This window comes from Marinobacter sp. (assembly GCF_965229985.1).
Lineage (GTDB): Bacteria > Pseudomonadota > Gammaproteobacteria > Pseudomonadales > Oleiphilaceae > Marinobacter.
In genome coordinates, this window is the sequence record NZ_OZ245935.1 from 3,443,738 (window position 1) to 3,671,672 (window position 227,935).

226 protein-coding genes (1 of these 226 only partly in view) are annotated in these 227,935 nt (G+C 54.3%); 139 read left to right on the forward strand and 87 right to left on the reverse strand.

What is annotated here, in order from left to right; all coding sequences use genetic code 11:
- The 5 genes from ACO06L_RS15635 to ACO06L_RS15655 all read right to left on the reverse strand — a co-directional run.
- Positions 1-372 carry the start of a DUF1302 family protein gene (locus ACO06L_RS15635; RefSeq protein WP_062783150.1) on the reverse strand. Its footprint begins 1,542 nt before the window's first position, so the window shows 372 of its 1,914 coding nt (coding positions 1-372); its start codon is at positions 370-372; the stop codon falls past the left edge of the window.
- Between the two features lie 43 nt (positions 373-415).
- The gene (locus ACO06L_RS15640; RefSeq protein ID WP_202346448.1) at positions 416-2,881 is read right to left on the reverse strand and encodes an efflux RND transporter permease subunit; all 2,466 of its coding nucleotides are present in this window, start codon (positions 2,879-2,881) and stop codon (positions 416-418) included.
- A gap of 11 nt (positions 2,882-2,892) precedes the next feature.
- Complete coding sequence (locus ACO06L_RS15645; protein ID WP_202346449.1) at positions 2,893-3,885, reverse strand: WD40/YVTN/BNR-like repeat-containing protein; 993 nt, start codon at positions 3,883-3,885, stop codon at positions 2,893-2,895.
- 256 nt (positions 3,886-4,141) lie between these two features.
- Positions 4,142-5,848 carry a sigma-54-dependent Fis family transcriptional regulator gene (locus ACO06L_RS15650; RefSeq protein WP_064229181.1) on the reverse strand — a complete coding sequence of 569 codons (1,707 nt, stop codon included), beginning with the start codon at positions 5,846-5,848 and terminating at the stop codon, positions 4,142-4,144.
- Between the two features lie 113 nt (positions 5,849-5,961).
- On the reverse strand, positions 5,962-6,180 hold the full coding sequence (locus ACO06L_RS15655; RefSeq protein ID WP_202346450.1) for a hypothetical protein: 219 nt from the start codon (positions 6,178-6,180) through the stop codon (positions 5,962-5,964).
- A gap of 50 nt (positions 6,181-6,230) precedes the next feature.
- Here ACO06L_RS15655 and ACO06L_RS15660 point away from each other — a divergent pair, with 50 nt between their 5' ends.
- The 17 genes from ACO06L_RS15660 to ACO06L_RS15740 all read left to right on the forward strand — a co-directional run bounded on the left by ACO06L_RS15660 (position 6,231) and on the right by ACO06L_RS15740 (position 20,012).
- A complete protein-coding gene (locus ACO06L_RS15660) occupies positions 6,231-6,491 on the forward strand; it encodes a phenol hydroxylase subunit (protein WP_014579139.1) in 261 nt (86 codons plus the stop codon).
- Between the two features lie 50 nt (positions 6,492-6,541).
- Positions 6,542-7,543 carry an aromatic/alkene monooxygenase hydroxylase subunit beta gene (locus ACO06L_RS15665; protein ID WP_202346451.1) on the forward strand — a complete coding sequence of 334 codons (1,002 nt, stop codon included), beginning with the start codon at positions 6,542-6,544 and terminating at the stop codon, positions 7,541-7,543.
- Positions 7,540-7,809 (forward strand): MmoB/DmpM family protein, encoded by a 270-nt coding sequence (locus ACO06L_RS15670; RefSeq protein WP_014579141.1) that lies wholly within the window; start codon positions 7,540-7,542, stop codon positions 7,807-7,809. Before ACO06L_RS15665 ends, ACO06L_RS15670 begins: the two co-directional genes overlap by 4 nt.
- A gap of 14 nt (positions 7,810-7,823) precedes the next feature.
- Positions 7,824-9,371, forward strand: coding sequence for an aromatic/alkene/methane monooxygenase hydroxylase/oxygenase subunit alpha (locus ACO06L_RS15675; RefSeq protein WP_202346452.1), 1,548 nt, complete (start codon positions 7,824-7,826; stop codon positions 9,369-9,371).
- Between the two features lie 65 nt (positions 9,372-9,436).
- Positions 9,437-9,796, forward strand: coding sequence for a phenol hydroxylase subunit P4 (locus tag ACO06L_RS15680; protein WP_202346453.1), 360 nt, complete (start codon positions 9,437-9,439; stop codon positions 9,794-9,796).
- A 10-nt stretch (positions 9,797-9,806) separates the two neighbouring features.
- The gene (locus ACO06L_RS15685; RefSeq protein ID WP_062783135.1) at positions 9,807-10,868 is read left to right on the forward strand and encodes an NADH:ubiquinone reductase (Na(+)-transporting) subunit F; all 1,062 of its coding nucleotides are present in this window, start codon (positions 9,807-9,809) and stop codon (positions 10,866-10,868) included.
- Positions 10,869-10,881: 13 nt separating this feature from the next.
- Positions 10,882-11,217, forward strand: coding sequence for a 2Fe-2S iron-sulfur cluster-binding protein (locus tag ACO06L_RS15690; protein WP_014579145.1), 336 nt, complete (start codon positions 10,882-10,884; stop codon positions 11,215-11,217).
- Positions 11,218-11,222: 5 nt separating this feature from the next.
- Positions 11,223-12,146 (forward strand): catechol 2,3-dioxygenase, encoded by a 924-nt coding sequence (locus ACO06L_RS15695; protein ID WP_014579146.1) that lies wholly within the window; start codon positions 11,223-11,225, stop codon positions 12,144-12,146.
- Between the two features lie 33 nt (positions 12,147-12,179).
- Positions 12,180-13,640: a 2-hydroxymuconic semialdehyde dehydrogenase gene (locus ACO06L_RS15700; protein WP_064229177.1), complete on the forward strand. Its 1,461-nt coding sequence runs from the start codon at positions 12,180-12,182 to the stop codon at positions 13,638-13,640.
- Between the two features lie 7 nt (positions 13,641-13,647).
- Positions 13,648-14,505: an alpha/beta fold hydrolase gene (locus ACO06L_RS15705; protein ID WP_202346454.1), complete on the forward strand. Its 858-nt coding sequence runs from the start codon at positions 13,648-13,650 to the stop codon at positions 14,503-14,505.
- Entirely contained in the window at positions 14,505-15,290 is a 786-nt protein-coding gene (gene dmpE, locus ACO06L_RS15710) for a 2-oxopent-4-enoate hydratase (RefSeq protein WP_202346455.1), read from the forward strand. Before ACO06L_RS15705 ends, dmpE (ACO06L_RS15710) begins: the two co-directional genes overlap by 1 nt.
- Positions 15,291-15,316: 26 nt before the next feature.
- Positions 15,317-16,252, forward strand: coding sequence for an acetaldehyde dehydrogenase (acetylating) (locus ACO06L_RS15715; protein ID WP_062783127.1), 936 nt, complete (start codon positions 15,317-15,319; stop codon positions 16,250-16,252).
- 13 nt (positions 16,253-16,265) lie between these two features.
- The gene (dmpG, locus tag ACO06L_RS15720; protein ID WP_014579151.1) at positions 16,266-17,303 is read left to right on the forward strand and encodes a 4-hydroxy-2-oxovalerate aldolase; all 1,038 of its coding nucleotides are present in this window, start codon (positions 16,266-16,268) and stop codon (positions 17,301-17,303) included.
- Positions 17,300-18,094, forward strand: a complete 795-nt coding sequence (gene dmpH, locus ACO06L_RS15725) for a 2-oxo-3-hexenedioate decarboxylase (RefSeq protein ID WP_014579152.1) — start codon at positions 17,300-17,302, stop codon at positions 18,092-18,094. Before dmpG (ACO06L_RS15720) ends, dmpH (ACO06L_RS15725) begins: the two co-directional genes overlap by 4 nt.
- A 9-nt stretch (positions 18,095-18,103) precedes the next feature.
- Positions 18,104-18,295, forward strand: coding sequence for a 4-oxalocrotonate tautomerase (locus ACO06L_RS15730; protein WP_014579153.1), 192 nt, complete (start codon positions 18,104-18,106; stop codon positions 18,293-18,295).
- Between the two features lie 51 nt (positions 18,296-18,346).
- Positions 18,347-19,042: a hypothetical protein gene (locus ACO06L_RS15735; protein WP_227715699.1), complete on the forward strand. Its 696-nt coding sequence runs from the start codon at positions 18,347-18,349 to the stop codon at positions 19,040-19,042.
- A gap of 28 nt (positions 19,043-19,070) precedes the next feature.
- On the forward strand, positions 19,071-20,012 hold the full coding sequence (locus ACO06L_RS15740) for a ketopantoate reductase family protein (RefSeq protein WP_202346456.1): 942 nt from the start codon (positions 19,071-19,073) through the stop codon (positions 20,010-20,012).
- On the opposite strand, the gene ACO06L_RS15745 is transcribed toward ACO06L_RS15740, so the two are convergent.
- Both ACO06L_RS15745 and ACO06L_RS15750 read right to left on the reverse strand, forming a co-directional pair.
- Positions 20,009-21,034 carry a peptidoglycan -binding protein gene (locus ACO06L_RS15745; protein WP_008177163.1) on the reverse strand — a complete coding sequence of 342 codons (1,026 nt, stop codon included), beginning with the start codon at positions 21,032-21,034 and terminating at the stop codon, positions 20,009-20,011. The genes ACO06L_RS15740 and ACO06L_RS15745 overlap by 4 nt on opposite strands.
- Complete coding sequence (locus tag ACO06L_RS15750; protein ID WP_014579156.1) at positions 21,031-21,759, reverse strand: MotA/TolQ/ExbB proton channel family protein; 729 nt, start codon at positions 21,757-21,759, stop codon at positions 21,031-21,033. The genes ACO06L_RS15745 and ACO06L_RS15750 overlap by 4 nt, the downstream gene beginning before the upstream one ends.
- Positions 21,760-21,854: 95 nt before the next feature.
- Here ACO06L_RS15750 and ACO06L_RS15755 point away from each other — a divergent pair, with 95 nt between their 5' ends.
- Positions 21,855-22,301, forward strand: a complete 447-nt coding sequence (locus tag ACO06L_RS15755) for an acyl-CoA thioesterase (RefSeq protein WP_202346457.1) — start codon at positions 21,855-21,857, stop codon at positions 22,299-22,301.
- Positions 22,302-22,370: 69 nt separating this feature from the next.
- Here the strand turns inward: ACO06L_RS15755 and ACO06L_RS15760 are convergent, their stop codons facing one another.
- The gene (locus ACO06L_RS15760; RefSeq protein WP_041645947.1) at positions 22,371-23,054 is read right to left on the reverse strand and encodes a type 1 glutamine amidotransferase domain-containing protein; all 684 of its coding nucleotides are present in this window, start codon (positions 23,052-23,054) and stop codon (positions 22,371-22,373) included.
- Between the two features lie 140 nt (positions 23,055-23,194).
- Between ACO06L_RS15760 and ACO06L_RS15765 the strand changes: the two genes are divergently transcribed.
- The 5 genes from ACO06L_RS15765 to ACO06L_RS15785 all read left to right on the forward strand — a co-directional run bounded on the left by ACO06L_RS15765 (position 23,195) and on the right by ACO06L_RS15785 (position 29,070).
- Positions 23,195-23,998 carry a substrate-binding periplasmic protein gene (locus tag ACO06L_RS15765; RefSeq protein ID WP_227715700.1) on the forward strand — a complete coding sequence of 268 codons (804 nt, stop codon included), beginning with the start codon at positions 23,195-23,197 and terminating at the stop codon, positions 23,996-23,998.
- Positions 23,995-25,377, forward strand: a complete 1,383-nt coding sequence (locus tag ACO06L_RS15770; RefSeq protein ID WP_202346458.1) for a ribonuclease J — start codon at positions 23,995-23,997, stop codon at positions 25,375-25,377. The genes ACO06L_RS15765 and ACO06L_RS15770 overlap by 4 nt, the downstream gene beginning before the upstream one ends.
- A 73-nt stretch (positions 25,378-25,450) precedes the next feature.
- Positions 25,451-26,182 (forward strand): substrate-binding periplasmic protein, encoded by a 732-nt coding sequence (locus ACO06L_RS15775; protein WP_202346459.1) that lies wholly within the window; start codon positions 25,451-25,453, stop codon positions 26,180-26,182.
- Between the two features lie 120 nt (positions 26,183-26,302).
- Entirely contained in the window at positions 26,303-28,570 is a 2,268-nt protein-coding gene (locus tag ACO06L_RS15780; RefSeq protein ID WP_202346460.1) for a bifunctional diguanylate cyclase/phosphodiesterase, read from the forward strand.
- 71 nt (positions 28,571-28,641) lie between these two features.
- Complete coding sequence (locus ACO06L_RS15785) at positions 28,642-29,070, forward strand: hotdog fold thioesterase (RefSeq protein WP_064229164.1); 429 nt, start codon at positions 28,642-28,644, stop codon at positions 29,068-29,070.
- Positions 29,071-29,087: 17 nt separating this feature from the next.
- Here ACO06L_RS15785 and ACO06L_RS15790 read toward each other — a convergent pair whose 3' ends face one another.
- Entirely contained in the window at positions 29,088-30,041 is a 954-nt protein-coding gene (locus ACO06L_RS15790; RefSeq protein ID WP_202346461.1) for a sensor domain-containing diguanylate cyclase, read from the reverse strand.
- A 96-nt stretch (positions 30,042-30,137) separates the two neighbouring features.
- A complete protein-coding gene (locus ACO06L_RS15795) occupies positions 30,138-31,475 on the reverse strand; it encodes an HD-GYP domain-containing protein (protein WP_421845945.1) in 1,338 nt (445 codons plus the stop codon).
- A 163-nt stretch (positions 31,476-31,638) separates the two neighbouring features.
- Here ACO06L_RS15795 and ACO06L_RS15800 point away from each other — a divergent pair, with 163 nt between their 5' ends.
- Positions 31,639-32,319, forward strand: a complete 681-nt coding sequence (locus ACO06L_RS15800; protein WP_202346463.1) for a hypothetical protein — start codon at positions 31,639-31,641, stop codon at positions 32,317-32,319.
- Here the strand turns inward: ACO06L_RS15800 and ACO06L_RS15805 are convergent.
- Positions 32,316-33,047 (reverse strand): sulfite exporter TauE/SafE family protein, encoded by a 732-nt coding sequence (locus ACO06L_RS15805; protein WP_202346464.1) that lies wholly within the window; start codon positions 33,045-33,047, stop codon positions 32,316-32,318. The two genes, ACO06L_RS15800 and ACO06L_RS15805, sit on opposite strands and share 4 nt — an antisense overlap.
- A gap of 99 nt (positions 33,048-33,146) precedes the next feature.
- On the opposite strand from ACO06L_RS15805, the gene ACO06L_RS15810 reads away from it, so the two are divergent.
- Positions 33,147-33,605, forward strand: coding sequence for a YchJ family protein (locus ACO06L_RS15810; RefSeq protein ID WP_265103053.1), 459 nt, complete (start codon positions 33,147-33,149; stop codon positions 33,603-33,605).
- Between the two features lie 7 nt (positions 33,606-33,612).
- Here the strand turns inward: ACO06L_RS15810 and ACO06L_RS15815 are convergent, their stop codons facing one another.
- Positions 33,613-33,993, reverse strand: coding sequence for a rhodanese-like domain-containing protein (locus tag ACO06L_RS15815; RefSeq protein WP_202346465.1), 381 nt, complete (start codon positions 33,991-33,993; stop codon positions 33,613-33,615).
- Positions 33,994-34,087: 94 nt separating this feature from the next.
- On the opposite strand from ACO06L_RS15815, the gene ACO06L_RS15820 reads away from it, so the two are divergent.
- Together ACO06L_RS15820 and ACO06L_RS15825 are read left to right on the forward strand one after the other, a co-directional pair.
- Complete coding sequence (locus ACO06L_RS15820) at positions 34,088-34,297, forward strand: DUF3565 domain-containing protein (RefSeq protein WP_202346466.1); 210 nt, start codon at positions 34,088-34,090, stop codon at positions 34,295-34,297.
- A 48-nt stretch (positions 34,298-34,345) separates the two neighbouring features.
- Positions 34,346-35,359, forward strand: coding sequence for a DUF2235 domain-containing protein (locus ACO06L_RS15825; protein WP_202346467.1), 1,014 nt, complete (start codon positions 34,346-34,348; stop codon positions 35,357-35,359).
- On the opposite strand, the gene ACO06L_RS15830 is transcribed toward ACO06L_RS15825, so the two are convergent.
- On the reverse strand, positions 35,356-35,727 hold the full coding sequence (locus ACO06L_RS15830; protein WP_064229155.1) for a thiol-disulfide oxidoreductase DCC family protein: 372 nt from the start codon (positions 35,725-35,727) through the stop codon (positions 35,356-35,358). The two genes, ACO06L_RS15825 and ACO06L_RS15830, sit on opposite strands and share 4 nt — an antisense overlap.
- Positions 35,711-37,063 carry a CHAD domain-containing protein gene (locus ACO06L_RS15835; RefSeq protein WP_064229154.1) on the reverse strand — a complete coding sequence of 451 codons (1,353 nt, stop codon included), beginning with the start codon at positions 37,061-37,063 and terminating at the stop codon, positions 35,711-35,713. Before ACO06L_RS15835 ends, ACO06L_RS15830 begins: the two co-directional genes overlap by 17 nt.
- Before the next feature lie 225 nt (positions 37,064-37,288).
- Here ACO06L_RS15835 and ACO06L_RS15840 point away from each other — a divergent pair, with 225 nt between their 5' ends.
- From ACO06L_RS15840 to ACO06L_RS15895, 12 genes are all read left to right on the forward strand, one after another.
- Positions 37,289-38,965 carry a methyl-accepting chemotaxis protein gene (locus tag ACO06L_RS15840; protein WP_202346468.1) on the forward strand — a complete coding sequence of 559 codons (1,677 nt, stop codon included), beginning with the start codon at positions 37,289-37,291 and terminating at the stop codon, positions 38,963-38,965.
- 107 nt (positions 38,966-39,072) lie between these two features.
- Positions 39,073-40,143, forward strand: coding sequence for a TRAP transporter substrate-binding protein (locus ACO06L_RS15845; protein WP_202346469.1), 1,071 nt, complete (start codon positions 39,073-39,075; stop codon positions 40,141-40,143).
- Between the two features lie 141 nt (positions 40,144-40,284).
- Entirely contained in the window at positions 40,285-41,409 is a 1,125-nt protein-coding gene (gene potA, locus ACO06L_RS15850) for a spermidine/putrescine ABC transporter ATP-binding protein PotA (protein ID WP_202346470.1), read from the forward strand.
- Entirely contained in the window at positions 41,402-42,259 is an 858-nt protein-coding gene (gene potB / locus ACO06L_RS15855) for a spermidine/putrescine ABC transporter permease PotB (protein ID WP_202346471.1), read from the forward strand. The genes potA and potB overlap by 8 nt, the downstream gene beginning before the upstream one ends.
- Entirely contained in the window at positions 42,259-43,029 is a 771-nt protein-coding gene (potC, locus tag ACO06L_RS15860; RefSeq protein ID WP_202346472.1) for a spermidine/putrescine ABC transporter permease PotC, read from the forward strand. Before potB ends, potC begins: the two co-directional genes overlap by 1 nt.
- Entirely contained in the window at positions 43,026-44,066 is a 1,041-nt protein-coding gene (locus ACO06L_RS15865) for an extracellular solute-binding protein (RefSeq protein WP_202346473.1), read from the forward strand. Before potC ends, ACO06L_RS15865 begins: the two co-directional genes overlap by 4 nt.
- Positions 44,067-44,223: 157 nt before the next feature.
- Positions 44,224-45,303: an extracellular solute-binding protein gene (locus tag ACO06L_RS15870; RefSeq protein ID WP_413816172.1), complete on the forward strand. Its 1,080-nt coding sequence runs from the start codon at positions 44,224-44,226 to the stop codon at positions 45,301-45,303.
- 5 nt (positions 45,304-45,308) lie between these two features.
- Positions 45,309-46,403, forward strand: a complete 1,095-nt coding sequence (locus ACO06L_RS15875; protein WP_202346475.1) for an ABC transporter ATP-binding protein — start codon at positions 45,309-45,311, stop codon at positions 46,401-46,403.
- Positions 46,400-47,260, forward strand: coding sequence for an ABC transporter permease (locus ACO06L_RS15880; protein ID WP_064229146.1), 861 nt, complete (start codon positions 46,400-46,402; stop codon positions 47,258-47,260). The genes ACO06L_RS15875 and ACO06L_RS15880 overlap by 4 nt, the downstream gene beginning before the upstream one ends.
- A 16-nt stretch (positions 47,261-47,276) precedes the next feature.
- Positions 47,277-48,128, forward strand: a complete 852-nt coding sequence (locus ACO06L_RS15885) for an ABC transporter permease (RefSeq protein ID WP_202346476.1) — start codon at positions 47,277-47,279, stop codon at positions 48,126-48,128.
- Between the two features lie 62 nt (positions 48,129-48,190).
- Positions 48,191-48,499, forward strand: coding sequence for an antibiotic biosynthesis monooxygenase family protein (locus ACO06L_RS15890; RefSeq protein WP_202346477.1), 309 nt, complete (start codon positions 48,191-48,193; stop codon positions 48,497-48,499).
- Positions 48,500-48,575: 76 nt separating this feature from the next.
- Positions 48,576-50,837 carry a sensor domain-containing diguanylate cyclase gene (locus tag ACO06L_RS15895; protein WP_202346478.1) on the forward strand — a complete coding sequence of 754 codons (2,262 nt, stop codon included), beginning with the start codon at positions 48,576-48,578 and terminating at the stop codon, positions 50,835-50,837.
- Positions 50,838-50,841: 4 nt separating this feature from the next.
- On the opposite strand, the gene ACO06L_RS15900 is transcribed toward ACO06L_RS15895, so the two are convergent.
- The 5 genes from ACO06L_RS15900 to ACO06L_RS15920 all read right to left on the reverse strand — a co-directional run bounded on the left by ACO06L_RS15900 (position 50,842) and on the right by ACO06L_RS15920 (position 55,051).
- Positions 50,842-51,282 (reverse strand): universal stress protein, encoded by a 441-nt coding sequence (locus ACO06L_RS15900; protein WP_064229142.1) that lies wholly within the window; start codon positions 51,280-51,282, stop codon positions 50,842-50,844.
- Between the two features lie 38 nt (positions 51,283-51,320).
- Complete coding sequence (locus tag ACO06L_RS15905; RefSeq protein WP_064229141.1) at positions 51,321-52,604, reverse strand: TRAP transporter large permease; 1,284 nt, start codon at positions 52,602-52,604, stop codon at positions 51,321-51,323.
- Between the two features lie 35 nt (positions 52,605-52,639).
- Entirely contained in the window at positions 52,640-53,233 is a 594-nt protein-coding gene (locus ACO06L_RS15910; RefSeq protein WP_064229140.1) for a TRAP transporter small permease, read from the reverse strand.
- A gap of 108 nt (positions 53,234-53,341) precedes the next feature.
- Positions 53,342-54,370: a TRAP transporter substrate-binding protein DctP gene (dctP, locus tag ACO06L_RS15915; RefSeq protein ID WP_064229139.1), complete on the reverse strand. Its 1,029-nt coding sequence runs from the start codon at positions 54,368-54,370 to the stop codon at positions 53,342-53,344.
- A gap of 141 nt (positions 54,371-54,511) precedes the next feature.
- Complete coding sequence (locus tag ACO06L_RS15920; protein ID WP_202346479.1) at positions 54,512-55,051, reverse strand: YqiA/YcfP family alpha/beta fold hydrolase; 540 nt, start codon at positions 55,049-55,051, stop codon at positions 54,512-54,514.
- 139 nt (positions 55,052-55,190) lie between these two features.
- Between ACO06L_RS15920 and ACO06L_RS15925 the strand changes: the two genes are divergently transcribed.
- On the forward strand, positions 55,191-55,742 hold the full coding sequence (locus ACO06L_RS15925; protein ID WP_202346480.1) for a glutathione peroxidase: 552 nt from the start codon (positions 55,191-55,193) through the stop codon (positions 55,740-55,742).
- Here the strand turns inward: ACO06L_RS15925 and ACO06L_RS15930 are convergent.
- The 3 genes from ACO06L_RS15930 to ACO06L_RS15940 all read right to left on the reverse strand — a co-directional run bounded on the left by ACO06L_RS15930 (position 55,739) and on the right by ACO06L_RS15940 (position 59,490).
- Positions 55,739-56,746 (reverse strand): LLM class flavin-dependent oxidoreductase, encoded by a 1,008-nt coding sequence (locus tag ACO06L_RS15930; RefSeq protein WP_202346481.1) that lies wholly within the window; start codon positions 56,744-56,746, stop codon positions 55,739-55,741. The two genes, ACO06L_RS15925 and ACO06L_RS15930, sit on opposite strands and share 4 nt — an antisense overlap.
- Before the next feature lie 136 nt (positions 56,747-56,882).
- Positions 56,883-58,712, reverse strand: coding sequence for an NAD nucleotidase (gene nadN / locus ACO06L_RS15935; protein ID WP_202346482.1), 1,830 nt, complete (start codon positions 58,710-58,712; stop codon positions 56,883-56,885).
- Between the two features lie 121 nt (positions 58,713-58,833).
- The gene (locus ACO06L_RS15940) at positions 58,834-59,490 is read right to left on the reverse strand and encodes a metallophosphatase domain-containing protein (RefSeq protein WP_227715702.1); all 657 of its coding nucleotides are present in this window, start codon (positions 59,488-59,490) and stop codon (positions 58,834-58,836) included.
- A 70-nt stretch (positions 59,491-59,560) separates the two neighbouring features.
- On the opposite strand from ACO06L_RS15940, the gene ACO06L_RS15945 reads away from it, so the two are divergent.
- The gene (locus ACO06L_RS15945; protein WP_202346483.1) at positions 59,561-60,433 is read left to right on the forward strand and encodes a hypothetical protein; all 873 of its coding nucleotides are present in this window, start codon (positions 59,561-59,563) and stop codon (positions 60,431-60,433) included.
- Here ACO06L_RS15945 and ACO06L_RS15950 read toward each other — a convergent pair.
- Positions 60,399-61,175 carry a crotonase/enoyl-CoA hydratase family protein gene (locus ACO06L_RS15950; RefSeq protein WP_202346484.1) on the reverse strand — a complete coding sequence of 259 codons (777 nt, stop codon included), beginning with the start codon at positions 61,173-61,175 and terminating at the stop codon, positions 60,399-60,401. The two genes, ACO06L_RS15945 and ACO06L_RS15950, sit on opposite strands and share 35 nt — an antisense overlap.
- A 75-nt stretch (positions 61,176-61,250) precedes the next feature.
- Between ACO06L_RS15950 and ACO06L_RS15955 the strand changes: the two genes are divergently transcribed.
- The 4 genes from ACO06L_RS15955 to ACO06L_RS15970 all read left to right on the forward strand — a co-directional run bounded on the left by ACO06L_RS15955 (position 61,251) and on the right by ACO06L_RS15970 (position 65,178).
- Positions 61,251-62,654: an ethanolamine ammonia-lyase subunit EutB gene (locus ACO06L_RS15955; protein ID WP_202346485.1), complete on the forward strand. Its 1,404-nt coding sequence runs from the start codon at positions 61,251-61,253 to the stop codon at positions 62,652-62,654.
- On the forward strand, positions 62,647-63,477 hold the full coding sequence (gene eutC, locus ACO06L_RS15960) for an ethanolamine ammonia-lyase subunit EutC (protein ID WP_202346486.1): 831 nt from the start codon (positions 62,647-62,649) through the stop codon (positions 63,475-63,477). Before ACO06L_RS15955 ends, eutC begins: the two co-directional genes overlap by 8 nt.
- Before the next feature lie 37 nt (positions 63,478-63,514).
- Entirely contained in the window at positions 63,515-64,270 is a 756-nt protein-coding gene (locus tag ACO06L_RS15965; RefSeq protein WP_202346487.1) for a putative 4-mercaptohistidine N1-methyltransferase, read from the forward strand.
- A 167-nt stretch (positions 64,271-64,437) separates the two neighbouring features.
- Positions 64,438-65,178 (forward strand): ParA family protein, encoded by a 741-nt coding sequence (locus ACO06L_RS15970; RefSeq protein WP_064229130.1) that lies wholly within the window; start codon positions 64,438-64,440, stop codon positions 65,176-65,178.
- A gap of 18 nt (positions 65,179-65,196) precedes the next feature.
- Here ACO06L_RS15970 and ACO06L_RS15975 read toward each other — a convergent pair whose 3' ends face one another.
- Positions 65,197-65,973, reverse strand: a complete 777-nt coding sequence (locus tag ACO06L_RS15975; RefSeq protein WP_041645971.1) for a GntR family transcriptional regulator — start codon at positions 65,971-65,973, stop codon at positions 65,197-65,199.
- 217 nt (positions 65,974-66,190) lie between these two features.
- Between ACO06L_RS15975 and ACO06L_RS15980 the strand changes: the two genes are divergently transcribed.
- Genes ACO06L_RS15980 through ACO06L_RS15995 form a run of 4 tightly spaced genes read left to right on the forward strand, consistent with a single transcriptional unit; the run spans position 66,191 to position 71,959 of the window.
- A complete protein-coding gene (locus tag ACO06L_RS15980) occupies positions 66,191-67,030 on the forward strand; it encodes a (Fe-S)-binding protein (protein ID WP_202346488.1) in 840 nt (279 codons plus the stop codon).
- Positions 67,027-68,478, forward strand: coding sequence for a LutB/LldF family L-lactate oxidation iron-sulfur protein (locus tag ACO06L_RS15985; RefSeq protein WP_202346489.1), 1,452 nt, complete (start codon positions 67,027-67,029; stop codon positions 68,476-68,478). The genes ACO06L_RS15980 and ACO06L_RS15985 overlap by 4 nt, the downstream gene beginning before the upstream one ends.
- On the forward strand, positions 68,475-69,146 hold the full coding sequence (locus ACO06L_RS15990; RefSeq protein ID WP_202346490.1) for a LutC/YkgG family protein: 672 nt from the start codon (positions 68,475-68,477) through the stop codon (positions 69,144-69,146). Before ACO06L_RS15985 ends, ACO06L_RS15990 begins: the two co-directional genes overlap by 4 nt.
- Positions 69,143-71,959, forward strand: coding sequence for an FAD-binding and (Fe-S)-binding domain-containing protein (locus ACO06L_RS15995; RefSeq protein WP_202346491.1), 2,817 nt, complete (start codon positions 69,143-69,145; stop codon positions 71,957-71,959). Before ACO06L_RS15990 ends, ACO06L_RS15995 begins: the two co-directional genes overlap by 4 nt.
- 3 nt (positions 71,960-71,962) lie before the next feature.
- Here the strand turns inward: ACO06L_RS15995 and nfsA are convergent, their stop codons facing one another.
- Positions 71,963-72,700 carry an oxygen-insensitive NADPH nitroreductase gene (gene nfsA, locus ACO06L_RS16000; protein ID WP_202346492.1) on the reverse strand — a complete coding sequence of 246 codons (738 nt, stop codon included), beginning with the start codon at positions 72,698-72,700 and terminating at the stop codon, positions 71,963-71,965.
- Positions 72,701-72,840: 140 nt separating this feature from the next.
- On the opposite strand from nfsA, the gene ACO06L_RS16005 reads away from it, so the two are divergent.
- Positions 72,841-74,031, forward strand: coding sequence for a GGDEF domain-containing protein (locus tag ACO06L_RS16005; protein ID WP_202346493.1), 1,191 nt, complete (start codon positions 72,841-72,843; stop codon positions 74,029-74,031).
- On the opposite strand, the gene ACO06L_RS16010 is transcribed toward ACO06L_RS16005, so the two are convergent.
- A complete protein-coding gene (locus ACO06L_RS16010) occupies positions 74,011-74,805 on the reverse strand; it encodes an enoyl-CoA hydratase/isomerase family protein (RefSeq protein ID WP_202346576.1) in 795 nt (264 codons plus the stop codon). The two genes, ACO06L_RS16005 and ACO06L_RS16010, sit on opposite strands and share 21 nt — an antisense overlap.
- Positions 74,806-75,056: 251 nt before the next feature.
- On the opposite strand from ACO06L_RS16010, the gene ACO06L_RS16015 reads away from it, so the two are divergent.
- The 6 genes from ACO06L_RS16015 to ACO06L_RS16040 all read left to right on the forward strand — a co-directional run bounded on the left by ACO06L_RS16015 (position 75,057) and on the right by ACO06L_RS16040 (position 81,692).
- Positions 75,057-75,872: an ABC transporter ATP-binding protein gene (locus ACO06L_RS16015; protein ID WP_064229121.1), complete on the forward strand. Its 816-nt coding sequence runs from the start codon at positions 75,057-75,059 to the stop codon at positions 75,870-75,872.
- Entirely contained in the window at positions 75,872-76,750 is an 879-nt protein-coding gene (locus ACO06L_RS16020; protein ID WP_064229120.1) for a branched-chain amino acid ABC transporter permease, read from the forward strand. Before ACO06L_RS16015 ends, ACO06L_RS16020 begins: the two co-directional genes overlap by 1 nt.
- Before the next feature lies 1 nt (position 76,751).
- On the forward strand, positions 76,752-77,795 hold the full coding sequence (locus tag ACO06L_RS16025; RefSeq protein WP_202346494.1) for a branched-chain amino acid ABC transporter permease: 1,044 nt from the start codon (positions 76,752-76,754) through the stop codon (positions 77,793-77,795).
- Between the two features lie 71 nt (positions 77,796-77,866).
- Positions 77,867-79,075 carry an ABC transporter substrate-binding protein gene (locus ACO06L_RS16030; protein WP_202346495.1) on the forward strand — a complete coding sequence of 403 codons (1,209 nt, stop codon included), beginning with the start codon at positions 77,867-77,869 and terminating at the stop codon, positions 79,073-79,075.
- An 8-nt stretch (positions 79,076-79,083) separates the two neighbouring features.
- Positions 79,084-79,893 carry an ABC transporter ATP-binding protein gene (locus ACO06L_RS16035; protein ID WP_202346496.1) on the forward strand — a complete coding sequence of 270 codons (810 nt, stop codon included), beginning with the start codon at positions 79,084-79,086 and terminating at the stop codon, positions 79,891-79,893.
- Complete coding sequence (locus ACO06L_RS16040) at positions 79,890-81,692, forward strand: AMP-dependent synthetase/ligase (protein ID WP_202346497.1); 1,803 nt, start codon at positions 79,890-79,892, stop codon at positions 81,690-81,692. The genes ACO06L_RS16035 and ACO06L_RS16040 overlap by 4 nt, the downstream gene beginning before the upstream one ends.
- Positions 81,693-81,704: 12 nt before the next feature.
- On the opposite strand, the gene ACO06L_RS16045 is transcribed toward ACO06L_RS16040, so the two are convergent.
- The 3 genes from ACO06L_RS16045 to ACO06L_RS16055 form a co-directional block, all read right to left on the reverse strand.
- A complete protein-coding gene (locus ACO06L_RS16045) occupies positions 81,705-82,025 on the reverse strand; it encodes a hypothetical protein (protein WP_064229115.1) in 321 nt (106 codons plus the stop codon).
- A 92-nt stretch (positions 82,026-82,117) separates the two neighbouring features.
- Positions 82,118-83,068: a hypothetical protein gene (locus tag ACO06L_RS16050; RefSeq protein ID WP_202346498.1), complete on the reverse strand. Its 951-nt coding sequence runs from the start codon at positions 83,066-83,068 to the stop codon at positions 82,118-82,120.
- Between the two features lie 144 nt (positions 83,069-83,212).
- Entirely contained in the window at positions 83,213-84,100 is an 888-nt protein-coding gene (locus ACO06L_RS16055) for a LysR family transcriptional regulator (RefSeq protein WP_202346499.1), read from the reverse strand.
- Between the two features lie 126 nt (positions 84,101-84,226).
- On the opposite strand from ACO06L_RS16055, the gene ACO06L_RS16060 reads away from it, so the two are divergent.
- From ACO06L_RS16060 to nei, 8 genes are all read left to right on the forward strand, one after another.
- Entirely contained in the window at positions 84,227-85,669 is a 1,443-nt protein-coding gene (locus tag ACO06L_RS16060) for an aldehyde dehydrogenase family protein (RefSeq protein ID WP_202346500.1), read from the forward strand.
- 11 nt (positions 85,670-85,680) lie between these two features.
- The gene (locus ACO06L_RS16065) at positions 85,681-86,682 is read left to right on the forward strand and encodes a membrane dipeptidase (RefSeq protein WP_202346501.1); all 1,002 of its coding nucleotides are present in this window, start codon (positions 85,681-85,683) and stop codon (positions 86,680-86,682) included.
- Positions 86,683-86,719: 37 nt separating this feature from the next.
- Complete coding sequence (locus tag ACO06L_RS16070; RefSeq protein ID WP_064229111.1) at positions 86,720-88,339, forward strand: BCCT family transporter; 1,620 nt, start codon at positions 86,720-86,722, stop codon at positions 88,337-88,339.
- Between the two features lie 3 nt (positions 88,340-88,342).
- Positions 88,343-90,073 (forward strand): hypothetical protein, encoded by a 1,731-nt coding sequence (locus tag ACO06L_RS16075; protein ID WP_202346502.1) that lies wholly within the window; start codon positions 88,343-88,345, stop codon positions 90,071-90,073.
- On the forward strand, positions 90,070-90,837 hold the full coding sequence (locus tag ACO06L_RS16080; RefSeq protein ID WP_053113846.1) for a DUF3726 domain-containing protein: 768 nt from the start codon (positions 90,070-90,072) through the stop codon (positions 90,835-90,837). Before ACO06L_RS16075 ends, ACO06L_RS16080 begins: the two co-directional genes overlap by 4 nt.
- Positions 90,838-90,851: 14 nt before the next feature.
- Positions 90,852-91,250: a RidA family protein gene (locus tag ACO06L_RS16085; protein WP_202346503.1), complete on the forward strand. Its 399-nt coding sequence runs from the start codon at positions 90,852-90,854 to the stop codon at positions 91,248-91,250.
- A 156-nt stretch (positions 91,251-91,406) separates the two neighbouring features.
- A complete protein-coding gene (locus ACO06L_RS16090) occupies positions 91,407-91,694 on the forward strand; it encodes a hypothetical protein (RefSeq protein ID WP_202346504.1) in 288 nt (95 codons plus the stop codon).
- A gap of 268 nt (positions 91,695-91,962) precedes the next feature.
- The gene (gene nei, locus ACO06L_RS16095; protein ID WP_202346505.1) at positions 91,963-92,808 is read left to right on the forward strand and encodes an endonuclease VIII; all 846 of its coding nucleotides are present in this window, start codon (positions 91,963-91,965) and stop codon (positions 92,806-92,808) included.
- Positions 92,809-92,835: 27 nt separating this feature from the next.
- On the opposite strand, the gene ACO06L_RS16100 is transcribed toward nei, so the two are convergent.
- The 9 genes from ACO06L_RS16100 to ACO06L_RS16140 all read right to left on the reverse strand — a co-directional run bounded on the left by ACO06L_RS16100 (position 92,836) and on the right by ACO06L_RS16140 (position 100,247).
- A complete protein-coding gene (locus ACO06L_RS16100) occupies positions 92,836-93,075 on the reverse strand; it encodes a sulfurtransferase TusA family protein (RefSeq protein WP_202346506.1) in 240 nt (79 codons plus the stop codon).
- Positions 93,068-93,193, reverse strand: a complete 126-nt coding sequence (locus ACO06L_RS16105; protein ID WP_264753899.1) for a hypothetical protein — start codon at positions 93,191-93,193, stop codon at positions 93,068-93,070. The genes ACO06L_RS16100 and ACO06L_RS16105 overlap by 8 nt, the downstream gene beginning before the upstream one ends.
- The gene (locus ACO06L_RS16110) at positions 93,190-94,365 is read right to left on the reverse strand and encodes a formate dehydrogenase subunit gamma (protein WP_064229104.1); all 1,176 of its coding nucleotides are present in this window, start codon (positions 94,363-94,365) and stop codon (positions 93,190-93,192) included. The genes ACO06L_RS16105 and ACO06L_RS16110 overlap by 4 nt, the downstream gene beginning before the upstream one ends.
- 87 nt (positions 94,366-94,452) lie before the next feature.
- On the reverse strand, positions 94,453-95,061 hold the full coding sequence (fdh3B, locus tag ACO06L_RS16115; RefSeq protein ID WP_064229103.1) for a formate dehydrogenase FDH3 subunit beta: 609 nt from the start codon (positions 95,059-95,061) through the stop codon (positions 94,453-94,455).
- A gap of 15 nt (positions 95,062-95,076) precedes the next feature.
- On the reverse strand, positions 95,077-97,962 hold the full coding sequence (locus ACO06L_RS16120) for a formate dehydrogenase subunit alpha (RefSeq protein ID WP_064229102.1): 2,886 nt from the start codon (positions 97,960-97,962) through the stop codon (positions 95,077-95,079).
- A gap of 91 nt (positions 97,963-98,053) precedes the next feature.
- Positions 98,054-98,245, reverse strand: coding sequence for a twin-arginine translocation signal domain-containing protein (locus ACO06L_RS16125; protein WP_008177284.1), 192 nt, complete (start codon positions 98,243-98,245; stop codon positions 98,054-98,056).
- 40 nt (positions 98,246-98,285) lie between these two features.
- Entirely contained in the window at positions 98,286-98,897 is a 612-nt protein-coding gene (locus ACO06L_RS16130) for a TorD/DmsD family molecular chaperone (RefSeq protein ID WP_202346507.1), read from the reverse strand.
- 109 nt (positions 98,898-99,006) lie between these two features.
- Positions 99,007-99,669 carry a DUF3306 domain-containing protein gene (locus ACO06L_RS16135; protein WP_202346508.1) on the reverse strand — a complete coding sequence of 221 codons (663 nt, stop codon included), beginning with the start codon at positions 99,667-99,669 and terminating at the stop codon, positions 99,007-99,009.
- Positions 99,669-100,247 carry a DUF3305 domain-containing protein gene (locus tag ACO06L_RS16140; RefSeq protein ID WP_064229099.1) on the reverse strand — a complete coding sequence of 193 codons (579 nt, stop codon included), beginning with the start codon at positions 100,245-100,247 and terminating at the stop codon, positions 99,669-99,671. Before ACO06L_RS16140 ends, ACO06L_RS16135 begins: the two co-directional genes overlap by 1 nt.
- Positions 100,248-100,390: 143 nt before the next feature.
- Between ACO06L_RS16140 and ACO06L_RS16145 the strand changes: the two genes are divergently transcribed.
- The 4 genes from ACO06L_RS16145 to ACO06L_RS16160 are packed head-to-tail and all read left to right on the forward strand — an operon-like array spanning position 100,391 to position 104,410.
- Positions 100,391-102,370 carry a 4Fe-4S binding protein gene (locus ACO06L_RS16145; RefSeq protein ID WP_202346509.1) on the forward strand — a complete coding sequence of 660 codons (1,980 nt, stop codon included), beginning with the start codon at positions 100,391-100,393 and terminating at the stop codon, positions 102,368-102,370.
- A 17-nt stretch (positions 102,371-102,387) separates the two neighbouring features.
- Positions 102,388-103,236 carry an Mrp/NBP35 family ATP-binding protein gene (locus ACO06L_RS16150; RefSeq protein ID WP_082905141.1) on the forward strand — a complete coding sequence of 283 codons (849 nt, stop codon included), beginning with the start codon at positions 102,388-102,390 and terminating at the stop codon, positions 103,234-103,236.
- Positions 103,233-103,937 (forward strand): biotin/lipoate--protein ligase family protein, encoded by a 705-nt coding sequence (locus ACO06L_RS16155; RefSeq protein WP_064229097.1) that lies wholly within the window; start codon positions 103,233-103,235, stop codon positions 103,935-103,937. Before ACO06L_RS16150 ends, ACO06L_RS16155 begins: the two co-directional genes overlap by 4 nt.
- Positions 103,934-104,410 (forward strand): DUF6505 family protein, encoded by a 477-nt coding sequence (locus tag ACO06L_RS16160; protein WP_064229096.1) that lies wholly within the window; start codon positions 103,934-103,936, stop codon positions 104,408-104,410. Before ACO06L_RS16155 ends, ACO06L_RS16160 begins: the two co-directional genes overlap by 4 nt.
- Here the strand turns inward: ACO06L_RS16160 and ACO06L_RS16165 are convergent, their stop codons facing one another.
- The 7 genes from ACO06L_RS16165 to ACO06L_RS16195 all read right to left on the reverse strand — a co-directional run bounded on the left by ACO06L_RS16165 (position 104,411) and on the right by ACO06L_RS16195 (position 110,138).
- Positions 104,411-105,658: a molybdopterin-binding protein gene (locus ACO06L_RS16165; RefSeq protein ID WP_202346510.1), complete on the reverse strand. Its 1,248-nt coding sequence runs from the start codon at positions 105,656-105,658 to the stop codon at positions 104,411-104,413.
- Positions 105,659-105,684: 26 nt separating this feature from the next.
- Positions 105,685-106,176 carry a molybdopterin-guanine dinucleotide biosynthesis protein B gene (gene mobB / locus ACO06L_RS16170; RefSeq protein WP_064229094.1) on the reverse strand — a complete coding sequence of 164 codons (492 nt, stop codon included), beginning with the start codon at positions 106,174-106,176 and terminating at the stop codon, positions 105,685-105,687.
- Positions 106,173-106,760 carry a molybdenum cofactor guanylyltransferase MobA gene (mobA, locus tag ACO06L_RS16175; RefSeq protein ID WP_202346511.1) on the reverse strand — a complete coding sequence of 196 codons (588 nt, stop codon included), beginning with the start codon at positions 106,758-106,760 and terminating at the stop codon, positions 106,173-106,175. Before mobA ends, mobB begins: the two co-directional genes overlap by 4 nt.
- A gap of 12 nt (positions 106,761-106,772) precedes the next feature.
- Positions 106,773-107,642: a formate dehydrogenase accessory sulfurtransferase FdhD gene (locus ACO06L_RS16180; RefSeq protein ID WP_202346512.1), complete on the reverse strand. Its 870-nt coding sequence runs from the start codon at positions 107,640-107,642 to the stop codon at positions 106,773-106,775.
- Positions 107,643-107,824: 182 nt separating this feature from the next.
- Positions 107,825-108,631, reverse strand: coding sequence for an extracellular solute-binding protein (locus ACO06L_RS16185; RefSeq protein WP_202346513.1), 807 nt, complete (start codon positions 108,629-108,631; stop codon positions 107,825-107,827).
- Positions 108,632-108,699: 68 nt separating this feature from the next.
- Complete coding sequence (locus tag ACO06L_RS16190; RefSeq protein WP_202346514.1) at positions 108,700-109,443, reverse strand: ATP-binding cassette domain-containing protein; 744 nt, start codon at positions 109,441-109,443, stop codon at positions 108,700-108,702.
- On the reverse strand, positions 109,440-110,138 hold the full coding sequence (locus ACO06L_RS16195) for an ABC transporter permease (protein WP_064229089.1): 699 nt from the start codon (positions 110,136-110,138) through the stop codon (positions 109,440-109,442). The genes ACO06L_RS16190 and ACO06L_RS16195 overlap by 4 nt, the downstream gene beginning before the upstream one ends.
- Before the next feature lie 118 nt (positions 110,139-110,256).
- On the opposite strand from ACO06L_RS16195, the gene ACO06L_RS16200 reads away from it, so the two are divergent.
- Positions 110,257-111,141, forward strand: coding sequence for a helix-turn-helix transcriptional regulator (locus ACO06L_RS16200; RefSeq protein WP_202346515.1), 885 nt, complete (start codon positions 110,257-110,259; stop codon positions 111,139-111,141).
- Between the two features lie 38 nt (positions 111,142-111,179).
- Positions 111,180-112,334: a putative sulfate/molybdate transporter gene (locus ACO06L_RS16205; RefSeq protein ID WP_202346516.1), complete on the forward strand. Its 1,155-nt coding sequence runs from the start codon at positions 111,180-111,182 to the stop codon at positions 112,332-112,334.
- On the opposite strand, the gene ACO06L_RS16210 is transcribed toward ACO06L_RS16205, so the two are convergent.
- Entirely contained in the window at positions 112,312-114,027 is a 1,716-nt protein-coding gene (locus ACO06L_RS16210) for an FAD-binding oxidoreductase (protein WP_227715703.1), read from the reverse strand. The genes ACO06L_RS16205 and ACO06L_RS16210 overlap by 23 nt on opposite strands.
- A gap of 160 nt (positions 114,028-114,187) precedes the next feature.
- Between ACO06L_RS16210 and ACO06L_RS16215 the strand changes: the two genes are divergently transcribed.
- Positions 114,188-114,580 carry a glutaredoxin family protein gene (locus ACO06L_RS16215; RefSeq protein WP_202346517.1) on the forward strand — a complete coding sequence of 131 codons (393 nt, stop codon included), beginning with the start codon at positions 114,188-114,190 and terminating at the stop codon, positions 114,578-114,580.
- A gap of 76 nt (positions 114,581-114,656) precedes the next feature.
- Here the strand turns inward: ACO06L_RS16215 and ACO06L_RS16220 are convergent, their stop codons facing one another.
- From ACO06L_RS16220 to ACO06L_RS16235, 4 genes are read right to left on the reverse strand one after another with little or no spacing between them, the layout of a single operon-like run.
- On the reverse strand, positions 114,657-116,306 hold the full coding sequence (locus tag ACO06L_RS16220) for a putative bifunctional diguanylate cyclase/phosphodiesterase (RefSeq protein WP_202346518.1): 1,650 nt from the start codon (positions 116,304-116,306) through the stop codon (positions 114,657-114,659).
- Positions 116,307-116,361: 55 nt separating this feature from the next.
- A complete protein-coding gene (locus ACO06L_RS16225; protein WP_202346519.1) occupies positions 116,362-117,933 on the reverse strand; it encodes an EAL domain-containing protein in 1,572 nt (523 codons plus the stop codon).
- A gap of 15 nt (positions 117,934-117,948) precedes the next feature.
- Complete coding sequence (locus ACO06L_RS16230; protein ID WP_202346520.1) at positions 117,949-119,604, reverse strand: putative bifunctional diguanylate cyclase/phosphodiesterase; 1,656 nt, start codon at positions 119,602-119,604, stop codon at positions 117,949-117,951.
- Between the two features lie 5 nt (positions 119,605-119,609).
- Positions 119,610-120,896, reverse strand: a complete 1,287-nt coding sequence (locus ACO06L_RS16235; RefSeq protein ID WP_202346521.1) for a sensor domain-containing diguanylate cyclase — start codon at positions 120,894-120,896, stop codon at positions 119,610-119,612.
- Between the two features lie 778 nt (positions 120,897-121,674).
- Between ACO06L_RS16235 and ACO06L_RS16240 the strand changes: the two genes are divergently transcribed.
- The 6 genes from ACO06L_RS16240 (at position 121,675) to ACO06L_RS16265 (ending at position 126,332) form a co-directional block, all read left to right on the forward strand.
- A complete protein-coding gene (locus ACO06L_RS16240; protein WP_202346522.1) occupies positions 121,675-122,514 on the forward strand; it encodes a PIN domain-containing protein in 840 nt (279 codons plus the stop codon).
- A 322-nt stretch (positions 122,515-122,836) separates the two neighbouring features.
- Complete coding sequence (locus ACO06L_RS16245; protein ID WP_227715704.1) at positions 122,837-123,442, forward strand: abortive infection family protein; 606 nt, start codon at positions 122,837-122,839, stop codon at positions 123,440-123,442.
- 108 nt (positions 123,443-123,550) lie between these two features.
- Positions 123,551-124,045, forward strand: coding sequence for a hypothetical protein (locus ACO06L_RS16250; RefSeq protein ID WP_202346524.1), 495 nt, complete (start codon positions 123,551-123,553; stop codon positions 124,043-124,045).
- A 125-nt stretch (positions 124,046-124,170) separates the two neighbouring features.
- On the forward strand, positions 124,171-124,758 hold the full coding sequence (locus tag ACO06L_RS16255) for a hypothetical protein (RefSeq protein WP_202346525.1): 588 nt from the start codon (positions 124,171-124,173) through the stop codon (positions 124,756-124,758).
- A gap of 656 nt (positions 124,759-125,414) precedes the next feature.
- The gene (locus ACO06L_RS16260; RefSeq protein ID WP_202346526.1) at positions 125,415-126,059 is read left to right on the forward strand and encodes a DUF6088 family protein; all 645 of its coding nucleotides are present in this window, start codon (positions 125,415-125,417) and stop codon (positions 126,057-126,059) included.
- A gap of 60 nt (positions 126,060-126,119) precedes the next feature.
- Positions 126,120-126,332 (forward strand): DUF2384 domain-containing protein, encoded by a 213-nt coding sequence (locus ACO06L_RS16265; RefSeq protein ID WP_202346527.1) that lies wholly within the window; start codon positions 126,120-126,122, stop codon positions 126,330-126,332.
- Between the two features lie 245 nt (positions 126,333-126,577).
- Here ACO06L_RS16265 and ACO06L_RS16270 read toward each other — a convergent pair whose 3' ends face one another.
- Complete coding sequence (locus ACO06L_RS16270; RefSeq protein ID WP_202346528.1) at positions 126,578-127,471, reverse strand: LysR substrate-binding domain-containing protein; 894 nt, start codon at positions 127,469-127,471, stop codon at positions 126,578-126,580.
- A gap of 158 nt (positions 127,472-127,629) precedes the next feature.
- Between ACO06L_RS16270 and ACO06L_RS16275 the strand changes: the two genes are divergently transcribed.
- From ACO06L_RS16275 to ACO06L_RS16390, 24 genes are all read left to right on the forward strand, one after another.
- Positions 127,630-128,394, forward strand: a complete 765-nt coding sequence (locus tag ACO06L_RS16275) for an SDR family NAD(P)-dependent oxidoreductase (RefSeq protein ID WP_202346529.1) — start codon at positions 127,630-127,632, stop codon at positions 128,392-128,394.
- Positions 128,395-128,403: 9 nt separating this feature from the next.
- Positions 128,404-128,817, forward strand: coding sequence for a tautomerase family protein (locus ACO06L_RS16280; protein ID WP_202346530.1), 414 nt, complete (start codon positions 128,404-128,406; stop codon positions 128,815-128,817).
- Between the two features lie 74 nt (positions 128,818-128,891).
- Positions 128,892-129,350 carry a GlcG/HbpS family heme-binding protein gene (locus ACO06L_RS16285; protein WP_202346531.1) on the forward strand — a complete coding sequence of 153 codons (459 nt, stop codon included), beginning with the start codon at positions 128,892-128,894 and terminating at the stop codon, positions 129,348-129,350.
- Between the two features lie 19 nt (positions 129,351-129,369).
- Positions 129,370-130,761, forward strand: coding sequence for a methyl-accepting chemotaxis protein (locus ACO06L_RS16290; protein WP_202346532.1), 1,392 nt, complete (start codon positions 129,370-129,372; stop codon positions 130,759-130,761).
- A 197-nt stretch (positions 130,762-130,958) separates the two neighbouring features.
- Positions 130,959-132,647, forward strand: a complete 1,689-nt coding sequence (locus tag ACO06L_RS16295) for a DUF1302 domain-containing protein (RefSeq protein ID WP_202346533.1) — start codon at positions 130,959-130,961, stop codon at positions 132,645-132,647.
- A gap of 36 nt (positions 132,648-132,683) precedes the next feature.
- Complete coding sequence (locus tag ACO06L_RS16300) at positions 132,684-134,036, forward strand: DUF1329 domain-containing protein (protein WP_202346534.1); 1,353 nt, start codon at positions 132,684-132,686, stop codon at positions 134,034-134,036.
- 80 nt (positions 134,037-134,116) lie between these two features.
- Positions 134,117-135,217: a YCF48-related protein gene (locus tag ACO06L_RS16305; protein WP_202346535.1), complete on the forward strand. Its 1,101-nt coding sequence runs from the start codon at positions 134,117-134,119 to the stop codon at positions 135,215-135,217.
- A gap of 4 nt (positions 135,218-135,221) precedes the next feature.
- Complete coding sequence (locus ACO06L_RS16310; RefSeq protein ID WP_202346536.1) at positions 135,222-137,624, forward strand: efflux RND transporter permease subunit; 2,403 nt, start codon at positions 135,222-135,224, stop codon at positions 137,622-137,624.
- 140 nt (positions 137,625-137,764) lie between these two features.
- Entirely contained in the window at positions 137,765-139,444 is a 1,680-nt protein-coding gene (locus ACO06L_RS16315) for a sigma-54-dependent Fis family transcriptional regulator (RefSeq protein WP_202346537.1), read from the forward strand.
- Positions 139,445-139,990: 546 nt separating this feature from the next.
- Positions 139,991-140,278 (forward strand): phenol hydroxylase subunit, encoded by a 288-nt coding sequence (locus tag ACO06L_RS16320; RefSeq protein WP_202346538.1) that lies wholly within the window; start codon positions 139,991-139,993, stop codon positions 140,276-140,278.
- A gap of 46 nt (positions 140,279-140,324) precedes the next feature.
- Positions 140,325-141,317 (forward strand): aromatic/alkene monooxygenase hydroxylase subunit beta, encoded by a 993-nt coding sequence (locus tag ACO06L_RS16325; protein ID WP_336143841.1) that lies wholly within the window; start codon positions 140,325-140,327, stop codon positions 141,315-141,317.
- A gap of 9 nt (positions 141,318-141,326) precedes the next feature.
- On the forward strand, positions 141,327-141,593 hold the full coding sequence (locus ACO06L_RS16330) for an MmoB/DmpM family protein (protein WP_202348810.1): 267 nt from the start codon (positions 141,327-141,329) through the stop codon (positions 141,591-141,593).
- A gap of 16 nt (positions 141,594-141,609) precedes the next feature.
- Positions 141,610-143,127 (forward strand): YHS domain-containing protein, encoded by a 1,518-nt coding sequence (locus tag ACO06L_RS16335; RefSeq protein WP_202348809.1) that lies wholly within the window; start codon positions 141,610-141,612, stop codon positions 143,125-143,127.
- 68 nt (positions 143,128-143,195) lie between these two features.
- On the forward strand, positions 143,196-143,546 hold the full coding sequence (locus ACO06L_RS16340) for a phenol hydroxylase subunit P4 (protein ID WP_202348808.1): 351 nt from the start codon (positions 143,196-143,198) through the stop codon (positions 143,544-143,546).
- Between the two features lie 15 nt (positions 143,547-143,561).
- A complete protein-coding gene (locus tag ACO06L_RS16345; protein ID WP_202348807.1) occupies positions 143,562-144,623 on the forward strand; it encodes an NADH:ubiquinone reductase (Na(+)-transporting) subunit F in 1,062 nt (353 codons plus the stop codon).
- Positions 144,624-144,656: 33 nt separating this feature from the next.
- Positions 144,657-145,586, forward strand: coding sequence for a catechol 2,3-dioxygenase (locus ACO06L_RS16350; RefSeq protein ID WP_227716190.1), 930 nt, complete (start codon positions 144,657-144,659; stop codon positions 145,584-145,586).
- 185 nt (positions 145,587-145,771) lie between these two features.
- Positions 145,772-147,232 carry a 2-hydroxymuconic semialdehyde dehydrogenase gene (locus ACO06L_RS16355; protein ID WP_202348806.1) on the forward strand — a complete coding sequence of 487 codons (1,461 nt, stop codon included), beginning with the start codon at positions 145,772-145,774 and terminating at the stop codon, positions 147,230-147,232.
- A 7-nt stretch (positions 147,233-147,239) separates the two neighbouring features.
- Positions 147,240-148,037, forward strand: coding sequence for a 2-oxopent-4-enoate hydratase (gene dmpE / locus ACO06L_RS16360; RefSeq protein ID WP_202348805.1), 798 nt, complete (start codon positions 147,240-147,242; stop codon positions 148,035-148,037).
- A complete protein-coding gene (gene dmpH / locus ACO06L_RS16365) occupies positions 148,034-148,831 on the forward strand; it encodes a 2-oxo-3-hexenedioate decarboxylase (protein WP_202348804.1) in 798 nt (265 codons plus the stop codon). Before dmpE (ACO06L_RS16360) ends, dmpH (ACO06L_RS16365) begins: the two co-directional genes overlap by 4 nt.
- A gap of 15 nt (positions 148,832-148,846) precedes the next feature.
- Positions 148,847-149,074: a tautomerase family protein gene (locus tag ACO06L_RS16370; RefSeq protein ID WP_202348803.1), complete on the forward strand. Its 228-nt coding sequence runs from the start codon at positions 148,847-148,849 to the stop codon at positions 149,072-149,074.
- Between the two features lie 3 nt (positions 149,075-149,077).
- The gene (locus ACO06L_RS16375; RefSeq protein ID WP_202348802.1) at positions 149,078-149,992 is read left to right on the forward strand and encodes an acetaldehyde dehydrogenase (acetylating); all 915 of its coding nucleotides are present in this window, start codon (positions 149,078-149,080) and stop codon (positions 149,990-149,992) included.
- Positions 149,992-151,056 carry a 4-hydroxy-2-oxovalerate aldolase gene (gene dmpG, locus ACO06L_RS16380; protein ID WP_227716191.1) on the forward strand — a complete coding sequence of 355 codons (1,065 nt, stop codon included), beginning with the start codon at positions 149,992-149,994 and terminating at the stop codon, positions 151,054-151,056. Before ACO06L_RS16375 ends, dmpG (ACO06L_RS16380) begins: the two co-directional genes overlap by 1 nt.
- Positions 151,057-151,110: 54 nt before the next feature.
- The gene (locus tag ACO06L_RS16385; protein WP_202348801.1) at positions 151,111-152,046 is read left to right on the forward strand and encodes a catechol 2,3-dioxygenase; all 936 of its coding nucleotides are present in this window, start codon (positions 151,111-151,113) and stop codon (positions 152,044-152,046) included.
- A gap of 61 nt (positions 152,047-152,107) precedes the next feature.
- Entirely contained in the window at positions 152,108-152,440 is a 333-nt protein-coding gene (locus ACO06L_RS16390; protein ID WP_202348800.1) for a 2Fe-2S iron-sulfur cluster-binding protein, read from the forward strand.
- Between the two features lie 1,080 nt (positions 152,441-153,520).
- Here the strand turns inward: ACO06L_RS16390 and ACO06L_RS16395 are convergent.
- From ACO06L_RS16395 to ACO06L_RS16405, 3 genes are all read right to left on the reverse strand, one after another.
- Entirely contained in the window at positions 153,521-153,862 is a 342-nt protein-coding gene (locus tag ACO06L_RS16395; protein WP_421845979.1) for an outer membrane protein transport protein, read from the reverse strand.
- A 2-nt stretch (positions 153,863-153,864) separates the two neighbouring features.
- Positions 153,865-155,154, reverse strand: coding sequence for an ISL3 family transposase (locus tag ACO06L_RS16400; protein ID WP_336144226.1), 1,290 nt, complete (start codon positions 155,152-155,154; stop codon positions 153,865-153,867).
- 65 nt (positions 155,155-155,219) lie between these two features.
- Positions 155,220-155,345 (reverse strand): hypothetical protein, encoded by a 126-nt coding sequence (locus ACO06L_RS16405; RefSeq protein ID WP_265103152.1) that lies wholly within the window; start codon positions 155,343-155,345, stop codon positions 155,220-155,222.
- Between ACO06L_RS16405 and ACO06L_RS16410 the strand changes: the two genes are divergently transcribed.
- Both ACO06L_RS16410 and ACO06L_RS16415 read left to right on the forward strand, forming a co-directional pair.
- Positions 155,344-156,957: an ABC-F family ATP-binding cassette domain-containing protein gene (locus ACO06L_RS16410; protein WP_202348825.1), complete on the forward strand. Its 1,614-nt coding sequence runs from the start codon at positions 155,344-155,346 to the stop codon at positions 156,955-156,957. The two genes, ACO06L_RS16405 and ACO06L_RS16410, sit on opposite strands and share 2 nt — an antisense overlap.
- A gap of 60 nt (positions 156,958-157,017) precedes the next feature.
- The gene (locus tag ACO06L_RS16415) at positions 157,018-157,155 is read left to right on the forward strand and encodes an IS3 family transposase (protein ID WP_421845983.1); all 138 of its coding nucleotides are present in this window, start codon (positions 157,018-157,020) and stop codon (positions 157,153-157,155) included.
- Positions 157,156-157,244: 89 nt separating this feature from the next.
- Here ACO06L_RS16415 and ACO06L_RS16420 read toward each other — a convergent pair whose 3' ends face one another.
- A complete protein-coding gene (locus tag ACO06L_RS16420; RefSeq protein WP_336144640.1) occupies positions 157,245-157,613 on the reverse strand; it encodes a hypothetical protein in 369 nt (122 codons plus the stop codon).
- A 471-nt stretch (positions 157,614-158,084) separates the two neighbouring features.
- On the opposite strand from ACO06L_RS16420, the gene ACO06L_RS16425 reads away from it, so the two are divergent.
- Together ACO06L_RS16425 and ACO06L_RS16430 are read left to right on the forward strand one after the other, a co-directional pair.
- Complete coding sequence (locus ACO06L_RS16425; RefSeq protein ID WP_336144641.1) at positions 158,085-159,704, forward strand: NAD(P)/FAD-dependent oxidoreductase; 1,620 nt, start codon at positions 158,085-158,087, stop codon at positions 159,702-159,704.
- A 48-nt stretch (positions 159,705-159,752) separates the two neighbouring features.
- A complete protein-coding gene (locus ACO06L_RS16430; protein ID WP_336144642.1) occupies positions 159,753-160,943 on the forward strand; it encodes a serine hydrolase domain-containing protein in 1,191 nt (396 codons plus the stop codon).
- 84 nt (positions 160,944-161,027) lie between these two features.
- Here ACO06L_RS16430 and ACO06L_RS16435 read toward each other — a convergent pair whose 3' ends face one another.
- From ACO06L_RS16435 to ACO06L_RS16455, 5 genes are all read right to left on the reverse strand, one after another.
- Complete coding sequence (locus ACO06L_RS16435; protein ID WP_336144643.1) at positions 161,028-161,936, reverse strand: AraC family transcriptional regulator; 909 nt, start codon at positions 161,934-161,936, stop codon at positions 161,028-161,030.
- Positions 161,937-163,765: 1,829 nt separating this feature from the next.
- Positions 163,766-165,472, reverse strand: coding sequence for a sigma 54-interacting transcriptional regulator (locus tag ACO06L_RS16440; RefSeq protein ID WP_421845986.1), 1,707 nt, complete (start codon positions 165,470-165,472; stop codon positions 163,766-163,768).
- Positions 165,473-165,727: 255 nt separating this feature from the next.
- Positions 165,728-167,377 (reverse strand): NAD(P)/FAD-dependent oxidoreductase, encoded by a 1,650-nt coding sequence (locus tag ACO06L_RS16445; RefSeq protein ID WP_336144595.1) that lies wholly within the window; start codon positions 167,375-167,377, stop codon positions 165,728-165,730.
- Between the two features lie 77 nt (positions 167,378-167,454).
- Positions 167,455-168,375, reverse strand: a complete 921-nt coding sequence (locus ACO06L_RS16450; RefSeq protein ID WP_336144596.1) for a SphA family protein — start codon at positions 168,373-168,375, stop codon at positions 167,455-167,457.
- A gap of 35 nt (positions 168,376-168,410) precedes the next feature.
- Positions 168,411-169,364, reverse strand: a complete 954-nt coding sequence (locus tag ACO06L_RS16455; protein WP_202348691.1) for an alpha/beta hydrolase — start codon at positions 169,362-169,364, stop codon at positions 168,411-168,413.
- A 463-nt stretch (positions 169,365-169,827) separates the two neighbouring features.
- Between ACO06L_RS16455 and hxpB the strand changes: the two genes are divergently transcribed.
- Positions 169,828-170,478 (forward strand): hexitol phosphatase HxpB, encoded by a 651-nt coding sequence (gene hxpB, locus ACO06L_RS16460; RefSeq protein ID WP_320407653.1) that lies wholly within the window; start codon positions 169,828-169,830, stop codon positions 170,476-170,478.
- A gap of 11 nt (positions 170,479-170,489) precedes the next feature.
- On the opposite strand, the gene ACO06L_RS16465 is transcribed toward hxpB, so the two are convergent.
- Positions 170,490-171,365: a LysR substrate-binding domain-containing protein gene (locus ACO06L_RS16465; protein ID WP_202348690.1), complete on the reverse strand. Its 876-nt coding sequence runs from the start codon at positions 171,363-171,365 to the stop codon at positions 170,490-170,492.
- 187 nt (positions 171,366-171,552) lie between these two features.
- On the opposite strand from ACO06L_RS16465, the gene ACO06L_RS16470 reads away from it, so the two are divergent.
- The 6 genes from ACO06L_RS16470 (at position 171,553) to ACO06L_RS16495 (ending at position 180,354) form a co-directional block, all read left to right on the forward strand.
- Entirely contained in the window at positions 171,553-172,767 is a 1,215-nt protein-coding gene (locus ACO06L_RS16470) for an MFS transporter (protein ID WP_421845989.1), read from the forward strand.
- Positions 172,757-173,356, forward strand: coding sequence for a LysE family translocator (locus ACO06L_RS16475; protein WP_202348688.1), 600 nt, complete (start codon positions 172,757-172,759; stop codon positions 173,354-173,356). Before ACO06L_RS16470 ends, ACO06L_RS16475 begins: the two co-directional genes overlap by 11 nt.
- Positions 173,357-173,720: 364 nt before the next feature.
- Complete coding sequence (locus tag ACO06L_RS16480) at positions 173,721-173,957, forward strand: hypothetical protein (protein ID WP_202348687.1); 237 nt, start codon at positions 173,721-173,723, stop codon at positions 173,955-173,957.
- 232 nt (positions 173,958-174,189) lie between these two features.
- Positions 174,190-174,696, forward strand: coding sequence for a hypothetical protein (locus ACO06L_RS16485; protein ID WP_202348686.1), 507 nt, complete (start codon positions 174,190-174,192; stop codon positions 174,694-174,696).
- Positions 174,689-177,301, forward strand: coding sequence for a hypothetical protein (locus tag ACO06L_RS16490; RefSeq protein ID WP_202348685.1), 2,613 nt, complete (start codon positions 174,689-174,691; stop codon positions 177,299-177,301). The genes ACO06L_RS16485 and ACO06L_RS16490 overlap by 8 nt, the downstream gene beginning before the upstream one ends.
- Positions 177,298-180,354: a tyrosine-type recombinase/integrase gene (locus ACO06L_RS16495; RefSeq protein WP_202348684.1), complete on the forward strand. Its 3,057-nt coding sequence runs from the start codon at positions 177,298-177,300 to the stop codon at positions 180,352-180,354. The genes ACO06L_RS16490 and ACO06L_RS16495 overlap by 4 nt, the downstream gene beginning before the upstream one ends.
- A 51-nt stretch (positions 180,355-180,405) precedes the next feature.
- Here ACO06L_RS16495 and ACO06L_RS16500 read toward each other — a convergent pair whose 3' ends face one another.
- The 5 genes from ACO06L_RS16500 to ACO06L_RS16520 all read right to left on the reverse strand — a co-directional run bounded on the left by ACO06L_RS16500 (position 180,406) and on the right by ACO06L_RS16520 (position 183,078).
- The gene (locus ACO06L_RS16500) at positions 180,406-180,819 is read right to left on the reverse strand and encodes a hypothetical protein (RefSeq protein ID WP_202348683.1); all 414 of its coding nucleotides are present in this window, start codon (positions 180,817-180,819) and stop codon (positions 180,406-180,408) included.
- Positions 180,820-180,873: 54 nt separating this feature from the next.
- On the reverse strand, positions 180,874-181,248 hold the full coding sequence (locus ACO06L_RS16505) for a hypothetical protein (protein ID WP_202348682.1): 375 nt from the start codon (positions 181,246-181,248) through the stop codon (positions 180,874-180,876).
- A 67-nt stretch (positions 181,249-181,315) separates the two neighbouring features.
- Entirely contained in the window at positions 181,316-181,630 is a 315-nt protein-coding gene (locus ACO06L_RS16510; RefSeq protein ID WP_202348681.1) for a hypothetical protein, read from the reverse strand.
- The gene (locus tag ACO06L_RS16515; protein WP_202348680.1) at positions 181,620-182,846 is read right to left on the reverse strand and encodes an Arm DNA-binding domain-containing protein; all 1,227 of its coding nucleotides are present in this window, start codon (positions 182,844-182,846) and stop codon (positions 181,620-181,622) included. Before ACO06L_RS16515 ends, ACO06L_RS16510 begins: the two co-directional genes overlap by 11 nt.
- Positions 182,839-183,078 (reverse strand): hypothetical protein, encoded by a 240-nt coding sequence (locus tag ACO06L_RS16520; RefSeq protein ID WP_202348679.1) that lies wholly within the window; start codon positions 183,076-183,078, stop codon positions 182,839-182,841. Before ACO06L_RS16520 ends, ACO06L_RS16515 begins: the two co-directional genes overlap by 8 nt.
- Positions 183,079-183,229: 151 nt before the next feature.
- Between ACO06L_RS16520 and ACO06L_RS16525 the strand changes: the two genes are divergently transcribed.
- The 3 genes from ACO06L_RS16525 (at position 183,230) to ACO06L_RS16535 (ending at position 185,279) form a co-directional block, all read left to right on the forward strand.
- Positions 183,230-183,466 (forward strand): helix-turn-helix domain-containing protein, encoded by a 237-nt coding sequence (locus ACO06L_RS16525; RefSeq protein ID WP_127330074.1) that lies wholly within the window; start codon positions 183,230-183,232, stop codon positions 183,464-183,466.
- Positions 183,467-183,993: 527 nt separating this feature from the next.
- Positions 183,994-184,488: a hypothetical protein gene (locus ACO06L_RS16530; RefSeq protein WP_202348678.1), complete on the forward strand. Its 495-nt coding sequence runs from the start codon at positions 183,994-183,996 to the stop codon at positions 184,486-184,488.
- A 224-nt stretch (positions 184,489-184,712) separates the two neighbouring features.
- The gene (locus ACO06L_RS16535) at positions 184,713-185,279 is read left to right on the forward strand and encodes a hypothetical protein (protein ID WP_202348677.1); all 567 of its coding nucleotides are present in this window, start codon (positions 184,713-184,715) and stop codon (positions 185,277-185,279) included.
- Between the two features lie 470 nt (positions 185,280-185,749).
- On the opposite strand, the gene ACO06L_RS16540 is transcribed toward ACO06L_RS16535, so the two are convergent.
- The gene (locus ACO06L_RS16540; RefSeq protein ID WP_202348676.1) at positions 185,750-186,793 is read right to left on the reverse strand and encodes an IS110 family transposase; all 1,044 of its coding nucleotides are present in this window, start codon (positions 186,791-186,793) and stop codon (positions 185,750-185,752) included.
- 165 nt (positions 186,794-186,958) lie between these two features.
- On the opposite strand from ACO06L_RS16540, the gene ACO06L_RS16545 reads away from it, so the two are divergent.
- From ACO06L_RS16545 to ACO06L_RS16560, 4 genes are all read left to right on the forward strand, one after another.
- Complete coding sequence (locus ACO06L_RS16545) at positions 186,959-187,504, forward strand: hypothetical protein (protein ID WP_202348675.1); 546 nt, start codon at positions 186,959-186,961, stop codon at positions 187,502-187,504.
- A gap of 85 nt (positions 187,505-187,589) precedes the next feature.
- Positions 187,590-188,828 carry a hypothetical protein gene (locus ACO06L_RS16550; protein WP_202348674.1) on the forward strand — a complete coding sequence of 413 codons (1,239 nt, stop codon included), beginning with the start codon at positions 187,590-187,592 and terminating at the stop codon, positions 188,826-188,828.
- 81 nt (positions 188,829-188,909) lie between these two features.
- Complete coding sequence (locus ACO06L_RS16555; RefSeq protein WP_202348673.1) at positions 188,910-190,106, forward strand: hypothetical protein; 1,197 nt, start codon at positions 188,910-188,912, stop codon at positions 190,104-190,106.
- Between the two features lie 408 nt (positions 190,107-190,514).
- Entirely contained in the window at positions 190,515-191,453 is a 939-nt protein-coding gene (locus ACO06L_RS16560) for an esterase/lipase family protein (RefSeq protein ID WP_202348672.1), read from the forward strand.
- Positions 191,454-191,664: 211 nt separating this feature from the next.
- On the opposite strand, the gene ACO06L_RS16565 is transcribed toward ACO06L_RS16560, so the two are convergent.
- Entirely contained in the window at positions 191,665-192,219 is a 555-nt protein-coding gene (locus tag ACO06L_RS16565) for a MarR family winged helix-turn-helix transcriptional regulator (protein ID WP_421845996.1), read from the reverse strand.
- Between ACO06L_RS16565 and ACO06L_RS16570 the strand changes: the two genes are divergently transcribed.
- The 3 genes from ACO06L_RS16570 to ACO06L_RS16580 all read left to right on the forward strand — a co-directional run bounded on the left by ACO06L_RS16570 (position 192,202) and on the right by ACO06L_RS16580 (position 193,957).
- Positions 192,202-192,660 carry a hypothetical protein gene (locus ACO06L_RS16570; protein ID WP_202348670.1) on the forward strand — a complete coding sequence of 153 codons (459 nt, stop codon included), beginning with the start codon at positions 192,202-192,204 and terminating at the stop codon, positions 192,658-192,660. The genes ACO06L_RS16565 and ACO06L_RS16570 overlap by 18 nt on opposite strands.
- 64 nt (positions 192,661-192,724) lie before the next feature.
- Positions 192,725-193,354: a LysE family translocator gene (locus ACO06L_RS16575; RefSeq protein WP_202348669.1), complete on the forward strand. Its 630-nt coding sequence runs from the start codon at positions 192,725-192,727 to the stop codon at positions 193,352-193,354.
- 96 nt (positions 193,355-193,450) lie between these two features.
- Positions 193,451-193,957 carry an AAA family ATPase gene (locus ACO06L_RS16580; protein ID WP_202348668.1) on the forward strand — a complete coding sequence of 169 codons (507 nt, stop codon included), beginning with the start codon at positions 193,451-193,453 and terminating at the stop codon, positions 193,955-193,957.
- 173 nt (positions 193,958-194,130) lie between these two features.
- On the opposite strand, the gene ACO06L_RS16585 is transcribed toward ACO06L_RS16580, so the two are convergent.
- The 5 genes from ACO06L_RS16585 to ACO06L_RS16605 all read right to left on the reverse strand — a co-directional run bounded on the left by ACO06L_RS16585 (position 194,131) and on the right by ACO06L_RS16605 (position 197,012).
- Positions 194,131-194,310, reverse strand: coding sequence for a DUF1127 domain-containing protein (locus ACO06L_RS16585; protein WP_202348667.1), 180 nt, complete (start codon positions 194,308-194,310; stop codon positions 194,131-194,133).
- A gap of 154 nt (positions 194,311-194,464) precedes the next feature.
- Entirely contained in the window at positions 194,465-194,932 is a 468-nt protein-coding gene (locus ACO06L_RS16590; RefSeq protein WP_202348666.1) for a hypothetical protein, read from the reverse strand.
- 35 nt (positions 194,933-194,967) lie between these two features.
- Positions 194,968-195,384: a VOC family protein gene (locus ACO06L_RS16595; RefSeq protein ID WP_413816185.1), complete on the reverse strand. Its 417-nt coding sequence runs from the start codon at positions 195,382-195,384 to the stop codon at positions 194,968-194,970.
- Positions 195,385-195,430: 46 nt separating this feature from the next.
- Positions 195,431-196,624: an MFS transporter gene (locus ACO06L_RS16600; protein WP_202348664.1), complete on the reverse strand. Its 1,194-nt coding sequence runs from the start codon at positions 196,622-196,624 to the stop codon at positions 195,431-195,433.
- Positions 196,563-197,012 (reverse strand): MerR family transcriptional regulator, encoded by a 450-nt coding sequence (locus ACO06L_RS16605; RefSeq protein WP_202348663.1) that lies wholly within the window; start codon positions 197,010-197,012, stop codon positions 196,563-196,565. The genes ACO06L_RS16600 and ACO06L_RS16605 overlap by 62 nt, the downstream gene beginning before the upstream one ends.
- A 1,360-nt stretch (positions 197,013-198,372) precedes the next feature.
- Between ACO06L_RS16605 and ACO06L_RS16610 the strand changes: the two genes are divergently transcribed.
- Genes ACO06L_RS16610 through ACO06L_RS16625 form a run of 4 tightly spaced genes read left to right on the forward strand, consistent with a single transcriptional unit; the run spans position 198,373 to position 200,470 of the window.
- Positions 198,373-199,053, forward strand: a complete 681-nt coding sequence (locus ACO06L_RS16610; protein WP_421846000.1) for an SAM-dependent methyltransferase — start codon at positions 198,373-198,375, stop codon at positions 199,051-199,053.
- Between the two features lie 2 nt (positions 199,054-199,055).
- A complete protein-coding gene (locus ACO06L_RS16615; protein WP_202348661.1) occupies positions 199,056-199,376 on the forward strand; it encodes an antibiotic biosynthesis monooxygenase family protein in 321 nt (106 codons plus the stop codon).
- Positions 199,369-200,058 carry a class I SAM-dependent methyltransferase gene (locus tag ACO06L_RS16620; protein WP_202348660.1) on the forward strand — a complete coding sequence of 230 codons (690 nt, stop codon included), beginning with the start codon at positions 199,369-199,371 and terminating at the stop codon, positions 200,056-200,058. Before ACO06L_RS16615 ends, ACO06L_RS16620 begins: the two co-directional genes overlap by 8 nt.
- A complete protein-coding gene (locus tag ACO06L_RS16625) occupies positions 200,042-200,470 on the forward strand; it encodes a DUF2267 domain-containing protein (protein WP_202348659.1) in 429 nt (142 codons plus the stop codon). Before ACO06L_RS16620 ends, ACO06L_RS16625 begins: the two co-directional genes overlap by 17 nt.
- Here ACO06L_RS16625 and ACO06L_RS16630 read toward each other — a convergent pair.
- From ACO06L_RS16630 to ACO06L_RS16640, 3 genes are all read right to left on the reverse strand, one after another.
- On the reverse strand, positions 200,386-201,900 hold the full coding sequence (locus ACO06L_RS16630; RefSeq protein ID WP_202348658.1) for a PLP-dependent aminotransferase family protein: 1,515 nt from the start codon (positions 201,898-201,900) through the stop codon (positions 200,386-200,388). The genes ACO06L_RS16625 and ACO06L_RS16630 overlap by 85 nt on opposite strands.
- Before the next feature lie 295 nt (positions 201,901-202,195).
- On the reverse strand, positions 202,196-203,011 hold the full coding sequence (locus ACO06L_RS16635) for an alpha/beta fold hydrolase (protein WP_202348657.1): 816 nt from the start codon (positions 203,009-203,011) through the stop codon (positions 202,196-202,198).
- 48 nt (positions 203,012-203,059) lie between these two features.
- The gene (locus ACO06L_RS16640; RefSeq protein WP_202348656.1) at positions 203,060-203,797 is read right to left on the reverse strand and encodes a hypothetical protein; all 738 of its coding nucleotides are present in this window, start codon (positions 203,795-203,797) and stop codon (positions 203,060-203,062) included.
- Between the two features lie 446 nt (positions 203,798-204,243).
- Here ACO06L_RS16640 and ACO06L_RS16645 point away from each other — a divergent pair, with 446 nt between their 5' ends.
- Both ACO06L_RS16645 and ACO06L_RS16650 read left to right on the forward strand, forming a co-directional pair.
- Entirely contained in the window at positions 204,244-204,729 is a 486-nt protein-coding gene (locus ACO06L_RS16645; protein WP_336144627.1) for a MarR family winged helix-turn-helix transcriptional regulator, read from the forward strand.
- A 100-nt stretch (positions 204,730-204,829) separates the two neighbouring features.
- Positions 204,830-205,828 carry a DMT family transporter gene (locus ACO06L_RS16650; RefSeq protein WP_227716167.1) on the forward strand — a complete coding sequence of 333 codons (999 nt, stop codon included), beginning with the start codon at positions 204,830-204,832 and terminating at the stop codon, positions 205,826-205,828.
- On the opposite strand, the gene ACO06L_RS16655 is transcribed toward ACO06L_RS16650, so the two are convergent.
- Positions 205,825-206,712 (reverse strand): LysR substrate-binding domain-containing protein, encoded by an 888-nt coding sequence (locus tag ACO06L_RS16655; RefSeq protein ID WP_202348693.1) that lies wholly within the window; start codon positions 206,710-206,712, stop codon positions 205,825-205,827. The genes ACO06L_RS16650 and ACO06L_RS16655 overlap by 4 nt on opposite strands.
- 171 nt (positions 206,713-206,883) lie before the next feature.
- Between ACO06L_RS16655 and ACO06L_RS16660 the strand changes: the two genes are divergently transcribed.
- Positions 206,884-207,243: a hypothetical protein gene (locus tag ACO06L_RS16660; protein ID WP_202348654.1), complete on the forward strand. Its 360-nt coding sequence runs from the start codon at positions 206,884-206,886 to the stop codon at positions 207,241-207,243.
- Positions 207,244-208,026: 783 nt separating this feature from the next.
- On the opposite strand, the gene ACO06L_RS16665 is transcribed toward ACO06L_RS16660, so the two are convergent.
- Complete coding sequence (locus tag ACO06L_RS16665; RefSeq protein WP_202348653.1) at positions 208,027-208,839, reverse strand: hypothetical protein; 813 nt, start codon at positions 208,837-208,839, stop codon at positions 208,027-208,029.
- Between the two features lie 272 nt (positions 208,840-209,111).
- On the opposite strand from ACO06L_RS16665, the gene ACO06L_RS16670 reads away from it, so the two are divergent.
- From ACO06L_RS16670 to ACO06L_RS16685, 4 genes are all read left to right on the forward strand, one after another.
- Positions 209,112-210,017, forward strand: coding sequence for a LysR substrate-binding domain-containing protein (locus ACO06L_RS16670; protein ID WP_202348652.1), 906 nt, complete (start codon positions 209,112-209,114; stop codon positions 210,015-210,017).
- A gap of 136 nt (positions 210,018-210,153) precedes the next feature.
- Positions 210,154-211,017, forward strand: a complete 864-nt coding sequence (locus ACO06L_RS16675; protein WP_202348651.1) for a CmcJ/NvfI family oxidoreductase — start codon at positions 210,154-210,156, stop codon at positions 211,015-211,017.
- 16 nt (positions 211,018-211,033) lie between these two features.
- Complete coding sequence (locus tag ACO06L_RS16680) at positions 211,034-211,660, forward strand: 2-hydroxychromene-2-carboxylate isomerase (protein ID WP_202348650.1); 627 nt, start codon at positions 211,034-211,036, stop codon at positions 211,658-211,660.
- A 41-nt stretch (positions 211,661-211,701) separates the two neighbouring features.
- Complete coding sequence (locus ACO06L_RS16685; RefSeq protein WP_202348649.1) at positions 211,702-212,526, forward strand: isocitrate lyase/PEP mutase family protein; 825 nt, start codon at positions 211,702-211,704, stop codon at positions 212,524-212,526.
- A 331-nt stretch (positions 212,527-212,857) separates the two neighbouring features.
- On the opposite strand, the gene ACO06L_RS16690 is transcribed toward ACO06L_RS16685, so the two are convergent.
- The gene (locus ACO06L_RS16690) at positions 212,858-213,247 is read right to left on the reverse strand and encodes a carboxymuconolactone decarboxylase family protein (RefSeq protein WP_202348648.1); all 390 of its coding nucleotides are present in this window, start codon (positions 213,245-213,247) and stop codon (positions 212,858-212,860) included.
- On the reverse strand, positions 213,244-214,227 hold the full coding sequence (locus ACO06L_RS16695) for an aldo/keto reductase (RefSeq protein ID WP_202348647.1): 984 nt from the start codon (positions 214,225-214,227) through the stop codon (positions 213,244-213,246). The genes ACO06L_RS16690 and ACO06L_RS16695 overlap by 4 nt, the downstream gene beginning before the upstream one ends.
- Positions 214,228-214,271: 44 nt before the next feature.
- Between ACO06L_RS16695 and ACO06L_RS16700 the strand changes: the two genes are divergently transcribed.
- Entirely contained in the window at positions 214,272-215,219 is a 948-nt protein-coding gene (locus ACO06L_RS16700) for a LysR family transcriptional regulator (protein WP_202348646.1), read from the forward strand.
- 17 nt (positions 215,220-215,236) lie between these two features.
- Here ACO06L_RS16700 and ACO06L_RS16705 read toward each other — a convergent pair whose 3' ends face one another.
- Positions 215,237-216,211 carry a LysR family transcriptional regulator gene (locus tag ACO06L_RS16705; RefSeq protein ID WP_202348645.1) on the reverse strand — a complete coding sequence of 325 codons (975 nt, stop codon included), beginning with the start codon at positions 216,209-216,211 and terminating at the stop codon, positions 215,237-215,239.
- A 40-nt stretch (positions 216,212-216,251) separates the two neighbouring features.
- On the opposite strand from ACO06L_RS16705, the gene ACO06L_RS16710 reads away from it, so the two are divergent.
- The gene (locus ACO06L_RS16710; protein WP_202348644.1) at positions 216,252-217,289 is read left to right on the forward strand and encodes a zinc-dependent alcohol dehydrogenase family protein; all 1,038 of its coding nucleotides are present in this window, start codon (positions 216,252-216,254) and stop codon (positions 217,287-217,289) included.
- A gap of 79 nt (positions 217,290-217,368) precedes the next feature.
- Here ACO06L_RS16710 and ACO06L_RS16715 read toward each other — a convergent pair whose 3' ends face one another.
- Positions 217,369-218,289: an MBL fold metallo-hydrolase gene (locus ACO06L_RS16715; RefSeq protein WP_202348643.1), complete on the reverse strand. Its 921-nt coding sequence runs from the start codon at positions 218,287-218,289 to the stop codon at positions 217,369-217,371.
- A gap of 156 nt (positions 218,290-218,445) precedes the next feature.
- Here ACO06L_RS16715 and ACO06L_RS16720 point away from each other — a divergent pair, with 156 nt between their 5' ends.
- Positions 218,446-219,216 carry an AraC family transcriptional regulator gene (locus ACO06L_RS16720; protein WP_202348642.1) on the forward strand — a complete coding sequence of 257 codons (771 nt, stop codon included), beginning with the start codon at positions 218,446-218,448 and terminating at the stop codon, positions 219,214-219,216.
- Positions 219,217-219,365: 149 nt separating this feature from the next.
- Positions 219,366-220,229, forward strand: coding sequence for an alpha/beta fold hydrolase (locus ACO06L_RS16725; RefSeq protein ID WP_202348641.1), 864 nt, complete (start codon positions 219,366-219,368; stop codon positions 220,227-220,229).
- A gap of 92 nt (positions 220,230-220,321) precedes the next feature.
- Here ACO06L_RS16725 and ACO06L_RS16730 read toward each other — a convergent pair whose 3' ends face one another.
- Both ACO06L_RS16730 and ACO06L_RS16735 read right to left on the reverse strand, forming a co-directional pair.
- Positions 220,322-220,537, reverse strand: coding sequence for a hypothetical protein (locus ACO06L_RS16730; protein ID WP_202348640.1), 216 nt, complete (start codon positions 220,535-220,537; stop codon positions 220,322-220,324).
- A 66-nt stretch (positions 220,538-220,603) separates the two neighbouring features.
- Entirely contained in the window at positions 220,604-221,065 is a 462-nt protein-coding gene (locus ACO06L_RS16735) for a MarR family winged helix-turn-helix transcriptional regulator (protein WP_202348639.1), read from the reverse strand.
- Positions 221,066-221,180: 115 nt separating this feature from the next.
- On the opposite strand from ACO06L_RS16735, the gene ACO06L_RS16740 reads away from it, so the two are divergent.
- Together ACO06L_RS16740 and ACO06L_RS16745 are read left to right on the forward strand one after the other, a co-directional pair.
- The gene (locus ACO06L_RS16740) at positions 221,181-224,333 is read left to right on the forward strand and encodes an outer membrane lipoprotein-sorting protein (protein WP_202348638.1); all 3,153 of its coding nucleotides are present in this window, start codon (positions 221,181-221,183) and stop codon (positions 224,331-224,333) included.
- Between the two features lies 1 nt (position 224,334).
- Entirely contained in the window at positions 224,335-225,594 is a 1,260-nt protein-coding gene (locus ACO06L_RS16745; RefSeq protein ID WP_202348637.1) for a DUF1302 family protein, read from the forward strand.
- Positions 225,595-225,728: 134 nt separating this feature from the next.
- On the opposite strand, the gene ACO06L_RS16750 is transcribed toward ACO06L_RS16745, so the two are convergent.
- The 3 genes from ACO06L_RS16750 to ACO06L_RS16760 all read right to left on the reverse strand — a co-directional run bounded on the left by ACO06L_RS16750 (position 225,729) and on the right by ACO06L_RS16760 (position 227,814).
- A complete protein-coding gene (locus ACO06L_RS16750) occupies positions 225,729-226,343 on the reverse strand; it encodes a 2-hydroxychromene-2-carboxylate isomerase (RefSeq protein WP_202348636.1) in 615 nt (204 codons plus the stop codon).
- Between the two features lie 65 nt (positions 226,344-226,408).
- Positions 226,409-226,804: a DUF6010 family protein gene (locus ACO06L_RS16755; RefSeq protein ID WP_202348635.1), complete on the reverse strand. Its 396-nt coding sequence runs from the start codon at positions 226,802-226,804 to the stop codon at positions 226,409-226,411.
- Between the two features lie 20 nt (positions 226,805-226,824).
- Positions 226,825-227,814, reverse strand: a complete 990-nt coding sequence (locus ACO06L_RS16760) for a LysR family transcriptional regulator (RefSeq protein WP_202348634.1) — start codon at positions 227,812-227,814, stop codon at positions 226,825-226,827.
- Positions 227,815-227,935 lie beyond the last annotated feature (121 nt).

Here is a 227,935-nt window from a genome sequence, read left to right on the forward strand (position 1 = left end):
ACCATGGGGTACGAATGGGTCAGGATTGGGCGCCAGCGCGGTGTCTTCGAGAAGAATGGCACCACCAGCGGTACGTCCATATTCATCCTTGTTCAGGTCGTACACCCCGTCATAGGTGCCGCGCAATGTGCCGTTGATGGAAACGTTGCTGAAAATGCCCACGTCGCCAATTCGTTTCTCGCCTTCCAGTTGCAGCGTATTACGGAATTTGGATAGACCGACGCCCTCTCGCCCGTAGGTTGCGTTTTCGTAGAAACCGTTGACGCGGGCATCTTCCGCAGCAACAGCTGTAGTCATTGGAACCAGCGCCAGGGTGGCACTACCCGCAAGGGTGCAGCACCAGAACCTCAGGCCTTTTATTGTTGTTTGCATGGCATGTCCTCGTTACAGGTTTTAGTGGGGCTTGGTACCGGGTTCAGGCCCGGTACGGCGCTCCCGTCACAAACCCATCGTCCTGTCTTGAATCCAACACAGGGGATGGAGCTGATTTCGTTTCCTTGTGGTCCGAATGCAGGATTCCGTCTTCATCGGCATAGACGTCGGTGATGAATCGCGGTTTGAAGGCCAGTACCCAGGAAGGCACCAGCAGCATGGCGGCCATGCCGTTGATGACGATCATCACGCATAGCAGCAGCGCAGCATCTGACTGGAATCGAAGATTGGAGAAGATGACCCACATGATGATCCCGGCCATCAGGGTCAGTGCGGTAAAACTGATGGCCATGCCTGTGGTTGAAATGGCACGTCTGACGGATTCGCGCAGGTCCCCGCACTTGGCCATTTCCTCGCGAATGCGGTCCATCATGTAGATGGAGTAATCGATACCTACGCCGATTCCCACAGCGATGACCGGAACGGTATTGATATCAATGCTCAGACCGTTCAGGCCCATGTAGGCGTAGGTGAGGGTGGTGGCGAACAGCATTGCCAGGAGCATCATCAGGCCGGCGTGCCAGGAGGTGTAGAACAGCATCACGAAGGCGAAGATGAGCAGAAAGACCAGTGGCAGAACGATCACATTGGTTTCAAAGGCTGATTCGTTCATGGCAGCTGCGACACCAAGCGTGCCGCCCGCCAGTCGAATGGTCAGGCCTTCAACGCTGTCTCCGTTTTCAGCGATCCATTCCTTGGCCATATGAATCGCACGACGGATGGTTTCGCCCTGACGGTCCTTGTAATAGAACACCAGGTTGGCGACTCGATCGTCGGTGTCGTTGAACTCATCCAGGGCGCCAGGCACCGGGCTCGATGCCATGTATGTGAACATCAACCCACCCACGTAGCCGGCATCGTGGGGGATCTGGTACCAGCGCGGGTCATCGTTGTGCATCAAACGATTCACCTGCTTGACCAGGTCGGGTAATCCCTTGCTGCCGCCTACTTCCGGATCCAGCAGCATATGAGCCTGAAGATCAGACAGAGCCTCAAGCACCTCGGGACGCTTCAGTCCGCCTTTTTCACTGGTTTCGGCAACAATGTAGAGCTCCTCGGAACCCGGGAAACGGTCATTAACCACGCGGGAAGAGATGTTGTAATCGTGGTCGGGGTAAAGGATCGGCGAGCCGGGCTCGGAATCACCAATCTGTACATTGGATGCGGCCAGCAAACCACCCAGCATGGATATAGCTGCCACGGCGAGAATGACTCGGGCCGCTCCGGGCCGAGTAACCGTTCGTGAGCAGCTGGCGCCAATGTGGCGCAAGGCAGTTTCGCGAATTTCCGGTTTTTTCGGTGTGGGCAGGATCGAAAGCAGCAACGGAACACCGATCAGGACGGTAAAAACAACGGTGATCGCCCAGAGTGACGCGTAGATGCCAAGATGGGTGTTCAGGGGGATCGAGCCAATGGCGATCAACGACAGACCAATGGCGTCGGAGACGACTCCCAAAGAGCCTGGCCGGAAAAGGCTGTCGAAGGTTGCTTTCGCCGCCTTTGGGCCGCTACCCAGTACCAGGGTCTCTGCATAGTAGCGCTCGACCAGTTGCACACCGTGGCTCATGGCTCGCGCTGCAATCAAAAAGGGGATTACCAGACCTAAGGGGTCCAGGTTGTAGCCGAGTACACTGATAATCCCAAGTCCCCACACGGTGGAGATGAGAACGCCTCCAAGGGGGATTAGCACACCGTACGCTTTACGGAAGTGGAAGATGAGCAGTGCCAGCATGGTCAGCACTGTGAAAATGAAGATCTGAAGGATCTGGTCCATGTAAGTGTAGGCCCAGCCCACCAGCACCGGCTGACCGGTGGCGTAGATGGTGACACCCTCGCCAGCCTCATTGGCGCGCAGTTCCTGAAGTTGGGCAAAGGTTGCTTCGTAATCCAGTTTGCCTTCAATGAGCTGCGCCTTGACCAGCGCCATCTTCAGATCGGGGGAAACCAGCGGCCCGTAAACCCGCGGATTGGCGGCTACATCGGCGCGCATGGCATCCAGTGCCTGCTGGGAATATTCGCCACTGGTAGAGTCGTAATAGGGCTCGGAGTTGATGCTGCCGACTTCCGTCAGCCAGATTTTCCGGGAATTGCGGTGGGTGACGCTGGAAACCAGGTTGTGGTTGACGCCCGGCAGGCTGTCGACCGCCTGGGTGATTCGATCGATTCTGGCCAGGTTGTCGTTAGTGAAGATATCACCGTCGGAAAACTCGACCCCGACCACAAGAACATTGGCACCACCGAAACTGTCCTTGATGCTGTTATGCAGCTGGATGTAAGGGTGTTGCTGAGGCAAAAGATCCGCGAAATCCGTGTAGATTTTCAGGCCTGGGGTACGCAGGGCGAAGATCAGTGTCAGTATCGCGATCACTGAAAGCACCTTGCGGGGGTTGTTGAATATCCACACTTCCAGCAGATGCAGCAGATGTGTGAAACGATGCAATCCGGGCATGGTTGATATCCTCAGTCTTTGCTGGCGGCGTTCGCCGCAGGAAGTTCAAGGTCGAAAAGCAGGCCACGACCTCCGGCAACAAGCAGTCTTTGCTCGGGCATGAGCAGGCCGGTTCGCAGATACAGCGGCTGGTCGGATTCCGAGATTTTTTTCCAGGCGGGCCCCTGCAACTGAAGAACGGTGGCATTGTCGGCAACCGCATAGAGTTCGGAGCTGCCGGGGATGAAACCGAATACCGGAGCATTGGTCTCAGTAGGCATCTGCTCCCAGCTCTCACCACCGTCTGTGGTGTGGTAGATGAACCCGTTCAGGCCGCCAACCCAGCCCTCCTCCATGGAGCGGAAGTAGCTGGTATGGGCGTAGAACTCATCCGGCAGATAACCGGCGTAATCCCAGTTAAAGCCACCATCATCGCTGCGAAGCACCATGCCGTACTCGCCGGTGGCGATGGCCTGATCCTGGTTAATGAACTGCAGGTTGTTGATGATGGCGTCTTCGTAAAGAGAGGTTTCATTCCAGTTCTCGCCCAGATCAGAGCTGTACTGGATGGTGGTAAAGCTGCCTGCTGCCCACCAACTGCCGTCAGGGGCACAAGCCACGGTCAGCATTTGTTCCTGGCTCGGCAACGGGTGCGGGGTCCAGAGGCTTCCCTGGACGTTGCCTTGCCATACCTGGTTGTCGAAGGTCAGTCCGATAAATGAGTTGTCCGGGCAAACATCCAGAGCCAGAAAGCTTGCTGTGGAATTCAGTGCCTGTCTCTTCCAGGTTTCGCCGTTATCCCGGCTGGTAAGCAGTACACCGTCGTTGCCAGTAACGACAATGACCTGATCGTTCCGGACCATGGACTGGTAGAAGTCTGTGCGCTTGGAGGATTGTTCGGAAACCTGGCGTACCGCCTCGAGATTGAGGGGCGCTTCGCAACCCGTCAGCAGCAGCGATGAACTACTGGCTATTGCGATCGCTGTACCGACAGTGCGCCATGAGCGCAGAGGGGTATTTTGCATTTTCTGTCACCGTCTTTGTTTTTGTGAAAAAGCGACTGACGGTGAGAGAGCAACCGGTATGCCATGTCCTTTAAGGCTTTTTTAACTAGCTGAAAATAAATAATTAATTCAGGATTTAACTGGTCGTTTGGACGCGCTATCAGGCCGATAGAAAAGTTTGATTTTAATCAAATGATCAAACCAGGAGGCGGATTGCTTATTTCATAAGGTGGGATTCGGTCGTCGCAACATCCCTGTTGCCCGATGGGGTTTGCTTTCAGTTTTCGGCGAGGATGCCGGATTTTTTAAGCCGGTAGGCCAGGGCCGGGCGGGTAAGTCCGAGTATGCGTGCAGCACCAGAGACATTTTGGTTGGCCTGCTCCATGGCGCGGCGCATGAGAGTCTCTTCAACTTCATCCAGACTGATGGAGTCGCCCAGAATCTGATCCGCCCAGCCCCCGGAATTTCCTGGCGAACCTTCGTGTACCACATGACCCTCGCCATCCACGACTTCATGGGGTTTTTCCGAATGATTGTCCGGGAAGACGGCGAACAAGGATTCCTGACTGATAGATTCGTTGTTATCAGTAAGAATCACGCCCCGCTCGATCACATTTTCAAGCTCTCGAATATTCCCGGGCCAACGATAATTCATACACAGAGCCAGTGCCTTGTCCGAAAGACCCAGGGTTCGTTTGTTGTATTCCGAATGGAACTTCTTTAGAAAATGCTCCACCAGTAGAGGCAGATCTTCCAGCCGGTCCCGAAGGGGTGGGATCTTTACCGGGAACACATTCAGTCGGTAGTACAGGTCCGCGCGGAACTTACCGGATTCAACGGCTTCGGCGAGGCTTTCGTTCGTGGCAGCAATCACTCGAACATTGACCGAGCGGGTGCGATTGTCACCCACCCGTTCGAGTTCACCTTCCTGCAGTACCCTTAACAGCGTGGCCTGCGCTCGAGCCGTAAGTTCGACCACTTCATCCAGAAAAATGGTGCCACCGTTAGCCCGCTCGAAGCGGCCCGGACGTGACTGATTCGCGCCGGTGTAGGCGCCCTTTTCGACACCAAAGAGTTCGGCTTCAATCAGGTCGGGAGGTATGGCTGCACAGTTCACGGCGACAAACGGCTGCTCCGCCCGCTCGCTGCGGAGGTGGACGCTTCTGGCGATGACCTCTTTGCCGACGCCGGTTTCACCCAGAAGGAGGACCGAGACCTTGCCCATGGCGGCCTTGTCGATCATCTTGCAGACCTTGTTATAAGACGCGGACTGGCCAATGCCGTAATACTGCCCCTGTTGATTCTCAAGGCTGCTGCGAAGTGAGCTCACCTGAGACTGCAAGTCGTAGAGCTCTTCGATCATGGGGTCTGCTTTGAAGTATTTGATGAACTCCTCTGAGTCTTCCCACTCTTCGGCCGGTTTCCCGACAATGTGGCATTTCTCGTCGCCGCAGCCCCGGCAGGTGACCTCCTTGAAAATGATCTGGCGTCCCATAAACGAGGAGGTATATGCGCAGGCATAGCCGAGCAGCGACCAGCAGGCAGGCTCGTCCATCTGGCCGAGTTCGGTCTGACAGATCTCCACCTCGAAAGAGTCAAACCAGTCAAGTTCCCCGTAAAAGCCCCCCGTGTCCTGATCGATATCAATCTCAATCGGGATGACTTTCACCATGCCCTTAAGAGAATGGAGCTGGGGCCCGGCCAGGAATATGTCCAGTTCGCTGCAGTGCGGGCGAAGCTTGCGGGCAAGTTCTGCATCCCGAAGTCCGGACTGATAGCCAAGGCGCAGGAAAAACCCTTTTGCCCGTTCAATGCCGATGGTATTGACCATCTCCCGGCGGAATGCAGCCATGGCGGAGACCTGCATGAGGAGCATCCGCTGTTCGCCAAACCAGATTTTGCCTTCCGTGCTTTGAAACCGGATCTGTTCCGTAAGATCCTGAAAGTCCACGTATTGCAGCTGTGGCTTGTAGCTGATTGCCATGTCAGGAGCCCCGTTTGTTGTTGTGTGGGGTTGGGGTTGTGCCCTGGATGAGAGTCCGAGTGCGGGCACGAAATTGCTGCTCTATATAACACCTGATGAAAGTCAAAAATCAATCAAATGATAAAAATCTGGCCATTGGTCTGATGGTTTTCTGTGCATCTGAGCATTTGCTGAGATGGCTTTCCCAAGTTGACCAAATAGTGAAAATCCGCCTGTTCCAACCCTCGTGGTGTTCCCTGGAACATCCTTGCTGGCCACTCCATGCAGCAAAATAAAGCTTTTAAAAACAGCAGTTTGAAAACTTTGGTTGTCGCCCGCTCAGGGTTTGGCACACCCGTTGCTCCTCTCTCACCAGCCAACAACAAAGACAATGGGGCAAACAATGACGACCCAGAACGACATCAAATCCTTCGACGAGCTGACGCGATACATCCGGGTGCGGAGTGAGCCGGGCGACAAGTTCGTGGAATTCGACTTCGCCATTGGTTACCCGGAGCTGTTCGTTGAACTCGTTCTTCCCCGCGAGGCCTTCGAAATCTTCTGCAGGCACAACAAGGTGGTCCACATGGACTCCGAGATGATCCGCGAGATCGATGAAGACATGGTCAAGTGGCGCTTCGGGGAGCGTGGGCAGCGTTACTGAGCGAAGCGCATCAGCATCCATATTCACAACAACAAGACGGTAAGGTTGATATGAGTATCGAAATCAAGACCAACTCGGTGGAACCCATCCGCCACACCTATGGCCACATTGCCCGTCGCTTTGGCGACAAGCCGGCAACCCGCTATCAGGAAGCCAGTTACGACATTGAGGCCAAGACCAACTTCCACTATCGGCCGCAATGGGATTCCGAGCATACCCTGAACGATCCGACGCGCACCGCGATCCGCATGGAAGACTGGTATGCGGTTACCGATCCGCGCCAGTTCTATTACGGCGCCTATGTAGGCAATCGCGCCAAGATGCAGGAGGCGGCCGAGACCAGCTTTGGTTTCTGCGAGAAGCGTAATCTGCTGACCCGCCTTCCCCAGGAAACTCAGAAACAGCTACTACGCCTGCTGGTGCCCCTGCGTCATGTTGAGCTTGGTGCCAACATGAATAACAGCAAGATCGCCGGTGATGCGACCGCCACAACTGTCTCCCAGATGCATATCTACACCGGGATGGATCGACTGGGGATTGGCCAGTACCTCTCCCGGATTGCCCTGATGATTGACGGCAGCACCGGTGCTGGACTCGATGAATCCAAGGGCTTCTGGATGGATGACGAGCTCTGGCAGCCCATGCGCAAACTGGTCGAAGACTCCCTGGTGATTGATGACTGGTTCGAGCTGACCCTGGTTCAGAACATCCTCATGGACGGCCTGATGTACCCCCTGGTCTACGACAAGATAGACACCTGGTTCGAGAGCCAGGGTGCGGAGGATGTCTCCATGCTCACCGAGTTCATGCGCGACTGGTACAAGGAGTCGCTTCGCTGGACCAACGCCATGCTGAAAGTTGTTGCGGGTGAAAGCGACGACAACCGTGAACTGCTTCAGAAGTGGATCGATCACTGGGAGCCCCAGGCCTACAACGCCCTTAAACCGTTGGCGCAAGCCTCAGCTGGCATCGACGCGCTAGACGAAGCCCGCGCCGAACTCGCCACCCGTCTCAAAAAATGTGGCTTGCAGAGCCAGGGAGTATCCGCATGAGCCAGCTCGTATTCATTGCCTTTCAGGACAACGACAACGCCCGTTATCTGGCGGAAGCCATTATGGAGGACAACCCGGAAGCGGAGCTCCAGCACCAGCCAGCAATGATCCGGATCCAGGCCGAGAAGCGCCTGGTCATCAACCGGGAAACGATGGAAGAAAAGCTTGGCCGGGACTGGGACGTTCAGGAAATGCTCATCGATGTAATCAGTATCGGCGGCAATGTCGATGAAGACGATGACCACTTCATTCTTCAGTGGAACTAATCGGGAGACCTATCATGGCTGTTAAAAACAAGAAATTGAACCTGAAAGACAAGTACCAGTACCTGACCCGGGATATGTCCTGGGAGCCGACCTACCAGAAGAAAGAAGACATCTACCCGGACGAGCGGTTCGAAGGCATCAAGATTACCGACTGGTCCCAGTGGGAGGATCCGTTCCGGCTGACCATGGATGCCTACTGGAAGTACCAGGCCGAGAAAGAGAAGAAGCTGTACGCGATTTTTGATGCGTTCGCCCAGAACAATGGTCACCAGAACATTTCAGATGCCCGTTACGTCAACGCGCTGAAGCTGTTTCTCAGTGGTGTGTCGCCGCTGGAGCATGCGGCGTACCAGGGTTATGCCAAGGTTGGCCGCCAGTTCAGCGGTGCCGGTGCGCGGGTCGCCTGTCAGATGCAGGCCATTGACGAGCTGCGTCATTCCCAGACCCAGCAGCACGCGATGAGCCACTACAACAAACACTTCAACGGGTTGCATGATGCGGCGCACATGCACGACCGAGTGTGGTTCCTCTCGGTGCCGAAGTCGTTCTTTGACGACGCTCGCTCTGCCGGCCCGTTCGAGTTCCTGACGGCTATTTCGTTCTCGTTCGAGTATGTGCTGACGAACCTTTTGTTCGTGCCGTTCATGTCCGGCGCTGCCTACAACGGCGATATGGCAACCGTTACCTTCGGTTTCTCCGCCCAGTCAGACGAAGCCCGGCACATGACGCTTGGTCTTGAGGTGATCAAGTTCATTCTGGAGCAGCACGAAGACAACGTGCCTATTGTCCAGCAGTGGATCGACAAGTGGTTCTGGCGTGGTTTCCGCCTGCTGAGCCTGGTGGGGATGATGATGGACTACATGCTGCCGAACAAGGTCATGTCCTGGGCGGAAGCCTGGGAGGTGTACTACGAGCAGAACGGGGGCGCGCTGTTCAAGGACCTGGAGCGTTATGGCATTCGTCCGCCCAAGTACCAGGACATCGCCAATGACGCGAAGAACCATGTAAGCCATCAGGCGTGGGCCACCTTCTACCAGTACGGCCATGCCACCAACTTCCACACCTGGATGCCTGAAAAGGAAGAGCTGGACTGGCTGTCCGAGAAGTATCCGGACACCTTCGACAAATACTACCGTCCACGCTTCGAGCATTGGGCGAAGGAGCACGCCGAAGGCCGTCGCTTCTACAACAACACGCTGCCCCAGCTGTGTCAGGTGTGCCAGATCCCGACCATTTTCACCGAGAAAGACGATCCGAGCATGCTCAGCCACCGCCAGATCGACCATGAGGGCGAACGTTATCACTTCTGCTCGGACGGATGCTGCGACATCTTCAAGAACGAGCCCGAGAAATACGTCCAGGCATGGCTGCCGGTGCACCAGATATACCAGGGCAACTGTGAAGGCGGCGACGTCGAGACGGTGGTTTCGAAGTACTACCACATCAACATCGGCGAAGACAATTTCGACTATGTGGGGTCCCCGGACCAGAAGCGCTGGCTCGCCATAAAGGGCAAGTCATCCGAGGAGAAGACCGAGAGCGCCAAGCAAGACGCAGCCTGATCCGGGATTCGCCCGGTGTCATCGGCACCGGGCGTTTCCCCCACAAAAACAACAAGGTGACCATCATGAGTGTGAACGCTTTATACGATTACAAGTTTGAACCCCGGGACAAGGTAGAGAACTTTCATGGCATGCAGTTGCTGTATCTCTACTGGCCCCACCATCTGATGTACTGCTCACCGTTTGCCTTCCTGGTGCAGCCAGACATTACCTTTGGAGCCTTCATCGAGGAGGTGCTGAAGCCGGCGGTCGAGGCTCACCCGGACTCGGCCAGAGCCAGATTCCTGGACGCCCAGTGGCAACTCAACGGCGAGCCTTTCACGCCGGACCCATCGGCCACCCTTAAGAGCAGTGGCATTGACCACAAGAGCATGCTGACTGTGATCACTCCAGAACTGAACGGCATTGCCGGCTCTGCATCCTGAGGTAAGCGCCATGAGTCACACCGTAACGATCGAGCCCATAGGCGAGCAGATTGAAGTGGAGGATGGGCAGACCATCCTTCAAGCCGCACTGCGCCAGGGTGTCTGGTTGCCGTTTGCCTGCGGGCATGGCACCTGCGCCACCTGCAAGGTCCAGGTACTGGAAGGTGATGTCGAAATTGGTGACGCCTCTCCCTTCGCCCTGATGGATATCGAACGTGACGAGGGCAAGGTATTGGCCTGCTGCGCCACTGTTGAAAGCGATGTAACCATCGAAGCGGATATCGATGTGGATCCGGATTTCGAGGGCTACCCGGTTGAGGACTATACCGCCACTGTGACGGACATCGTGGAGCTTTCTCCAACCATCAGAGGTGTGCATTTGAAGCTGGACCGCCCCATGACGTTCCAGGCGGGCCAGTACATCAATATCGAGTTGCCTGGTGTCGATGGCGCCCGGGCATTCTCTCTGGCTAATCCACCCGGCAAAGCCGATGAAGTGGAGCTGCATGTTCGTCTCGTTGAGGGCGGTGCTGCCACTACCTACATCCACGAACAACTGAAAACCGGTGATGCGCTGAATCTTTCAGGCCCCTACGGCCAGTTCTTCGTGCGCAGTTCCCAGCCTGGCGACCTGATCTTCATCGCTGGCGGTTCAGGGTTGTCCAGCCCCCAATCGATGATCCTGGATCTTCTGGCACAGAACGACGAACGCAAGATTGTCCTGTTCCAGGGCGCCAGAAACCTTGCCGAGCTCTACAACCGGGAGTTATTCGAGGCTCTGGATCGCGATCACGACAACTTCACCTATGTACCGGCTCTCAGTCAGGCGGAAGAAGACTCTGAATGGCAGGGTTTCCGTGGCTATGTCCATGACGCAGCCAAAGCCCATTTCGATGGCCGTTTTGCTGGCAACAAGGCCTACCTGTGTGGCCCCCCTCCGATGATTGATGCGGCTATCACGGCACTGATGCAGGGGCGGCTGTTCGAGCGTGACATTTTTATGGAGAAGTTCCTGACAGCGGCAGACGGGGCGGAAGACACCCAGCGTTCGGCCCTGTTCAAGAAGATATAACCGGAGGTGCGCCATGGGTATCGGATGCCAGGTAACCAACCGGACAACCGGGGACAGCTTTACTTGCGGTGAAGGGCAAAGCGTTCTCAAAGCGATGGAGCAATGGGGTGTGAAGTGCGTGCCCGTCGGCTGCCGTGGCGGTGGCTGCGGCTTCTGCAAGATCCGGGTGGTCGAGGGTGAATACGAGTGCGGGAAGATGAGCCGCGCACACGCACCGCCGGAAGCCATTGAGCAAGGGGAGGTCCTGGCCTGCCGGATCTATCCGGTCACCGATCTGACTATTGAGTGCCTGGAGCCATCCGCGCCGGGCGAAACGAGCGAGCAAACAACAACAAGAGCGTTGAGGTAACTGTCATGAAAAAAGGTGTAATGCGTCCCGGCCACGTCCAGATCCGCGTACTCGATATGGATGAGGCCCTCAAACACTACACAGACCTTCTGGGTCTTATTGAAACCGACCGGGACGATCACGGTCGCGTGTATCTGAAAGCCTGGACGGAGGTGGACAAGTTCTCGGTTGTGCTCCGACCTGCAGATGAGCCGGGCATGGACTTTATGGCCTTCAAGGTGGTGGATGAAGCCTCCCTGCAGCAACTCGAAAAAGATCTGGCAGATCATGGCGTGGAGGTTGAACAGGTTCCGGAAGGGGAACTGAAAGATTGCGGTCGGCGGGTTCGTTTCAACGCCCCCTCGGGTCACACGTTCGAACTTTACGCTGACAAGAAGTACACCGGCAAATGGGGCATTACCGAAGTCAACCCGGAAGCCTGGCCGCGTGGACTGGATGGCATGAAAGCGGTCCGCTTCGACCACTGCCTTCTTTATGGGCCAGAGTTGGCTGCCACCTACGACCTGTTCGTTAACGTACTCGGATTCTATCTGGCCGAACAGGTGCTCGACGGCGACGGAACCCGAATCGCGCAGTTCCTCACTCTGTCCACCAAGGCTCATGACATTGCCTTTATTCATCATGAAGAGAAAGGCAAGTTCCACCACGCTTCGTTCTACCTGGAAACCTGGGAAGACGTGCTCAGGGCGGCCGATCTGATCTCTATGACCGACACCTCCATTGACATCGGTCCCACCCGACATGGCCTGACCCATGGCAAGACGATCTATTTCTTCGATCCTTCCGGCAACCGCAACGAAGTGTTCTGTGGCGGAGATTACAACTACCCCGATCACAAGCCGGTTACCTGGCAGGCAGAGCAACTGGGCAAGGCCATCTTCTACCACGACCGGGTACTGAACGAACGGTTCCTGACGGTACTGACCTGACAACCGACACTGGCGCAACAGGATTTAGCAGCAATGAAAGACATCAAACACTACATCAATGGGCAGTACGTTGGTTCGGCCAGTGGCAGGCTGTTCGACAACGTTAATCCTGCGAACGGCAAAGTGATCAGCAAGGTTCACGAAGCTGGCCGGGAAGAGGTGGACGCAGCAGTGAAGGCGGCAAGAGCCGCGCTGCGGGGTCCCTGGGGCAAAATGACCCTGGAACAGCGTACCGCCATCCTTCACAAAGTGGCGGATGGGATCAACGCCCGTTTTGATGAGTTCCTGGAGGCAGAGTGTCTCGATACCGGCAAGCCGAAATCTCTGGCCAGCCATATCGACATCCCCCGGGGGGCCGCCAACTTCAAAGTGTTCGCGGACATGATCAAGAACGTGCCCACCGAATCCTTTGAAATGCCGACTCCGGATGGTACCGGTGCCCTGAACTATGCGGTCCGTCGTCCGAAAGGCGTCATTGGCGTCATCAGTCCTTGGAACCTGCCTTTGCTGCTGATGACCTGGAAGGTCGGACCGGCCCTGGCCTGCGGCAATACAGTGGTGGTCAAGCCGTCGGAAGAGACACCGACCACCACAGCCCTTTTGGGCGAGGTGATGAAAGAGGCCGGCGTTCCGGACGGTGTCTACAACGTGGTGCATGGCTTCGGCGGTGATTCTGCCGGTGCGTATCTGACCGAGCATCCACAGGTAGACGGCTTTACCTTCACCGGCGAGACCGGTACTGGCGAGGTCATTATGAAGGCCGCTGCCAAAGGTATCCGCGACATTTCCCTGGAGCTGGGAGGCAAGAATGCCGGCCTGGTATTCGCAGACTGTGACATGGAAAAGGCGATTGAGGGCACCATGCGTTCTGCCTTCGCGAACTGTGGTCAGGTCTGCCTGGGTACGGAGCGGGTCTACGTTGAGCGTTCGATATTCGACGAATTCGTCGGCCGTCTGAAGGAAGCGGCGGAGGGCCTGAAGATCGGTCCCCCCGATGATGCCGACGCCAACCTTGGGCCACTGGTGAGTCTCAAGCACCGTGAGAAAGTCCTCTCCTACTACCAGAAAGCGGTTGATGACGGCGCTACCGTGGTCACCGGCGGCGGTGTTCCGGACATGCCTGCAGAGCTGGCGGGCGGAGCCTGGGTTGAGCCGACCATCTGGACCGGTCTCGCGGACGACTCGGCGGTGGTGACGGACGAAATCTTCGGCCCCTGTTGCCACATTCGCCCCTTCGACACCGAAGAGGAGGCCATTGAGCTGGCCAACAGCCTGCCGTACGGGCTGGCCTCTGCGATCTGGAGCGAAAACATCACCCGTGCGCACCGCGTTGCTGGCCAGATTGAGGCGGGCATTATCTGGGTGAATAGCTGGTTCCTGCGGGACCTTCGGACCCCCTTCGGCGGGAGCAAACAATCGGGTGTTGGCCGCGAGGGTGGCGTTCATTCGCTGGAGTTCTACACCGAGATGAAGAACATCTGCGTGAAACTGTGAGGCAGCCATGAACGCACCTGTAGAGAGTCCGGAAATCGGGCGAGAGATTAACGCCGCTGGCTACAGCACCAACCTGCACGACCTGGGAGAGGGATTTCCGGTCATGATGATTCACGGGTCAGGTCCAGGCGTTACAGCCTGGGCCAATTGGCGACTGGTGATGCCTGAGCTGGCTCGAAATCGGCGCGTGATTGCGCCAGACATGCTTGGTTTTGGATACAGCGAGCGGCCTGCGGACCAAACCTACAACCGGGAACGCTGGGTGAAGCACGCAATTGGCGTTCTGGACGAGTTGGGCCTGGAACAGGTTGATCTCGTGGGTAACTCGTTCGGCGGCGGACTGGCCCTCGCCCTGGCCATTGGACATCCGCAAAGGGTGCGTCGGCTGGTGCTGATGGGGTCGGTGGGCGTGAGCTTTCCGATCACCCAGGGTCTGGATGAAGTCTGGGGTTACGAGCCCTCGCTGGACACCATGCGCCGGCTGATGGATGTGTTCGCCTACGACAAGAGTCTGCTGACCGAAGAGCTGGCACAGATGCGTTACCAGGCCAGTGTCCGTCCAGGTTTCCAGGAGTCGTTTTCCGCCATGTTCCCGGCGCCGCGCCAGCGTTGGGTCGACAACCTTGCGAGCAAGGAAGAGGACATTCGGGCGCTACCCCACGAAACCCTGATACTCCATGGCCGCGAGGATGAAGTGATCCCGCTGGAGGCGTCACTGAAGCTGGCCGAACTGATCAACCGGGCCCAGCTTCATGTTTTTGGACGTTGCGGACACTGGACACAAATTGAACATGCCAGCCGTTTTGCACGACTGGTCAACGATTTCCTGAGCGAAGCCGACCAGGCCGCCACCGGAGGTAATTAATGGAACAGTCAAAAATTCAGGCGCTTGGCGACGAGTTATACCAGGCCATGTTGAGCCGGGAGGCGGTCGCGCCGCTGACCAGTCGTGGTCAAGAAATCAGTATCGACGATGCCTACCACATTTCCCTGCGCATGCTGGAGCGTCGTCTTGCCGATGGGGCCTCCATCATTGGCAAGAAGATCGGTGTAACCAGCAAGGCGGTGCAGAGCATGCTGAACGTACACCAGCCGGATTTCGGGTACCTCACCGACGACATGGTGTTCAACAGTGGCGAGGTGATGCCCATCAGTGATCGGCTGATTGCCCCCCGGGCGGAGGGCGAAATTGCCTTCATCCTGAAAAAGGATCTGACCGGACCAGGGATCACCAATGCAGACGTGCTGGCGGCAACCGAGTGTGTGATGCCCTGTTTCGAAATCGTCGATTCCCGCATCCAGGACTGGAAGATCGCCATTCAGGACACCATTGCCGACAACGCCTCCTGTGGTTTGTTTGTTCTGGGGGATCAGGCGGTGTCTCCGCGTAAGGTGGATCTGGTGACTTGCGGCATGGTGGTGGAGAAGAACGGCAGTGTTCTCAGTGCCGGAGCCGGAGCGGCAGCACTCGGTTCTCCGGTGAATTGCGTTACGTGGCTGGCTAATACCCTGGGCGAGTTCGGTATTTCCCTGAGGGCAGGGGAGGTCATCCTTTCCGGTTCTCTGGTGCCACTGGAGCCGGTCAAGGCCGGTGATTATATGCGGGTCGATATCGGTGGCATCGGTAGCGCCTCGGTGCGTTTTGCCTGATTGAAAAGAACAACGAGGACTAGGCTATGAGCAAGAAAATAAAGGCAGCCATCATCGGCTCGGGCAACATCGGCACCGACCTGATGATCAAGATTCTGCGCAATGGCAAGAACATTGAAATGGGCGCCATGGTCGGGATCGATCCGGAATCGGACGGTCTGGCCCGTGCTGCCCGGATGGGCGTGGCCACCACCCACGAAGGGGTGGATGGACTGGTGAAGATGCCGGAATTCGCCGACATCGACATTGTATTCGATGCAACCTCCGCGAAGGCCCACATGCACAACGAGGTTTTTCTGCGCGGCCACAAGGAGAGCATCAAGATTATTGATATGACGCCTGCGGCGATCGGCCCCTACTGCGTGCCGGTGGTGAATCTTGAGCAGCAGCTTCAGGAAGGCAACGTCAACATGGTTACCTGCGGCGGCCAGGCCACCATTCCTATGGTTGCGGCGGTATCACGAGTGGCCAAGGCCCACTACGCCGAAATCGTTGCCTCGATTTCCTCGAAGTCCGCCGGCCCCGGTACCCGCGCCAATATCGACGAGTTTACCGAAACCACGTCCCGGGCCATTGAGGTGGTGGGCGGTGCCCAGAAGGGCAAGGCCATCATCATCCTGAACCCGGCCGAGCCGCCCCTCCTGATGCGCGATACCGTGTACGTGCTCTCCGACGCAGCAGACAAGGCTGAAGTGGAGGCCTCGGTGGAAGAAATGGTCCAGGCCGTAAACAGCTATGTGCCAGGCTACCGCCTGAAGCAGAAAGTGCAGTTTGATGACATCCCCGAAGACCAGCCCATGAACGTTCCAGGCCTGGGTCGCTTCAGCGGCCTGAAGACTTCCATCTTCCTGGAAGTGGAGGGAGCGGCCCACTACCTGCCGGCCTATGCAGGCAATCTGGACATCATGACCTCCGCCGCTCTCGGTACCGCCGAGCGCATCGCCGAATCGCTGGTCAACTGAGGAGGATATTCCCATGACATTCAACCCCGGCAAAAAACTCTACATCTCCGACGTGACCCTGCGCGACGGCAGCCACGCCATTCGCCACCAGTACTCCATCAAGAACGTGCAGGACATCGCACGGGCACTGGACAAGGCCAAGGTGGACTCCATTGAGGTAGCCCACGGTGATGGCCTTCAGGGCTCAAGCTTCAATTACGGCTTCGGCGCCCACACTGATCTGGAGTGGATCGAGGCGGTGGCGGAAGTGATCGAGCACGCCAAAATCGCCACTCTGCTGTTGCCCGGCATCGGTACCGTCCATGACCTGGATAACGCCTATAACGCCGGTGCCCGGATTGTCCGTGTGGCCACTCATTGCACCGAAGCGGATGTCTCTAAACAGCACATTGAACACGCCCGCAAGCTGGGCATGGACACCGTTGGTTTTCTGATGATGAGCCACATGCAGACACCAAAAGGGTTGGCAGAGCAGGCCAAGCTGATGGAAGACTACGGCGCCACCTGCCTGTACGTCGTCGACTCCGGCGGCGCCATGAACATGAACGACATCCGGGACCGGTTCCGGGCACTCAAGGATGTGCTCAAGCCGGAGACCCAGACGGGCATGCATGCTCATCACAATCTCGCGCTGGGCGTGGCCAATTCCATTGTTGCCGTTGAGGAAGGTTGTGACCGGATCGATGCTTCCCTGGCCGGCATGGGTGCTGGCGCCGGCAACGCACCGCTGGAAGTGTGCATTGCGGCCTTTGACAAGATGGGCTGGGAGCATGGCACGGACGTGTACGCCCTGATGGACGCGGCCGATGACATTGTGCGCCCGTTGCAGGACCGCCCGGTGCGGGTGGACCGCGAAACCCTGGCCCTGGGCTATGCCGGTGTCTATTCCAGCTTCCTGCGCCACTCCGAAGTGGCGGCGCAGAAGTACGGTCTGAAGGCCGTAGATATTCTGGTTGAGTTGGGCAAGCGCCGCATGGTTGGCGGCCAGGAAGACATGATCGTGGACGTGGCGCTGGATCTGCTGGCGGCCCAAAAGGAGCAAAACGCATGAGCAAAACACTAAACCAAGAGCAGGTTCTGGCTCTGGCCGAGCATGTGGAAAACGCCGAACTTCAGGCCCACGACATCACCAAGGTCACCAACGACTTCCCGGATATGACCTTCGAGGATGCCTATGACGTGCAGTGGGAGATCCGTCGTCGCAAGGAAGCCCGTGGTAACAAGATTGTGGGTATGAAAATGGGCCTGACTTCCTGGGCCAAGATGGCCCAGATGGGCGTCGAGACTCCGATTTACGGATTTCTGGCGGATTACTTCAGCGTGCCCGATGGAGGGGTGGTCAACACCAAAGAGCTCATCCACCCGAAAATCGAAGCGGAGATAGCCTTTGTTACCAAGGCACCCCTGAAAGGGCCGGGCTGCCATATCGGGCAGGTTCTGGCAGCCACCGACTTTGTCATACCAGCTGTCGAAGTCATCGATTCCCGCTATGAGAACTTCAAGTTCGACCTGGTAAGCGTTGTAGCAGACAACGCCTCGTCCACCCGTTTTATCACCGGTGGCCAGATGGCCGATGTTGCCGATGTTGACCTGAAAACGTTGGGTGTTGTGGTCGAGAAGAATGGCGAGGTTGTTGATGTGGGCGCGGGTGCTGCGGTGCTTGGCCATCCAGCTTCCAGTGTTGCCATGCTGGCCAACCTGCTCGCCGAGCGAGGAGAGCACATTCCGGCCGGCACCTTCATTATGACTGGAGGCATTACGGCTGCGATTGCTGTTGAACCCGGTGACAACATTACGGTTCGCTATCAGGGGTTGGGTACCGTGTCTGCCCGCTTCGAGTAAGGAGATCACATGCCTGTCGCGCAAATCAATATTCTTGAAGGACGGTCGGATGAGCAAAAGGAAATGCTTATCCGTGAGGTGACCGATGCGATTTCACGGTCGTTAGGCGCGCCGGTGGAAAGTGTCCGGATCATTATTACCGAAATGCCCAAGCAGCATTTTGGAATTGGCGGCCAGTCGGCTAAAAAACTGGGGCGTTGACGCCCCGGTTCGCCGATCGATTCGCCCGTTAATCGCTTGATGGGAGGCTTCGTGCCGAGATTGCCAGTGTTTTACCTGTCCTGTGACAGAGATGCATATTCAGCTCCGATAAGCCAACCCCGGCTCCGTCGTCTGATCAAGCGAGACATGCAGGTTGGCAATGTCACCTTTATCACTTCTCGAAAGGGTGGCGACAAACCCGAGATTTTTCACCAATGCGGCAAAGGCCTTCTTGCAGAGCGTCTGCAATCGCTGATGGCCGATAGAGGATTTCAGGCCACTATTGAGGGTGGCCGGGACCCCGGACTGGAATCGCTGGCTGCGAGCATGACCGGTGTGGCGCCGGAAGAAGTCATTGAGTTGAGGCTGAATACCGGTATGACCAGCGACGACTACAGGCAGATTGGTCACTGCCTGGAGGCGCTCCGGGAGCAGGGTATTCTGCTTATCTGCCTGGATCAGAAAGAGCAGGGCGCGAGTGAGATAAATCACCAACCGCACGATGCCTACATTCGCAACCTGATACAGCAGTGGGAGCATGAGCAACTCTGGCGTCAAGCCATGTCAGAGGGCAGTCTGGCCGGGCGCCGAGCCAGGCGTGGGCAGGATGTCCCTGTTGCCGACCCCACCCTGTGCGTGCTGAATACTGCGTTCAGTCTGGGGGGGCTGAAAGCCCCCCAGCGGGTATTCGGCTTTGCATTGAATGAGGACAGCCATTCACTCGCCGGCTATGGCTGGATGCAATAGACTGCGGAAAACATTGGGGATTCCGTAAATGCTCAGACTATTGATAGTGGGTGCCGGTGGCATCGGCGGTTACTATGCCGCCCGGCTGCTGCACGCCGGACATGAGGTGGTTCTCACCGCACGTGGTGCGCATCTGGCAGCTCTGGAGGAGCAGGGGCTGACGGTTCAGTATGGGGATGAGGTTTGGTCATTTCCGGTTCAGTCGATGGACCATTCCGCGGTGGTTGCCCGTTTCCGTCCGGATGATTTTGATGTCGTACTGGTCACGCTCAAATCCACGGCGACTGAAGCGATGCTGGCCGAGTTGGGTCCCTGGCTCTATCACGGCAAGGTGCCGGTCCTCTCGCTTCAGAACGGGGTGGATAACGAGCCCGCCTTGGCCTCATTGCTGGGGGAGCACAGGGTTCTGGGTGGCCTGGCTGTCCGAATTGGCGGTCATATTGTCCAGCCTGGCGTAGTGCAGGCCGAGGGCCCTGCCCAAATTGTCATGGGTGAATGGCCTGTGGCCCTGGGATCTGATCGTCGCGGCCAGTTGCTGCAGCAATTACAGGAAGACTTCGAGGCGGCCGGTATTCCAACAACCGTCTCTGACAACATCCGTTACGAGCTCTGGCGCAAGCTGGTGATCAACAACGGCGTGAACCCGCTCTCGGCCCTGACCGGCCTTGACACCCGGAGCCTTACTCACCACCCCGAGTTCCGGAAGATTGTCCACGGAATGATGGCGGAAACCGTAGCAGCGTCGAAGGCCGATGACGTGAACCTAGGGCCTGAGGATCTGGCCGAGATGTTGGACCTGATCAGCAATTTCAACGCCATCAAGACGTCCATGCTGGTCGACAAGGAAAAGGGGCGGCCCCTCGAACTCGACAGTATCGCCGGTGCGGTCCTGAGACGCTGCGAGCGCCTGGGCATTGAGGCGCCATACACCAGGACAGTGAGCGCCCTGTTAACCCATTCGCAGAGTTAGCGATCTGTAAGCTTCAGCTCAATCCTCCGGTTTCTCTGCAACGCCTCCGGAGAGGTGCCTTCCGCTACCGGGAAGAACTCGCCAAATCCGGCCGCCGCCATGCGCCGTTCCGGTACACCCTGCGCTGCAAGGTAGCGCACGACTGCGACGGCTCGGGCAGTGGACAGCTCCCAGTTCGAGGGGAATCTCGGGGTATTGATAGGTATGACATCGGTATGACCATCAATCCTCAGGATCCAGTCAACGTCCTCTGGAATCTTGGCGGATACATCCAGCAGTAGTTTGGCTAGCTTGTCGAGCTCCTGCCGGCCTTCCTCACCCAGTTCCGCCGAGGCGGAAGCAAACAGCAGCTCGGAGGGCAGCAGGAACCGGTCGCCGACGATCCGGACATTCTCGTTGCCTGCCAGAATATCCCGCAACCGGGCAAAGAACTCGGACTGATACTGTTCGAGTTGGTTGACGCGCTCGGCCAGTAGGGTGTTCAGCCGTCTGCTGACCTGTTCCAGTTCCTGCTCCTTGTCGGCGGTCATCTGTTCCTGGAGCTCCAGCGCCGAGGCAATCTGCCTGAGTTGCTCTCGCAAGGAGGCTATCTGATTCGACAGCCTCAGGATCATCGCCTGCTGGCTGGCCGATATATCGTCTTTCTCGTCAATCGACTCTTCCATGCTGGCCAGTCGCTCCGATTGCGCATCGGCCATGGCGGTTTGCCGCATCAGTTGTTCACGGGTGGATTCCAGCTGACCGACCAGACTGTTGTTCCGCTCCTGAAGGCTGGTTAACTGATTTTCCAGTGCCTCGCTTCTGTTTTCTTCCAGGCCGAGCAATTCCGAGAGCTCGTTCAACTGGGCATTGAGTCGGGCGAGCTGGGTATCCCGGTCAGAGAGTGTCTGGGACAGGTAGAGCTGGCTGACCACATAGACCAGCAGCATGAATATGACCAGCATCAGCAGAGCCGACAGGGCATCCACATATCCCGGCCAGACGTTGGTGGTGCTTCGGCTTCGGCGCCTGGAACCGATCATGACAGGTCTTTCTCGTCGTCTATCCGGTCCACGAGGTTGGTCACACCTGTCAGCCACTCCTCCAGGCCGTCATAAAAGCGGTTCTGGGCATGGCCGGCCTGGATATCCAGGAAGCCCAGTATCAGTGAGCCGCCCAATCCCAGCAGAGAGGAGCTGAACGCGGTGCCCATGCCCTCAAGCGGCGTAAGCAGGCCTTCCTGAAGCTCCGCAAACACCTTGCCGAAGTCTTCCTGGCTCATATCCAGTCCGGTGATGACCTGGCCGACCGAGTTGATGGTGCCCAGCAGGCCCCAGAAAGTACCCAGCAGGCCGAGGAAGACCAGCAGGCTGATGAAATAGCGCGTGATTTCCCGCTGTTCGTCCATGCGGGAGTGGATACCATCGAGCACGGTTCGAAGGGAAAGGGTAGACAGTGTGAACCGGTCCTTGGTTGCGTCCTCGCCGAGCTGTCTTGCCAGCGGCTTAAGCAACTTGGGCTCCTGAACCACCGAAAGGCCGGCGTGTCCGGTTCTGAACTGGGCGATCCACTTCAGTTCCGGAAACAGCACGAACACCTGCCTGTAGGTGAGGGCGATGCCGATGATCAGAACCCCGAGAATCAGCAGATTGAAAACCCAGTTGGCCATAAAGGCCGAAATCAGGGGCTTGTGGATCAGGGCGCCGACGATGACGACCACGCCGAGGAACAGCGTCATCCAGAAAAGGGTGTGCTTGGGGTTGCTCATAGCGATGGCCAGCTTTTTTGAGATATTCCTCAAAACGTTAGCACAGATATGAGAAGCTGTTGGCGACAGTAACTGAACTTTAATCGGAGCGCGTCATGGCTGGTGAGTTGCCTTTCCGTTTTCGCTTCCGGGTTCGCTATGGTGAATGCGATGCCCAGGGCGTGGTGTTCAACGCACGTTATGCGGATTTCGTTGATATTGCTGTCAACGAATACATTCGCACCCTGTTTGGCGATTATCAGCACCTGCTGGATCAGGACCTGGATATCCAGGTGGTGAGCCTGACGGTGAACTGGAAGGCCCCGGCGAAGTTTGATGATGTTCTGGAAGCCCGCATTCGCGTCGGACGAATCGGAAACACTTCATTTACCCTGCATCTGGAGTTTTTCCGGTATGGGGATGACGGATTTATCGCCGATGCGGACGTCACCTATGTGCTGATTCAGCCTTCGGTGATGGGCAAGTTGGCGATACCGGATCACATTCGTCAATTGCTGGAGCTGGGCGCTCCGGGCGAGTTGATCAGTCACGCAGGGGAGTAGGCTGGAAGCAAAAAAGAAGGCCAGATGAAATTCATCTGGCCCTGGATTCATCCTGCAGTTACTGCCGGATCAGGCCTCTTGAAGAGCCTGCACAACGGCCTTCGCTGCCCCCTCGGAAGAGGCCGGGTTTTGCCCGGTAATCAGCTTGCCGTCCACCACGATGTGCGGTGCCCAGTCGTCACCGCGGGTGTAGGTGGCGGTGTTTTCCTTCAGCATGTCTTCCAGCAGGAAAGGCACCACGCCGCTAAGGCCAACCGCTTCTTCCTCGCTGTTGGTGAAGCCTGTTACTTCCCGGCCGCCAACGATGTTCTGGCCCGGTTTCACTTCCACGTTTTTGAACACGGCTGGTGCGTGGCAAACTGCACCAATCACCTTGTCCTGCTCGTAGGCTGTCTTGATCAGGGCAATGGACTTGTCGTCGTTAACCAGGTCCCAGAGCGGGCCGTGACCACCTGGATAGAAAATCGCGTCGTATTCGTTCATGTCCACGTCGCTCAGCTTTTTAGTGCTGGCGAGGGATTCCTTGGCATGGGCATCCTGCTGGAACCGACGCGTGGTCTCGGTCAGCGCTTCCTCGGCCTCGCTGTTGGGATCGACTGGCGGTTGGCCACCCTTCGGTGACGCAATGGTGATGTCTGCGCCGGCATCCCGGAAAACGTAGTAAGGCGCGGTGAACTCTTCGAGCCAGAAGCCGGTCTTATGGCCGGTGTCGCCCATCTGGTCATGGGATGTAAGAACCATCAGAATCTTCATGGTGTCCGTCCTTTTCATTGACGAATGAATGGCGCTTCTTGATTGCTGTGATAATGAAGTTGTGCCATCAGTGACTGAATTCAACCGTCAGTACGTAAATCCGACGATCCCGGATCTTGAACCGTCTATACTGGAGACAGATGGCCAGACCTCATAAGAATCTGAAAACCTCACAGGCAAGGATGACTGGAATGCGAGTGTTCGCCACCGCTGTTCTTATGGCGTTAGTGTTTCCTGTTTCGGCCCAGCAGGGCACGGAAACCGTGGAAGCGCTGACCGTAACCGTGGGTGCCAATCATGCGCCCCCCTACCGGATTATCGAGGGTGGGGAGCCAACGGGCCTATATGTGGATATCTTCCAGGAAATCGCTGATCGGTTGGGTTGGAAAGTGCATTATCGGGAGGCGCCTTTCCGGCGGGTCTTGAGGATGGTGCAGCAGGGTGAGGTGGATGTCATGCTGGGGCCCCTGGAGACCGCCGAACGGACCGAGCTCATGGAGTTCGTGGCGCCGGCATTTCCTCCGGAACGGCGATTGTTTTTTTACCTTAACGCAGAAGATCGCATTGAGCGCTACGCCGATCTGTATGGACGAGCCATTGGTATTCTGGAGGGGGCGTCGTATTTCTCCCGGTTTGATACTGATGACAAACTTCTCAAGGAGCCTGCGCCCCGTTACGAAAACCTGATGCTGATGATGCAGAAAGGCCGGGTAGATGTCGTGATCGCCCCAGAGCTTGTCGGTTTGTACGCGGTCGAAAAGTTGGGGCTGGATGTTAAGGTTTCACCGTTCTTTGTGCCTGGAGAGCGCTCCTACATCGCTGTTGCGAAGAACTCGCCCGTGCTGAAGTATGCCGATGACATTCGGGCGGCGCTGAAACTGATTGAATTGGAAGGCATACACGAGGACCTGGTGTTGAAGTACATGGACCGATTTGCTGAATGATTCCCGAACAGTCTGACCTCTGGTTCCTACCCCTGGGTGGAACCGGTGAAATTGGTATGAACCTCAACCTCTATGGCCACGATGGTGCCTGGTTGATGGTGGATTGTGGTGTTACCTTTCCAAAGCCAGGTCGCATTGCTGCTGATGGCACGGTGCATCATCGTGGCGAGCCGCCGGTTCAAATGGCGGATCCTGCGTTCATTGCTGACCGCCGTGAACGGCTGGCGGGCCTGGTAATTACCCACGCCCACGAAGATCATGTCGGAGCTGTTCCCTACCTCTGGCCGCTGCTGCAGTGTCCGATATACACCAGCCGGTTCACGGCCGAAATTCTGCGTCGCAAGCTCGCGGAGTTCGACTTGCTGCACCGGGTGCCGATCATCGAAGTGGAGACCGGCCAGAGCAAGCAGATCGGGCCATTCAGCGTGCAATGGCTGGCGCTGACTCACTCCATCCCGGACCCTAACGCGCTGATGATTCGCACCGCCGCCGGTAACATCTTCCACAGCGGTGACTGGAAGCTGGATGAGCAGCCGCTGGTAGGCCATGGCTATTCGCCAAAAACCTTCACCGATCTGGCAAACGAGGGCGTGAACGCCATGGTGTGTGATTCCACCAACGCCACAGTCTCGGGTCATTCGGTATCCGAGGCGGCCTTGCATGAAGGATTGCTCAGGGCGACCCGCACCGCCGAGGGCCGCGTTGTAGTGACTTGTTTTGGCAGTAATATCGCCCGATTACATACTCTGGCCTCAATCGCGAGGGAAACCGGCCGTTATATGGGTTTATTGGGCCGGTCTTTGATCAATATGAGTGGCGCCGCCAGGGCTGCAGGGCTGTGGGATTCGGCTGACCAGTTGATCAATCCGGCACATCTGGGGTATCTCCCGCGGGACGAAGTACTGGCCGTGGCCACGGGCAGTCAGGGCGAGCCGCGAACGGCTCTGCGCAGACTGGCCTCTGGTACCCATCCGGATTTTGAGCTGGAGGCGGGCGACACGGTAATCTTCAGCGCTCGCGCCATCCCCGGCAACGAGGAATCCATCGAGGCGCTGGTGACCAGACTGAAAGAGTTGGGGGTGAGGGTAATCACGGCCGAGGATGCTGATTTGCCAATTCATGCTTCAGGTCATCCCGCGCAGGAAGAGCTGGAGTTAATGTATAAATGGGTAAAGCCTGCCATTGCCATTCCGGTTCATGGTGAGGCTGAACACATGGAAACGCATGCTGACATAGCCAAAGCAACTGGTGTACCCCGTGCCATGGTGGGCCGAAACGGCGATCTTTTCATGATCCGGCCGGTGCCGGGAATACGTCGTCAGGTTGTCGAAACCGGCCGTTTGGGCTGGCAAAAAGAGGGGCTTGTCAGAGTTGAATAACTTATTTTCGTCTGTTGCTGGTAGGTCACTTGTCTTTTTGGTTGCCGTGCTGTTTCTGGTGCCGGCCAATGCTATGCCGGAAACCCCATGCAATACGCTCACGGTCAGTGGTAATCCGGAATATCCGCCCCTGCTCTGGCGCGATGAACAACATCCGGGCTATCTGATTGGTGCTGTACCTGCTTTACTGAGGGAAATCACCGAGCCCCTTGGCATCTACGTGGAAGTGAAAGACATTGGCTCATGGGCCAGGGTTCAACACTTGGCTCGCCAGGGTCAAATCGACATGGTTGCGGGTGCATTCATCACCTCCGAGCGTATTGGCTACATGGATTATCTGCTGCCTCCGATCACGCACCTACCGACTGCTGTCTGGGTACCCAAAGGCAGGGAGTTTGTCTATCGCCATTGGCCGGATCTGGCGGGCAAGCGTGGTAGTACCCTGATAAACAACAGCTTTGGCCAGAACTTTGACCGGTATGCAGAACAGAACCTCCGTATCGAAGGTGTCAGGTCGATTGAGCAATCCTTTCAGATGGCGAAGGTTGGCCGGGTTGATTATGTCCTCTACGAAGTCCTGCAGGGCGAGGTGAAACTTGAATACATGGGCATTGCTGAAGAATTCGTTCCCCTGCAAACCCCGGTGAGCCGTGAGGGTCTGTTTTTTACCTTTTCCAAGGCTTCACCCTGCAACTCCTTTGAGCTGAGAGAGCGCATTGCCGAGCGCCTCTATGAGCTCGTTAATTCGGGCCGCGTGGATGAGTTGGTCCGGCAGTTCAAGGCGATTTATACCGGAGCGAGTTGAGAGGTGGCCTTTGTCGCAGGCGCGTGAACTGTAGGAGTGTACTCGTCGTAAGTTGTCAGAGGCGCTTCGAGCAAGTGTAACGGATAAACAGGAAGTATTGCTGGGAAGGAGTCCGTAGCGATGGTAGAAGCAGTTACCCGCGATCAACGAGAACTTGTTTACAGGCTGTCTCTCAGTCTGGCCCGGTCGAGGATTGACGAACTGGATGGGAGCATCCAGAAGGTCATTGCCGAACTTGGCACCCATCTCAAGGCGGATCGCAGCTATCTGGTGATGCTTGAAGAGGCCACCCAGACTGCCTCCATCACTCACGAGATCTGCAGCCCCGGAACGTCACCCCAACGAGATGCCATCCAGAATGTGCCAATGGAGCGGTTTCCGTGGCTGGCAGAGCAACTTGATGACTTTCCGGTTGTTGTTATTCCTGACGTTGAAAAACTCCCCGATGAGGCAAATGAAGAAAAACTCGAATTCCGGCGACAGGGAATCCGAAGCCTGATCCTGATCGGGATAAAACTGGAAGGCCAACTGGCCGGTGTGCTGGGATTTGATTTTCTTGATCGCTCCGAAACTCCGGATGCAGCAATGAGAGAGTTCCTGGTTCAGTTGGGTGACGTATTGGGTTCCTCGGTGCATCGTCAAATACTGGCCGGGCGCAATGCAAGGTATGAGAACAGCCTCTACCGGTATTCTGATCAGTTCCCGGGGGTCATCTTCCAGTTCAGGATTTACCCGGACGGGCGAGTAACCTTTCCTTTCCTCAGCAAAAAAGTAGAGATCATGTTTGGTTTGGCAGTGGACACACTCCGGCCAGACGCCAGACCTTTGCTGGAACTCATTCATCATGATGACAAGGCAGGCTTTCTTGAAAAGGTAGAAGAATCCCGCCTGCAGATGACGCCGTTCGAAACTGATTTCCGGGCGTTCAGAAAAGACGGCAGTGCCGCATGGATAGAAGCCCGTTCAGTGCCCGCCCGTCTGGCGGATAACAGTACGATCTGGCACGGCTATTTCTACGACGTGACTGACCGCAAGCAGTCAGAATCCGAGATCGAGAAACTGGCGTTCTACGACCCGCTCACTGGTCTGCCAAACCGTCGGTTACTGAGGGACCGCCTGGCGCAGGCGTTAACCGGAAGCACTCGGGATCAGAATCATGGTGCCCTGGTATTTATCGATCTTGATAACTTCAAGAACATCAATGACTCAGCGGGGCATCTGACCGGTGATGAGCTGTTGATTCAGGTAGGTCAGAGGCTGAAACAGACGGTCCGCGAATGGGATACTGTCGCCAGGCTTGGAGGCGACGAATTTGTTCTTATTCTGAAAGGGTTTCCAGCCGATGCTGCCAATGCCGCTGCCCGGGTGGAAAAGGTCTGCGAAAAGGTCCGGGATGCCCTGAACGAACCCTATGATCTTAACGGCATCGACTACACGGGCACCCCAAGCATCGGGGTGACCCTGTTCTTCGATCACGATACCTCCCTTGAAGAGCTTCTCAGCCAGGCGGATATGGCCATGTTTCGTGCCAAGGAAGACGGCCGCAATTGCATCCGTTTTTACGATTCGATGATGCAGAAAAAGGTGTCTGAGCGTCTGGCCATGGAATCCGACCTTCGATTGGCTTTACGGAAGAATCAGTTGGCGGTCCACTATCAGGTTCTGGTTGACGAGAAAGGTAAACCGGTAGGGGCCGAGGCATTGCTTCGGTGGCATTGCCCGGGCCGCGGTATGGTGTCTCCCGCCGAATTTATTCCGCTGGCGGAGGAGACGGGGCTCATTGAATCGGTTGGCTATTGGGTTCTGGAAGAAGTTCTCTCCCGGGTCGCCAGCTGGAAGAAGCGGGCCGGTGCACTGTCGCAGCTTCAGGTTTCGGTAAACGTGAGTGCAAGGCAGTTTCACCTGCCCTCTTTCTGTTCGACCGTGATGGCATTACTGAGAAAAACCGGTGCATCCCCCAGAAACCTGAAAGTGGAAATTACCGAAAGCGCGCTGGCCTACGACCTTGAATTGGTGGAAGAGACGCTTCGCACACTGAGAAGCATGGGGATACGAATCTCCCTGGACGATTTTGGCACGGGGTACTCATCCCTTGGCTATCTCAAACGTCTCTCCCTCGATGAGCTGAAAATTGACCAGGGGTTTGTGCGGGACATTCTGGATGACCCGAACGACGCTGCCATTGCCGAGACCATCCTGGCCCTGGCCTCTGCGCTCAGGTTATCAGCAGTGGCGGAAGGTGTGGAAACCAAAGGGCAGTTGGAGCGCCTTGTCGGCATGGGCTGCACCCGCTTTCAGGGCTACTATTTCAGCCGGCCACTGCCTGCGCTGGAGTTTGAGGGATTAATTGAAAAGTCCATGACGGGGCAGCAAAGAAGGGCTTGGTAGTTCGCATCCTATCTGTATAAACTGGGGGTCTTGTTTTTCCTGTTTCAAACAACAACGAGATCAGTTCCTCTATGGCAATCTGGACCAGCACCCCCAATCTTGAACACCTCGCCAAGGCCAGCGAGAACACCGCAGTCAGCTACATGGGTATTGAGTACCTTGAGATTGGTGATGACTACGTTAAAGGTCGCATGCCCGTTGATGAGCGCACGGTTCAGCCGTTTGGCATTCTCCACGGGGGCTCATCCGTCCTGCTGGCGGAAACTCTGGGCAGTATGGCGGCTAATTGCTGTCTGAAAGATCCGGAAACCGTAGCGGTTGGGCTGGACATCAACGCCAACCACATCCGTCCGGTCACCAAGGGCTGGGTCTATGGAACGGCCAGGCCCATTCACATTGGTAGTGCTACTCAGGTATGGGAAATCCTGCTTGAGAACGAAGAAGGGAAAACCACCTGTATTTCCCGGCTGACCATGGCGGTAACAAAACGGCCAGGGTGAATTGCTCCGGGTGCGGTTCAGGCCTTGATACGCACCCGCCCCCTGCCAAGAGCTTTTGACTCATACATCGCGTTATCCGCTCTCGCCAGAAGATTCTCGAGATTTGACTCCTCAGGGCGAAGGGCTGAAATGCCGAAACTGGCGGTTGGCCGGATACGGACATCACGGTACCGGACTGGCGTTTTCTGCATGAGGCTCAGCAGTCGCTCTGCCATTTCTGAAGCCTGAACGGCATCGGCATCAGCAAGCAGGATCGCGAACTCTTCACCACCAATACGAGCTGCAACATCCGCCTCCCGGACGTTGGTTTCCAGAACCTGCCCTATGTGCCGCAGAACCTCATCTCCGGTCTCGTGGCCATGGTTATCATTGATCTGTTTGAAGTGGTCCAGGTCAAACATGATGATCGCCAGAGGCGAGCCGTTTCTTCGGGACTGCTTCAAAAGCTGGTTACCCAGCTCGAAAAAGGCTCTCCTGTTGTGAAGTCCGGTAAGGTCGTCCTCCAATGCAGCGGCCCGAGCTTTTTCATGGGCCTCCTTGAGCGCCAGCTCCATTTCCTTTCGGTCGGTGATATCTGTAGCAATTTCGAGGCGGACCAGTCGGCCGTCTATCCAGGGAATTGCCTGATCCCGGCACTGGTACCAGCGTTTGTCCAACCGGTTCTGAAATTCCCAGATATGAGGCGGGGAAGGGGTGCCTTCGGAATCAATCAGCAGGTGATTGGTGCAGAAGTCGCAGGGGCTGGCGTTATCCTGCAGGACTTCCCAGCACTTTTTCCCATCTATAGAACCCCAGATTCTTCGGCCATAGGCATTCATGTAAAGGAGTTCATAGGTTTCGAAGTCAGAGACATAAACCAGGGCGTCCAGATTGTCGAGCACGGCCCTGAGCCCTTCGGCAGGAGTGACCTTCGAAATGTCAGCACCGTCTGGCGCGGCAGGAATGTTGAGGGAAGGGATGCCGGAATTCATGTCTTGTTGTGCCGGAATTTGTTTGGCAAGCAGTATAGCAGGGCATTCCAGGTTAGAAAGTAACGGACTGTCCCTTTTATGTGGCGTCAGGGCTACTTATATGGCGTCAGGGCTGCGACTCGGCGTGGTTACAATCAGCCCCTGATCGACAAACTCCTGAAGCACGATCTCGTAGGTTCCGTCAGGGACTTCCCGGGCGATGCGATAGATTTCACCGGCAGCATCTTCAGGGCTGACCTTCAGATCGACCGTCCGATAGGGTGCCATCAGGCTTTTATCGGACTCCCGGACCAACAGAACGCAGGGCTTCAGTTTATGCTCTGGCCGGCTCTCCACAACGATACCAACCTCGCCATTCACCATCTCAACGATGGATCCCGGGGGGTACACCCCGATCATCTGGATAAAGGCATCCGCCAGCTCCTCGTCGAACTGGGTGCCCCGGTGCTTGTGGATAATTTCCAGTGCCTGCATGGAGGCCCGACCCTTGTCGTAGACCCGGTTGCTGGTGATGGCATCGTAGGTATCCACCAGACCAATGATCTTGGCAAAGTAGGGGATCTGCTGGGCGTGCAGGCCCCGGGGATAACCCGAGCCGTCCATCCGCTCGTGATGGCTGAATGCCACATCCACGGCGGTGTTCAGGGAATTGCTGGTCCCCATCAGAATGGTACGGCCGTGGGTGGTGTGGTGACGCATGACGTCGAATTCTTGAGGGGTCAGCGCTCCCGGCTTGTTGAGGATTTCATCGGGAATCCGGGTCTTGCCGACATCATGGAGCAAACCACACAGGGCCAGATTGCGGATTTCTCCTTCAAGCAAGCCCAGATGCTTGCCAAAGGCGGCCGCCAGAATGGACACGTTGATACAGTGCTCGGCGGTGTACTCATCCTGGTGTTTGATCTTGGTAAGCAACAACAGGGCGTTCTCATTCCGGAGCACGCTTTCCACGCAGTGGTTAACCACTGTGCGGGCGTTGTTCAGGTCCAGCGTGCGCCCCACCCTCAAGCCAGACATAATGGATTTGGCGGTTTTTTGAGCCTCTTCGAAGCGAATGACCGCGGTTTCCATCTCCCGGCCGGCATCGACCTTGTTGATGTACCTCACTCGCTTGCGGGGCGGTACCGGTTTATGAGTATCCTGGACAGGTTCGGGAGCCTGTTTTCTGCGGAAAAGTCCCATCAGGCCGGAAGATTTCCGACCGCTGTCGTTCTCATGTTTTGGCAGCGGTGCCCCATCGATACGCCCTTCAATGAAGACGAACTCGCACTGTGCCCGTAGCGAGTCGATCTCTGTCTGATCTCGAATAACAAACCCCTGAATCAGGAAGTCCGTATCTTCCCTGGGCCGGTCCAGACGGATGACGTGCATGCCGATGGCTAGTTCTGACACGTCGATCTGGCTTTCAATAATTTCCTGATGCGGTGCACTCATACCCTGATCCTGAATCCCTGGAGCACTATTTTGAGGCAAAAATCCCCTGACAGGATGGACCGGATTGCAAAATCTGGTCAAATAATGTTCATTCAATACGTTGGCGACCGGTTTTGCCGGTGTTGTGTTTCCGGGGCTGGAGTTGCTCAGAGGGATTCTTGCAATGACTGACCATCGTTCCTTTCATCTCTGGTGGCTCGCACTTGCTGCGGCGCTGGTGCCTCTGATTACCATTCATATCACCTTCACCGTATCGGTACTGGAAGGCCATGTGGAGTTGTGCTTCCCCTATTGGGACAGTTGCACCAGCATCAGTCGTACCGGCCGTCACGGCACCTCTTATTTCATTTTTAAAGGCACCATGCTACCGGCGGCTTTGTTGGGGATCCTGTTCTGGTGGCTTAACGGCCGGTGGCTGCGCCAGCTCGGCGTCCATTCCTCCGGGGTTGCCTGGATCCCGTGGCTGGGCCTGGTGGCCAGTGTCTCGCTTGCCGCCTATACCCTGGCGTTGGGCCATGCCGGTGACGGTTTCAATCTGATCCGCCGTATTGGCGTGGTTCTGTATTTTTCACTCACCTTCATCTGTGAGCTGCTGGTCAGTGCGGGCTTGCGCAGCCATCCATTATGGAAGCACACGGGTATGCGATTGCTGAATCTTTGCCAGCTGATCCTGGCTGTGGGGATTCTTTCAGTGATCCTGAATGGCGTAGCCCCGGAGTTCTACAGCCGCAAGGACGATGCGTTCGAGTGGATCCTCGCGTTCCTGATTAATGCCCACGCGCTCTGGCTGGCATTCCTGTGGCGCAAGAACCGCTTCCGGGTAAGGCTCTGGGCAGATTCCTAAAGAGAGAGCAGGCCGCGAATGAGGGCGGCGGTTCCGGCAATGGCCGCAATAGCCAGAATCACCGGGCGAAGCCCCTCAAAGGGCATGCGGTTGACGAGTTTGCCGGAGAGCCAGAAGCCCAGGAACACGCCCGGGAAGGTAACTGCGAACAGGAACAACTCTCGGGTGCCCAGGTAGCCTGAGGCAAACAGACCTGACAAGCTCAGGACACTGGCTGCCAAAAAGAACGCGGACATATTGGCCCTGACCAGCGGCCCCTTTTCATTCTGGTAGATCAACGCGATGGGCGGTCCACCCACGGCGGTGATCGTGCCCATATAGGTCGAGGCGGCTCCGGCCATCACACTGTTCCGGGCGTTCAGCGCTGGCTTGAGTCCACCAATACTGAGCGCTACCCCAGCAAGAATCAGCACACCGAAGATCAGCTCAAAGCCCGCGGTGGAGATTACCAGCAGTGTCAGAGCCGCCAGGATTGCGCCGGCAACACCGCCGACGATGGCAAAACGCACTTCCCGGACCTGCAGCGCACCGCGATTGCGTATCAGCATGAAGACGGTGAGCAGCGTGGCATTCAGGATTAACGGTCCCGGGACCAACACCGGGCTTATCAGAAACAGCAAGGGCGCGGCCAGCGTGCCAATGCCATAGCCGGCCACGCCTTGCAGGCAGGCCCCGGCAAGAATGGCAAGGTTGGCCAGGAGAATCTGTAACAGCGATACATCCGTCAAAGGGAATCACCAGGAAGTCAGTGGAGAAGGCCGGAGCAACACCGGTTTGATACTGATACACTGCCGGACTACGAGCATAGTCGAAAAGATTGAGCCCCGATGACGCAGCAGCCTGAACACCAAAGTTGCCCTTGTGGCAGCGGCAAATCCTACCCTGAATGCTGCCGGCCCTTCCATCAGGGCGAACCGGCACCATCGCCGGAGGCACTGATGCGGTCCCGTTACGCGGCGTTCGTTCTTGATCTTCCCGAGTACCTGCAAGCTACCTGGCATCAGAGCACGCGGCCGGAGACGCTCACTCTGGCAGACTCGCCGAACTGGACCGGTTTGCAGATCCTGGACACCAATGAGTCGGGCGATCGCGGGACGGTTCATTTTCGTGCGCTCTACCGCCTGGGCAAGGGCTGGGGATTTCTCGAGGAAAACTCCGATTTCGTTCGGGAGCAGGGTCGCTGGTATTACCTTCGGGGCGATACCAGCGAGGGCCAGATGAAGCCCGGTCGTAACGACCCCTGCCCCTGTGGCAGCGGCAGGAAGTACAAGGCCTGCTGCTTGTAGGCGCCAATTACTCGAACGAGGGCAGTTCCGGCTTGGCGACCGGTTTGTCGGCTTCCTGCCAGGCATCAAATCCGCCGGCGATGGACTGCACATGCATGTAGCCCATTTCCTTCAGGGCTTTGGCACTCAATGCGGCTCGCCCGGACGTCTTGCAGTAACAGACGATGTTCATGTCGCGGCTCTCGAACGCCGGATCATTGGTAAACTTGAACTCCAGAAGACCACGGGAAATGTTTACCGCGCCCGGTATATGACCGGCCCGGTACTCATCCGCATCACGCACATCCAGCAGAAGATCGGCATTCTTGATGGCATCGTCCGCCTGATCCAGGGGCACTTCCTGAATGTCTTTCTTGGCGGCTTCTACAAGGTCATGGGCAGTTTTCATGGCTGAGCTCCTCAAGCTTATGGAATAAGGTTATTCCCGAGGATAAGTGATTGGGCTGCAGCGAGTCACCCCGCATATGTACGAAGGAGGTCAAATGAAACAACTCATCACTGGCTACCACAAGGACGAAGAGAACCACTGGGTTGCCCAGTTAGCGTGTGGGCACAATCAGCATGTGCGGCACACGCCGCCCTGGGTGAACCGCCCATGGGTTACCACGGAAGAGGGAAGGGCATCGATGCTCGGGTTTGAGCTTGAGTGCCGGAAATGTGAGGAGGGCGCGCCGCCGGATGACCGGCCCTGAGCTATACTGTGGTTAAAATCTGACCACTTTGTGGCAAAGGAGTCTGCCATGGTGAAGCGCCTCGTTGTCTGTGCCGACGGCACATGGAATCGTCCTGAAGAAGACCTGCAGAAAGACGTTCCCACCAATGTCCTGAGAATGGCCAGGGCCATTCGCCCGATAGCCAGTGATGGCCGGCCCCAGCACGTGTTTTATGACTGGGGTATCGGCTCCTACCATAATGCGGTGGTTGGTGGCGTGACCGGACAGGGCATCCACAAGAACATCATGGATGCCTACCGCTATATCGTTCAGAATTTTACGCCCGGCACCGACATTTACCTGTTCGGATTCAGCCGTGGCGCCTACACCGTGCGTTCCCTGTGCGGGCTGATCAACAACTGCGGTATCCTCAAGCGGCCCGATGCCCGGCTGATACAGCAGGCTTTCGACCACTACAAAAAAACCGGTGCTGCCTGGGCGCCTTCGGGCGCCCGGTCGGTGGAATTCCGCAAAGCGCATAGCCATGAGTCGCGGGAGATACGGTTCGTGGGCGCCTGGGATACGGTTGGTGCCCTGGGTGTGCCCTTTTCACTGATGGGGCTGTTTGATCGCAAGGATGAATTCTACGACACCAAACTGGGAAGCAACGTGCGCATAGCCCGCCATGCCCTGGCCATTGATGAGCGTCGGGAAGATTTCGAGCCTACGCTATGGGAGCCCCGGGACGGACTGGATCTTGAGCAGGTGTGGTTTGCCGGCTCCCACAGTGATATTGGCGGCGGCTACCCGGCGGACGATCAAGGGTTGTTTGCCTCGGATATCGCCCTTGACTGGATGGTGGGTCAAGCCAGGAATGCCGGGCTTGATCTGGAAGAGCACCTGCCAGCGGGGATCAGTCCAAGTGCGCGGGCGAAGGTGCACAACTCACGCCGACATATTTTCCGGTTCTCGAAACCGCTGGTCCGAACTCTGAAACCGAAAAACATAAAAACAACGATTCACGTCTCTGTGGCAGAGCGCTGGCGGCTCGATGCCGACTACCGTCCACCCAATCTGGAAAACATTGGTTTTACCGGTTAGGCCGCCTTGTTGCCAATGGCACAGGCGTACTTCCGCTCATACCGCTTGTCTGCCCATTTCCCGTAGATACGCGAGGCGATCTGATAGATTCCAGGCCACAGCAGGGGCTTGAACAGAAAACCGAAGGGCGTGTGGGACCAGGCGCGAACGTTTGCGGGCAGACCAATGACCCACTCTCCTGTCCAGGTCATCAGGTGCAGGCGTTTGAGCAGGGCTTCATGGCCTGGCAGATTGGAGCTGCCGTCGTGCTGTTCGTGAATGTCAGCGAAGATCAGGTTGCCCCGCTGGAGTTTGCGGAGGGTGCGAATCTCTTTGGCGCACAGTGGGCATTGTCCGTCGTAAAACAGGGTGTCATAGCGGGGCTCCATTGAGTCCTCCAAGGGTCAGAATCTGTTGCCGGGTGCCCGCTTTGCGCTCTTCCAGGGTTTCCAGGATGCCGTTGAGAGCGGCGGGCAAAACCTCCGGGGCCGCCTTGCGGAACTGGTCAAGCAGCTCGATCTGAACATGCAGATCCTGAAATTGGCCGTAAAGTTGCTGCCGCGCCTTAAGCGTTTTCAACTCGGACTTCCAGGTCCTCGCGTCCAGCTCCATCAGGTAACGGATTCGCTTAAGTTGCTTGCGCAGCCGATGAATATCCTCGTCCGGGGAGGTATGCATCAACTCGGCAGTCAGTTTGTTGAACTCCTTGATACGACGTTCTACTGCTTTTCGGATGTCTTTTGCCCTCAGCGTTCCGGCCAATTTCTGGAACTTCCGGGAGTCGATGAGATTCAGCCAATGTTCCATGCTGTCGTGATAGCGCTTGCTCTGCAGGCGTTTTACCAGTTTTTTGTGGCGGTTGGCGGCTTCCCGTTCGAACCAGATCTGCAGGGCTGCACGGATTTCCGAGTTGTCGCCACACAGTTCGGGCAGGTCCTGGAGAAACACGTGCAGATCACGTAACGGTCCTGTTGCCCGGGCATGCCGTTTCAGGGTTTTACCCGCCTTTGCCAATGCCTTGTCACAGGTGACTTCCTGCACTGACTCGGCAATGGCCCGGCTGCGGCGAATGGCGATCCGGTACTGGTGCAGGAATTCGTCATCCAGGCCGAGGATAACTCCACGCTCCAGTTGCCTTAGCCGATCATGTTGGTGGTGAAGGGCCTTGGGGATGTCCCTTGCAGGATCGTCCCCCGCGGTTCTGGCTTTCTTTTTCAGTTTTCGTTCGAAGTGGGCGTAGCTGTAATCCTGTGGTGTCATCAGCGCCACCAGTTTGCCCTTGCCGCGATCAAGCTGGCGCCAGTGCTTGATCGAAAGCCGGATGTGGATGAAGCTGGCGGTAGGCAGCTGTTCCGGAGGTTGTTGCAGCATCCACTGGGCCAGTTCAAGCAAGGCGGGATTGTGGCCTACAAGCGTAACCCGGGAGTCGTCTCCCCGCTCTTCCAGCCAGGCTATCAGCCGTCGGTGGTCGAATGTGTAAAGCTCACTTCGGGTGTGCCAGTGTCCGGGCATGAGACTTTCCGGCCAGGCGCCTTCAAGGGTCGCCAGGGCTCGGGTGGCGTCACTGCAGTAAACCTCGCCTTCGAAGGCGCCGACGGCCTTCAGGGCTTTGCCCAGCGGTGCCAGTTGGCTTTGACCCCGGGCGTTGAGGGGGCGCTCACGGTCGCAGAGAGACTCATCGGCCCAACTGGATTTGGCATGGCGTACCAGAAACAGGTGCTTCATTGGCCTACCTTCGTAGTGGTCCTTTAGTCTAACGCTTGCTCAAGACATTTACGTTACTGCCGTTACTCTACTCATCTGAAAACATTGGCGGAAGGTCCGTTTATCCATAGAGCGGCAAAGGCGACGAGCCATTTGCTGAAATCTCTCTTAACAAACTGGAACAGATCACCTGAGTGGGTCTGTGGATAATCCGCATCAACAGCTATTCCCTGGGAGTCCGGTACGATGAATATTCTGAGTCGGTTAAAAATACGAAGCCGCCTGCTTGTGGCCGTAATGGTCCCGGTACTGATTACGGCGGCAACTCTTGCCTGGATCACCGCCAATCAGATTCAGGCAAACGGCGAAGCCGAACTTAAACGCCTGGAGAGCAGTCTCCTGGAAGCGCGCAAGGCTGGCCTCCAGAACCTGGTTGATGCGGCCAAAGCGGTGGTGCTGGAGGCCAAGAACGATCCCTCGTTGAGCGAGGAAGAAGCGAAAGAGGCGGCAGCAGCGCGTTTGCGTACGATTCGTTTCGACAAAACCAACTATGTGTTTGCCTACACCCGTGACGTCTACAACCTCGCCTATGCCCCCGACCCTTCCAAAGAAGGGCCAACCAATAATCCGACTCTGAAGCGACTGGTGGGGGATCTCTTTGCTGCGGCCGAGGAGAACGGCTTTTACGGCTATGACTGGATGAACCCGGCTTCTGGCAATGAAGAACCCAAGATGTCCTACTCCACCATCATCCCGGACTGGGACTGGATGATAGGTGCTGGTGTGTACATAACCGATATCGACCGGCAGGTGGCAGCCGCCCGTGAAGAAATTGAGGCGGGTATGGCTGAAACCCTGGGCTTCATCCTGTTGGTGACGGTCGTTGTTGTCGTGATTGCCCTGGTGATCGGTATCTTCGTTGGTCGTAGCGTCACCCGACCGTTGAAGAGCGTCAGCAACATGATGCAGGAAATCGCCGACGGTGAAGGAGATCTGCGCCAGCGTCTGCCGGACGAAGGCAATGACGAACTGGCCGAGCTGGGCCGGCGCTTTAACGCCTTCGTGATCAAAATCCAGGACACCATGCGTGAGGTTGGCGCGACTACAGATCAGGTAGCGTCCGCAGCCGAAGAATTGAGCCGGGTTGCCAATGAAACAAGGGCTTCGGTTCAGGAACAGGGCTCCGAGACTGACCAGATTGCCTCTGCGATTAATGAAATGGCTGCGACCATCCAGCAGATTTCCGGCAATGCCAACGAGGTTGAAAGTTCAGCCTCAGACGCCGACCGCATGGCCCGCGAGGGTGGCGAAACCATTAGCAGTGCCCAGGGCGCGGTGAACAAGCTTTCCGAGGAGATCGAGGACACGGCCCAGAGCATCAACGCTCTGGCGGAAAAGTCCGATGAGATCCAGCAAGTACTGGATGTCATCCATGCTGTGACTGAACAGACCAACCTGCTGGCCCTCAATGCGGCGATCGAAGCCGCCCGGGCCGGCGAGCATGGGCGTGGTTTCTCGGTGGTGGCCGATGAAGTGCGTCAGCTCGCGAAACGCAGCGCCGAGTCCGCCGATCAGATTCGCACCATGATTGACGGTTTTGTGACTGAATCCAAGGCATCGGTTGAGCGGATGAACAAATCACGCAACCGCTCAACGGAAACCGTCGAAAGGATCAACCACGCAACCAGTGCACTGCGAACCATCGAGACCTCCGTTGGCAAGATTCACGACCAGGTGACGCAGATCGCAACATCCTCAGAGCAACAAAGCCAGGTGGCCGAAGAGATCAACCAGAACGTCGTGCGGATCGTTGATGCTGCTCAGCGCAGCGATACCGGTGTAACCCAGACCAACGAAGCCAGCCACGAACTGGCGCGTCTGGGTGAAAGCCTTCGGGATCTGGTCGGTCAGTTCAAGGTCTGATACTGATTCATGGTGTTCTGCCGATTGGCGGAACACCATGAGAAAGCTATGATGGTTTCGCGACAGAAATACCTGTTTTCATACCAACAATAATGGAAGCCAACACAATGACAATCCGGAAAACACTGCTTGCGGCCGTGGCCGCTGCGGCTACTGTGTTCAGCGTGTCCTCGGTGGCCGAGGAGAACTATACCTTGCGCCTTGCGCAAACCTGGGGTCCCAACTCTCCGGTACTGGGAGAGACTGTTCAGCATATGGCAGACATGGCGGAAACCATGTCGGATGGTCGGTTGCAGATTCGCATAGATCCGTCCAACAAGCACAAGGCACCTTTCGGGATCTTTGATCTGGTGCGCAACGGACAGTACGACATGGGGCACACCGCCTCCTATTACTACAAGGGCACCATCCCTAATGCCATGTACTTCACCACCATCCCGTTCGGGCTGATTGCGCCTGAAATGTACGCCTGGTTCTACCATGGCGAGGGCATGGAGCTGATGCAGAAAGTGTATGAGCCCTACGGCATGCTCTCTTTCCCGGGTGGCAATACCGGTAACCAGATGGGTGGCTGGTTCCGCAAGGAGATCAACTCCCTTGAGGATCTTCAGGGCTTGAAGATGCGGACCCCCGGTTTTGCCGGCGAAGTCATGTCCGAGCTGGGCGTTGCCGTGACCAACCTGCCGCCGGGTGAACTGTATACCGCTCTCGAGCGTGGCACCGTTGATGCCGTTGAATGGGTCGGTCCTGCCCTGGATTTCCAGATGGGCTTCCACCAGATCGCCAAGTACTACTATTCGGGCTGGCAGGAGCCAGGTGCAGAAGTTCAGTTCCTGATCAACAAGAAGACCTGGGAAGAGCTGCCAAAGGATCTTCAGGAGATTCTGCGGGTCGCCATGCGCACTGCCGCTTATGACATGTACATCCAGAGCACCCATCAAAGCGGCGTAGCCTGGGATCGCATGAAGGAAGACTACCCGGACGTCACCCACAAGGTGTTCCCGCCGGAAGTCATTGATGCACTACGCAGCACCACTAACCGGCTGCTGGCCGAGGCCGCTGAGAAGGATCCGCTCGCGAAGGAAATCATCGAGTCCCAGCGTGACTACCTCAAGCAGGTTCGTCAGTGGACCAACATTTCAGACAAGGCCTACCTGAACAGCGTGGCCGAAGACTGAATTCTGACGATGCGTTCCAGCCTGTCGAGGGCTTGAAGGCGCTGCCAGACAAAGGGGCATCGGGGCTGAAATACCCTGACGCCCCTTTTTGTTTGTGTTGGTTTCTGGAAAAATAGGCCGCTCATTCTTTGGGCAGCGCCGATGAAACAGACACTGCTATCCCTGAGCAATCTTTCCAAGCAATTCGGTGGCAAAACGGTCCTCGACGGTCTGGATCTTGAGATCTACGACGGCGAGTTCATTACCCTGTTGGGGCCTTCCGGTTGCGGCAAAACCACCCTGCTGCGCCTGATGGCCGGTTTCGAACATCCTGACGAGGGCACCATCACCCTGGCGGGAGAGGATCTCACCCACACCGCCCCGGAAAACCGTCCGCTCAATACCGTATTCCAGCATTACGCGCTCTTCCCCCATATGTCGGTGTTCGAAAATGTGGCCTACGGCCTGAAAATGGAAAAGCGCCCGAAGGACGAGATACGCCAGCGTGTCGATGAAGCGCTGGCCATGGTCCAGTTGCAGGATTTCGCTCGTCGTAAGCCCCATCAGCTGTCCGGCGGTCAGCAGCAGCGGGTTGCCATCGCCCGGGCGGTGGTCAAACGGCCGCGGCTGCTACTGCTGGATGAACCGCTCTCGGCCCTGGACTACAAACTACGCCGCACCATGCAGGTTGAGCTGAAGCGACTGCAGCGGGAGCTCGGCATCACCTTTGTCTTTGTGACCCACGATCAGGAAGAGGCGCTGTCGATGTCGGATCGGGTGGTGGTACTCAAGGATGGCCTGGTTCAGCAGCTTGGAACGCCCCGGGAGGTCTACGAGCGACCGGCCAACCTGTTTACCGCCCGATTTGTTGGCGAGACCAATTTTTTCCCCGGCACCGTCGAAACGGTCCACGACGGTTCCATTACGGTGGATGTCTTTGGCCTCAAGCGAACCCTGCGCCGCCCCGACTTTGTGGTGCGCGAAGGCCAGCCCCTGAACGTGCTTCTTCGCCCTGAAGATATCAGAGTGCTGGACCCCACTGACGAGCAGGGCGTGGCGGGCAAGATTGTCGAACGTAACTACAAGGGCAGCACACTGGATTCGGTGATCCATCTCGCAGACGGTACCGAAGTTCTGGCCAGTGAGTTTTTTGATGAGGACGATCCGGCCTTCGATTACCGTCTGGGCGAACCGGTCAAGGTCAGTTGGGTGGACGGCTGGGAATGGTTGTTGCCCGGGGAAACCGGCGAAGCATTACCCGAAGAGGGCGTGTCGGCCGATGCATAGGGTTATGCAGCAGCCGTTCAAGACTGCCGTTCTGATTCTGGTGTGGGGCTGGCTCCTGTTTCTGGTATTGGCACCGAACCTGTTGGTGGTCGGTGCCAGTGTCATGACCCGGGATCCGGTCTCGTTCCTGTCTCTGCCTCTGAACCTGGATGCCTATCGCCAGCTGTTTGATCCGCTGTATCTGGAGGTTTTCCTGCACTCCCTGTACATGGCGGCGATGACCACGCTGGTGTGCCTGCTGATTGGCTATCCGTTTGCCTGGGCGCTCTCCAAGGTTGGCAAACAGCGTCAGCTGATACTGATCTTCCTGCTGATCGTGCCTTTCTGGACCAACTCCCTGGTGCGCACCTACGCACTGAAGCTGATCCTGGCCACCAACGGTCTGCTGAACAGCGCCCTGATGTCGATCGGTCTGATCGATGAGCCCCTGCAGCTGCTCTATACCGAGGGCGCGGTGATCATTGGTCTGGTCTATCTGCTGTTGCCGTTCATGATCCTGCCGCTGTATTCGGTGTTCGAGGATCTGAAGCAGGAACTGCTGCTGGCTTCCCACGATCTGGGCGCGGGTCGGCTGTCCACCTTTATCCATGTAATTATCCCGCTCACCCTGCCGGGGATTCTGGCCGGCGTGATGCTGGTCTTGCTGCCGGCCATGGGGCTTTTCTTTGTTCCGGATATTCTTGGCGGTTCCCGCAATTTGCTGGTGGGTAACGTGATCAAGAACCAGTTCCTAGATGCCCGCAACTGGCCTTTCGGGGCTGCGGCCAGCATCGTGCTGACTGTGACCATGGCGTTCCTCATGTTCGCGCACCGCCTGAGTAAACGGCGAATTGGCGAGGAGGGTGCCTGATGACACGATGGCTGCCCCGCACCTATCTCACACTGGTCTACATCCTTCTCTATGTGCCCATCGTGGTGCTGGTGGTGTTCTCGTTCAATGAATCCCGCACCGGCTACGCCTGGGGCGGGCTCAGCCTGCGCTGGTACGAGGCGCTGTTCAATAACCGGGCCATGGTCAATGCCATGTGGAATTCCCTCTGGCTGGCGCTGTCTGCGGCCACGGTGTCCACGGTGATCGGCGCCCTGACAGCCCTGGCCCTGCATCGTTACCGGTTCCGGGGCAAGAAGATGCTCAATGGCATGCTGTTTGTGGTGATGATGTCTCCGGAGATTGTCCTGGCTATTTCGTTGCTGGCCCTGTTCCTGCTGGTGGGACTGCAGCTCGGCTATGTGTCGCTGCTACTGGCTCACGTCACCTTCTGCCTGCCGTTTGTGGTGATCACGGTGATGGCCCGGTTGAGTGGTTTCGACGAGAGCCTGCCCGAGGCGGCCCGGGATCTCGGCGCTTCTGATTTTACGATGACCCGCACCGTGCTGATCCCGGTGATCATGCCGGCGTTACTGGCAGGCTGGCTGCTAGGGTTTACACTGTCTCTCGATGATGTGGTGGTCAGCACCTTTGTGAGTGGCCCGAGCTATGAAATTCTGCCCCTGCGCATCTACTCCATGGTGCGCGTGGGCCTGAAACCCGAGGTGAATGCCCTGGGCACACTGTTGCTGGTGTTTTCACTGGTTATGCTGATGTTGTCTCAATGGATTCTGATAAGGAGCAAACGATGAAGAAACTGGCACTGGCCGGCATGCTGGCAGTGGGATTGACGGGGTGCAGTTCCGACGAGCCCCAGGTTCTCAACCTCTACAACTGGTCCGAATACATGCCTCAGGAAGTGCTTGACCGCTTCACCGAGGAAACCGGCATTCAGGTGGTCTATACCACCTACGACAGTAATGAGGCCATGTATGCCCGACTGAAACTGCTGGATGATAGCGCAGCCTATGACCTGGCGGTGCCGTCTACCTACTACGTCAGCAAGATGCGCCAGGAAGACCTGCTGCTGCCGATCGATCGCAGCAAGATCGAAGGGTTTGATAATCTGGATCCCGAGCTGGTGAACCTGGATATCGATCCGGAGAACAAATTCTCCGTGCCTTATCTTTGGGGTACCACGGGCCTGGCAGTGGACACCGCAGACATCGAAGGCGAGCCTGTCACCGCCTGGGAAGACCTGTGGGAAGATCGTTTCGATGGCCGCGTGATGCTCACCAACGACATGCGGGAAGTTTTCCACGTTGGCCTTCGGGTACTTGGCTATTCTGGCAACAGCACCAATCCGGATGAAATCGAGGCGGCCTATGAAAAGCTTTCCGAGCTGATGCCTTCGGTTCGCACCTTCAACTCCGATGCGCCCCGCATGCCGTATCTGGAAGGCGAGACCGATGTTGGCATGATCTGGAACGGCGAAGCCGTGATGGGCAAGGACACCATGGAGTCGCTGGAATACGTCTATCCGGAAGAAGGCATCATTGCCTGGCTGGACAGCTTCGTGATTCCGAAGAACGCCAAGAATCCGGAAGCGGCCCACCAGTTCATCAGTTTCGTATTGCAGCCTGAAATCTCCGCGCTGATCAGCGAGGAAATCGGTTACGCCACACCGAATCTGGCGGCGCGGGACCTGCTGCCGGACGAAGTCGCCAACAACCGGGCAAGCTATCCGAACGCGACTGACATGATCAATGCCGAGTTCCAGACCGACATTGGCGACGACGCCCTGCAGGTCTATGCCAAGTACTGGGAAATGTTGAAGTCCGGGCGTTAAGTTCGTCGATACTGCATGGCACTACAGAAAACGGAGGCTTCGGCCTCCGTTTTTTTGCATCAGGTTTCACAAAACTGCAATACATGGTCTATAACTTCCTGATAACAAATGGTTAGCAAACTTCTGGAATTGCCATCAGTAAGGACACGTTATGATCATGCCCTCTCGTTCGACTCGGAACCGTGCTTTTTTGCTGTCTGCAGCCCTTGCCACTGCAGGCTTTTCCGGCAGTACCCTGGCCGAAGAGCTGCGCCTGATTACCTGGGGTGGCTACGCCCCGGATGATGTGGTCGCCCAGTTTGAGGAGGAGACTGGCATCGATGTGAAGGTGACCCTCTCCAACAATGAAGACATGATTTCCAAGCTCCGCGCCACGGGCGGGGCGGGGTTTGATCTGGCCCAACCCAGCCAGGACCGCATTGTCGGCGTTCAGCGCCAGTTCAATATCTATAAGCCCATCGATTTCAGCCGCGTAAACACGGATCAATTGCAGCCGTCCATGGTCAAGGCGACCCAGGATTCCACCGAACTGGATGGCAAGTTCTATGGTGTGCCTTCTGTGTGGGGAACCAGCGGTCTGATCGTGCACAGCTCTGTGGCCGATATCGTGACCGATTACACCGACCTGTGTGATTCCGGCGTTGAGGGCCAGGTCAGCTACCGGCTCAAGCGACCGACCCTGATCGGTTTCGCTTTTGCCATGAGGATGGACCCGTTCGCCGCCTACGATGACCGGGACCAATACGAGTCGATTATGGCGAAGGTCCAGGACAAACTGATCGACTGCAAGAGCAATGTCAAAACCTACTGGACCGGTGGCGATCAGTTGCTGGCTCTGCTGCGTACCGGTGAAGTGAAAGCGGCCATGGCCTGGGATGCCGGCGGCTGGAAACTGAACGCCGAGAACCCGGAAATTCGGTTTGTTGCCCCCGAATCCGGCGCCCTGGGCTGGATCGATACCTTTGCGATTCCCCGTCGCAGCGAAAACGAAGAAGCCGCTTACAAGTGGATCAATTTCGTGATGCAGCCGGAAATCGCAGCCCGTATTACCAACGCCTCGGGCAACTTTACCGCCTCAAAAGGTGCCGATGAGTTTGTGAAGGCCGATCTCCGGGACGCCTACCGCGCAAGCTTCGACGAAGCCGCCATCGACAATATCAAGTGGTATCCGCCGGTTCCCCCGGGGCTGGAAACCATGGAAGGTCAGGTGTTGGACCGCGTCCAGGCCGCGAACTGATCCACATGGGAATGGATTCGGACCTGTTCTGTGAGGGACTGGTCCGCCGCTTTGGCAGTAATGCTGCGGTGGACCATGTGTCCCTGGACGTACCTGCCGGCACGTTTTTCTCCATTCTTGGACCCTCCGGTTGCGGCAAAACCACCCTGTTGCGGCTCCTGGCCGGGTTCGACAAGCCCGATGAAGGTGATATCCACATCCGTGGCGAGCGCATGAACGATGTGCCACCGAACCGTCGGCCGGTGAACATGGTGTTCCAGCATCTGGCCCTGTTCCCCACCATGACGGTCGGTGACAATATCGGCTACGGGCTTAAGCGCCGGAAAATGCCACTGGCCGAGCGCCGAAAGCGCATTGCCCGGGTGCTGGAACAGGTCGGCCTGCCAGATCTTGAGCACCGCAACCCACAGGAGCTTTCCGGCGGACAGCGACAGCGGGTGGCCCTGGCACGCTGCCTGGTACTGGAGCCCACGCTCCTGCTGCTGGACGAACCTCTCGGCGCCCTCGACCTGAAACTCCGTGAGCAGATGAAGGTGGAGCTCAAACACCTCCAGAAGCAGTTCGGCACCACCTTCGTGTATATCACCCACGACCAGTCGGAAGCCATGGTGATGTCGGATCAGGTGGCTGTCATGCGGGACGGCCGGTTTGATCAGGTGGCGCCACCGGAGGAGCTTTACCGGGAACCGGCCACGCCGTTCGTCGCCGGGTTCGTCGGCGATAACAATCGCCTGTCCGGAGAGCTGGTGTCCGTGCGGGATGATCTGGCCGAAATCCGTCTGGATGATGGTGTGCTGGTTCAGGGCAGGGTGGCATCGGACAACCTTCGAACCGGCCATCGGGCTGAACTGTATATCCGGCCTGAATCCCTGGTGCTGTCTGGGGATGCACTCAGTGCCGGCTTCTCGTCGATGCAGGCGAACGTGCGCACCACCCTGTTCGATGGCGCCAACAGCCGGGTCGAGGCAGAGAACTGTGGGCAACCGGTATACGCCCGCCTGCCTCAGGATGGCTCGGCACCCAGGCTGTCTGCCGACAGTTCAATCCGTCTGGCCTGGAATCCGGCCCTGGCCAGGGTCTTTGGAGCCGACAGTCTGTGAGGTCATCGGTCAGTCGCTTATCCCTCTGGTTGCTGCTCACCCCGTTCCTGCTCTGGATCGTATTGCTGGTGCTCTTGCCCCACCTTCAAATGCTCCGGGTATCGTTCCAGGTCCGGGAAAGCTGGGACACCATTGCCTGGGGCATTGAGCAGTACCAGAATTTCTTTACCGAGTCCTATTATTGGCGGACGTTTGTACGCACCGGGGTGATGTCGCTGTTCACCACCTTTCTGACGCTGATCATCGCCTTCCCCATTGCCTGGTACATTGCCCGTCTTGCCAGAGGCCGCTCCAAAGGCATTCTGTTTCTGGCCTGCCTGATTCCGTTCTGGGCCAGTGAGTTGGTACGTACTTACGGCTGGATGATTCTGTTGCGTGAAAGCGGCCTGTTCAGTTCCTGGCTACAGGCACTGGGCTGGGTGGATGGTCCGGTGGAAATGCTCTACAACGACGTTGCGGTCATCATCGGCCTGGTCTACAACGGCCTTCTCTTTATGGTGGTGCCACTGGTGACAACCCTCGATGGCATGGATGAGAACCTGGTGGAAGCCGGCTACGACCTGGGTGGCGGCCACGGTACCGTGCTGCGCGAAATCGTTGTGCCCTGGGCCATGCCCGGTATCGTTTCCGGCTGCATCGTGGTGTTCATGCTCACTCTTGGCAGCTACCTGACGCCGGTGCTCATGGGTGGGAAGGACAGTGCCTGGTTTACCGAGCAGATCTTCACCCAGTTCATTACCCGTTTTAACTGGGAGCAGGGCGCGGCACTCGGGGTTCTGCTGCTGGTACTGTCGTCGGTCATCGTCTGGCTCGGGCTGAAAATCTCTGGTCAGTCGTTGCGCAAGGTGATGGGGTGAAGGTGAGGGTGAAGCCATGATCCGTTCCGTACCCCGGTCCCGTCTGTTCGATAGCCTCTATCTGGCGTATCTGGTGGCATTTTTCGTTTACCTGGCCTTGCCGCTGCTGGTCACGGCCGTGTTTGCTTTCAACGACGCGCCTTTCCCGTCACTGCCATGGAAAGGCTTCACCCTGGACTGGTATTTCGCAGATGGCAGCGAGGGCCGTACCGGACTCTTCCACGACGATGGCCTGCTTACGGCGCTCTGGGTCAGTGCCAAGATCGCTTTCTGGGTGACTCTGGTGAGTGTTGCCCTGGGGTGTGTTAATGCCGTGTTGTTTGAACGGGTGCAGTTCCGGGGCAAGGAATTCCTGTACCTGCTCATGCTGCTGCCGTTGGTGATTCCCGGTGTCATTCTGGGGGTGTCCATACTGGTGTTCTACAGCGGCATGGCCAATGATATCTCGGCAGCCTGGGGAATCGAGCTGGATCTGTTCCGTCCCGGAATGACTCTGGTGGTAATGGGGCAGGTGACCTTCATCGCGACTCTGAGCACTTTGGTGATCGCGGCCCGCCTGCGCAAGTTTGATCCCCAGCTGGAAGAAGCCGCCCTGAATCTGGGCGCCACGCCAGTGGTGGCCTGGTTCACCGTGACTCTGCCCTGGCTCTTGCCGTCTATTTTCGGAGCGGCCGCCATGGCGTTCCTGATGTCATTTGAAAACTTCAATACCACCGTTATGCTGACAGGTAGTGATACACCGCTGACGGTGGCCCTGTTCAATCGCCTCCGGGAAGGGTCGACGCCTGTGCTCAATGCGGTGGCACTGTTGCTGATGGTGGGCTCTGCGCTATTGGCGATGCTGGTGATGGGCCGCTCCTCACGTTAACGGTGTTCGCCGCAATCACGGGATGCGCGACCGGATTGAACTGGCAGTCGCCGGGAGGTCTAATGAAGTTTATTTTCGAAGTGCATATCCGGGAAGGCCATACTGCCGAGGAATACGCGGATGCCTGGGTGAGAGCGAGCGAAATTATCCAGCAGGCGCCCGGGGCCCGGGGCACTGAACTGCACCGCAAGATTGGCGACCCCAACACCCTGATTGCCATCGCCTCCTGGGAGAGCAAGGAACAGCGGGATGCCATGGAAGGGCAGCATAACCCTGAGGTGGCCGCTATCATTCGCAGTGCTGCGCCGTTTGTGGATATCAAACTCATTGGAGAGTTTGAGGACCCGGAATGGGTGGTGCAGCCGCAATGACATCAGCCCTCTGGATTTCGCAGGGACTGGGCTATAATCTGGTCTGATCGTTACAGAACGCAGGTTTGCCTTCCTGATGCCATCGATTAGCCTGCTACGCCTGATTACCGTGCTGCTCCTGGCCCTCTTGATGCCCGCTTTGGCCCATGCAGCATCGCAGCCGGTAACCCAGGGTTGGGAATACCGCTGGGGTGACTCACCTTTCACCGAAGACGGTATTCCGGAGTGGGTGTTACAGGATGCACCTGGAAAATGGCAAAGCATTGGTTTCCCCTCCAATCCCCCCGGCCGTGAAGGACGTGAAAACGTCTGGTTCCGGGTAACCCTGCCAACCGGCGAGTGGCAGGAGCCTGTCCTCTACATCTTCAGTGTCGATCTGATCGTTCAGGTCTGGGTCGAGGGTGAAAAAATCTACCAATATGGGGAGTTTGATGCCCAGGGTAGGGGCCGGTTTGAGGGCTGGCCCTGGCATGAAATCGTTCTTCCCGAGAACTATGAAGGCAAGCCGGTGTATTTCCGGATCTTCTCCAACTACACGGATATCGGTCTGTGGGGTGAAGTCTCCATCATGGACCATCCGGATCTGGTGTTGTACATCCTCAAGAATTCCCTGGAAGCCCTGGTGATTGCAGGCTTCGCCACCCTGATTGCGCTGCTGGCGATCATTTTTGCGTTACTGCAGGCAGAAAAGAAAACCTTTGCGACTATCTCGCTGTTCACACTGGCTTCCGCCCTGATGCTGGTCTCGGAAAGCCAGGCCAGTCTGCTGATTGCCTACCAGCCGTTGATGTGGGATTACCTGGCCGCCGGTTCCTATTACATGCTGCCGGTGGCCTTGGCACTGCTGCTCGAGCAATGGCTGACCAATCATCGCCCCTGGGTGATCAACCTGATCTGGAAAGTCCATCTTGTATACCTTACGGGTGCGCTGCTCGGCGCTCTGGCAGGAGTGTTTGACCTCTCGTCGACTTTCCCGCCATTTGATGCCCTGTTTCTTGCCTCTCTGGTTATCATTTTTGCCGTGGTGTTGCGTCGTATCCGTCGGATGCTGCGGGAGCAACAGGTTCTGCTGCTGGCATTCGGCTTTTTCTGTGTGCTGCTGATTGTGGATATGGCGGTGGCTCATGGCGTGCTTCCCTGGGGCCGGGTTCCGGTCAGTTGGGGGATGCTCCTGTTTTCTCTGGCTGTGGTTGTTATTTCACTATGGCACTACGCGGGAACCCAGGAGGCCCTCAAGCGGCTGAACGTGTCACTGGAAGAAAAGGTAGCCGAACGTACCGCCAAGGCGGAGGCCCTGGCCCGGCGTGAGCAGGCGCGGGTCCGGATGCTGACCTTTGAAAACGAGAAAAACCGGATTCTGGGCGACGTGATTACCGAACTACAGGACTGTCTGGGCCTGAAGCAGGCGTTCGCGCTGCTTGTCCGGGCGCTCCCGGATATCTGCAGCCCACTCAAAGGTGCCTTCTATCAAAGGGGGTCAGGCGACCGGTATGATCGGGTCGCTGTTTGGGGTTTCAGCCGCCCGGTCCCGTTGCCAGTGCTGCTGGACGCCCGCAAAGGCCTCCCGGAACCCTCCAGGTTGCCGCAACTCAGACAATGGCAGGGGGCTGAAGGGGGCGATAGAGAAACTGAGAATGCCACACTTTGCTTCTGGGTGAATGTGGAGTCGGCCAGTGCTGGCAACGTAACCGAAGGCATTCTTCTGCTGGAGGGAGATGGCGTTTTCGGTAAGGCAGAGAGCGAGTATGGTTCGGCCCGTCTGCTTGCGGCGCTGGATCAGGCGATTCAGAGAATCAGTATCACCCTCTCCAGTATTGCCCTGCGGGAAGAGTTGCAGAAATTTTCCTACGAGGATGGTCTCACCGGTCTGAAAAATCGTCGCTACTTCGATCAGCTTTTCGAGCATGAAAGCGCTGTTGCACAGCGCAACGACCTGCCGCTATCCCTTCTGATTGTCGATATAGATCACTTCAAGCGGTTCAACGATACCCACGGCCACGAAGCCGGAGACGATGCCCTGAAGATAGTCGCTGGCATTCTGCAGAAGCAGTTCCGGGAGAGTGACATTGTTTGCCGGTATGGCGGTGAGGAGTTTGTGGTGGTCATGCCCGGAGCAACATCGGACGCCGCCAGGGACAAAGCGAACCAGCTGTGTGAAGCAGTCCGGGCGGTGCCAATTATCCATCGGGAACGAGATCTTGGGATGCTCACGGTTTCGGTGGGTGTTGCCAACTGGCCCGACAACGGTGAGAAACCGTTACAAATTCTTACCCTGGCCGACAAGGCGCTCTATCGCGCCAAGGAAGCCGGCCGTAATCGGGTTGAAGTCTCTGGTTAGACGGTTACACCACCAGAACCGGGCATTTGGCATTGGAAGCCACCCGGTGGGAAACACTCCCAAGGAACATGCCATCCTTGTCGCTGTGAGTTCCCTTGGTGCCCACGACAATCAGGTCTGCGCCCTTGTCTTTGGCAAAATCGATGATAACTCTTGAGGGCCTGCCAGCCTTTACGAAGCCCCTGACGTGAGTGGCGCCGCGTTCCTTGGCCAGTTCCTTGGCATGATTGACCACCTCTTTGGCGTATTCCGATAACACCTTGTCCGGAATATCCATGTCATCCGGGCGGCCTATCGACAGTGACGCCTCGAACAGGCTGTGGTGCTTGTAAACGCAGAGGAGGTAAATCTCTGCGTCGGTCAGTTTTTGCAACTCTATGGCCTTGGTCAGAGCATCGAAGGAGGTCATCGAGCCGTCTACTGCCACCAGAATCCGTTTGAACATGTCGCTCTCCTTTGTATTCACCCTTCAGGGTGGTCAGATCACCTGAAGGCCACGTCGCGCAGGAACAACGCAATTTGTGGGAACGCAATCAATAGCCCGGCAGCGGCTATCAGCATGATTACGAACGGCGGCGTGCCGCGAATAACCTCAAGATAGGGGCGCTTGAATATCGCGATGGCGGTAAAGATGTCGCAGCCGAACGGCGGAGTTGCCGAGCCGATGGCTACCTGCAGTGTAATGAGAACGCCGACCAGTACCGGGTCGATGCCCGAGGCTTCTATGGCTGGTGCAAAAATTGGCGTCAGAACAAGAATTACCACGATCGGGTCAACGAACATGCAGGCAATAAAGAAAGCGATACAGATGGTAATCATCACGCCGATCGGGCCCATGTCGCTGATTCCGACTGCGTCCAGGATAGCCTGGGGAATCTGGGCAAAGGAAATAATCCAGGAGAATCCGGTGCCTACGGCGACAAGAATAAATACGACCGCAGTGATCAAACCGGTGGACTTGGCGATACGATATATGTCGGCAAGTTTGAGCGACCGGAACACCACGAATTCAAGCAGGAAGGCGTAGAGCACGCAGACGGCTGCCGCTTCTGTCGGGCTGAAGATACCCCCGTATATGCCGCCGACGATAATGACCGGGAAAAACAGGGGCCACAGTGCCTCACGCATGGCTACCGCTCGCTGACCCCAGGTCGCCTTCTCCTCGGTTGGGAGGTCGTTGACGCGAGCATAGATCAGGCAATAGATCGAGAACATCAGCAGAATCATGATGCCCGGCCCGATACCCGCAATGAACAGTTCCGCAATGGACGTCTCGGAGATAACCCCGTAGATAATGAAACCGATGCTCGGGGGTATCAAAAAGGCAATGTCGCTGGAGTTGATAATCAGCGCGAGCGAAAACGAATCCGAGTAGCCGGCTTTGAGGAGTTTTGGCCGCAGGGGCGAGCCAACAGCCACTACCGTTGCCTGGGTAGAACCTGATACGGCACCGAAAAGGGTGCAGGAGGTGGCGGTACTTATCGCCAGACCGCCTTTCACGTGGCCGATGAACGCCATGACCATGTTGATCAAGCGGTCAGCGGATTGACCGCGGGTCATGATGTCCGCGGCGAGAATAAACATGGGGACGGCAATGAGAGAGGCGGGGCGGATACCACCCATCATCTGCTGGACGAAGGTACCCATTTGGCCGAAGCCATCAAACATCATCACAAAGCCGACCACGGCGCCGGTGATCAGTGGAATCATCATCGGGAAGCCCAGCAGCAACAACCCGATCATGATCAACATCATTATAGTTGCCATGATTTCTTATCCTTCCTTAATGTCAGCTGCAGGGTTCATACTTCCGATTCGGTATCCGCGTAACCGTCTACAACCCCGGTAGAAAGGTACACGTCCTTACTGGTGAAGTTCTTGATGGCCGTGAGGAAGTACTGAATTCCCGTAATGGCAAAGCCGATCGGCACCCAGATATATATCCACCAGATTTCGAAACCCAAGGCAGGCAGAATGCGGCCTCGGCTGTACAGGGTCTGGATATATTCGAACGAGTGATAGCAGAGGAAGAACATGACCACCGAGGTGAACAGGGCGATGATGATCATCAGCACTTTTCGCCCCTTGACCGGAATGGCGTCGTAAATTGCAGACATCCGGATGTGCCTGCCATGGCGCGCCGCATAGCCGATGCCGGCAAAGGTGATCAGGATAATGAGAATCCGGTTGATTTCACCGGAGAAGAAAAGGCCTTCGCCGAAAACATACCGCGCAATAACATTCACACAGGTATTGATTGCCATCAGGATGACGCCAACGGCCAGCATGAACGCCTCGACCTTGGCAATTATTTCATCGATGGTTCCCAGAAATCCGGGCAGGCCGGACTCGTAGATGCCGGTATCGTCTTCAAGATCCGGGGAATTCTCGGACATGGGGTTTGCTCCAGAGAATGTCGCTCCCGGCCGGTAGGAAGTCCCCGGCGGGGCGGGGTTAGTACAGCTTCCCGCCGGCATTGGCCGGCGGGAATGGTCCCTTCAGGTTCAGTTGTTCTGAACTTCTTTCAGGTCTTCCTTGAACTGGTTCAGCAGTTCCTTACCGCTCTCGCCAGTCATTTCGATGAACTTCTCTTCCACCTGCGGCGCGCGGGCCTTGAAGGCTTCGATCTGTTCGTCGGTCAGGCGGGTAACGGTGACCTCATCGCTGGCCTTCTGGATCTTGGCCAGGGCCTCGTCGGCAAGACCATCGATGTGCACGATGATTTCTTCAAAGGCGAAGTCGGCGGCGTCCTGCACCAGCTTCTTGTCTTCGTCAGACAGGCCTTCGTAGAAATCCTGGTTGGCCATCATGGCGGTGGTGAACCAGCCGTGCTTGGTAAAGACGAGGTTCGGAGACACTTCGTACAGACCGCCGGACTCGATCCAGAAAATGGGGTTTTCCTGACCCTGGATCATATTGGTCTGCAGAGCGCCGTACACTTCACCCCAAGGCAGCGGGGTCGGTGTAGCGCCAAAGGCAGAGTAGGTCTCGGACAGAAGCGGGTTGGTCATGACCCGGATCTTCTTGTTGTTGAAGTCCTCTGGCTTGGTGACCTTCTCGTCCACGGTCACAACCATTTCCCCTTCCGGGTACATCTTCAGGAGCTCGAGGCCTTTTTCCGCGTAGAGCTTGGGGAAGTCCTCGTTAATGGCTTCACTTTCCCGGAAGAACTCGATAACCGTGTCCATGTCGGTCGGCATCAGGTAGGGGATAAAGAAGATCTGGGCTTCGGGAATCAGGGAACCGGTAAAGCCGGGAGACTGGTTAACGAAGTTGAGGATGCCCGCCTGGGTCTGTTCCATGATGTCGTCGGACTCACCCAGCTCGCCGAAGCGATAGACCTGCAGGGTGTGGTCGGAATTTTCCTCGATGTATTCCTTGAACTTGTATGCGAATACATCCTGGACGTCGCCTTCGTATTCCTCGTGTGCATAGCGCCAGTTAGCGGCGTTTACAGAGTTCGCCATGGTCATCGCAGCGAACGCGAACGCTGAAATTCCGGCCAGTTTTTTGAACTTGCTCATGCTGCTCATCGGGTTTTCTCCGTTCGTTTTTTTACCGAAATGTATTGTTACATTAATAAAGACTGGCAAAACAAAGTGGTTTTCGCAAGAAAATGGCCAAAACAATCATTTCAGCGAAGCTGGATTTCGCGGTTTCGCAAGTTCATGAAATCACGGTTGATTCATATCTGAAAGGCAGGTTTGAAGGAATTCGCGGAACTCGCTGACGACCCGATCAAGACTGTTTTCCAGTCGGTGGCCATCGGGAAGAACCAGAATCGGAAGGCCCTGATCGCGCGCCAGATCCAGCACGGGGGCGACCGGTACCACGTCATCATCCCAACCATGGATGATCTGGCAGTGGCGGGCCTGGATAACCGGGCTGGACTGAGGATACCGGGCCATGGCGAGGGCTGGCGCCAGAATAAAACAGCCCAGAACTGGAGTTTCAGAGCAGGTCTGGGCGCACACCCATCCGCCCATGCTGGAGCCGGCCAGAATGCTGTGTGCAGGATCGGCGCCGCATTGCGTCATGGCCTCGCGCATTTGCGCCAAACGGGTAGCAGGATCCTTGCTGCTGCGGTGGTCGATCGCGTGGGCCTTGATGTTCGGGAAGGTTTCGGCCTCAGCTTTCATGGCCTGGATCTTGGTGCTGCCAGGTCCGCTTTCCAGGCCGTGGGAAAGAAAGACGTGGATCGGGATGTCGGTCATGATGTAACTGGCTCCTGCTCTGAATGCTGTTTTCTCCGGATGATGAGCAGCCGAACTGGTCCTGTCCACCCTGTTGGCTGAGCCAACGGTCCGGTCGGGGCGTATTGAATAAGGTAGACTGAACAGGGAAAGCGGATCCATGAAAAACCTGAAACAGATTCTGATGATTCCGGCATTGGTTGTAGGTCTGATGGGTGCGCCTGTGGCGCTTGCAGACAGTTGCCCGGCGTTTCTTGATCATAACCAGCGCAAATTGCACTCCACTGATACCGTAAATCTCTGCGACCTGGCTGCCGGCAAGCCCTTGCTGGTGGTCAATACCGCCAGCCGCTGCGGTTACACGGGCCAGTTTGAGGGCCTGGAGGCCCTGCATAAAAACTATTCGGAGAAAGGCCTGGTTGTGGTCGGCTTTGCCAGCGACGACTTCCGGCAGGAGGCAGATTCGGAAGCTGAAGCGGCCACCGTCTGTTTCAAGAATTTCGGGGTGACCTTCACCATGATTGCCCCGGGTGCGGTCACCGGACCCGAGGCAAACCCGGTGTTCCGGGCCATCAATGAGCAGAGCCAGCCGCCGCGCTGGAATTTCACCAAGTACGTGATTGATCGATCTGGCACGGTAGTGGAGTCATTCCCAAGCCGGGTTCGCCCTCAGGATCCCGAGCTGATCGATGCGGTGGAATCTGTGCTTTAAGAGACTGCCTGCCCGGCCTTTCTGGTTTGTGCAAGGATATCGAGGGCATGCCTGCGTTTCCCGGGATCGTAGATGTCCACGGTAAACATCAGTTCATCAACCTCAATGCCGGACAGAATCTGCTCAAGCTGTCGTTGGATAGCCTCAGCATCCCCAAGCAGCTGGAGTCCGAGAAAATCTTTCACGCTGGCTTTTTCGCCAGCGTTCCAGAGTCCGTCCATGGTGTTCACGGGCGGCTTCATCCAGAGCGGCTGGCCCCGGAACAGCGCGAGAATCCGCTGATAACTGGTTGTGGCCAGATGCTCGGCTTCCTGTACCGAGTCGGCGGGAATGGCCGGCAGGGCGAGCATGGCATAAGGTTTTTCGAGCTGTTCAGAAGGCTGGAAATTGTCGCGATAGACTCGCAGGGCTTCTCGATAAAGCCGGGGTGCAAAATGCCCGGCAAAGGCATAGGGCAGGCCCCGCATGGCAGCAAGCTGGGCGCTGTAAAGGCTTGAACCCAGCAGCCAGAGAGGCACGTTGGTGCCGGCGCCGGGTATGGCCTTCACGGGCTGCCCGGGTTGCAGGGGGCCGAGCAGGGACTGCAGCCGGGCGACATCCTCCGGAAACTGTTCCGCGCCCAGGCCGTCGCGCCGCAAGGCCCTCGCGGTTACCAGGTCAGTACCGGGGGCCCGGCCCAGCCCAAGATCAATCCGTCCGGGATACAGGCTCTCAAGCGTTCCGAACTGCTCGGCGATGACCAACGGCGGGTGGTTCGGGAGCATGACGCCGCCGGAACCGACCCGGATGGTTTCTGTTTTTCCCGCAATATGCCCGATCAGGACTGACGTGGCGGAGCTGCTGATACCTTCCATGTTGTGGTGCTCGGCCAGCCAGAATCGCTTGAAGCCAAGGCGTTCAGCCCGTTGGGCATAGGCCACGCTGTTGGCAAGCGTAGTTCCTACCGAGTCGCCTTCGCGGACGGAGGCCAGTTCGAGCAAAGAGTAATCAGGACAGTCAGGCATGGAGCTCCCGTTGGAGAAGTGATTTCACGAGAGTGCAACGATGGCGCCGGATGGCGGGTGTTTCAAGATTAGCGGGTAAATGAGGAAAAGAAAATCCGGCGCTGATCGCCGGATTTTCTTTGTGGTCGGGTGAAGATCAGTTTGCAGGAGCAATGTAGGACTGGGTTGAGTATTCCCCAATCGCTGGCTTGCTGAGGGTGCCCTGCTCGGCAACGTAGTCCACGAACGACTGGGCGTAGTCGAGGAAGGTGTCAACTGCACGACCGTCGTCAGAAACCGTTCCGAAGGTGATGTAGCCATCGCGGCCCCCAGCGGTAAAGCTGTTGGTCACAACGTTCAAGCTTTCAGTGTCATCCAGCGGGCGCCACTGGGTTTCGTCTCGGGATTTCACCTCAATATTGAACAGACGCTCACCACTTGCACGGGTCATATCTACGTCCCACCGCAGGCCTGCCGCATAGGGATACGCGCCTGTCGATCCGTCCGGGGCATGGGCAAAATCCACCGCCTCGTTGAGTACCTGTCGAATTTCCTCACCCGTCATGGTCAGGTCAACCAGGGTGTTGGCGAAGGGAAGGAGCGTGTAGGCGTCGCCGATAGTGATATTTCCGGCGGCAATATCGGTGCGCACTCCACCTGCGTTCTGGATTGAAACGTCAGCATTCTTGCTGAGGAAAAGGAATGCCTGCGCCACTAGGTTGGCAATGTCGCCACCGCGATCATCTGTGGTGCCTTCACAGCTGGGCAGGTTGCTTCGGCCCTGGCCCGGGATGCGTTCGAGACACAGGTCTTCGGTAGCCGTGCCGACCACCTGGTTGCGGAAGGTGTCCAGTTGGTTTGTGTAATAGGCCAGTATCTGTGAAGCCGTGGCATCCGGCTCGACGATACTCAGCTGAGAGTCCGCCGCAACGGCGTCAAGGATGGCCTGGGCCTCGGTTCCCTCCGGCGTGTATTCGTCGCCGTTGGCATCTTCGCGAACGATGGTGTCACCCAGAAGCAGGTGGGGCGTACCGGAGCAGGACTCAACGGTGCCATCTGCGTTCCAGGTCACGCTCAACTCGCCCACCACTCGCGAATATTGCCAGGCCTGGGCGACACAGACTCTGTCGCCATCGGCGTTGGTGCGCTCGGTCGGGTAGGGGCCACCGGCAGTCAGGCCATAATCGGCGAAATCACCCAGTAGGGTGTGCGAGTCGCCGCCAATGATGACATCGACGCCGGTCAGGTTCTCTGCCAGTACCAGATCATTGCTGTACTGGTAATGAGTCAGGAGAATGATCTTGTTGACGCCAGCAGCCTCCAGTTCATCAATCATGGCCTGGGCGGTTTCAGTTTCGTCCAGAAATTCAGTGGTGTCGGCAGGGCTGGAGCTGTTGCGGGTTTTGTTGGCAATGTCGATGCCGATGATACCAACCTGTTCACCGCCCATCTCCTTGATCGTGTAGGGCTGGATGTAATCTCCCTCAGCAAACGGAGCCAGCGGTGTACCGACCTGGGGCTTTACGTTGGCCGCCAGAACAGGTGTGTTACAGCTGCCACTGTCCAGCAGGTCCAGGAACTTTTTGAGTCCTTCGTCGCCACGGTCGAATTCGTGATTGCCCAGGGCGAAGGCATCGAAACATACCTGGTTCATCAGTTCAGCATCTGCCTCGCCCTCGAACGAAGTGAAATACAGGGTGCCGGTGATGGCGTCCCCGGCATGCAGCTTGAGAACGTTGTCCAGTTCGGCTTCGCGTTCCGCAATTTTGGCAGAAACCCTCGGGAAGCCGCCAGCGGTAAACTCTGTCTCCTGGCCGGCAATGGTCAGGGCCTGTGATCCTTCTTCCACGTTCGAGTGATGGTCATTGATATGAAGGATGTTCATGGTGAAAGCGGCGCTATCCGAACCGCTGGAATTGTCGTTATCACTGTTGCACCCGACGAGTGCAAAAACCGGGATGGCTAGCCAGGCTGTTTTACGGAACATGTCCTTACTCCTTTTCGAATTATCCCGAGAAGCATCGCTGACTTTGGTTGCAGCCCCGTGATGATTTTGTTTCGGATAAAAGAAAAGAACGAATGTTCGCCTGGCGTCGGGCGAGGCCGGATTATAGGTCGATTACAATTGGCGGGTTTAGTGGCTTGAAACTGCCATTGCAGGTGCTGGCATTCACGTGGAGGCAGTCCCCAATCTGTTCCTGGCCGTAGCCCTCATGGATGTGACCGAAGATGTGCAGTTTCAGGGACAGTCTGGCCACCCGTTCAGCCAGGTGGTCGCAACCGGGGCGCATTATGCCAGTAGGTGAATCGATCATATCCAGAATACCCGCCGGAGGGCCGTGGGTGATCAAGACATCGGTGTCGTCGGGGATCTGGTCCCAGCGCGCGGCGATGGCCTCCCCCCGCTCCAGGTTAAACGCCCAATTGAAGAACACCGGCGTCCAGGGGCTGCCCCAGAACTTCAGGCCCTCCAGTTCCACCGGACTGTCCTGCAGGTAATGGGCGTGGCGTACCAGTTCCCGGGCTTCGGCCGGCTCATCCTGGAAGCACCAGTCATGGTTGCCGGCAATCAGGATTTTGTTGCGGTGGGGGAGCTCGGAGAACCATAGGTCCAGATCCTCAAGTTCGTCCAGGGTACCGACACCCAGGCAGTCGCCGGCGTGGATCAGCAGGTCACCCTCGGGTACCTGAATCTGGCGGTGCATGCTGTGGGTGTCGGAGATGCAGACAATTCTCATGATGTTGGCGGTTCCGGTCAGTGGCATTCGCGCATTTTTGTTTTTTCTACGATAGCATTTACTGCCCGTTCAGCCTTCATGCTTTTCGAGTGATGCCATGCGACTGATTCTGAGCCGGAAGGGATTCGATTCTTCCGCCGGCGGTTGTCCCAGTCCGGTGCTACCGGACGACGCCCTTTGTGTGTTGCCGATTCCAGACTCCCAGTCCCGAATCCGCTATGACGATGTCCTGTTCGAAAAGCGCAGGTTGGGCAAAATCGCCCGGGATCTCTCCGGTGGCCGAATTCGTGGCGGCCATGGCGCCCATCTGGACCCGGATCTGATGGCTGATGCATACCCGAGACAAGAGGGCTGGCGGCCGGTGTTGGGGCAGACCGGTTCTGCCCAGGGGCATTTGCGCAATCAGGGGGTTGAGTCCGGAGATCTGTTCCTGTTTTTCGGGGTTTTCCGCCGCGCTGAAATGCATAACCGGCGCTGGCGGTTTGTGCCCGGATCACGACCGTTTCACGCCATCTGGGGCTGGCTGCATGTGGGCCAGATTCACACCATTGATGAGCTGGCGCCGGGCGCCTTGCCCTGGGCTCGATATCATCCCCACTTTCACGGCCAGCCAGACGCCGGCAACACGCTTTATGAGTCCTTCCATGCCTGCCAGTTGCCAACCGGCGCGGAGGTCTTTGCCGGTAGTGGTGTGTTCCCGAAACTGCGGGATGAGCTGGTCCTGACCGATCCGCAAAGCCGGCTGCCCACCCGGTGGCGCCTGCCTGCTGCTTTTTATCCGGGCGATGACCGTCCGCCCCTGAGCTATCACACCAAACCGGACCGCTGGCAGCTCAAGTCACCCTGGTGTTACCTGAACTGTGCGGCCCGCGGGCAGGAATTCGTGCTGGATCTGGAGGCGTATCCTGATTTGACCGACTGGCTTTCGGGCCTGCTCAGAACTGGCCGTGACGGCCAGCTCCTTCCTTGAATTTCCGGGCCCCGGCGATAGCTTCTTCGAAAACCACCGGGTAGCCGGCGGCCCCCTCGGCTTCCAGGGCTTGTTTGCTATCCAGATCCCATTGATGAATGGCGGACGCCCTGTCGGCCCGAAGGCATCGCTGGGGAAATCCGGCAATGTTCGCCGCCAGTTCCTGCGCTGCCTGCAGTGCTGTCCCGTCGGCTACCACCCGGTTTGCCAGTCCCATCCCCAGGGCTTCTTCCGCGTTGACGGGGCGGCCGGTCAGAATCATGTCCATGGCCCGGCCATGGCCGACGATGCGGGGCAGCCGGACGGTACCGCCGTCGATCAGGGGTACGCCCCAGCGCCGGCAGAAGACGCCAAACACCGCGGAAGCTTCCGCTACCCGCATGTCGCACATCAGTGCCAGCTCCAGGCCTCCGGCCACGGCGTACCCTGAAACAGCCGCAATGACCGGCTTGGAAAAGTGCATGCGCGTCGGGCCCATGGGGCCGTGACCCGTACCGTGGGGATCAATCCGGTTGCGCCGCTGTTCATCGCCGATGGCCTCCAGATCAGCGCCGGAACAGAAATTGCCCCCGGCGCCATAAAGGATCGCCACCTTGAGGGCATCGTTTTCTTCAAACTCGGTGAATGCCCGGCGCAGGGCATCGGCCGTGGGGCCGTCCACGGCATTGCGCCTGTCTGGTCGGTTGAGGGTGATGGTGCAAATGCCATCGTTGATGCTGGTCAGAACCGCTTTTTCGGTCATCGCTTTATCCTGCCGTTGATCTGTCTCGGTGATATTCACCTAAGATAGTAGAACAACGGTCTCAGGGAGAGGGCAATGTATCGGTACAGTCTGGGTGAGCGGCGATGGCAGTTCGCTACGCTGGCGGAATTGATGGCCAAAGCCACGCCGGCGCGCTCCGGTGATCGACTGGCGGGTGTCATCGCGCACACCGCCGAGGAAAGGGTGGTGGCACAGATGGCCCTGGCAGATCTACCACTGAAGACCTTCCTGAATGAAGCGCTTATCCCCTACGAGCATGATGAAGTTACGCGTCTGATTCTGGACGACCATGATCCCGGGGCGTTCGAGCCGGTTTCCCATCTTACCGTCGGCGATTTCCGGAACTGGCTGCTCAGCGACCTTGCCACGCCGGAGATGCTCGCGAGCGTCCGGGCTGGCATTACTCCGGAGATGGCCGCTGCTGTGTCCAAGATCATGCGCAACCAGGACCTGATTCTGGTGGCGGCGAAATGCCGGGTCCAGACCGCCTTTCGAAGCACCATAGGCCTGCCCGGCCGGATGTCGACCCGTCTCCAGCCCAACCATCCGACCGACGACATTACCGGCATTGCCGCCAGCATCCTGGATGGTTTGCTGTATGGCAGTGGCGATGCAGTGATCGGGATCAACCCGGCCACGGACAACGTGGCGCAGAGTGTCCGCCTGTTGCGGCTGATGGATGAGGTGATTCAAAAATACGAGATTCCCACCCAGTCCTGTGTGCTCACCCACGTAACCAATACCCTGGAAGCCATCGAGCAGAAAGCGCCGGTGGATCTGGTGTTCCAGTCCATAGGCGGTACCGAGGCGACTAATCGCAGCTTCGGATTTGATCTGGGCACTCTGGCCGAGGCCCGGGATGCGGCGCTCTCGCTGAATCGGGGTACCGTTGGTCGTAACGTGATGTACTTCGAGACGGGCCAGGGCAGCGCGCTGTCGGCCAATGCCCATCACGGTGTGGACCAGCAGACCTGCGAAGCCCGGGCGTACGCCGTGGCGCGTAAGTTCGAGCCGCTTCTGGTGAACACGGTGGTCGGGTTTATCGGCCCGGAATACCTGTTTGACGGCAAGGAAATTACCCGGGCCGGGCTGGAGGATCATTTCTGTGGCAAGTTGCTGGGCCTGCCCATGGGGTGTGATATCTGCTACACCAATCATGCCGAGGCCGATCAGAACGATATGGACAACCTGCTCACCCTGCTGGGCGTGGCCGGCTGTCATTTCATCATGGGTATACCCGGCTCGGACGACATCATGCTGAACTATCAGACCACCTCGTTTCACGATGCGCTGTACCTGCGCCGCGTTCTGGAAAAGCGACCGGCACCGGAATTCGAGCAGTGGCTGACCAGGATGCAGATTTTCCGGGATACCGAAGGCAAGGTGCCCGCAGATGCCTTGCCGGACGCCTTCCGGGAAAGCCTGGCCCGGTTACCGGAGGGCCAGAGCAATGACTGAGCGTAAGCCGGTTGTCACCGAGAATCCCTGGCGCCGGCTGTCGGCCTGGACCGATGCCCGGATTGGACTTGGCCGAGCAGGCATCAGCCTGCCCACTCGGGAGATGCTGGCGTTTCAGCTGGCCCATGCCCAGGCCCGCGATGCCGTGCACCTGCCGCTGGACACGGATCGGCTGATGGCCGGTCTGGAGGAACTGACCGGGAGCAGGAAAACGCTTTTACGACATGACCCGGTTCACCTGCAAAGCCAGGCCTGCGACCGAATCACATATCTTCAGCGCCCCGATCTTGGCCGCCGACTCAGCAGCCAGTCATCTGAGGAGCTGGATCGGCGGGGCCACACCGGTGCTTCACCCGTTGATCTGGCTTTGGTAATCGCAGACGGACTCTCTTCCTATGGAGTTCAGCAAAACGCCATTGCCTTTCTTGAGGCCCTGCTGAGGGACATCGAAGCCGATGATCAGTCCTGGGAACTGGCCCCGCTGGTTGTTGTCTCTCAGGGACGGGTTGCGATCGGGGATGATGTTGGCCACCGCCTCAACGCCCGTTGCGTGGTGGTGCTGATTGGCGAACGCCCGGGCCTGAGCTCTCCGGACAGTCTGGGACTTTACCTGACCTGGCAGCCAGGGCCAGGGCTGACCGATGCCAGCCGAAATTGCATATCGAATATCCGGCCGGCGGGGCTGTCATGGGGGGAGGCGAGCAGGCGGCTGATGTACCTGCTCAGGGAAGCGCGCCGACAGAAGGTGTCCGGGGTGCCGCTCAAGGACCGGTCGGAAGAGACGGTTATTGATCAGGGTATTGGCAACTTCCTGTTACGCTAGAGGTAGCCGTTGAACCATTCAGGGTAGGAGAATTCCATTGCAGCAAACCACGTACTATGAAAACGACACCACCCTCGCCCAATACCTGGAATTTCACTTTGGCGAACGGTGGCATGGTGAGGCCAACTTCCCCAAGGCGCTGGCGGATGCCGCCATGCATGCCATGGATGGCCGGCCCCTGGATCGTGCGCTGGATATCGGCTGCGCCGTTGGCCGTACCAGCTTTGAGCTGGCCCGGCATTTCCGGCACGTGGACGGCATCGATTTTTCCAACGCGTTCGTCAACAAGTGTCAGGAAGTGGCTCGAGACAAACGCGTGCGCTATGCCCGTCCGGAAGAGGGCGAGTTGGTGACCTTCCAGGACCAGAGTCTCGCGTCTCTCGGGCTGGAAGAGGCCGCTGACCGTGTGGCCTTTCATCAGGGCGACGCCTGCGATCTGCCATCGCAGTTCACCGGGTATGATCTGGTGCTCGCGGGCAACTTGATCGATCGGCTGTACCAGCCATCGCTGTTTCTGGAGACCATCCATGAGCGGATCAACGAGCTCGGGCTTCTTGTGATTGCCTCACCCTATACCTGGTTGGAGGAGTACACGCCGAAGGAGCACTGGGTTGGCGGGTTCAAGAAGGACGGTGAGGATTTCTCGACATTCGACGGCCTCAAGGAGATGCTGGCGCCCCATTTCCGGCTGTTGTTCGAACCCTGGAGCCTGCCGTTTGTTATCAGGGAGACAAGGAACAAGTTCCAGCACAGCTTCTCCGAGCTGACGGTCTGGGAGAAAGTGAGTCAGTAAGGATGCGAAAATTTTGAGGACGGCCTGGAGGCTGTCATCAAACTGTCACCGGAAAAGCATAGCCTGAGAACTCATCAGGACGACATGCATTGTGTTGTGCATCGTGTGAATGCTTTAACCGGGGACTTCCCCGGTTTTTTTATGCCTGGAGAAAAGGATCTGACAGGATGAGGACCATAGCGTTTTACAGTCTGAAGGGCGGTGTTGGTAAAACCGCCGCTGCCGTGAACATCGCCTATCTGGCGAGCCAGGCCGGGTATCCAACCTTGCTGTGGGACCTGGACCCCCAGGGCGCTTCCAGCTGGTATCTGGCCGGTGCTGACGAGGTGAAAGGGCACAAGTTATCGCAGTTGCTCAAGGGCAAGACGCCCATCGCCGAATTCATTCACGAGAGCGACTACGAAAACCTGGATTTCATCCCTTCCCACACCAGTTTCCGTAACCTTGATGTGAAACTGGACCAGGAGGATGGCAGCAATCTGATCAAGCAGTGGCTGGCGCCGCTGTCCGAAGAAACCAGCCTGGTGATACTGGATTGCCCGCCTTCGCTGTCCCGGCTTTCCGAACAGGTGCTGAAAGCGGCAGACGAGGTGTTTGTGCCGGTGATCCCCACCTGGCTGTCCCTGAACAGCTGGAAGCAGTTGCTGGAGTTTGCCAAGGACAAGAAGCTGAAGCCGGGCAAGTTGCACCCGTTTTATTCCATGGCAGACCGCCGGAAGGGTCTTCATCGGGAGCTGATTAACGCCCAGGATGAAATCCTGCCCAAAGGCCTGAAGACCATCATCCCGAACGCCAGTGTGGTGGAGAAGATGGGTGAGGAAGGCACACCGGTGGAGCTGCTGGCGCCCAGCTCCGTTGCCGCCGATGCCTATCGCAGGTTATGGAAGGAGATCAATCGACTGCTCTGAGACCCTGATCGCCCGCTTTCAGGATCGGGCGAGCTTGTCCCTCCGCAGGGATCGCTCCAGTCGGCGATGGCTCTCGCTGCGTTCTGAAAGCACCTGCTGGACATACTGGATGTGCTTGCCGGCCAGTTCCCGGGCTTCCTCGGCCCTGCCTTCAGAGATGGCTTCGTACAGCATCCGGTGCTGTTCCACCAGACCCTGCCGGGTCTCCGCCTCTCTTCGATACATGCCACCGATGTTGGTAACCACGTTGCTTTTCAGCATGTTGAACAGGTTTCGAATGGTGTGCAGGAGAATCACGTTATGGCTCGCCTCGGCAATCGCCAGGTGGAACCGGGCATCGGCTGCCCCTTCGGCTTCCAGGTCCCGGTTCCTGTCGCTGCCATAGCAGGCTTGCAGTGCCTCGTAAGCGGTTTTCAGGTGAGCCCTGTCGACCTCTGTCGCTCGCAAGGCTGCGTAATAGGCGCAGTCCGCCTCCAGTGTGCGGCGAAATTCCAGTAGATCCCGTTGTGCGTCTGGCCGGTTTTCAAGCAGAGGAATCAGCGGATCGCTGAAACTGCCGCCGAGGGACTCAGTGACATAGTTTCCTCCGCCCTGGCGGCTGATCAGCAGGCCTTTGGCGGTCAGCCGCTGAATGGCCTCCCGCAGGGAAGGGCGGGACACGCCGAACTGCTCCGACAATACCCGTTCCGGGGGCAGCCGCTCGCCCGGTTGCAGGGTGCCTTCCAGAATCATCGTTTCCAGCTGTTCCACGATGGTGTCCGCGAGTCTGCGTGGGGCGATCTGTCCGACGTCCATAAGAACGAATTTCCTGTCCAAGAATTTATTGGTAATACCAATACCACAGGGCGCGATTCAGGCCAAGTCCCGGTGTATCTGCGATGGTTAGACTGAAGTCTGCTGCGGAAAACTTTGACATCAGCAAGCGGTCTCGAATACCTTGGTTATTATTGTATGTCAATTGGTATTACCAAATTTTAGTTTGTCTGTCTGAGACTGTCTTGAGGCGCAATCAATGAGTCAGCTGTTTTACGATGCCGCTCCCAATGCCACCCGGGTATCGCCCGAGCGGGAAGCCGACCGGCATTACCCGGAGAAGCCGGAAGCGGTCACTCTGTTCGGTACCTGCGTGGTGGATCTGTTCTTTCCTGAGGCCGGGCTGGATGCCATTCGCCTGCTGGAGCGGGAAGGTGTTCGCGTGCATTTCCCCCAGGAGCAGAGCTGTTGCGGGCAACCCGCCTGGACTTCGGGATACCGGGATGAGGCCAAAGCCGTGGCCCGCAAACAGCTGGATATTCTCGATCGATCAGGTCTGCCGGTAGTGGTGCCGTCCGGGTCCTGTGCCGGTATGTTCCGGCATCATTACCGGGCGCTTTTTGCCGACGAGCCGGACACGCTCAAGCGAGTGGAAACGCTGGCCGAGCGCACCTTCGAACTGACCGAGTTTCTGCTGAAAGTTTGCCGGGTGCAGCTGTCTGACCGGGGCGCTCCCAGCAGGATCGCCCTGCACACCTCCTGCTCGGCGCGCCGGGAAATGAATACCCACCTGCATGCCCGCGAGCTTCTGCAGCAGCTTGAAGCGGTCGAGCGCGTCGATCACGACCATGAAAGCGAATGCTGTGGGTTTGGCGGCACCTTCTCGGTGCGGATGCCGGAAGTCTCAGGGGCCATGGTCAAAGACAAGACCCGCTCGCTGATGGACTCCGGTGCGGTCGAAATGGTCACCGCCGATGGTGGCTGTCTGATGAACATCAACGGTTCCCTGGAGAAACAGAAGCAGAGCTTCCGGGGCCGGCATCTGGCCAGTTTCCTCTGGGAGCGGATCAATGGTGCCAGTGCAGGGGAGGTGGCATGAGCCAGCGTATTCCGGTTACCGAACTGACCCCGGATTTCCGGGGCCGCGCCGAAGAAGCCCTTGCGGACGGGCAGCTGCGCAACAATTTCCGGGTGGCAATGGACTCGCTGATGACCAAACGGGCCAACGCTTTTCCGGACGCCGACGAACGCGAAGGCCTGCGGGAGCTGGGGAATCGTATCAAGGCTGGCGCGTTGTCCCGTCTGCCGGACTTGCTGGAACAGCTTGAACAGAAGCTCACTGAAAACGGCGTCAAGGTTCACTGGGCGGAGACCGTCGAGGAAGCCAACCACCTGGTGCACGGCATCATCGAGGCCCGCAAGGGCAGCCAGGTGGTGAAAGGCAAGTCCATGGTAAGCGAAGAGATGGAGATGAACGACTACCTGGCGGAGCGGGGCGTCGAATGCCTGGAATCCGACATGGGGGAGTACATTGTCCAGCTCGACAACGAAAAGCCCTCCCACATCATCATGCCGGCGATTCACAAGAACGCCCGGCAGGTTTCAAAGCTGTTCCACGACAAGTTGGGGGAGCCGGAGACCGAAGACGTCAATCAGCTGATCCGGATTGGTCGGCGGACCCTGCGCCGGAAATTCATGGAAGCGGATGTGGGTGTTTCCGGCGTGAACTTCGCCATCGCCGAAACCGGCACCCTGCTGCTGGTGGAAAACGAGGGTAACGGCCGGATGAGCACCACGGCGCCGCCGGTGCATATTGCGGTAACGGGCATCGAAAAAGTGGTTCCGAACCTGAGGGACGTGGTGCCCCTGGTGTCCCTGCTGACCCGCTCGGCCCTTGGTCAGCCCATTACCACCTACGTGAACCTGATTTCCGGCCCCCGCAAGCCCGACGAACTGGACGGCCCGGAAGAAGTGCACCTGGTACTGCTGGATAATGGCCGCACCGGAGCCTTTGCCGATGCCCAGATGCGCCAGACCCTGAATTGCATCCGGTGCGGCGCCTGTATGAACCACTGCCCGGTGTATACCCGGGTGGGTGGCCACACCTACGGTGAGGTATACCCAGGCCCTATCGGCAAGATCATCACGCCGCACATGGCGGGGCTGGACAAGGTCCCGGACCACCCAAGCGCCTCCTCTCTGTGTGGAGCCTGCGGTGACGTGTGCCCGGTGAAAATACCGATCCCCGAGTTGTTGCAACGCTTGCGCCAGGAAAATGTGAAGGATCCAGAGCAGCCGCAGCAGGTGAAAGGTGGCGGCGCCAAGTATTCCCGGGCGGAGCGGTGGATCTGGCGTGGCTGGCAGATGCTCAACACCCGGCCGGCGCTTTATCGCAGTTTTCTCTGGGCCGCGACCCGCTTCCGGGCGCTGGCTCCGAAAAAGGCTGGCCCCTGGACCGAGAATCACAGCGCACCGGTGCCCGCCCGCCGCTCCCTGCATGATCTGGCGGCCCGGCATCTTGATCAGAACGGAGGTCGGCCATCATGAGCGCCCGCGGTAATATTCTTGGTAAGTTGAGAGACAGCCTCGCCGGCACAACACCCCGCCCCGACGAGTTCGACGAGCAGCTGGTGACCAAGCCCTGGCGCTATGCGCCGGGAGACCGGCTAGCCCGGTTGCGCAGCCTCATGGAAGCGGTTCACACTGAAGTGCATCAGTGCCGGTCTGACAACTGGCCGGAATTGGTGGCCGAACTTCTGAACAAACGCAACCTCACCAACCTGTTGTGCGCGCCGGCGAAAGAACATGGCCGGGCGTTGCAGGCTCACTTCGAGGCCACGGAGCAGAAGGTCGAGTTACTGGCTTATGATCAGCCGGTGGAAGCCTGGAAAGAAGAGTTGTTCTGGAATGTGGAGGCCAGCCTGACCGGCACCCTGGGTGGGATCGCCGCCACCGGCACGCTCGTGCTCTGGCCGGATCGCCAAGAACCGCGGCTGATGAGCCTGGTGCCGCCGGTACACATTGCCCTGCTGAAAGCCAGTGAGATTCATGACAATCTGTATGACATGATGGTAGCTCAGGACTGGGCGGCCGGGCTGCCCACAAATGTATTGCTGGTGTCCGGCCCGTCCAAGACCGCAGACATCGAACAGGTGCTGGCCTACGGTGCCCACGGCCCCCGTGAGCTCATTGTGCTGGTTCTGGAGGATGCATGACTTTTACCCCAGAAGTGCTGGCAGATATCCGGCAACGGATTCCCGAAAATCGGGTTTTTAACGATCCGGTTTCTACCCTCGCATTCGGAACCGACGCCAGTTTTTACCGGCTGATTCCCAAGGTGGTGGTGCGGGTTCAGGATGAGGCAGAGGTTGTCGATCTTCTGGCCATCGCCCGCAACCACAAGGTGCCGGTGACTTTCCGGGCCGCCGGAACCAGCCTGTCTGGCCAGGCCATCAGCGACTCGATCCTGATCGTCCTGGGCGATCAGTGGAACGGGCACGACATCCGCGCCGAAGGCCGCCAGATTCGTCTGCAACCCGGTGTGATCGGCGCACAGGCCAACGCCTGGCTGGCGCCACGGGGTTACAAGATCGGTCCCGATCCGGCGTCCATCAATGCCTGCAAGATTGGTGGCATTGTTGCCAATAACGCCAGTGGCATGTGCTGCGGTACCGCCCAGAACAGCTACCACACCCTGGCCGGCATGCGCCTGGTGCTGGCGGATGGGGCCGTGCTGGACACCGAGGACCCGGCGAGCGTGTCGGCGTTTCGCAACAGCCACGGTGATTTGCTGGCGGCCCTGAAAAAGCTGGCTATTAACACCCGGGAGAATCCGGAGCTGGCGGAGCGCATTCGCCATAAATACCGGCTGAAGAACACCACCGGGTTATCCCTGAACGCCCTGGTGGATTTTACCTGCCCACTCGACATCCTGACGCACCTGATGGTGGGCTCCGAAGGCACGCTGGGTTTCGTCAGCGCGGTAACCTACAACACCGTTCCCGAATATCCTGACAAAGTCACGGCCCTGTTGGTGTTCCGAGATGCGGAGAGCTGCTGCCGGGCAGCGTCGGCGCTGCGCTCTCAGCCTGTGGCGGCAGTGGAACTGCTGGATCGACGCAGCCTTCGTTCGGTGCAGGACAAGCCGGGTCTGCCGGACTGGATTCATGCTCTGTCGGAAAGCGCCTGCGCGTTGCTTGTGGAGACCCGGGCGTCATCTTCGGAGATTCTGGATGAACAACTGACCCGAATCAGGGCGTGCCTCGCTGAATTCCCGCTTGAGCAGCAGGTGGACTTTACCCGCGACGCCAAAGTGTCCGATCAGCTGTGGGCCATTCGTAAGGGCACTTTCCCCGCCGTGGGGGCAGTAAGACCAAACGGGACCACCGTGATCATCGAGGATGTGACCTTCCCCATTGATCAGCTTTCCGAAGGGGTCACCCGTCTCCAGTCGCTGTTCGTGAAGCATGGCTATGACGACGCGATCATCTTTGGCCACGCCCTTGAAGGCAACCTGCACTTCGTGTTCCCACAGGGCTTTGACGACCCCGCGGAAGTCGCTCGCTACGAAGCCTTCATGCAGGATGTGGCACAACTCGTTGCCGTGGAATTCGGCGGTTCTCTGAAGGCGGAGCACGGTACCGGTCGCAACATGGCGCCCTTCGTGGAACTGGAATGGGGGCACGATGCCTGGCAGCTGATGTGGCAGATCAAGCGGTTGCTGGACCCTGAGAACCTGCTCAACCCGGATGTGGTGCTCTCGGAAGATCCCCAGATCCACCTCAAGAATCTGAAGCCTCTTCCGGAGGCGGATCCGCTGGTGGACAAGTGCATTGAATGTGGCTTCTGTGAGCCGGTGTGTCCCTCTGAAGGGCTGACCCTGTCGCCTCGTCAGCGCATCGTGATCTGGCGGGACATCCAGGCCCGCCGCCGTGCCGGCGAAGACACTGCCGAACTGGAAAAAGCCTATCAGTACCATGGCCTGGATACCTGTGCCGCAACCGGCCTCTGTGCCCAGCGATGCCCGGTGGGTATCAATACCGGCGATCTGGTGCGCAAGCTGCGCAGCGAGAAGGCCACCGGCCAGTCCGTGGCCAATCAGCTGGCGAAACATTTTGCCGGCGCTTTGAAAGCGACCCGTTTTGTTCTGGCCGGCGCATCCACGGCGGAAAGACTGCTGGGCGCACCGCTGCTGACCCGCCTCAGTGCCGGCGTTCGCAAGGTATCTGGTGGCCGGGTGGCCCAGTGGGATCCGAGCCTGCCCCAGCCGGTGCGTTTTGTTTCGCCCGCGGCGCAGGATCCGGGCGATGGCCGGCCCCGGGTGGTTTATCTGGCGGCCTGTGTGTCCCGGACCATGGGCCCGGCCAGGGGAGACAAGCAACAGGAGCCGTTGATTGAGGTAACCCGACGATTGCTGGAGAAGGGCGGATACCAGGTGGTGTACCCGGAGGAGCTGGACAGCCTGTGTTGTGGCCAGCCCTTTGCCTCCAAAGGCTATCCGGACCAGGCGGCGACCAAGAAAGACGAACTGATTTCGGCGCTGTTGCGGGCCAGCCGGAATGGCGTTGATCCGATCTACTGCGACACCAGCCCCTGCACACTGCAGATCCGCGAAGCCGCCGAAGAAGCCGGCCTGACGCTGTTTGATCCGGTCCGGTTCATTCGTGATCATCTCTACGAGCGTCTGGACTTCGAGCCGGAGCAGACCCCGCTGGCGGTGCACATCACCTGCAGCACCCAGCACCTGGGGGAGTCGCAGGGACTGATCGATATCGCCCGGCGGTGCAGCACCCAGGTGGTGGTGCCCGAGGGTATCCACTGCTGTGGCTTTGCCGGGGATAAAGGCTTTAACGTGCCCGAGCTCAACGCCCATTCTCTGAAAACACTGGCTGAGCAGACGGCTGGCTGTGAAGAAGGGATATCCACCAGCCGTACCTGCGAGATCGGGCTCAGCCGGCACAGCGGTATCGACTATCACGGCCTCGTGTATCTGGTTGACCGGGTCACGAGGCCGCGAGCAAGTGCCTAGCGGTTATTTCATCTCGAAGCCGCATTTGCGCAGGAAGTCGCGCATGTGCGGTCGCAGTTTTGAGGTGAACAGCGGCTTGAGCTGCTCCGACCAGGTAGTGTCCTTGTTGCCACCGGTGCGTTCCCGATAGTACTCCTTCATGGTGCGATCGAACCCGGCGACCAGCTCCTCGTCCCGGGCATCGGAATAGTAATCTTCCCTGAGAATCGCCTCCACCGGCAGACGTGGCTTCACCTCCGGGTTCTGGTCCGGGTAGCCCAGGCACATACCGAATACCGGATAGACATGTTCGGGAAGCCTGAGAATTTCGCTAATGTCCGCGGGGTTGTTGCGTATGCCCCCGATATAGCAGAGCCCGAGCCCCTCGGACTCTGCTGCGATGGCCACGTTCTGGGCCATCAGGCTGGTGTCGATGGTGGCAACCAGCAGTTGTTCGGTCATCCCGCGCACCACGTCGGCCCCGGCACGACCCGCCGCGTCGGTGGAGCGCCGCATGTCGGCACAGAACACCAGAAAGTCGGAGCAGTCAGCAATGTAGCTCTGGCCACCGGCCAGTTCGGCGATTCTACGGCGGTTGTCCGGGTCAATCACGTGAATGATCGAGTAGGCCTGCACATGATTCGAGGTGGCGGCGCACTGGCCGGCGCGAATCAGCTCCCTGAGCATTTCGTGCGGAATTTTTTTACCGGTGAATTTACGAATAGAGCGGTGGGATTTAAGAAGTTCTATGGTTGGATTCATGGGGTCTCGCAGTGAGTGCATGGATGTCGCGCCAATCTGTGACAATTATCATACCAAACGCTACATAGCAGGTGCGCCGGCGCAGAAGTTAAGCTGATACGCTGAAAAACCCATTATAAAGCCTGGAATGCCGTGCGTTTATGGACCTGAACATGCACCTGCCAACGCTGCTGGTCACGTCGGTCATGATTAACCTCCTGATCGGAGGGATGCTGTGGGCGATCTACCACCTGCGCCACCGAGAAGGCTGTTTTCTGCTTTGGGCACTCGCCTGTCTGACTTTCGTAATCGGTACCGCGCTCGCGGTGGCCAATGAGCTGGCCGACGCCCCAGGGATTTTCGTTTTTATCGCCCATCTCGTTCTTGGTGGTTCCCCGTTGTTGGTCCTTGCAGGAATACAGGCACTGATGGGTTTGCCAATCGTGGGCACCAGAAGGTCGTCCCGTATAATCTATGGTGCCTCTCTACTTTATCTTTTCGGCCTGGCTGTCGGTACTGGATGGGATCCGCTTGTTGCCAGATTCCTGACTGCGCTTTTCTCGGCATTGGTCTTCAGTCTTGCGATCTACCGGCTGGGCTCGATTGAGCGCAGGCCCAGACTGCCTCTTCGCATTCTGCAAACGCTGTTCGGCGTTCACGGTACGCTGATGATGGCCCAGGTGCTGGTGATCGCAGTGTCCGTTAGCGGAAGCACGCAGCTGGACCTTCAGGGGCTGCTGAAACTGATTCTGGTTAACCACCTGTTGCTGGTGAGCGCTACGGCCATGGCGCTTCCGTTGCTGGCGTTTACCCGTGCCGAACAGGCTCTGGTCGCGCTGGCGGAGCGGGACGGGCTTACCCAGCTGTTCAATCGTCGGGCGTTTTACCGGGAGGGCAACCTGGCGTTTGAAAAAGCCCGGGAAGAGGGAAAACTGATTACTGTCCTCATGATAGACCTGGACCACTTCAAGCAGATCAACGACCGCTGGGGGCACGCTACTGGCGACGAGGTGCTGCGAATCGTGGCGAATCTGATGAAAGCCGAACTCCGGGATGACGACATCATTGGACGTGTGGGCGGGGAGGAGTTTGCTGCCGTGCTGCGCAACAACAGCCGTGAGGCGATTGAGGCCGTAACCGAGCGTCTGTTGCAACGAATTTCTGAGGCTGGCCGAGAAGTCGATGGTATTCCGGTCCACCTGTCTGCAAGCATCGGGGGTGCCTCTCTTACACAGGAGCATGGCAACTTCCAGGACATCATGGTTTCAGCGGACAAAGCCCTTTACCGGGCAAAACGCAACGGCCGCAACCGCGCTGTATTTGTGCCAGCGTCAGCGGCCGCGAAACCCTGACGGCCGTTTGGCCAGAAACGCCGACACGCCTTCGGCGAAGTCTTCGGTCCGGGTCATTTCCAGGAACGCCGCGCGCTCTGCCTCTAGATGGTCGGCCAACCGATCGCCGTTGGCCCGATCAATCAGTTGGCGAAAGGCACCATAGGCACGGGTTGGTCCCTGGGCGATTTTTTCGATCATGCGAGTGAGCCGGTTTTCGAATTCGCTTGCCGGGGCAACATCGTTGACCATGCCCCAGTCTTTCGCTTCCGCGGCACTCAGGGTGCGCCCCAGCAACATCAGTTCCGCGGCCCGGCCAGCGCCGAGTTTATGAGCCAGGGCCCAGCTGCCACCACAATCCGGAACCGCGCCAATACCGTTGTAGGCCACCAGAAATTTTGCGTCTTCCTCGGCGATCACCAGATCTGCCATCAGGGTGAGGCTCAGCCCTGCGCCGGCGGCAACGCCCCTGACCGCGGCTATCACCGGGGCATCCATGCTGCGAAGGAGCAGGATGGCAGGATTAACGGCGTCCAGGATCGCGCTGATGGCTGCCCCTGCCTGCTCCGACGTTCCAGCCATGCTGGACACGTCACCGCCGGCCATGAACGCTCGCCCCGCGCCCGTAAGAACGATACAGCGAACACCGGAAAGCTTGTTGATTTCCTGAACCGCCTCGAGAAAGGCTTCGGCCAGGGGCACATTGATGGCGTTCAGGGCCTCCGGGCGATTGAAGGTTAATCTGGCCACCCCGGTTTCGGTATCAAATGCGGTTGTTACCAGCGCGTCTGTCATAGTCAATTGCCCTCCCGATACCGCAAGTCTGAAGGTCCGAAACCTGCGTACTGATCATTGTTGTCTGTCGGGTAACAGGATAGAGCGGTTTGCCTAATGTTGCCTGAATGGACTACTTTAAATCTGGATCGGGGTTAACCCCCGGCGATAAGAAACAACAAAAAATACAATCATCTTCGGGCGTGAGATGGGTATCGGCAGGGCGTGTTCGCGTGCCTGTTTACCCGGCGCCAGGGGTGCCGGGAGGTAGTGTGAGCATCCTTGAAATCAGCAACCTGTCTCTGTCGTTTGGTGGTGTGAAGGCGCTGCAGGACGTGAGTTTTCGGGTGCCTGAGAACACCGTAACGACCATTATCGGCCCGAATGGTGCTGGTAAAACTTCGCTATTCAATTGCATCTCCGGCTTCTACAAACCTCAGCAAGGCACCATCCGCTATCAGGGGCAGCCGCTGCCGGGCAGTATCAAACCGCCGAAACGAGCCGCATTGGGCCTGGCCCGAACCTTCCAGAATATTGCCCTGTTCCGGGGTATGACCGTACTCGACAACATCAAGCTGGGCGCCCATGTGCATATGAAAAGCGGCCTGCTCAGCGCGCTCGCCTATTTCGGCCCGGCCCGGCGTGAGGAAATGGACGTCCGCAAGGAGGTGGAAGAGCGGATCATCGATTTTCTGGAGATAGACCACATTCGCCGCCAACCGGTGGCGAGCCTTTCCTATGGCCTTCAGAAACGGGTTGAACTGGCCCGGGCGCTGGCAATGCAACCCAAAGTGCTGATGCTGGATGAGCCGGTCGCGGGTATGAACCGGGAAGAGAAGGAGGACATGGCCCGGTTCATCCTCGATATCCGGGAAGAGTGGGGCATTACCGTACTGATGGTGGAACACGATATGGGCATGGTAATGGATATTTCCGACCACATTGCCGTGCTGAATTTTGGTCAGGTGATCACCGAGGGCCTGCCGGCGGATGTTCAGAATAATCCCGAGGTTATCAAGGCGTACCTCGGCAACAGCGACATCGATAGCCTGCGCAAGAAGCTCAATGCCGAAGGGGAGGCCGCCTGATGGATTGGTTGTTCTTCGGCGAAATCAGCCTGGCCGGGCTGGCCATGGGTGGCCTGTATGCGCTGATCGCCCTGGGCTTTGTCATCATCTATAAAGCGACGAGGGTCATCAATTTTGCCATCGGCGAGATCATGATGTTCGCGGCCTACCTGTTCCTGGCGTTTGCCGGTGGCATGGAACTGTCCCCCTGGATTGCCCTGCCCATGGCCGTCATCGGCGGCAGTATTCTTGGGGGCGTCATCGAAAAGACTATGATCCGGCCCATGCTGGGTGAATCGCCGATTTCCGTGGTGATGGTGACCATCGGTATTGCCAGCATCCTGGTGGGCCTGGTGGAGTTCATCTGGACGGCGGATCCGCAGCTGCTGCCCAATTTCTTGCCCCGGGAGCCCGTGTTTATCGGTGAGCTTTATCTGGCACCCAAAATTGCCTACGGTTTTCTCATTGGTTCCGCCCTGCTGATCATCTACCTGTTGTACTTCCGGTTCTCCCGAGGCGGCGTGGCCCTGAGAGCCACTGCCTCGGACCAGGCTGCGGCCTATTCCATGGGCATCAATGTGCGCCGGGTATTCAATATGGCGTGGGTGTTCGGTTCTCTTGCCGCATCACTGGCCGGTGTGCTGGTGGCGGCCACCGGTGGGCTGAGCCCGCAATTCGGGATCATCGGCCTGAGTGTGCTGGTGGTGGTGATTGTTGGAGGCTTGGACAGCATTCTCGGCGCCCTGGTGGCCGGCGTGTTCATTGGCTGGCTGGAGACCGTGGCGGGTGCCTACCTCGGCGGCGAGTACCGGATGCCGGCAACTTTCCTGGTGCTGGCAATTATCCTGGTGATTCGCCCCTACGGCCTGTTCGGCACCCACGAAATAGAGCGAGTGTAAGATGCGCATCGGTGACGCAAAACAGAGTTACGAGGCCGATGAGGCAATCTGGACCAGCCAGACCCAGAAACTGTGGCTGGGATTCTTCCTGCTGATCTTGCTGGTATTCCCTTTTGTGGTGGACTCCTACCTGCTGTACCTGGGGTGCCTGGTGGGCATCGCGGTGATCAGTACCACCGGCCTGAACATCCTGACCGGTTTTACCGGATTGATCTCCCTTGGGCAGGCCGGGTTTATGGGGGTGGGTGCCTACACCGTGGCCTGGCTGTCGATTAATACCGCACTGCCATTCCCGGTGACTCTGATACTGGCCGGCCTCATGGCCGCCGCCGTCGGGATTCTTGTGGGGCTGCCGTCGCTGCGTGTGAAGGGGTTGTACCTGGCCATCGCCACTCTGGCGGCGAGCGTGTTCCTGCACTTCATCTTTGCCGAGTGGGAATCGGTCACCGGGGGGATGGGCGGCCTGAGCCTTGAGCCGGCGCACCTGTTCGGGCTCACCTTTCAGAGCGATTTCATGATGTATTTCATCATTGTGCCTTTGGCGGTGCTGATGGTGATGGGTGCCAGAAACGTGTTCAGGACAAGAATCGGCCGGGCCTTTATCGCTATTCGCGACCGGGATATCTCCGCGGAGATCCTGGGCATTAACCTGCTGCGTTACAAGCTGATGTCTTTTGCGCTGAGCTCTTTTTACGCAGGGGTTGCCGGCGGTCTGTTTGCCTATTTCTATCGGGTAGTCACGCCGGAGAGCTTCCCGCTTTCCATGTCCATTTTCTATCTGGCGGCCGTGATTGTCGGTGGCATGGGTAATCTGCTGGGTGGCATTCTCGGAGCCGCCTTCATGACCCTGGTACCGGAAGCCTTGAAGCTGCTGACCGCCGCGCTGACGCCTTTCTATCCCAACGCACCGGTGTTCATGTCGCCAATGCTGGAAATCATCTTTGGTGCCCTGATCGTGGGCTTTCTGATCTTTGAACCCCATGGCCTGGCGGAGATCTGGCACCGTATCCGCCGTTTCTTCCGCCTGTGGCCATTCAGGAATTAACCGTGTTTCAACGGGCCTGGTACCCAGAGCCCATGCACCACCAACAACAAGAAGCAGCAAGGAGAAGAAACATGTTCAGAAACATCCTCGAAAAAGGTCGCCGGCTTGCCGGGCTGGGTAGCCTGGTCGCTGCGCTGACAGTTGCCGCCCCGGCGATGGCACAGGATAAAGAGCCCATCGTGTTCGGCGGCTCCATTCCGCTCTCCGGCGTTTTTGCTTTCGCCGGTATTCACATCCACGCCGGGCTGACCGACTACACGAGCTGGATCAACAGCCAGGGTGGTATCAATGGCCACCCGGTGGAATATGTGATGGAAGACACCGCCTATGAAGTAGACCGCTCGGTCGCGGCCTTCAAAAAGATTTCGGGCAGCAGTTCTCCGGCCACCTATTACGGTGACAGCACCGGTTTCATGAAGGCCATTGCCTCGGAGCTCAACAGCCAGGGCGATACCTTGATGAGCGGGGCTTCTTTCGCAACCGCCCTGACCGATAACGAGCAATACCCCTATCAGTTCATCCCCGGCCCCAACTACAGCCAGATGTTCGGGATCATCCTCGAGTACATCGCCTCTCAGGGTGAAGGCGGGGACATGCCGAACGTGGCCTTTGTCTACAGCGACACCGAGTTCGGCAAGGACCCGATCGAGAACGGCAAAGCCCGCGCCGCCGAACTGGGCATTGAAGTGGTGGAAGAGATCGTCACCAAGCCCGGCAGTGTGGACGTCTCGGCCGAGGTCCTGAAGCTGCGTCGGGTGCGCCCGGATTACGTGGTGTTCCACGGCTACGTGCTGTCACCGATCAACGAGTTCATGGTGCAGATGCGTCAGATGGGTCTGGATACCCAGTTCATGGGCACCTTCTGGTCCTCCGACAAGCTGATCATCGACAAGATGGGAGCGGATGCCGACGGTTACATGGGCGTGATGCCCTACAACTACTACGACAGCGAGGAAGGCGGCCCGATGTTGGACGCCCTTCGTGCCCAGGCCGAGAAGAGCGACCCGGAAGCGGGCTACCGCCCAACCGGCTACATGCAGGCCTGGTTTAATGCCATGGTGTGGACAGAAGTGGTCAAACGCACCCTGGATGCCGGTAAGGAACTGACGGGAGATAACATGGCTGAAGCCCTGGCCTCCATTGAGGACTGGGACACCGGCGGTATCATCGGCATTCCGGTTACCGTGCGGGACATGTCCTTCCCGGTGGGTCGAATCTGGCGGGTGAACGCTGACGAAGGCCGCTATGAGCCGGTGTCGGACTGGATTCACCTCGACTGAGGGGCTGTATGGAAGCCTTACTGGAAATCGATAATATCGAGGTGGTCTACAACAAGTCGGTGCAGGTCCTGCGGGGCCTGTCACTGCGGGTCCCAAAGGGCGCCATCGTGGCGCTCCTCGGCTCCAACGGTGCCGGCAAATCCACCACTCTTAAAAGCGTTTCTGGACTGCTGACCCTGGAAGACGGCGAGGTGACCGCCGGCGAGGTTCGTTTCCGGGGCCAGAATGTGAAGGGCACACCCCCTGAAAAACTGGTGCGCAACGGGCTCTTCCACGTGATGGAAGGGCGGCGGGTGTTTGAAGACCTCACCGTTGAGGAAAACTTGATTGCCGCCACCTATGCCCTCAGTGGCAGCAAGCCCTCCCTGAGTGACAGCTATGAGCTGGTCTATAACTACTTTCCCCGCCTGAAGGAGCGCCGCAAACAGCTCGCCGGCTACCTGTCCGGCGGCGAGCAGCAGATGTTGGCCCTTGGCCGGGCGCTGATCGCCCAGCCCGACCTGATCATGCTGGATGAACCGTCCCTGGGCCTGGCGCCGCTGTTGGTGGAGGAAATCTTTACCATCGTGGCGAGAATCAATCGGGAACAGGGCACGGCCATTCTTCTGGTGGAACAGAACGCGGCGGTTTCGCTGGCCATTGCCTCCTACGGTTACATCATGGAGAACGGCAAGATCGTGATCGACGGCCCGGCGGACAAGCTTACGGCCAATGAGGATGTTCAGGAATTCTATCTGGGTGTGGGCGGCAAGGAAGGCGAAACCCGCAGCTATCGCGACATCAAGCACTACAAACGCCGTAAACGGTGGCTGTCATGACAACACCTTCCATACCTGATCTGACCCTCACTCAAATGTTGCGTGCCCACGCCCGGGAGCGGCCGGACGCACTGGCCCTGCGCCAGAAAGATTTCGGCATCTGGCAGGCCTATTCCTGGCAGGATTACTACCGGCGGGCCCGGCATTTCGGGCTGGGTCTGCGGGCCATGGGGCTCGAACCGGGCGGCCATGTGGCCATCATCTCGGAAAACCGGGTGGAGTGGGTCATCGGCCAGATGGGGATCGGCCTGGTGCAGGCTATCTGTGTCGGCGTCTATCCCACCAGCCCCTGGAACGAGGTGGCCTACGTGCTGGAGCACAGCGATGCGGAATTTGTGATCTGCGAAGACCAGGAACAGACCGACAAGGTTCTGGAGGCCTGGCCAGATCTGCCCAAACTGAAGCATTGCATCGCTATCGATATGAAGGGCTTGCGGTACTACCCGGAGCCGCCGTCCGCTTTCGAGGATATCGAGGCCCGGGGACGGGAATTCGAAACGCAGCATCGTGGCCTGGTGGATGAGCTGCTGGATGGCCAGCAGATGGATGACACCGCCCTGATGATCTATACCTCCGGCTCCACCGGTCGACCGAAAGGCGCCATGATCAGTTGGCAGAACCTGCATGCGGCGGCGCCGGGACTGATTGAGCTGTTGCAGGCCGATGAACACGGATCCAGCCTCTCATACCTGCCCCTGTGCCATGTGGCAGAACAGGCCTTTACCAATATTGCGCCGGTTTATGTGGGCAGTACGGTCAGCTTTGGTGAGAGCCTACGGACCATTCAGGAAGATTTGCGGGAAATTGCGCCGACCTTTTTCCTGGGGGTGCCAAGGATCTGGGAGAAGCTGCATTCTTCCATTTACATCAAGATCCAGGAGACCGGGCGGTTCCGGCAAGCTCTGTTTAACTGGGCCATCCGTGTCTGTTCACCCATGGCCATGAAACCCAGGCCGCAGTGGAGTCTGAAAGAGCGCTGCCTGTACAGCCTGAGCTATTGGCTGGTGCTCCGCGCGCTGCAGAACTTTATCGGCCTGCGCCGATGCACCATAGCGCTTACCGGGGCGGCCCCCATATCCACGGGCATCCTCGAATTCTTCCGCACCATTGGTATTCCCCTGGTGGAAGTCTATGGCCAGACGGAAAGCACCGGTGTTGCCACGGCCCAGCCGCTTGATGACGTGCATCTGGGAACGGTGGGGGAAGCTGTCTCCGGTGTCGAGGTAAAGCTTGGGGAGCACAACGAGATCATCATGCGCGGTGGCAGCATGTTCAAAGGCTACTACAAGAACGACGAGGCCACCGCCTCAACCTTAAAAGACGGCTGGTTGCATACCGGCGACGTGGGCGAGTGGCGGGACGGCCAGCTCAAGATTGTCGACCGCCTGAAAGACATCATGATCACGGCCGGCGGCAAGAACCTGTCGCCCACGGAAATCGAAAACACCATCAAGGCCAGTCCCTATATCAAGGAGTGCATTGTTATAGGGGAGGCCAGAAAGTACGTGTCCGCGCTGATCCAGATTGATTTCGACACGGTGGCCAAATGGGCTGAGCAGGAGCGGATTGCCTACACCACCTTCCGGAGCCTGACCGAGCAAGAGCGGGTGAACGAACTGATCCAGAACGAGGTGAACCGGGGTAATGAACAGTTACCGCAGGTGGCGCAGATCAAGCGCTTCCACCTGCTTACCAAAGAACTGGATCACGACGATGATGAAGTGACGGCCACCATGAAGGTGCGCCGGAGCAACATCTACGAGAAATACACCGACGTGATCGAATCGCTTTACGCCTGAGAGTGAGGCTGCCTAGAAACGGGCGCCTTCTTCCACCCGGATGCGTTCCATGTACTGGGTCAGTGCGGCATTGAGTACCGCCAGAACCAGGAACAACAGGATGCCCTTGGGCACCAGGGCGTGGATTTCCGGGTTGGGCGCGGTGCTGGCGGTTACCAGGATCAGGCCCAGGATATTGCGGGCCAGACGCATGGTGAGCATGGCGCAGAGATACCCGGACTGGAATGCCGACTCTGCACCTTTGAGCAAACGACCAAAGGCCGGCATGAGGTGCACAGTGTTGAGCAACAGGACAGAAAAGATAATTAATTGAAGAGCACTGAAAATGGTCATGACCAGAGACTACCAAACGACACAGCTGGTTAAAAAAACGGCCGAAATTATCCCTGATTGGACAGATTTAATCCAGTTCAGGGCGAGGTTGTTTAATAACTGCTGTTCAGAAGGTCGTGGTAGTCACTTCGAAATCGCTGGAAACTCAAATAGTTATTCCTGTGGTCCACCAGACCTGCTGAATTGAACGCTTCCACAAAGGCCCGGGACTCTCCCGTGCTGACCTCGCCATGGAAACCGCCGTCCCAGTCCAGCACCTGCATCATTTCCAGCAACACTGTCATGGCCAGGGCGCCGTTGGCCTTTTCCAGGTAGCGGTAGGCCAGACCGTAATGCCCGAAGCGATACGGTGTGTTTGCAGCGTCCATCGGAGTCACATCCCGGAGAGGGTCGTAGTCATAGTGCTGGTAGACCGGGGCAATGGGTTCGCCCGCAACAACAACGGACTGCCCTTCGGCAAACCAGTAGGGAAGCAGGCTGTAACTGGCATCATATCGGGAAAGGTTTTCCTGGACGAAGTGGGCCAGCTCGTGGGCCATAATCTGGCCGGTCTCATAGGGCCACTGGCCGTAATACGGGTTGAACGCCACGGCGGCCAATGAGGCCGATACAAACTCACGGTGAGACACGTTGGGGCTGAGGCAGCCGACCACCTGTCGGGGGTAGGGGGCAGCAGCGCTTCGGTCCTCGACAAAATCGGACCAGCGTAACTGGAACCGGCTCAGCACGCCGTCGATCCGCCGTTCAAGCTCCGAGGCGGCAGCCCGGAACGAGGTCTCGCTGTAGGCTGGAGATCCATAGACCCGAACCCGACCGCTGTGGGTTTCGAAATACAGAGGTTCGTTCCGGCAGGCTTCAGCGTCGCTGGCTAATGCCCAGGAGTTCGTGGGGTAGTGCCGGCCCGTATCCCGTGCGTCGTAGAACAGGCCGGAAACGAAGCCACCGGAATCCGGGTAATGATGATCGTCTGAAGTAGTGACTTTGCAGCCGGTCAGCGCCATCACGAGAACGCTGAGTATTAGCACGGCTTTGCTGGTTGCCATAAACCACTCCTGAATTGGATCCTGTTGTTCGGAATCATCGCAGGGTTTTCCGGATGGCTCCGTCAACAGGGTGTAAAAATCAGGTAAAGCGAGCCAGGAGAAACTCCTGTTCGCAGTGACAAAGGGCTGAACTGCACTCTGGCCTCAGGAAATCGCCATGCCAGCCAATTCGGCATGAATCATTTTTTCCAGAGCCTGGGCGGAGGGCGACAGAGAGCGAGAGGCCTGCTTGATGATGCCAATCTGGCGGACCAGTTTCGGGTCACTCAGGGGAACAAAGCACAGCTTTTCGTTGGCCACAGGGAAGGCGAGGCGAGGGAGTGTGGTGATGCCGCTGCCGGCTTCCAGCATGGCGAGCAGGGAAATCATGTTGGAGATAAAGAAGTCGTTGTTGTCGACCAGACTGGCGGCGGCCGTGTGCTTCAGAAGCCGGGAGGTGCCGTTGGCAATAAAACGCTCTTCCGTCAGTTCCTGCCATTGCAGGCTGCTGCGACTGGCCAGAGGATGGTCCTTGCGCATGACAACGCCGACGTTGTCTTCGAACAGCGGGTTGAATGCCAGGCTTTCGTCCGGAACCCACATGCTGCTGATTCCCAGATCCACCTCACCATTGGCTACCAGTCGACAGACGAATTCTGCGTTTTCATCATGAAGATTGATGTTGATGTCGGGGTACTGGGCGACGAAAGCTGCGAGAAATTCAGGCATCAGCCGGCTGGCAACCGAGGGCACCGTGGCTAGCGTCACCCGCCCCTGGTGCCCCTTGGCCATCTGTTGAAGTTCGCTTGCCAGCCTGTCGTGCTGGTTGATCAGCTCCCGGAATCTTGGCAGGCAATACTCGCCGAACGGAGTGAGCTGCCCTTTATGAGTTTTCTCGAACAGCGCCTGCCCCAGCTTTTCTTCCAGATCACGAATGGCCATAGATAGCGCCGGCTGGCTCCGGTGGAGTTTCAGTGCTGCGCCGTGAAAGCTGCCCTCTTCCCGTACCGCCAATACGTAACGTAAAGGCTGAATCTTGAGTTCAATCGACATGCCGTACCTGCTTAAATTTGCGCGCCCCACTAAACTATAAGAAAAACTTACTAAAAACACGATATTTTTGATTATCCTTATTTACCTGGAGCGTCTAGGCTTGGGGGATCATATAAGGAGGAACCCATGCCAAATTCACACGCACTCTACATCGGCGGAGAGTGGGTTGCGGGCGCCCATGCTGCCCAGCCGAACCAGAACCCCTCAGACCTGAGCGACACAATCGGCCACTATGACCAGGCCAGTGCCGAGCAGGTGAAGCAAGCGATCAGTGCCGCACAGGCTGGGCAGAAAATCTGGGCAGAAACCGGTCTTGAAGCCCGCTACAGCGTGTTAATGGCGATTGGCAATGAGCTGATTGCCCGCAAAGATGAGCTTGGCGAGCTTTTGTCGCGAGAAGAGGGCAAGCCCCTGGCAGAGGGCAAGGGGGAGGTCTATCGCTCCGGACAGTTCTTCCAGTACTACGCTGCGGAAGTGCTCCGGCAGATCGACGATCGGGTCGCTTCGGTGCGCCCCGGCGTTGAGATAGAGACCCGTCGGGAACCGCTGGGTGTGGTTGGCGTGATCAGCCCCTGGAACTTCCCCATGGCCACCGCGGTCTGGAAGGTCGCACCTGCCCTGGCGTTTGGCAATGCCGTGGTCTTCAAGCCCGCCAATCTGGTCCCGGCCAGTGCCTGGGCTCTGACTGAAATTATCAGCCGCCAGAATCTGCCAGCCGGCACCTTCAATCTGGTGACCGGTAGTGGTCGCGAAGCCGGCGAAGCCTTGATCACCAGCCCCCATGTGCAGGCAATTACCTTCACCGGATCCCTTGAGGTCGGTCAACGGGTGGCGTCAGCCACTGCGGCCAACCTGGTGAAATGTCAGTTGGAGATGGGGTCGAAGAACGCCCTGATCGTTCTCGACGATGCCGATCTGGATCTGGCGGTGGAGGCGGCCTTTGCCGGCGCCTACTCGGGCTCCGGACAGAAGTGTACAGCATCCTCGCGGTTGATCGTTGTGGACTCGGTGCACGACCAGTTCGTGCAGAAGCTGACGGCGAAGCTGGCCGGCGCAAAAGTTGGCCCGGCTCTGTCCGACGGCACCGCTATCGGCCCGATAGCCAGCAAGAGCCAGCTGGAAGCCAATCAACGCTGGGTCAGCCTGGCGCTGGAAGAAGGCGCGACCATGGCCTTCGGCGGCGACCACGTCAACGTGGATGCAGACGGTTATTACATGCAGCCGGTGCTGTTCACCAACACCACCAATGACATGAGCATCAACCGCGATGAAGTGTTCGGTCCCGTTGCCTGTGTCATTCGGGTTCCGGATTACGACGCGGCATTGGCGACTCTGAACGATACCAATTACGGCCTCACCGCCGGCCTGATTACCCGCTCCCTGCAACGTGCCTCTGACTTCAAGGCCCGGGCCGAGACCGGTTGTGTAATGGTCAACCTGGCGACTGCTGGCACCGATTATCACGTGCCGTTCGGTGGCAGAAAGGACTCCAGCTTCGGGCCCCGCGAACAGGGCCAGTATGCGCGGGAGTTCTATACGGTGATCAAAACCTGTTACACCAAGGCCTGAGGTCTGCAGCCATGTCAAAGTCTGTGCTAACCATTGATGGCCTGCAGTATTCCAACTGGTCGAGAGCCATTTTTGAACAAATGCGGGAGGGCGGCGTTGATGCAGTGCACGCCACGCTCGTATACCACGAAAATTGCCGGGAAACCCTTCTGCGTTTCGGCGAGTGGCAGCGTCGCTTCGAGGAGCACTCCGACCTGATCATGCCGGTTTTTGAGGCCAGCGATATCGAACTGGCCAGGGAAACAAACCGGGTCGGTATTTTCTTCGGGGCCCAGAACTGTTCGCCGATTGAGGACGATATCGACCTGGTGGCCATCATGCGCCGGTTGGGCTTGCTGATCATGCAGCTTACCTACAACAACCAGAGTCTTCTGGCCTGTGGCTGCTACGAAGCAGAAGACAGCGGCATTACCCGGTTTGGCCGGCAGGCGATCCGGGAGATGAACCGGGTGGGGATGCTGATCGATATGTCTCATAGCGCGGAGCGCTCCACGCTGGAAGCGATTGAGCTGTCAGAGCGGCCGGTCATTATCTCCCACGCCAATCCGGCCAGCTTCCACCCTGCCAAGCGCAACAAGTCCGATAAGGTGTTGCGCGCTATCGCCGAAAGCAGCGGCATTCTGGGCTTTTCAGTGTATCCGTTCCACCTCAGGAACGGGCCTGACTGCACGCTGGACGAATTCTGCGGCATGGTGGCCGATACCGCCGAGCTGATGGGGATCGATCACATCGGCATGGGTACGGACCTTTGCCAGGCCCAGCCGGAATCGGTGCTGACGTGGATGCGTAACGGGCGCTGGACCAAAGCCATGGATTACGGCGAGGGTAGCCAGTCGAATGCCGGATGGCCTTCTCCGCTGTCCTGGTTCAGCGACAACCGTCACTTTCCGAATATTGTGGAGGGCCTCCGTCAGAAGGGGTTCAACCACGAGGAAATTGACAAAATCATGGGCCGAAACTGGCTCAAGCAGTTAACCGAGGGCACGCGGCCCGCCGTAAACGCCGCGTTCTGATTACACACTGTTCCAAAAACAACAACAGGTAATCGTCATGACAAACTCAGCCAGCTCCATAGCTATCCCGGAAACGGGCATCAAGCGCTTCGGCGATCCAATTGTCCTGGGTCTGAGCGTGGGCTTCATCCTGCTCTTTCTCGGCCTATCTCTGTACGACATTCAGTGGACGGCGGGGCTGATAAGCGACGGCTTCGCCTGGACCGCCAAATATCTCGGCTCTTACTTCCAGCTCCTGTTGCTGCTCACCTTCCTGATTGCGATGGGAGTAGCGATTTCGCCTGCAGGCAGTGCCAAAGTGGGCAATCTTGATACGCCTGAGCTCAGCACCTTCAAATGGTTGTCCATTATCATGTGCACCCTGCTCGCCGGCGGTGGCGTTTTCTTCGCGGCGGGTGAGCCGGTTTACCACTTCGTTGTTACGCCTCCGGTATTCGATACGGAAGCAGCCACAGCCGAGGCGGTGGCGCCTGCGCTGGCCCAGTCCTTCATGCACTGGGGCTTTCTGGCCTGGGCAATCCTCGGAACCCTGTCTGCCATCGTTCTGGCCCACGCCCATTACGTGAAGGGGCAGCCTCTGCAACCGCGAACCCTGCTGTATCCGGTGTTTGGTGATCGGGTGATGAAAGGCTGGGTCGGCGGTTGCGTGGACGCTGCCTGTGTAATTGCGGTGGTTGCCGGCACCGTTGGCCCGATCGGTTTTCTTGCCACCCAGGTCAGCTTTGGTCTGCATGAGCTGTTCGGTTTTGCCGAAGGCTATGGCACCCAACTGATCATTCTTGGTGTCCTTGCCGGTGTGTATGTGACTTCAGCGATGACCGGTATTCACCGGGGAATTCAGCTGCTGAGTCGCTTCAACGTGTTTCTTGCCCTGGCCATTGCTGCCGTCATCTTCATCTTTGGCCCGACGCTTTTCCTGACCAATGCCTACACCCAGGGCTTTGGCGAATACATCAGCTCCTTTTTCGCGATGGCCACGGTAACGTCGGGCACCGCTGAAGGCTGGTGGATGCAGTGGTGGACGGTGTTCTTCTTTGCCTGGTTCCTGGGCTATGGACCGTTGATGGCAATCTTTGTCGCCCGGATCTCCCGTGGACGCACCATCCGCCAGATGATTCTCGCGGTTGGCGTCATGGCGCCGGTTGCCACCACCATCTGGTTCACCCTGCTTGGTGGTTCCGGGATTTTCTACCAGATTACCGGCGCGATCGATCTGACCGAGGCCCTCAACAACTTCCAGTTCGATGTTGCCACACTCACCATTGCCGAAGCTCTGCCTGGTGGAGCCATGATGGCGCTGGCGATTCTGCTGCTTACGACTATCTTTGTCGCTACTACCGGCGATTCCATGAGCTACGCCATTGCCGTTGTGAGCGCCGGCCATGATGAGCCCGAACCAATCGTGCGTGCCTTCTGGGGCGTCGCCATGGCGCTGATGGCAGCAGTGCTGCTGTATATGGGGGCGGGGCAGATCAGTGCGCTGCAGCAGTTCATTGTCATTACGGCCATCCCGGTGTCATTGATTCTGCTGCCATCGCTCTATATCGGCCCCAAATCTGCCTACGCCATGGCCCGTGAGCAGGGCATCGTTCCGCCCAAGGGTGAAGTGGCTTTGGTTGTTGCTACCACGGGCTCGTCCGAGAGTTCAGGAGTCTGAAACATGGCAACTCCGTTAGATGCACAGCCCGAGCTCCACCTCCGACCGGCCGACCAGGTGATGAACCTGGTCCGGCTCGGGAGCCTTCACGCCAGTCGTCTGAGTTTTTGCCGCAGCCTGGTTCGCCAGATGGCACGGGAAGACTGGACAGTTACCACGGTTCGTTTTGACCTGGATGCCGAGGGTCACGGGGTTGTGATCTACCGTCTGAACACCCCGAACCACACCTATCATGGTGTAGTGTTCTCACAGCATCTGGATCCGGAACTCCGGTCTGACCGTGTGATCGCGGAGGCCTGGGATGTCACCTTTGCCCTTTTGGAAGGGGAAGTGGAAGACAGTCTTCTTGAGCAGATGGCGGCAAATGTGCCGCTGCAGGAGGCGGGCCGTCAGCATCCTCGATTGCTGGTGCTGTCGCGTGCCAACAAGAGCCTCAGGAACTTTGGTCACTTTGTTGATGCGTTGGCCTCGGGTCAGCAGCCCGACCCGGCCTGGCTGACACGGGTCGGTTACCTGTACCGCACAACCGCTGTCTACGGGAACGGCAAGTTCGGCATTGCGGATTACGCACGCCTGCAGAACAACCCGGATTTCAACCGGCCCTTCTCGGCGCAGATGTTTGCGGTCTACCTGTTGCGCCACTTTTCAGTGCAGCAGATTGAGCATCTTGCCAGGAATCGTTCGCCGGAGCAGGCGGTTGCCCTGCATCCATCCTTGCAGCGTTACCTGGGCATCGGTAATTCCACCGGGCTTGGCATGGCGCCGTTTCTGATCAATCACCCTCAACTGATCCAGCAATGGGTGTACTGTCGTGAGCGGGCTCTGGCCTATGCCCGTGAACAATTGCCCGATGACGCCAGCAGGCGTGAACTTCTGGCGTTGCTAAAAAGGGCCCACAGGCACTTTCTGGAAACTGTCACCGAGGATGCCGAGCAGACCCGGCGCAATGAGGCGACTGTTGTCTCCATTGATTCGGTTGTCGAATGGCTGGAAAGAACCCCGGCCACTCCGACCCTGTGGAGCGATCTGCTGGCCTGGGCCGACAAGCAGTGTTCACTGGAGGCCCAGGAACTGATCAATACCCTGTTGATCGAGTTGTACCCGGATCTGATCGATGCGGTGGAGGATGAGCTCGGCTGTGAGGAAATACTGGAACTGCAGCCGGAAATGCGGGCAGCAACGCTGAAGCAGGAAATTGAGGCCCGGTTTGGCTGGGCGCTGGACTACGACCCCAAGAATCCGGACCACCAGTACTGGTTCTGGTACCGCTCTGCCGAGAAGGAAGAGCCAAGACTGGGCGTGCGCGCCTGCGAACCGGGCGCGGAAAAAGAGATGCCCCTTGCCATCGGGCCAAGGATTCATCGCACCCATCAGCTGCTGGATGCGTTTCTTGACCGGAGCCCCCGGGGTTCGGTGGTCGAGTTTCTGATGGCCCATCCCCGGCAGAAAGAATGTGTGCGGAGGATCCAGACCATGGCCGCCACACCCTACGGTGAGATCCAGGCCAACCTGTGGCACCGGGACATGAAGCCCATGCATCTGCTGCGAACGAAGCTGTCGTTCTTCGGTGCCAGCCGGTTTGATCCCAAATCCGATCGTTGGGTCCGGGTAACCCTGTTCCAGGGTGCACCGCTGTTTTGCGAACTCTTCAGTGACCATGGCACAGACAAGGCGAGACTCGCTGAGCTCGACGACTGGAGCTTTCCCGTGGAACCGGAGCTGAACCTGTCATGAAAGTCTCCTTCAACGAACTGCAGGGCATAGGCCGGAAAGCATTTATCGGAATCGGCTTTGCCGAGGGTGATGCCATTGACGCGGCCGAAATGGTCGCCTGGATGGAAGCTCATGGCCTGGGCGGGGTTGAAGCGCTGAAAAAAGGTCTCAGGTTTCTTTTGGCTGAGGATCATAACGAATCGCCAACCCTGGTCTACCAGGATGAAGACTTCAGTGTTCTTGATGCCCACAACCACAGTATTCTCGGGAACGCGAGCCTTGCTGTGGAGCTGGGATATGCCAGGGCACGGGGCCGAGGGCTGTCGGTTACCAAGATTCGCCACTGTCACAATCGCATCCTGATTATTGGCTACCTGTCGCGGCTTGCCCGCCGGGGCATGAATGTCACGGCCTTCTGGCGCAATGCCCATGACCCACTCACAGAGCTTGTGGTCGGCTTCAAGGCTGGTCACCCAGTGCCTGAGATCTGTCTTTACAGTCTCGAGAATACGCCGGATGACACTGAGAAGAACGATGGCATTACCCTGATCATGGCGAACCATGTTGATTTACTGCCAAGCCTGCGCTCGGAATACGAGCTGACCAATCTGATGCGCCAGACCGAAGAAGATCTCGAAAGACAGAGAGACAGGGCGCTGGTGGAGGGCATGGATGTCGATGACGAACTTTGGCACAACCTGAAATCCCTGGCCGACCGACTGCTGGTTGAGGCAACCGATGCTTCCCGGAGCGGTGCCGGTGCAGGTACCAGTGATAACGACTGAACAGAGAAGCAACCATGACCGCAACCAGTACGATTACCCCCATAGCTACCCAGCTCCCGCGATCAAAAGCTCCCCTTGAATGGGCGGTAAGCGCGAACGGCATTCTCTTTACCGCCCAGATACCAATCGACGCCAGCGGTCAGGTGGTGGCAGGCGGAATCGAAGCCCAGGCCCGGCAAACCATGGAAAACCTCAAACACACCCTGGAGTGTGCAGGCGGTGGCATGGCAAGCCTGACCCAGGCTCTCATCTACGTGACCGATCGTGATCACCTTGCCGCTGTAAATCAGGTTTATGCCGAGTACGTTCAGGAACCCTATCCGAATCGGGCTGCGATCATAGTCTCGGGATTCGCACGGGAGGAGATGCTGGTGGAGATTGTGGCGTACGCGGCTACCGGACCCGCATCCTGACTGTCAGAATCGGTGGGCCGATGTGGACGGCTCGTGGTTTTCCGAGATAACGGCCACGCAATCAGCTGTCGATCGGCTTTGTGGGTTGTTTTTCCAGATTGCTCGCCCAAGTACGGAGTTGTAGGCAATTCATCGACTCCTCAAGGGAGAGCACTTATGTCATTGAAAGACGAACTGATCAGAAAGGCCGAAACACAACTGGAAGAGTGGGAAAAGCAGGCCGATTCCCTGAAAGCCAAGGCCAAAGCCAAAGAAGCAGAAGCCGAGAACGAGAAGGCCAGCGCGGATATCCAGCAGAGCGCCTCGGATGCGTTGCGCTCGGTCGAAGATAAAATCTCGGATGGTCGCAAAAAACTGGATGAGCTCAAGGAAAGCGGCGAAGACAATATTGATTCCCTACGCGAAAAGCTCTCTGATCTGGTCGGTCCGGGAGACAAGAGTTAAGGTTATTGAAACTGGGTGTAGCAACGCTGTCGCTTGACCAGTAAATCCTGCCATTGTTCATGTCTGTGGTGGAGACCATATCGCTCCATTACAGCCATGAATTTGCCAAGATAATCGCACTGACCTGAAGCCGGCAGCCACTCCACTGGCCCCCTCTCGTCCCGGCTCATGACAAAACTTTGTGACCCGACAACTCCGAATTGCTGTAAGCAACGTAGGGTTTAGCTCACCTGTGATTCAAAGAGACTTGTCAGGAGCGGAAACGAGTATGCCCGAGGGTCCCGAAATACGTCGCATGGTCGGTGACATCGACAAGGCTGTAGGTGGCAAGACAGCGCAATCTGTGTTCTTTGCCTTTGAACACCTGAAACCTTTCGAGAGTGCCCTTCGGGGACGCAAAGTTGAGAGGGTGGAGGCCCGGAGCAAAGCCGTGTTGGTGTTTTTTGAGGCCACAGATGAAGACGGGCCGTGGTGCGTTTACAGCCATAACCAGCTGTATGGCAAGTGGCGCATGGGCAAACCTGATCAGGAACCGAGTACAAATCGGCAACTGCGATTTGCCATTATCGGTCCGAAGAAAGCGGCCCGGTTGTACAGTGCCTCCGACATCCAACTGGTTCGGCCCGATGAATTAAATGAGGTGCCCTATCTGTCACGGCTGGGGCCGGACCCTCTCAATCAGGATGTCAGCGTCGCTCAACTGTTGGCGGTGTTTGATGATAAGCGTTTCCGGGGCCGGAACCTGGGTGGTTTGCTGCTGGACCAGGCGTTCGTTGCCGGAATCGGTAATTACCTCCGTTCGGAAATCCTCTTTGAAGCGGGTGTCTCACCCCGGGCACGGCCCCGTGATCTGGACGCCGATCAGCAGTCGAAATTGGCCGAGGCCATCCTGACTCTGGTGCAGCGAACCTATCAGCTCAAGGGCATCACCAATCCTCCCGAGCGTGCAGACCGGCTTAAAAAGGAAGGGTGGACGTTCGGGCAGCGTCGTCACATGGTGTTTAACCGCGATGGCGAACGCTGCCATGACTGCGCCTCAGCCCTTGTAAAAACCATGATGGCCAGCCGTCGCCTCTATTACTGCCCGGTCTGTCAGGGAGTTGAGCTGAGTTGATGGTCGGAATCTGCCGGTATTTCCGAACTAGGCCAGGCAGATACGATAGCGGGTAACGCCCGCCTCTTCTTCCCGCATCCATTCAATACGGTGCCCCGTTATTTCACACAGGGACTGAAGATCCTGGCGGCCGGTGGGGTCATCCGCAAGAAAGTCGACCTGTGTTCCGCTGGGCAGGTCTCTGGTCCGTTTTTTGAAGCGTAGAATCGGAAGAGGGCATACCAGACCGACGGCGTCGATCTGGTATACCTCGGACTTATCAGTCAAGGCGCACACTCTCAGTGCTGGTTTGCTGCGCTGAAGACCAGCCGAACTGGTTCAGAACCACCGGTGCCGCAAAGGCAATAACCAGAGCTGCGACAAATGCGGAAATCATGACTTTCACGATGACGACTCTCCTTTGCCCTGTTTAGCCTCGACTTCAGCGACCCAAAGATCGTGGTGCTGGCGGGCCCACTCAAGATCCACCTGACCGTTGCCCATGGCGTCGAAGGCACCTTCCATACCAACCGAGCCGATATAGATGTGGGCAATGATGGCCAGCATCATCACAAACGCCACAATCGAGTGCCAGATGTTGGCGTATTGCATCTCTTCATGGGGCGCCAGGTCCGTCGGGAAGCTGGTTCCCAGGATGCTGTTGATGACCCCGAAGGTGTCGGCAAACATCGGCATCTGGAAGGGGAACAGCAGCGATAGCCCGGACAGGGAAACCGAGACGCCCAGAATCATCACCGTCCAGAAAATGATCTTCTGGCCAGCGTTGAACTTCTTGGCAGAGGGGTGGCCCTTGGTAAAGATACCGCCGCCGGCTTTGATCCACTGCCAGTCCAGTTTGTTGGGAATGTTGTGGGCAACCCACATTACGAAGGTCATAACCAGGCCCAGCATGAAGGCCCAGGCGACATTGTTATGCAGCCATTTGGAGCCGGTGGCCAGTGTGGCAAACGCATCATGCCCGATCACAGGAATCAGGAAGCTCCGCCCCATCAGGGTTAATAGCCCCGTAATGCCGAGTGCTATGAACGATCCCGCCAACAGCCAATGTCCGAAACGTTCAACGGCCTTGAAGCGCTCAATGGTGGTACCAGCAGGACCGCCATCGATCATGATCCTTCCGCGAACGAAGTAGAACACCACGAGCAGGCCAATGATTGCGAGCAGGGCACCGCCGCCGTAGGTAATCATCGGGCCTTCCCGGAGCTTCCACCAGGGCATGCCGCCATCCTGAATAAGGACGTCAGCCGCTGGTCCCCTCACTTGCGTCGTGGGTTCAATCTCGTTGTAGCGGATTGCGCGCCAGTTGTCAGAGTCGGAAACCCCGCCCCTGGTACCCAGTTGGTCTGTAATCGGTGCCGCGTCTGCGGGATTGCCCAGGTTTTCAGACCGGAAGGAATCGTCCGTCTCCAGCTGTTTCTGGCGGCGCATTATGTCTTCGAGGGTTTGGGCTCCCCCGGTCGCTGTGCGATCAACCGTCGGGGATTCTTGTGCCCAGACAGGATTGAAGAGCAGCGTCGCCAGCACGAGCATGGCGGCACTAAAAAGTTTTGTTTTCATTAGAGCACTCCAACGGAATCAACAAGAAGAAATTGTTGCCTTGACCGACGTCGGGGCCCCGAAGGGCCCCGTATGAGTCAGGCCAGTTTATGCACCCTTCTTCTCGTAGGCTGTGCCCCATCCCCAGGCGCCGGAACCGAAACCACGGTTCACAACACGCTGACGATAGATGTCCGCTACCTCGTTGCCGTCACCGGCCAACAGGGCTTTGGTTGAGCACATTTCCGCACAGATCGGCAGTTTGCCCTCGGCGATACGGTTACGACCGTACTTGGAGAACTCAACTGTGGAATTGTCTTCTTCAGGACCACCTGCACAGAAGGTGCATTTGTCCATCTTGCCCCGGCTGCCAAAGTTGCCCGCTTGCGGGAACTGTGGTGCGCCGAACGGGCAGGCGTAGAAGCAATAGCCGCAGCCAATGCACAGATCTTTGGAATGCAGCACAACACCGTCTTCGGTCTGGTAGAAGCAATCCACCGGGCAGACGGCCATACAGGGCGCGTCTGAACAGTGCATGCAGGCTACCGAAATCGAACGCTCTCCTGGCTTGCCATCTTCAATGGTTACCACTCGGCGACGGTTGATTCCCCAGGGGACCTCGTGCTCGTTTTTACAGGCCGTTACGCACGCATTACATTCGATGCAGCGCTCGGCGTCGCAAAGGAATTTTGCTCTTGCTTGTCCTTCAAGTGCCATGGTCTACACCTCTTGTTATGCCGGCATGATCGAACACAGGGTGGCTTTGGTCTCTTGCATCTGCGTGACCGAGTCGTACCCGTATGTTTGAACAGTGTTGGTGGATTCACCGAGAACGATGGGGTCAGCGCCCTTCGGGTATTTGTCCCGCAGGTCCTTGCCCTGGTAATGACCGCCGAAGTGGAACGGCATGAACGCCACGCCCTCTCCGACACGCTCGGTGACCATGGCCTTGACCTTGATCTTTGCGCCCTCCGGACCGGATACCCAGACGTCATTTCCGTCCCGGACATTCAGGTTGTTGGCGTCGCGAGGGTTGATCTCGATGAACATATCCTGCTGCAGTTCTGCCAGCCAGGGGTTTGAGCGAGTTTCGTCACCGCCACCCTCGTACTCGACCAGACGGCCGGAGGTGAGAATGATCGGGAACTCCTTGCTGAAGTCGTTCTTCTGGATTGACTCGTACAGGGTCGGTACCCGCCAGAAGGTCTTGTCTTCATAGGTCGGGTAGTCTGCCACGAGATCACGACGGTTCGTGTACAACGGTTCACGATGCAGCGGTACCGGATCCGGGAAGTTCCAGACAATGGCGCGGGCCTTGGCGTTACCAAACGGTGCACACTCATGCTTGATGGCCACGCGCTGGATACCACCGGACAGGTCTGTCTTCCAGTTTGTTGCCGGGCCGGCCACTGCTTCAATGCTGGCTCGCTCTTCCGCCGTCAGATCGCCATCCCAGCCCAGGTCCATCAGCATCTGCATGGTGAACTCAGGGTAGCCGTCCTTGATTTCCGAGTTCTTGGAGTAAACACCGTCTGCCAGGATATTCTGGCCGTTGTGTTCAACACCAAAGCGGGCCCGGAACGTCAGGCCGCCTTCGGAGACAGGCAACGACATGTCGTACAGGTTGGCTGTACCCGGGTGGTTCATCTCCGGAGTGCCCCAGCAAGGCCACGGCATACCGTAGAAGTCACCATCACAAGGTCCGCCAACCGCCCGCAGGGTGGTCTTGTCGAAGTGGTGCTGATACTTCATGTGCTTCTTGAGGCGCTCCGGGGATTGGCCGGTATAGCCAATGGTCCACATACCACGGTTGAACTCGCGGGTAATGTCCTCAATCGACGGCTCATTGCCATCAATGGCGATGTTGCGGAACATGCGATCGGTGAAACCGAACTTGTCCGCAAACAGTTTCATGATTTCGTGATCGACCTTGGAGTCGAACAGAGGCTCTACAACCTTTTCACGCCACTGCAGAGAACGGTTCGACGCTGTTACCGAACCATGGGTCTCGAACTGCGTGGTGGTGGGCAGGAGGTAGGCGCCTTCCTTGCGATCGTGGAGAACGGCAGAAACGGTCGGGAACGGATCCACTACAACCAGCAGGTCGAGCTTCTCCATGGCTTCCTTCATTTCCGTCATCCGAGTCTGGGAGTTGGGCGCGTGGCCCCACAGCACCATGGCCCGGGTGTTGTCCGGCTGCTCCAGGTTTTCCTTGGCTTCCAGAACACCGTCAATCCAGCGGGATACCGGAATACCTTTCTCGTTCATCATTGCCCGGGACTTTCCATCCTTGTCCCATACCGCAAAGCGGCCTTTCAGCCAGTCGAGATCTTCTTCCCAGACCCGTGCCCAGTGAGCCCAGGAGCCAGCGGCCAGACCGTAGTAGCCGGGCAGGGTATCGGCGAGCACACCAAGGTCGGTAGCGCCCTGAACGTTGTCGTGGCCCCGGAAGATGTTGGTGCCACCGCCGGCTACGCCCATGTTTCCAAGGGCCAGCTGGAGTACGCAGTAGGCGCGGGTGTTGTTGTTACCGTTGGTGTGCTGGGTACCACCCATACACCAGATAACCGTGCCGGGCCGGTTGTTGGCCAGAGTACGGGCCACACGCTCAAGTTGTGCGCCCGGTGCGCCGGTTACACGTTCAACTTCTTCGGGGTTCCAGCGCTTCACTTCTTCACGAATGTCTTCCATGCCGTACACACGGGTACGGATGAATTCTTTGTCTTCCCAGCCGTTTTCGAAGATATGCCAGAGAATGCCCCACACCAGAGCAACGTCGGAGCCCGGGCGGAAACGCACAAACTCGTCGGCATGTGCCGCTGTACGGGTGAAACGCGGGTCGCAGACGATCAGTGGCGCGTTATTTTCTTCCTTGGCCTTCAGTACATGCAGCAACGAGACCGGGTGAGCTTCGGCGGGGTTGCCCCCGATGATGAAGATCGCCTTGGATTTGTGGATGTCGTTGTAGGAGTTGGTCATTGCGCCGTAGCCCCAGGTGTTGGCTACGCCGGCCACGGTCGTGGAGTGGCAGATACGGGCCTGGTGGTCCACGTTGTTGGTGCCCCAGTAGGCCGCAAACTTACGGAACAGGTAGGCCTGCTCGTTGTTGAACTTTGCGCTGCCCAGCCAGTAGACCGAATCGGGACCGCTTTGCTCGCGGATCTCGAGCATCTTGTCGCCGATTTCGTTGATGGCGGTATCCCAGGAAATCTTCTGCCACTGGCCGTTGACCATTTTCATGGGCGACTTGAGACGACGCTCGCCGTGGGCATGCTCCCGAACGGATGCGCCTTTGGCGCAGTGAGCCCCCAAATTGAAGGGGCTGTCCCAGCCAGGTTCCTGGCCCGTCCACACGCCATTCTGAACTTCGGCTTCTACTGTGCAGCCGACCGAACAGTGCGTACAGACGGATTTCTTGACAACCACTTCTCCGCCACCGGTTTCCGGAGCCGCAGCTTCAACCCGTCCCGATGTCAGCGACAGTGCCGCCAGACCACCCACTGCCACGCCAGACGTTGTCAGGAATTGACGACGGTCCAGAGTCTTGGCAGCGAGAGAAGAAAGCAAAGAGCCTGCACGGGGGCCTTTCGCTACCCCGTTGGTCTTCTTCCTTAACATGTCGTATACCTCTCTCTTTTATTATTCTCGTTTTTCCGGATGGCTGAGTCTCTCAAGGGCCTTTCGCAACCTCGATCAACTCAAATCCCCGTTAAAAGCGAGCCGATTCGAAATACTTACGTGTATGTTCGGTATCCCGTAAACCGCGGCTTTTCGGTGCGTCTTGTCTGACGACCTCGGCTGCGGCGTTCGGTGCAACCGTCATGGCAACGGCAGCTGGAGCTGCGGCTGCGGCCATTTGCAGGAAACGGCGACGGCTGTTTTCACGCTTCGGGTTGTCCATTGGACACCTCCCCCTGGGTTATGGGACCTTCAGATCCCGGTTACTGAATTGCAAAGGCATCGGCTTCTACCGCCATGAAGGCTCGCCCAAGCGAGCCGACTGGCGCGTAAAAAACCGCGCTTTGCGCTTCTTCCAAGTCGGTAAAAAACAGTGCTGCCCACTTGGCAAGGTGGGCATCAAAAAACGCTTTCTGCGATTGCAATCCGCTGTCGCAGGGAAACTCTCCGGTGATGATGCCCGCCATGACTTCGCACAAGGTGCCGATATGGTCTTCGGGCTCTTTTACGTCACTACGGGCTTTGATACCCCGGGACCTGAGGTCGGTTCGGAGCTCCGCCAGAGGTTTCTCATTCAGAAAACCGGTTAAGTAATAGCTGGCGTAGGGAAGCAGCTCGCCTCGGCCGAGGCCAACAAAAAGGTTGTTGAACTCTCGCTCGGCATCGTAGGGGTTGGTACGTTCGGCAAGGGCGGCCAAATTTTTGCAGGCCGTACCCAGAGGCGTCTCGTCGCCCTGTAGCGACGCCAACCCCTGTAACAGTTCACTGGAGGGAGGGTCTGCGAGCAGGACGCCCAGCAACTGATAGATCTGGGCCCGGGCACGATCCTCTTCGGAGACCGAACGCGGGCACGGGATTTCCGCAGTATTACTCAACTCATCTTCCTTCTAATTATTATTTGCGGTCTGTCACACTAGTCTAGTACATAACTCAGAATAGTGGCCCGACCGGCCTTTAATTTGCTAATAGCAGTAATGCATTCTGCTAATAGTCAAAACGCATTCGAGGACGGAACCGAGGTTCCGGTTCCTCTTCCAACTGGCTGGTTTCTTCTTGTGCAAGCTGTTGCTCGGGAGGTTCCGTCGGTGTCGCCTTCTCCGCCAGCTCGGGGCCGTTCTCCAGCTCAGGGCTGTTCTCCAGCTCAGGGCTGTCCTCGGGCTCCGGTTCCTCAACAGTTTTCGAGTCAGGATCTGCCAACGAAGAGATCGCCTGCTTGCCTGATTGGTCTTCCACAACGTCAGCGGCCTTTTTGGCTTTGTCGACGAGTCCCTCTCCAACCTTGTACAAAGTTGTCACTGCCTGGCCGGCTGTCGAGGCCAGGGTGTAGTCCTCGTCGTAATCATTGAGGCCATCGAGAACCGCAAGCACCGGGTTGGATTTCCACAGGCCCCTGAGGGCCTTCCGGCGGAGGAACTCCGGGATTTCCTTCCGCATGAAGCCGGTGATGTCCGTGCCCAGTTCGATGGCTTCGGGATCCGGAAGACTGTATTTCTCGAGCAACTCCTGTTCAGGTAGTTGCTCGTTGATTGCGAGCTCTTGCTCTTCCGGGCTCGGTTCGGACTCGACAACCGGCGGTGGGGATGGTTCTGACCGCTTACCGGCTTCGGCTTTTTTGCGCGCCCAGCGCTGGAGTCTTGATTCGGCCATTACTGAATTCTCGGCTTTTTGATGTTCGCAGGAGCACGGTAAACGTCGCTTTCCTGGCGAATGCGAGGGTCGCCCTTGGCATCCTCGGCGCCATCAACACGAACCTCGTCTCGGCGGCGTTTCTTGAACGGCTCCTCGATGTAGTGCATGTCGATAAACTCTTTGATCCAGGCCGCCATCGACTCGGGAATGGGAACCGCCTCGACAATGCTTTCGCCGCTATCAAGGGCGTCCAGTGCCTCATGGGCGCTGGCAGTGATGGTGCTGAGGACCCATCCGGAGGGAGACTGGCTCGTTACATCTCTGTCCATGATGATCCAGATGGATGGAACGGCCATGTTCAGCGAGACCAGGTAGCCTTCGACATCGGCCCGGAAAAGCTCCATCGTAACGGTGCCCGCGTGGTAATCGACGACGTTTTCCTCGCGAACCAGTTCTTTCCAGAATGCATCAGGTGCACCCGGTATAACGGCAACGGGCTTCCAGATTTCTTTTACCCAGCGAGTGACGCCCGGAGAACGGCGAACGACAGCGCCGACCCTCAATTCGCGTTTCCACTGTTCTGTACGACTACTCATGGTGCTTCTCTTTTTTTGTTATAGCGTAAAACTAGCAGGGCACAAATGATTATCCAATTGTCCAAAAGATAATGCCTGTGGCATGCTCGAAAAGCGATACGGAAACGTATACGTATAAAAACAACGAAAGAGTCAAACTCCTGATGACGGCATACAAGACCCTACTGTTATGTAGCTGTGACAAATCACAGTCTTTCAATCCCGAGGCGCTTCAGAAAGCGGCTGGCGCAGAGCAGGTGATCGCAGTAGATCAGCTGTGCGGCAGCGAAATGAGCATTGCCGCCGAGCATTTGGGCGCCAGTAACGACGTGCTTATTGCCTGTGGCCAGCAGGCGGCCTTGTTCGAGCGGCTCGCCGAGGACGTTTACGCTGAGATCCAGCATTCCGCGCCATTGCATACCATTGATATCCGGGATCGCGCCGGTTGGGGTGCGCCCGATGCAAAGCCCGAGCGCCTGCATGCGAAGCAGGCGGCTCTGATCGCCGCGGCCCAACTGCCGGCGCCAATGGCCCCGGCAAAAACCATTCAGTCCAGCGGCGTGTGCTGCATTGTCGGTCCCACCGAGAAAGCGATCCGGATGGCCGAGCTGGTGCAGGACGAGCTGGGTGTTACCTGCATTGTTAACGATGCCGGCCCCATCCAGCTGCCATCTGCCGCTTACGACGTGGCCAAAGGCCAGCTGACGGGCGCCTATGGCGCACTCGGCAACTTCAAGCTGGAGTTTGCCCACCTGCAACCCCTGCATCCGGCTGGGCGCGGTGAACTGGGTTATGAAGCAGCCAAGCCCACCGCCCGCAGTGAGTGCGATGTATTTATCGATCTTCGTGGCGGCGCCCCGGCGTTTCCCAGCCACGAGAAGCGCAACGGCTACTTCTGGGCCGACCCGGAAAAATCCGGGGAGCTGGAGCGGATTGCCCTAACGGCCCGGGAAATGGTGGGTGAGTTCGAGAAAACTGTGTATTTCCGGCTGGAAGAGTCCCTTTGTGCGCACTCCCGGGCGAACAAACCCGGGTGTACCCGCTGCCTGGATGTCTGCCCGACGGAAGCCATTTTTTCCTTTGGCGACCATATTCAGATTGATTCGGACATTTGCGCCGGCTGTGGCTCCTGCGCCGCCGTCTGTCCCACCTCTGCGGTGACCATGAATGAGACGCCATTCGAGGCGGTGACCAAGGTCGTGGAAGTGATGGCCAAGGTCTATCGCGAGCACACCCACGAATCTCCGCGGCTGGTGTTCCATACCCTGGGTGCGGGTAACGAAGCCATTGCCAATCTGGCCCGGTACGATAATGGCCTTGCCGATGATCTGATCCCGATGGGGCTTGAGCATGTAGACCGGATCGGCCACGCGGAAATCATGGCGGCGTTCGGCGCCGGCTACGCCGAGGTACTGATCCTTGCGGACAACGAGCTGGATCGCCGTGCGGTGACTGCGGAAGTTGAGCTGGCCCAGGCCATGCTCAAAGGTACCCACAACTCACCGAGTCGGGTGCGGGTCATCTCAGCCATCGAGCTTTGCGATGCCGGCGACAATGCCGGTCGAGTGAGTGATCCGGTCTTGCTGGTTGGTGGCCGCCGGGATATCACCCGGGTGACGGTGGCTGCTATGTCGGAGAAGATCGAAGAGCCGATTCCGCTGCCCGTCGGCGCGCCTTACGGTGCCATCGAAATTGATCCCGATAAATGCACGCTCTGCCTTGCCTGTGTATCACTATGCCCGACGGGTGCGCTTGGTGACCATCCGGATCGCCCGGAGGTCCAGTTCACGGAAAACGCCTGTGTCCAGTGTGGCATCTGCGAGAGTACCTGCCCTGAGACCGCCATCAACCTGAAGCCCCAGCTCGATGTGTCCAAGGCGGCGCTCAGTGCCCGGGCATTGCATGGAGAAGAGCCGTTCGAATGCATCAAGTGTGGCACCCCGTTTGGCGTTGCCAGCACCATTAACCGGATCGTCGAGAAACTGGAAAATCAGCACTGGATGTACAAGAACTCTGATAACGTGCAGCTGATCAAGATGTGTGACGACTGTCGGGTTAAAGCCCAGTTCCACGGGGATACCGCACCCCTGGCGGGCGGTGAACGCCCCCGCGTCCGCACCAGTGATGATTATCTGGACAGCTAAAAACAACAGGACACACCATGGTTGAGTACACCGAAGTAGGAAAAAAGCCGAATCTGATTGGAACTGACGCTCCGCGGCCTCAGGACAAGAACCCCAGGGGCGTTGATCGGATCATCGCCATCGCCTCGGGCAAGGGTGGCGTTGGCAAGTCCACTGTGTCGTCCAACCTGGCCGTTGCCCTGGCCTCGAAAGGTCTCAAGGTCGGCCTATTGGATGCCGACGTCTATGGCCCGAGCCAGCCCCGCATGCTGGGGGTTTCCGGCCGGCCGTCCAGCCCGGATGGCAGCACCATCCTGCCGCTGAGAAACCACGGCGTAACGCTGATGTCCCTGGGCCTGATGGCCCCGGATGACGAAGCCATTGTCTGGCGCGGGCCGATGCTGATGGGCGCGCTGCAACAGATGATGAACCAGGTGGAATGGGGAAGGCTGGATGTACTGCTGGTGGATCTGCCGCCAGGCACAGGCGATGTCCAGATGACCCTGAGTCAGAAGTTCTTCGTTGCGGGCGCGGTGATCGTCTCGACGCCTCAGGACATTGCCCTGATGGATGCCCGCAAGGGCATTGATATGTTCAAACGGATGGATGTGCCGCTGTTCGGGTTGATCGAAAACATGGCCTCGTTTATCTGTGATGGCTGCGGCAAAGAGCACCATCCGTTCGGACACGGTGGCGCGCGGGCAGAAGCCGAGAAACTCGGTTCGCCCTTCCTGGGAGAGATTCCGTTGGATCTCGATATCCGGGTGGGATCGGATGGCGGCGTCCCGATTGTGGTATCCAAACCGGATAGTCCCCAGGCGCAGGCTTTCCAGCGCATCGCCGATGAAATTGTTGCCTCTGACGTCTACGCCCGGGCTATCCAATGATCGAGTCACCCCAGTTCCCACCGTTACTGACCGGGGAGGTGGTGCCCAGGCACACCGACCCTTTTGACAAGGCTGTGAGCAGGGCAATTGCGGGTGTCGATTCCGGCACGGTGTTCTACTCCGAGCAAGGCGACAGCCTGCGTGCGGCCCTGGTGCTGGCGCCGGAAACACCCCTGGAAGAGGCCATTCAGGCGGTCTATGTTGCCCAGATAGGTCTGGCCGAGAGCCTTGGTGCTCTGGCCCCGCCTGAAGTCCCCGTACACTTTGTATGGCCCGACCGAATCAAGGTCAACGGTGCGCTGTGCGGCAGTGTCCGTTTCGCCGCGGATGTTTCTGACCCCAAGGCCTATCCCAACTGGTTGGTCATTGGCGTTGATGTGCCCTTTATCCCGATGACCGACGAGCCGGGAGAAAATCCAAACGAAACCTGTCTGTACGAGGAAGGCTGCGTTGAAATCACGCCCATGGCCCTATTGGAAAGCTGGTCCAAGCACACGCTGCTGTGGCTGACCTACTTTATGGACAGTGGTTTCGAACGGGTGCACAACGAATGGCGGCCGAGATGCGACACCCTGGGCAAGACAATCGAACGGCCCCGGCCCGGCATTTTTGTTGGTCTGGATGAAAAAGGCCGGATGCTGTTGCGTCAGGATGTCATGACCGAGACACTGAGTTTGATCGAATTCGCGGAGCACGTATGAAGCTGGCCCGAACCCTGCAACTGGACATATCGGACGAAAACGTATTTGAAAAGCCTGCACCCAGCGGTGAGTGGGCCATATCCGGTGGCTTCGAGTTCTCTAACTGGACCGAGGCAGACTTGAAAGGCAAAGCCCGCCAGGCATTCAGTAACGGCTGGTACAGCATTGAATCAGGCGGGCGCGCCAGCTTCGTGGGGGTATGCAACATCACCGAACCGGAACTCGAGCATGTGCGCCGTACCCTCGCGCAGACGTTTGTTGACCATTACGGCGCGCCCGATATCGATGCGGCCTATCCGGTTGCCTGTGAAGAAATCGACCAGATGCGCAGCATGTGTGAAGACTTCGAGGACAACACCCTGCTGATGGTCAGCCGCACCCTGACCGAGCTGGGTGTCGAGGAAACCTACCGTTCCCGGGGCCCTCAGGATGCTTCACTGGAAGCCTTTGCGGTACACGGCAGCGTTGACTGATTACAGCCCGAAGCTGCCGTAGGGAATAAACCGCACTGGGGTGCCCGGCTCTATCTGTCGGGCGCTCTCATCCAGTTCCACCAGTCCCTCGGACCAGGCCAGACCGGTCACCCGGCCGGAGCCTTCGGAACCGAATACCTCAACCTGACCATCCCGGACTCGTGCCCGCAGCATCTCACTGCGTCCGGGCTTTTTGTTCTTCGAAAAGTTGGCCGGCATCACATAAGCCTGTGGCTCGAACCATTCTCCGCCCGCCAGTAATGCCATGGCCGGGGTGCCAAATCGAAGAGCGCAAACCCAGGCGGCCACGGGGTTGCCCGGCAGGCCGACTACCGGCGTCCCCTGGAACATGGCGAGGGCAAGAGGCCGGCCCGGCTTGATGGCAATGCGCCAGTTGCTGATGTTGCCGTGGGCTTTCAGGGTTTTCGATACGTGATCTTCGTCGCCGGCAGATACACCGCCGCTGGTCAGGATCAGGTCGCAGTGTTCCGCGCCCCGCTCAAGCGCCGCTTTCACCTCTTCGGCCCGGTCCAGCACATGGCCGAGATCGACGAGCTCGTAGCCCAGTTGCGAGATCAGGGCGCTGAGCATCGGCCGGTTGGCGTCGTAGATCTGCCAGTCGGTAACCGTTGCGCCGACCGGTTTTACCTCATCACCAGTGGACAGCACACCAACTCGCAATCGTTGATAGACGTCGACGGATTCCACGCCCACGCTGGCAAGCACGGAAAATTGGGTCGGGCTCAGGCGGGTTCCGGCTGTGAGGATCTTGTCCTGTACCTTTATGTCTTCACCGGCTTTGCGGGCATTGGCGCCTGCTTTCAGCGTGCCGTTCAGATGCAGCTGGCCATTCCTGACTTCGCAGTCTTCCTCCAGCACCACGGTATCCGTGCCGGCTGGAATGACCGCTCCGGTCAGAATCCGGATCGCGTGGCCTTCGGGCACCTGCCCCTTGTACGGCTCACCGGCGGCACTGCGGCCATCGACCAGTGGTAGGGTGCAAGGCACGTCTGTTACCGGTCCGGCCAGGGCATAGCCGTCGACGGCGGAATTGTTGCTTGGGGGATGAGCCCGGGGCGCATGGACATCATTTGCCAGGATGCGGCCGTTTACCTGGGAGAGTGGAACGGCGCGCTCAATCTCCACCACGGGGTGCAACCGTGAACGCAAACGCTCAAGGGCCTCTTCAACCGGGGTCCAGTTGACGCCGGGGGGCAGGGCAAAGCAGTCGTTGCGAAGCGGTTTCATGGATCTTTGGCTCCTGGTGATGCTGTTCAGGGTTGCTGGCGGTTGAGAATAAAATCAGCGATGGCGGGGATATCGTTTATATCGAAAACGGGGCCCGAGAACTCGGCAGCGTAGTCCGACGCCACGGCAACAATGCTGGGGTCCTCGGTGAACAGCGGTGACCGGGAACCCTCTCGCCGGTGCACCTCGATCTTGGCGTGGGTGTGGGTCTTGAATCCTTCCACCACCACCCAATCGCAGGGGCTCAGCCGCGCCAGCAAATCATCCAGCGTCGGTTCCGCTGCTCCCCGGAGTTCATGCATGATCGCGAAGCGCTGACCGCCAGCCAGGATGACTTCCCGGGCGCCGGCATCACGATGCTTGTAGCTGTCTGTTCCGGGTTGATCCACATCCACCATGTGATGGGCGTGCTTGATCGAGTTGACCGTTAACCCCCGGCTGGAGAGCTCGCGAATCAGAGCCGCGGCCAGTGTGGTCTTTCCGGAGTTTTTCCAACCTACGATGCCGATAACGTTCACTTCAGGTGCTGCTCCGCCCAGGCCAGATCGTCTGGCGTATTGATATTGAAAAAATCGCCTTCGTCGAAAATCACCAGGGTTTCGCCCTGGGCCTGCGTCCACTGGCGGATCTTGCGTACCCCATCGTTCAAAGCAGCGCGCAACTCATGCCGTAAAGCGACCTGCCAGCGACCGAAGGTTGGTTGGGGTAGTCGGCCCCGTTCGGGGTCCGGTGTGGCCGCCAGCACCACCGGGGTGTCATGTTCAGCCAGCCTGACAGCCAGATCCCTGGGGAAGGATGGAGTGTCGGCAGCGACACTGATCAGCCAGTCATGACCCTGTTCGGCGGCCCAGTCCATACCCGCGAGAACGCCCGCCAGCGGTCCCGGAAAGCCCTCGATGGAATCGGCCACTATGGGCAAACCCAGGTCGTCAAACCGGCTCAAATCGCCGTTGGCGTTCAAAACCACGGCGTCGACCTGAGGCGTGATCCGCTCAATCACCCGCTGGATCAGTGACTGGTCGCCGAGCATGAGCCGGCCCTTGTCGCCGCCGCCCATGCGGTTTGCCTGGCCGCCCGCCAGGATGACTGCACATTGGGTCACGCAGTGCCTCCGTCAATCATGTTGAGCGCCTTTGCGACGCAGTTTTTTGTCTTCATCGGGTACCTGCGACAAGTCCTGATCGAACACCAGTCGGTGTTGGCCGCTCAGACAGGTGAATTTCTTGCCTCGCATCCGGCCGATCAGGGTCAATCCGACTTGCCGGGCAATATCGACGCCCCAGGCAGTAAAGCCGGAACGGCTGATCAGTGTGGGAATGCCCATGAGTGATGTCTTGATCACCATTTCCGAGGTCAGTCGTCCGGTCGTGTACAGGACCTTGTCGGCCGCAGAAATGTTGTTCAGGTGCATCCAGCCGGCAATTTTATCGACCGCATTGTGCCTTCCAACATCCTCCATGTACGCCAGGATTGTCTGGCCCTGGCAAAGCGCGGTGCCATGAATGGCGCCGGTTTCCATGTACAGGCTTGGAGTGTGGTTGATCTGGTAGGAAAGGTCGTAAAAGCTGCTGGTGTGTACCGGGGTGTCTGGCAGAGACAGCCCTTCCAGGCCCGCCATCATGTCGCCGAAGACCGTGCCCACGGCGCAGCCGGAGGTGCGGGTTTTCTTTTCCAGCTTGTCCTCTACATCGGTAACGCCCGCCGTGCGCACCACCGCGACCTCAAGCTCCTCGTCGAAATCGATCCCCGTGACCTGGTCGCTCTCTTTCAGCATGCCCTGGTTTAGCAGGAAGCCGAGGGCCAGATACTCCGGGTGATCGCCAATGGTCATGGCCGTGACGATCTCCTGGCTGTTCAGGTAAATGGTCAGGGGGCGTTCCTCGATCACGCTGATCGATTTTGCCTCGCCGTTTTCGTCAACACCCTCTACCGGCCGTGAAAGCCGGGGATCCTTGGGATCGGGAAGTATGGGATCAATCGTCATTTTTGTTATAGCCGTTTCATGAATGCCGCGGGATGGAATATCTACGGAGATTGCCAGAGATTAGCCTATTTGGCATTCGGGAAAAACAGCTGCTGTCAGCCAATAAAAAACCCCGGCGATGCCGGGGTTGAGTCTGGTCAGAGTATAGAAGGGCGGGGTCAGTAACTCTTAGCCCTCCAAGCCTACTGCGCGTTGGGGAAGAACAGCTGCTGCCCATCCACCTTGAAGTCGGCAATCGCCTGTTGGCCATCTTCCGAGAGCAGCCAGTTGTGCCATTTCGCAGCCATTTCGTGCTTCAGGTGCGGGTGCTTCTCTTCGGAAAGCAGCAGGCTGCCGTACTGGTTGAACAGCACCTTGTCGCCTTCGAAGAGTAGTTTCAGGTTCTGGCGGTTTTCGAAGGCCACCCAGGTGGCGCGGTCTGACATTACGTAGGCATCCATGGCGGCGGCGGTGTTGAGGGTTGGGCCCATGCCGCTGCCCAGTTCCCGATACCAGCTTCCGCCCGGCTCAACACCAGCGCTTTCCCACAGGCGCAGCTCGGCGCGGTTGGTGCCACTGTCGTCGCCACGAGAGGCAAACGGCGCCTCTGACTCGCCAATGGCCGAGAGCGCTTCCGCAGCAGTTTTAGCTTCACTTATGTTGGCTGGATCATCGGCAGGACCAATTAAAACAAAATCGTTGTACATGACATCGGCGCGCTCGGTAGCGTAGCCGTTTTCGACAAAACGTTTTTCGCCGGTGGTGTCGTGTACCAGAAGGCTATCAGCATCACCACGGCGGGCGATTTCAAACGCCTGGCCGGTACCAACGGCGACAACGCGCACTTCGATGCCAGTGGCATCCTCAAATTTTGGCAGGATTGAGTCGAACAGGCCGGAGTTCTCGGTTGACGTCGTTGAGGCCAGCGTAATGTAGTCTTCGGCATGGGCACTGAACGTCAGACCCATGGTGGTGACCGCTGCCAGAACCAGATTCAGGGTTTTTTTCATCTTGTTTTCTCCTTTCCGTATCTCATTCATCAATGAAGCGACGCTTCGGTAGTTTCTGTGGTGGTGGATCAGATGACGAGTTCACCGCTAATGAAGGCTTGGGCCTGGCGCGAGACAGGGGCGCTAAAAAAGATGTCCGCAGGCGTGTGCTCCTGCACTTTGCCACCGGCGAGAAACAGCACATCCCCAGCAAGGCGCCGGGCCTGATGCACATCGTGGGTTGTCATTACGATGCGGGTGCCCCTTTCGTGGAATTCCTGAACGGCGGCTTCCACTTCTTTTATGGCGGCCGGATCCAGTGCGGAGGTGGGCTCATCCAGAAACAGTACCGCGGGTGAGAGGGCCCAGGCCCGGGCCAGTGCCAGGCGCTGTTTCTCGCCACCCGATAGCACCCGGGCGGGCGTATCGGCACTGGCAGCCAGACCGAATCGCGCCAGGGCTTCCCGGGCCAGCTGTGTGCGGAGTTTGCGTGGGATATTATTGACTGCCAGCGCGTGCGTGAGGTTGGCCAGCGCGGAGCGGCGCAAGAGAACCGGTGTCTGGAAAACCATGGCCTGCCGGGGCGCTCCGCGGCCTGACCAGCTCACAGTCCCTGCAGTTTCTGCGAGCAGGCCATGTGCCAGGCGCAGCATCAGACTCTTGCCCGCGCCATTGGGCCCCATAACAAGCGTGGGGCCTGGGCCGTCAAGTGTAAATGAGCAGGGGCCAAAGAGCCGGTGGCCGAAAGGGTTGAATTCGACGCTCTCAAAATGCAGCGACGGCGGTGCACTGAGCTCAAGCGGATCGTTAACGGGCACGTTCAAAGAAGTCATCCCATGCGCCTTTTAGCCGTTTCACTCAAGATGTAGGCTGTGGCATTGATCACCATGACAAGCGTCAGGAGGACAATGCCCAGGCCCAACGCCAGGGGCAGGGCCCCCTTGCTTGTCTCCAGCACAATGGCGGTGGTCATGACCCGGGTTACGCCGTCAATATTGCCGCCTACCATCATGACGGCGCCCACCTCTGCGCTGGCCCGGCCGAACCCTGCGAGCAGAACGGTCAGCAAGGCAAAGCGGGCGTCCCACAACAGGGTGGGCATCATGCGCGCCCTGGACATGCCCAGTGAGACGAACTGCTCCCGGTACTCGCCCAGTAACTCCTCCACTTTCTGCCGCGAGAGCGCGGCGAGAATGGGCAATACCAGTATCACCTGCGCAACCACCATGGCGCTGGGCGTAAACAGAAGTCCCAGTTCACCAAGAGGTCCGGCCCGCGATAGCAGCAGGTAAACGCCGAGCCCGGCCACAACCGGAGGCAGTCCCATCAAGGCATTAAGCGCAACAATCACGCCGCCGCGCCCGGGGAATTGCCATAACGCCACTGCCGCACCCAGGGGGAACCCCAAGATCGCCGCTATCACGACCGCCAATAGCGAGACCTGCAGTGAAAGCACCACAATCTGGTACAGCGAAGCGTCGAGGTTCACCAGTAGCGACAGCGCCACGTAAAACGCATTTTCTTCCACAGCTGCGTCTCCTTAATGTTGAGCATCGTGGCGTTTTTGACTACGCTTTGCACAGCCTTCTGAAAATAATGCAGTCAAAAACAGTCTGGTGCTTTGCCTGACCCATCCGGAGATGCTCATGCCCCTTCCTGCTTACCTCACCACGGCCGAGGCTGCTGAGTATCTGCGCCTGAAAGAACGAAAGGTCTACGATCTGGTCAGCCAGGGTGTTATCCCCTGCGTAAGGGTAACGGGAAAGCTATTGTTCCCACGTCAGCGTATTGATTTGTGGTTGATGAACCACCTGGAAGGTGACGACGCGATTAGTGCTCCAACCCCGCAGGTGCTGGTGGGCAGTCAGGATCCCCTGCTGGATTGGGCGGTCAAGGAGAGCAATGCCGAGCTTGCTACCTTGTGCCAGGGTAGCGGCGATGGGGTTCAGCGCCTGGTCGACGGGCGCGCGATGGTCGCTGGCATGCATATCTGGCACGCGGAGAGTGAGCGTTACAACGACCCGGACACCCTGGGTTTGATCGGCATGAGAGACCTGGTGCTGATTCGCTGGGCAAAGCGCCAGCAGGGACTCCTACTGGCGACAGGCAACCCTCACGGACTGACGCGGCTTGAGGATATCGCCCGACCTGGCCTACGTCTCGCCCACCGCCAGCCCGATGCCGGCGTCAGTCATCTGCTGCAGGGTTTGCTTGCCCGCCATCGTATAGAGGCCAGTCAGCTTACCTGGGCCGCGCATCCCTCGCTCAGTGAGGACGATCTGGCCCTGGCCATTCGTCAGGGGGAGGCGGATGTGGGAGTGGGTATTGAAGCGGCTGCCCGGCGCCAGGGCCTGGCATTCATCCCCTTGCAGCAGGAGCACTTTGACCTGGCCATGCGCAGGCGCCACTACTTCGAGCCTGCCATGCAGCGTTTGCTGGAGTTCGCCCGTTGCGAACGTTTTATTCAGCGTGCACAGGCGTTGGGGGGGTATGATATAAGTGAGCTTGGTAAAGTTATTTATAACGCTTGAACGACAACAATAAGCAGACCTTTCAGGCAGGAGCCCGCATGGGTTCAACCGGGATCAAGGGTTCTATCGGGAAAAAACTCAGCCATGAGGTCAGTGGCGCGCTGGGGGATATCGGTACGCTGTTGCCGCTGGGTCTCGGGGCCATTGGCGTGGCCGGACTTGCTCCGGTGCCGGTGCTGCTGGGTTTTGCCGTCTTCTATATTGCGACCGGGCTGTATTACCGTCTGCCGGTACCTGTGCAGCCCATGAAAGCGGTGGCCGCGCTCCTGCTTACCACCCAGGTCAGTGCCCAGAGCCTTATTGCCAGTGGCGTTCTGATCGGTGCCATTCTCTTGCTTCTGGGTTCAACCGGATGGATCAACCGGGCGGCACGCCTGGTGCCGGGCTCCGTGTTAAGCGGGCTGCAACTCGGGCTTGGTTTGCTCTTGGCCGGCATGAGCCTGGGGCTGATGGCTACGTCCCTGCCGTTGGGCGTTGTCACGCTGGCGGTGCTGGTGGTTACCCTGAAACTTTTCCCGAGCTGGCCGGCGGCATTGTTGGGCCTTGCCGTGGCCATGGCCCTGGGCGTTCTGATTGGCGCGCCAGGGCTGCCCCTACCCGATGCTGGCCCTGCAATCTTCTCTATGCCTGAGTTGCCAACGATGGATGAGTGGCAGCAGGGTTTTTCGGTACTGGTATTGCCGCAACTGGCGCTGACCATTACCAACGCCATCGTCCTGACCACCCTGGTGATTGGTGACTACTTCGGCGAGCAGTCGCGTCGCGTCTCGCCAGCACGTCTGTCGGTGACAACCGGCCTCGCCAACCTCTTCCTGGTGCCGTTCGGTGCGCTGCCCATGTGCCACGGCGCGGGCGGTGTGGCGGCTCATTACCGCTTCGGCGCCAGGACTGGCCTGGCTCCGGTTCTGTTGGGCACCGGTTTGCTCCTGATCGCATTCGTGCCCGGCGGCCTGTCGTTCATCGCCGCCGTTCCTGCCGCCGGCCTCGGTGCCCTGCTAATGGTGGCGGCTGTCGAGCTTGGCCTGACCAGGCGCCTCTGGACTGCCAAGCCTTCCTGCTGGCCTGTGATTGGCATAACGGCGCTTGTCACCTTCTGGGCTGATCCGTTTTTCGGGGTCTTGGCTGGGGTTGCTTCGGAGACTTTCCGGGCAGCCTGGGTGCGGGGGAGGGTTAGCGGTGCCCATCAGGACTGAGACCATTGTCCGAATCGGATAACACACCCCGAATGCCAACGCTTTTATCCTGCGGGTCGATCAGGGCTCCGGGATTAAGAATACCCTGTGGATCCAGGAAGTGTTTGCCCGCCGCCAGAGTTTGACGAAACAGCGGTGACGTCTGCTGTTCATAGCCATAACGGTGATCCCGGCCGACCGCGTGGTGGTGGGTAACGGTCGCACCCTGCTCAGCCAGCACTTCTATAGAGATGCGCTTGAGCTGTTTCCACTTTTCCAGGGCCTTGCCCAGATCGCCGGTCGTGTCGCCCACGCAATAAAACGTGAAATAGGGTGCCGGCCCGTCCGGGTAGACGTGGGTAAAGCGGCAGGAAAATGAAAATGGCCGTTGTGTGATCTCGCGAAGCGCGGACTCCATGGCTGATTTTACCGCTCTGTAAAGGCTCGGGAACTTGTCCCAGGTGATTGCGGTTTCGAAGGTGTCGGCAATCATGCCCATGGCGGTTAATCGATTGCGCCAGTAAGGCATTCGAATGAAGGCATTTCTCCAGGATTCGGCTTCGCTGGACCCTTTTTCTGCATGATCCGGGTTATAGCTAATGCCATCTTTTTGCAGAACACCGCCATGTTCTTCGGCAATGGCGACGGCCCGCTCGATTTTCTGGTTTTGCGGATGGTCTGCGGATTCGAAACCAAGAACCAGAATGGCGCAGGGTTTGTCAGCGATCCTGTTGATCACCACTTCGGCCTCATCCAGTAGACGGCAATTCGACGGGAATAAACCCGATTGCGCAATCTGTCTGACAGCATCGACACCGTTCATGAAGTGATCAAAACCCACGGATGCAGTGGCCCGCCATTTGGGGCGATGCTGTAACCGCATCGTGGCTTCGGTAATGATCCCCAGCGTACCTTCTGAGCCACAGATCATGCGGTCTGCCGAGGGTCCCGCGCCCGAGCCGGGCAAAGCGCGGGTCTCGATGATGCCTTTTGGCGTGACCAGCCGGGTTGCTTCCACCATGTCTTCTATGTGCGTGTATACGGTCGCAAAATGGCCGCCAGCGCGGGTTGCCAGCATGCCGCCCAGACTCACGAATGGAAAACTCTGCGGGTAATGGCGCAGCGTTAAACCACATTGCTTCAGTTGCCGCTCAAGATCCGGACCTTTGATGCCGGCCTGAATGCGTGCGCGACGACTGACAGAATCAATCTCCAGAATCTGGCTCAGGTTCTCCATGTCGACACTGATCGTTGCCTGGTAGGTGTCGCCAACATCCGGCTCCACGCCGCCACAGACACTGGTGCCGCCACCAAACGGAATGAGTGCAATGTTGTTTTCGGACGCATAGCGGAACAGCTGCTGGATATCGTCTTCCGTCCTGGGAAAGGCAACGGCATCGGGCGGGTTGGGCACTTCCCGCATGAGCATTCTGGCCATATCGGCGTAGGATTTTCCGTAGCTATGCACCAGGCGATCGTAGGGCGTTGTGGAGATGATGTCTGAGAGATGCTCGGGAATGGCGGGCAACCGGGATGCCGGGAGGTCAAAGTCTTCAACCTTGGGTGGTTCAATCTCCACCACGCCTTCCGGCACGAACATTTTCGTAACGGTCTCGATCATGGCGTGTTCTTCGGGGTGCAGATCCTCATTCGCATAGCCCCAGCCCCAGAATCGCAGGGGTTTGCGAAGTGACTTTGTGCCGGACTCAGACATCGGGTTCTCCATCAATGCGGGTTCTGCACCCGTTACTCTGAACACTTCATCTGTTGAAATGATATCCTCGTACACCGCTATCAAGTACGCAAATCAATCCTGAAGGCTGACATCTTTCAGGTCACCTTCTACCAAGAAACCCGGAGTTTGAGTCTTACTCATGAGAGTTATTATTCGCTATTTTTTCCGCACCCTGCGCCTGGTACTGACGCCTTTCATGCTGCTCAGTGAAAAACTCAGCACCCCCGAAAGCGTTACCCGCTCTGCTGACGAGCAGGCCCGCGCCGACGAGGCCAGCAAGGATCTCGCCCTTTACCAGTTCAAAGCCTGCCCGTTCTGTATCAAAGTAAGAAAGGAAATCGCCCGGCTTGGCCTGAACATTGAAACCCGCGATGCCCAGCATGATCCGGAACATCGTGCGGCGCTGGAAGCCGGCGGCGGCCGAATCAAAGTGCCCTGCCTGAAGATTCAGCAAGAGGATGGCAGTGAGCGTTGGCTTTACGAATCCGATGAGATCAAGGCGTGGTTGCAGGAGCGGTTTGAGCCGGCCTGATTGTAATCGCTGACCGCTGATGCCTGCTGGCTAGGAAGGACTCACAACGCTTTGTGCGCGTTGTTCGGGGCTTCGCCTAGTCAGTGATAAACGCCAGATATTCGGATAGCGGAACCGGTTTAGCATAGTAAAACCCTTGTCCCAGATCCGCTCCCAACCTAGTTACGATCCGATGCTGCTCCTGTGTTTCTATACCCTCGACAGTCACTTCCAGCTTCAGAGCATGAGCCATGGAAATCATAGACTCCATAATCGTTCGGGCATCTTCGCTATGTTCCAGATCGGTGACAAAGGCGCGGTCGATTTTTAGACCGGTGAGTGGTAATTGCGTCAGATATTGGAAAGATGAGTACCCCGTGCCGAAATCATCCAGGCTGACTTTGAAACCTTGATCCCGCAAACTCGCCACCGCAATTCTTGCGTGGCTTGGGTCTTGAATGAGTGCGCTCTCTGTAATTTCGATTTCCAATGACTCCGGACTGCAACCGAGGGATGACACTGTCTTGCCTAGATCATTGATGAACGTTGAGTCCATGAGGTTTTTCACAGCAAAGTTAACACTCACTGGCATCAGTTGTTCTGAATGAATGCGTCGGCACGCTTGAGAAACAACAAACCGAGTCACCGGATCGATTAACGTTGTGGCTTCAACCTTCGGCATAAACAGTCCAGGCATGACTCGGTTGCCATCTCTATCAAACCAACGCAACAAGGCTTCCGATCCTACGTGCCTTCCTGTCCGCAAACATATTTTCGGTTGATGGAAGAGTTCGAATTCCTGGTTTGCGAGGCCATCGCGGACCTTGGCGATGAGTTGAACTCGCTCGGCTGTCTTTTGATCAAATGACGGGTCATAAAGTCGATAGGGCGCGTTGTTTTCCATGGCTACCGAGAGGCCGGTTCTTGCCCGGTTTATGATCGTTTTACTCTTGGCATCATTGGAATTGAAAAGATACCCGCCCGCGGCTATTTGAATTCGCAGGGCAATGCCATTCACCACCGTTTCGTCTTCGCCAATTCTTCGTGAGACTTCGAAAACGGAATCGATATCCGCTTGCGACTGAGCTGAAAACAGAAGTGCGAGTTCAGACTTGCTGAACCGATAGACTTGGTGGGGGGTATCTAGATTTTCGCTGATTCGTTCCGCCACTTCTTTCACTACATGGTCTGCCGTATCAGCGCCTAACGACTGAAGTATTTCCCAAAGATCCTGCATTCGGATGAGCAGGATTGCTCGCGAAGAATCGCTTGGCGCACGTTTCAAAAGCTCTAGGTCGCGCATCAGCGCCGCTTGAGAGTAGAGCCCGGTTTTCTGGTCGATTTCGAGCGCTTTAAAATGCCGCTGATTTGCTTGGCGGAGCCTTTGAAACAGTGCTGCCGAAAACACACCGATGAGGACAAAAAACGCGATCCGTGCCAGCCAGTTCTCTGTGCTCTGAAAAGCGCCTTCACTGACATTCAGGGGCATCCACGGTCCTATGAGCACTCCCCCGGCAATTGCACAGACCACTGCGCCCAACAGACCAAACCACGAAGCAGATAGGAGGACGGGCAGGAGTGTTAAATATGGGTAGGCATAGGATGTGCCCCCAGTGATGTAGACGAGCGTTGTGGCAACTGCCAAAAGACATCCAACGGCAATCAACCTGAGCCCATGCACTCTTTCATAGGATACCGGAGATAGCGTCGATAACTCTGAGCTGTAGTTACTGCTTGTGCTATTCATTCACTAAACCTTAGATGGCGATTCCAGCGCTTGCGAATGTAAAAAACATCGAGGTTCAGACAAAGCGGTCCCAGGGAACAGCGTCCTCTTGGAACGGTCGGGCAATCAGGTAGCCCTGCACTTCATCGCTCCCGACTTTTTTGACTAATTTGAGCTGATCCTTTCTTTCAATATTTTTCAGAATAACGCGCACGTCTACTTCGCCAAGGCGTGCTTTGATTATTCTCAATTGATCCTGATCGTGTGCTTCGCGGGCCTTCCAGGAAAGCAAACCTGCATCAACCTTGATGGCATCGAAGAAATCCACACCCGCAGGGTTAAAGAGATTGAAATGCTGAGAGCCGTAGCCATCGATGACAATTTCAACGCCGAGTTTCCGGATGGCTGCAAGAGTCTCGGGAGAAGTCGCCAGAGCACGCTTGAATGCCGATTCGTCGATTTCTATCCCAAGTCTGGATGCCCTGATTCGGCTGGAAGAGAGCCTTTGGCGCAGGTGCGCAAGCATCTCCTCTGAAAACAGCTCTCTTTTGCTCAGATTGATTGATACTGCGACATTTTTGCCCTTGTCGATTCGGCTCTCCATAAGCTGAATGACCTGGTCGATCACCCATTTATTAAACGGGAGTGACAAGCGGGTGTTTTCAATGAAAGCCAGGAATGATCTGGGATACAGCGTTTTCCCGCCGCGATTCCAGCGGACCAGGGCTTCCATACCGGTGAAACGCCCGGACATGGTATCGAGGCGTGGCTGGTATTCGAGAAACAGCTCCTGATTCTTCAGTGCCTTTCCGACGTCATTGATGGTGACGCCAGCATCGTCAGATTTCGAAGACTGCCGAGTTTCAGTCGTTGAACTTTTTGAATTGGATGCTCTGGCCTGCTTCTCCCGTGCGGATCGGGAGCCGGGGTGAAGCTGCCTGATATCTGCATCCAACAACAGGTCCGAGATATCTGAGCGATTAAAGCCCTCCAGAAGTTCCTTTATTTCCTTTGCGGAGTACTTTTTGGACAAGACTGAAAAAATGAAATCTTCGTCCGATACCGAATCCAGTTCTTTCGGGCCCTCTACCCTTTGGCTTACATGCCGGAAGAAATCCTCAAGCAACTGGGCCACAGTTTCTTTGCTGGTTATTTCCAGGAGACTCTCAGCGTTTTCAAACTTGATGAGGTATTTCTTTCGGTCCGGGTCGACGTCATATCCATCCTCGTTTGGCGATGTTTGCAGCTGAACATTCTGTTCGCTCGACCCCTGGACAGTATCAGAGTCTTGAGATGCGAGGGTGTGCACCATTCTCCGAAAGAGCCCGATAACGATAGCGATAACGATCAGCCAGAAAAGGTAGACGATGTCCGCAAATAGATGCTCGTTGCTCGTCCTCAGGTGGTGCAGGATGCCGAAAGTAACGATGCTGGTCGCAACGCCGGACGCCATCCCCAGAATGGCCGCGGCCACCACAACAGGAGCCAGCAAGTAGCTGATCAGAGCTACGCCGCTTTCGCTTGAAACGGAGAGCGCCCAAATAATCAGGAAGAACTGACAAGCTGCCGCGAGTATGGTCAGCAGAATAATTCGATCCACTGACCATTTATTGGTTGCAGCTGTGAGCGATATCAGAAAGCCGGTCATAAACTCGATCGTCGGTTAAAGAAAGTGTGCGATTTTTAGTGGCTTGGAGAAAAAATAGCCCTGGCCGATAGTGACACCCTCCTCAAGGAGGATTGCTGCCTGGTTTTCGTATTCAATGCCCTCGGCAATTACATCGAAACCGAATTGCTGCCCAAGAGACACAACAGAGCGGATGATGGCAAGATCATCATGATTGGACTGGTTCAGATTCATGACAAATTCCCTGTCGATTTTCACAACTGACGCTCCCAAGCTTCTGATATAAGAGAGGCTGGAGTACCCGGTGCCAAAGTCGTCGAGAATGATGTCAAAGCCCGCCTCTCGTAGGGCAGCCAGGTTCTTCGCTGCCGACTCGTATCCGTCGATTGAGAGATTTTCCACGACTTCGATGCTGACTTTCCCCTGCACATCACAGATAGCGGTTGCGGTATCAATAAACGCTTGAATGAACTCCCTGTCCAGCAGTGAGAAGGGTGACAGGTTCAGAGAAACCTTGATGTCGCCATACCGCTCCCAGATATCTGGTAGGTCATGGCAGATTTGCTCCAAAAGATTGAGCGTTAGCGCATTGATGTAGCCCGAGTTCTCACACAAAGGGATAAAGCGCCCGGGCGATACAATGCCGTGTTCCGGGTGTTCCCAACGTGCCAAGGCTTCGAACCCAACGACTTCCCGAGTCTCAAGATGTAGCTGGGGCTGGTAGGCAACGTAAAACTCTTCCTCTTGAAGTGCCGTCGGTATATGTCCTGCCAGGAGCTGATCAGCCTGGGCACGCTTCAAGTCACTGTCGGTGAACTCAACTACGCGATTTCGACCCTCGTCCTGCGACTGAGCCAAAGCAAAACTGCAAAAGCGCGTGCTTTCGTCAATCAGAGAATAGGGCAGCCTGCTAATGAAGCCGCCGTTGAAGGTAAGCTGGAACATCTGCCCATCAATCCTGACCGGTCTCAGAGTGCTCTCGCAAAGACGCTCTAAAGTCTTATCGAAGCTGTCTTCACCTTCCTCCGACGGGACAATGATGATGAATTCGCCCTCTCCCGCACGCGCCAGAATTGCGCACTCGTCGAGTTGTGCTTGCAGTCGGTCACGAATTTCGAGAATGGCCATGTCGGCTGCACTGTTACCCATAAATCCGCGCAGGTTCGCCAAGCCGTTGATGCTGATCGTACCCAGGGAAATGGAGACCCGGCTTTCAGGCTCATTCATGGCTCTCATTTTTATGAGTTCCACTGCCATAGCGGGTGTCGGTAGTTGAGTCAGGTCATCGTATGGAAAGTGAAACGGAACGTTCCTGTTATTGCGATCCAAATCTTTAATGTCATTCTGGATGCCCAGGTAATGAGTCACAGATCCCTGGGCGTTGCGAATCGGTGTCAGATAAAGGTCGTTCCAGAAAGCCGCGCCGTCCTTCCTGTAATTTTTGATGACGATACGATGGGTTTTGCTTTGCGCAATCGCAGACTTGATGGAACCGACGACGGTCTGATTGGTTTCCTCTCCCTGAAGAAAGCGACAGTTCTCGCCGATGATTTCTGGCCGTTCGTACCCGGTAAGGGTACAAAAGGCATCATTGCAGTAGATGATGGGAAAATCCTCTAAACAGCTGCTGATCACAATTCCGCTGTTCGAAGAATCAAAGCATTGAAGTGCAATGTCAGAAATCGTTTCCATGCAAGTTACCCGTCAGTTTTTATGCCGTTTCTTCCTTCAGACTTTGCTTCATAAAGAAGCTGATCTGCGCGTTTGAGGACTTTATTTGCACTGCTTTGAACAGCGGAAAATTCAGAGATGCCCGCACTGAATGTCAGTGCAACGTCTATGCCATTGATCGCCTTCAGTTTCGACCTGGTTTTCTTAAGTATTTTCTTCCCGACTTTAAGAGCAGATTGAATACCGGTATTGGGCAGAACAATCAGGAATTCCTCGCCGCCCATGCGACCAAACGTATCGACTTTTCTGACGTTTTTGCTCACCAGTTCAGAAAACTGGCGCAGGGCCAGATCACCGAAATCATGGCCATGTTCGTCGTTTATTGCCTTGAAGTTATCTATGTCGATAAGGATCACGCTCGAACGTTCTTGGTAGCGATCAAAGCGTTCCGACTGATCGCGCAGGAACTCGCTGAGGTATCGGCGATTAAAAATTCCGGTCAGGTAGTCCTTGCTCGCTACTTCTTTTAGCTCAAGCTCAAGATTCTTCCTGTCGTCGATGGCGATCGTAATCCCATTCCAAGTGACACTACCGTTTGGTTGCAGTTTTGGAATGGCAGTGCCCTCAAACCACCGAGTTTTGCCTTTGACAGTCGTTCTGTACTCAGCCTTCCAGTGAGTCATCGTGCGCTTGGATTCGGCCAACCTCTCGCGAACAAAAGGCAGGTCTTCGGGCTCGATAATATCGAACGCCAGGTCCGGATTAGCTAGAAATTCCTTGTTTTCAATACCGAAAAACTCTTTGGTTTTTATGCTGATATAAGAAAAATAATGACTCGAATCCGGGTAAACTGTGTAAGAGAAAACGATGCCAGGTAATGAATCGGCGAAGTTTTCGAAAAACAGTTCTTTGGTTAGCCTGTCAGTCACATCTTTGAACGTTGCATACCGATACGAATTTCCCTCCTTCGCTGAACACTCGCAGACGGTTGTCTCTAGCCACAGGATCTTCTCGTTGCTCCCTATCAGTCGGCACAAAAATGTGCCGTGATCATGAGCAACCGGTGACCTTTTCGGATCCAGCTTTTCGAGAAGCTTTGAGATGTCTGGTGGGGTCATCAATTCCGACAGGTTAACTCCAGTTCTCCTGTGGGAAGGCCCCAAAAGACCCTTGAATGCCTCGTTTACGAGGACTTTTTCTGTTGTAGCGTCCCACCGCATGGAGGCAACACTGTCAGTGAATTCGGTCGGAAATTGACGATCAATTTCGAGCTTCGGCGCTGAGATTCCCGGTACCAGAGATCTACCGGCCACTCTGTTTCTCCATGAACGCGAGGTCCTTATGTGTAGTGAAAAGTTGCACAGGCTACAGAAATATATACGTACGTCCTGTGGGTAGTTTCCAGTATCGAGGTGCGACATTTTGTCGCAGTTTTTGGGTTTTATTTTTTAAGAAATCGTTAAGTGGCATGCGAGATTACAAGTGGGTTTACTCAGTCAGAAACCACGGAGTCTTTTTATCGAGCATTGCCGACCTGCACAGATTGCTCCTTCCCCCAAAGCTGGGAGTCCCATGGAGGATACGCGGGCGAGAACGTAATAACTGGTGAGGTTGAACGCTTAATGTAGAGTGCTCAGCTGGATCAAAGTCGAGGTGAGCTCAGCTCAGCTTTACCCTAGGGCCTCGACTGGTGCCCCTGCTTGTTGGCTTAGGTACGGATTTGAGTAGGTGCAATCATGCGATCTGTTCGCATGATTTCCGGCAGAGCGTTGTCATCTAGAGGCCTTTCTTAACGTACCGGTTCGAGCAGGATTCTTCCGCTTCTTAAACAAAAGCGGACATTCGAGTCAGGGCTTTTCTCCAGAGCCTCCACACTAATCACAGCGATTTCATCCAGTATGACTGGCACAGCGAATACCAGATGCTGAAAGATGGCATGGCAGAAATGTCCGGGCTGGCCTAAGCTATTGTTTTGTCGATTCATGTGCGGCGTTTTTGACAGTTCAAAATCAGTAAATAATGACGCAGTCAAATTTCTGTAATTATGAAACGCGCTGCCTAATTGCTGGTTAAAGAACAATAGGAGATCGAGTGGCTAGGAAGAAAAAAGATGAAATGGATGCGTTGCTGTTTATCGATACTAATATTCTTCTGGACTTCTATAGAGATCGAAAGTCGGATGTGAGCATGAAGTTTCTCGAACAAATAGAGGCGTGCAGAGATAGGCTAATCCTCGGATCTCAGGTCGAGATGGAATACAAAAAGAACCGGCAGCACGTGATTCTGGAGAGTCTGGGCAAGTTCGGGGCTCCTGACTGGGGAAAGTTAAGTGCACCTGCCCTCGTATCTGAAACTCAAGCAGCCGGAATGATCGATAAGCACCGAAAAGAGTTAGTAAAACAACAAAAAATACTTACAGAAAAAATTCAGGCAATTTTGGAGCGGCCCGGAACTCAAGACGAAGTTTATAAAGTCCTTCAACGTGTATTCAAGCACAAAAGCCCATACAACCTTGACCGAGAGGGCAAGCGAAGGTTTGCAATTCGAAGATTGGCGCGGAAGAGATTTTCACTAGGTTATCCTCCGAGAAAAAAGAGTGAGACGTCATATGGAGATTCTATCAACTGGGAATGGTTGATCCAGTGCTCAATAGACAGCGGCAAAGACGTGGTTATCGTTACCCGCGACACTGATTTTGGAGTCATTTATAAGAATAAGTCATATCTCAACGATTGGTTAGCGCAGGAATTCAAGCAGCGAGTAAGTCGAAAAAGGAAGTTAAAATTAACCGCTAGTCTTTCCGAGGGACTCAAAATCGTCCATGCGAAGGTAACTAGGGAGATGGAAGCAGCGGAGCGCGCTATGCTTTCAGAAATTTGGGCACAACTTAGAACAAGGGATGATGTTGAGCCAGAACAAGATATTCTTTAACCAGTGAAGGCACGGCGACACACCTTGCATTGCGCCGTCGGCTCCATTCCAAAGCCGCGCATGCTGCGGACGTTGGCATTTTCATCCCAACAAGAGTTGGACTATGAGGAAAGCAATACCGGCACCCGTGATAGCTGTCTTGTCTGAGAACATACCTGACATGGAAACCCATGCGAGCTTGGATAATCTGTTCTCATACGCGGAGGCTCCAGGGGAGCCACCAGAGGGTTCTAAACCAGTCAAAGTTCAAGCTTGGCTGCGCAGAGTCAACAAGGAATCGAGCCAACCACTTACGGTTTTGGGCCGAATCATAGAGTGCTACATGGAACTGCCGGATGCTGGAGAGTCGCGCTCAATGTTTGGCGCGCCAACAGTCGATGCCAAGAAAGAATTCAAAGCAAGGCTAGAAGCCATACTTACGCGTTGTAATCTGACATACCTCACCGGCGGGATTGTTTCAGATGGTAGTTCTGCGCCAAGTCGGTCACTGGGCGATCTGATAGAAGGAAGGGATATCCCTTCCATCGATGCCGAATTTACGCGGGCCCTCGCAAACGTTAATTCTGAACCCAGAGAAGCGGTATCAGCGGCGTGTAACATTTTGGAATCAATTTTTAAAACGTACATCGAAGACGAAAAGTTGCAGATGCCCTTGAAACAAGATTTGCAGAACGTTTGGAAAATTGTTCGTTCTGACCTGGGTTTTGAGCCAGGTTCAATACAGGACACAGATTTGAAGAAAGTTCTGTCAGGTATGCTATCTGTTGTTGATGGAATTGGTGCTTTTAGAACACATGCCAGTTCTGCACATGGGGAGGGGCGTAAAGTCTATAACTTGAAACCTCGCCATGCGCGTCTTGCCATCCATGCTGCGCACACAATGGCGCTATTTGTATTGGAAACTTGGGATGAGCGAAAAGGGTGCTAGAAATGCTAACCATTGCAGGCATGTCGACGCCCATTACATTGCGCCTTCGGCTCCATTCCATGGGCGCACACGCTGCAAGCGTTAGGGACTTACTGACTGGAGGAAGTGGTGACATTCGAGCTCAGCAAGATCGACTGGACAGCGATAAGCGCTATCTCGACCTTTTTAGCGGTACTTGTTGCTCTCTTTTACCAGCCTTTTTTGAACCGGCGTAAATTAAAGCTTGAGACATCGATTGTTACAAGTGGTAGAACTAATGAGCACTCAGTCGGGCTCACTGTCACGAACCTCAGTGCTGGGCCTATATGGATGGTTTCCTTTGGGTTTTTATACAAAGAGGACGATAAGGTTGTTGTTTGCTTCCTCGGCGAATCATCAACACCAAAATTGCTTCAGCCTTCTGAACCAATACAATTATGTGAGCCATCAATTCAGCTGCACTTGAACAAATTCGATAGATTCTTCGCTAAGGACTCTTTCGGAAAGTTTTGGTATTTGAACAGAAAGCAGCGTCGGAAATTGGCGGAGCAAATTGAAAAGTGCCTAAGGAATAATCCGCCACAGCCAGAGATCAAATCTAAACTGGTTGCAAAGGCAAAATAATGGCGTGAGCCTGAGGCCTTCGCTAACAACACGGTCATGGTGACGTCTACTACATGCAGTTTCTCCTCCATTCCGCAGCCACGCGTGCTGAGCGGCTTTAGTCTGTTACTCAGACATCAGGGAACATGATGACCAATGAGGAATTCGTAGAATTCGCATGTCCACACAGCTGGTTCTTGGTTGCTGACGACCTGCACGAGCAGGCTGTCGAATTGAGGCAAAACTTTGGCCAAGGACACCTCACACATCATGATTATAGGTCCGGAAACAAGGCCAGCTGGGATAATACGAACAGATCAACGTTCCTCCTAGCATCCTTTGCTCTCGAAAACGCGGTTAAGGCATTTCTGGTTTACGAGAACCCAGGTTGGATTTCTAACGGTAAGCTTTCAAAGTTTTTGAAGTCCCACAAACTTACAGTTCTTGCAGCAAAATCTACTATCATCCCATACAAGACGAAGGGCCGGGGCACCCTGAAGGCATTTGAAGACGGCAGTGAATCATGGGCTAGATATCCGTGTGCGCTGAGCAAAGAGAACAGTGCTCAGCCATCTACTCTCGACGAGGGGCTTTGGGAGAAATATGACTGGCTGATGGCTGCCTATGGTCGTCGTTTAACCAAGCTTTTATCGATTTATTGGAAAGGCCCTCACGGATTTGGAGGGAAGTACGAGATCAAGGGCAGCTTTCTCGGAGCCCCTTCGCGGACCTAACAGTTGTTTGGGGGAAGTCCACCGCTAAAGCGGCGGGTGAGTTTAGGCGTTGATCGGCCATCTTGAATGTTCGCTTTGCGACCTAAGCCAACATTCTCATGGGGTCCTCTTTTCTAGCTGCGCTTTGGTTTCATTCAGTGCAAAGGTCAGGTTGCAACCACCTCAATTCACTTCCGAATCCATGCGGACACACCATGGACACAATTTGGACACAGCCAAATAAAAAAGGCCTGCGTTTTCACGCAAGCCTTTGAAAATAATGGCGCGCCCGATAGGATTCGAACCTATGACCTTTCCTCCGGAGAGCACCCCCGGTAGATAACGTAAAGTGGCCGGCCACGGTCTAAATAGGTGTAACTTGTTGCCTTCGTGGGAATTTTTTTGAGAAGAGCGAGGCGGTCTTGAACGAATAAGCCCACATAATGCCTAAAAGTTTGGGCACAAAGTGAGAATTTCAGATTCCTTAAAAATGACCATTGGTTAGCCCCAATAGATGGGGAGCACAGTCGGCGGCCGGCCCCAAATAATACCATCAATCTCACCTGAAATGCGGGGCCGGCAGAATGTTGAATTAGTCGGTGGTCAGACGAGTTCAGCCGCTTGAGAAATGCCATACTCTAATACCATTCGACTCGACGTTTTGCTGACTGGAAGGTATGACGATTTCCAACTCCATAGAGAGCTACCTGAACGCTATCCCAGATGCCAGCGTGTTCACACGAAACGATATCGCCCATCATCTTGGGGTTGAGGAGAATCGAGTGTCTCAAGCTCTTCAGCGTTTGGCGAAAAAAGGAGAAGTACAGTACATCAGTCATGGTTTATGGCAGCGGCCAAAGTTCACTAGATTTGGTCCCGTATCGGCCTCTCCGGAGAAAGTTGTTGCAGCGATAGAGAGGAACCGAGATGTTTTCATTGTTCCTTGTGGGGCGAAAATCCTGAATGAAATTGGAGCATCAACCCAAGTGCCGATGAAGTATCGGTTTCTGTCGACCAGGCCAATTCGGGCTATTAAGCTGGGAAAAATAAACATCGAGTTCGAATACAGCACAGCATACGCTTCAGCATGCATTGGCCTAACCAGCTTGCCGGAAGCGGAAAGACGTATGGTTGCCGGTTTATGGGGCGCCTTTGTTTACGCGGGGCGAAAGGATGCAACGCTGCAGGCTAACGCTTTTAGAAGAGCATTTGATACCTTGTCGGTATGCGGGCAGGAGCATCTTTTGAGTTGCTTGTCAGGAAGACTGCGTTGGGCCCAAACCTTGCTGAAGGTATCCGCGGAAAAAACCGGAGAGTCGTAAGATGCCCGCATCTTACAGCCCAGAATCCACCGTTGACTCGGTACCCTACGGGGAGTGGAAATGAACACAGAAGAATTTGAAAAGCTCCAGGCGCAAGCATATGCGGAGGTGCTGGAGTTGTTCTCCCATGATTCCAACGAAGTCGATAGGTGGCTTCTTAAAAAGGTTCGTGGATTGAATTACATAACTCCAAGAGAAGCCTTGCAGAGTCAAGAGGGCATTTCCAAGTTGAGAATATTGATAGGTAGGCTTCAGCATGGAATACCTACCTAGCTAATTTCCATGATCCTGATTGCATAAAGTGGAAAAGCCTCGATTTTGCTGGCTTGGACGACAGAGAATTTGGGCAATGTGAGAACCCCTTGCCCATGGTGCGGAAAGCATTCCTTAGGGTTATTAAATCGCCTATATAATCGTAGATCTCTCCAACCTGTGCCCGTGAGAGATTTATAAGGCTATTGGAGGCTTGCCACTAAAGTAATAATGATCTAAAGCCTTCAAGTCTTGCAGACTCTCATTCAAAATTCTTCCTTAAATCTTCGTAGCGTAATCAGAAACGAGTTAAGAAGTCGCGAATTATCATCCTTTCGGTAAACACAGGACAGGTCGATGGTGGCCTCCTTAGGGAGATCCGAAATCTCTCGATAGACGACGCCTGGAAGCGAAAGAGTCGAACCCGATTGGGAAACTAAGCACACTCCGAAGCCACTTGCGACCAATGCGACCCCAGTCACGACATCGCCAACCTCCTGCGTTATTTCTGGGGTAAAGCCAGCCGCGTAACAAAGGGACATGACTTTATCTACCAGGTTAGGGCGGCCGCTGGATGAGAAAAGCACCATCGGATGATCTGCCAAATCTCGGAATCTGATAACTGGTTGAGTAGCCAAGGGACTATTGGCATTTACAGCTAGCAGAAGTCGCTCCTGATTTACCAATTCTGTTGTTATATCGGGCAGCGGTTTAAGCATCCGGTTGAAGCCGAGAGTAATTCGGTGCTGCCTCAGGGCCTGGATTTGCTCTTCCTTTTCCATCGTGTGCAGAACAACTTTTACCTCGGGATAGTCCTGTTTGAATTGCAGGAGAATCCGGGGAATAGTATCTAGAACGCCGGAACCGAAAACGGCTACGTCAAGCCGACCGAGACGACCTTGGCTTGCTCGTTGGGTTTTCTCTGAGGCCTGCTGCACCAGTGAAAAGATATTGCGGGCCTCTTGGGCGAGTAGTTCACCAGCTTCGGTTAGCTCCATGCCTTTTGGAGTGCGGTTGAACAGTTGAACATCAAGCTCTTCTTCCAGTTGATGGATCTGCCTGGTCAGTGGCGGTTGGGAGATATGTAACTGAGCCGCGGCGCGTCCGAGATTCCGTTCTTCAGCAACCGCTAAGAAATATCGCAATTTTCTCAGGTCCATACTGATACCCCCTCCCCTAGCTTATATTTTAAAGGTATCACAAAGCCTTCTAAATGGTATTAGACGGTATGTTGTGGCGTTTCTAGACTCAAGTCAATCGGGAACAAATTGTTCCAGAGTAGGTTTCTATTCCCTGACAAAAAGAAAACGGGAGCTATATGCTGCGGCAAACCTCGACAGGACCCACCGTTATCATCGTCGGCGCGACGGGCGCATTTGGGCAAATCATCGCTGGGAGTCTTCTGGCCAAAGGATTCGATGTGTTGGCGGTCGCCCGCGACGCGTTTGCTCTTGCTTCGTTGGCAGAGAAGTCTCCTGGACTGCGTACATGTGCCGCAGATGTCAGTTCTGATAGCTCAATTCAGGAGATTCGTGGAGCCCTTGTAGGTCCTGTTAAGGCTGTTGTTCACGGCCCTGGGGTCGGTGTCGCTGGAGGTATTACGCAAGCGGACATAGGGATTTTGATTGAGGCGGTAAACATCAAGGTTGGGGGGCTTTTGCGCGTGGTTCGGGCGTCGGAGGACCGAATGTTGGAAGGGAGTCGCATCATTGCCATCGCCGGACATTACGGCCTGGAACCTACAGCCTATGCCGCATCTGCAGGTGTCGCCAATGCCGCGCTTTTCAATGTGGTTCGTCAGTTGAGCCTGGGTTACGGAGCCAGGGGCATTACCGCCCATACAATCGCTCCAGGGCCTGCTGAAACGGAACGACTGCGGAACATTGCTGCGGCCCGTGCAGAGCGAGATGGGATCACCACGGATGAGGTCCTGGAGCGCATGCGCTCAGAATCTTCCATCGCTGCATTCACCACTCCTGAGCAGGTCGCTTGGGGGGTCTCAATGTTGCTTCAAGATGAAGCCAGTGCCATGACCGGGTCGACCTTGATGCTGGACGCCGGTCGCCGCCACGGTCTTCCATAGGGGGATATCATGCCAGTTGCCAAGTTTTATTCATCGGGTTGTGCTTTGGAAACGGAGGTAGTCAAAACGTTTCTTGATAGGGCTTCGGACCTTTACGCCCACATCCTCGAATGCCCGAAAGATCGTGTTCGTGTGTATTTCTTCCCGATTGATTCTGAATCCGTTGCCATTGAAGGAACGGTGCCCGGGCCTGCGTCCTTTTTCTTCGAGTTCATTGTGCTAGAGGGGCGCTCGTTGGAGCAACGGCAGCAAATTGCACGGAGTTTCTGTGACCTAGTCGCATCGGTTTTTAATGTCGATGCCCAAAAAGTAAGGGGGCATTGTATTCGCGTCCAACCAGAGGATTGGTGTATTGGCGGGCAGTTCGCCAGCGATCTCCGTAAGAAAGAAATTGAGGCGAGAAAGAATCAACCTAAACGTTGATGTCCCCCACAACAGGCCCGGGAGGGCCTGTCTTGCCAAGGATGGCGTTTTTTGTTGTGCCCAGAGGTACTGCCATGAACCAAACAATCCAAAACTCTTTTGTTCAGCCACACCTGAAACTTACTGAAACCGCAGTGATCGACCTACTTAATGCGGCTATTGCACAAGCCGATCAATTGGGCTTTCAAGCTGCCGTATCGGTGTATGACTCGTCGGGGCTTTTGCTGGGATTTCTCCGTATGCCTGGAGCCTTTCTGGTGTCCTCCGAGCTTTCCCAGCGCAAGGCCCGATGTGCCGCAGGTCTGGGTATTGATCCCGAGACTGTCGAAAAGGTTCTGTCTGAGGAGGCTGCCCGTGTGCGGGATGGCCTCCTGCGGAGTGCTGATTTCACACTGATTAGGGGCGGATTGCCGTTGTACTGGGAGGGGTCCCTGGTCGGCGGCATCGGTGTTTCCGGCGGTACGGAAAGCCAGGACTTGGACTGCGTGACCGGTGCAATCGAGAGCGTTAAGGGTTTCCATTCTAGTCTGTAATCGGAATAGAGAATTGGGTATGTCAACGTTGGTGCTGTCCGCTGTGACAATCGCGGTCTCTTTGCTAGCTTTTCGGGCCTACCGTCGGGAACGAGAGTCCCGGGCTCTGGTGAATGATTTGTTGTCGCATTTCGCTGCCGGAGATTCGGGGAAAGGTCAGGCATTGCCAGACATGGTCAGCCAGTTGGCGGAAATCCTTCAGGATAAAATCCGTTCGGCCGGGGCCATTCACACGCTGTCCCGGGAATTGACTGTGTCCACTGGAACCCTCGTATCGGGATTCACTACTGTGGTAGGTCACAGTCATCGTCAGTCGTGGCGGGCTCAGAAAGACATTGCCGCGTTTGAAGCAATTGCTGAACAGATCCAGCGGATCGCCGAATTGGCGGAAGGCAGTGTCGGAGCGATGTCCCGGGTGTGTGCCAACGCCGAAAGCGGCGAGCAAAAAGTCCTTCAGGTTCGGGATCGGGTCACCCACCTCAAGGCATCGGCTGAACGGTCAGAACGGCAGTTTCTAGAGGTTCAGGAGCACCTCAGTCACATTGGCGGTATCGTGACCCTTATTGAGACGATTTCAACTCAGACCAACCTTTTGGCCCTGAACGCTGCGATTGAAGCCGCCCGAGCTGGTGAGGCTGGGCGTGGGTTTGCGGTGGTGGCTGATGAAGTCCGCCAGTTAGCGGGGAGGACTGCCGAGGCTACCACGAATGTGGCGGGCATCATTGAGGCCGTTAATCAATCTATTCATTCGCTTAAGAACGAGTTGCAGGAAACTGCAGGGGCAAACGAACAGGCGGTTGAAGGGGCGTCCGAGGCCAGCGAGTCGCTGGAAGCAATTGTTGATGAATCCAGACGAGTATCGACGTTGGTGGAGGATATGTCCCAGCTGGCAAGCCAGCAGGCTGTAGCGGCAGCCGAAGTCGCTGATGCCGGCGGGACGATTCGAGAGCTCGCCACCGATATCGACACCAAAGTTCAAGGATGCAATCAGGATCTACGAAATCTTTTATTGAAGCTGGTGGAGATGAAAGAGCTGGCTAGTGAATTGGATGTGCAAAGCGGTCTGGAGCTGGCGGTGCTAGATGCGGTGGAAGAGATTCGCGCACACAACATCATGGTGGTGAATTCCGATGCGCCAGAAAGTGCCGCGCCCCATATGAGCCGGATCTATGAATTGGACAGCGTGGTAGACCGGCATTTGACTTCGGCCAATGAAAATAGGCCCGAGGACAAGGCAGTCATCAAGGCTCTGCGTGCTGCCTTGTTCGATTACCGACGCATTCGAAACGAGGTTTTCGCCGATGTGGAGGCGGGCGAGTTTGCCCGCGTGCGCGAGGTGGGGGCCCTTCGTGTTCGGCCTGCCTATCAAACCGTAAAAGAGGCTTGCGAAGCCCTGTTGTCCAGTACCTGACTCTTCCCGTAACGATCTGCCATACCGGTTTTCAGGGTAAGCGAATGGCTCGGTTAAGTCATACTATAAAGGTATGGAAAAGGCTATTGGATAGTATTGGAAGGTAATCTGATGGGCGATTAACTTTGGAGATAGAGGCAGCTTTTTCAGGACTGTCACACCACAAAAACAAAACCTCTTTATACGAGGAGAATGAAATGGTCGATAAAAACAACCTTCAGCCAACTGACTCAACACACCGAGCCCCGCGCAGCCTAGGGCCATCGTTTGCCATTGCGCTAATCGCGCTATGTGGTCCCGTAGAAGCGATGACAATCGACAGTGGTAATCGCGACATACGTATGAGCTGGAATAATACGCTCAAATACAGTGCCGCCTGGCGAGTGGAAGATCAGGATCCAAACGTCGCTGACAACAGCATTGGCGTTCAGGCGAACACCAACGATGGCGATCTGAATTTCGATAAAGGTTTGATATCAAACCGACTGGACCTGCTGTCAGAGTTCAACTTTAACTACAAGCGTCGTTATGGTTTCCGACTGAGTGGCGCGGCTTGGTATGACTCCGTTTACAACACCGAACACGATAATCCAGGAGCTTTAGGCGGCGCCCTCTATAACCCACGATCCGTGGATACCGATGAGTTCACCGATGAGACAGAAGAACTTCACGGGCGGGACGCAGAGCTTCTCGATGCATTTGCTTTTGGTAACTTCTATCTCGGTCAGAAAAGTCTGAACGTTAAGGCTGGCCGATTTACTCAGCTCTACGGAGAAAGCCTGTTCTTTGGATCTAACGGCGTGGCTGCCGGGCAGACCTCGTTGGATCTGGTTAAAGCATTGTCTGTACCTAACTCCCGTTTCCAGGAAATTCTGCGACCAATAAACCAGTTCTCCGCCCAGCTACAGCTAAGCCCTGAAGTCTCTGTAGGCGCTTATTACCAGTTTGAGTGGCGAAAAACCCAGTTGCCGGCTTCCGGGAGCTACTTCAGTTTCGCCGACTTTGCGGATGAAGGTGGCGAGACAATCATTCTAGGCCCCGGACAATCAGTATTTCGAGGAAGTGATCAGGAGGCCAGCGACAGTGGCCAGTTTGGTGCCCAGATCAAAGTAAAAGCGGGCGACTACGACCTCGGCTTCTACGCGGCTCAATATCACGACAAGATGCCTCAGTTCTATGTTCGACCTGGCGTGAACGTCCAACCGGGTAGTATTGGCGATTACCTCCTCACCTATGCGGAGGATATTAAAATGGTAGGCGCCAGCCTGAGCACGCTTATTGGCGAGGCAAACGTCGCGGCAGAAGTTTCATTTCGTGACGATATGCCATTGGTTGCATCGGGAAACACCGTAATTTTGCCGGGCAATACGACTGCGGATAATAGTGACAATCCTGCCTATCCGGTTGGTAAAACCTTCCATGCCAATCTCTCGATGATCAATGTTTTTAACGAGAGTGCGCTCTGGGATGGTGCTTCTTTGTTGGCCGAAATGGCGTTCAACCGTCGGCTGAGTATTTCAGAAAACCCTGATCAGCTGGATCCCAGCGCCACCCGTGATGCGACCGCTATCCAGTTCCTCTTTACCCCAGAGTACTTCCAAGTAGCCCCTGGGCTAGATCTGAAAACGCCCATTGGTGCCAGCTATGGAGTTGATGGCCGTTCATCAGTCAACGGTGCGCTCTTTCCGTCTGAGCACGGTGGAAACCTGAGCTTTGGTATTACGGCCGATTACCAGAGAACCTGGCAGGCCGGGCTGAGCTACACCCATTACTACGGAGCAGCTGGCTCGATTATCAAATACGACACAGCTGTGCCGGAACTTTCCTACGAGAACTTTCACGGTGATCGAGATTTCATCTCTCTCTCTGTTCAACGCACATTCTGATGATCAGTTACGCGCAGGTGTAACGAGGAGCTTGTCATGAAAAAAAACAACATTGTAATAGTCATTGCAGCAACCCTGGCGTTAGGTGCTACAAGCGCATATTCGGCAGTCTCTGCGGAAAAGGCGGAGAGTCTCAAGAATAAGCTAACTCCAGTCGGAGCAGAGCGTGCGGGCAATGCAGATGGAAGTATTCCCGAATGGACAGGTGGTATCACAGAGCCTCTTACCGGGCGCCACATGGGCGATATTCCTGCAGAAATTTTTGAGGATGAGAAGCCGCTTTATAAAGTCACTAGATCAAACATGGCCGAGTACGAGCATTTGCTTTCCGAAGGCGTTAAAGCACTGCTCGACAAGTATCCGGATACCTTTTATCTAAATGTTTATCCGACTCATCGTACTGGAGCCCATCCAAAGTCGGTTTATGAAAACGCCTATGCCAATGCAACACGTTGTGAAACGGTTGATGAAGGCTATTCCCTGGAAGGTTGCGCTGGCGGAACCCCCTTTCCAATCCCGCAAAGCGGCGTTGAAGTCATGTGGAACTTCTTGTTGAGGACAGAGGCGCCATCAATCGAGTACACCTTCAGGAACATCGTCGGCAACTCCGATGGCTCTCACACCTTGGCAACCCGGAATGAGATCTCCTTTCAGTATCCGCAGTTCTATGAGGGCGTTACACCGGAAAGCTGGAGTGGCGAATACGCCATGTTCCGTTTCAACACACTGGCACCCCCTTTTAAAGCGGGCGAATCTTTGGTGATCCGGGACAGCATTGATCAGGACCAGTCCAGGCAGGCCTGGCAATACTTGGTTGGACAGCGGCGGGTTCGGCAGGCACCAACCGTTTCCTACGATACGCCAGACTTCGTTGCTTCAGGGGCTAACTATTTCGATGAAGTCCAGGGTTTCTTTGGCGCGCTTGATCGCTTTGATTGGAAGCTTGTAGGTAAGCAAGAAATGCTTATCCCATACAACAACAATGGTTTCATTGGCGCGAGTCTTGAGGAGGCGTATCTGGATTATCACGCCAATCCGGAGGAGGTCCGCTGGGAGCGTCATCGTGTCTGGGAAGTCGAGGCCACTGTTCGTGAAGGTATGCGCCATGCCGTTCCCAAGAGAACTTACTTTCTTGATGAGGACACTTGGCTGATTTCATTGGTTGATGGTTACGACTCTGAGGGCAACCTCTGGCGAGCGTCGATGACAACACCTTTCGTTGTTCCAACGGTGCCGGCCACGATGCTTAAAACAACACTGGTATTTAACCTCCAAGCAAACACTCTGAGCATTATTCAGGCATTGCAGGAAGAGTACCTGGATGTTGTGCCAACCAAACCCGAAACCTACTTTACGGGCGACGCCGTTGCCGCTGAAGCCATGCGCTGAGTCAACGATGCAGGCGCCCGCATTTGGGCGCCAGAATCAATGCTGCGTATTGTCTGTAGTTGATATCAGGTGAAATAACAATGAAGACAATAAGTTCACTGATTGCGCGTGCCCGGTTATCGGTGTTGGCAGCACTGTTGCTGGCGGGCGCTCCTCTTCATCTCTCAGCACAGGATATCAAAGAGGTATTACCTGATCTGACAGAAATGCCTGCGATGCACATCAAAAACGCTGAGCACTCTGTTCAGCTGGCTGTTGCCAGAGCAGGAGACAGATTGGTCTCTGTCGGAGAGCAGGGCATCGTCCTGCTGTCTGATGACAACGGGCAAAGCTGGAATCAGGCCCAACGTGTTCCGGTAAGCGTGACACTAACGGATGTAGAGTTCGTTTCTGATACAGAAGGCTGGGCCGTGGGTCACTCGGGCGTGGTGTTGCGTACGAACACTGCTGGACAGCAATGGGAAAAAACAATGACTGGCCAGGAGGTTGCGGCGACCATCCAGAAGGCGCTTCAGACGTTGCCAGAGACGGAGCCCGGAATCACTGCTTTGAAGCGAAACGCCAGCTATTTGACTGGAGACGAGCCGATTCTGGATGTCCATTTTTCGGAAACGGGGCGAGAGGGTTGGCTGCTGGGAGCTTATGGCATTGCTCTCCACAGCAGAGATGCCGGCCAAACCTGGGAATCTGCGTTTTCGGAAACAGCTAACCCGAACTCCTATCACCTCTATCAATACGTAACTGCTCCGGGAAACAAATCCTTTATCGTTGGGGAGCGAGGGCTGACTTCCGGTTCCGTTAGTGGGTCTGACGGATTTGAGGCATTGCCCATTGATTATCAGGGCACTTTCTTTGGCGGTATCAGCTCTGCGAATGGACAGGTCATTCTCTTTGGGTTGCGGGGGACTGTGTGGGTTGGTGACAGGGGAGTTTGGTCGAGGATTCCTTCAGGCTCCCAGGCATCATTCAGTGCCGGAGTTGTAACCCCCAAAGGAATCGTCCTTGGGGATGTGACAGGTCGTTTGTTTCTTAAATCTCCTGAGAGCGAACAGTTTCGAGAAATGGCTCAAGCCTCGGATGCTGCTATTACCGATCTGATATTAAGTTCTGGCGGTGATTTGGTGATGTCTACTGCCAGAGGACTCAAGCGTCTGGAACTTGATAACACGGAGCTCAAATAGACTCATGAATATGCCCGCCGACAAGGCTAGTACCGACATCATTCGTCGGCTTGAAGATTTTGACACTCGCTCTGGAAATGTTGTTGAGAGACTGCTTTTCAATAACCGGATGCTGGTTGTTTTAATGTGTCTGGCAATTACCGTGTTTCTGGCCTTTCAAGCCCGCGATCTCACTATGAATGCAGCTTTCCAGAAAATGATTCCAACGAATCATCCCTTCATAGTGAACTATCTGGAAAACCGCAGTGAGTTGGCCGGTAGTGAAAACTCTTTGCGAATCGCAGTCGAGGCGCCAGAGGGAACGATCTTTGAAAAGGACTACCTCGAAACTCTACGGAAACTGAGTGAGGAAGTCTTTCTCCTCCCCGGCGTCGATCGGCCGTATATGAAGCATCTGTGGGCGCCCGCCGTACGCTGGTCTGGTGTAACGGAAGTGGGACTTGATGGGGGGGCTGTAATACCTTCTGCTTATAATGGATCGGCCGAAAGTATTGATCAGGTCCGCCAGAATGTTGAGCGCTCGGGCGAGATTGGACAGCTGGTCGCAGAGGACTACCGATCCTCAGTTATTTTCGTGCCCCTTCAGGAAACCAATGCGGTCACCGGGGAGACAATCGATTATCACGAGCTTGGCCAACAGTTAGAGGAGTTTAGAGATAGGTATGAGGCACAAGGAGTAAACATACATATCACCGGCTTCGCCAAGGTGACTGGCGACCTTATCAGCGGCATGAAACAGGTCCTGATCTTTCTCGCCCTGACGATCGCCATATGCACTTTGGTACTGTTTTTCTATACCCGATGCTTGCGCAGTACGTTTCTGGTCGTTGGCTGCTCTATGGTGGCAGTCGTGTGGCTGTTGGGCTTGCTCAGTGTCTTGGGCTTTGGTCTGGATCCCTACTCCATTTTGGTCCCCTTCCTGGTGTTCGCGATTGGCATGAGTCATGGCGCCCAAAAAATGAATGGCATCATGCAAGACATCGGTCGTGGCACGCACCGTCTGGTGGCAGCCAGGCATACCTTCAGGCGTCTGTTTATTGCGGGACTTACGGCGCTGGTATCTGATGCTGTTGGCTTCGCGGTTCTGATGGTTATTGATATCCCGGTTATCCAGGACCTGGCGGTTACCGCGAGTATTGGCGTAGCTGCACTTATATTTACGAACCTTATTCTTTTGCCGATCCTGCTCTCCTATACCGGTGTGAATACGAATGCTGCGGCACGGAGCGTTCAGGCGGATCTCGCAAACCTGAACGACAAGGACCACTCCAAGCACCCAGTCTGGGCGTTCTTGGACAGGTTTACTGAGCGGAGAGTGGCCGGGGTGACCATATTGGTGTTCGTGTTGCTTGGAGGTATGGGGCTGTTCGTTGGATCCAAGGTGAAGATCGGCGACACCGGCGTGGGAGCGCCGGAACTTCGGGCCAATTCACAATACAACCTTGATAACAAGTTCATGGTTACAAACTATGCGGCCAGCAGTGATGTGTATGTTGTTATGGTCAAGACAGAACAGTATGCATGTGCTCATTACGACACGCTCAGGGTCGTCGATGCGCTTGAGCGTCGGCTGAAGCAGCTTCCAGGCGTTGAATCCACCCAGTCGCTGGCCGGGCTCGCCAAGGTCGCTAATGTTGGGATGAACGAGGGTAGCATGAAATGGTGGGGTATTCCGAAGTCTCAGGGCATGCTGAACGCCATCGTTACCCGGGCCCCGAGGGAGATGTTCAACCAGGAATGCGATTTGCTGACTGTGTTCGCATACCTCAAGGATCATAAGGCCGATACCCTGAATAGCGTGGTGGAGGTAACGGAAGCGTTCTCGAAGAATTACAGCACGGACAAAATCCAGTTTCTCAATGCGGCGGGTAATGCGGGAATAGAAGCGGCCACCAACATTGTGGTTGAAAAAGCCAATCTACAGATGCTGGTATTGGTCTACGCTGCGGTTATTCTGTTGGCGCTTGTTACTTTCCGTTCCTGGCGCGCCGTGGTCTGCGCCGTCGTTCCCCTGATGATTACTTCGGCACTCTGTCAGGCGCTGATGGTATGGATGGATATCGGGATCAAAGTCGCTACGTTGCCGGTAATAGCCCTGGGTGTGGGCATTGGTGTCGACTATGCTCTGTATATCCTTTCGGTTACGTTGGCAAGGCTCAAAGCAGGTGAGTCATTGTCTGAAGCCTACTACGGCGCCCTACTGTTTACCGGCAAGGTGGTTATTCTCACGGGTGTAACCCTCGGTGTGGCGGTGCTTACCTGGGCGTTCTCTCCTATCAAGTTCCAGGCAGACATGGGATTCCTGCTGGCCTTTATGTTTATCTGGAATATGCTGGGTGCATTGATACTGCTGCCCGCTCTTGCCCGCTTTCTGTTGGTGCCGAGAGTGAAAGCGATGACAAGCTGAAATTGCCGGTATACATTGGCTTTGTATCGAAAGGCTGAAGGGAGACCGGTCGACCTATTAGAATAAAATCAAGTCCCGCCGGGTCCGTGAGGAGACAGGGAAGGTGGCGAGGATGAATGCTTGAGTTCCCAGGGGATACCATGCCAGCGCAAAAACTCATGGAGCAGTTCAACCTCCGATCCCACCTTCGGTTCAATATTGAAGAAGGCAACATCTGGCTGGATGAGAATCGCATGTTACTGCTACATGCGTCGGCATTGGGTGCCCTGCGAAAAGAACTGATTCAGTCGCTGGGCATACAGCGTGCGAAGGCGCTGCTATTAAGAATGGGGTTTGAATCTGGACAGCGAGACGCTGAATTAGCCAGGAAGCTTACCGGCTCTGGCGAACCGTACGATGTGTTCCAGATTGGACCACAGCTACATGCCTTTGAGGGGCTGGTCAAGGCTACTATCACCGAGGCGGAGATCGACTGGGAGCGCGGATCCTTTTTGGGAACAGTCGATTGGCAGGGTTCATGGGAGGCGGAGTCTCACATCCAAGCGTTTGGCGTAGGCGGTGAAGCCGCATGCTGGACGCTTGCCGGTTACGCATCAGGTTACGTAACACGGTTCTTTAACCGGTTTGTTGTTTTTCGGGAAGAACAGTGCTTGTGTTGCGGTGATGATAAATGTTCGATTGTCGGCAAGCCTGCTGAAGAGTGGGAAGATCAGGAATACGTCAAGCTGTTCAAGCCCGACAATATTGATCGCGAAATCCGAGAGCTCCAGGAAGAAGTGTCGTCGCTACGAGAGACTTTATGCCACCAGCGCGGCAGAGGTGATCTTGTTGGCGAGTCTCAGGCGTTCAGGAACGCCTTCAACCTTCTGGAACGTGCTGCGGACAGCCCGATTAATGTGCTTCTGCTGGGTGAAACCGGTGTCGGGAAAGAAGTGTTTGCGCACTGGCTGCACAAGCACAGTAGCCGGGCTGAAAATCCTTTTGTTGCTGTTAATTGTTCCGCCATTCCCCATGATTTGATCGAATCAGAACTATTCGGGGTCCGAAAAGGGGCGTTTACTGGAGCGGAGGAATCACGCCGAGGCCGGTTCGAACGCGCTGACGGCGGAACCTTATTTCTAGACGAAATTGGCGATCTATCGCCATCCGCTCAAGTGAAGTTGCTACGGGCCATCCAGACTGGAGAAGTCGAACGGTTAGGCGACGACAAAACAATCAAAGTCGATGTACGACTTGTCGCCGCAACTAACGTTAACCTTCAGGAGGCCATCGCTTCGGGCAAGTTCCGATCTGATCTTTATTATCGCTTGTCGACTTACCCGGTAAAGATACCCCCGTTAAGAGATCGAAAATCCGACATTCCTTTGTTGGCCGACGCGATGATCGCGAAATACGCTCCGGTATACTCCAAGACGGTCAAAGGCCTTTCTGACAAGGCGGCTCATGGTCTTATGGAATATGACTGGCCGGGAAATGTTCGTGAGCTTGAAAACCTGATTGAGCGAGGTGTTCTCCTGGCTCCTAACGGCGGGTTTATAGAGCTTGAACATGTCTTCGTTTCCGGGCTTGAGTCCCATGATGAGGTGGCCGTAGGTCAAGAAGGGATCGTCAGTAGTCAGGCCTCGGAACAGGAGGTGCGTCTCGCTGAGAATCTTCTGGAAAACGGATTTGATCTTGGGCGGCACGAACTGATGTTGATGGAAATGGCAGTTCATAAAGCAGGTGGCAATCTTACCCACGCAGCGAAGCTGCTTGGCGTATCCCGACGGCAGCTGGCCTACCGATTAAAAAACAGCCCTGAGAAAGACCCGGAGAGCTAGAGGCCCCGGGTTTTGGCTCGAAAGTCAGACAGGGGCTTTCTGGGCACATCTTGCGTTTAAATATTCCGTTCCTCCTGATCCTCCGCATTCTGCTTTTTTCTTTGGGTTCACTCCAATCTGTAACAGGTGCTATTGCGTTGAGGCACCGAAATATTCCTATGTCTGAAAATGCCGGGTTTGGCAGACCTGTTGCCGCTTTTTGGGTTGATTCGACCGTGGAGTATTGGCCTAACCGCTCCGCACGGATCCGGCTGTTCAAATTTGTAAGGCAGACTTGCAAGTTGTTCGAGAACGTAAGGCAAGACAAACGCTCACCTTCCTGAAATACGTAATAAATCCATAAAAAACAGTGCGTTGAACACTTGGCACGAGCGGTGCATTTGCAAGGTGGAAGGCACACTTTGTGTGATGGCCTGAGTCGGGGCCATTCAAGGCCCGACAGCAATAAACAAAAACAAGATGACATCAAAATTCCCCGCCCTGTACGTCAGGGCCCGTGATGTCACCAAACGAACTGGCCCAGAGCCAGAGGTTGAGGTGCAGCAAATGACAGAAGACAGTTATCCGGCAGATATCACGCCAGCCCAGTTGGATACCGAGCGCCGTTATGTCCGGATCACCGGCGAGCGCCCGGGTGGTTTCGTCGAGTTCGATTTTGCCGTGGGCGAGCCAGAGCTATTTGTCGAAATGATCCTTTCACGACCCGCGTTTGAGGAATTCTGTGAAATGAACCAGGTGCAGACCATGGGTCCTGCTGAGGATTCAGGACCAGAAGACCGAATGGCGGACTTTGCCTGGAGCCTTCGGGATGCCACCGGCAAGCGCTTCAAGTAGTGCATGATCACTCTCATGAAATCAAAACAGCGGAGGATAACAAAAAATGCAGATTGACCTGAGAACCGTCAATATCGAACCGGTCAGAAAGACCTTTGACCACCTGGCCCGCAGATTCGGGGATAAACCAGCGTCGCGTTACCAGGAGGGTAGTTACGATATTCAGGCGGCGGAGAATCTCCACTATCGCCCGACCTGGGATCCTGAACAAGAGCTCTATGACCCCAATCTTTCCCGTATTCGGATGAAAGACTGGTATGACCTCAAAGACCCTAGGCAGTTCTACTACAGCACTTACACGCTTGCCCGCTCCCGTCAGCAGGAAAACATGGAGGCCAATTTTGCTTTCGTGGAAGCGCGGGGCCTTCAGGATATGCTTCCTGAGGATATCAAAGACAAGGCGCTGAACCTTCTGGTGCCGCTTCGTCACGCTGCCTGGGGGGCAAATCAGAACAACACCCTGGTTTGTGGCTATGGCTTTGGTGTCGTGTTCACTCAGCCTTGCATGTACCACGCGATGGATAATCTAGGTATTTCGCAGTACCTCTCACGCATTGGTTTGCTGCTGGGCGGTACAGATGCCCTGGAGCAGGGCAAGGACACCTGGATGAACGACAGCAACTGGCAATCGCTGCGTCGCTACGTCGAGGACACCATGGCAATCCGCGATCCGTTCGAGGTGTTTGTCGCGCAGAACGTGGTTCTGGATGGGTTGCTGTACCCGATCGTTTATGAGCGCCTAGTGGATAACTACCTCGCTTCACAGGGTGGTCAGGCCGTGGCCATGCTGACCCAGTTCATGACCAACTGGTTCTCCGAATCGAAAAAGTGGACCACTGGGGTGCTGAAAGTTGCCGCCGCGGAATCCCCGGAGAATGCACAGGTTTTAACCGAGTGGGTCAACCATTGGAGCGACAGAGCTGTGTCCGCATTGCTTCCGATTGTTAATTCGGTTCTGGATGAGCGCGTGGATGAGATGGTGTCCGAAGAATTGGACGCCTTCCGAGTCCGCATCACCAAAACCGGTATCGCTTTGTAAGGAGAGGTCATGTCCACCGTTTTTATTGCGTTTCAGACCAACGAAGAGACACGCCCCATTATCGAGGCGATCGAACTGGATAACCCGAATGCAACAGTCCACCAGGAGCCCGCGATGGTGAAGATTGATGCACCGGATGAGCTGATCATCCGCCGGGAAACCATCGAAGATCAAATAGGGCGGGAGTACGACTTGCAGGAGTTGCAAGTAAACCTGATCACCATGTCTGGTCATCTTAATGAAGATGAAGACACGTTTACCCTGAGCTGGAAATAACGCCGAGGATAGAGTTATGGATACCCCAGTAAACAAGAAAAAATTGAGCCTCAAAGAGAAGTACAGCTACCTGACCCGGGATCTGGCCTGGGAACCGTCTTACCAAAGTAAAGAGGACCTGTTTCCCTATGCCACTTATGAAGGGATAAAAGTCCACGATTGGAGCAAATGGGAAGACCCGTTTCGTCTGACCATGGACGCCTACTGGAAGTACCAAGCCGAGAAAGAGCGTAAGTTTTACGCCATCATCGATGCCTTTGCTCAGAACAATGGTCACCTAAAGATTACCGATGCCCGGTATCTTTCGGCACTGAAAATTTTCCTACAGGCAATCAGCCCGGGTGAATATGCCGCTCATAAGGGCTTTGCGCGAGCTGGCCGCGAATTTCCGGGCGTTGGCCCTCAGGTTGCCTGCCAGATGCAGGCTATCGACGAGATCCGCCATGCGCAGACTCAGGTCCATGCCATGTCGAACTACAACAAGTTCTACAGTGGCTTCCACGCATTCGCGGATCAGCGCGATCGCATCTGGTACACCTCGGTAGCACGGTCATTCTTCGACGATGCCATGGCGGCCGGGCCGTTTGAGTTCATGATCGCCATCGGCTTCTCGTTCGAGTACGTGCTCACCAACCTGTTGTTTGTCCCCTTCATGTCCGGTGCGGCCTACAACGGAGACATGTCGACTGTGACCTTCGGCTTCTCCGCCCAGTCGGATGAGGCCCGTCACATGACTCTCGGCCTGGAGTGCATCAAGTTCATGCTTGAGCAGGATCCGGACAACGTCGCCATTGTTCAGAAGTGGATCGACAAGTGGTTCTGGCGGGGCTTCCGGGTTCTTGGTCTGGTAAGCACCATGATGGACTACATGCTGCCGAAGCGGGTCATGTCCTGGCGGGAAGCCTGGGATATCTATGGTGAAGAAAATGGCGGAGCCTTGTTCAACGATCTTGCCCGCTACGGAATCCGCCCGCCCAAAGGCTGGGAGGACGCCGGTGAGGCGGTTGATCACATGTCCCACCAGTTCATGCTGGCACTCTACCAGTGGAACTTTGGTACCGCTTTCCATACCTGGATTCCCAGTGATGAGGATATGGACTGGCTCTCCAAAAAGTACCCGGACACTTTTGACAAGTATTACCGTCCCCGTTGGGAGCACATCAAGAAAATGGACGAGGCCGGGTCCCCGTTCAACAACTTTGGTTTGGCGAAGTTGTGTCAAACCTGCCAGTTGCCGACGGTATTCACAGAGCCCGGAGACCCCACCACTTTGTGTCACCGGGAGACAGAATACAGAGGGGAAACCTACCAGTTCTGCTCCGATCACTGCTGTGACATTTTCAAAGAAGAGCCGGAGAAGTACATCCAGGCTTGGCTGCCAATGCCGGCCCTGTTCCAGGACCCGCTCAATGGCGATCTGGAGGCGTGGATGAAGTGGGTCAGTCTGGAAAACGGTTCGGATAACGGCGATTACAAAGGATCGCATGACCAAACGAGTTTCCAGAAGTGGCGTGAGATGACGACTTCTAACTGAAACTGAGTGCTGGCCGGTCCGGGAATCTGGGGCGGCCAGCGGTGAGAACAAAAACAAGGAGCTGCAAAATGTCAGTTGTTTCCAGAAAAGAATATATCGGTGTTGCGCGTGATCGCGTCGAGAACTTTAACGGCAATCAGCTGGTTTATGTCGGCTGGGATAATCATCTGCTGTTTGCCTCTGCCTTCCTGTTATGCCCAACCCCAGAAACCGTGTTCCGTGACTTGGTTCAGAACAACCTGGCTCCGTTGCTGAGCGCTGATCCGGACGCCAAAAAAATTGACTGGGACTCGGTCACATGGCTCAAGGGCAATGAACCCTGGACACCGGACTGGGATGCCAGTCTTGCGGCCAATGGCGTTGGTCATAAGGCGCTGCTGCGTTTCAAAACGCCTTCGCTGAACACAGTCTGTGGTTAATCTCCGGAGGGTGCCATGAGTTACGAGCTGACCATTGAACCATTAGGCCAAACCGTCGAGATCGAGGATGGCCAGACCATACTCGACGCCGCTCTACGAGCAGGCATCTACCTGCCCCATGCCTGCTGCCACGGACTGTGTGCGACCTGCAAAGTTCAGGTGGTTGACGGCGAAGTGGAGCACGGAGAGGTCTCCGACTTTGCACTGATGGACTTCGAGCGCGAAGAGCAGAAGTGTCTGGCGTGCTGTGCCACTGCCGAGAGTGATCTTGTGATTGAGGCAGAGATTGAAGACGATCCGGATGCGCAGAATTTGCCGGTTAGAGATTACCAATGTGTGGTTTCTCGGATAGCGGACCTTACTCCTACCATTAAGGGCATTTGGCTGAGGCCTGAGTCCGGTGAGGAGGTGGCATTCCAAGCGGGCCAGTATATCAATCTGGAATTGCCCGATGGAATCGGACATCGAGCGTTTTCAATTGCCAACGCCCCGTCTGAGTCTGGCGAGATTGAACTTAATGTAAGGATTGTTCAGGGTGGCAAGGGTACAACTTACATCCATGAAGAGCTCCAAGAAGGTGACGTGCTGACCTTGAGCGGGCCTTACGGAAGGTTCTTTGTGAAGAAATCTGCGCAGGTTCCAGTGATCTTCATGGCCGGTGGTTCTGGCCTTTCCAGCCCAAGGTCGATGATTCTTGATCTCCTGGATGAAGGGTTTGATCTACCCATCACCCTCGTTTACGGCCAGCGCTCGCAAGAGGAGCTCTACTACCACGATGAGTTTCTCGAATTGGCAAGGCAGCATGAGAATTTCACCTATGTTCCGGCCCTGTCCGACGAGCCTGAGGCCTCATCTTGGGAAGGGTTCCGCGGTTACGTGCACGACGCGGCCAGAGAGCACTTTGGCAACGATTTCAGCGGTAACAAAGCATATCTTTGTGGTCCGCCAAGAATGATCGATTCCTGTATCTCCACATTAATGCAGGGGCGTCTGTTTGAACGCGACATTTACACCGAGAAATTCATCTCCGCGGCGGATGCCCAGCAGGTTCGGAGCCCTTTATTCAAATCTATCTGAACACAAACATAATAATGAGAGAGGTAGTTCATCATGGCTATGACCGGAGTTTTGCGCCCAGGACACGCTCAGGTACGTGTACTTGAACTTGAAAAAGCGGTGACCTTTTATCGAGATGTTCTTGGACTTGTTGAAACAGGTAGGGATGAAAGGGGACGCGTTTACTTCAAATGCTGGGATGAGCGCGATCACAGCAGCTATATCCTTCGAGAGTCCGACCATGCGGGTATCGATTTCTTCGGGTTTAAAGTGCTTGATGATGAGACGCTCGACAGGCTGGAGAACGACCTCAACGCATATGGGGTCGAGACCAGGCGTATCCCGGCTGGTGATCTTCTTGAAACCGGCGAGCGGGTAAGCTTTACCCTTCCTTCAGGACATGAGATCGAGCTCTATGCTCAAAAAACTGCGGTAGGTAATGGAATTCCTTTAGTTAATCCGGGGCCTTGGTGCGCGGATTCTGAGAGAGGTATTGCCCCCGTCCGGCTTGATCATACCTTGCTGTACGGGCCGAATATTAACGAGGTCAAAAAGATCTTCACTGATGTACTTGGCTTCTATCTTGTTGAGCGCGTGCTCGGCGAAGACGGCGACAGCGAGGCCGCTATCTGGCTGTCATGCTCCCACAAGGTCCACGACATTGCCTTCGCTGAATATCCCGAACCGGGCAAACTCCACCACTGTTCCTTCCTGATGGAGAGTTGGGAGCGGGTACTTCGAGCCGGCGACATAATGTCGATGAACTCAGTGCCCGTGGACATCGGACCGACTCGCCATGGTGTTACGCGTGGTTGCACAATCTACGCTTGGGATCCGTCGGGAAACCGATTTGAAACCTTTATGGGTGGATATCAGCCTTATCCCGATTACGAACCTCTGACGTGGACCTTCGATAATTTCGGCCAGGGGCTCGATTATCCTCAGCGGAAACTACACGAAACTTTCTTGACCGTGGTCAGCTGACGCCGAGGGCATCTTCCATACCGGAGAGGGTGTCGTGCAATGCATACCTAAAAGGTAATGGCTGACTGTCTAAATGGTATTAGACGGTATAGATTCGGAATCCTACACTCGAAATAGGTTGGAATAACCCGCTATCAAGGACGCTGAAGACCAGCTCCTCTGAAACAGAACAAGCAGGAATCAATATGCGCCAGATAGATAACTTCATAAACGGCGAATTTGTCGCTTCTAGCGTTGGCAGGCGGTTTGAAAAGCGGTCCCCTGTCGACAACCGAGTCATAGCATCGATTGCGGAGGCCGGGCAGCCAGAGGTGGATCAGGCTGTAACTGCGGCAAAGCATGCACTGACAGGAGAGTGGGGCAAGTTGGCCACAAATGAACGGGTGGATCTGCTTTACCAGGTGGCCGATGAAATCACCCGTCGCTTCGACGATTTTGTCGACGCCGAGATGGCAGACACAGGGCAGCCCGAACATGTTATGAGCCACGTATTTATCCCGCGCGGCGCCGCAAATTTCAAGGTTTTCGCGGACATTATAAAGAATGTCCCAACTGAGAGTTTTCACATGGACACTCCGGACGGTCGTGGTGCCCTGAACTATGGTGTTCGCGTTCCCAAAGGGGTGATTGGCGTAGTGGCGCCCTGGAACGCCCCATTCCTGCTGATGACCTGGAAAGTTGGCCCCGCCCTGGCATGTGGAAATACCGTGGTGGTTAAGCCTTCGGAAGAATCTCCTCTGACTGCAACCCTGCTGGGTGAGGTAATGAACAAGGTAGGCATCCCCAAAGGCGTCTACAACGTCATTAACGGATTTGGTCCAGACTCCGCCGGGGAGTTTCTGACCCGCCACAAGGATGTTGATGCCATCACCTTCACCGGCGAAACACGAACCGGTTCGGCGATCATGAAGGCCGCATCGGATGGCATTCGGGACGTGTCGTTTGAGATGGGTGGTAAAAATGCCGGAATCGTGTTCGCCGACTGTGATTTTGATAAGGCAATTGACGGCATTTTCCGGTCGGCATTCCTCAATACCGGTCAGGTATGTCTTGGGACTGAGCGGGTCTATGTCGAGCGTCCAATTTTTGACCGTTTCGTAGCCGCCCTCAAAGATAAGGTTGAAAACGTCAAGTTTGGCCGACCCACCGACAATGGTGTGAATTACGGGCCGCTGATCAGTCAGGAGCATCGGCAGAAGGTTTTATCCTATTACGCCAAGGCCAAAGAAGATGGAGCCACGATTGTAACTGGTGGTGGTGTTCCGGAAATGCCAGGTGAGCTTGCCGAAGGTGCCTGGGTTCAACCGACGATCTGGACGGATCTTCAGGAGTCGTCCGCTGTAATTCAGGAAGAGATCTTCGGCCCTTGCTGTCATATCCGACCCTTTGACACCGAAGAGGAAGTCATCGAGTTAGCTAATGCTTCCGATTACGGACTATCCACCACGATCTGGACTGACAACCTCACACGCGCGCACCGCGTTGCGGCCAAAGTCGATGTTGGGATTACTTGGGTTAATAGCTGGTTCCTCCGGGATCTGAGAACCGCCTTTGGAGGTGCCAAAACTTCGGGCATCGGTCGTGAAGGTGGTGTGCACTCCTTGGAGTTCTACACCGAGATGCGCAACGTTTGCATCAAAATGTGAGGCTGACATGGACCAGAAAATAATTGATCAATACGGCGACGAGCTCTATCAGGCGTTTGTCGAACGCAGGACCATCGCGCCTTTCACTGAGCGAGATCCGGACATCAGTCTTGACGATGCCTACAAAATCCAGCTGCGATTCATCCAGCGACGTTTGGATGCAGGTGAAACGGTGGTTGGTAAGAAAATCGGTGTGACCAGCAAAGCCGTGCAGGATTTTTTGGGTGTGTTTCAACCGGATTTTGGGCAGTTGACCTCAAAAATGGTCTACCAGGAAGGTGATGTCATTGCTCTTGACGACTTGATTCAGCCAAAGGCCGAAGCAGAGCTGGCATTTGTGCTGAAAGAGGACTTGAAGGGGCCTGGGATCACAGCCATGGACGTGATCCGTGCGACCGATTATGTGGCTCCCTGCTTTGAAATCGTGGATTCACGTATTCGCGACTGGAAGATCAAGATCCAGGACACGGTAGCTGACAACGCCTCTTGTGGGGTCTACGTGATTAGTTCATGCAAAGTTGATCCCCGTGAAGTGGACATCACTCTCGCCGGTATGGTGCTGGAGAAAAATGGTGAGCTTTATTCCACCGGTGTAGGGGCCGCAGTTCGGGGTTCCCCTGCCAACGCTGTGGCATGGCTCGCCAACACTTTGGGTGAGTTGGGGATTCCCTTCAAGGCCGGCGAAGTCATTTTGTCTGGCTCTCAATCCAATCTGGTGCAGGTCACTGACGGCGATGAGTTGGTTTGCACGATAGGTGGCGTCGGTAGTTGCAAGGTTCGTTTTGAAGGGAGGAATGCCGTATGAGCGTCACACTGAATCGGGAAGACATCGTGCGCCTGTGCGAGCGGATCGAAGGGGCTCAGACCCGCGCTTATGCCATCCCCAAACTGACCAACGAATATCCCGGCATGACCATTGAGGACGGCTATGCCGTTCAGTCCGAATTGCGCCGGCGGTTTATTAAGAGCGGACACACGCTGGTTGGATGGAAAGCGGGCCTGACCTCCAAGGCCAAAATGGAACAGATGGGCGTGAACGTACCATCCATCGGCTTCCTGACGGACAGGATGGCCCGGCCGGAAAACTCGGTGGTGTCCACCTCCGATCTGGTGCATCCGCGGGTGGAGTGTGAAGTGGCCTTCGTGACCGGCAAGGATCTCGCTGGCCCGGGAATCACCGCCCAGGATGTTCTTGATGCAACAGATTATGTGCTGCCGGCAATTGAAATCATTGACTCGCGATTTGCCGGCTTCAAGTTCGACCTCGAAAGCGTGATTGCGGACAACGGGTCGTCTGCCCGGTTTGTGGGCGGGGGGCGCCCTCGGTACCCGAAGGATCTCGACCTTCGCACTTTGGGCGTGGTGATGGAAAAGAATGGTGAGATTGTGGGGATGGGCGCGTCAGCGGCCGTACTAGGCCACCCGGCAGAGGCCGTTGCCATGCTGGTAAACATCCTTCACGACCTGGGGGAGACTCTCCCGGCAGGCAGCTTTGTCATGAGCGGCGGTATTACCGAAGCCGTTGCCGTAGCACCGGGCGACCATGTGATTGCCCGCTACCAGGACCTCGGCAGTGTTTCCGTGCGGTTCGGCGAATAACAAAAGGAGCAGGATATGCCCATTATCGAGATGCATTTGATGGAAGGTCGCACCACTGAGCAGAAGTCCAGTGCCGCGAAAGCAATTACCGACGCTGTGACATCCAGCCTGGGTGTACGGGCCGAATCTGTGCGGATTCTTATTACTGAACATTCTGGTGCCGAGTTTTATGTAGCAGGTGTATCACCAGTCCTTAAAGCCCAGCAGGCTGACTTGGCGGACCTGACAAAGGCGGAGGATTAAACCATGAAGAAAATCAAATGTGCGCTGATCGGGTCCGGAAACATTGGTACCGACCTGATCTATAAGATCCAACGCAGTGAGTACCTGGAACCGGTCTGGATGGTCGGTATTGATCCGGAATCCGAGGGCCTGATGCGTGCCCAGGAAATGGGGTTGAAGACGACAGCTGAAGGCGTTGACGGCCTTCTACCACATGTCGAGCAGGATGGAATACAGATTGCGTTTGATGCGACCAGCGCGTACGTGCACGCGGAAAACAGTCGCAAACTCAATGCTCTTGGAGTGCTGATGATTGACCTAACGCCCGCGGCTATTGGCCCGCTGTGCGTGCCTCCTGTCAATCTCAAAGAACATACCGACAAGTATGAAATGAACGTGAACATGATCTCCTGTGCTGGTCAGGCGACGATACCCATCGTACGCGCAGTATCTAATGTTCAATCTGTGGATTATGCAGAGATCGTGGCCACCCTCTCCTCTCGTTCGATCGGTCCTGGCACTCGGGCCAATCTCGATGAATTTACTTACACCACGTCAGGTGCGCTGACCAAGGTGGGTGGTGCCAGACGGGGCAAGGCACTAGCAATTATCAATCCAGCTGACCCGCCCATGATCATGCGGAATACCATTTCCTGTCTCACCGATAACGAGCCGGATCAGGAAACGATTACTGCATCGGTGTTAGCGATGATCAAGGAAGTGCAGAAATACGTTCCAGGTTACCGGCTGGTAAACGGCCCAGTATTCGACGGTAAGCGCGTTACGGTCTTCATGGAAGTGGAAGGGCTGGGGGATTACCTGCCCAAATACGCCGGCAACCTCGACATCATGACCGCCGCTGCAACCCGGACGGCGGAAATGTTTGCCCAGGAAATTCTCGAAGGCACATTCAATCCCCAGCCTGTGGAGGTAGCGTAATGACTGACTCAATGATCTCCGGCGACCTCAAAGGCCGGAAGGTAATTCTGCACGACATGTGTCTGCGGGACGGTATGCACGCGAAGCGCGAACAGATTTCCGTAGATCAAATGGTGAAGGTTGCGACGTCTCTGGACGATGCAGGTGTTCCTTACGTTCAGGTGACTCACGGGGCTGGGCTTGGTGGCAACTCGCTGCAGCATGGGTTTGCCATGGCCAGCAATGAGGAATATATCAGCGCAGTGGCGTCCAGGATGAAGCAGGCCAAAGTGTCGGTATTGCTTATTCCGGGACTGGGCACCATGGATGAACTCAAGTCGGCTCATAAGTCAGGCGCCCGCAGCGTTCATGTAGCGACCCACTGCACGGAGGCGGATACCTCACCCCAGCATATAGCCTGTGCCCGTGAGTTGGGAATGGACACCACGGGTTTTCTTATGATGGCGCACCTCAACGACGCTAAAGGGCTTGCTGAGCAGGCAAAACTGATGGAGTCCTACGGTGCCCACGCCGTTTATATCACGGACTCTGCGGGCTACATGTTGCCAGCAGACGTAAAGGATCGCGTTCAAGCGCTTCGAGATGTACTCAAACCGGAAACGGAAATTGGTTTCCATGGGCACCATAACCTGGGTATGGGGATAGCCAACTCCATCGCGGCGATTGACGCCGGCGCGTCCCGTATTGACGGATCAGTCGCGGGCCTTGGAGCCGGTGCCGGCAACACACCGCTTGAAGTGTTCGCTGCTGTATGTGAGCGCATGGGCATTGAGACAGGAATCGATGTTTTCAAGCTGATGGATGTCGCAGAAGACGTCATCGTACCGATGATGGACCACATCGTCCGTGTCGACCGGGAGTCCCTCACCCTGGGTTATGCAGGTGTATATTCCACCTTTCTGTTGCCCGCGAAAAGGGCTGCTGAGCGTTATGGCGTGCCTGCTCGGGATATTCTGGTGGAACTGGGCCGACAGAAGATGATTGGTGGTCAGGAAGACATGATTGATGACACAGCCATGACGATGGCGAAAGCTCGTGGCTTGATGAAGGCCGTTGCTAGCTGAGGCTGACCCGCCAAAAGGCGAAACTTAAATCAAGACAACAAAAAGAGGTGAACCATGGCTATGAGAGGTGTTCTGCGGCTTGGTGAGATCGGTATTCGAGTTCTCGATCTGGATGACGCTCGAACTCATTATGTAGATAGAATGGGGCTCCTTGAGGTGATGTCCAACGAGGCGGACCGAAAAATTTACCTTAAGGCCTGGGACGAGCATGACCATCATTCAGTGGTGCTGCGTGAGGCAGATGAGGCTGGGTTAGACTACGTGGCATTCAAGGTTTTTGACGATGCCACGCTCGACAGCCTCGAACCGAAAATTGAACAGTTCGGGCTTGAAGTTTCGCGTATCGAAGCGGGCGTCTACCCGAAGAGTGGTCGACGCCTTGAGTTTACTCTGCCTTCAGGCCACCGGATGCATTTGTTCGCCGAGAAAGAACAGATTGGCAACACCTTGGGTACCCGAAACCCCGGTGTAATGCCTGATGAGGGTGTGATACGGGGTTTCCGGATCAATCGTCTGGATCACTGTTTGCTCGGCGGACCCAATATTGATGAGTGCGCGCGTCTGTTTCAGGAGGTCTTTGATTTTGATCTCGCCGAACGTATTGAGGACCAGGAAAGCGAGGCTTCCTTGGCGTTGTTCCTTAGTTGTTCCACAAAACCCCACGACGTGGCGTTTGTGATACAGCCGGAGCCTGGGCGATTCCACCATGTCTCATTCCTGCTTGAATCGGCGACAGATGTCATTTACGCGGCAGACATGATCGGGAAATATCGGATACCTGTAGATGTCGGCCCTAACCGCCATGGTGTAACCCGCGGAAACACTATTTATTTCTTTGATCCATCGGGCAATCGCAACGAAGTCTTCGCTGGGGGGTATGTCCACTATCCTGACACTCCGACATTAACGTGGGACACGTCAGAAATGGGCCCCGCCCAGTTCTCGCAGGACAATACGCCCCGGGAGAGTTTTCTGACGGTGATGACCTGATAACCCTCATCACCACAAAGCGGTAAGCCAACAATGACAAAAACAGGTGGAGGAATTTGGTATGTCCTATCGGATACATCTCGATGATCTGGATCTGGACTTCCCCTGTGACGCCCGGCAGAACGTGCTTGAGTGCATGATGGGGTCAGGAAAAAACGGTATCCCGGTTGGGTGTCGTGGTGGTGGCTGTGGAGTCTGCCAAGTTCAAGTGGTAGAGGGTGAATACGATGCTCGGCCGATGAGTAAAGCGCATATTGATGACAAAGCGCTTGCCCAGCGGCGGGTGCTCGCCTGTTGCATCCGGCCCCGGAGTGATCTGTCCTTAAAAGTGATTGGCAAGTTGGCACGGCCAATTCACCGCAGGTGCCAAAAGAGCCCAAAGCCAGACCAGTGACGTTGTCTCCAATCAAAGGTTGTGTCTGCATAAGTTGACGGGACTAGTCGACGAACTCTAACCATGGACGGTTCTCTTTTCTGTTGGTGCTTAGTTCTTCCTATTATCGGGCCGCGCGAAAAAGCCCTGTTTACCTAGGCGTATTCGGAAAACTTTTCTGCCGAACGCTATTGGCAAGGCGTAGCTGGTGCTCGAATGTCCACTAGGTGATCTCGCCTTCGAGTCGTTTGGGGATGCTTTCGAGCTACTTACGCTTAGACGGTGCCTTTCCTGCGTTGTCTTCTCACGCCATCGTTTTCCCGGAAAGTGAAAGTCGAAAAACTGCTTTTGCGTGCACTTATGACTCGTATACTACTCGTTCACCCTTCCTCAATCAGACACTGGAGTTGCGAGAGAGTGGCTTCCTTATTGCGTTTCCCCATACCTTTCGACGGCTCCCACATGTGAAGGAGTTTTCCTCCGTCAAATGGAGGGATGCCGTGTATGGCATTCAATTAGATCTGAGTCTTTCAAACATTCCCGCCTGGCTCGAGTTCCATAGCGAATACACTTCATGCTGATGCGAAAATGATTGTCTTGAAGCACCGTTTGTAGCACTTTGGCAGCATCAGACGTGATTGCATGTCGCCTTTGGCAAGCTGGGGACCTGTGTAGAAGGGGCAATACGCAAGATTGGGGTTTCAGCTAAAGGAATTTATCGCAGAGAAAGACTTTCAGGATAATTGGAAAGTTACCTTGGGTTAGGTCATCGAGTCAATTGAGCATATGGCCTTTGGTTCGCGGAATAACTACTGCCTCCTCCTGGAGAGAAGAGCAGCGCTATACGTTAAAGTGTGATGAACCTAAAAAAGCCCCCTTTAGAGGGGGCAAAGCGGGACACAAACGTTGATTAGGACGCCTTTTACCTTTCTGGGCCGGCCTAATACATAGCAAGGGTTACGACCTTGACTTTGCAATAAAGCGCTTGGGTAAGGCTTTTGATGCCGTATACCACGGTCGCGGCCCTAATGACATTACCAAGGCAAATTGGTACTCAAGCAGGGTTCTCGTGATAGTGAGGTTGATAGATTGATTACTGGGTCAAAACGCTTTGCTAACCTGTACGCCTATCCCCCAGGCGTCAATGGCGTATTCCCCTTTCAGAATGGCTTGATTACGGATCGGATTATCATCGACATCACGTTCGAGCTCTGAAATTTTCGGATCATCCATAATCAAGTATCCCGCGGCGAGATCCAGAGTGTAGTTTCTTGGGGCCAGCCACTGAAAGCCCAGTGTTAGCCAGTGACGGTCGGAACTTGGGACTCTGGCGGTAAGGTATTTGCTGCCAACCGGAGATTCATCGAACGCGTAGCCGGCTTTAATGGGGTATGCGGATTTAATGGTTGATGGGGCACCTTCACCCCACCAACCTGATGCCACCCTCAGATGGTTGATAGATCGACTCCGTAGTTGAGTTCCTCTGCGAAGTCCGGCAGTCCGTAACCGATGGTTTTCTTGTAGAACGGAGAGACTTTCGCAGTCGGGGCCTTCTTCTTGTGCTTCGTGGTGTAGAGCATTCGTGCCCGCATCACCTCGAAGGAGTAACCACGCCCTTCACGGTTCTTGTCCTTGGCCAGTCGGTTGATGGACTCCGTGTAAGCGTTGGTGACCGGCATGTCTGTCTCGAAGTAGGTCATGATCTCTTCGCGCCAGTTGCCCACAGCTCTGACCAGATCGCTCCAGACTTCCTTCTGGCCCTTCGGGATGGTGGCTACCCAGTCGTCCAGAGCGGCTTCTGCCTGGGGCCGTGTGGTGGCGTCCCAGATGTCGTAGAAGCGTTCCTTGTGCTCGTAGGCAGCCAGCAGTTGCGGGAATGCGCCCGTCCAGGTCTCCATGATGAGTTGTTCTCGGTCTGAAACTTCGTGAGCGCGTTTCAGCAGGATTTTCCGGTCTCCCTTGAGGGTTCGGCTCTGGGAGGGTTTCAGCTCCTTCCTGAGACCCTTGCGCACCTTTTCCAGGGCATCGTTGGCCATGCGCACCACATGGAACTTATCGACCACGATGCGGGCCTGTGGCAGCACGGCCTTGACCGCTGCCCGGTAGGGGTTCCACATGTCCATGCTGACGATCTCGACCTTCTGCCTGTCTTTCAGCTTCATCAGGTAGTTGGTCACCACGTCCTGTCGGCGAGTGGCCAGCAGGTCGAGTAGGGTTCGCTCCTCGATGTTGGTCAGGATGCAGCGGTAGCGCTTGTTCAGGTACAGCTCGTCGATGCCCAGAATGCGGGGCGTCTCGAAGCGGTGCCAGCGCCCCAAAAACTCGGCACGGGTGCTGAAGATGTCGCGTACTGTCTTCTCGTCCAGGCCGGTCTGTGCTGCCACGAAGGTGTAGGGATGGTTGAAGGCTTCCTTCTCCACGTACTCATGCAGCCGCAGTGTCATGCGATAGCCGTCTACCATCTCCGGCAGCTGGGGCCTGAAGGTAGTCTTGCAGGCCCGGCAGGTGTACCGGCGGCGGACCACCCAGAGGGTGACCCGCTTGCCGTGGATGGGCAGATCACGATAGGGAACATCACGCTTGCCGAACCGCACGAATTCACCCTGCACGCCGCATTCCTCGCAGGCGATGGGATTGGGCGCATCCACCTGGAAGTGCATTTCGTCGTCGGTGGATTTGAAGCCCAGTACCTGGTACTCAGGCAGGTGCAGGATGTTGTCGGGCATCTCGGTCATGAGTTTGTTGGTTCAATCAGCTGAAATTACTGCATTGTCCATTTCTGCAAGTGCTTGTACAATAATTAGCCTATTCCTTCCAATATGAGGTGTTTGTCCAATGCGCCATTGATGCCGCCGTTGTTATGACGGCCAGTCTCCACCAGCCCCCAGTAGCAGGGGGAGTTCTTGGCATCTTTGGAAGAGAGCATGACGAATACCCATCTCGTACTGAAAAACGTGTCCCACGTTCTGCCAGACGGCAGAACTCTTTTCTCCGACCTTCGCGAGCAGTTCGATATGCGCGCAACAGGACTGGTCGGACGCAATGGTGTCGGTAAAACTTTGCTAGCACGCATCTTGGCTGGGTTGTTACAACCAACCACCGGCCACTGGCAGTGCTCCGGCAGCGTGCATTACCTCGCCCAGCAAGTGGTGCACCCTGATGGTTCTACAGTGGCCGACTTGGCGGGGGTAAAGCACACGCTGGATGCGCTAGCACGTATTGAGTCAGGCAGTACAGCACCGGAGGATTTCGATGCCGTAGGAGATCACTGGGACATACACCAGCGACTCCGCTATGAACTTGAGCGCAATAACTTGAGCCACCTTGAAACAGATACGCCTGCCAGCATCCTGAGCGGCGGTGAGGCGATGCGAATTTCCTTGATTGGTGCCATGCTCTCGGATGCAGACTTCTTGATTCTCGATGAGCCGAGCAACCATCTCGATCGACCGAACCGACAGGCGCTGATCGAACAACTACAACGCTGGCCGCGTGGGCTGATCGTGGTCAGCCATGACAGGCAGTTGCTGGAGTCCATGGAGCGCATCGTGGAATTGTCTTCCCTGGGGCTGCAAAGCTACGGAGGCAACTACTCATTTTATGCCGAGGCTAAGGCACATGAACGACAGAACGCCCTACAAAGCCTGAGTGAGCGCAAGCTTGAACGCCAACGGCAGGAACAGGCGATGCGGAAGCAGCGTGTACGGCAGGAACAACGGCAAGCGCGCGGTAACCGGCGAGGCAAAGAGGCCAATCAAGCCAAGATCTTGCTGGATCGTCAGAAAGAGCGCAGCGAGACATCGTCAGGCGCGCTGCGCCAGAAACAGGCCTCCAGCCGGGCACAACTCAACCAACGCGTGCGTGAAGCCGCACAACAAGTTGAAGATGAGTCGCAAATAACCCTGCATGAAATACCAATCACGCAGGCCGCAAAGCGTCGCGTGGCCGAATTGAATGACGTGGAGCTGCCGTACGTATCGGGAGCAACCCGAACCATAAGCCTGATCCTGGGTGGACAACAGCGTATAGGTGTAGTCGGCCCGAACGGTTGTGGTAAATCCACATTGCTTCGAGTGTTTGCAGGACAAGTTTCGCCTTTGGCTGGGGTATCCAAGGTGACGCCGGAGAGAGCATATCTCGATCAGCGATTAGAAAATTTGGATCCAGAGAATACGGTACTAGAACAGTTACAATTGGCCAATCGCACAGCTACCGAAGGGGACCTGCGCATGCGCTTGGCTCAACTAGGACTTGACGCGCAGAAGATAGCGACACCCAGCGGGTCGCTGAGTGGCGGTGAGCGTCTAAAGGGAGCTCTCGCTTGCATACTCTACGCCGATTCACCACCGCAACTCTTGTTACTTGATGAACCGAACAACCACCTTGATTTGCCCTCAGTACAGGCATTGGAAATCATGTTGCGTAGTTACCAAGGCACGTTGATCGTAGTGTCGCATGATGACTCATTTCTGGAAAACCTCGGACTAACAGAACGCTTGCTTGCTACTGAACAAGGCTGGAGTTTGGAGCCACTTTGACGGAAATGTCGTGTGTCTCACGATAAACTATATTTTCCGTTGCTCACCTGAGTTCTACTTTTGAACGCTAACGCACGTATCAACCAGTTAATCCGGATACCCCATATAAGTAACTATATTGAGTGCTTTTATAACAGCCAACGGCTGCACAGTGGCCTTGGTTACCGGACTCCGATAGAGTTCGAAGGAATCAATTAATGGGGCGTGTCCATTTTATTGGGGGAAGTCCAGACATTCTGGCAGGGTAACTTGGATTATGCGTTTTCATTATGCCAGGGTCTGAGCCGTTACCCGGTGAGCATGAGCTGTTCTTTCGCGACCTGACGACGTAAAAGATTTCCTGCCTCAACATGCGCCACATCAATTGCTTTATTATTGTCGTGGTTGCGAAAATGATGCGGTCGGAATTCACCATGCCGGTGCGCCTTTGTCGAGAGTCCGTTGATGAACATGCGAATATTCATCAACGGACTCTCGCTGTTGGTACAGGAGGCGATGGAACTGAACCCCTTCGACGAAGCGGTTGTAGTACTCTTCAATCGCCCGGACGAGAAAATTATGATCTCTACTTTGGCGCGGATTCGCTTCATGTTCTGATATAAAAAATGGGAGCGGGAGCGATTCAAAAGGCCAGACAAAGTTGGTGAAGATGTCATGACTTTGTCCGGAAGGCATTCCCGCCTGCATCCAAGTTCTCTGTCGCATTCGTCTCAAGTATGCCTGCAAGACCGGCGAAGATGGCTTTCTAACCTCACCTATACCGTGGTCCCAACTTGCTGGCCAATTCCATCATTGGCAGATACGTTGACGTCTTGCTGCATTACCGGCAGGAACGAATGTTCCAGCCGTTCGACATCGATTTGTCCAGAAATATCCCGCCCCACTGGATGATCTAGGTTAGTAACCTGATTGGGTCCCGGAAGGAACGATTACGACGCGCGTATTCTGGATGATTGGAGCCTACGATTCGGAATCTGCCAGCCAAATGCAAAATCTTGCCAGCCTCGTTCAATACCAAACCGCACTCATCGTCTCAATATGAAAGCTGCCGTACCGTTGAATGGTGCGCGCAAACTATAAACAAATACAACAAAGTTTCCCTATACAGGAAACTAAAGGAGTTTGAGATGAACGTTGAAAAGAATTCTAATTACTATGATGCGGTAGTGATCGGAGCGGGAGTCGCTGGATTGTATCAGTTGCACAGACTCCGCTCCCTCGGAATGAGCGTCCGAGTTATCGAGACAGCCTCGGGAGTCGGAGGCACGTGGTACTGGAATCGATACCCGGGTGCCCGATTCGACTCTCAGGCTGAGATTTATCAGTACTGGTTCTCGAAAGAGCTTTATGAGAACTGGAAACCCTCAGAGCGCTTCCCGGCTCAGCCCGAAAGCGAGCGCTGGCTAAATTATGTCGCAGACAAACTGGATCTTTATCAAGACATTCAGTTTGATACGCGGGTTGACTCAGCACACTGGAATGAAGCGGAAAATAGCTGGTCGATCAGAACGGACAAAGGTGATCACTTGGAAGCACAGTACCTGATCGCTTGCACAGGAATGCTGTCTGCCCCGCTCGAGGATGTTTTCAAAGGGCAGTCCACATTCCAGGGTCAGATTTGCCACACTTCCCGTTGGCCCAAACAGGGAGTAGAGCTCAAAGGCAAACGTGTAGCAGTGATTGGCACAGGCGCTACCGGGATTCAAGCCATTCAGACTATTGCGCCCGAGGTGGAGACACTTAAGGTTTTTGTTCGCACTCCTCAGTACACCATTCCGATGAGAAATCCGAAATATACAGAGGAGGACTGGAAGTCCTGGTCGGAAAACTTTACTTATCTTAAAAACCGAGTGCTTAACACATTCGCTGGGTTTGACTATGACTTCGATGGGCGGTCATGGTACTCGGACACTCCAGAACAACGTAAACAGACCCTGGAGCAACTTTACAACGATGGTTCGCTAGCCCTATGGCTCTCCTCATATCCCGAGATGTTCAGCGACGAGGCGGTAAACGAAGAGATCTCCGAGTTTGTGCGTGCGAAAATGGCAGAGCGACTGAACAACGATCCGGATCTCTGCAACCTTCTTATCCCGATGGACTACGGGTTCGGTATCCGGCGTGTTCCTCTGGATACCGGCTATCTAGAAACCTTCCTGAAACCGAATGTCGAGACAGTGAACTGCCGGGAGACACCGATCGAAGGCATCGTCCCGGAAGGCGTCCTGATGAAGGACGGCACAGTTCATGCCGTAGACATAATTGTACTGGCAACAGGTTTTGACGCCGGCTCAGGTGCTCTCACGCGAATTGACATACGCGGTAAGGAAAAAATGAGCTTGAAGGAAGAGTGGAGTAATGAAATCCGCACCGCAATGGGTCTGCAGGTGCATGGATACCCAAATTTATTCACCACCGGTGCACCGCTTGCCCCTTCCGCTGCCCTGTGCAATATGACGACTTGCCTTCAACAGCAGGTGGGCTGGATTACCGATATCATTGAGTATGCAAGAAAAGAAAATAAAACGGTGATAGAGCCAACCAAGGAATTCCAGGACGAATGGGTCCGTCACCATGACGAGGTGACAAATCAGACACTCCTCCCGCTGGTGGATAGCTGGTACATGGGGGCCAACGTTCCTGGCAAACCCAGACGACTGCTCTCCTACTGTGGAGGAGTAAATGTTTATAACCAACGTTGTGTTGAGTTGGCTGAGAATAACTACCCAGGATTTGTATTCGCTTGAGTTATGCAGCGAAGAAACAATTCAGATATTAATGAGGGGTAGTGGAAAATGAACAATACAAAACTTAACGTAGCGTTGGACAAAGTACTAAAACAGACAACGGGGCGCCATGGCGGCGCCCCAGGTGTGGTCGCCATGGTTACCAATCGGAGCCACAATATTTACGAAGGTGCTGCAGGTGTACGAGAACTCAATCAACAAGCTCCAATGGACTTGGACACCGTGTTTGCAATCTTCTCCACGACAAAAGCGATTGTCAGTGTCTGCGCGCTGCAGCTGGTTGAAGGAGGGCTGCTTCGGCTCGATGATCCGGCAGGGGACTACCTGCCGGAAATCGATACTTTGCAAGTGCTTGATGGATTCGGTTCTGACGGTCAACCACGGCTCAGGCCACCAAAAAGAAGAATCACGGTCAGTGACCTCCTCCTGCAAACCTCGGGGCTTAGCTACGATTTTTTCAACGCCGAGGACAAGCGCTACCGGGAGCTGAAGGACATTCCGTCGATTATCTCCTGCACAAAAGAGTCCATCCAGACAGTGCTACAGCACGATCCGGGTGACGCCTGGACCTACGGGGTAAATACTGACTGGTTAGGGCTGATCGTGGAGAAATTGCGAGGGAAACGACTTGGAGAAGTTATGGGCGAGCATATATTCCAGCCCCTTGGCATGACAGATACCGCATTTTCGGTAAACGAGGACATGATCGCTAGACGAGCCACAATACATTCAAGGGCTCAGGACGGTCAATTGGTACCCGTTCCAGAGTTAACCTTACCGAAAGAACCTGCGATGGACATGGGTGGGCATGGGCTCTATGCAACCGTCAAGGATTACATGAGATTCTTACGTATGATCCTGAACGACGGTGCAGGCGATCACGGGAGGGTGTTAAAACCTGAAACAGTACACCTGCTGGCTAAAGACGGCTATGCTGGTTCGAGCATTCCCATCGGGTTCTGGGAAACATCCGACCCGACCCTTGCTAACAGCGGCGAATTTATACCGGGAGTAGATAAAGGTTGGTCCCATGCGTTCATGATTAACCGTGAGATGGCGCCTACGGGACGATCCTCCGGTTCGATGGCTTGGGCCGGTCTCGCCAATTGCTATCTGTGGGTCGATAAGACCAAGGGGATCGCCGGCTATTGGGCAACTCAGATTCTGCCATTCTACGATTGTTCATCGTATCCGGGCTTTTATGAGTTCGAAGCTACAACCTACAACAATCTCGACTGATTGGCCGATGATGAGAAAGGTGGCCTGAGCGCCACCTTTCTCTGTGATTGAATTGATTGGAAGGAGGGGAATTAAAAGAGCGAGCTAATGATCGCCGCACCCTCGCAACTGGCCGGGCGTCAGGTTCCATTTGCGTCGAAAAGCTCGGGTCATATGAGCTTGATCTGAGAAGCCACACTCAGTTGCGATGGCTTTGATAGGGCAAGAGCCATTCACTAACATCATTTTCGCTTGTTCGATGCGTCTGTCCAAAAGGTGTGCGCAAGGTGTCACGCCATAGCTTTCCTTGAATCGTCGATAGAATGTCCAAACGCCCAAGCCAACCACCTCTGACATCTGTTCTATGCTGATCTGGCGAGCTAAATTCGCTTGGATGAAGTCAGTCAACGCACACTTCTGACGTTTTGAAAGTCGACACTGACTGACACTCTTCCTGAATCTGACGTCCGCATATTTTCGCAACAGATGGACGCTGAGCTGCAAACCCAAAGCTTCTGCATAGGCTGCGCCGCCAATCGCGGACGTCTGTGTTTCTCCTAAGATGGCATCAGAGATTGAACTAATGGTAGGGTCCTCCGCGTTCAGTACATCATGTAGACAAATCTCGGATATTGGACGGTCTAAAATATCCTGTGCTACTCGTGACATTAACCGTTCGGAAAGGTACACGTGCGATACGTCAATATTTTGAGTCCAGCGCCAATCTGATGGCCTCGCTCGACTCAGCAGAGAAATATGGCCTGGCACACAAGTCGTTCGCTTCCAACGGCTCTCAACGCGCCTGTCCATTGGGGTTTGGCCTTGGAAGTACCGGACTATCATATAGTGATTCATCGGGGGTATAGGGACATCCAAGCCTGTGTATCTGTAAGAACGCTGCCCTACATCACGCCATCCTAGGCCGTCACTGGCGGTCAGGATCTCGCCTGGCACCCATACAGGCAACTCTTCTGGCTCTATGAGGTTTACCATTGTCATCGTGCTCCACGACATGAATGCGTTTCTTGTTTGCGATGGTACTCCCAGTCACATAGGGCTTTATCGAATCTTTCAAATACTCCAGTGTTGTTTACCATCTTCACCGATGAGTTTTACTGCCAAAATGATCCTCGCGGGGAAGGGTGTCAAGTTTTCTCTAGACAGATGCTCCTAAAGAATGTTAAGGGCTCGAGACTTCAGTATGAGTTTTGCTGCCAAAGTATTGTGGTTTGCTATGCAGATCGCAATTTCGTGATATCCAGAACATCCAGCCCAAACGCCAGGTCGGCTGACCGACCTGGCGTTGATCCTAATCTCCAGCCTTTATGAGGTGGAAAATAGACCCGGTGTAGCGTCGCTGAGGATGGTCTGGCCCTATGAGAAGCTCAAAGGCGACACATCGTCGAGATATTGGGCGCCTGGTTCACGAAATCGCTGAACCAGATGCCTCCGTAAACGGCCATTGGCAATGCCTTGATGTATCTGAATCGGCAGTCGCCCAATCCTGATATATGGTCTAAATCCGCCGAATAACAATCCGACGGGAAATACCAGCCGCCTGTGATTGGGTGCAAAAATTGGCTCTTTGGTCAGGCGCAGAAAAGGGGCCGGCGCTCTTCGGAGATACACCAGCTGCCAAAAATCAACAGCGCTGCTTCAGTATGAAGATCCACATTGGAAGGGGGCTCTCAATCCGTTAAATCGGCGCCAGTACCAATGCCAGTGTCAGAGCCATCCAGGAACTCTTGGCTATCGCGGTCACTGCGGTATCCCCTCGGCTCAGGTGTTTGTTGCCAAACTGGCTGCCTCCAGTTACACCTACATCGGAGCTACCTGGAGTAAGAGGTTGCAGTACTAGCTGATGAGTTGCGTGCGCACCTTCTAATATTCCAGTGGCTTCCGAAAATAGATGTGTCGGACAATCTGCACAGTAGTGTCCGCAAATTCAGTTGATACGCCCTGGACCTGAATAGCCTCTCGTTCAGGTGGCTCTTGGAACAGCTAGATCGCCTTAAGAAGTGAGGTCGGAAGATCAGGTCAAACACACTGCCCGGAATCAGTAAGAGCTCTATTGGCAAGAGCATTCCGAACAGGCCTGACGGATCTGTCTGGATTTCTTCAATCTAAGGAAGGGTTACACTGATGTGTTTTGACCTGTCAAATGGTTGCACAATGTTCGTTGTTGCACCTCCGGCTAAGCACGTTGGATCAGAACACGGCCAGGCAGTTTGCGACGGTGGATCATACTGATATACGTGGATTGGTTACCGACCTGACTTCACTACGTCGCGGAGCTGGCCTTTCTCTAGCAGCAGGGATCAGTGGCCGGGAACCGCCTCTGGGCGGGTCCCGGCCACTGCCGGTTTAGTGTCCCCAAGGGTTCTCCACACCGGCCTGGCCCTGCCCTGACTCAACGTGCCTCTTTACCTCATCCTATGCCTGCTTTTGGGTTTTTAGGGTTCATCTGGCATTCACGGCCCCGCGAACCCTCGGCATTTCTTCCCGGACGATCGCCCAGATAAAACCTGCCAGTTCCCTCGCAATCGCCACACACACCAGCTTGCTGTTCTTACCCGCCTGGATGAGATCTCGGTAGCGACCGCAAAGCCGTTTCTGGGCTTGCCAGGCGATCCCCTTCGCGGCCTCTGATGCTGGGGCCGCCTTCCGCTTGAGGTGTTTCGTCTGGCGCGCAGGGAAGCGGTAACTCGGTGATCCTATTGCCAGCGGGAACGGCGCCAACGCCAGTATGATGACGGGGCGGGGTTGTTACAGCCTGGCAATGGGTTAGGTTAGAGAGTGGTCAGCTAGGATATATCGAGAATCTGGCTGTTACCGAGTAAGGATCAAGAATCCGACGCGACCTTTTCCAGACGATAGGCAAGCTGCGCACGAGTGAGCCCGAGAAGACGGGCAGCCTGGGACACATTGCCATCTGATTTGTACATCGCGGTGCAGATCAGCCTCCTTTCAAAATCTCCGAACTCGAAGCCATCTTCGAGCATTGCCTCACACTTTGGATCCGGCTTACTGAAATGGTGACTTTGTGACTCCTTCAGGTGACCGCCTTGGGTTATTTCAACGTCTGGTTCTTCAGGCTTCTCCAGTGCGGGACACAGGGATTCGAGATCAATGAGTTGGTTGTTGTCCGTAAGGATAATGCCGCGTTCAACCATGTTTTCCAGTTCCCGGATGTTGCCGGGCCAGTTGTATTCCATCAGTGCTTGTCTGGCTTTATCGGAGATTCCGGGAATCTTTTTTTGATACTGGGCCTGGAACTTTTTAAGGAAGTGTTCGACAAGCAATGGAATATCATCCCGGCGTTCACGAAGGGTCGGAATATGGACCGGATAAACATTAAGCCGGTAATATAGATCAGCTCGGAACTTTCCTGTTCTGACGGCTTCTTCGAGGTCTTCGTTGGTCGCTACGATCAGTCGAACGTCAACTTTTCGAGTTTCAGTGCCACCGACGCGCTCAAGTTCCCCTTCCTGCAGTACCCTCAATAGGGTTGCCTGAGCACGGGGAGACAGTTCTACCATTTCATCCAAAAACAGGGTTCCGCTATTGGCCCGTTCGAATTTTCCTTCGCGGCTGGTATGAGCTCCAGTGAAGGCTCCTTTCTCAACGCCAAACAGTTCTGCTTCAATCAGGTCAGGTGGAATGCAGGCACAATTAATGGCGATGAAGGGTTTGTCCTTACGCCTGGAATGCAGGTGCAGGCTTCGGGCAAACACTTCTTTGCCGACACCCGTCTCGCCCTGGAGCAGCACACTGACGTTGTTGTCGGCGGCTTTTTGCAGCAAGTTCCAGGCCTCTCGGAATCGTCGGGAGTTACCGACGGAATTGACCGCCATATCGTCCTGATCGTAGTGCTCATGGTGGCTGGCCCTCAGCTCGCTCAGTTGACTCTGAAGCGAGAACAACTCATCAGCCAGGGCATCCGGCTGAAGAATACGATTCAACTCCTCGGGATCTTCCCACTCGTTGGCGGGCTTTCCGACTATTCTGCACTGCTGATCTCCCCTAGCCTGGCACTCCACTTCGCGAAAAAGAACCTGGCGCCCCATATAAAAGGTTGTGAAACCGCTGGAATACCCGGTCAGTAGCCAGCAAACTGGATTCTCGTTCTGGTTTCCTGATGCCAATTGCAGATCGGCTTCAAAGGCCCCATCCCATAGAAACTCTCCGTAAAAACTTCCTTCATCAAGATCGAAATCCATCCGGATCGGTTTAACGTTCACCATACCTTTGATCATGGCGAGTTGCGGACCGGCCGCAAAGGCGTTGGCCGTGCTTAACTCCGGCCTGAGCTTGCGGGCAAGCTCAGCGTCACGCCAGCCCGAGTGAAATCCCAGGCGCATTAGCAAGCCTCTGGAACGCTGTTCGCCAATGGTTGCAACCAGCTCATCGCGCAAGTTGAGGAACAGGCTGCTGTGGACCAGCAACATACGTTGTTCTTGCATCCATACCCTGCCCAACCTGGGCTCGAACCGAATCTGGTTTACCAGATCCTGGCTGGTGGGGAATTTGGGATCGGTGGTTGTTGGCATTGGATCATTCCGGGTTGTTGTAATTATCAAGAGTAAACGTTGCCTGATGAAAGGAATAGCCCCTCTAGGGGATCGGAGCAGGAATCGTGCCCAGAAACAAGGATGGCGAGAAGGTGTTGTTTTCTAAGGGGCGAACACTGTAGCGCACGAAAGCTTCAGGATATAAGTGAATCAGTTGATGAAATAATAAAGGCTAAAAGCCCGGCGCCCGTTGGGGCGCCAGGAAAAGGGAGCCTCAGCTCCCTGTCAAAGAGGTCACGATGCAATGGCCTCCTGGTCGGAGTTCGCGTTCTCAAGGATAAATCCTGCATACCCGTTCTCAGCGACTTCCTGGCAAACCTGTTTGTAGGATGCGCCACCACCCAGATACACCATAAAGGAACGAGGCTTACCCGGAATGTTCGAGCCGGTGTACCAGGTATTAGTTTTTGGCAGTAGAGTTGAGTTGGCAATGCCTTCCACCACTTCACGCCACTCATCTTCCTTGGCTTTTTCGGGCTCAATGGTGTTGATGCTGTTGGCTTCCATATGCCGAATGGTATCGGCTATCCACTCAACATGCTGCTCAATGCCCAGGGGCATATTAAATAGTACCGAGGGGCTCTGCGGACCAGTAATCATGAAGAAGTTCGGAAATCCGTTGGACATCAGCCCGAGGTTGGTGCGAGGACCTTCGCTCCAGTAGTCCTGCAGTCGTACACCGTTGCGTCCGGTTAGATTGAGCTTGAACAGCGGACCGGTGAAGGCATCGAAGCCGGTGGAGTAGATCAGACAATCGAATTCATAGTTTTCGCCATTGGCCAGCTTCAGACCATTCTCAGTAATTTGGCCAATCGCATTGGCTTTAATGTCGACCAGAGAAACGTTGTCCCGGTTGTAGGTCTCAAAATAGTTGGTTTCGCAGGGCTGACGTTTGGTACCGTAAAGGTAGTCTGGGCACAAAAGCTCTGCAGTTTTCGGGTCCTTGACCCTTTCGCGGATTTTGTTGCGCACAAATTCGGCCACGATTTCGTTGGCTCTTTCATCGAACAATACGTCGCCGTAGCTGCCTAGCCAGAGAGCAAAACCACCTTCGTTCCAGCAGTTTTCTAAATGCTTCTGCACGTCTTCGGGGCTATCTTGGAAGATGGACTCCCGCATGTTCGGGAAGGGTACGCCGGCCAGTGCAGCGCGGGCTTCCTTACGGAACTCACCATAGCTTGCCTTGATGGCACTGGCCTCTGCCTCTTCCATCGGGCCGTTCTGCAAGGGTGTGGCGTAGTTTGGCGTGCGCTGGAAGACCGTCAGGTGTTTGGCTTCTTCGGCAATCAGGGGAATAGCCTGAATGGCGGATGCGCCAGTGCCGATAATACCGACCGTTTTGCCGCTGAAGTCGACGCCTTCGTGGGGCCAGCTGGAGGTTGCGTAAACCTCGCCATTAAACGAGTCTTTGCCCGGATAGTTCGGGATTGCTGCTGTGGAGAGGGTGCCAACACCGGAGATGTAGTATTTGCAGATCACCGTGTGGCCCCGGTCAGTTTTGATGGTCCAGCGGTTGGTGCGCTCATCGAAATCCGAGGAGATCACGCGGGTCTCAAAGGTAATATCATCACGCAGATCCAGTTTGTCTGCGACAAATCCCAGGTAGTCGAGAATTTCAGCCTGGCCCGCGTATTTTTCAGACCAGCTCCATTCCTGCTGGATCTCTTCAGAAAAAGAAAACGAGTAATGATAACTGGAAATGTCGCAGCGCGCGCCCGGATAACGGTTCCAATACCAGGTACCCCCTACGTCATCGGCGGCTTCGAAAACTTCGGCTTTCATACTCAGTTTGTCGCGCAGGGTATGGAGCATGTAGAGACCGGCAAAGCCGGCGCCTACAACAACGGCATCGGTGTGGGTGGTGGTGTTGGTTTGTGTAGTCATGATATCAACCTCTTGTTTTTGTTTGCTTGAACTAAGGAGGGCCGGTGTAGCCCGTGTTCGCACATGCAGTCTGATGGTTACAGGGGCATGGCGAACTGGAACCAGAAGGAGCCGCCTTCTGAACTGTTCTCCACTTCGGTTTCATGCAGATATTTGAAAACGATGGCGGTTTTGGGGCCGAGGCCGTAGAAAACCTGAGGCCCTATCGCCAACTTCTGGATGCGGTTGCCGTCACCGACGGTCTGGCCGTTTATCTCGTCGTCCGAGAACTGTTTGGTGTAGTGCCCGGCAACGCCGATTTGCCACTGTGGCGAGGAGACGGGGCGGTAACCGGCAAAGTAATCAACATTGAACACGTCACCGGATTCATAGTGGGTGTCGTCATTTTCAAAATTGAAGGTGAAGGTGGGGGACAGTGACAGCTCCCACTGCTGGTTCGCGAACCAGGTCATATTGAATTCCTGAACGTAGGAAGCAGTGTTGCTGGTGGTGTTGATCAGGTTGTTGCGATCATAGTCGCCCAACGGAATGAATCCGCTGAAACCGGTTGAAAAATGCAGGGCCTCGTAGGCCGACCAGTTCACGTACAGCGGCGTGAGGTAGATCTGGTTCAGACCGGTTTCCGAGTCGTCTGCCACGCCCACATCCAGGGAGTTGCGGCCACCAGACAGGATGGCGCCGCTGGTGAAGGTGATTCCGGAATCGGTTTGGTGGTCCCAGGTGTGATTCAGGCGGAATGCCTGGGCAAATACGTCCAGCTCGAATTTTCCGGGCAGAGTGTCGCCGTTGGTATCTTTAAACTCATCCGCGGAGTAGAACACGGTGTAGCCGTAGAACTGTGTTTCTCCCGGGGCAGGCATCATTGCCGGTAATACGGTATTCACACCGTTGGGCCAGTTGGTTGCACCATTCTCGACGGCCTGGACGGTGGCTGCTGCACCGCTGCAGAGAGCGGCCGTGAGAAGTCGGCGGGTCAGCATCTGTTTTTTCAGTCTCATACTGGTTCTCCTTTTTGTTGTCTTTGTCGGGTGGGTCATACGTTGGCGGTGTTGGCTTCCCGGATCGCGCGGCCGATTTCACTAACCACAAGCTCTCTGGCCGGTATGCTTTCAGGCAAGGCATTCAGGATGGTGAAAAAGCCATGGATCTGGCCTTTAAATTGGTGATAAGTAACCGGAACTCCGGCTTCCTCAAGGCGCCGGGCGTAGGCGGCGCCTTCGCCACTCAGCACATCGTGTTCTGCTGTGATGACGACGGCTGGTGGCAGTCCAGACAGGTCTTTGGCCAGAAGCGGAGATACATCAGGATCCTGTCGTTGGGCGCTGTTCGGAACGTAGTTCTTCCAAAACCAGACCATATCAGCCTGGCTTAGCAGGCCCTGGTTGGCAGGATCCTGATAACTGGGTGTGCCGAGATCCGGTTGAGTAACCGGATAGATCAGGATCTGCTGGGCCAAGGCGGGACCACCGGCGCCTTGCGATTTGCGGGCGACGACGGCTGCCAGGTTACCGCCTGCGCTGTCACCGGCCACGATTAGTGGTAGCGGAGTGTCTACGCCGGAAACCTTGCTTTGGTTATCTGCAACCCACTCGAGCGCAGTCCAGGCATCATTAATGGCCGCCGGGAAGGGGTGTTCAGGCGCCAGCCGGTAATCCACCAGCACAACCGCACAGTTGCTTTCAATGGCGATAAATCTTGCCAGAGTGTCGTAATCGTCAAGATCACCTACCACCCAGCCGCCACCGTGTAGATAAACGATGATGCCGTCGGGCTCAGGGGAAGGGACCAGAGCACGAAGGGTAACTGTGGCCATGTCGGAGGTAATGCTGAATTCCTCACTACGATCGACAGTCGGGCCTTCACCGATAATCTCCCTCAGGGTAGAGAAGAACGTACGGGCGTCGGTAACGCTCAGGGTGTGGAGGGCAGGTGCACCCTGATCGGCGAGTTGTTGAAGAAACTGACTACTTGCGTGGTCGAGAGCCATTGCACTTCCTCTTGTTTGTTGTTGTAAGGAGAGGGAGAGCAATGGCCGTGCCAGGCTATTTTCCTGTTTAATTAGTACATATAAATCAATTGCCTATTCGGGTTTGTGTCAATTTTGTCAACGGGCCCTGTCGAGTCGTGGGCAAGGGTGTTTCACGAAAATCACCAACAGCTTTCAGGAAATCCGTAATCAGTTTTTTACGCTAATATGGTACTGTCTGCGCCTACGGGATAACCCCTACACCAAAACCCTGAGCAGAATGATGTTGACCACACACGTGGCACAACAATTCGGACCTTTTCGACAAAGGTTTTGGGGTGGGTAGTTGCGCGCAGTGATAATAAATAGATTGTGTGGGTACTAACCGGCAGTGAACCCAAATTGGCGACTCTACATTGGGATAATCTCTGGGTGGGAAGAGGCGATGTGGCTGGACTCGCCTCTATGATGGGAGCTGTATAAAGTGAGTGCAACGGCTGTAATTTTTGATATGGATGGCCTTTTGATCGATTCCGAACCGTTCTGGGCGGAAGCGGAGAGAAGGGTTTTTTCATCCGTGGGTGTTGAACTGTCGGAGTCACTGTGTCGAAAGACAGCCTCGATGACTACTCGGGAGGTTACCGAATTCTGGTATCGACGTTTCCCATGGCAGCAAAGATCCATCGAAAATGTCGAAAATGACGTCATTGACTGCGTCAACGAATTGATAAGAAAGGATGGCCAGCCCATGCCTGGAGCCCGGCAGATAGTGGATTACTGTTACAGGAGAAGTCGCAGAGTGGGATTATCGACAAATTCACCATACCGCTTGATCAATACCGTTTTGGAAAAGCTCGACATTGCCCAGTATTTCCACGGAGTTTCGTCATCGGAGCATGTGGAGCGGGGAAAGCCCGACCCTGGCGTTTACCTTGCTACGTTGCGAAAGCTAGAGGTTCACCCGGAGCAATGCATCGCTTTTGAAGATTCTGTATCCGGTGTGCAGGCGGCCAAGGCCGCAGGCATTAGAACCATTGCCGTGCCACCGGCATACGACTTTGATAACCCAGACTATTCATTGGCTGACAAGAAATGGCGGTCCTTGCGGGATTTCTCTGGGGGGGCTGCTGTTTAAGCTAGCCGCGGTCAGTTGGGAGCAACTAACCTAATCGTCTCGTATTCCAGAAGGTCACATAGGTCTTGAACAGCGGCTGAAGCATTGGAAGATCGAAGCAGCTTGAGAGAAATCGCTGGAAGCTTGGGAAGATCAAACGTTTCATCAGCGCATTGAATGCCCTCGGGCATGGCATGCTCGGTTCGCACGGCAAGTCCCAGTTGTGAGCGCAGCGCAGCCCAGATGCCAGGTAGGCTGGGCGTGGTAACCGCCACTCGCCAACGTTTGTCTGCTTTTTCAAGTGCTGCGAGTGCCGACTGCCGAAAGAGGCAGGGGTGGTCGAATAGCACCAATGGTACCCGGTCAATCCGGGAATCGAACATAAAGCTCTCGTGCGCCAGCCAATGCATGGCCAGCTTGCCGAGCAACTTGCCATCACTCCCGGCCGGGTTCTCTGGGTAAAACGCGATCGCAACGTCCAGCCTACCCGCTCTGACCTCCTCGGCAAGAACATGATTGGGGCCGGCTTGGACCTCGACATGAACTCCTGGGTGCATATGGGAGTACTGAGACAAGGTTGCCGGCATCACATCTTCGAAGAAATCCTGGGGCAGGCCAAGCCGGACCGTTGCCGTGGTTGCTGTCGCACCAAGCGCCAGCGCGGCTTCATCATTAAGCGCGATGATACGGCGGGCGTAGGCGACCAGCGCCTCGCCTGCATCGGTGGGGACCAGACTTCTACCTCTGCGGACAAATAGTTGAGTTCCTGCCTGCTGTTCCAGTTTCTTCAGCTGCATGCTGACCGCAGACTGAGAACGTCCGAGCTGTGCGGCCGCACGTGCGAAGCTGCGCAACTCGGTTCCTGCCACGATGGCGCGAAGCGCATCAATATCGAAGGTAACAGTCAATTCGGGATTCCAAAACTATTAGTTCAAATATATTCGATATTCAAAAGTGTATGCCGGTGCTAGCATTGCGTCAATTCAATTGCGATGTTCACAGTGTTGCCTATCAGCCTTTATTGAAGGTTGATGGAGAAAGAGTGAGTTGGCTATGAGGCTTCTAACAACCGTTTTCTCAACCTCGAGTCCGCGGATGATGCCAATCGTGCTTGCGGGTGGCGTTGTGTTGGCACTGTCCTTTGGGGTGCGTGCTATCTTTGGTGGTGTCGTGGAGCCACTCTCCGACGAATTGTTCGGTGGCAGAATCGAGGTGTTCTCGATGTCAATCGCCATTCAGAATCTGGTTTGGGGCCTTGCACAACCCGGTTTTGGAATTATCGCCGACAAATTTGGGGATCGGCGTGCACTATGGCTGGGTTTCATATGCTATGTGCTTGGTATGGTGGTTTGTGGCACAGCCACAACGCCCCTGGCTCAGCATCTCGGCACCGGTGTGCTTGTTGGCATGGGGATCTCCGGGACGGCATTCGGTGTCGTTCTGGCTGTGATTGGCAGGGCCGCGCCGGAGGACAAGCGTAGCCACTATCTTGGCATAACCTCGGCTATAGGCTCAGCCGGACAAGTCGTCTTGCCACTGTTGGCGTCGTGGTTGACGGAATGGCTCGACTGGCGGCTCATGATTGTTGTAATTACCGGGGCGTTAATACCTATGGCTCTGTGTATTCCTTGTCTTCGCGTGGAAGAATCTCCGTCTGCCAGTCGCGATGAGTATGCTCCAATCACTCAAACGGTTCGGAGTGCCTTTGGCCATACGAGCTACTTTTTCCTGAATATGGGGTTTTTCGTTTGTGGCTTCCATCTCGCGTTTATCACGGCGCATCTGCCCAACTATGTACAGCACTTCTGTGTTTCCTCGGCATCGCCAGATGAGTTGCGTGCCCTGGGCCTACAAGCCCTGGCTCTGGCCGGGTTTGCCAACATCTTTGGCACTTTGCTGGCGTCGCGACTTGGCATGTCGTTTCCGAAGCCCTATGTACTGGCGGCGATCTACGCCCTCAGAGCTCTGGTTATCGTCCTGTTTATCTCACAGCCTGTTACTCCAATATCGGTGATGTTTTTTGCGTTGGTTATGGGAGGTCTATGGCTTTCCACCGTCCCATTGACCAGCGCTCTGGTGCTTACCATGTTCGGCCCTCGTGTAATGGGCACTTTGTTTGGTTTCGTATTCCTGAGTCACCAAGTTGGTGGTTTTTTTGGGGTCTGGCTTGGTGGTGCTTTGTTTGATCGTTATGCCAGTTACGAGCAGGTTTGGTATCTCTCCATTGTACTTGGTGTGATTTCGGCCATTGCCCACCTTTTTGTGCAGGAACGACCTGCTCCTCGAATAGGAGTGGCCTATGGTGGATAACCTCCTCTTGCTTTGGATGGCCGCATTCCCCTTGATGGGTAGTCCGGGCCCTGCAACTTTGAGCCTTGCAGGTCTTGGATCGGCGTACGGTTTTAGAGGAGGCCTGCGCTACATGTTTGGGATTGTATTGGGGACGATAGTTGTTTTGCTACTGATTGCTACCGGTATCACCACGGTTGTTCTTGCTCAGCCAGCGTTGCTTGTGGTTCTGTCAAGTTTGGCCGGGATCTATATTCTTTACTTGGCTTTCCGAATAGCCACGGCACCCGTCGTAAAGGATATGGAGTGTGTTGGCGATGCGCCGACGTTTTTGCCTGGTTTTACACTCGCCGTAATCAATCCAAAGGCTTTCGTCGCAATTGGTGCCGTCTACTCAACGCATACGATTGTGCCTGCTGACCTTGTGGCCGATACAGTTTGTAAGTTGCTCGCCCTGTCTTTAGTGATTCTCGTATTTGGCCTAGCTTGGTTGGTTTTTGGTGCAACGTTTTCCAGGCACTTGAGAGACCCCATTGTTGGTCGCGCAGTAAACGTAATTTTCAGTGCCATGTTGGTTCTGTCAGTGGGTTCGCTGTGGTTAGAGAAGTAGTAAGGAAGGTTTTTGCTGATTCTAAAAAGAGATGGCCGGAATCAATAAGAAGATCCACGATAAACATTGATTTCAGAGGCGAATTGCCGATCAGGCAAGAGAAACTCCGCCCTGGTGGAGCCGCAGAATACTTTCGAAGGTGCGGGGTTCGAACGGGGCGTCGAAAGCTTCCGCGTGTACCTTACCAGCTGCGAAGTCCAGATCGGACTTTCCCTACTGAAGTGGCCTCTTTAAAGTATCGTTGTGTAGATTTTTGAGAACTTGAGCGCCTTGGGGGAAACTCGCCGCTCAGCTACTGCCGTTTGTGTGAAACTCCCACCCTTCTTAGAATACAGGAAGTAAGGTGTAAGTCTCGGACGCTAAGGTGACGATCAAACAAATTCAAGAAAAAGACCTGCTCGAGGGCCTCGACGCTGAAAAAAACCACGCGGATGAGTTGGCCAATGTGACCCCTGAAGAGATTGAACCGCTGGAGCGTTTGAAAGGCTCAGTTAAGCGGTATGATCGACCGTTTGATTCGGTCTGGGATGACGATTTCGATTCTTCGGAGTTAGACACGGATGACTTTCTGAAAGACCGTGATCAATCAAAGGGTGAATAAATTCGGACGGAAATCCAGCCTCTCGGTATCAGGCGAGATGGCCTGAATTATCCCTCAATGCCTGGAGGGCAGAGGTAAAAAATAAGGTGCAATGATCGAAGAAAACAACGTAACATTTTGTAAATTTGAAAATAATTCAATTAAAACAGGAATCTAAAATTTCCTGCAAAAAATAGGCTCACCGTAAGTTCTGTGAAATCTGATCTTTGGACGTATCACAGACGGAGGGCCAATGGCTTCTACAACACCCCAGTTTCACTCCCAAACACAACTCCTCCCGTTGGGAGAAATCTCAGAGCTTCACGAGATACTTCAGAACGCCAGGAAAAAGTATCAGCTGCCGCCTTTAGCACAGCCGAACCAGGCAGACATTCATCTGGCTCACGTTCGAACTTTGCTGGAAGTCTTCCCGATTTTTGCTCACCGCTCTCGCAATAAACTCCGCTGTGTCGGCAATGTACGCTTCTGGGAGCTTTGTCGAGCATGGCTTGATCCCGACCAAATGGTGCCGGTGAATCTGGTGTCCGGCCGATTCAAAGCCGATTTTTGGGCACGCAATTATTTGCTGGAGACCTACTACGCCAACGTACTGTTTGGCCTCAACGCCGATGACGGTGCCAGCCTCTATCGCCTTTCAAACGAATGGACCAGTGATTTGGAGTTACCCCCGATCTTCCCGTCAAAAGCGGCCTACGGTCGTGCTATGCGTATTGGGAAAGGGAGGATGGCTCGTGGCTAAGAATGCACTTACTTGGGTCGCTCCCAAAGACGGTAAAGCCCATCAAATATTCATCGCTAAAGCAGTCGAAGCCGGATTCTCGGCAGCGGTAGTCCGGGACTTTTTCTACCAGATTAACGCCCATCCAGAGCTAATCTCATTTGTTCAGATTAGCCGCAATCTGATCGATATCCTGCAATTACCTTGTGATGAATGGCAGGACAACGAGGCTGGCATAGATTTCAGGGCTTGGCAGTCACTTTGCCGGTGGGCGACTGAAAACGCCCACGCTCTGACAGACGCTATTGGCCCATCATTTGATGAGCGGCCAAAGCGTCACCGACATAATCCATTGTTGCGAAAAGGGGTGACAAGACACCCACTCTATTCGGCATTGTGGAATGTCCAAGAGAATCCTCGGCTGAGATCTCATTACGCAGCGCTCCAGGCACAAGTCCTTTATGCGCACGCTTTGGCGATTCAGGAAGCGCATACCGCCGAGGCTTACGAGAGTTATGACGGCGATAATCCATTGCTCGACTCACCGAGAAGCGCTTCGGCTATGGGGTATACCGTCAGGGCATTGAGCTACGCGGTTGCCGAAGATGAATTGCTAGTGCTCCAGCCTTTTGTCTCCCCCAAAACCTTTGGGCGTGAAGTGGGAGCTTGTCTTTGGTCAATGGATTTGGCTGGGCAATCCGGGGAAGTTCTTCTGGTTGATAAGGCGAAGGAGAAGCGACAAAACGGGCTAAGAGATCTGGTTTACTTCGTTGAACGGGCTCATGGAAAAAGGTCTTGGGCTTTTCGAGAAAGCCATGGGCCCAAAGAAGGCAGTGGGGGTGGAAAATCGGAGCCGGGCCATGTCGACTTTCAAACCATGGCAAGTGGCCTGGAAGTAAATTTGGGAACGGGCGTTTCCGATCGCTTCGTGCCGGCGCTTCCTCCGAAAGGTTCCATAGCTGGCCGGCTAAAGGTCGACGAATCACCGTTCGACGATGGCGAGGGCTCCTACTTTTTCTCGGACGAGGAGGAATCCGGAACATCGGGTGGTGCCAAGGTTTCTAATCCTGCGGCCAGCTTTCTGCGTGCAAGGAATCAAGCGCGCCATATCGCGATGGCGAACCAATATCTTCCGTGGCGGTACGAGTCTCTGACCGATCAGGAAATCCACAACGTCGCTATGGCCGCCTTGAGTTACCTTAATCGTCCGGTGCTTATCAGTGGGTCTAAAGAAGAAAAAGTATTCCATGAGTTGGCTTTGTTGACGTTAATCGTCTTATGGACAGGCGTCTCGTGGGAGAGGGCGATCGGGCTGCGTATTCAGAGGGGGCGCTTCAAACGGCGCAAACGATACGAAGAACCCGAAGAACAATATCTTCGCTTATCGTTGTCGCCAGTACGAAACCTCTGGTGCATAGAATCGACTTTCCCTGAATACAAAACCGAACTCAAAGTTCCTGAGGAGTCCGGTAGGAAAATACTCGATAATGTCCTGTTACCGGATCTCTGTGGGCTGACTGATCGCGTTTTAGATCTGTTGAAACGGCGTGGTCAGAAGCCGTCCCCAAAAACAAAGGTGTTCACCCACTCCGCAAAGCTATACAGAAAGGCTTTCAAAAAACTCGTCCACGATGCTGGAGAGTCGGAGCGGGTCACTTGGGGTCGGTGGGAAAAGGTGATGTTTGATGCGATTACAGCTGAAACCGGAGATGTCGTTGATGCGGTCGCGATCACCGGTGAACCTCATGTCCTCGCGCAAACCAAATGCTTTTACTTCAGCCCAAACGTAGGCGATCTGATCGATCGTTACGTGGCAGTGGCCGCCCAATTAGCAAAACAGGCTGAACTGCCGTTGGATAGTGATGAAGGGGGTCACTTAATCGGAGCAGAACAACGTAAAGTTTACGTCGGCAGCCGAGCCTGCGCCTCCAAGCCTGCGGTCGTGAACGCGGTTTCGGACTTAAAGGCGCGGTTAGGAGCTGCACGCACCTATGACCTGTGGTCCGATTTCGCGGAATACCACAACGTCTTCACCTTCTACACGGTTCAGATGTTGGCGTTTGCGACAGGTTATCGTGCGGTGAAAACGCCGTTATTCTCTCTTGAAGAAATCAATGGCCAGCTCCGGCTTACGGCTCTGTCGGATAAAGACAATGAGCAAAAGCGAAAAACTCGTCTCAGCTATTTGCCGAACATGGTGTTGCGACAACTCGAGCATTACGAGCAGCATCTCAAGGTGCTCGAAGCGACCAACGATTTTAGGTTCAAGTCCAGTTTTGAAACCGAGAAGGAAACCTGCTTTTTCTTGCGGTCAGCCGATGGCCGCGACGGAAAACTCTTGGTTGGTCCTAAGACCATGGTGCGTCACCTGGATGAATTCCTGGGATTGCCGGCTAATGCCCACCGTCGGTTTATGCGCACTGAGTTGAGAGAAGCGGACTGTCCGCCTGATTACGTCAACGCCTTTATGGGGCACGCCAGTTTTGGCGAAGAACCCTGGAGCCGTTACTCGTCTCTATCTTCCAGACAATATCGCGACATGATGACTCGGTACCTGGAGCCGATCATGGAGGAACTGGGGTTCACGCCCGTTGCCAGCCGTCTCGCGGGAGGTGTTTCACGATGACACCGATGGAATCTATCTGGAATGAATTTTTGTCTCTAGAGCTGGAGCCGGGTACGCGGCAAGTGGCTGAAGAGCTCAGGGCATTCCTCTCTGGTAGTGAGTTGGCCGGCGCCGAAATACTCTCAGGACGATCTGAAAAAGCCTTCGAGGCCGGATTGATGTGGCCATTGGAGAAGAGTATTCACGAAACCTTGGGTAAAAGCGCCGATGTGCGCTTTGGCAAGCGTCTGCGCGCCTTCGTTGAATTCGCCAACCGTGTTGGCGGACGTGACTTCCCGTTGCCAGCCGTGCCGATCCGGCTTGAACCTCATCGAAGCGTGTTTCAGACTTTTCATCCCGTTGAAGCCGAACGTGCAGAACGATGGCGTTTGTCTTTGATCGACTGGATTCAAACCGAGTCCTTCAGCGACTTAGAGCCACGTCTGGTCATCGGAGCGCTCATCGTCAGTGCCGCCCTCAACAGTGGTCTGGTGGATTCAGGAGCGTTGCATAAGCTTCTGCAGAGCATCCCTGAAAAACTGACCGTTCTCGCGGGGCGAGCGTATCTGGATCTTGAGTTGCCCTGGCGCGGCTCAGAGAGTCTGGAACGGCGGCGGTGGTTTCCCGACCCTTTGTCGGAGATGATTTTTCTTCGGCTTAGACCGGAGGAAAATGAACCGCTCCGGAATCAAACGCCGGCGAAAGCGTTGTGGCCGTTTCTACGCCTATGGTTCAAGAGCTGCGACGGTGTAGAGAACTCGCCTAAAAACTTCTCAGACTTCATGACAGCCAGTAAAGCGCTGACCTATCACGAGTTGCCGGTAAACATCGGCGCATACATGGCTCGGGAGCATGTTAGTCACTCGCTGCGACCAGAGGTTTGGCAGCGCCTACACGGTGTTTACTCGACAGCCTCGCCAACTGGCAAGATTGTAAAGGACCATTGCGATGAGCCGACCTCGCCGGAGACAGGTTCCTCCCTCGAAGAGCTGGAAACCTTTGAATGGGCGCAGGCACTCTGGGAAATCTTGAAAGGCAGTGACCGAGAGCTCGTTGCGCAAAAGATCAGAAAGCTGCTGGAAGATGACCAGCACCTTGTTAGTCGAAGTGAGCGTATGCTAGCGGCCTGGGCCCTTCACTTGTGTACGAAGCCTGCGGCATCAGGAAAACGGCTTGCGCTCTCGACCATTCGACAGTACGTGAGGCAGACGGGAACCCGCCTGGCCGCGCTGGCAGGTGACAGTGATATCTCGAACTTCGACATCGCAGAATTCGAAGAGCTTTATACGGAAGTTCTTGCGGACGCTCAGAGCGCAGGATTTCGGAATAAGCTGTGCGTTGGATTGCGCGAATTTCATCACTTTCTGACTTATGACTATGGTGTTCCAAAGCTTTCAGAAGTGATGAACCTGGGAGGAGGCTCGATCTTACATCCGGTCGATGCAAACCTGATCACTCTGGATGACTATCAGGAGATCCGACGGCGCATCAGGGATGCTGAACTGGAGCTAATCGCGCCCGACCTTCCAACGATTGTGGAACTGATTTTTGTGCTGGGCTTCCGGTGCGGGTTGCGGCGAATGGAAACATTGATGCTGCGAACTGAGGACATTCACCTGGTGGGGCGATCCGCCATTATCGTTCGTCGATATGCGGGGCATCGATTAAAGACCGCAAATGCCAAACGGCAGATACCCATTCATGCGTTGCTGGATGACGGTGAGCTTAGTCTCCTCAAGGCATGGCTGGAATATCGTCGCAGCGAGGAGCAAGAGCGACCCTGTACTGCTGCATTATTTGCCGTTCCGGGCAGGGGGTGGATGCCGGTCAGACAGGACAAGGTCATGCCGATTCTGCACCAGCTTATGCGAGAGGTGACAGGTGACCAGTCCCTCCGATACCACCACCTCCGCCACAGTTTTGCCAGCTGGACGTTTCTTAGGTTGATTCTTGCGCATCACGGGAAGAGGACAACGCTATTTTCCGATCAGCCGATAACAGAGCAATGGCTGGATCAATCGTCCGAATTTGCCGAGCAATTGCTGAAGGCACGGCATCGCCCGGACTTGTATGCGGTCGCTAGGCTGCTTGGACACTCCGGCCCGGACATGAGTCTTGAGCACTACATCCACACGATGGACCTGGCCGCGCTGGTCTTGGATGAGCGCAAGGATATGTTTAGCGAAAGAACACTGACTGCGACTTCCGGCGTTTCAATCTCATCAGTCTATCGGTTAATGAATAAGGCCGGTGTTCAGAGCCTGTTGGGTAGGGTCAGGAATTCATACCCAGACCGGGCAAATGTGCTGTGGCCGACGGAAAAACCATTTGCGAAAGCTGAGCCCGAGCAACAGACGTTTCGGGATAGGCTGATGTCGATCGAGAAGTACCTGAAGTTTCGCCAACGGACTTCGATTGAGCAGGGGGTTCTGGCGGAACGATTAGGCCTAAGCGTTGAAGCATGCCAATTATTGGAAGAGCGCTCAGCATACCTTGCAGGTCTTAGAAGCAATACGCTGCGAACACAAAGCTCAAGGCATCGCTTTTCCGACGTCAACGAGGACGAGGCGAGAGGTGACTCAATCCGTTTGCATACTGAGCCAAGGACCCGGAGTAGCAAGGCGCTTTTTGAGAGCTTACTTGATCGTGTCGAAGAGTTGCTTCACCACAATTCCAACTTGGTTTGGGAAGTCGTCGACTACTACATCCACAACCAGTGGAAGACGGCAACCTCACTTATATTTCGGGATCCTCACAAACCAGAGATGGCGAAAAAGTACCTTCAGTTTCTTGAAGCTCTTGGTTTTCCCCGGCGTAATCTGAGCTTCACCAATGGTGATATTCGCGATCGGTCGCCCTATCGGGCGCTCTGGAAAAAGCAGCTGAGACTCACTTACCGCGATACGATCGAAAGCAGAGCTCCGGCAAACAAACACCGGAAAGTGGAAGGCAGATGGTTGTTCATTGGTCTGGACTTTGGAAATGACAGTGAGCGTGATCAAAGCCGTTCGTTCGGGTTTCGCTATTGTATGGTGATGCTGGGAATGGCCGCGCCCGTGTTGCGGTCTGAGTAGACTGTTGAGGATGCCCACGACCAGCCGATGTGGGCATCCTCTGATAAACCCTCAGAGCCAGGGGTTATCACGGCTGCCTAGTTCGTCACCAACAGGCCCGCCGACCGCACCGGTCAGATCGCGGTATTGGATCCAAGCAATCGCTATGTCATCAAAAGCCGAGGCATCCAATTCCAGGGTCACTCTGGTCGGTGAGTTCATGGTGGCAACTTGAACGCTATGAGAGAGCGGGTTGCAGGCAAAGAGGTAGGCGCTGGCGGGCGTGTCACTATTCGCGCTCGGCCGAAACCGAACCGAATAGTCAGTACCCGCTTTCACTTCAACTGAAGTGTCATATCGGTTCTGCTCGACCTGCAGGCGCCGCTCCTCCGACCGTGTGTATATATGGATAGCGAGATACAGAAGGGCAAATAGACCCGCCATGATCATGATGATTGCGAATACGAGTGCCATTGGGTGAATCATATGGTCTCCTTAGTGGCTGATTAGGCCTAATCGTTTCTTAGCGGCAGATTGCACTTATTCCGTCCCGCCAGTCTGTGCCGCTGCAACTGACTCCAAAGAGCCTGCGAGGTCGTTGAGTACCTCTTCGGAAACCACACATCGGATGCCGGCATATTGATGCTTGGAGGGTTGATGGATCCCGACGATGATTCGGTCATCAATATCCAGGTAATACTCAGTTGGCTTTCCAGCGACTTTGGCTTCCATGCGGTATACCTTGAGACCTTTGCTAATCAGGACTGGCTGATGGTCTCGAGGCCCGGCAGTCTTTGTTGAGGAAGTAGATGTGGGCACCCGGTGATCGAAGATGATCTTCACGTAGATAAGCAGAGAGCCGATGGCAATGGCGCCAATGAACAAAAGAAAAAGGACGATCGGATCAAGAGTCATTATTGAATTCCTTTAAGGGGCGCCCCTCTCTTACGGTGTCGGTATATTTTGGAGAGGGGCGGGTTTCTTAGAAGCGAGGTACGGTTTCCGTGATGGTATGCAGGCGTGCTTCCAGCGCAGGGAGCAATACCTGGAGGGCAAGCCGGCCAGGAGGAAGTTGCTCGCGAATCAAGGTGTCTTTTACCCAGGAAACGACTGCTTCAAAGTTGGACGCTTCGGCCCCGCTGCCCAAAAGGCATACCAGAGAATCACCGGGCGCTATGTTCAGAGAGATGAAAAGCGCACGAGCCAACCTTCGAACGTCCTGAACTGCAGGCGGGTTGTACGCAACATCGTTTTCAGCATCATGATTAGGCCTAATCGGGATAACGTTACTGCTCATCAACGGTCTCCTGGTCTTTATTGGATACACTTGTCTCTGGGATTGAAGGGCTGTCGAAGTTCTGTCGAATCAAACGTTCGAAGGCCGATCCATCCTGGCGAGTGAGGTTTGGCACGAAACGGGAGTACACCCGGAAAAGCATCTCCGTAGTTGTGTGCCCCATCTGCCGTGCAATCCACTCCGGGCTTTCTCCCGATGCCAGCCAAAGCGTCGCGGCTGTGTGGCGGGTCTGATAAGGGCGCCGCTCTCGCAGCCCCAGGTGCCGCAGTAGCGGGTACCAGACACGCTTGGTGACGTTGTTGTGGCAGAGAGGGCTGCCGTTCCGGCTACAGAAAACGAAATCCCTGTTGCCAGTCGCTCGTTTCTGGTCGTTCAGTGCATCAATGACCATTTGCGACATCTCGATGGTACGGAAGGAGCCATCGTTCTTGGTGTATTCCAACTGCCCGTTGACCAGCGCTTGTCGCACAAGAATCTGCCTGCGCTGGAAATCCACGTGATCCCATTGCAGACCGTCGATTTCGCCGGTGCGCATGCCGGTGAAAAAGCGAACGATGTAGTAGTTCCTGAAATCTGGTCGGACTGTATCGATGATCTGCTTTACTTCCTCAATTCCGAACGGTTCCACGTCCGTCCTCGGAACCTTCAGTGATTTAATCCCGTGATAGGGGGAGCTAAACTCATAGCGGTTGGCCGCCTCACTAAGGATCATGCGCAAAGGCGTCATGATTCGGTTGATACGACTGGCTGAAAGACGCTTTCCACTCCGGGTTGTAACTTTGGCGAGTGAGGCCCGGAATTCGAGAATGTCTTTCTTGGTGATGTGGCCAACCTCTTTTTCCCCGAATTGGGGGTTGAGGTAGTTCTTCAATGTTCCCTCCATTGTGCTGATGTAAGACCGACGCCATTGGATTCTCATTTCATCCAGCCAATCCTTTGAGAAGGTCTCGAAGAGCGGCGTGTCGTGAGCTTCCCTGGCGCGCTGCACTTCCGCTTGCTTCGTGAACTCCTGGGCCTTGGAACTATTCGGGAAGTAGCGGTGATACTCGAAGGTACCCAGCGTGATCTCTGCTTCGATTTTCTTGAGTATGCTTTCGAGCTTTTTGCGATTAGCCAAAGTGTTATCTAAAGCAGTTTGTTCACGACAACGTTGTCCGCAGTATTGGAAGTCGATAAACAGTTTTTGTGTGCTTTCACGCACTCTCACACTACCCATGCATGCGTCCTCCATTGGCCATTGGAATTGCAACGCTGTGGTTACTTGAGTGCAGAGTCATATCCCTTTCGATAGCCTCCCAGAGGTAAAGGATTTTTCGCCCTCCGAACGGCCGTATGTAGTGGGTCCCTTCGATAAGAACAGAGTCTTTCAGACGTTCACGAATCGTTCGCACGTCATAGTGAATTCGCTTGGACAGCTCTTCAGTGGTCAGGTATTCAGTACTATTCATACGCACCTCCTATTCGTCAAATGTAGCGTATAGCCTACATATTACGACTATCGGCGACGCAGTCAAGCATCTTTTGTAGCGTGTATGCATCGTAAGATGAAAGGAGGCGGCAATTTGAGTAGAATCTGCTCATCGACAAAGGACATACCCAATGATCAGATTTCGCCTGAAAGAGCTAATCGCAGAGAAAGGATTTCAAGAAAATCGCAGAGTTACGCTGGACGAGGTTTCCAGGGAGACGGGGATCCACAGAACGACACTGTCCAAGATAGCGAACCAGCGAGGCTACAACACAACGACCGAAATTTTGGACAAGCTTTGCATGTACTTCGATGTGGAACTGCAAAAAGTGGCGCAGTTTGTTGAGGATCCTGAGGGAGAGAATTAACCCCTTAGTATTGTGCTGGAGGCGTCGTGGCTTCCTGTCTACGTTTTTCCATAGGTGATGCGGGCTCCATGTATCGCCTCGCATCTCCCAAGCCGATCAATTTAGTGATGGTTTCTTTGGCTCAAGGCCTCATGATTTTTTGCTTTTAAACAAAAGCGAACAATCGCCTCGCACTCAATCCAAGCCCGTTTTCCTGGCTCAACCCTAAGAAATCCATTCTTTCTGGAGCTAAGTTATTGGTCTAAAGTTGAGTTTTTATGAGGGCCTTTGGTCGGCAAAAATCCCTGTAGCCTGTATGGGCATATAATGAAAAACACCTGAAATCCGCAAAATGCTGACGGTTCAATTTGCACAGATAAGCCGCGTGCAAACTTTTGACAAAGCCCGAGTTCGCAGGATCGTGGAAAGGCAGCTAGTATCCCTCTGAAATGGATCGGAAATTCGCACTGTGAATCAGGTCTAGATCGAAAGAGTCGACTGGGTTTAGTGTGAATTCAAACTAATAAGATGTTATGTGGATCAGGCTAATGCGTGATGTCTTGGGCTACCTAAAAAACCGGTACGACGAGGAGCAAATTAGGTTCGCGTACCTTGAAGAAAAGTGCACAAAGCTAATCACGCTGCTCTCGGTCCTCATTGCTGCTCTGGGTTCTATAGCAACAATTAAGTCAGCCCTCGTTATCCCGCCAAATTCTGTTCTAAACTGGTTCATATTGGCTGTGTTTTCTTTGGCTACTCTGTCTCTTGTTTGTTCTTGGGGCCACGCACTTCAGGCACTAAAGATTGATGATTGTCCTGTAATGCCGAAAAGCCGTGAGACGGCAGTCTATCTCAGAGACAGTAGTTCAGAAGACAGTGAGCAGCATCTATTCAACTGCTATGTTGATACGCTGGAAATACTCGATGCGACATTAGATCGGAAGGTTAAAAATGTTGAATTGGCATATAGCGATCTCGCCACTTCGGCTTGGCTTCTGGGAACTTGGGTAGTTCTATTAACTATTAGGGAGTTCGTTTCATGAGCGATGACAAAGGCAAGCCCAATAACAACAACCAAAAGCCCTCACCACCGCCCACGACGGAATATGTGAGGAGAGACAAAGAGCCAAACGTAAACAGAGACAAGAACAAAAATAGGTGACTTGTTCATACTTTTTCTCACATATAATAAGCGGCTGTTGTCGCACGCACCTGCGCTGGCGCTCCGGCACGCCGCAAAGCCAAGGCGTTGACTCAGAGGAATGATATGTCGGAATTTTCAGGCCCTGAAGCAGCCGAAATATTCTCTAGCTACTACAAGCTTATCTCTGAAGAGAGTGACCGCGGAGCGGTTATCATTGCAGCCTCTATTTTAGATGAGAGTTTGAGGGAGGTTTTGAAGGGTTTTTTGCTCCGGCCAACTGGTAAGAATGATGATCGTCTCGACGGCGCTTACGCTCATCTTGGTTCTTTTTCGGCGAAGATAGAGCTGTCTTTCCGCTTAGGCATTATTCGTAGGTCTATTCGACAGCAATTAATGCTCTTCAAATCGATAAGAAACGATGTTGCCCACAGGCTTTCAATCGCGAGTCTAGAAGATCAAAAGTGTCGCGCAAGGCTGATTGAGATTCTTAAAACTACTCCTGATATCACCGAACGAATTACCGAAATCTTGACTCAAGGGGGCCTGGATATTGAGTGGAAAAGGGGGGAAGCGGGCTTGGTCGATACTTATGGCTCTAGGCAGACGTTCGATCTGCTGTTCTCAATGGTATGTATGGCGATTACTCAAATAGCTAAAACGATAGAGCCTATAGACTGCTTTGAGCATTAGAGTTAACACATATGAGCCTTCTCGGAATCAACAGGCAATAGTCATTTTTTTGGCCGCGCCAGCGGCCAACCTAAACCCATGAGCAAGAACGCCTGCTTCGTCAGTCTCGCGGAGCTGTCAGGCACTTACAGCAAACACATATAGGGGCTCTCTTACGTGGCTTTAGGCCACCGCCTGACCGGTCGTTCCATCAGTGGGTCAGGGGCACCAGACATTCATCGGTTAACCGGTCACTGGCACTATTCAAGGTGTCGGGCTGCATGGCTCCAGTTAGTGTCAGGCTCAGGACCGGTGTAAGCGCACTGGCTCATGGTATTAAGGCACGCCCACGGGCTGGCCAATCAAGGCATCTGGTTTCGACATCGGTGACAGAAAACCGCTTCGGCATCGGCGTACCAGTCAGCGGACTCGCAGTCTTCGGTGTCATCCTTTCTGATCCAGTTAGACGTCATGCTCAGCCCGAGGCGTGACTAACCTTTCAGGAACCGTTGTTCATCGAACACCCGTTTGTCTTTGAGCATGAAGTACACCGCTCGTCCCAGCTTGTGGGCCAGGGCCGACAGGGCCTTGGCCTTGTTCATCCGCCTCTGAAGCTTCTCAACGTAGCGCTTGGCCTTGTCGTTGTTACGGATGAACAGCACGGCAGCTTCTGAGAACGCCCACTTCAGATGGGCATTGCCGATCTTGTTGCCCTGAGTGCCGTAAACCTTGCCGGCGGATTCCGCCTTGCACTTCACCAGGCGAGCGTAGGACGCGAATTTCTGAACCGATTCGAAGCGCTGGATATCGCCGACTTCGTAGAGAATGGTCAGGGCCAGGATTCGACCGACTCCTGGAATGGTTTTCAGCACATTGAGTGATGCCGGGTCGTGTTGCTTGGCTTGCTGCTCCAGGTGCCATTCAAGCTTTTTGAGTTCGTGCTGGTAACAGTCGACGATCGCCAGGTCCAGATCGACGTTGCGCTGAACATCTGGATCGGTAAACGCAGCGGTCAGTTGTGAGCGGCCGCCAGGGTTGTTGAGGTTGGCTTTGCTGGGCGGCATATTGTACTGCCCCAGAGTGTTCACAGCGTGGGCCTTGAGCATGGCCCCATGCCGGACGATGCGAGTGCGACGGCGCAACAGATCGCGAGTGGCCCGCATCTCCTTGGGGTAGACGTAAGCCAATGGGAAATTACCGCCCCGCATGAGCATCGCGATCTTGAAGGAATCGATGCGGTCGTTCTTGGCTTTACCGCCGTAGATCGCCTTCATGTACAGCGCATGGCCCAGAATGAAGTTGATGCCGTGTTCTTCGCACAGGTCCGAGATCCAGTACCAGCAGTGCATGCACTCGACCCCGACCACCAGGTCATCACGAAAGGGTTCCAGCACAGCCAACAGCGGTTCCGGGCGGGCTTTGACTTCCTTGTGCAGCAACACCTCGCCTTGCTGGTCGATGATGCAGACATACAGGTTGCGGGCGTGCAGGTCGATTCCACAATAATGGCGGTGGGTGCTATGGTAAAAGTTCATTGAGTCTTCTCCCTTGTAGAGCTTGGTCGCCTTCCAGCTTAGCGGGCAACCGCTGGGCTGGGGAGAAGGCTCAATCAGTATCAAGGCCAGGCACGGCGATGCCCTTTTCGTTGCGGCTTCGCCTTCACTACAAAGCCGCGCACGCTGGCAGCATTAAAGGTAAATATGAAAGAGTTAGACATCGAATCTGTGATGCCCGCACTTGGCGAGGCGGTTGATGCTACTGCTGCGCAGATGCATGCAGTCCATGGGCGTTACTGGGAAAGTCGCCTCGATGTTTGTAAAACCGTTTTAACGATTACCGCCGCAGTATTGGTTGGCACCGTCTCCTTTTCAAGCTCTCTGATTGGCCCGGGAAAGGAGGGGCTGGTATTTCCATCCGTTTTGTTTATCTCCTGGGCGCTTTTCGTGCTGTCCGGGATGGCTTCTCTCTACGGGATGTGGCATCTATATAGACTGAACTCCAACTATGTATTGCTTACAAACTATCAGCCCGAAATCCAAGGCGAGCTTGACAGTATTGGCCCTAAAGAGTCTGAAGCAGAGCTTAAAGCTGAACTTGATCAAGTTGTTGTTGAGCTGACCAACAGGACACTGTCGCCATTGAAGGTGTCTGATCAGCACTCACACTACTCGCTAAGCGTTCAATTAATTACTTTTGGGGCGGCCCTTGTATGCTTCTTTTGCTTCGGCGTCGCGCAAATCCTTTAACAAGGCAAGTCCCGGCAACGTCTATTACATTGCGGCTTCACCTCTATCTCGTAGTCGTTCATCCTGGTTGGCGTTGGATATTCTTATGAGCGACGAGAACCTTTGCATGCTTCGCTATTACAAGCGGCATGTGTGCCAACTGAAGAAGATGCTTAATGATTTGGACCCGGGAGCCTCCGATCTTCGACCATTGGCTGAGATTCAGGGCTATCTGATCGATCGCGTTGTAGACATCGAGGCAAAAGTCTCGAAACAGCAAGCTTTGCGAAAGTCTCTAAAATCGAAACTAAGGGAGAAGGGAACGAGTAAGGCGAAGTCATCTGCAATTAAAGAACGAATCACCTCCTGCAATGCAAGGATTTCGGGTTACAAGTTTCTTCTCTACCTATGGCGTTGTTTTAGAGATGGAATCGCAAACAAGTACGTCAGCAAGTGGAACCTGAAGCGATTTTTTTACAATCATGATTCCTCTGAAATGAAACCGGCTCCCGGTTACATTGGCGGCAAAAAAGGGATTCGCGCTGAAAGGAATCTTTTGCAGGAAGCTCTCTCGAACAATGTGCCTGCGCTATTGTGTGACCTCACAAATATCATCAGGCATGGTGATGTTTGTTTGCTCGGTGCAACAGATCCATTCGTGATAGAGGTCAAGTCAAGTGCCAATCGAAATAAGCGCACTGACCGACAACTTCTGGCGATTAAAACAATCCATCAGTACCTTGAGGAAGATGTGGGTAGTGTCGGTGGTTTTCCAGGTATTCAGAGGCAGCCTTTGCCCCTCAAAGAAAGGCATCATAACTGGGCAATAAATTATGTTGCTGTAGAGGCTGCTGATGGACGACCATCACGTATTTCCCCTGAAGAGGGAGTCTTTTACATTGGCGTTCCCACTCAGGAAGAGGTAAATATTGAGCAGCTTTTTGAAGGCGTTGATGAACCGATGCTATTTATGCTCAATCACGATAAGACTGAACAGCTCTGGGGCAATTATTATCCTTTCACACTCTCACTTCTAGAACCAGAAACCCTATATGCGTTCCTTAGTGGGACGATCTTTCTCCTAGTTGTGATTAGCCAATCTTCGCTACGTGCCCGTGCGAACGCTTCCGGTTTTGACCTCAATGTGGTAATGGCCAATAACATTGGATTCGAGTTATTCAATCGGGCGTCTATGTTCAATAACGAGTTACCCTACGCTGCTTCTGAGCATTTCGTTGGTCGCTTGGCATTCGAGTTCCTTTCACTAGATTGGTTTTTTGAGAGCGAGAGACTCATGATCAACGATTTGGAGGAGCAAATGAATCGAGAGAGCGAGAGTTCTTAACTAGTTGTCGTAGCTTGTTCCGGACTGCGGCCTCCACCAGACGCCGCCGGTTGGGCCGATAAATAAAAGTGTTAGACCTGTATGTCAAAAATGAGAATTGAGTTTACAGCGGGTACCAAAGCCATTTTGGCAGGCAGGGCTGGTTACGAATGCAGCCATCCTGAGTGCGAGGTCATCACGATTGGACCCGGCGACAAAATTGATCAAATAAGCAGCATCGGAGAGGCCGCTCATATATATAGTGCTTCAGTGAATGGCCCCAGAGGGCAGAATGGCCTATTAGAAGAAGATTTACGATCTGTAAGTAATGGCATTTGGCTATGTAAAAATCACGCAAGACTTGTTGACGTTAACAGCGGTGAAGGTTTTACAGCTAGTGAGCTTATTTCTTGGAAGCTTCTACATGAAGAGTCGATAAAGCGTAAGCAAGGAAGAATGCGCCGAAATGTAGGGTGGGTATCCAAGATAAGAATTATGTGCAGCCCGGTTTTTAAAGATCAGTCGGTAATAAATCTCGGCAAGGTTACTCTCATTGAGAGCCAGCAGAACGGTTCAGGAAAGACTGCAATTTGCGAATGGTTAGCAGTATTAGGTTCCGAAAAAAGTCCCGAGCGTTGGATACCTCCTAGGGGAAAGGACATAAAATACAGTATCAACTTGTTTTTGCCTGAGAAGCACGAGGTGATAGTTTCGATCAAGGGTCAATCGTACAATATATATATTGATGGAGTTGATTCTTCTTTTTGTGGGATACCGTTTCGATCGTTCTTTTTTAGTCGAGAATTTGTTCGTGTCCCCAATCGAGGAGAATTAAAAGAGTCTGAATACCTTTGTAAAATCCTTGGGGTGGATATTTACACATTACAAAAATTATTCGATAAAATCGGATTTAGTCAATACTCAATGTTTACCCGAATATCACTAGACCTTTCAGACGATGAAAAAAACGATATACGATGTTCGCTAAGAAATCGGAATTTTGAGGTTTGTTTGAGTGCGTTGTCTGGTGGTGAGTCGAATGGTGCAATATTCGAGTTGCTCATTGCGAAAATGCAAACATATGCTGAGTACACGCCTTTAATTTTATTTATAGAAGCAGCTGAGATATCATTTGATAGGGCTTTGATAGAGCATTATTTGAATTTTTTAAACTCAAGCGAGATTGCATTTCAGACTGTGGTCACGTCTTTGTCGCCAACGACAGTGAAGACAAGCATTGGAGTTTCGCATTTCGTCTTGGAGGGGGCGAATAGCAATGTTGGGGTGATTCAGGTCTAAATCTAACAATCGGCTGCACAACGAACGATTCTTCGCCGCTTCGCGGTTCCAAACCGGCGCGTGAGCCGGCGTTAATCGTCCTACCTGAATGTCCGCTTTGCGACCCGTGCAAACCCCGAGTTTCATAAATTAAAGCGGACATTCGAGTCAGGTCTTTCCTCCAGAGCTTCCAAGCTAATCACAGCCATTTCATCCAGTATTATTGGCGGAGCAAGTTGAAGACGCAAGATGATTACGTGGCAGAGATGGCCATCCTCGGCTACGCTATTTTTTATGGATTTATGTGCAGCGCGATTGATGGTTCAAAGTCAGTGATAATGACGCAGTCAAATTTTTGCAATGATAAAGCGCGCTGCTTAATTGCTGTTATAGATCCGAGTTTTTCCACGAAGAAGGAGATGCTAGGTCATGAACGATATAGTCGAATTTATATACGATCAATTTGAAGCGTTTGATGCAGAAAAAGCATGGTCTTATATAGATGATATTGCTATTGCTTTATCATATGACACAGGTGATCTAAGGCTTTCTTCAATGTATTTTTTAGACTACATAATTTGCTCAGAAAAAATTGAGTACAATTTTAAAGAAAAATATATCGTTGGCCTGGCAGAAAGAAAAAATAGCTATAGTTTTGTTGAGAATATTTCTGAAATAATTTGCAGCTTAGATCCAGTATATCAAAATAAACTTTCGGCGCTATTAGCTTCAGCCGGAATGAAGGACGTGTCCAAAACTATTGGAATGGTCTCAGCTAAAAAATACACATCACCTGCTCCAATATCCTCGCCACCGCAGAATCTCACTATAATAGTTCATGGAACTTGGGCGTCTTCAGAAGCTTGGTGGCAAAAAGGTGGAGATTTTTGGAAATATATAGATTCGCTAGTTCCAAACTTATATCAAGGTAGCTCCCCTTTTAAGTGGAGTGGTGATAATAGTCACGGCAAGCGCAAAGCTGCTGCAAAAGACCTATTTAATTGGCTTCAGGGCGTTAGTGAAGTTGATATTATTGCTCATAGTCATGGTGGTAATATCGCAATGGAAGCAACTAGGATGGGCCTTAATATTAAAAAGTTGATTTTACTCGGCACTCCAGTTAGATACGAGTATGCTCCAATTATGGAAAACATTGAGAAGTTATATTGTGTTTACTCTAAGGGAGATACAATTCAAAAGCTGGGGGCAAAATTTAGTACGCGTGGCGATGGTCGAACTATGGCTGATAGTAGCAAAATAATAAATTGTTACGCTGATGATAATGGTAACAACGGTACGCCGAATCATTCTCAGCTGCATACTCCTCAGACTTGGATCCACAGTGAGAATCTCGCGGGAATTCTATAATAAGTAAAGGCAGCGGATGCTGCGCGCTGGACTTCCCCCGCGAAGGAAGACACCCCCCCAAGCCTCGAATAGCGGTCCATCGGAGGGCTGTGATCGCCCAACATGAATGTCCGCTTTGCGGCCATCAGCTTGTCACACAGACGGGCGGAAACCCTCATTTTGAACCATACATATAGGCCCTCATCCTCCGAGTAAGTCCACTGCGAATGCGTTACTTGTCGATAGAGGCAGAGACTCGTTTAAGAACAGATAGCGTCGTTTCGAGCTCTGCCTGTGTAATGTCCGCTGAGCATTTCACTGCCCAACCAGATTGCTTTTCGCCCAATTTCGAATATGCCATTGCTCCAAATTCAGAAAGGCTTATCAGCTTCGCACGTTTGTGGTCCGGATTTTCGTTAAACAGCAGTAACTCATCCTCATGCATAGCATCCACAAGTCTTTGTACCGCTTGTCTTGTCAGTCCCATTCTCCGTGCTATTTGCGGAACGGTTTGTGGTTCACCGGCGAGAGAAAGAGCCCCCAAAATTTTCCAGCGAGCGCTCGTAATCCCATATTCTGATCCCATCTGATCACCTTCGCTTACAAGGAGTCCTCCGAGCTTAAACACCTCAAGGACAATATCGGTAAACACTCGGCCTTTCTGAGAATCGGTCATCTGGCGCCCTTCTAAGTTGACAACGTGTTGACAACATGGGTTGTCGTATACAGAATGACAACATGTTACCAACTGGCCTTCCTGGGGGAAACCATGATGCTCAACCTTCATCGTCTTTCCGCGGCAATAGCAACGCTGTGCATAGCCATCTTTTTCTCGGCAACAATTTTGGTCGAGATCTTCGGCTCGCCAGGGTCCGTCGCAACTGTGAAAAGCCTCATTGTATGGCCAGGTCTGTTTATTCTCGTGCCTTCCATTGCACTAGCTGGGGGGAGTGGTTTCACCTTGGCCAAAGCCAGAAGTGGAAAGCTGGTTTCACAAAAGAAGACAAGAATGCCTGTCATTGGCATTAACGGAATTTTGATACTAATACCGTGCGCCGTATTTCTTGATAGCTGGGCATCAGTAGGCGCTTTTGATGCGCGTTTTTATACAGTGCAAGGAATTGAACTGCTTGTGGGTGCAGTCAATTTAGTGTTGATGGGATTGAACTTGAGAGATGGTCTAAAGTTGACCGGAAGATTCGGGCAATTGACGGCACGCAGCCGGTGAAAGCTCGTCAACTCTTGCTGTCAGACGTTTACGCTTGGCCTCAACTTAATAAGGAGAAGGTTTCTTGGCAATCGAATCCTGGTTTGCGTTTGTTGTTGCATCGACGGTCCTGCTGGTGATCCCTGGCCCGACGATATTGGCGGTTATCAGCTACTCAGTTAGTCATGGTCCTCGTGCCAATATTCCTTTGGTGGCTGCTGTTGCGCTAGGTGACTCCACCGCATTATTTGCTTCACTTGTGGGTTTGGGAGCTTTGCTCGCGGTGTCTGCTTTCTGGTTTACAGCAGTGAAAGTGGTAGGTGGTTTGTACCTCCTTTACCTTGGTATCAGGTTGATTCGTGCAGGCTTCTCACCTACTGAAATGTCGGAATCGACGCCTGACTCGTCACACTTGAGATTATTCGCCAACACGTATTTGGTAACAGCGCTGAATCCCAAGGGCATTGTTTTCTTCATGGCCTTTTTGCCGCAGTTCATTACACCGGGTGAAAACGGAGTGCTCCAAATGTGGTTGCTCGCGATCACTTTTGTTGCTTTGGCGACAATCAATGCCACGCTTTACACAGTCTTCGCATCATCTGCTCGCCGGCTGCTTTTCTCGACCAAAGCGCAGCGTAGGTTTAATTTTGCTGGTGGCGCTCTACTTTCATCAGCCGGTGTATGGGCGTTGCTAACAAAACGTCCAGCCGTGTAGAAGCTAGCGAATGGCTTTTGTCGGACGCACCTTTGCGTCAATCGGTGCGCCGCGATGCTAAGGCGTTTTGTTCCAAGGTGAAGAACGGGTAATTAAATGTTGTATATTCTTGGTGGCTTGCCTGCTGTAGGTAAATCAGAACTCGCCAAGCACTTGGCCTCATCAGTTGGCGCAGTCTATCTGCGCATTGACTCAATAGAGCAAGAATTAAGAAATAGTGGTTTTAAAAACCTCTATGATGAAGGATATAAAATTGCGTTCGCGCTTGCTTTGGAAAATCTTAAAAATGGCGTTTGTGTGGTGGCAGACTCAACCAACCCAGTTGCTGAATCCAGAAGCGCCTGGATAAATGTTGCCAAACAAGCTCAGTCGCAGTTTGTGGAAATACAAATTATTTGCTCCAGCAAGCAAGAGCATCGCGAGCGGGTAGAAAACAGGAAAACAGATATTAGGAATCTCTCACTTCCAGATTGGGAAAGCGTAGTCTCAAGAAATTATCAGCATTGGGCGTCACCCAAAATTGTTTTGGATACCGCGGGTAAAAGCCCAGAACAAAGTAAACTGGAACTCATGGAATTACTCTCGAGTGGCATTGATACGTAACAAATGACTGTCGTTTTTCCCTATGCCTGAATGTTCGCTTTGCGACCTCTGCGTCCTTTGTTTTCAACGCGGGCATTTTTGGATGTGCTGGCTGGATTAAATGGACGACCACAGAAACTACTAAGCTCGGTGCCTGATAAAACTCGAAAATCGATCAAGATCTAGATTCAGTCTCAATATCGCCAGATTCGCTCTCGATAATCATGCCGTAAGGTCGGGCTCGAAATGCCGATATCTTTCAGCAGAAAATCGGATGAGCTCTCTAACTCATTCTGATTTCGTCTGCGAGTATGCCACTTTTTAAGCAGGTGGACTAAGAGTGAATCTTTCCTGGATGTTTGAGCTTTTGGCAAAATGAAACCCTTCTTTTAAAAACCGTCGCGGCTAATGATCCGATGTCTTTTTAACTACCTTGGAAGTTTGGAAACATCTTCCTCATAAGGGAGCAAGGTACAAGCGGGTGCATTAGTTTCCACAGAGACGATTTAACATCGGTGCGAATGTGTGTCAGACAAACCTATTACAAGTGTCAGATAGATAGCTGTTTATGTCGGGCTTCGTCTCATTAGCCAGCACATGCCTGACCCAGGCATCGCGCTCATGACCAATCAAGTAAAGGTCCCATGCACACGCGGCGAGCCCTGTTGGAGTTTTATAGACTAACTCGGCGGGTGAATCTGATGGTGAGACATAGACATGATGATGAAGTTCGTTTTCATCAGCCCACCAGTCCACGAAGACGAAATTTCCAGTTTTGCCTTGGTGGATGCCAACGAACCCGACACCGTAGTGGTATGTCGCCAAGGCAGATTCAGAGACACGTTGTTTAGCGGTATGAAATGCCGCCTCCACGAGACGATCATTTAGCGGCCTATCATCGTAAATGATGCAGTACGTCTTGAGTGTCAGCTCATCAATCGACCACAAATCCAGAAAGCGGATTTCCCGTGTTTTGTAAACCTCTGATAGCTTCATGACGACCTCCTTTTATTCGAGGGAAGTAAAAATCTTCAGGGATTCGGTTGTCCAGAATCTGGCCATTGACCGTTTTTAATGACGATATTTCGGCCATCCATATCTCTATATGTTTTTGCTCGCAGCCTCCAGTATGGGTTTTTTGGCTCAACCGAGAGAAAGCCCGCCAGCTCCATCTGAAAACACCGACCTGCCCATTGATCAGCGTCTGGAATATAGAAAACGAGAAGATCTTCTTCAGATGGTCGTTCCAAAATATCTTCATTGTCATACCAGGTGAATTCCAAATGATATGGGCAGCCGCTTTGGCCAATCATTACACCAGAGTAACCGTCGTGATTTTTGAAATAACCCAGCACCGAAAAACCTAGTCCTTGCTGGTACATTTTGGTTATCCGGACCAAATCCTTCGTCGCTCTGGCAATTCGAAGCGATGGATACTGGGTTTTCAATCTCTTGTCCTGTGTTCCGCTCGGGAGCTATGTTTTCTGTGACTATTCAAAGCGTCGAAGAACTGCTTTGCGTGAACAGCTTCCTTGTGAACTTATGATAGTTCAGTAATAAAAGAATAGAACAAAGCACTGAGGCCACTGCCACCAATCCAACTGCTTCCCGTCCGACTGAGGCCAGAAGCCAACCTTCGAGGCCGGTCATCGCCATTATTCCAAGGTTTAGACAGCTACTTCCCGATGCCAAGATCAATCCTTTGTTCCTGTCATCAAGATTTCCAAGTAAGCTCTGCAGTGCAGGTGCGGCGAACCCTCCGCCGATCATCCAGCAAGCCCCCGCTATCCAAAATTCTGTGAAGGAAAGCTCGGATGTCAATGTGACAGTGCCTATCCCTGCAGCAACACACAGCATGCCGGCAGCAATCACGGTAATGGTGTTGTGGAACAGCCGATGCAGCGGCCCTACCAAGAGGTTTCCGATTATCGTAGTAGCGCCGAAAGAGGCCATCACCATGCCCACCTGCCCGGTGGAGTAGTCATAGCGACTGCGTAATAGTTCACCGACGATCGCGTAGGTTCCAACGGCGACTCCAAGCCCCAACATCATCATTGTAAGTGCGGGAAACACTCCGGGTTGTGATAGCGCCAGAGGCCACGAAAGCTTTTCATCGGTTTTGAGCGTGTTGGCTCTCCGTTCAGAAGGAAAGAGCAACAAACAAAACAGTAGGGTGACCAATGCGATTAGAGATATAGCCCAAAAGCTACTTCGCCAATTGGCCAGCACCACCAGATATGACCCAATGGCCGGGCTCAAAATCAATCCCAGTGTTAGCCCTAACTGGACCACCCCCATAGCTTGTAGTTGTTGCGAGCCTTTCAGATTGTCGCTAATCGTTGCAAAAACTGTTGGCATAATCGCTGCTGCCGCAGCCCCCGTCACTACTCTCGATAGCAGGGCCCAGGTGAAAGAGGTTGAGAGCGCCGTGGCACAGGTGGCTAAAACGAATAGAACCAACCCCGGAATCATGACGTTTTTCCGTCCTACCTGATCCGCCAATGCGCCAAAAAATGGAGCCAGGAGGGCATATGGCAGGGCAAAAGAGCTGATTAGCCAGGCAACTTGTGCCGGCGGGATACCAAAATCTTCTCCAATGGGCGTAAAAAGCGGGCCGAGCACATACTCATCTGCGCCGATCGAGAAGGTTGCTAATGCCAGGGTGGCTATTAGCGCTTTTGTCCTCATAAGAGTTTTCTCCTTCAACTAAATTCTGGATTTGCTGAGGAGAAAGATGAAAGCGTTCCAAGCGATTAAGTAAAAACTCTCGCCTTCTTTCCAATGATTTCATGGCGCCACCAATTTCGCGAAGCTTATCCATGTGCTTATTCAGCCCTTCTTCGCAAGGCCCAGCCTCGTGGTCGCCTGAAAAGCATGGAACGAAGTCCTGTATTTCTTTCGTTGAGAACCCTGCTGCAAGCATTTGGCGGATTTCTTGAACCTGACGGACATGGGAAGTGTCGTAATAGCGGTACCCATTGGAATCCCGATGCGGCTTAACAAGCCCTTGTGATTCGTAATACCTCATCAGACGACTGCTTATCCCACAGATCTTGGCGATGGTGCCGATTCTCATAACTTTCTCCTCAAGACTGAACGCTAACCCCTGACATGGATGTGAAGGTCAACCCTTAAAATGAAAATTACTAGCTGATTATTTCTCTTGACCAGACCTGGACAAAGTCCGGGATTTCCGCAGCCGGATAGGGGCGTGGTTACCCTCATTTATGACTCTCAGCCTCTAAGAAGCCCTAATCGGCCGAAACAAAGTGCTAAATCGATGAAGCTCAGAATTGGAGGGGTTACGGCTCGAATTCCACGCAAGTGAAAAATAAAATCCGTACTCATATTCATTATTGATATGTTCGCTTTGCGACCATACCGACTAGCAAATAGCTTGTTCCCATATCGCCCAAGGGCGACTCATCGAATCGGTACTCTTTTGAGGAAACAAAAAACATACTACCTCTCAATTGAGCCTAGAGTCGCGGGGCCGACGGGTGGACCTTGGTAAAACGAGTAGGACTCGCAAACGATCCCGTCAATCCTTGGCCCGTGGGATTAAGCCTCAACAGAAGCAAGAGAGCTAAACTTCCAAATGACTGGCTACCCTCGGCAGGCCGATGCGGTTACGTGGCGCGGTTTGCTCGTATCGTGCGGCACCAAGACCTAAATCCGTCTACGATCGAGGCCCCATGGTTGAAATCGCTCCTCGAAAACTGACGCAACTGACGACCTGCTATACTTGCTTATGTGGCATTGGTCCTCGTAAAAAAGGAGCAGGCGGTGCAAAAAAAGGTTCACAGAACAGGAACTGCTGAGGGAGCTTGATGCTGAATCCGCTCATGCAGATGAATTAGCCAAGCCGTAACAGCAGGAACTCACGCCGCTTGAAAAGCTGAAGGCTACCGTCAAGCGCTATGAACGCCCTCTCGATCCGATCTGGGATGAGTGGTTCGAGTCGGACGAACCCGCGACCGACGATTTCATGGATCAACGGAGCCAGCCTCCTGAAGGTCGAAAGTAATGGCCGATTTCCTAGCCCCTTTTTTCTAATAATAACTTCGCGCAACACCCACATCGCTAAGCAGAAAACGCCTAGTGCCTGAAAGTAGTTCGCAGCTTTCAACGGTGTTCTTTGAGCGGCTCGATGGTCTTAAGCTGAACTGTATCGCAACGATTGAGTGCAAACTGTGCCTTTAAACTTCTCCTTCCGCTTTTACACTAAAGCATGATTTGGCAAATCGACTTTGCGGCTCGGCCATACTAGTCGGTTGGGCCAAGAAAGGCATCACTCAGAACATGCTCTAACGAATGACCTAAGTTGGGTTGTCTGCTTGTGAATTCCGGCTCGAGTATCCAGCGACTGTTGCGAATCCTGACGGGTGGTGCTCTGAAAAACTTCCGCGAACGAATAAAAGACCATGAGGGCGGTGATGGAACTCAAATCAGTGGTTCCCTGGGGGAGAAGTGCTGCTGAGTATAAGCGCATGTTCAAACTTGAGTTCGAGACCTTCGATGGACTGAAGGTTTTGGGCGTGGGAGATGGCCCAGCATCCTTCAATGCAGAGATGAGCCGCTCCGGATTAGATGTTGTTTCTGTAGATCCTCTATATCAGTTTTCACGTGAAGAGATCGCAGCGCGTATTAAAGAAGTTACGCCCTGGATGGAAACCCAACTTTTCGAGTTAGCCGATCAGTATATTTGGGAAGAGTTTGAGGATGTTGCGGCATTGGTGCGAGCTCGCCTCTCATCAATGGATACTTTTCTCGCCGACTACCACGCTGGAAAAAAGCAAGGACGCTACATCTATGGCGCTCTTCCAAAGCTGCCAATCGAGAGCGCAAGCTTTGACTTGGCGCTGAGCTCTCACCTGCTTTTTCTTTATGACGACATGTTAGATCAGGAGTTTCACCTGCGGTCGTTGCTAGCCTTAACCGATCTTGCCGCAGAGGCAAGAGTTTTTCCTATAGTGAATCGCCAAGGAGAAGTGTCTCAATTTTTGAATGCCACTATCCAAGGACTGGAAGAGGCGGGCCGGAAATGCTCCCTAGAGCGTGTCGAGTATCGTTTTCAGAAGGGAGCAGACATGATGCTCAGAATAAATAGGAGGTGACAATGGCGAGTCTTGAACCAATGTTCCAGGCACCCTATTACGCTGTGATCTTCTCATCAGTGCGAACGCCCGGAGACAACGGCTATGGTCAGATGGCTGCCCGCATGGTTGAACTGGCCTCATTGCAACCTGGTTTTCTCGGTATTGATTCAGCCCGAGAAGAAATTGGGATTACCGTATCTTATTGGCGGGATCTCGAATCAATTAGGCGATGGAGAGCTGATCTTGAACATCGGGAGGCGCAGCGACATGGCAAGGAGACTTGGTACAACTCGTACACGGTAAGAGTGGCTAAAGTTGAGAGGGAATACAGTTTTGGATAATGAAGCATCTGTTATCCAAGCATGGAAGAACAACGCGAAGCCATGGATAGAAGCCGTCAGGAACCGAGGAATCCGCGATAAAGGAGTGACGTCGAGGGATGCTTTGGTTTCAACGTTAGAAGACCATGCGCCAGTGGAGGGACGTGTGCTTGACGTGGGATGTGGCGAGGGCTGGCTTGCGCATGAGTTGTCGAATCGCGGATTCAGTGTAACTGGCGTGGACTCATCTGAAGAGCTCATTGAATTCGCTATGAAACATCGTTCTGGACATTTTCTCGTTGCTGACCAGGCAAATCTAGCTGAGCTTGAATTGGGAAGATTTAATCTGATTGTCTGTAATTTTTCCTTGTTCGGGGAATCGACTGTCAGTCGATTCATTGCCTCTGTACCTGGCTTACTTGTTCATGGTGGTGCGCTAATCATTCAGACGCTGCACCCCTCTTCGATCTATCGAAACGGCCGAATTGAAAGTGGTTGGCAGAATGGTACATGGGCAGGTTTGCCGGGTGATTTTGGGGAGCCGCCGCCAACATTCGTCCGATCACTGGAGAACTGGTCAGTTTTGTTTGAAACGGCGGGACTGAGGCTCCAGCGGCTTATTGAACCGCCTGTGAGGGAAGGATCTGTCGCAAGTTTGATATTTGTCGTTTCGAATGGAGTCAGCGATGACTGTGCCGCTTGAGTACGAGTTGGCTTCCAGGAAGTTTATCGAGTTTCTCGTCGATGTCCGGGAAACATCGGGACTATGGAGCACTCATGTGAGCTACACGATGGTCGAGGGTGTGTTCAGGGTTTTCCGGCGTCGCGTATCGGTAGAGCAAGCAATCCGTTTCTCCAACGTCTTGCCTATTTGCTTACGGGCATTGTTTGTGAGTGATTGGGATATGTCTGAACCGGCCAAAGATTTTGAAGATTTCGAAACGATGAATGCCGAGGTTCGGGCCCTTAGAGCACAACACAATTTTGCAACCGATCAGGCTATACAGCACGTGGCGACTGCTCTTCGTCGTTACGTATCTGAAGAGGAGTTCAATCGAGTGCTGGCAGAAATCTCACCGGAGGCTTTGGCTTTTTGGTCCATGCAGGATTCATAACGAATTGGCTCTCGCAATGGTGGTAATTGATTACCTGCTTCTCTGAATTGCTCAGCAATGTAGAGAACTGATGCTTGCATCGTGCTATCTACTGCGTGGGCACCGGAAATTCGCAAGCACTTGGCGTTTTGTTCTGCGACAGAAAACATTTTTCCGGGTGCGAAATAAATACCGTTTTCCAGAGCAGTTTCATAGACTTCGGAGGTGTCTAGATCAAATGGCAGTGTGACCCAAACCAAATACCCACCATCTGGATTCGAGCAAGTCGTTCCCTCCGGAAAGCAATTCAGTACCAGGTCACGCAGTTTCTGAACGTTTTTCTGGTATATCTTTCTGATTTTCCGCAAGTAAAGATCATACGATCCACCTTCCAGATAATCGGCAACAGCTATCTGAGTCACTGCTGGGGTGGCGAGATTAAGAAAGTATTTTTGATCTGAGACTTCGGAGTAATACTTGCCTGGCATTATCCATCCGGCTCGGAGTCCAGGTGAAATCGTCTTTGAGAACGAGCTGCAGTAAATCACCGCCCCTTGACTGTCTAGGGCTTTCAGTGGCAACGGACGTTGATTTCCAAAATAGAGGTCTCCATAGATATCGTCCTCGATTATAGGTATACCCTTGCCACCGCATATTCGGAGCAATCTAATCCTTTCGTCTTTTGTAAACGTGTAACCAGTCGGATTGCTCACGTTGACTGAGATGCACATTGCCTTGATGTCGAAGTTAGCGACCGCGAATTCGAGTGCTTCAAAACTTAGAGGCCCACCCCTATGACAGGGAACTTCGACTACTTTCAGCCTAAGTACCTTTAAAGCGTGTAGTATCCCCGGATAAGTTGGCGACCCAATAGCAACGGTATCGCCCTCACGGGCAACAGATCTAAGCGCCACAATAAGGGACTCTTGGGCTCCACTCATTGCGATCACATCTGCTTCGGTAGATGTCACGCCGATGTTTGTCATTCGTCTTGCTATTGCTGCCAGATACTGGGGATGTCCGGGAAATGAGTAACTGAGAGTGTCCGATGCTCGCCTGGCCGACTTCAGAAGAGAGCGCTGTATTTGTCGTTTTGGCAGATAGTCTTCGGCGGGAATAGCCGAACCCAAAGGCACAGCTGATCGATGATTAAGGTTTACAAGGTCCCGAATAAAGCTGTTGCCTGCAAGATTTCTGGGGTTTATTTTCTCGAATTCTCTCTTTGTTTCGTTGTCCTGCAGATTTTTTCCAACGTAATAGCCTACTCTGTCCCGAGCTTCAACGATGCCTCGACTCTCGAGTGTCCGTAAAGCTGACACGACAGTGGTTATGCTCACTCTGTAAACTTGTGAGAGATATCTGATGCTCGGAAGCTTATCACCCGATGAATAAGCAGATGCGCGTATCCATGTCGCGATTTGACCGGCGATGTCCTCATATTTTTTTGCCATGACCAGCTACCGGTGTTTCATTAAAAGTATTGAAAAATAAATTATCATCGCGCTCGATAAGGCTCCATTGGTGAAATAAGTAAAAGGCATACAGAAATGAGGTGTCTCTGCAGCACAGCCGAATCGAAAGTGATGTCGTGCCCCAGCGTTTTCCTCGTACCTAGTTGACTACATGAAGCTTTCAAAAAGACCCCAGGCATGAGCCTAATCAAGGCCTTTCGAAGGCTTCATTATTTGAACTTCGCTAGCCTGCTTAGTCGGACATTTTGGGCCCCTTCAGTCCATTACTCGGATATCAATCGCGGACGAAATTCAAAATTTCTCTAGCGACAGCCGAAGGCTTTTCTTCTATGAGTAGATGACCGCAATCCTCAATGATCCGCAGAGCGGAGTTGGGAATCATTCTATGTAGTTTCCTACCCCTTTCGATAGGAACCCAAGTGTCTTCGCGGCCCCAAACAATTAAGGTGGGTTTCGAAATTCTCTTGTAGCTTGGTTGTATTTCCTCTGTATATCTGGAATCTGCTTGCGCTATTTGGCGATAGAATGCGGCCCTTCCCGTTTCACAGATCCAGGGCAGGATTGTTCTGTTCAAAGTGTCCTCATCAAGCTGGGTGTGTATTGCTGTTTCGATGTAAGCTCTCACTACAGCTTTATGGATATTTTCGGGCAGTCCACTAAAGGCCTCTTGGTATTGGGCCACATGATTGAAAAATGGTGATCCCCATGGAGATACGGCTACCGGATCGATTAGCACTATTTTCTTAAAGTCTCGCTGATTGATGATGTGGGTGCGCAAGGCCACAGCGCCCCCAAAGTCATGGCCTATCACTGTCGGGTTGTCGAGATTCCAATGGTCAATAAGGGCGTCAAGGGCTTGATTTTGTATACCCAGAGACACATCGCCCTCTTCTTTACTGGATTGCCCATAACCTAAAAGATCATAAAAGAATACTTCGTATTCGACCGATAACCGATGGATCAGATGTCGAAGATTGAAGGATGACCAGGGGGTGCCATGTACAAGAATAATAGGTTGCCCTTGACCGAGCCGATCGTACCTGATTTCACGGCCATGGAAGTAATAAGATTGAGAAAGCTCCCACTTCATGCTTCACCTTTAGGTTGTTAATTTCGACCTCTATAATTTCTAAGTGCTTTACTGGCCATGCATTAAGTTATTGATGATCGGGTTCTGAACCACTTTGGAAAATTTATCGTTTCGAAGATATATTCTGACTAATCGCTTTGGGTTGGTGTTATTTATGGTTAATTTGACTGGAAGCCAGTACTTTCCAGCGCGACCGAACTGATTAGTCCAAGTTGAAAAAATTAGTTCACCATTACCTCCATATGCCCTGACCTCATCTGGAAGTTGCGTCCCCAAGTTAATCGTTTGCCGAACTTGATAGTAACCTTGCTGAAGTGATGTTGGGTTTTTGCTACTCGTTTGCGGTATCGAGTTTTCATTAGTCTGGGTCGGCTCATGGGTCAACGCGATTCCACGAAATTCGTTGAGCCAAGGCGCGTCAACAGGTATAGCGTGTTGCTGAAATTTGCGAGACTCTCCTGTATCAGTGGCGTATGCCTCCCAAGTTTCCTCAAAAACTTCGCCTTGCTTAACTCTTTTCAAAAGCCAGAAGTTATATCTATTTTCTTTCCCTGATGGTGTCCAAAAGCCAAATCGACTAATGTCAGAATCTCGTTTATAGAACATCTGAGCGTCAGCGTAGTGAAAGTCGCTCGCCCTTTTTATGTACATCAAAACTTGTCTTGACAGTATTTCTTGATCATTTTTGAAGATAGGCTCTATTTTTGATTTGACTTGATTTTTAACGTCACATCCGGAAAGTGATATTATACCGAAGAGTACAACTAGCCTTGTAAACGCCAGCATTATGAGAGTCTCCTTAATTGGTCGCCTACACTACTCCATTTAAAGTTTGCGCCTAAGCTAATTCTCTTGAGCTGAGGATTTAGAGAAACTTAATGGAACGATTCATGCTACTTCTTTAATTCCTTGGTAATGCCAGCGGTGGTCTATCCAGCCGAATTTGGTTAGGTTCTTGCGTTGGCCTTACTGGCCACAGGGATGACTTTATTGTCAGCTAACCCATCAAAGCATCAGTGAGTGGATCAAGCTGTCCTTTCTGGACAGTGTGCAAAGACCTCCACCTGTCTCCTCCTCGCAAAACGTATGTCTTGTCGATCGCCCATTGCTCGATAACCAAACCAGGTATAGGTCAAGGACAGCATTTATCACAATATGACAAGAATAATGTCAAAATGACATGCAGGATGTCAAGATAGCAATAGAGGTGTCAATGTGACCGGGTGGATGTCATGTTGTCAGTTACTCGCGAGTGTGCTTTATTACCGGCCATGAAAAACGACGATCTTTTCAAACTCATCTGCCTAACACGTCCGCTTCTCCAGGAAATTGAACTTGCGGTACAGGAAAACCTCATTGGTACTGGTCTGACTGTAGGAATGAGGGCGGTCCTCCAGATTTTGTTCCTTCATGGGCCAATGACTGTCCCGAGTTTGGCAAGGCAGTTAGAAATCCAACGTCAGTATGTGCAAGAGTTGGTCAACAGAAACTGTGAGGAGGGCTACACAGCCAGGGAATCCAACCCCGCGCATAAGCGGTCCTTTCTAATTGCGCTAACTCCGAAGGGAAAGGCTCTCATTGGGCAGGTTTTGGATTCAGAGTTTGCGAATATTGAGACCTTCTCCCACGATATTTCCCACGAAGACGTTCTGGTGGCGCTTCGGGTTTCAAATCAAATTCTGGAAGGGTTTCGTATCCTCAATCGTAGAGACGATTAGAAAAAAACAGCCGCTTTTCCCCAAACAGCAAGATTCGGATTGGCCTAACTCCACAGCAATTACATATTGACGGACGTCCTAATGCAGAAGGTGAGTTTTGATGAAGGCCGTCAATGTTTCAATGGGGTTCCAAGAGTGGCTCTTGATAGTAGTTCTCTCTGTCCTCTGGGGTGGTTCGTTCTTTTTTGTCGAAGTTTCGGTTAGTGCCCTAACGCCACTTACAATTGTAGCGCTACGGGTTGGGCTTGCAGCGATTGCACTCAATGTCGTACTGGTAATTACAGGGTCGAGAATTCCCAGAGATAGGCGGTTGTGGTCAGCCTTTCTTGGTATGGGACTACTCAACAACATGATACCGTTCAGCTTGATTGTTTGGGGGCAGTCGCACATAACTAGCGGCCTAGCCTCAATTTTGAACGCGTCGACTCCTTTTTTTACGGTGCTAGCCGCCCACTATCTAACCGATGATGAGAGACTGACGGGTAAACGCCTCGCTGGGGTATTTCTTGGCGTTGCGGGCGTTGTCTACATGATTGGATCTGAAGCGCTGGATGGATTGACCGCCAATGCGTTTGCCCAAATTGCGGTTATTGCCGCTGCGATTTCTTACGCGCTGGCCGGTATTTTTGGACGACGCTTCCGAGAGCTGGGCTGCTCACCGCTAATCACAGCAACGGGACAATTGATTACCTCAGCAACAGTGCTAGTTCCCCTTGCTCTCATGGTCGAAAGACCTTGGTCTCAGCCGGTACCGGGAGTTGAGGTTTGGGGCGCTGTCATCGGGCTCGCGTTGTTTTCAACTGCAGTTGCCTATATCGTCTATTTCCGTGTCCTCGCGACGGCCGGTGCGACAAACCTTCTACTTGTGACCCTTCTTATCCCTGTCAGTGCGGTATTGCTGGGCACAGCTATACTAGGTGAAGAATTACAGTCCAAACACATAGTGGGTATGTGCTTAATTGCAGTTGGACTCGCTACTATCGACGGAAGAATATTTGGTATCTTGAGGAACCAACCTTTCCTTAATCAAGAAAAGAGCTTGCCCAATCTTCAGAAGTCTCCGGAGCGTCGTGATCCAACTGAAGAACCGGATAATTAGGCTGCAGACGACTTTATATCGAGGAAAGCGCTTTTAATATGCTCTGCAAGCATGTCGGTCTCCGGATTAGACGAGTTCCTCACCAGCGATATTTGATACTTCGCGAGCTCCGGAAGGCCCTCCCGTTCGAGCCTCCTGATTGGAGATCTGATTAAACTGATCGGGAAAGGCGTGATTGCAAGGTCTGCTAGCATCGCCGCTTCTTGAGCTGCTGTGTTTTCGCATGTATACGCCACTCGATAAGCTAAACCGGCATTGTCGAGTGCATCGAGTGCCGTCCTCCTCCAAACGCAGCCTTGGTTGGCGAGTGCAAGGGGAAGGGGGGATTGTTCAAAGGCGATGCCCCCCTCTCGTCCGGCCCATACCAAAGGCTCTGTATGAATAATCTCACCGCGGACTTCCTGACCTTCATTGCCAATTATGACTAGCCCCATGTCTAGGCTCCCAGAGTCAATGCGGTCAAGATTTTCACGACTAGAGGTGATGGTCACATCGACCTGAACCCCGGGGAACGATCTTGCGAATTGAGCTAGTACTCCTGGCAGTATACGGGTGCCTATATCGTCCGTTGTTCCAAAGCTAATCTTCCCAGTGAGAGACGGTGACAGAAATTGTTGAACGGCTTCCGCATTGAGTTTCAACAATCGGCGACTGTAGCCCAATAGAATTTCACCCTCGCTCGTCAATCTTACCTGCCTTGGTTCTCGCCGAAAGACGGGCTTCCCAATCGTCTCCTCTAATCTTTTGATCTGCATGCTAAGAGCGGCAGGAGTGCGATGAACCTGTGCTGCGGCCCGAGTAAAACTGCCACATTCAGCAATTGCCACGAATGTCCTGAGAACATCAGTGTCCAGGAGTGGAAGTTTGGAGGTGTCGATATTCATGGCGGCCTGATTCACTTCGGTCTTTTGGTTAATCAAATCTTAATCGCCATGTTAGGAGATTTAGATTTTCTTATCAATCCTTGGGCTGCAGGATAGAAGCCGATGGTTGATACAGCCGAGATCACCATGTCGGAGCAAGTAACGACACCTGACTGAAGTGAGGAGACCAACATGCAAGAATCCACTAAATTTCGTGGTCCGGTCGTAAAGCCCGAGTGTGTTAAATATCCACCACAACCACATATCTCAATGCCAGCTATGCCGCCTCTGAATTTGATAGCTATTATCGAGTTCTGGGCAAAAATGGCTATGCGCCGATATCACTTCAAAAGGCTATTTCTGCCATTGCTCGAGGAATCTGGTGATTTACTAGATGACATTGGCTTCAGAAAAGAGGAGATTCTTTGGGCCCTTGGGCTGCCTCTGAAAGTTGATGCCTTAAAAGCCCTCGAAGTTTGTAGAAAAGAGCGTTCTTGTTCGATACGGCGGCCGCCCAAAGTTGTTGACCTTTGCGCTCCGCTCAGAAAGTGACCTCCGTGAGAGAGTGTCAGAATTGCCTTTTAAGCACCCGGATTTCGCTGCTAAGAAGTCGGCTTTTGGTTCATGCTAATCGTTCTGGGTTCTCTGCTAGCATTACAAAAGTGCTTAGTATTTCGAATACAGCCGACTAATATAGTCGGCTGTTGTGCATTCGGGTCTTTTTACCGCTTCGGTCTTCAATGGTATTGACGTGGCACACCGCCTTAACCTTTTTTATATAATTCTTAAAAAATAATTTGTTTGTTTGTGAGGAAATATGAATTCACTCTTGTTAAGTGATTAAAGGAGTCGTGTAAATAACGGCAAGAGTGAATGTGATGATGAAGTTTTTTTACAAAGTTTGTTTAGATTCTTTGAGCCAAGCGAGTTCACGGAAATTATCGCCGCATACTAGCCAGTTTGAGAGGCTAAAGGAACCAAGAAGGCAATTTTCAGGATCAGTTATAGGCACTCTTAAAGCCTGGTTCATAAGAAGAAAGTTCAGGAATAATGCGCGTTCTCTCCTCCAAAGAGATGATGAGTTACTAGTAGATGTAGATATACCACGAGGTGAGCTGCTGTGGGCTCTGAGCCTTCCCTTACGAATCGACGCCGAGAAAGCTCTCTCGGAACGTCGCGAACAACGGCGCTCAGAGGGATGGGTTGAAAATCCCGAGCGATCTGGCTCGAAAAACGAAAGTGATAAGCATTGTAGGTAAGCTGGATGCAGAGAAAGACAGGCTTGCTCGGGCGAGCACGCCTGTCTTGGAACTCGAGACTTGGAAGAGAATAAATTCAGAGAACTGAAAGGCTGTGAAGTTGTTTGTCTGACGATCCCAGCGCCTCCTTGGCAGTAGGATCTCGTTTAGAACGCGATCGGATCAGATCCGAAAAGCTACCGGTCGCCGCTTGTTCAAGTTTCCTCGTGTTTCGGATGTTAACTCTTATAACTTCGTCGACCTGAAAATTCCGAATGCTAAACCTGACAGGAACCCAGAGATTGTCGGTCTTGGCAATCTGATTTACCTGGATCAGTTGAACCGGGAGTCCTTTTTCGTCTCCAGTCTCATAACGCTCCGGAAGCTTACTCAAGGTATCTATTGTTTGTTCAAGGGAAAAAAAGCCGCCCGAGCGGATCGGGAGATTCTTCTTTCCCCGCCATGAAAGTCTTTTACGCTCAGTCTTTACAATGGGCTCGTGTACCCAAGCGGTGGCTCTGAATTTTGCTAACCATTCAAGATCCAATGCGGTTGGATTTTCGCCAATAGCCTGTGAGCGCCCCGTCTCTGTAGAGTGTGCAATCCAACTCTCGACCAATTTGCCATCGATAACTTTTCTTTCCAGAACCCAGAGATCGTAACCGCGATAATGAGTTTCTGTGAGCCAGAAGCCAAACTGACTCGAGTTTTCACCACTCTTATAAAGCATGACAGCTTCAACATGATGAGTTGCTCCAGGGGTTTCCGTGGCGAACAATATGTCACGCTCGATCACTTGGGAGCTTTCTTTGAAGACGGCCTCTACTGACGTAGAGTCTCGCCTCTCGTTTTGGCAACCTGAAACCAAAGCGCTAGCAATTAAAGCTGTGCTGATTAGAAAAAACTTCATTTTGGTTTCTCCTTTGACGTTTTCTCAACGTTAGGAGATATTTTTTATTGAATGAATCCAAATATTTTTTATCTGGTTTTCAGTAAAAGTTTAGGGGTCCGCTTCAATCTTATTTTGATGATTTATTAATAATATTTTGATTAAAATGTCGGTTTAGCTTTTTTCGAGGTTCTTTTAGATGATGGTCTGCAGGGGACGCGGTTATGTCGCATTTAGATTTTGAGTTATAAGTATCAGAATGCAGAGCATGGTGTTGTTGGCAGGAGATAACAGTGTCACTTCAGAAAATGCATTACCTTGATTGGTTGAGAGGGTTCGTAGCTGTTGGGAAGCACCTCAGTTTCCGAAAGGCAGCCGAAGAGCTTTGTCTCACCCAGTCCGCCATAAGCAAACAAGTTTTGGCGCTTGAATCGCTGCTCGGTATCAAATTGTTTGTCCGCCATCCTCGGTCGATAGACTTTACCGAGTCCGGGTACGCCCTTTACCTTACAGCAAGGCAATCCCTGGATCAGATCCAAGTGGCCGTCAGCAATATTCAAGGTTCTGAGCGATCTAACATTGTGAAAATTTCCACGAGTGTTGGCTTTGCCGGGCTTTGGCTGCTCCCCAGGCTGGCATCCTTTTATGATGAACATCCGGGAGTGGACATTCAGGTCTCAGCTGATAACCGGAACATCTCTGAGCTTTCGGATCATGGAATTGATCTTGCGGTCCGCTATGGCAGCAAAAAGCAAATGCCTGAGGATGCCATCCTTCTATATGAAGAGTCTGTTGCGCCGGTTATGAGCCTCGGAACCGCCGAACAGGATACGGACATAGATCATGTGCTTTCGAATAGCACATGGCTGGAGTATCAGAACCCTAAAACCCCTTGGTTGACTTGGTCAGCGTACATGGAGATCTCCGGCCTTGGACCTGTAGAGCCCGCCAGGACTTTATATTTCAACCAATACGATCAACTGATACATGCCGCAATTGCGGGGCAAGGTATAGCACTTGGCCGCATCCCCCTGGTGTCCAACTTCCTCCGCCAGGGACTACTTCGAATATTAGCTGATCGACCGATCCCTTTAGAGGGGCATGGATATTGGATTGTCCCTCCCAGGCATGATCTTTCGGCGGAATCGCAAGAGGTTCTGGAATGGCTTCGTGAACAGGCTGATGGCCACCAATTCTAAGTAGCGTTAACTAAAGCATGCTCCCTCGACTCATTCCCCCATGGAATCGTTCCGAGTCGAACGTTTCGTTTGAGCGTCGTACAAGGTTCATGGACCCTGTAATGGAACATCCTATGTCGAGTTTGGGAGTAGCAGCATGTCACAGCATAAGTTCGAACTAGCACCGAAAACGATTGCAGGCGTCCCTGTTTCAGCGATGCTCAGTTACGTTCCCAGTAGTGAGGAAGCACCTACACACTACACATATGAGCCGCCGGCAGGAATTCCTTGGGAGAATGTCGATTACGAACAAAGAATGGTCTCGATTGCCGATGCAAGGGCTACTGGGGCCTCACTTGAAGTCGAGGGTTTTGAGCTTTGGTCAGCCCCAACCAGTGTGTCCGATTTCACCGATAAGAGTTTGGTTGAATCAGTCTATTATGAAGAGATGAAGGAGTTGGTTCGAAAGGCAACCGGAGGAAGGGACGTCTATATATTTGACCACCTTCTCCGAGCGCGTGAGCCAGATGGCCAACCTTTGAACTTCGGGAGACGTTCAGGAAAAAGTGGAGCTGCGCCAGCAAACGGGCGCATTCACAACGACTACACAGTGCATTCGGGTATACGAAGAATCCGCGCGGTACTAGACCGATTTGAGGTCCCTGAAGAAAAACGTCGATACAGTATTATCAACGTTTGGCGCTCTATTGGCGAGCCGGAGATCGATACGCCTTTGGCGCTATGTGACAGTAGCTCCGTGTCAGCAATGGATTTGGTCGAGGGTCGGGTTGTTTATCCCAAGCGAGACGGCTGGATCTATGTCCTCAACTATTCCCCAAAGCACCGTTGGAACTATTTTTCCAACATGACGAGAGATGAAGTCATTCTCTTCAAACAATTCGACACGGAGATCTCGGGAGCAACACGGTTCACGCCGCACTCTGCTTTTCAAAATCCGATTGACGTAGAAAAGCAGCGGCCGAGAAGGAGCATAGAAATGCGGTGTTTAGTTGCTTACTGAGAGAAAAGGGGGCGTCATGAGGAATATGAAGGATCAGAGAAGTACTAATGAACTGGAGTTCTGGTTCGAGCTCGGCAGTAATTATAGCTACCTCACACTGCATCGAATCGAAGCGTTACTCGATGGGACTGGGATACAACTCGCGTGGCGGCCTTTTTTGCTGGGTGCCATTTTCAAGGAGCAGGGCTGGGCGACCTCTCCGTTTGTTCTTCAAAAGGCCAAAGGTGACTATGTCAAAAGGGACATGGAGCGCCAAGCTGAAAGATACGGCCTGCCCTGGAATTGGCCAAGCCGATTTCCACGGCCAACATTGCTACCGATGAGAGTGGCGATTCTTGGGCAAGATACGGAATGGATCGGACCGTTTTGCAGGGCAGTTTCTCATAAGAACTTTGTTGACGACTGTGAGGTGGATTCAACAGATGAAATTCACCGCATTCTCGAAAAGCTTGAGTTGCCAGCGGATCAACTTCTGGCAGAGGCCCAAAGCGATGCAGTAAAGAATCGACTCCGAATTCAAACGGCCGAGGCAAAGAAGAAAGGAATCTTTGGCGCGCCCACATTCGTTGTGAGCGGCGAGCTATTCTGGGGAGATGACCGTTTAGAGGATGCTGTCGAGTGGTGCTTGGATAACAGTGGCTAACTTCGACGAGCAACTTCTGAGTTCTGAAGGAACGAGATTCTATGACTATTGAAGACATTTCAAGAAAGCGCGCCGCATTTCGAGAGTTACATCGGACGGGTTGTTTCGTCCTCCCAAACCCATGGGATATTGGAAGTGCGAAACTTCTCGCAAGGCACGGGTTTAAAGCTTTGGCCACAACGAGTGCTGGCCACGCGTGGTCGCAAGGACGCGCAGATGGCCAGTTGTCATGCGCCGAAGTTTTAGATCACATCCGTGCGATGGTGGGTTCCACAGATCTCCCCATAAATGCCGATTTCGAGAGTGGATTCGCGGAAACAGCCGAAGGTGTGTTTGACAATGTAAGCATGGCATTGGAGACAGGTGTCGCCGGGATTTCGATCGAGGATTCGACAGGGGACCCCAGTAGCCCATTGCGAGAAATTGGCGAGGCCGCAGATCGAATGATGGCAGCGCGTGCTGCAATCGATGCCGCTGGTGGGGGCGTAATGCTGACAGGTCGTGCCGAGAACTTTTTTGTTGGGCGCCCAGACCTTGAAGACACGCTTTCTCGCTTAAAAGTTTATGCCGAAGCTGGGGCAGACTGTTTGTATGCTCCGGGAATCAAAACAAGAGAACAAATCCGAGCAGTGGTCGCAGCAGTCGCCCCGAAGCCAGTTAACGTTTTAATCGGATGGGACAGCGATTTTACTCGCCAAGATTTAGCTGACCTTGGCGTCTGCAGAGTAAGTTTGGGGGGAGCACTGGCTCGAGCAGCTTGGGGAGGCTTTATGAAATCGATGCTGGCTTTAGCAGAGGAGGGGCGGTTCGAAGGGTTTGGAACCGCCCCAAGTGGAGCGGAACTTAACTCCCTATTTCGAAAGTAGGTGGTGTTGGCCACGGTCTGAGGAAATAGGCTCAAAGTCTGGGCATTTAACCGTACTTTCGCACTCCTCGACGGTCTGCATTTGGAACGACTATCCCGATCGCCGTTGCCTGATGAATCGGTACTTTTCTGGCATCCGCGGTGACTTTTAGGCTCATGACTTCCTCGCGTTACTCGTTTAATCGGAAACTAACCAGCTGACGAAATGCGTGAACTGGTTCTTGGTAATGTGCGGTAACTGTTCTTTTTGAGCGAGATCTCGGACTCACAACTGCCTCGATAGTTCGATTGGTGGCCATTCTATGTTCAGCCAATCAAGGCGGTAGTGCAGTCTAGATTTGGTGGTCGGAATTCGTAGCAAAAGCAGCTTTGACGGAGGTTATTGCGTTCATCGCTGCGGGGATGCCAGCGTAAACCGCTACTTGAAGAACAATCTCGATGATCTCCTCACGAGAGACTCCGTTGTTTAATGCTGCACGAACATGGAACTCAAGTTGTCCTGGTGCTGTGCCGATTGCCGCGAGCATGGCGATAGTCAGCATTTCACGCGTTTTGAGTGGTATATCGTCGCGTGCGACTACATCATTGAAAGCGAAACCTAACAATATTTCAGTGGCTTCCGGATGGAAGCTATCCAGATTACTGGATACTCGACTCGAAGAGCCGAGTTCTAGCTTTTCGAGCATAGCTAACGCCCTGTTACGGCGGTCAGAGTTTTTCATGCGTCCACTCCCTTCATGCCTTCTTGGGTGTATCGCTCTCCCACCACAGGCAGGCGTCCGATCGCGTTTTCAAGCTCTTCTTGTTCAACTTCATCGAGCGAGATCTTTTCTGCAGCGATGTTCTCCTCAAGATAATGGAGCTGTTTAGTGCCAGGGATTGGCACAATGTCGTCTCCCTTCGACAACAGCCAGGCCAGAGAGAGTTGCGCCGGCGTGCAACCTTTTCGCTTGGCGAAGACAGAAACCTCGTCCGCGATCCGGCGGTTGATGTTGATTGCTCCCTCGGCGAATCTCGGAAGGCTTTTTCGAACGTCGTCATTGCTGATTTTGGAGGCATCCTGAAACCGGCCCGTTAGAAAACCTCTTCCGAGCGGCGAATAAGGCACGATGCCGATTCCTAGCTCTCGACAGGTTTGCAGAACTCCTTTCTCTATGTCTCTCGACCAGAGTGAGTACTCTGTTTGCACTGCTGTAATGGGATGCACAGCGTGAGCGCGGCGAAGTGTTACCGGGTTTACTTCGCATAAACCGATATGGGCAATTTTTCCTTCCTTAATCAATCGCGTAAGCCCTTCGATCGTTTCTTCGATTGGCTGTTCGGGGTTAAGGCGGTGGACGTAATAGAGATCGATTTGTTCTACACCAAGACGGCGCAGAGAAGCCTCGCAGGATTCGCGGGCATAATCAGCCCCATTCTCCAGGCGGCGTGCGTACTCGCCGGGATTACGCAAAATACCGAACTTCGTCGCTATTCGGACTTTAGCGCTATGGCTGGCTAAGAAGCGGCCGATCAAGCGCTCATTATGATGTGGACCATACATGTCCGCTGTATCGAAGAAATCGACACCAACCTCTACTGCCCGTGCGAGCACGCGAACCGATTCTTTATCATTTCGTGAGCCGTAGAACTCACTCATTCCCATGCAACCTAGACCGATAGCGGAAACAGGCAAGCTCTTTCCCAGAGTTCGTTTATTCATGGTGTGCCTCCTTGATTGCTTAGATCATAGAGTGGCACTATCCAATGATGAAAAATATAGACGAGAACGGTAAGCAGATTTCCGAATATGGAAACCCTATGCTGAAGGATTGGGTCTGGGATGACATCCGTGCCTTTCTTGCTGTTGTAAGGACCGGTTCACTTAGTGGGGCTGCGTCAGATCTTAAGTTGGGAGTTGCAACGCTCTCGCGGCGGATCGAGCGACTCGAGCAGGCTTTGGGGCTGCCGCTATTCATCCGACAGCAATCGGGCTACCAACTAACGGAAGAGGGCGCCGGTCTGGTAGAAAAAGCTGAAGTGATGGAAGCTTCTGCAGCTTCATTTGTCTCAGGTGCGGAAGCGAGTGCGCAGCTAGCAGGGACAGTGCGACTGGCAACAGCTGAAAATCTCGCGACGGGCTTGATCATACCAGCGTTACCACAATTCCATAGCCAGTATCCGGGAATTGCCATTGAGCTCATAACCGATATTTCCGCCGTTAATCTACACCGGCGTGACGCAGACCTTGCGCTGAGAATGGTTAAGCCTGAGCGTGGAAATATTACTTTTCGTCGTGTCGGTATGCTGGGCTATGGGCTTTACGGTGGCGCCAAGTACAAAAATAGACTGGAGAAGGGGCTCAGGACCATAAGCTTTGGTGATGAGCCATTCATAACGTGGTGCGAATCGATGTCCCACCTTCCTGCCGCTCAATGGGTTAAACGTAATATCCATGGCCGAGAGCCCCTCTTAGCAGTCACCTCTCTGTCAGCCCAGGTAGCTGCCACTAAGGCAAACATCGGTCTCTCAGTGCTTCCGCATTTTATTGCCAGCAAAGCTGGGCTAATTTGTCTTATGGAAGATCTAGGTATTGATCAGCCCATTTACCTAGCAATTCATTCCGATATGAAGTCGTCGCTTCGTACTCGCGCCGTGGCCGGTTTCCTTGAAAACCTCGTTAACAACAATCTGGTCGCTCTGAGTGGCAAGTAGAACTCAGTAGCGCATTTTTACTGTTTGCCACACAGAGGGTTGGACAAAGATCTTTCAAGTTTCTCAATGAGTAAGTTTGTCGCAGTAGGTCTGGGCTTGTTTTTTGGTAAAACAATTCGGATTGGTCGGGGATGGAAGACCCATCCATCACAAAGTTGGATAAGATTTCCGGCGTCGACCGCATCCTTGCAAAGCCAATCTGGTAACTTGGCGACTCCCAAACCTTGGACTGTTGCCTCAAGCATAGACTCACCTTCGCCGAAAATATATTTCGGCCGGATGGCCTCATGGAATCTTTTGCCGTTAATTTTAAACTCCAAACTCGAGTGGGTCAGACCTCGCCCAAACACGATAAAAGAATGTCGTGCGATATCGTTGCGACCACTAATTGTTCCTCGGTCACTGATATATCCGGGGGAGGCATAGAGCCCATAATCCTGAGCTCCGACGTCAATTACAGTTGCCGCGTGCTCCTCAACCTGATCTCCCAGTCGGACGCATAGGTCATATGGTTCTTCGGAGATATCAACGAATCGGTCGGAAAAACTGACTTCGAGGTCAATATTCGGATACCGCCGTACAAAACTGATTAAGGGCTCCAATAGACAGCGCCGACCGAAGCTTATTGGGATGTTTATTGAAAGTGAGCCATTAATTTCTTCACCTCCATCGGAGACGTATCCTTCCAAGTAGTCCGCTTCGAACAGAATGCGATCGCTCGCAGTCAGCAGTCTGTGTCCTAAGGCCGTGGGCTGCTGCCTCCCGTTCTTTCGAAAGAAAAGTGGGCCGTCGAACTTCTCTTCCATTCTAGCGATGCTTTTTCCAACGGCTGATTTGGTTAGAGCAAGGCTCTCCGATGCAGCGGAAAATGAACCCAGGCGTGCAACAGTTCTGAAAACTTCAAGTTCCGCTAATGATCTAATTTTTCTCATAGTATCTTTATGGTCTACTGAAACAGGAAAAAATATCACTTTAGTGTAACTTTTTTCCACTTCAGAATGCTCCAGAACTCGTAAGAAATGGAGCGTCGCGATGATCAAAGTGTCTAGCAATCAAGTATGGGAGTTGGAGGAGTTCGGGCTGGAGAACTTGCACTTGCGAGATCGATCTATTCCAGAGCCTGGAAAAAACGAAGTCTTGGTTAAGGTTGCCGCAGTTAGTGTTAATTATCGAGACGTGTTGGTTGCCGGTGGCGGGTTGCTTCCATATCCGCCTGAAATGCCTTTCACCCCTCTTTCTGACATGTGTGGATATGTGGCAGCGATAGGCGAGGATGTTAACGGATTTGATGTGGGTGAACGGGTGATATCACATTTTCGAACTACTTGGCTCGACGATGACGATTTTCCTGATGATGGTGGATATGATCGAACGCTTGGAGCCCCGCTACCAGGTGTATTATCGAAATACTGTGTTGTACCAGAAACAGGAATTGTAAAAGCGCCCGAAAGTCTTACGAAAATTGATGCAAGTACCCTACCTATTGCTGGGCTCACGGCCTGGTCTGCGCTTCAGGAGATCGGATGTTTGAAGCCCGGCACATGGGTAGTCGCTCAAGGAACTGGAGGCGTTGCCTTGTCTGCGCTTAAGATCGCAAAAGCGTATGGTGTCAAAGTTGCGCTGACTTCGAGATCACCGCAAAAATTTGAGGATGCGTATCGCGAAGGCGCCGACCTTATCATTGATACTTCGAGCGAAAACGAATGGTCCGGGAAATTCTTGACGCACACCAAAGGCAGACCGGCGGCACAAGTGTTGGAGCTGATTGGTGGAGACAATCTAAAGGAATCGTTGGCGGTGCTAGGTCACGGGGGGCAGCTCCACAGCATTGGCTTTCTGGAGTCTCGATATGCCGAAGTTGACCTCATCCCTCTCAATGTCAAAAAGATCTCAATTAATGGGATCTCAGTGGGGCACCGTAAGGCATTGCAAAGATTTGTTGAAGCAGTGGATTCCAGAGGAATCAAACCTGTGGTCTCGCAAGTTTTTGGTTTCAGTCAAGCCCCGGAAGCGTTCGACGCAATGAAAAAAGGAGCTTTTGGCAACGTTGTAATTAATGTAGAGGGCTGATTTTAACGGCTTAGAATTTTTGTTGAAGGGAGTCGCGAGGAGAGTCTTCTCACTTCGCGACTCGTACCCGAGATCACTGTCAATCAGGCTTGGCCCTTTGGTTCAGCAGGGCGTAAACACTGTATTGAACCATTGCCGGCATCTTGTAAGCCGGGAATGCATCCCCGATTTGATCGGTTACCAACGAATAGTGCTTCTGTGCTGCCTCCGTACTTGCAAGTTCCGTGGTGAGCTTTTCATTGGATTGAATATATTCGTCGATAATGTCGTCCACACGCTGCAAATAAATAATCTGTTCTTCAACGGAGTTGTCCAGATCTCCCCAGTCACCTCGGCCACCAAGAACCTTGTGAGCATCTATGTCCCTGAGTTGTTCCAGGGTTTTGATCCATGCGCTGATATTGGGTTGCGGCACTCCGTTGTGCAGAGGCCCTTCTAGCCAGGCGTGGGTTCCGTTGTGGATGAGATCACCGACGAAAAGGGCATCCTTATCATTGAATAGCACTACCGTATGGTCACTGGACATAGCATCACCAGGAAGTTGAATCAGCGTAATGTACTCCCCGGTCTTGGTGGTGAGGACCTTTTTGTTGGAGTAAGTGACATCGATTTTCGTTAACTCTGGATAATCCTCTGCTTTGATTGCACCAGCAACGTTTACCCAAAAATTTCTCTTGTAGGCGTGAACCACAGGGAGGTCGTCTGCGGTAGCCTCCGAAGAAATGATCTCTGCCCCAAGTTCTTTGAAGCGGCCAAGGCCATTGAATTTATCTGGGTTTGGGTGGGTTACGATCACCTTGGTTATAGGAGAATCTGTTTTGTCCCGAATAGTATCAATTAGCTGGTCGGCAATGCTCGGTAGAAATTGCGCATCGACAACAATTACTTCCTCGCCATCGTCGTAAAAAACGCTGTGAGTCTTAAACCCGTTCTCGCCAGACGTAAATGTGTAGAGCTCACCTGCGATTGTTTGTAATGACCACGCGAATGTAAGAACCAATAGGAAAGCACTCCTTCGAGTAGGTCGTTTTGAAAAGGGCATCGTTCTAACTCCTAATTGAGATTGGAGCCTCTAGAATGGAAGATGAGCGGCGGGAACCGTTATCTGATGTTCGCCATAATGTTTTGAATTTTGGACAATCCAGCAGGTGAGAACTTGAAACCAGATGACGCGCCTGCGCCCATTGTAGGGCTCGGGCAGAAATTCTCCTCAGGCGAGATACTTGGCAATCATTCGCATCGACGCGACCAGGTTTTGTATCCACTTCGGGGCGTAATTGAGATGCAGACCCCTGAGGGGCGATGGGTACTTCCCCCTCATCGAGCTTTGTGGATACCCAGGAATACCGAACATAGTTTGTTTTGCCGACAGGAATCTGAGGTATACGCGGTTTACTTAAGCGCATCCGAGCTCACCCTGAGGCTCAGAAAAAGCGATGTTCTCGATGTCTCGCCATTACTGCGTGAGCTTATACTTGAGGCTTGCGGGTTGCCATGGAACTACTTAGAAGAGTCCTATGAAAGTCAACTGATGCGGTTCTTGTATGTGACTCTCAGTAGAGCTCCCAGAGAACCCATGCATCTGCCATTTCCTGTCGATCGTCGTGCCAGAACATTTGCCCAATATGTTATTGAGAACGGACTCGCTTCTTGTGATGTTGATAGTATTTGCGAGCTCGCTGGCCTGAGCAGGAGAACTCTATCGAGGGTTTATAAACGAGAAACGAGCATGACGGTGAATCAATGGCTGCAACTTTACAGGATGCATGAAGCTGCGGCGCTCTTGGTATCTGGCTGCTCGGTTCAGGATATCTTCTATCAACTTGGTTATAACTCTCCAAGCAGTTTTTCTGTCGCTTTCCGCACTTTTTTTGGGAAATCGCCAAGAGAATATCGCGACATAGGCAAGCGCAAAAGGGCCTCTTGACATAAAGTGCTCATACACTATATTAGGTTGGACATGAGCTTTAACTCTGCAGGTAACGGCTTGAGTTGATAGTCTCATTCCAAGCAATGGGTCGTGACCGCCTGTTTCTTTGTGATATTAAGTGTATATGCATCATTGAGGTAAAAATCATGAGTTGGGCATTTAGAGCTTTCCAATCAGCCTTTGGTGGTTACAGCCGCGTTTTCCCCGGTGGCGCCGCAAAAACCGCCATGAGTCTGATGATGAGTCCCCGAATTTCGAATTCCAAAAGACATGAGTTGATGAACGATTTCGATAGTGTTCATTCGCTCGGTGAGAGCGGTTTCCTATCTGTCCGTGGCGACGGGCCCGTGAAAGTACTTGTTGTTCACGGCTGGTCCGGATGGCTTGGCCAGTTCTCAGAACTCATCAATCGTCTCGATACTCAACGATATACAGTCTATGGCTTGCATCCGCCTGGTCACGGTCTTTGTGATGCATCACGATCCCATCCCGGGCGCTTCATCGAAGCAATAGTGGCAGCTCGTGAGTTTGCCGGCAGAGATTTCGATATCGCCGTCGGTCATTCGATGGGCGCGGGGACTCTGGCGTACGTCGCTGCCCACGAGCGGTGTTTTGGTAAAATTGTTCTTATAGCAGGCCCCTCGACAATTCGCGGGGTGCTCAGGCGGTTCTCGGAGTTTTTGAATCTTGGTACTCGTTGCCGGGCCAAATTTTTCTCGAAGGTTGAAAATGAAGTAGGGCTGAGTACGGAAGCTATGGACTTAAGAATTGTTGGAGCAGCAATTCGAGCCCCCGCGTTGATAATTCATGATGAGAAGGATCGAGAAATTCCTTTCTCAGAGGCCGTGGAGTTGAATGACGCGATCGTCAATTCAGTTGTTTTCCATACTCGAAACCTAGGGCACAAGAGAATCCTGAAGGCACCAATGGTAATCGATAGGATTATGGACTTTATTAAGCCAAGCGATGTTGAAGCACCAGCAGAAAAAATCTCGTTAGTCCGCCGATGAGGGAGGGCTATTCAGGATTTCTAAGTCCGACATGTATTCGATATTGATGACACTACTCCGGGCCGACTTCTCACCAAAGCCGTCGGCCACGGCTATTCGATATCCTGGAAGTAATAAAGTGAGGCCAATACGCCCCCGGCACCTGCGCCCAACGCGAACCCCAGGGCCAGACCTTCGATTGGATCCCATACCGTGAAACCAATCGTAGCACCGATGGTCATGCCCAATCCGAGGCCACCGATGATTGATGTTAAAGCTTTAAACTTGGCATTCTTTCGCGAAGCAGTACTGTCTTGTTGTTTACTCATTTAAGCACCTCTGGGACGTTTTCTCGGTTTAAAACCAATCCTAACGTCCCGGAAAATGCCACACAATTAAAGAGTTTCCTTTACCCGTTTGCTGAAGCCTTGCAGCTGTTTTGAAGTTTTGGCCCAGTTTTCCTCGCCAACCATGCTAGTAAATTCCTTATGGGCTTCTTCCCAGCACTCAAGGGCCTCGAGATAAATCTTCTCGCCTTCCGGTGTGAGGGATAAACCCAGAGAGCGTCTGTTGCCAGTCGGTTCGGACTTCAGTAATCCTTTGTCGATTAGTTTTTCAACGGTTCTCTGGAGTGACGTTCGTTCCATTCCGAGAATTTCAGCTAACTGGTGAATCGACTCGGGTGGGAACACCTTGATGGCATTCATCACCGAGAACTGTGTAATGCGCAGGCCAGTGCTCGCCAACTTGTTGTTGTAGTGACGAGTTATCAATCGCGAAAATACTCTCGAATGAAGGGCCGCACATGTTTGCGCAACTCCCATTGGTGATGTGGTAGCAGAGTTCTTTGAGGGCATAAATTAGCGCCTTGCAACGTTTGTGTATATACACTATTCTATTAGTCAAAGCGCGTGGTGTCCACACGCCTTTTTTTGGATTTGGAGAGTGTATATACACTAAAGGTGATTTGAAATGAAAGACATAGTGAATTCCGGAGCAACTGCTTACCGCTTTTTCTTGGGCGTTATTCGATGGCGCTGGGTGTCCCTTTTCCTCGCGCTTGGAATGCTGATCGCTTTGGGTAGTCAATTGGGTTCTTTGCAAAAAAACACGCAAGCAGATGCGTTTATCAGTGAGGAAGAGCCTGCCCTAAAATACCGCGAAACGGTCGAGCAAATTTTCAACCTGAAAGATCCTTTAGTGATCGCGGTGCACGCAGAGGGCGCCGAGGGCATCTACAACCGAGACAGCCTGGAGTTGGTCCGATGGATCACAGATAACGTCAAATCTGTCCCCAATATCGACCCGGACGGAATCACGAGTTTGGCGACTGAATCGAACATAGAGGGAGATCCTGCAGGAATGGAAGTTCGTGAGTTTCTCGACGGTCCGCTGACGCAGGAACATATCTCCTGGATCAGGAAATCGATCGAAAGTTTCCCCTTGTACGAGGGAAGTTTGGTCTCCGAAGACGGCTCTATGACGTTGGTGGTTGCCGAGCTGCTGGACCAAAGCCAGGCAGAGCAGACCTACAATGACGTTCTTGAGTTGATCGAAAGCGCTCCCAATGGTGCCAACGATTCAATTCATGTTGCTGGAGAGGGCGCGATTTCAGGCTATCTCTCAACTTACATCGATCAGGATGCAAAGCGCCTGAACCCGCTGGCTGCGGTCATCATAACCATCATTCTGATCGTTGCATTCTTTACGCCACGGGCTGCAATTATTCCCAACCTGGTAGTGGCCGGAACGGTTGTAGGAACACTTGGTTTGATGGCGGCTTCCGGCGTGGAGTTCTATGTAATCACCAATGGCTTGATCGTTTGCATGATCGGCATAGCCGTGGCTGATTCGGTACACATTTTCTCTGAATACTATGAACGGTTGGAAAGTGACCATGAGCTTGGACAGCGGGGCGCAATTGCTTCTGCGCTGGCCCACATGTGGCGCCCGGTGACGCTTACAACTCTCACTACTGCAGCAGGATTTTTAGCTTTGTACCCCACCAATGATATGCCGCCGCTGCAGTATTTCGGTGTGTTTGGTGCAATCGCTGTTTTTGCTGCCTGGCTTTTCACGCTGTTCGTTACTCCTGCTCTGCTTTCGCTGCTGCCGGTGAAGCGTAGTCGACGTTTCAAACAAAGGGGGTCGTTGAGTCAGCGGACTCTCCTGGTTCGGGTTTTGAGTGTCGCGGCAACAGCCAGACCAAAGATAACTATCTTTGTAGCTGCTTTGGTTGCCGGTTTGGCTGCGGTAGGCGCTGCGCAGGTGAAAGTGAATGAAGAGCGCATCGAGAATTTTCAGAAGCACGAGCCCATTTACGTTGCAGATAAAACCATCAACGACGTGATGGACGGGACGTACTACCTTGATGTGGTTATCGAGGCTCCCGTTGAGAATGGGATCTACGATCCGGAGATTCTCCGCCAGATTGAAGCCCTGCAAGAGTTCCTGGAGAGCCAGCCCGAAGTTCATGGAACTACGTCCATTGCTGACTACATCAAGCAAATGAACAAAGCCGTCAACAATGACGAGCCTGAATACTACGAGCTTCCTGACAATGAGAATCTTGTTGCTCAGCTTTTTCTTCTATACACGGCATCCGGCGATCCAACTGATTTCGAGAACCGGATTGACTCCAAGCGTCAGACGGCGTTGGTCAGGGCCAACTTAAAAACGGGCTCTTATCAAGTAAGCAAGTTGCTGATTCCAGATCTAGAGCGGTATCTCAATGACCAATTCGGGGATGAAGTCGAAGCAAACATCAGTGGTCGCGTCAACGTCGACTATCACTGGATAGCGGGTATTGCCGAAAGCCACTTGATGAGCGTTCTAGTTTCTTTTGGTGCTGTGTTCGTGATGGCTTCATTACTTTTCCGTTCTATTGCAGGTGGAGTGATGGCTTCACTGCCCGTTGGGCTCTCCATTCTCGTTATCTATGCAGTGATGGGTTTCAAGGGGATATGGTTGGGAGTCGGGACATCCATGTTTGCAGCAATTGCAATTGGTTTGAGTGTTGATTTCGCAATTCATACGTTGGATCGTCTCAAGGAATTTCTGCGCGCCGATCATGATGACTCGATCAAAGCCGGAATAAGGAGCGTATTTCAATCCACTGGCAGGGCTCTTTGGTTCAATTTACTTGCTGTTGGCCTTGGTTTTGGCGTGCTGTTGACCAGCCAGGTTCCTCCGCTTGTTAACTTTGGCTTATTGGTTGCTCTAGCGGTTTCGATTGCATTCGTTGCTAGCCTTGTGGTTTTGCCCGCCATCGCAATCGTCGTAAAGCCTAGGTTCTTGTTTCATCAAGACCAGAGTTTCTGGAAAGTCGCTGCAGTTCTTGCCTGCTTGATCGCAGGGACCGTGGTTACGACGAATGCGTTGGCCGACTCTGCGGCTGTAACTGCGCAGCAAGTCGTTGAGAAGATGAATAATCGTGAAGAAGGGGAGTCAGTCCAACGGGATATGGTTCTCACATTAACCGACCGAAACGGCAATTCCAGGGTCGAGAAAACCAAGGCATTTCGTCGCTATTTTGGCGATACCAAGAAAACAGTCATCTTTTACACGGACCCGGCCAACGTTGCAGGTACAGCTTTTCTGACCTGGGACTATGCGGATCAGGCACAAGATGATGATCAGTGGCTTTACCTACCGGCCCTCCGTAAAGTTCGTCGCATATCTGCTTCCGACCGTGGCGATTATTTCTTGGGTACTGACTTCACTTATGAAGAAATCAAGAAGGAAAGCAAGATTGCCGCGGAGGACTACGACTTTGAGCTCCTCGGAGAAGAAACTATCGACAGTCACCATACCTGGGTTATCGAGGCCACGCCGAATTCTGCAGCAGCACGAGAGGCTCTTGGCTATAGCAAAATCGTATTGCGAATCGATTCCGAAGTCTGGATGCCGAGGTACACGGAGTACTGGGACGTAGCTGGGAACTATCTGAAAACAGTTCACACACGTCGAATCGAGAATATTGACGGGATCTGGTCAGTAGTCGAAATAACGGCGGAGAACCAGAAAACAGGGCACAAGACCCGCCTGGAATTCAGAAACACAGATTATGACGCCACGATCCCGGAACGTCTCTTCCAGAAAAACTCGTTGAAGAGGGGGTATTGAAATGAGGTATCCCAAGCTTTTGATTTTATATTTGCTGATTAATGGCGCCCCTGTTTGGGGCGCCCAAACGGATCTATCCTCGATCCTTGAGTTCAACTCGGCTTATGCTCCAGAGCGCGGAGATTGGCAGAAGAACGAGCTTATCTGGCGTCCAACACTCGTTACTCGGTTTGATACCGGGAGCAAACTTACTCTAAACCTCGAGGTTCGTAACGATATCGAGGATCAAATAGACCCTGGTAGTCCAGACCAGCCTTTTCGAGCCGGGATGACCAGAAAGTCGTTTCCCTCGGACGAATCTGAGCTTGAATTGCGGGAATTGTTTTTAGACCACTACCTCGGAGACGCTTTCCTTCGCGTAGGAAAGCAGCAAATAGTTTGGGGGCAAGCCGACGGGCTGAGGGTGCTCGACGTGATTAATCCGCTAAGCTATCGAGAATTTATCCTGCCAGACATCGAATACCGGCGTATCCCACTTTGGTCCGCGATGCTAGAGGTGCCATTCCAATCCGGGACCGCGCAGTTTGTATGGGTTCCTGATGCTACGGTAACCGAGAGCACCCTGCCTGGAGCTACCTATTCTTTAATACCGGATCCATTCGATGGCACAGGGCGGTTAGTCGTTAATCGTCCCGAGTCTTTCACGGATGGAGATTACGGCTTTAGGTTTTCATCTTTTCAGAATGGCTGGGACCTCACTGCGAATTACCTTTACCACACGGTTGATGACCCTCTAATACGAGTTGATCCATCGTTGCTTTTGCTGGAAGCAGACTACAACAGATCCCACTTGTTTGGTTTTACAGCATCCAAGCCGTTTGGGGATTTCACGTTGCGCAGCGAGGTTGGTTTTGAAACCCAAAAACGTATCAGTGATCCGAGTTCGAGCGTTGTATTTGAGTCTGAAGAGGTTTCATATGTGATCGGCGTAGATTACAGCGGTCTCTCCGACACTCTTTTGAGTGCTCAACTGTTTCAAAGCCATCGACCTGATGTGCATGGAGAGCTCGATAGCACTATAGAGCAAATGACGCTCCTGATGAGGCGTGACTTCTTGAATAATACCGTGAACGTTGAGGCTCTCGCTATTTTCGACAATCAGAACAAGGATTCGCTTCTACAAATATCATCGGAGTATACATTGGCCACGAACGTCGTTCTTCATGGCGGCGTTGACTATTTTTTCGGGGATAATCAGGGGCAATTCGGCCGGTTCAGAGATGAGAGTAGAGTCGAATTGGGTGTTAAATTTAGTTTCTAAGCCCCTGCGAAATGCGGGCGTTGTCGGAGCTCCGCCGCCCGCATATAGCTCTCTGGATTTTTCGATGGCTCGCCAGGATCCAAGCGTATATATGGGCTCATGGTTATTTTGATTGAGGAAGGGCGCTGATATCTTTACCTGAAAGCGTCGTTTAGCCGGTCATTCCCCCAAAACATCTCGCCATTGGAAAAGAAAGTTGGTGAACCAAAAACCGCCCTCTCTAATGCAGTTTCTATTTCGCTGCGGTTTATTAACGCTACTAAACTGGGGCTATTGAGAATCTCGTAGCAGAAGTCGTCTTGAACGTAGTGTTTGTCAAGCAACTCTCGAATAACCACTGGGCAGTCAATGTCAATGTCGTGTTGGAAGTTCAGTTGAAACACATCTCGACAAAAGAGCGGCTGCCAATCTTTACCAATCGCATAAGCTCCAATTGCTGTTGCGGCCTCGCCCAACCGTGGGAACCTAGAGGGTTTCTTAAACGCAAAACCGAATTTGTTGCAAGTTCTTTCAACGTCACGCCACACGTACTTCTTTTTGTCTGGGCTAGACTGGGATAACGCACCATCCCAGCCGACATGGTCAAATACTCTGGTTAGTAGAAAAGGTTTCCACAGAACGCTTTCTTTTCTTTGGGCTGAGATCCGCATGGCACTGAGAAAGGAGTAAGGGCTGCCAAAGTCGAACCAGAATTCGATACTCTCCGAAGCAGCAGGTTGTTTCTTAATGCTGTAGGGCTTTTCTTTCATCGAAGGGCCTCTCTTCAGCTATTATCTGAGACCTATGGCGTGCCGCATCCCTCGTAGTAGCTAGATCACTTCGCCAGCCAAGCAATAGAAATGCCGGCTGCCGCCAGTAGATCGACAATCGCGCAGAACGGGATATACCAAGAAGGCAGCATATGCCTGAGGTTCCTTAGGTGGTGCAACCAGTCCCAGCCGGCATGGAGGACATACAAAGCAGGAATCACCCAAGGCTCGTAATACATCGCAAACCAAGCTGTGAACGCGAAAACCAGTGCCCCGGTGAGCTCAAAAAGAAATCTAGGCGAGTCTCCCTTTAAAACCGCGAATCCGATATAAACACCGGCGATCAGGCATAACAGAAGCGCTGCCAGCCCGACAGATTGATCCATCGGAACCAGCAAGTGTACTGGTAAAAAAATAAATCCAACCACGCCGCCGAGCGCTTTCGGGTGTTGGCTGAACAACCGCAATCTGTTCCGACTCATCAGGCACAATCAGTCTGGACGGTGCTTGTTTCCGGTTTCCGCCCATTCGCAACTATCAGTGCGCCATCAAGTTTTTCCTGCGACAGGCACGTTGTGCACCCTTTGGCCGTCCACTCGCTCTCGACTAGACGGAAAAAATCCGAGAGCTCAGGGAGCTGGGAGTACTTATCTTTTCTAGCAATCAGCTTTAGCGAAACTCTGCCCGAGAAACCGGGTACGATTCTCACTTCGCCTCGGGAGGCTGCAACCGTCGCAAACTGACGCTCCAGTAGACCAAATCCCAGGCCGGCCTTAACCATAGCAATGGTGGAATATTCATCATCTGAGGTGGCGGCGATGTTCGCAGCGGAATGAGCGGCACCAAGCTTATCTTTGAGAAGGCGAATGTAGGGGCAGCTCTCAGAAGGTGAGACCCACGGTAATGAGGCAAGCTCTTCAGGGTCAGATGGCAGTTTCTCTGGCCCAGTGCGTGTTGATGCAATGACGACAACGTCTATGTGCCCTAACTCTGAATGTCGCAATTCATCATGATCGTCCCCTCCGTAAACAAATCCCAGATCCAACTGGCCCTTGAGTACATCTTGATGAATAGACAACGAGTTGCTTGACCTAACAACCAGGGAAAGATCGGGAAGGTTGCTGGCCGCCATTTCCAGTACAGAATCGATCTTTAGGAGTTCCGGGAGTGCGTTAAGTCCCAGAACGAGGCGCTTCTTGTGGTTTCCGGCGAGAGCGTTCGCGGTCGATTTCAATTCTTCAAGATCGCCAATGACCCTGTATGCCAGAGGCAAAAGTTGCCTTCCGGCTTCAGTGAGCAACATACCTTTGGATGTCCGTTCGAACAGTTGAAGATTGGTTACGTCTTCAAGCTGGCGAATTTGTGCGCTTACGGCTGCCGGCGTTGAGAAACGACGCTCGGCTGCCCGAGTTAAGTTTTTTTCCTCAGCAATCAGGACGAAGGAGCGGAGTTTATCGATCTGTATGTTCATGCTTTTCCTCGCTCGAAGCGAAGGTTCATTTCTGAAAGTCAGTCCGTCAGGTTTAAACCTTCACTTCACTAAGCCTACAAACTCTGGTGCTGAAACGAAACGGTACCAGTGTTCATGATTT

Coding starts and splice junctions, on each gene's coding strand:
- ACO06L_RS16530 (WP_202348678.1), top strand. CDS start 183,994: ATGCGTGATGTCTTGGGCTACCTAAAAAACCGGTACGACGAGGAGCAA.
- ACO06L_RS16140 (WP_064229099.1), bottom strand. CDS start 100,247: ATGAGTAGTCGTACAGAACAGTGGAAACGCGAATTGAGGGTCGGCGCT.
- ACO06L_RS16300 (WP_202346534.1), top strand. CDS start 132,684: ATGAAAAAAAACAACATTGTAATAGTCATTGCAGCAACCCTGGCGTTA.
- ACO06L_RS16440 (WP_421845986.1), bottom strand. CDS start 165,472: ATGCCAACAACCACCGATCCCAAATTCCCCACCAGCCAGGATCTGGTA.
- ACO06L_RS15920 (WP_202346479.1), bottom strand. CDS start 55,051: ATGACCGACATCCCGATCCACGTCTTTCTTTCCCACGGCCTGGAAAGC.
- ACO06L_RS16560 (WP_202348672.1), top strand. CDS start 190,515: ATGAACGATATAGTCGAATTTATATACGATCAATTTGAAGCGTTTGAT.
- ACO06L_RS16200 (WP_202346515.1), top strand. CDS start 110,257: ATGCCCCTTCCTGCTTACCTCACCACGGCCGAGGCTGCTGAGTATCTG.
- ACO06L_RS16080 (WP_053113846.1), top strand. CDS start 90,070: ATGAAAGTCTCCTTCAACGAACTGCAGGGCATAGGCCGGAAAGCATTT.
- ACO06L_RS15740 (WP_202346456.1), top strand. CDS start 19,071: ATGCTCAGACTATTGATAGTGGGTGCCGGTGGCATCGGCGGTTACTAT.
- ACO06L_RS16165 (WP_202346510.1), bottom strand. CDS start 105,658: ATGAAACCGCTTCGCAACGACTGCTTTGCCCTGCCCCCCGGCGTCAAC.
- ACO06L_RS16470 (WP_421845989.1), top strand. CDS start 171,553: ATGATGCCAATCGTGCTTGCGGGTGGCGTTGTGTTGGCACTGTCCTTT.
- ACO06L_RS16270 (WP_202346528.1), bottom strand. CDS start 127,471: ATGGACCTGAGAAAATTGCGATATTTCTTAGCGGTTGCTGAAGAACGG.
- ACO06L_RS15665 (WP_202346451.1), top strand. CDS start 6,542: ATGAGTATCGAAATCAAGACCAACTCGGTGGAACCCATCCGCCACACC.
- ACO06L_RS15840 (WP_202346468.1), top strand. CDS start 37,289: ATGAATATTCTGAGTCGGTTAAAAATACGAAGCCGCCTGCTTGTGGCC.
- ACO06L_RS16570 (WP_202348670.1), top strand. CDS start 192,202: ATGATGCTCAACCTTCATCGTCTTTCCGCGGCAATAGCAACGCTGTGC.
- ACO06L_RS15975 (WP_041645971.1), bottom strand. CDS start 65,973: ATGGACGTCGGACAGATCGCCCCACGCAGACTCGCGGACACCATCGTG.
- ACO06L_RS15640 (WP_202346448.1), bottom strand. CDS start 2,881: ATGCCCGGATTGCATCGTTTCACACATCTGCTGCATCTGCTGGAAGTG.
- ACO06L_RS15715 (WP_062783127.1), top strand. CDS start 15,317: ATGAGCAAGAAAATAAAGGCAGCCATCATCGGCTCGGGCAACATCGGC.
- dmpG (WP_014579151.1), top strand. CDS start 16,266: ATGACATTCAACCCCGGCAAAAAACTCTACATCTCCGACGTGACCCTG.
- ACO06L_RS16685 (WP_202348649.1), top strand. CDS start 211,702: ATGACTATTGAAGACATTTCAAGAAAGCGCGCCGCATTTCGAGAGTTA.
- ACO06L_RS16630 (WP_202348658.1), bottom strand. CDS start 201,900: ATGGCAAAAAAATATGAGGACATCGCCGGTCAAATCGCGACATGGATA.
- ACO06L_RS15900 (WP_064229142.1), bottom strand. CDS start 51,282: ATGTTCAAACGGATTCTGGTGGCAGTAGACGGCTCGATGACCTCCTTC.
- ACO06L_RS16060 (WP_202346500.1), top strand. CDS start 84,227: ATGCCAAATTCACACGCACTCTACATCGGCGGAGAGTGGGTTGCGGGC.
- ACO06L_RS16205 (WP_202346516.1), top strand. CDS start 111,180: ATGGGTTCAACCGGGATCAAGGGTTCTATCGGGAAAAAACTCAGCCAT.
- ACO06L_RS15835 (WP_064229154.1), bottom strand. CDS start 37,063: ATGAAGCACCTGTTTCTGGTACGCCATGCCAAATCCAGTTGGGCCGAT.
- ACO06L_RS16120 (WP_064229102.1), bottom strand. CDS start 97,962: ATGTTAAGGAAGAAGACCAACGGGGTAGCGAAAGGCCCCCGTGCAGGC.
- ACO06L_RS16275 (WP_202346529.1), top strand. CDS start 127,630: ATGCTGCGGCAAACCTCGACAGGACCCACCGTTATCATCGTCGGCGCG.
- ACO06L_RS16650 (WP_227716167.1), top strand. CDS start 204,830: ATGAAGGCCGTCAATGTTTCAATGGGGTTCCAAGAGTGGCTCTTGATA.
- ACO06L_RS16645 (WP_336144627.1), top strand. CDS start 204,244: ATGTTGTCAGTTACTCGCGAGTGTGCTTTATTACCGGCCATGAAAAAC.
- ACO06L_RS16450 (WP_336144596.1), bottom strand. CDS start 168,375: ATGAGACTGAAAAAACAGATGCTGACCCGCCGACTTCTCACGGCCGCT.
- ACO06L_RS15950 (WP_202346484.1), bottom strand. CDS start 61,175: ATGACCGAAAAAGCGGTTCTGACCAGCATCAACGATGGCATTTGCACC.
- ACO06L_RS16735 (WP_202348639.1), bottom strand. CDS start 221,065: ATGCCCTCAAAGAACTCTGCTACCACATCACCAATGGGAGTTGCGCAA.
- dmpH (WP_202348804.1), top strand. CDS start 148,034: ATGAGCGTCACACTGAATCGGGAAGACATCGTGCGCCTGTGCGAGCGG.
- ACO06L_RS15660 (WP_014579139.1), top strand. CDS start 6,231: ATGACGACCCAGAACGACATCAAATCCTTCGACGAGCTGACGCGATAC.
- ACO06L_RS16005 (WP_202346493.1), top strand. CDS start 72,841: ATGGACCTGAACATGCACCTGCCAACGCTGCTGGTCACGTCGGTCATG.
- ACO06L_RS16730 (WP_202348640.1), bottom strand. CDS start 220,537: ATGAGTAAACAACAAGACAGTACTGCTTCGCGAAAGAATGCCAAGTTT.
- ACO06L_RS16515 (WP_202348680.1), bottom strand. CDS start 182,846: ATGGGTAGTGTGAGAGTGCGTGAAAGCACACAAAAACTGTTTATCGAC.
- ACO06L_RS16070 (WP_064229111.1), top strand. CDS start 86,720: ATGACAAACTCAGCCAGCTCCATAGCTATCCCGGAAACGGGCATCAAG.
- ACO06L_RS16495 (WP_202348684.1), top strand. CDS start 177,298: ATGACACCGATGGAATCTATCTGGAATGAATTTTTGTCTCTAGAGCTG.
- ACO06L_RS16315 (WP_202346537.1), top strand. CDS start 137,765: ATGCCAGCGCAAAAACTCATGGAGCAGTTCAACCTCCGATCCCACCTT.
- ACO06L_RS16385 (WP_202348801.1), top strand. CDS start 151,111: ATGGCTATGAGAGGTGTTCTGCGGCTTGGTGAGATCGGTATTCGAGTT.
- ACO06L_RS16695 (WP_202348647.1), bottom strand. CDS start 214,227: ATGAATAAACGAACTCTGGGAAAGAGCTTGCCTGTTTCCGCTATCGGT.
- ACO06L_RS16050 (WP_202346498.1), bottom strand. CDS start 83,068: ATGGCAACCAGCAAAGCCGTGCTAATACTCAGCGTTCTCGTGATGGCG.
- ACO06L_RS16475 (WP_202348688.1), top strand. CDS start 172,757: ATGGTGGATAACCTCCTCTTGCTTTGGATGGCCGCATTCCCCTTGATG.
- ACO06L_RS15790 (WP_202346461.1), bottom strand. CDS start 30,041: ATGAATTCCGGCATCCCTTCCCTCAACATTCCTGCCGCGCCAGACGGT.
- ACO06L_RS16725 (WP_202348641.1), top strand. CDS start 219,366: ATGAGTTGGGCATTTAGAGCTTTCCAATCAGCCTTTGGTGGTTACAGC.
- ACO06L_RS16410 (WP_202348825.1), top strand. CDS start 155,344: ATGACGAATACCCATCTCGTACTGAAAAACGTGTCCCACGTTCTGCCA.
- ACO06L_RS16085 (WP_202346503.1), top strand. CDS start 90,852: ATGACCGCAACCAGTACGATTACCCCCATAGCTACCCAGCTCCCGCGA.
- ACO06L_RS16485 (WP_202348686.1), top strand. CDS start 174,190: ATGGCTTCTACAACACCCCAGTTTCACTCCCAAACACAACTCCTCCCG.
- ACO06L_RS16680 (WP_202348650.1), top strand. CDS start 211,034: ATGAGGAATATGAAGGATCAGAGAAGTACTAATGAACTGGAGTTCTGG.
- ACO06L_RS16295 (WP_202346533.1), top strand. CDS start 130,959: ATGGTCGATAAAAACAACCTTCAGCCAACTGACTCAACACACCGAGCC.
- ACO06L_RS16125 (WP_008177284.1), bottom strand. CDS start 98,245: ATGGACAACCCGAAGCGTGAAAACAGCCGTCGCCGTTTCCTGCAAATG.
- dmpG (WP_227716191.1), top strand. CDS start 149,992: ATGACTGACTCAATGATCTCCGGCGACCTCAAAGGCCGGAAGGTAATT.
- ACO06L_RS15940 (WP_227715702.1), bottom strand. CDS start 59,490: ATGCCACTGACCGGAACCGCCAACATCATGAGAATTGTCTGCATCTCC.
- ACO06L_RS16210 (WP_227715703.1), bottom strand. CDS start 114,027: ATGTCTGAGTCCGGCACAAAGTCACTTCGCAAACCCCTGCGATTCTGG.
- ACO06L_RS16455 (WP_202348691.1), bottom strand. CDS start 169,364: ATGGCTCTCGACCACGCAAGTAGTCAGTTTCTTCAACAACTCGCCGAT.
- ACO06L_RS16760 (WP_202348634.1), bottom strand. CDS start 227,814: ATGAACATACAGATCGATAAACTCCGCTCCTTCGTCCTGATTGCTGAG.
- ACO06L_RS16355 (WP_202348806.1), top strand. CDS start 145,772: ATGCGCCAGATAGATAACTTCATAAACGGCGAATTTGTCGCTTCTAGC.
- ACO06L_RS15745 (WP_008177163.1), bottom strand. CDS start 21,034: ATGATCGGTTCCAGGCGCCGAAGCCGAAGCACCACCAACGTCTGGCCG.
- ACO06L_RS15810 (WP_265103053.1), top strand. CDS start 33,147: ATGACGCAGCAGCCTGAACACCAAAGTTGCCCTTGTGGCAGCGGCAAA.
- ACO06L_RS16020 (WP_064229120.1), top strand. CDS start 75,872: ATGGATTGGTTGTTCTTCGGCGAAATCAGCCTGGCCGGGCTGGCCATG.
- ACO06L_RS16600 (WP_202348664.1), bottom strand. CDS start 196,624: ATGAGGACAAAAGCGCTAATAGCCACCCTGGCATTAGCAACCTTCTCG.
- ACO06L_RS16690 (WP_202348648.1), bottom strand. CDS start 213,247: ATGAAAAACTCTGACCGCCGTAACAGGGCGTTAGCTATGCTCGAAAAG.
- ACO06L_RS15875 (WP_202346475.1), top strand. CDS start 45,309: ATGGGAATGGATTCGGACCTGTTCTGTGAGGGACTGGTCCGCCGCTTT.
- ACO06L_RS16615 (WP_202348661.1), top strand. CDS start 199,056: ATGGCGAGTCTTGAACCAATGTTCCAGGCACCCTATTACGCTGTGATC.
- ACO06L_RS16500 (WP_202348683.1), bottom strand. CDS start 180,819: ATGATTCACCCAATGGCACTCGTATTCGCAATCATCATGATCATGGCG.
- ACO06L_RS15675 (WP_202346452.1), top strand. CDS start 7,824: ATGGCTGTTAAAAACAAGAAATTGAACCTGAAAGACAAGTACCAGTAC.
- ACO06L_RS15645 (WP_202346449.1), bottom strand. CDS start 3,885: ATGCAAAATACCCCTCTGCGCTCATGGCGCACTGTCGGTACAGCGATC.
- ACO06L_RS15845 (WP_202346469.1), top strand. CDS start 39,073: ATGACAATCCGGAAAACACTGCTTGCGGCCGTGGCCGCTGCGGCTACT.
- dmpE (WP_202346455.1), top strand. CDS start 14,505: ATGGAACAGTCAAAAATTCAGGCGCTTGGCGACGAGTTATACCAGGCC.
- ACO06L_RS15865 (WP_202346473.1), top strand. CDS start 43,026: ATGAAGAAACTGGCACTGGCCGGCATGCTGGCAGTGGGATTGACGGGG.
- ACO06L_RS15685 (WP_062783135.1), top strand. CDS start 9,807: ATGAGTCACACCGTAACGATCGAGCCCATAGGCGAGCAGATTGAAGTG.
- ACO06L_RS15955 (WP_202346485.1), top strand. CDS start 61,251: ATGTATCGGTACAGTCTGGGTGAGCGGCGATGGCAGTTCGCTACGCTG.
- ACO06L_RS15765 (WP_227715700.1), top strand. CDS start 23,195: ATGGCCAGACCTCATAAGAATCTGAAAACCTCACAGGCAAGGATGACT.
- ACO06L_RS15990 (WP_202346490.1), top strand. CDS start 68,475: ATGAGCGCCCGCGGTAATATTCTTGGTAAGTTGAGAGACAGCCTCGCC.
- ACO06L_RS16290 (WP_202346532.1), top strand. CDS start 129,370: ATGTCAACGTTGGTGCTGTCCGCTGTGACAATCGCGGTCTCTTTGCTA.
- ACO06L_RS16625 (WP_202348659.1), top strand. CDS start 200,042: ATGACTGTGCCGCTTGAGTACGAGTTGGCTTCCAGGAAGTTTATCGAG.
- ACO06L_RS16520 (WP_202348679.1), bottom strand. CDS start 183,078: ATGAATAGTACTGAATACCTGACCACTGAAGAGCTGTCCAAGCGAATT.
- ACO06L_RS16565 (WP_421845996.1), bottom strand. CDS start 192,219: ATGAAGGTTGAGCATCATGGTTTCCCCCAGGAAGGCCAGTTGGTAACA.
- ACO06L_RS16750 (WP_202348636.1), bottom strand. CDS start 226,343: ATGAAAGAAAAGCCCTACAGCATTAAGAAACAACCTGCTGCTTCGGAG.
- ACO06L_RS16505 (WP_202348682.1), bottom strand. CDS start 181,248: ATGACTCTTGATCCGATCGTCCTTTTTCTTTTGTTCATTGGCGCCATT.
- ACO06L_RS15650 (WP_064229181.1), bottom strand. CDS start 5,848: ATGGCAATCAGCTACAAGCCACAGCTGCAATACGTGGACTTTCAGGAT.
- ACO06L_RS16590 (WP_202348666.1), bottom strand. CDS start 194,932: ATGAAGCTATCAGAGGTTTACAAAACACGGGAAATCCGCTTTCTGGAT.
- ACO06L_RS16135 (WP_202346508.1), bottom strand. CDS start 99,669: ATGGCCGAATCAAGACTCCAGCGCTGGGCGCGCAAAAAAGCCGAAGCC.
- ACO06L_RS16700 (WP_202348646.1), top strand. CDS start 214,272: ATGATGAAAAATATAGACGAGAACGGTAAGCAGATTTCCGAATATGGA.
- ACO06L_RS16180 (WP_202346512.1), bottom strand. CDS start 107,642: ATGACGATTGATCCCATACTTCCCGATCCCAAGGATCCCCGGCTTTCA.
- nfsA (WP_202346492.1), bottom strand. CDS start 72,700: ATGAATCCAACCATAGAACTTCTTAAATCCCACCGCTCTATTCGTAAA.
- ACO06L_RS16320 (WP_202346538.1), top strand. CDS start 139,991: ATGACAGAAGACAGTTATCCGGCAGATATCACGCCAGCCCAGTTGGAT.
- ACO06L_RS16255 (WP_202346525.1), top strand. CDS start 124,171: ATGATGACCAATGAGGAATTCGTAGAATTCGCATGTCCACACAGCTGG.
- ACO06L_RS16435 (WP_336144643.1), bottom strand. CDS start 161,936: ATGTCGTGGAGCACGATGACAATGGTAAACCTCATAGAGCCAGAAGAG.
- ACO06L_RS15820 (WP_202346466.1), top strand. CDS start 34,088: ATGAAACAACTCATCACTGGCTACCACAAGGACGAAGAGAACCACTGG.
- ACO06L_RS15945 (WP_202346483.1), top strand. CDS start 59,561: ATGCGACTGATTCTGAGCCGGAAGGGATTCGATTCTTCCGCCGGCGGT.
- ACO06L_RS16640 (WP_202348656.1), bottom strand. CDS start 203,797: ATGCTGGCGTTTACAAGGCTAGTTGTACTCTTCGGTATAATATCACTT.
- ACO06L_RS15785 (WP_064229164.1), top strand. CDS start 28,642: ATGGCAATCTGGACCAGCACCCCCAATCTTGAACACCTCGCCAAGGCC.
- ACO06L_RS16155 (WP_064229097.1), top strand. CDS start 103,233: ATGATCGAGTCACCCCAGTTCCCACCGTTACTGACCGGGGAGGTGGTG.
- potA (WP_202346470.1), top strand. CDS start 40,285: ATGAAACAGACACTGCTATCCCTGAGCAATCTTTCCAAGCAATTCGGT.
- ACO06L_RS16400 (WP_336144226.1), bottom strand. CDS start 155,154: ATGACCGAGATGCCCGACAACATCCTGCACCTGCCTGAGTACCAGGTA.
- ACO06L_RS16035 (WP_202346496.1), top strand. CDS start 79,084: ATGGAAGCCTTACTGGAAATCGATAATATCGAGGTGGTCTACAACAAG.
- ACO06L_RS16245 (WP_227715704.1), top strand. CDS start 122,837: ATGGAACTGCCGGATGCTGGAGAGTCGCGCTCAATGTTTGGCGCGCCA.
- ACO06L_RS15980 (WP_202346488.1), top strand. CDS start 66,191: ATGAGTCAGCTGTTTTACGATGCCGCTCCCAATGCCACCCGGGTATCG.
- ACO06L_RS15705 (WP_202346454.1), top strand. CDS start 13,648: ATGAACGCACCTGTAGAGAGTCCGGAAATCGGGCGAGAGATTAACGCC.
- ACO06L_RS16285 (WP_202346531.1), top strand. CDS start 128,892: ATGAACCAAACAATCCAAAACTCTTTTGTTCAGCCACACCTGAAACTT.
- ACO06L_RS16550 (WP_202348674.1), top strand. CDS start 187,590: ATGAGCGACGAGAACCTTTGCATGCTTCGCTATTACAAGCGGCATGTG.
- ACO06L_RS15985 (WP_202346489.1), top strand. CDS start 67,027: ATGAGCCAGCGTATTCCGGTTACCGAACTGACCCCGGATTTCCGGGGC.
- ACO06L_RS15730 (WP_014579153.1), top strand. CDS start 18,104: ATGCCTGTCGCGCAAATCAATATTCTTGAAGGACGGTCGGATGAGCAA.
- ACO06L_RS15670 (WP_014579141.1), top strand. CDS start 7,540: ATGAGCCAGCTCGTATTCATTGCCTTTCAGGACAACGACAACGCCCGT.
- ACO06L_RS16675 (WP_202348651.1), top strand. CDS start 210,154: ATGTCACAGCATAAGTTCGAACTAGCACCGAAAACGATTGCAGGCGTC.
- nei (WP_202346505.1), top strand. CDS start 91,963: ATGCCCGAGGGTCCCGAAATACGTCGCATGGTCGGTGACATCGACAAG.
- ACO06L_RS16190 (WP_202346514.1), bottom strand. CDS start 109,443: ATGACTTCTTTGAACGTGCCCGTTAACGATCCGCTTGAGCTCAGTGCA.
- ACO06L_RS16150 (WP_082905141.1), top strand. CDS start 102,388: ATGGTTGAGTACACCGAAGTAGGAAAAAAGCCGAATCTGATTGGAACT.
- ACO06L_RS15825 (WP_202346467.1), top strand. CDS start 34,346: ATGGTGAAGCGCCTCGTTGTCTGTGCCGACGGCACATGGAATCGTCCT.
- ACO06L_RS16225 (WP_202346519.1), bottom strand. CDS start 117,933: ATGACCGGCTTTCTGATATCGCTCACAGCTGCAACCAATAAATGGTCA.
- ACO06L_RS16445 (WP_336144595.1), bottom strand. CDS start 167,377: ATGACTACACAAACCAACACCACCACCCACACCGATGCCGTTGTTGTA.
- ACO06L_RS16635 (WP_202348657.1), bottom strand. CDS start 203,011: ATGAAGTGGGAGCTTTCTCAATCTTATTACTTCCATGGCCGTGAAATC.
- ACO06L_RS16055 (WP_202346499.1), bottom strand. CDS start 84,100: ATGTCGATTGAACTCAAGATTCAGCCTTTACGTTACGTATTGGCGGTA.
- ACO06L_RS15870 (WP_413816172.1), top strand. CDS start 44,224: ATGCCCTCTCGTTCGACTCGGAACCGTGCTTTTTTGCTGTCTGCAGCC.
- ACO06L_RS16660 (WP_202348654.1), top strand. CDS start 206,884: ATGCAAGAATCCACTAAATTTCGTGGTCCGGTCGTAAAGCCCGAGTGT.
- ACO06L_RS16420 (WP_336144640.1), bottom strand. CDS start 157,613: ATGACATCTTCACCAACTTTGTCTGGCCTTTTGAATCGCTCCCGCTCC.
- ACO06L_RS16265 (WP_202346527.1), top strand. CDS start 126,120: ATGAACACAGAAGAATTTGAAAAGCTCCAGGCGCAAGCATATGCGGAG.
- eutC (WP_202346486.1), top strand. CDS start 62,647: ATGACTGAGCGTAAGCCGGTTGTCACCGAGAATCCCTGGCGCCGGCTG.
- potB (WP_202346471.1), top strand. CDS start 41,402: ATGCATAGGGTTATGCAGCAGCCGTTCAAGACTGCCGTTCTGATTCTG.
- ACO06L_RS15970 (WP_064229130.1), top strand. CDS start 64,438: ATGAGGACCATAGCGTTTTACAGTCTGAAGGGCGGTGTTGGTAAAACC.
- ACO06L_RS16535 (WP_202348677.1), top strand. CDS start 184,713: ATGTCGGAATTTTCAGGCCCTGAAGCAGCCGAAATATTCTCTAGCTAC.
- dmpE (WP_202348805.1), top strand. CDS start 147,240: ATGGACCAGAAAATAATTGATCAATACGGCGACGAGCTCTATCAGGCG.
- ACO06L_RS15925 (WP_202346480.1), top strand. CDS start 55,191: ATGAAAAACCTGAAACAGATTCTGATGATTCCGGCATTGGTTGTAGGT.
- ACO06L_RS15690 (WP_014579145.1), top strand. CDS start 10,882: ATGGGTATCGGATGCCAGGTAACCAACCGGACAACCGGGGACAGCTTT.
- ACO06L_RS16305 (WP_202346535.1), top strand. CDS start 134,117: ATGAAGACAATAAGTTCACTGATTGCGCGTGCCCGGTTATCGGTGTTG.
- ACO06L_RS15800 (WP_202346463.1), top strand. CDS start 31,639: ATGACTGACCATCGTTCCTTTCATCTCTGGTGGCTCGCACTTGCTGCG.
- ACO06L_RS16220 (WP_202346518.1), bottom strand. CDS start 116,306: ATGAATAGCACAAGCAGTAACTACAGCTCAGAGTTATCGACGCTATCT.
- ACO06L_RS16370 (WP_202348803.1), top strand. CDS start 148,847: ATGCCCATTATCGAGATGCATTTGATGGAAGGTCGCACCACTGAGCAG.
- ACO06L_RS16430 (WP_336144642.1), top strand. CDS start 159,753: ATGAACAATACAAAACTTAACGTAGCGTTGGACAAAGTACTAAAACAG.
- ACO06L_RS16405 (WP_265103152.1), bottom strand. CDS start 155,345: ATGCTCTCTTCCAAAGATGCCAAGAACTCCCCCTGCTACTGGGGGCTG.
- ACO06L_RS15815 (WP_202346465.1), bottom strand. CDS start 33,993: ATGAAAACTGCCCATGACCTTGTAGAAGCCGCCAAGAAAGACATTCAG.
- ACO06L_RS16425 (WP_336144641.1), top strand. CDS start 158,085: ATGAACGTTGAAAAGAATTCTAATTACTATGATGCGGTAGTGATCGGA.
- ACO06L_RS16040 (WP_202346497.1), top strand. CDS start 79,890: ATGACAACACCTTCCATACCTGATCTGACCCTCACTCAAATGTTGCGT.
- ACO06L_RS16740 (WP_202348638.1), top strand. CDS start 221,181: ATGAAAGACATAGTGAATTCCGGAGCAACTGCTTACCGCTTTTTCTTG.
- ACO06L_RS16525 (WP_127330074.1), top strand. CDS start 183,230: ATGATCAGATTTCGCCTGAAAGAGCTAATCGCAGAGAAAGGATTTCAA.
- ACO06L_RS16160 (WP_064229096.1), top strand. CDS start 103,934: ATGAAGCTGGCCCGAACCCTGCAACTGGACATATCGGACGAAAACGTA.
- ACO06L_RS16665 (WP_202348653.1), bottom strand. CDS start 208,839: ATGAAGTTTTTTCTAATCAGCACAGCTTTAATTGCTAGCGCTTTGGTT.
- ACO06L_RS15695 (WP_014579146.1), top strand. CDS start 11,223: ATGAAAAAAGGTGTAATGCGTCCCGGCCACGTCCAGATCCGCGTACTC.
- potC (WP_202346472.1), top strand. CDS start 42,259: ATGACACGATGGCTGCCCCGCACCTATCTCACACTGGTCTACATCCTT.
- ACO06L_RS15890 (WP_202346477.1), top strand. CDS start 48,191: ATGAAGTTTATTTTCGAAGTGCATATCCGGGAAGGCCATACTGCCGAG.
- dmpH (WP_014579152.1), top strand. CDS start 17,300: ATGAGCAAAACACTAAACCAAGAGCAGGTTCTGGCTCTGGCCGAGCAT.
- ACO06L_RS15780 (WP_202346460.1), top strand. CDS start 26,303: ATGGTAGAAGCAGTTACCCGCGATCAACGAGAACTTGTTTACAGGCTG.
- ACO06L_RS16745 (WP_202348637.1), top strand. CDS start 224,335: ATGAGGTATCCCAAGCTTTTGATTTTATATTTGCTGATTAATGGCGCC.
- ACO06L_RS16610 (WP_421846000.1), top strand. CDS start 198,373: ATGGAACTCAAATCAGTGGTTCCCTGGGGGAGAAGTGCTGCTGAGTAT.
- ACO06L_RS16065 (WP_202346501.1), top strand. CDS start 85,681: ATGTCAAAGTCTGTGCTAACCATTGATGGCCTGCAGTATTCCAACTGG.
- ACO06L_RS15755 (WP_202346457.1), top strand. CDS start 21,855: ATGGCTGGTGAGTTGCCTTTCCGTTTTCGCTTCCGGGTTCGCTATGGT.
- ACO06L_RS15760 (WP_041645947.1), bottom strand. CDS start 23,054: ATGAAGATTCTGATGGTTCTTACATCCCATGACCAGATGGGCGACACC.
- ACO06L_RS16555 (WP_202348673.1), top strand. CDS start 188,910: ATGTCAAAAATGAGAATTGAGTTTACAGCGGGTACCAAAGCCATTTTG.
- ACO06L_RS16185 (WP_202346513.1), bottom strand. CDS start 108,631: ATGAAAAAAACCCTGAATCTGGTTCTGGCAGCGGTCACCACCATGGGT.
- ACO06L_RS15885 (WP_202346476.1), top strand. CDS start 47,277: ATGATCCGTTCCGTACCCCGGTCCCGTCTGTTCGATAGCCTCTATCTG.
- ACO06L_RS15910 (WP_064229140.1), bottom strand. CDS start 53,233: ATGTCCGAGAATTCCCCGGATCTTGAAGACGATACCGGCATCTACGAG.
- ACO06L_RS15995 (WP_202346491.1), top strand. CDS start 69,143: ATGACTTTTACCCCAGAAGTGCTGGCAGATATCCGGCAACGGATTCCC.
- ACO06L_RS16375 (WP_202348802.1), top strand. CDS start 149,078: ATGAAGAAAATCAAATGTGCGCTGATCGGGTCCGGAAACATTGGTACC.
- ACO06L_RS16280 (WP_202346530.1), top strand. CDS start 128,404: ATGCCAGTTGCCAAGTTTTATTCATCGGGTTGTGCTTTGGAAACGGAG.
- ACO06L_RS16710 (WP_202348644.1), top strand. CDS start 216,252: ATGATCAAAGTGTCTAGCAATCAAGTATGGGAGTTGGAGGAGTTCGGG.
- ACO06L_RS16230 (WP_202346520.1), bottom strand. CDS start 119,604: ATGGAAACGATTTCTGACATTGCACTTCAATGCTTTGATTCTTCGAAC.
- ACO06L_RS16335 (WP_202348809.1), top strand. CDS start 141,610: ATGGATACCCCAGTAAACAAGAAAAAATTGAGCCTCAAAGAGAAGTAC.
- dctP (WP_064229139.1), bottom strand. CDS start 54,370: ATGAGCAGCATGAGCAAGTTCAAAAAACTGGCCGGAATTTCAGCGTTC.
- ACO06L_RS16340 (WP_202348808.1), top strand. CDS start 143,196: ATGTCAGTTGTTTCCAGAAAAGAATATATCGGTGTTGCGCGTGATCGC.
- ACO06L_RS15895 (WP_202346478.1), top strand. CDS start 48,576: ATGCCATCGATTAGCCTGCTACGCCTGATTACCGTGCTGCTCCTGGCC.
- ACO06L_RS16580 (WP_202348668.1), top strand. CDS start 193,451: ATGTTGTATATTCTTGGTGGCTTGCCTGCTGTAGGTAAATCAGAACTC.
- ACO06L_RS16545 (WP_202348675.1), top strand. CDS start 186,959: ATGAAAGAGTTAGACATCGAATCTGTGATGCCCGCACTTGGCGAGGCG.
- ACO06L_RS16215 (WP_202346517.1), top strand. CDS start 114,188: ATGAGAGTTATTATTCGCTATTTTTTCCGCACCCTGCGCCTGGTACTG.
- ACO06L_RS16025 (WP_202346494.1), top strand. CDS start 76,752: ATGCGCATCGGTGACGCAAAACAGAGTTACGAGGCCGATGAGGCAATC.
- ACO06L_RS15905 (WP_064229141.1), bottom strand. CDS start 52,604: ATGGCAACTATAATGATGTTGATCATGATCGGGTTGTTGCTGCTGGGC.
- ACO06L_RS15775 (WP_202346459.1), top strand. CDS start 25,451: ATGCCGGAAACCCCATGCAATACGCTCACGGTCAGTGGTAATCCGGAA.
- ACO06L_RS16145 (WP_202346509.1), top strand. CDS start 100,391: ATGACGGCATACAAGACCCTACTGTTATGTAGCTGTGACAAATCACAG.
- ACO06L_RS16325 (WP_336143841.1), top strand. CDS start 140,325: ATGCAGATTGACCTGAGAACCGTCAATATCGAACCGGTCAGAAAGACC.
- ACO06L_RS16540 (WP_202348676.1), bottom strand. CDS start 186,793: ATGAACTTTTACCATAGCACCCACCGCCATTATTGTGGAATCGACCTG.
- ACO06L_RS16310 (WP_202346536.1), top strand. CDS start 135,222: ATGAATATGCCCGCCGACAAGGCTAGTACCGACATCATTCGTCGGCTT.
- ACO06L_RS15700 (WP_064229177.1), top strand. CDS start 12,180: ATGAAAGACATCAAACACTACATCAATGGGCAGTACGTTGGTTCGGCC.
- fdh3B (WP_064229103.1), bottom strand. CDS start 95,061: ATGGCACTTGAAGGACAAGCAAGAGCAAAATTCCTTTGCGACGCCGAG.
- ACO06L_RS16345 (WP_202348807.1), top strand. CDS start 143,562: ATGAGTTACGAGCTGACCATTGAACCATTAGGCCAAACCGTCGAGATC.
- ACO06L_RS15770 (WP_202346458.1), top strand. CDS start 23,995: ATGATTCCCGAACAGTCTGACCTCTGGTTCCTACCCCTGGGTGGAACC.
- ACO06L_RS16510 (WP_202348681.1), bottom strand. CDS start 181,630: ATGAGCAGTAACGTTATCCCGATTAGGCCTAATCATGATGCTGAAAAC.
- ACO06L_RS16075 (WP_202346502.1), top strand. CDS start 88,343: ATGGCAACTCCGTTAGATGCACAGCCCGAGCTCCACCTCCGACCGGCC.
- ACO06L_RS16350 (WP_227716190.1), top strand. CDS start 144,657: ATGGCTATGACCGGAGTTTTGCGCCCAGGACACGCTCAGGTACGTGTA.
- ACO06L_RS15680 (WP_202346453.1), top strand. CDS start 9,437: ATGAGTGTGAACGCTTTATACGATTACAAGTTTGAACCCCGGGACAAG.
- ACO06L_RS16655 (WP_202348693.1), bottom strand. CDS start 206,712: ATGAATATCGACACCTCCAAACTTCCACTCCTGGACACTGATGTTCTC.
- ACO06L_RS16030 (WP_202346495.1), top strand. CDS start 77,867: ATGTTCAGAAACATCCTCGAAAAAGGTCGCCGGCTTGCCGGGCTGGGT.
- ACO06L_RS16260 (WP_202346526.1), top strand. CDS start 125,415: ATGACGATTTCCAACTCCATAGAGAGCTACCTGAACGCTATCCCAGAT.
- ACO06L_RS16330 (WP_202348810.1), top strand. CDS start 141,327: ATGTCCACCGTTTTTATTGCGTTTCAGACCAACGAAGAGACACGCCCC.
- ACO06L_RS16110 (WP_064229104.1), bottom strand. CDS start 94,365: ATGAAAACAAAACTTTTTAGTGCCGCCATGCTCGTGCTGGCGACGCTG.
- ACO06L_RS16010 (WP_202346576.1), bottom strand. CDS start 74,805: ATGACAGACGCGCTGGTAACAACCGCATTTGATACCGAAACCGGGGTG.
- ACO06L_RS16090 (WP_202346504.1), top strand. CDS start 91,407: ATGTCATTGAAAGACGAACTGATCAGAAAGGCCGAAACACAACTGGAA.
- ACO06L_RS16045 (WP_064229115.1), bottom strand. CDS start 82,025: ATGACCATTTTCAGTGCTCTTCAATTAATTATCTTTTCTGTCCTGTTG.
- ACO06L_RS16390 (WP_202348800.1), top strand. CDS start 152,108: ATGTCCTATCGGATACATCTCGATGATCTGGATCTGGACTTCCCCTGT.
- ACO06L_RS16605 (WP_202348663.1), bottom strand. CDS start 197,012: ATGAGAATCGGCACCATCGCCAAGATCTGTGGGATAAGCAGTCGTCTG.
- ACO06L_RS15830 (WP_064229155.1), bottom strand. CDS start 35,727: ATGGAGCCCCGCTATGACACCCTGTTTTACGACGGACAATGCCCACTG.
- nadN (WP_202346482.1), bottom strand. CDS start 58,712: ATGTTCCGTAAAACAGCCTGGCTAGCCATCCCGGTTTTTGCACTCGTC.
- ACO06L_RS15750 (WP_014579156.1), bottom strand. CDS start 21,759: ATGAGCAACCCCAAGCACACCCTTTTCTGGATGACGCTGTTCCTCGGC.
- ACO06L_RS15795 (WP_421845945.1), bottom strand. CDS start 31,475: ATGAGTGCACCGCATCAGGAAATTATTGAAAGCCAGATCGACGTGTCA.
- ACO06L_RS15930 (WP_202346481.1), bottom strand. CDS start 56,746: ATGCCTGACTGTCCTGATTACTCTTTGCTCGAACTGGCCTCCGTCCGC.